Source organism: Flagellimonas nanhaiensis (assembly GCF_003382275.1).
Taxonomy (GTDB): domain Bacteria; phylum Bacteroidota; class Bacteroidia; order Flavobacteriales; family Flavobacteriaceae; genus Flagellimonas; species Flagellimonas nanhaiensis.
Map to the genome: position 1 here is coordinate 288358 of NZ_QTJX01000002.1, position 230686 is coordinate 519043.

At 41.0% G+C, this 230686-nt stretch carries 217 protein-coding genes (2 of these 217 running past the window's edge); 113 read left to right on the forward strand and 104 right to left on the reverse strand.

What is annotated here, in order from left to right:
• The 4 genes in view from DX873_RS08740 to DX873_RS08755 are tightly spaced (at most 15 nt apart) and all read left to right on the forward strand, a layout consistent with a single transcriptional unit that may run on beyond the window.
• Positions 1-2415 carry the 3' portion of a VCBS repeat-containing protein gene (locus tag DX873_RS08740; protein ID WP_116184845.1) on the forward strand. Its footprint begins 822 nt before the window's first position, so only the last 2415 of its 3237 coding nucleotides appear in the window; its start codon lies beyond the left edge, outside the window; its stop codon occupies positions 2413-2415.
• A 15-nt stretch (positions 2416-2430) separates the two neighbouring features.
• A complete protein-coding gene (locus DX873_RS08745; protein WP_116184078.1) occupies positions 2431-3774 on the forward strand; it encodes a vanadium-dependent haloperoxidase in 1344 nt (447 codons plus the stop codon).
• Between the two features lie 9 nt (positions 3775-3783).
• Complete coding sequence (locus DX873_RS08750; RefSeq protein ID WP_116184079.1) at positions 3784-4686, forward strand: GyrI-like domain-containing protein; 903 nt, start codon at positions 3784-3786, stop codon at positions 4684-4686.
• The gene (locus tag DX873_RS08755; RefSeq protein WP_116184080.1) at positions 4679-5572 is read left to right on the forward strand and encodes a hypothetical protein; all 894 of its coding nucleotides are present in this window, start codon (positions 4679-4681) and stop codon (positions 5570-5572) included. Before DX873_RS08750 ends, DX873_RS08755 begins: the two co-directional genes overlap by 8 nt.
• On the opposite strand, the gene DX873_RS08760 is transcribed toward DX873_RS08755, so the two are convergent.
• Complete coding sequence (locus DX873_RS08760; protein ID WP_232520885.1) at positions 5537-9238, reverse strand: metallophosphoesterase; 3702 nt, start codon at positions 9236-9238, stop codon at positions 5537-5539. The genes DX873_RS08755 and DX873_RS08760 overlap by 36 nt on opposite strands.
• A gap of 54 nt (positions 9239-9292) precedes the next feature.
• On the opposite strand from DX873_RS08760, the gene DX873_RS08765 reads away from it, so the two are divergent.
• A complete protein-coding gene (locus DX873_RS08765) occupies positions 9293-10486 on the forward strand; it encodes a Pycsar system effector family protein (protein WP_116184846.1) in 1194 nt (397 codons plus the stop codon).
• On the opposite strand, the gene DX873_RS08770 is transcribed toward DX873_RS08765, so the two are convergent.
• Positions 10487-12859 carry a GAF domain-containing protein gene (locus DX873_RS08770; protein WP_116184082.1) on the reverse strand — a complete coding sequence of 791 codons (2373 nt, stop codon included), beginning with the start codon at positions 12857-12859 and terminating at the stop codon, positions 10487-10489. It abuts the gene before it with no gap.
• A 114-nt stretch (positions 12860-12973) separates the two neighbouring features.
• Here DX873_RS08770 and DX873_RS08775 point away from each other — a divergent pair, with 114 nt between their 5' ends.
• Positions 12974-13870, forward strand: coding sequence for a metallophosphoesterase (locus DX873_RS08775; protein ID WP_116184083.1), 897 nt, complete (start codon positions 12974-12976; stop codon positions 13868-13870).
• 29 nt (positions 13871-13899) lie between these two features.
• Here DX873_RS08775 and DX873_RS08780 read toward each other — a convergent pair whose 3' ends face one another.
• Positions 13900-15165 (reverse strand): aminotransferase class V-fold PLP-dependent enzyme, encoded by a 1266-nt coding sequence (locus DX873_RS08780; protein WP_116184084.1) that lies wholly within the window; start codon positions 15163-15165, stop codon positions 13900-13902.
• A 216-nt stretch (positions 15166-15381) separates the two neighbouring features.
• Between DX873_RS08780 and DX873_RS08785 the strand changes: the two genes are divergently transcribed.
• On the forward strand, positions 15382-16023 hold the full coding sequence (locus tag DX873_RS08785; RefSeq protein ID WP_116184847.1) for a hypothetical protein: 642 nt from the start codon (positions 15382-15384) through the stop codon (positions 16021-16023).
• Between the two features lie 3 nt (positions 16024-16026).
• Here DX873_RS08785 and DX873_RS08790 read toward each other — a convergent pair whose 3' ends face one another.
• Positions 16027-18180, reverse strand: coding sequence for an acylase (locus DX873_RS08790; RefSeq protein WP_116184085.1), 2154 nt, complete (start codon positions 18178-18180; stop codon positions 16027-16029).
• A gap of 339 nt (positions 18181-18519) precedes the next feature.
• Between DX873_RS08790 and DX873_RS08795 the strand changes: the two genes are divergently transcribed.
• From DX873_RS08795 to rsxA, 7 genes are read left to right on the forward strand one after another with little or no spacing between them, the layout of a single operon-like run.
• The gene (locus DX873_RS08795; protein WP_181899456.1) at positions 18520-18951 is read left to right on the forward strand and encodes a SoxR reducing system RseC family protein; all 432 of its coding nucleotides are present in this window, start codon (positions 18520-18522) and stop codon (positions 18949-18951) included.
• Between the two features lie 2 nt (positions 18952-18953).
• The gene (locus DX873_RS08800; protein ID WP_116184087.1) at positions 18954-19844 is read left to right on the forward strand and encodes a Fe-S cluster domain-containing protein; all 891 of its coding nucleotides are present in this window, start codon (positions 18954-18956) and stop codon (positions 19842-19844) included.
• On the forward strand, positions 19837-21165 hold the full coding sequence (gene rsxC, locus DX873_RS08805) for an electron transport complex subunit RsxC (RefSeq protein ID WP_116184088.1): 1329 nt from the start codon (positions 19837-19839) through the stop codon (positions 21163-21165). Before DX873_RS08800 ends, rsxC begins: the two co-directional genes overlap by 8 nt.
• 2 nt (positions 21166-21167) lie before the next feature.
• On the forward strand, positions 21168-22178 hold the full coding sequence (locus DX873_RS08810) for an RnfABCDGE type electron transport complex subunit D (RefSeq protein ID WP_116184089.1): 1011 nt from the start codon (positions 21168-21170) through the stop codon (positions 22176-22178).
• 2 nt (positions 22179-22180) lie between these two features.
• Entirely contained in the window at positions 22181-22777 is a 597-nt protein-coding gene (locus tag DX873_RS08815) for an RnfABCDGE type electron transport complex subunit G (RefSeq protein ID WP_116184090.1), read from the forward strand.
• Between the two features lie 5 nt (positions 22778-22782).
• Positions 22783-23388 (forward strand): RnfABCDGE type electron transport complex subunit E, encoded by a 606-nt coding sequence (locus DX873_RS08820; protein WP_181899457.1) that lies wholly within the window; start codon positions 22783-22785, stop codon positions 23386-23388.
• A 1-nt stretch (position 23389) separates the two neighbouring features.
• Complete coding sequence (gene rsxA, locus DX873_RS08825) at positions 23390-23965, forward strand: electron transport complex subunit RsxA (RefSeq protein ID WP_116184091.1); 576 nt, start codon at positions 23390-23392, stop codon at positions 23963-23965.
• 192 nt (positions 23966-24157) lie between these two features.
• Here the strand turns inward: rsxA and DX873_RS08830 are convergent, their stop codons facing one another.
• Positions 24158-24457 carry a hypothetical protein gene (locus tag DX873_RS08830; protein WP_116184092.1) on the reverse strand — a complete coding sequence of 100 codons (300 nt, stop codon included), beginning with the start codon at positions 24455-24457 and terminating at the stop codon, positions 24158-24160.
• A gap of 214 nt (positions 24458-24671) precedes the next feature.
• Here DX873_RS08830 and DX873_RS08835 point away from each other — a divergent pair, with 214 nt between their 5' ends.
• Positions 24672-25103, forward strand: a complete 432-nt coding sequence (locus tag DX873_RS08835; RefSeq protein WP_147296635.1) for a hypothetical protein — start codon at positions 24672-24674, stop codon at positions 25101-25103.
• A gap of 33 nt (positions 25104-25136) precedes the next feature.
• On the opposite strand, the gene DX873_RS08840 is transcribed toward DX873_RS08835, so the two are convergent.
• Positions 25137-26147, reverse strand: a complete 1011-nt coding sequence (locus DX873_RS08840) for a 2-oxoacid:ferredoxin oxidoreductase subunit beta (RefSeq protein ID WP_116184094.1) — start codon at positions 26145-26147, stop codon at positions 25137-25139.
• A 2-nt stretch (positions 26148-26149) separates the two neighbouring features.
• The gene (locus tag DX873_RS08845) at positions 26150-28009 is read right to left on the reverse strand and encodes a 2-oxoacid:acceptor oxidoreductase subunit alpha (RefSeq protein ID WP_116184095.1); all 1860 of its coding nucleotides are present in this window, start codon (positions 28007-28009) and stop codon (positions 26150-26152) included.
• Between the two features lie 148 nt (positions 28010-28157).
• Between DX873_RS08845 and DX873_RS08850 the strand changes: the two genes are divergently transcribed.
• The 3 genes from DX873_RS08850 (at position 28158) to DX873_RS08860 (ending at position 32690) form a co-directional block, all read left to right on the forward strand.
• Positions 28158-28511, forward strand: a complete 354-nt coding sequence (locus DX873_RS08850) for a 4Fe-4S dicluster domain-containing protein (protein ID WP_116184096.1) — start codon at positions 28158-28160, stop codon at positions 28509-28511.
• 226 nt (positions 28512-28737) lie between these two features.
• A complete protein-coding gene (gene nifJ, locus DX873_RS08855) occupies positions 28738-32268 on the forward strand; it encodes a pyruvate:ferredoxin (flavodoxin) oxidoreductase (RefSeq protein ID WP_116184097.1) in 3531 nt (1176 codons plus the stop codon).
• A 44-nt stretch (positions 32269-32312) separates the two neighbouring features.
• A complete protein-coding gene (locus DX873_RS08860; protein ID WP_116184098.1) occupies positions 32313-32690 on the forward strand; it encodes a HEPN domain-containing protein in 378 nt (125 codons plus the stop codon).
• A gap of 30 nt (positions 32691-32720) precedes the next feature.
• Here DX873_RS08860 and DX873_RS08865 read toward each other — a convergent pair whose 3' ends face one another.
• From DX873_RS08865 to trmB, 7 genes are all read right to left on the reverse strand, one after another.
• Positions 32721-33053: a 2Fe-2S iron-sulfur cluster-binding family protein gene (locus DX873_RS08865; protein WP_116184099.1), complete on the reverse strand. Its 333-nt coding sequence runs from the start codon at positions 33051-33053 to the stop codon at positions 32721-32723.
• Positions 33054-33178: 125 nt separating this feature from the next.
• Positions 33179-34237: an NAD(P)/FAD-dependent oxidoreductase gene (locus tag DX873_RS08870; RefSeq protein WP_116184100.1), complete on the reverse strand. Its 1059-nt coding sequence runs from the start codon at positions 34235-34237 to the stop codon at positions 33179-33181.
• Between the two features lie 67 nt (positions 34238-34304).
• Positions 34305-34544, reverse strand: coding sequence for a NifU family protein (locus DX873_RS08875; protein ID WP_116184849.1), 240 nt, complete (start codon positions 34542-34544; stop codon positions 34305-34307).
• Between the two features lie 2 nt (positions 34545-34546).
• Positions 34547-35686, reverse strand: coding sequence for an Mrp/NBP35 family ATP-binding protein (locus DX873_RS08880; RefSeq protein ID WP_116184850.1), 1140 nt, complete (start codon positions 35684-35686; stop codon positions 34547-34549).
• A gap of 121 nt (positions 35687-35807) precedes the next feature.
• Entirely contained in the window at positions 35808-36134 is a 327-nt protein-coding gene (locus tag DX873_RS08885; RefSeq protein ID WP_116184101.1) for an MGMT family protein, read from the reverse strand.
• Position 36135: 1 nt separating this feature from the next.
• Complete coding sequence (locus DX873_RS08890) at positions 36136-36765, reverse strand: LysE family transporter (protein ID WP_116184102.1); 630 nt, start codon at positions 36763-36765, stop codon at positions 36136-36138.
• A 3-nt stretch (positions 36766-36768) separates the two neighbouring features.
• Positions 36769-37437, reverse strand: a complete 669-nt coding sequence (trmB, locus tag DX873_RS08895) for a tRNA (guanosine(46)-N7)-methyltransferase TrmB (RefSeq protein ID WP_116184103.1) — start codon at positions 37435-37437, stop codon at positions 36769-36771.
• Between the two features lie 84 nt (positions 37438-37521).
• Between trmB and DX873_RS08900 the strand changes: the two genes are divergently transcribed.
• A complete protein-coding gene (locus DX873_RS08900; protein ID WP_116184104.1) occupies positions 37522-38634 on the forward strand; it encodes a glycosyltransferase in 1113 nt (370 codons plus the stop codon).
• Here the strand turns inward: DX873_RS08900 and DX873_RS08905 are convergent.
• Positions 38559-39617: a sensor histidine kinase gene (locus DX873_RS08905; protein ID WP_116184105.1), complete on the reverse strand. Its 1059-nt coding sequence runs from the start codon at positions 39615-39617 to the stop codon at positions 38559-38561. The two genes, DX873_RS08900 and DX873_RS08905, sit on opposite strands and share 76 nt — an antisense overlap.
• Positions 39617-40303, reverse strand: a complete 687-nt coding sequence (locus DX873_RS08910) for a response regulator transcription factor (RefSeq protein ID WP_116184106.1) — start codon at positions 40301-40303, stop codon at positions 39617-39619. Before DX873_RS08910 ends, DX873_RS08905 begins: the two co-directional genes overlap by 1 nt.
• A 179-nt stretch (positions 40304-40482) precedes the next feature.
• On the opposite strand from DX873_RS08910, the gene DX873_RS08915 reads away from it, so the two are divergent.
• The 6 genes from DX873_RS08915 to DX873_RS08940 all read left to right on the forward strand — a co-directional run bounded on the left by DX873_RS08915 (position 40483) and on the right by DX873_RS08940 (position 48278).
• Positions 40483-43341 (forward strand): TonB-dependent receptor, encoded by a 2859-nt coding sequence (locus DX873_RS08915; RefSeq protein ID WP_116184107.1) that lies wholly within the window; start codon positions 40483-40485, stop codon positions 43339-43341.
• A gap of 62 nt (positions 43342-43403) precedes the next feature.
• Positions 43404-45635: a hypothetical protein gene (locus DX873_RS18865; RefSeq protein ID WP_181899458.1), complete on the forward strand. Its 2232-nt coding sequence runs from the start codon at positions 43404-43406 to the stop codon at positions 45633-45635.
• Between the two features lie 151 nt (positions 45636-45786).
• On the forward strand, positions 45787-46095 hold the full coding sequence (locus tag DX873_RS08925) for a T9SS type A sorting domain-containing protein (RefSeq protein ID WP_116184108.1): 309 nt from the start codon (positions 45787-45789) through the stop codon (positions 46093-46095).
• A gap of 142 nt (positions 46096-46237) precedes the next feature.
• Entirely contained in the window at positions 46238-46564 is a 327-nt protein-coding gene (locus tag DX873_RS08930) for a T9SS type A sorting domain-containing protein (protein WP_116184109.1), read from the forward strand.
• A 67-nt stretch (positions 46565-46631) separates the two neighbouring features.
• The gene (locus DX873_RS08935) at positions 46632-47618 is read left to right on the forward strand and encodes an acyl transferase (RefSeq protein WP_116184110.1); all 987 of its coding nucleotides are present in this window, start codon (positions 46632-46634) and stop codon (positions 47616-47618) included.
• A gap of 114 nt (positions 47619-47732) precedes the next feature.
• Positions 47733-48278 carry a quercetin 2,3-dioxygenase gene (locus DX873_RS08940; RefSeq protein ID WP_116184111.1) on the forward strand — a complete coding sequence of 182 codons (546 nt, stop codon included), beginning with the start codon at positions 47733-47735 and terminating at the stop codon, positions 48276-48278.
• Between the two features lie 29 nt (positions 48279-48307).
• On the opposite strand, the gene tyrS is transcribed toward DX873_RS08940, so the two are convergent.
• Positions 48308-49603, reverse strand: coding sequence for a tyrosine--tRNA ligase (tyrS, locus tag DX873_RS08945; protein ID WP_116184112.1), 1296 nt, complete (start codon positions 49601-49603; stop codon positions 48308-48310).
• A gap of 32 nt (positions 49604-49635) precedes the next feature.
• On the opposite strand from tyrS, the gene DX873_RS08950 reads away from it, so the two are divergent.
• On the forward strand, positions 49636-50697 hold the full coding sequence (locus DX873_RS08950) for an NAD-dependent epimerase/dehydratase family protein (RefSeq protein WP_232520886.1): 1062 nt from the start codon (positions 49636-49638) through the stop codon (positions 50695-50697).
• On the opposite strand, the gene DX873_RS08955 is transcribed toward DX873_RS08950, so the two are convergent.
• The 3 genes from DX873_RS08955 to DX873_RS08965 are packed head-to-tail and all read right to left on the reverse strand — an operon-like array spanning position 50678 to position 53188.
• The gene (locus tag DX873_RS08955; protein ID WP_116184852.1) at positions 50678-51118 is read right to left on the reverse strand and encodes a DUF4296 domain-containing protein; all 441 of its coding nucleotides are present in this window, start codon (positions 51116-51118) and stop codon (positions 50678-50680) included. The two genes, DX873_RS08950 and DX873_RS08955, sit on opposite strands and share 20 nt — an antisense overlap.
• Before the next feature lie 4 nt (positions 51119-51122).
• A complete protein-coding gene (locus DX873_RS08960) occupies positions 51123-52457 on the reverse strand; it encodes a dihydroorotase (RefSeq protein WP_116184113.1) in 1335 nt (444 codons plus the stop codon).
• A 2-nt stretch (positions 52458-52459) separates the two neighbouring features.
• A complete protein-coding gene (locus tag DX873_RS08965; RefSeq protein WP_116184114.1) occupies positions 52460-53188 on the reverse strand; it encodes a polyprenol monophosphomannose synthase in 729 nt (242 codons plus the stop codon).
• 121 nt (positions 53189-53309) lie between these two features.
• Between DX873_RS08965 and DX873_RS08970 the strand changes: the two genes are divergently transcribed.
• Genes DX873_RS08970 through DX873_RS08980 form a run of 3 tightly spaced genes read left to right on the forward strand, consistent with a single transcriptional unit; the run spans position 53310 to position 56371 of the window.
• Entirely contained in the window at positions 53310-54968 is a 1659-nt protein-coding gene (locus tag DX873_RS08970; RefSeq protein ID WP_116184115.1) for an ArnT family glycosyltransferase, read from the forward strand.
• Positions 54965-55621 (forward strand): DUF4271 domain-containing protein, encoded by a 657-nt coding sequence (locus tag DX873_RS08975; RefSeq protein WP_116184116.1) that lies wholly within the window; start codon positions 54965-54967, stop codon positions 55619-55621. Before DX873_RS08970 ends, DX873_RS08975 begins: the two co-directional genes overlap by 4 nt.
• A gap of 6 nt (positions 55622-55627) precedes the next feature.
• Complete coding sequence (locus DX873_RS08980; RefSeq protein WP_116184117.1) at positions 55628-56371, forward strand: uroporphyrinogen-III synthase; 744 nt, start codon at positions 55628-55630, stop codon at positions 56369-56371.
• A gap of 50 nt (positions 56372-56421) precedes the next feature.
• Here DX873_RS08980 and pckA read toward each other — a convergent pair whose 3' ends face one another.
• Entirely contained in the window at positions 56422-58038 is a 1617-nt protein-coding gene (gene pckA / locus DX873_RS08985) for a phosphoenolpyruvate carboxykinase (ATP) (RefSeq protein WP_116184118.1), read from the reverse strand.
• A gap of 71 nt (positions 58039-58109) precedes the next feature.
• On the reverse strand, positions 58110-58493 hold the full coding sequence (locus tag DX873_RS08990; protein WP_116184119.1) for a DUF423 domain-containing protein: 384 nt from the start codon (positions 58491-58493) through the stop codon (positions 58110-58112).
• A 79-nt stretch (positions 58494-58572) separates the two neighbouring features.
• Here DX873_RS08990 and DX873_RS08995 point away from each other — a divergent pair, with 79 nt between their 5' ends.
• Both DX873_RS08995 and DX873_RS09000 read left to right on the forward strand, forming a co-directional pair.
• On the forward strand, positions 58573-59946 hold the full coding sequence (locus DX873_RS08995) for a saccharopine dehydrogenase family protein (protein WP_116184120.1): 1374 nt from the start codon (positions 58573-58575) through the stop codon (positions 59944-59946).
• 48 nt (positions 59947-59994) lie between these two features.
• Complete coding sequence (locus tag DX873_RS09000) at positions 59995-60465, forward strand: Lrp/AsnC ligand binding domain-containing protein (RefSeq protein ID WP_116184121.1); 471 nt, start codon at positions 59995-59997, stop codon at positions 60463-60465.
• A 53-nt stretch (positions 60466-60518) separates the two neighbouring features.
• On the opposite strand, the gene DX873_RS09005 is transcribed toward DX873_RS09000, so the two are convergent.
• The 4 genes from DX873_RS09005 to leuS form a co-directional block, all read right to left on the reverse strand.
• On the reverse strand, positions 60519-61220 hold the full coding sequence (locus tag DX873_RS09005) for a zinc metallopeptidase (protein WP_116184853.1): 702 nt from the start codon (positions 61218-61220) through the stop codon (positions 60519-60521).
• 92 nt (positions 61221-61312) lie between these two features.
• Positions 61313-62413 carry an alanine dehydrogenase gene (gene ald / locus DX873_RS09010; protein ID WP_116184122.1) on the reverse strand — a complete coding sequence of 367 codons (1101 nt, stop codon included), beginning with the start codon at positions 62411-62413 and terminating at the stop codon, positions 61313-61315.
• A gap of 185 nt (positions 62414-62598) precedes the next feature.
• Positions 62599-62853 (reverse strand): SemiSWEET family sugar transporter, encoded by a 255-nt coding sequence (locus tag DX873_RS09015; RefSeq protein WP_116184123.1) that lies wholly within the window; start codon positions 62851-62853, stop codon positions 62599-62601.
• A 216-nt stretch (positions 62854-63069) separates the two neighbouring features.
• Entirely contained in the window at positions 63070-65940 is a 2871-nt protein-coding gene (gene leuS, locus DX873_RS09020; RefSeq protein WP_116184124.1) for a leucine--tRNA ligase, read from the reverse strand.
• 190 nt (positions 65941-66130) lie between these two features.
• Between leuS and DX873_RS09025 the strand changes: the two genes are divergently transcribed.
• The 5 genes from DX873_RS09025 to DX873_RS09045 all read left to right on the forward strand — a co-directional run bounded on the left by DX873_RS09025 (position 66131) and on the right by DX873_RS09045 (position 69605).
• The gene (locus tag DX873_RS09025; RefSeq protein ID WP_116184125.1) at positions 66131-67009 is read left to right on the forward strand and encodes a cell division protein FtsX; all 879 of its coding nucleotides are present in this window, start codon (positions 66131-66133) and stop codon (positions 67007-67009) included.
• 9 nt (positions 67010-67018) lie between these two features.
• Positions 67019-67285, forward strand: coding sequence for a DUF3098 domain-containing protein (locus DX873_RS09030; RefSeq protein ID WP_116184126.1), 267 nt, complete (start codon positions 67019-67021; stop codon positions 67283-67285).
• A gap of 1 nt (position 67286) precedes the next feature.
• Positions 67287-68081 carry an undecaprenyl-diphosphate phosphatase gene (locus DX873_RS09035; RefSeq protein ID WP_116184127.1) on the forward strand — a complete coding sequence of 265 codons (795 nt, stop codon included), beginning with the start codon at positions 67287-67289 and terminating at the stop codon, positions 68079-68081.
• Between the two features lie 30 nt (positions 68082-68111).
• Positions 68112-68801, forward strand: coding sequence for a tRNA pseudouridine(55) synthase TruB (truB, locus tag DX873_RS09040; protein WP_116184854.1), 690 nt, complete (start codon positions 68112-68114; stop codon positions 68799-68801).
• Positions 68802-68885: 84 nt separating this feature from the next.
• Positions 68886-69605, forward strand: coding sequence for an energy transducer TonB (locus DX873_RS09045; protein ID WP_116184128.1), 720 nt, complete (start codon positions 68886-68888; stop codon positions 69603-69605).
• Here DX873_RS09045 and DX873_RS09050 read toward each other — a convergent pair.
• From DX873_RS09050 to DX873_RS09070, 5 genes are all read right to left on the reverse strand, one after another.
• Positions 69588-70220 carry a thioredoxin family protein gene (locus tag DX873_RS09050; protein ID WP_116184129.1) on the reverse strand — a complete coding sequence of 211 codons (633 nt, stop codon included), beginning with the start codon at positions 70218-70220 and terminating at the stop codon, positions 69588-69590. The two genes, DX873_RS09045 and DX873_RS09050, sit on opposite strands and share 18 nt — an antisense overlap.
• A gap of 108 nt (positions 70221-70328) precedes the next feature.
• On the reverse strand, positions 70329-71744 hold the full coding sequence (locus DX873_RS09055) for a TolC family protein (RefSeq protein ID WP_116184130.1): 1416 nt from the start codon (positions 71742-71744) through the stop codon (positions 70329-70331).
• Positions 71728-73080 carry an HlyD family secretion protein gene (locus DX873_RS09060; RefSeq protein WP_116184131.1) on the reverse strand — a complete coding sequence of 451 codons (1353 nt, stop codon included), beginning with the start codon at positions 73078-73080 and terminating at the stop codon, positions 71728-71730. The genes DX873_RS09055 and DX873_RS09060 overlap by 17 nt, the downstream gene beginning before the upstream one ends.
• Positions 73081-73087: 7 nt before the next feature.
• Positions 73088-74755 carry a peptidase domain-containing ABC transporter gene (locus DX873_RS09065; RefSeq protein ID WP_116184132.1) on the reverse strand — a complete coding sequence of 556 codons (1668 nt, stop codon included), beginning with the start codon at positions 74753-74755 and terminating at the stop codon, positions 73088-73090.
• Entirely contained in the window at positions 74748-75434 is a 687-nt protein-coding gene (locus DX873_RS09070) for a TetR/AcrR family transcriptional regulator (protein ID WP_116184133.1), read from the reverse strand. Before DX873_RS09070 ends, DX873_RS09065 begins: the two co-directional genes overlap by 8 nt.
• A gap of 146 nt (positions 75435-75580) precedes the next feature.
• Between DX873_RS09070 and DX873_RS09075 the strand changes: the two genes are divergently transcribed.
• From DX873_RS09075 to DX873_RS09090, 4 genes are all read left to right on the forward strand, one after another.
• Positions 75581-75931: a hypothetical protein gene (locus tag DX873_RS09075; protein WP_116184134.1), complete on the forward strand. Its 351-nt coding sequence runs from the start codon at positions 75581-75583 to the stop codon at positions 75929-75931.
• Between the two features lie 12 nt (positions 75932-75943).
• A complete protein-coding gene (locus DX873_RS09080; protein ID WP_116184135.1) occupies positions 75944-76315 on the forward strand; it encodes a hypothetical protein in 372 nt (123 codons plus the stop codon).
• A gap of 67 nt (positions 76316-76382) precedes the next feature.
• Positions 76383-76688, forward strand: coding sequence for a hypothetical protein (locus DX873_RS09085; protein WP_116184136.1), 306 nt, complete (start codon positions 76383-76385; stop codon positions 76686-76688).
• A 2-nt stretch (positions 76689-76690) separates the two neighbouring features.
• Complete coding sequence (locus tag DX873_RS09090) at positions 76691-77029, forward strand: hypothetical protein (protein ID WP_116184137.1); 339 nt, start codon at positions 76691-76693, stop codon at positions 77027-77029.
• Here DX873_RS09090 and DX873_RS09095 read toward each other — a convergent pair.
• Positions 77026-77949 carry a LysR family transcriptional regulator gene (locus tag DX873_RS09095; RefSeq protein WP_116184138.1) on the reverse strand — a complete coding sequence of 308 codons (924 nt, stop codon included), beginning with the start codon at positions 77947-77949 and terminating at the stop codon, positions 77026-77028. The genes DX873_RS09090 and DX873_RS09095 overlap by 4 nt on opposite strands.
• 79 nt (positions 77950-78028) lie before the next feature.
• Between DX873_RS09095 and DX873_RS09100 the strand changes: the two genes are divergently transcribed.
• Genes DX873_RS09100 through DX873_RS09130 form a run of 7 tightly spaced genes read left to right on the forward strand, consistent with a single transcriptional unit; the run spans position 78029 to position 81736 of the window.
• Positions 78029-78265 carry a hypothetical protein gene (locus DX873_RS09100; protein ID WP_116184139.1) on the forward strand — a complete coding sequence of 79 codons (237 nt, stop codon included), beginning with the start codon at positions 78029-78031 and terminating at the stop codon, positions 78263-78265.
• A gap of 15 nt (positions 78266-78280) precedes the next feature.
• Positions 78281-78574 carry a hypothetical protein gene (locus tag DX873_RS09105; RefSeq protein ID WP_116184140.1) on the forward strand — a complete coding sequence of 98 codons (294 nt, stop codon included), beginning with the start codon at positions 78281-78283 and terminating at the stop codon, positions 78572-78574.
• Positions 78575-78580: 6 nt separating this feature from the next.
• The gene (locus DX873_RS09110) at positions 78581-79543 is read left to right on the forward strand and encodes a sodium-dependent bicarbonate transport family permease (RefSeq protein ID WP_116184141.1); all 963 of its coding nucleotides are present in this window, start codon (positions 78581-78583) and stop codon (positions 79541-79543) included.
• A gap of 5 nt (positions 79544-79548) precedes the next feature.
• Complete coding sequence (locus DX873_RS09115) at positions 79549-79896, forward strand: hypothetical protein (protein WP_116184142.1); 348 nt, start codon at positions 79549-79551, stop codon at positions 79894-79896.
• 38 nt (positions 79897-79934) lie between these two features.
• Entirely contained in the window at positions 79935-80498 is a 564-nt protein-coding gene (locus tag DX873_RS09120) for a DNA-3-methyladenine glycosylase I (protein WP_116184143.1), read from the forward strand.
• A complete protein-coding gene (locus DX873_RS09125) occupies positions 80488-81066 on the forward strand; it encodes a hypothetical protein (protein WP_116184144.1) in 579 nt (192 codons plus the stop codon). Before DX873_RS09120 ends, DX873_RS09125 begins: the two co-directional genes overlap by 11 nt.
• Complete coding sequence (locus DX873_RS09130) at positions 81047-81736, forward strand: DUF2490 domain-containing protein (RefSeq protein WP_116184145.1); 690 nt, start codon at positions 81047-81049, stop codon at positions 81734-81736. Before DX873_RS09125 ends, DX873_RS09130 begins: the two co-directional genes overlap by 20 nt.
• Here DX873_RS09130 and aat read toward each other — a convergent pair.
• The 3 genes from aat to DX873_RS09145 form a co-directional block, all read right to left on the reverse strand.
• Positions 81725-82318 carry a leucyl/phenylalanyl-tRNA--protein transferase gene (gene aat / locus DX873_RS09135; protein WP_232520916.1) on the reverse strand — a complete coding sequence of 198 codons (594 nt, stop codon included), beginning with the start codon at positions 82316-82318 and terminating at the stop codon, positions 81725-81727. The two genes, DX873_RS09130 and aat, sit on opposite strands and share 12 nt — an antisense overlap.
• Positions 82319-82417: 99 nt before the next feature.
• A complete protein-coding gene (locus tag DX873_RS09140) occupies positions 82418-83794 on the reverse strand; it encodes a short-chain fatty acid transporter (RefSeq protein WP_116184146.1) in 1377 nt (458 codons plus the stop codon).
• Positions 83795-83797: 3 nt separating this feature from the next.
• Complete coding sequence (locus DX873_RS09145; RefSeq protein WP_116184147.1) at positions 83798-84175, reverse strand: DUF3127 domain-containing protein; 378 nt, start codon at positions 84173-84175, stop codon at positions 83798-83800.
• 125 nt (positions 84176-84300) lie between these two features.
• Here DX873_RS09145 and DX873_RS09150 point away from each other — a divergent pair, with 125 nt between their 5' ends.
• Positions 84301-85452 carry a sensor histidine kinase gene (locus tag DX873_RS09150; protein ID WP_116184148.1) on the forward strand — a complete coding sequence of 384 codons (1152 nt, stop codon included), beginning with the start codon at positions 84301-84303 and terminating at the stop codon, positions 85450-85452.
• Positions 85453-85455: 3 nt separating this feature from the next.
• On the forward strand, positions 85456-85806 hold the full coding sequence (locus tag DX873_RS09155) for a hypothetical protein (protein ID WP_116184149.1): 351 nt from the start codon (positions 85456-85458) through the stop codon (positions 85804-85806).
• Here DX873_RS09155 and DX873_RS09160 read toward each other — a convergent pair.
• Together DX873_RS09160 and greA are read right to left on the reverse strand one after the other, a co-directional pair.
• Positions 85799-86191, reverse strand: coding sequence for an HIT family protein (locus DX873_RS09160; protein ID WP_116184150.1), 393 nt, complete (start codon positions 86189-86191; stop codon positions 85799-85801). The genes DX873_RS09155 and DX873_RS09160 overlap by 8 nt on opposite strands.
• A gap of 68 nt (positions 86192-86259) precedes the next feature.
• The gene (gene greA / locus DX873_RS09165; RefSeq protein ID WP_116184856.1) at positions 86260-86736 is read right to left on the reverse strand and encodes a transcription elongation factor GreA; all 477 of its coding nucleotides are present in this window, start codon (positions 86734-86736) and stop codon (positions 86260-86262) included.
• Positions 86737-86924: 188 nt separating this feature from the next.
• Here greA and DX873_RS09170 point away from each other — a divergent pair, with 188 nt between their 5' ends.
• Positions 86925-87368 (forward strand): Rieske (2Fe-2S) protein, encoded by a 444-nt coding sequence (locus DX873_RS09170; RefSeq protein ID WP_116184151.1) that lies wholly within the window; start codon positions 86925-86927, stop codon positions 87366-87368.
• Positions 87369-87379: 11 nt separating this feature from the next.
• Entirely contained in the window at positions 87380-88366 is a 987-nt protein-coding gene (locus DX873_RS09175; RefSeq protein ID WP_116184152.1) for an aldo/keto reductase, read from the forward strand.
• Positions 88367-88369: 3 nt separating this feature from the next.
• Here DX873_RS09175 and DX873_RS09180 read toward each other — a convergent pair whose 3' ends face one another.
• The 7 genes from DX873_RS09180 to DX873_RS09215 all read right to left on the reverse strand — a co-directional run bounded on the left by DX873_RS09180 (position 88370) and on the right by DX873_RS09215 (position 96054).
• A complete protein-coding gene (locus tag DX873_RS09180) occupies positions 88370-89371 on the reverse strand; it encodes a Gfo/Idh/MocA family protein (protein WP_116184153.1) in 1002 nt (333 codons plus the stop codon).
• Positions 89372-89413: 42 nt separating this feature from the next.
• Positions 89414-91618, reverse strand: a complete 2205-nt coding sequence (locus DX873_RS09185) for a TonB-dependent receptor (protein ID WP_232520887.1) — start codon at positions 91616-91618, stop codon at positions 89414-89416.
• Between the two features lie 808 nt (positions 91619-92426).
• Positions 92427-93965 (reverse strand): DUF4301 family protein, encoded by a 1539-nt coding sequence (locus tag DX873_RS09195; RefSeq protein WP_116184156.1) that lies wholly within the window; start codon positions 93963-93965, stop codon positions 92427-92429.
• Positions 93958-94527, reverse strand: coding sequence for an AAA family ATPase (locus DX873_RS09200; protein WP_116184157.1), 570 nt, complete (start codon positions 94525-94527; stop codon positions 93958-93960). Before DX873_RS09200 ends, DX873_RS09195 begins: the two co-directional genes overlap by 8 nt.
• The gene (gene pnuC, locus DX873_RS09205) at positions 94488-95123 is read right to left on the reverse strand and encodes a nicotinamide riboside transporter PnuC (RefSeq protein ID WP_116184158.1); all 636 of its coding nucleotides are present in this window, start codon (positions 95121-95123) and stop codon (positions 94488-94490) included. Before pnuC ends, DX873_RS09200 begins: the two co-directional genes overlap by 40 nt.
• A complete protein-coding gene (locus tag DX873_RS09210; protein ID WP_116184159.1) occupies positions 95107-95367 on the reverse strand; it encodes a YkoF family thiamine/hydroxymethylpyrimidine-binding protein in 261 nt (86 codons plus the stop codon). The genes pnuC and DX873_RS09210 overlap by 17 nt, the downstream gene beginning before the upstream one ends.
• Positions 95368-95412: 45 nt before the next feature.
• The gene (locus DX873_RS09215) at positions 95413-96054 is read right to left on the reverse strand and encodes a 4'-phosphopantetheinyl transferase family protein (RefSeq protein ID WP_116184160.1); all 642 of its coding nucleotides are present in this window, start codon (positions 96052-96054) and stop codon (positions 95413-95415) included.
• A 74-nt stretch (positions 96055-96128) separates the two neighbouring features.
• On the opposite strand from DX873_RS09215, the gene ahcY reads away from it, so the two are divergent.
• A complete protein-coding gene (gene ahcY, locus DX873_RS09220; RefSeq protein WP_116184161.1) occupies positions 96129-97445 on the forward strand; it encodes an adenosylhomocysteinase in 1317 nt (438 codons plus the stop codon).
• A 71-nt stretch (positions 97446-97516) separates the two neighbouring features.
• On the opposite strand, the gene DX873_RS09225 is transcribed toward ahcY, so the two are convergent.
• Positions 97517-99412, reverse strand: a complete 1896-nt coding sequence (locus DX873_RS09225) for a M61 family metallopeptidase (protein WP_116184857.1) — start codon at positions 99410-99412, stop codon at positions 97517-97519.
• 317 nt (positions 99413-99729) lie between these two features.
• Between DX873_RS09225 and DX873_RS09230 the strand changes: the two genes are divergently transcribed.
• Both DX873_RS09230 and DX873_RS09235 read left to right on the forward strand, forming a co-directional pair.
• Positions 99730-100209, forward strand: coding sequence for a DUF1569 domain-containing protein (locus tag DX873_RS09230; RefSeq protein ID WP_147296636.1), 480 nt, complete (start codon positions 99730-99732; stop codon positions 100207-100209).
• Positions 100210-100305: 96 nt separating this feature from the next.
• On the forward strand, positions 100306-101418 hold the full coding sequence (locus DX873_RS09235; RefSeq protein ID WP_116184163.1) for a D-TA family PLP-dependent enzyme: 1113 nt from the start codon (positions 100306-100308) through the stop codon (positions 101416-101418).
• 79 nt (positions 101419-101497) lie between these two features.
• On the opposite strand, the gene rpmA is transcribed toward DX873_RS09235, so the two are convergent.
• The 3 genes from rpmA to DX873_RS09250 all read right to left on the reverse strand — a co-directional run bounded on the left by rpmA (position 101498) and on the right by DX873_RS09250 (position 102879).
• Positions 101498-101758 carry a 50S ribosomal protein L27 gene (gene rpmA, locus DX873_RS09240; RefSeq protein ID WP_116184164.1) on the reverse strand — a complete coding sequence of 87 codons (261 nt, stop codon included), beginning with the start codon at positions 101756-101758 and terminating at the stop codon, positions 101498-101500.
• Positions 101759-101786: 28 nt separating this feature from the next.
• Positions 101787-102329 carry a 50S ribosomal protein L21 gene (gene rplU, locus DX873_RS09245; protein WP_116184165.1) on the reverse strand — a complete coding sequence of 181 codons (543 nt, stop codon included), beginning with the start codon at positions 102327-102329 and terminating at the stop codon, positions 101787-101789.
• A gap of 103 nt (positions 102330-102432) precedes the next feature.
• On the reverse strand, positions 102433-102879 hold the full coding sequence (locus DX873_RS09250) for a DUF4199 domain-containing protein (protein WP_116184166.1): 447 nt from the start codon (positions 102877-102879) through the stop codon (positions 102433-102435).
• Positions 102880-103057: 178 nt separating this feature from the next.
• Between DX873_RS09250 and DX873_RS09255 the strand changes: the two genes are divergently transcribed.
• The 4 genes from DX873_RS09255 (at position 103058) to DX873_RS09270 (ending at position 107689) form a co-directional block, all read left to right on the forward strand.
• Positions 103058-104380 carry a M16 family metallopeptidase gene (locus DX873_RS09255; RefSeq protein WP_116184167.1) on the forward strand — a complete coding sequence of 441 codons (1323 nt, stop codon included), beginning with the start codon at positions 103058-103060 and terminating at the stop codon, positions 104378-104380.
• Position 104381: 1 nt separating this feature from the next.
• Positions 104382-106454, forward strand: coding sequence for an insulinase family protein (locus DX873_RS09260; protein ID WP_116184168.1), 2073 nt, complete (start codon positions 104382-104384; stop codon positions 106452-106454).
• 94 nt (positions 106455-106548) lie between these two features.
• Entirely contained in the window at positions 106549-107295 is a 747-nt protein-coding gene (locus tag DX873_RS09265) for a hypothetical protein (protein ID WP_116184169.1), read from the forward strand.
• A 37-nt stretch (positions 107296-107332) separates the two neighbouring features.
• Entirely contained in the window at positions 107333-107689 is a 357-nt protein-coding gene (locus DX873_RS09270; protein WP_116184170.1) for a heavy-metal-associated domain-containing protein, read from the forward strand.
• Between the two features lie 49 nt (positions 107690-107738).
• Here the strand turns inward: DX873_RS09270 and DX873_RS09275 are convergent, their stop codons facing one another.
• Positions 107739-109850, reverse strand: a complete 2112-nt coding sequence (locus DX873_RS09275; RefSeq protein ID WP_181899459.1) for a TonB-dependent receptor domain-containing protein — start codon at positions 109848-109850, stop codon at positions 107739-107741.
• 64 nt (positions 109851-109914) lie between these two features.
• Positions 109915-110298 carry a hypothetical protein gene (locus DX873_RS09280; RefSeq protein WP_147296637.1) on the reverse strand — a complete coding sequence of 128 codons (384 nt, stop codon included), beginning with the start codon at positions 110296-110298 and terminating at the stop codon, positions 109915-109917.
• Positions 110299-110443: 145 nt separating this feature from the next.
• On the opposite strand from DX873_RS09280, the gene DX873_RS09285 reads away from it, so the two are divergent.
• Positions 110444-110869 (forward strand): hypothetical protein, encoded by a 426-nt coding sequence (locus tag DX873_RS09285; RefSeq protein WP_116184172.1) that lies wholly within the window; start codon positions 110444-110446, stop codon positions 110867-110869.
• Here DX873_RS09285 and gldD read toward each other — a convergent pair whose 3' ends face one another.
• The 4 genes from gldD to mutY are packed head-to-tail and all read right to left on the reverse strand — an operon-like array spanning position 110870 to position 114288.
• Positions 110870-111427, reverse strand: a complete 558-nt coding sequence (gldD, locus tag DX873_RS09290) for a gliding motility lipoprotein GldD (protein ID WP_116184173.1) — start codon at positions 111425-111427, stop codon at positions 110870-110872.
• Complete coding sequence (locus tag DX873_RS09295) at positions 111417-112745, reverse strand: gliding motility-associated protein GldE (RefSeq protein ID WP_116184174.1); 1329 nt, start codon at positions 112743-112745, stop codon at positions 111417-111419. The genes gldD and DX873_RS09295 overlap by 11 nt, the downstream gene beginning before the upstream one ends.
• Before the next feature lie 23 nt (positions 112746-112768).
• Positions 112769-113227 (reverse strand): single-stranded DNA-binding protein, encoded by a 459-nt coding sequence (locus DX873_RS09300; RefSeq protein WP_116184175.1) that lies wholly within the window; start codon positions 113225-113227, stop codon positions 112769-112771.
• 23 nt (positions 113228-113250) lie between these two features.
• On the reverse strand, positions 113251-114288 hold the full coding sequence (gene mutY, locus DX873_RS09305; protein ID WP_116184176.1) for an A/G-specific adenine glycosylase: 1038 nt from the start codon (positions 114286-114288) through the stop codon (positions 113251-113253).
• 121 nt (positions 114289-114409) lie between these two features.
• Between mutY and DX873_RS09310 the strand changes: the two genes are divergently transcribed.
• The 4 genes from DX873_RS09310 (at position 114410) to DX873_RS09325 (ending at position 119465) form a co-directional block, all read left to right on the forward strand.
• Positions 114410-114700, forward strand: coding sequence for an HU family DNA-binding protein (locus tag DX873_RS09310; RefSeq protein WP_036380395.1), 291 nt, complete (start codon positions 114410-114412; stop codon positions 114698-114700).
• A 268-nt stretch (positions 114701-114968) separates the two neighbouring features.
• On the forward strand, positions 114969-116516 hold the full coding sequence (locus tag DX873_RS09315; RefSeq protein ID WP_116184177.1) for an Rne/Rng family ribonuclease: 1548 nt from the start codon (positions 114969-114971) through the stop codon (positions 116514-116516).
• Positions 116517-116609: 93 nt separating this feature from the next.
• Positions 116610-118979, forward strand: coding sequence for an alpha-L-rhamnosidase-related protein (locus DX873_RS09320; protein WP_116184178.1), 2370 nt, complete (start codon positions 116610-116612; stop codon positions 118977-118979).
• 3 nt (positions 118980-118982) lie between these two features.
• Positions 118983-119465 carry a regulatory protein RecX gene (locus DX873_RS09325; protein ID WP_116184179.1) on the forward strand — a complete coding sequence of 161 codons (483 nt, stop codon included), beginning with the start codon at positions 118983-118985 and terminating at the stop codon, positions 119463-119465.
• 15 nt (positions 119466-119480) lie between these two features.
• Here DX873_RS09325 and DX873_RS09330 read toward each other — a convergent pair whose 3' ends face one another.
• Positions 119481-120350, reverse strand: a complete 870-nt coding sequence (locus tag DX873_RS09330) for a cupin-like domain-containing protein (protein ID WP_116184180.1) — start codon at positions 120348-120350, stop codon at positions 119481-119483.
• A gap of 116 nt (positions 120351-120466) precedes the next feature.
• Complete coding sequence (locus DX873_RS09335; RefSeq protein ID WP_116184181.1) at positions 120467-122299, reverse strand: TonB-dependent receptor plug domain-containing protein; 1833 nt, start codon at positions 122297-122299, stop codon at positions 120467-120469.
• A gap of 95 nt (positions 122300-122394) precedes the next feature.
• On the opposite strand from DX873_RS09335, the gene DX873_RS09340 reads away from it, so the two are divergent.
• Positions 122395-123891, forward strand: coding sequence for an aminotransferase-like domain-containing protein (locus tag DX873_RS09340; RefSeq protein ID WP_116184182.1), 1497 nt, complete (start codon positions 122395-122397; stop codon positions 123889-123891).
• Between the two features lie 175 nt (positions 123892-124066).
• On the forward strand, positions 124067-125581 hold the full coding sequence (locus DX873_RS09345; protein WP_116184183.1) for an ArnT family glycosyltransferase: 1515 nt from the start codon (positions 124067-124069) through the stop codon (positions 125579-125581).
• Positions 125582-125661: 80 nt separating this feature from the next.
• Here the strand turns inward: DX873_RS09345 and DX873_RS09350 are convergent, their stop codons facing one another.
• Positions 125662-126048 (reverse strand): putative signal transducing protein, encoded by a 387-nt coding sequence (locus DX873_RS09350; protein WP_116184184.1) that lies wholly within the window; start codon positions 126046-126048, stop codon positions 125662-125664.
• 241 nt (positions 126049-126289) lie between these two features.
• On the opposite strand from DX873_RS09350, the gene DX873_RS09360 reads away from it, so the two are divergent.
• A complete protein-coding gene (locus tag DX873_RS09360; protein WP_116184186.1) occupies positions 126290-126817 on the forward strand; it encodes a GNAT family N-acetyltransferase in 528 nt (175 codons plus the stop codon).
• Between the two features lie 55 nt (positions 126818-126872).
• Here DX873_RS09360 and DX873_RS09365 read toward each other — a convergent pair whose 3' ends face one another.
• The 6 genes from DX873_RS09365 to DX873_RS09395 form a co-directional block, all read right to left on the reverse strand.
• Positions 126873-127151 carry a F0F1 ATP synthase subunit delta/epsilon gene (locus DX873_RS09365; RefSeq protein ID WP_116184187.1) on the reverse strand — a complete coding sequence of 93 codons (279 nt, stop codon included), beginning with the start codon at positions 127149-127151 and terminating at the stop codon, positions 126873-126875.
• A 77-nt stretch (positions 127152-127228) separates the two neighbouring features.
• Positions 127229-128737 (reverse strand): F0F1 ATP synthase subunit beta, encoded by a 1509-nt coding sequence (gene atpD / locus DX873_RS09370; RefSeq protein WP_116184188.1) that lies wholly within the window; start codon positions 128735-128737, stop codon positions 127229-127231.
• A 162-nt stretch (positions 128738-128899) separates the two neighbouring features.
• Positions 128900-131710, reverse strand: coding sequence for a TonB-dependent receptor (locus DX873_RS09380; RefSeq protein WP_116184190.1), 2811 nt, complete (start codon positions 131708-131710; stop codon positions 128900-128902).
• Between the two features lie 209 nt (positions 131711-131919).
• Positions 131920-133767, reverse strand: a complete 1848-nt coding sequence (glmS, locus tag DX873_RS09385) for a glutamine--fructose-6-phosphate transaminase (isomerizing) (protein ID WP_116184191.1) — start codon at positions 133765-133767, stop codon at positions 131920-131922.
• 115 nt (positions 133768-133882) lie between these two features.
• Positions 133883-135730 (reverse strand): DUF4270 family protein, encoded by a 1848-nt coding sequence (locus DX873_RS09390; protein ID WP_116184192.1) that lies wholly within the window; start codon positions 135728-135730, stop codon positions 133883-133885.
• Positions 135731-135735: 5 nt separating this feature from the next.
• Entirely contained in the window at positions 135736-136545 is an 810-nt protein-coding gene (locus DX873_RS09395) for a glycogen/starch synthase (RefSeq protein ID WP_116184193.1), read from the reverse strand.
• 102 nt (positions 136546-136647) lie between these two features.
• Here DX873_RS09395 and panC point away from each other — a divergent pair, with 102 nt between their 5' ends.
• Genes panC through radA form a run of 5 tightly spaced genes read left to right on the forward strand, consistent with a single transcriptional unit; the run spans position 136648 to position 141414 of the window.
• Positions 136648-137496: a pantoate--beta-alanine ligase gene (gene panC, locus DX873_RS09400; RefSeq protein ID WP_116184194.1), complete on the forward strand. Its 849-nt coding sequence runs from the start codon at positions 136648-136650 to the stop codon at positions 137494-137496.
• Between the two features lie 13 nt (positions 137497-137509).
• Positions 137510-137860: an aspartate 1-decarboxylase gene (gene panD / locus DX873_RS09405; protein WP_116184195.1), complete on the forward strand. Its 351-nt coding sequence runs from the start codon at positions 137510-137512 to the stop codon at positions 137858-137860.
• 2 nt (positions 137861-137862) lie between these two features.
• Positions 137863-138828, forward strand: a complete 966-nt coding sequence (locus DX873_RS09410) for a lysylphosphatidylglycerol synthase transmembrane domain-containing protein (protein WP_116184196.1) — start codon at positions 137863-137865, stop codon at positions 138826-138828.
• Between the two features lie 26 nt (positions 138829-138854).
• Positions 138855-139997, forward strand: coding sequence for an alpha/beta hydrolase (locus DX873_RS09415; protein ID WP_116184197.1), 1143 nt, complete (start codon positions 138855-138857; stop codon positions 139995-139997).
• Positions 139998-140052: 55 nt separating this feature from the next.
• On the forward strand, positions 140053-141414 hold the full coding sequence (radA, locus tag DX873_RS09420) for a DNA repair protein RadA (protein WP_116184198.1): 1362 nt from the start codon (positions 140053-140055) through the stop codon (positions 141412-141414).
• On the opposite strand, the gene DX873_RS09425 is transcribed toward radA, so the two are convergent.
• Both DX873_RS09425 and DX873_RS09430 read right to left on the reverse strand, forming a co-directional pair.
• Positions 141415-142455 carry an aldo/keto reductase gene (locus tag DX873_RS09425; RefSeq protein ID WP_116184199.1) on the reverse strand — a complete coding sequence of 347 codons (1041 nt, stop codon included), beginning with the start codon at positions 142453-142455 and terminating at the stop codon, positions 141415-141417.
• 63 nt (positions 142456-142518) lie between these two features.
• Complete coding sequence (locus DX873_RS09430) at positions 142519-143283, reverse strand: exodeoxyribonuclease III (protein ID WP_116184859.1); 765 nt, start codon at positions 143281-143283, stop codon at positions 142519-142521.
• A gap of 124 nt (positions 143284-143407) precedes the next feature.
• On the opposite strand from DX873_RS09430, the gene DX873_RS09435 reads away from it, so the two are divergent.
• From DX873_RS09435 to DX873_RS09485, 11 genes are all read left to right on the forward strand, one after another.
• Positions 143408-143926: a hypothetical protein gene (locus DX873_RS09435; RefSeq protein WP_116184200.1), complete on the forward strand. Its 519-nt coding sequence runs from the start codon at positions 143408-143410 to the stop codon at positions 143924-143926.
• A 32-nt stretch (positions 143927-143958) separates the two neighbouring features.
• Positions 143959-144510, forward strand: coding sequence for a cysteine hydrolase family protein (locus DX873_RS09440; protein WP_116184201.1), 552 nt, complete (start codon positions 143959-143961; stop codon positions 144508-144510).
• 42 nt (positions 144511-144552) lie between these two features.
• A complete protein-coding gene (locus tag DX873_RS09445) occupies positions 144553-145659 on the forward strand; it encodes a Gfo/Idh/MocA family protein (protein WP_116184202.1) in 1107 nt (368 codons plus the stop codon).
• A 31-nt stretch (positions 145660-145690) separates the two neighbouring features.
• Positions 145691-147751 carry a TonB-dependent receptor family protein gene (locus DX873_RS09450; RefSeq protein WP_116184203.1) on the forward strand — a complete coding sequence of 687 codons (2061 nt, stop codon included), beginning with the start codon at positions 145691-145693 and terminating at the stop codon, positions 147749-147751.
• 206 nt (positions 147752-147957) lie between these two features.
• Positions 147958-149763, forward strand: a complete 1806-nt coding sequence (locus DX873_RS09455; protein WP_147296638.1) for a hypothetical protein — start codon at positions 147958-147960, stop codon at positions 149761-149763.
• Between the two features lie 135 nt (positions 149764-149898).
• The gene (locus DX873_RS09460) at positions 149899-150885 is read left to right on the forward strand and encodes a metallophosphoesterase family protein (protein ID WP_116184205.1); all 987 of its coding nucleotides are present in this window, start codon (positions 149899-149901) and stop codon (positions 150883-150885) included.
• A gap of 50 nt (positions 150886-150935) precedes the next feature.
• A complete protein-coding gene (locus tag DX873_RS09465) occupies positions 150936-151478 on the forward strand; it encodes a hypothetical protein (RefSeq protein WP_147296639.1) in 543 nt (180 codons plus the stop codon).
• The gene (locus DX873_RS09470; RefSeq protein WP_116184207.1) at positions 151475-151939 is read left to right on the forward strand and encodes a hypothetical protein; all 465 of its coding nucleotides are present in this window, start codon (positions 151475-151477) and stop codon (positions 151937-151939) included. Before DX873_RS09465 ends, DX873_RS09470 begins: the two co-directional genes overlap by 4 nt.
• 228 nt (positions 151940-152167) lie before the next feature.
• Positions 152168-155362: a VPS10 domain-containing protein gene (locus tag DX873_RS09475; RefSeq protein ID WP_116184208.1), complete on the forward strand. Its 3195-nt coding sequence runs from the start codon at positions 152168-152170 to the stop codon at positions 155360-155362.
• 119 nt (positions 155363-155481) lie between these two features.
• Positions 155482-155898, forward strand: a complete 417-nt coding sequence (locus DX873_RS09480) for a hypothetical protein (protein WP_116184209.1) — start codon at positions 155482-155484, stop codon at positions 155896-155898.
• Between the two features lie 220 nt (positions 155899-156118).
• Positions 156119-156751 (forward strand): hypothetical protein, encoded by a 633-nt coding sequence (locus DX873_RS09485; RefSeq protein ID WP_147296640.1) that lies wholly within the window; start codon positions 156119-156121, stop codon positions 156749-156751.
• Positions 156752-156804: 53 nt separating this feature from the next.
• Here the strand turns inward: DX873_RS09485 and DX873_RS09490 are convergent, their stop codons facing one another.
• Positions 156805-157014, reverse strand: a complete 210-nt coding sequence (locus tag DX873_RS09490) for a hypothetical protein (protein WP_116184211.1) — start codon at positions 157012-157014, stop codon at positions 156805-156807.
• Between the two features lie 238 nt (positions 157015-157252).
• Between DX873_RS09490 and DX873_RS09495 the strand changes: the two genes are divergently transcribed.
• Positions 157253-157855 (forward strand): DUF998 domain-containing protein, encoded by a 603-nt coding sequence (locus tag DX873_RS09495; protein WP_116184212.1) that lies wholly within the window; start codon positions 157253-157255, stop codon positions 157853-157855.
• 8 nt (positions 157856-157863) lie between these two features.
• Here DX873_RS09495 and DX873_RS09500 read toward each other — a convergent pair whose 3' ends face one another.
• Both DX873_RS09500 and DX873_RS09505 read right to left on the reverse strand, forming a co-directional pair.
• Entirely contained in the window at positions 157864-159405 is a 1542-nt protein-coding gene (locus DX873_RS09500) for a glycine--tRNA ligase (protein WP_116184213.1), read from the reverse strand.
• A 36-nt stretch (positions 159406-159441) separates the two neighbouring features.
• Entirely contained in the window at positions 159442-160338 is an 897-nt protein-coding gene (locus tag DX873_RS09505; RefSeq protein ID WP_116184214.1) for a hypothetical protein, read from the reverse strand.
• A gap of 35 nt (positions 160339-160373) precedes the next feature.
• Between DX873_RS09505 and DX873_RS09510 the strand changes: the two genes are divergently transcribed.
• Positions 160374-161075, forward strand: coding sequence for a ComF family protein (locus tag DX873_RS09510; RefSeq protein WP_181899460.1), 702 nt, complete (start codon positions 160374-160376; stop codon positions 161073-161075).
• 67 nt (positions 161076-161142) lie between these two features.
• Positions 161143-162762: an Ig-like domain-containing domain gene (locus tag DX873_RS09515; protein WP_116184216.1), complete on the forward strand. Its 1620-nt coding sequence runs from the start codon at positions 161143-161145 to the stop codon at positions 162760-162762.
• Here the strand turns inward: DX873_RS09515 and DX873_RS09520 are convergent.
• From DX873_RS09520 to katG, 3 genes are all read right to left on the reverse strand, one after another.
• A complete protein-coding gene (locus DX873_RS09520) occupies positions 162749-163522 on the reverse strand; it encodes a nitrilase family protein (RefSeq protein ID WP_116184217.1) in 774 nt (257 codons plus the stop codon). The two genes, DX873_RS09515 and DX873_RS09520, sit on opposite strands and share 14 nt — an antisense overlap.
• An 8-nt stretch (positions 163523-163530) precedes the next feature.
• Positions 163531-164007, reverse strand: coding sequence for an ankyrin repeat domain-containing protein (locus DX873_RS09525; protein WP_116184860.1), 477 nt, complete (start codon positions 164005-164007; stop codon positions 163531-163533).
• A gap of 87 nt (positions 164008-164094) precedes the next feature.
• On the reverse strand, positions 164095-166317 hold the full coding sequence (gene katG / locus DX873_RS09530; protein WP_232520888.1) for a catalase/peroxidase HPI: 2223 nt from the start codon (positions 166315-166317) through the stop codon (positions 164095-164097).
• 326 nt (positions 166318-166643) lie between these two features.
• Here katG and DX873_RS09535 point away from each other — a divergent pair, with 326 nt between their 5' ends.
• The 3 genes from DX873_RS09535 to DX873_RS09545 all read left to right on the forward strand — a co-directional run bounded on the left by DX873_RS09535 (position 166644) and on the right by DX873_RS09545 (position 169476).
• A complete protein-coding gene (locus DX873_RS09535; protein ID WP_116184218.1) occupies positions 166644-167258 on the forward strand; it encodes a DinB family protein in 615 nt (204 codons plus the stop codon).
• A gap of 94 nt (positions 167259-167352) precedes the next feature.
• On the forward strand, positions 167353-167883 hold the full coding sequence (locus DX873_RS09540) for a lipid-binding SYLF domain-containing protein (protein WP_116184219.1): 531 nt from the start codon (positions 167353-167355) through the stop codon (positions 167881-167883).
• Positions 167884-168066: 183 nt separating this feature from the next.
• Positions 168067-169476, forward strand: a complete 1410-nt coding sequence (locus DX873_RS09545; protein ID WP_116184220.1) for a purple acid phosphatase family protein — start codon at positions 168067-168069, stop codon at positions 169474-169476.
• A gap of 71 nt (positions 169477-169547) precedes the next feature.
• Here the strand turns inward: DX873_RS09545 and DX873_RS09550 are convergent, their stop codons facing one another.
• The 8 genes from DX873_RS09550 to DX873_RS09585 all read right to left on the reverse strand — a co-directional run bounded on the left by DX873_RS09550 (position 169548) and on the right by DX873_RS09585 (position 178706).
• Positions 169548-170003, reverse strand: coding sequence for a hypothetical protein (locus DX873_RS09550; protein ID WP_232520889.1), 456 nt, complete (start codon positions 170001-170003; stop codon positions 169548-169550).
• Positions 169972-170406 carry a hypothetical protein gene (locus tag DX873_RS09555; protein ID WP_116184221.1) on the reverse strand — a complete coding sequence of 145 codons (435 nt, stop codon included), beginning with the start codon at positions 170404-170406 and terminating at the stop codon, positions 169972-169974. The genes DX873_RS09550 and DX873_RS09555 overlap by 32 nt, the downstream gene beginning before the upstream one ends.
• 42 nt (positions 170407-170448) lie before the next feature.
• Positions 170449-170883 (reverse strand): hypothetical protein, encoded by a 435-nt coding sequence (locus DX873_RS09560; RefSeq protein WP_116184222.1) that lies wholly within the window; start codon positions 170881-170883, stop codon positions 170449-170451.
• A 50-nt stretch (positions 170884-170933) separates the two neighbouring features.
• A complete protein-coding gene (locus tag DX873_RS09565) occupies positions 170934-171362 on the reverse strand; it encodes a hypothetical protein (RefSeq protein WP_116184223.1) in 429 nt (142 codons plus the stop codon).
• A gap of 11 nt (positions 171363-171373) precedes the next feature.
• Positions 171374-173245, reverse strand: a complete 1872-nt coding sequence (locus DX873_RS09570) for a hypothetical protein (protein WP_147296642.1) — start codon at positions 173243-173245, stop codon at positions 171374-171376.
• 47 nt (positions 173246-173292) lie between these two features.
• The gene (locus DX873_RS09575; RefSeq protein WP_116184225.1) at positions 173293-174657 is read right to left on the reverse strand and encodes a DUF5689 domain-containing protein; all 1365 of its coding nucleotides are present in this window, start codon (positions 174655-174657) and stop codon (positions 173293-173295) included.
• A gap of 10 nt (positions 174658-174667) precedes the next feature.
• On the reverse strand, positions 174668-177403 hold the full coding sequence (locus tag DX873_RS09580) for a carboxypeptidase-like regulatory domain-containing protein (RefSeq protein ID WP_116184226.1): 2736 nt from the start codon (positions 177401-177403) through the stop codon (positions 174668-174670).
• A gap of 232 nt (positions 177404-177635) precedes the next feature.
• A complete protein-coding gene (locus DX873_RS09585) occupies positions 177636-178706 on the reverse strand; it encodes a hypothetical protein (RefSeq protein ID WP_116184227.1) in 1071 nt (356 codons plus the stop codon).
• Between the two features lie 327 nt (positions 178707-179033).
• Between DX873_RS09585 and DX873_RS09590 the strand changes: the two genes are divergently transcribed.
• Positions 179034-180071, forward strand: a complete 1038-nt coding sequence (locus tag DX873_RS09590; RefSeq protein WP_116184228.1) for an endonuclease/exonuclease/phosphatase family protein — start codon at positions 179034-179036, stop codon at positions 180069-180071.
• A gap of 21 nt (positions 180072-180092) precedes the next feature.
• Here the strand turns inward: DX873_RS09590 and DX873_RS09595 are convergent, their stop codons facing one another.
• The 8 genes from DX873_RS09595 to uvrC all read right to left on the reverse strand — a co-directional run bounded on the left by DX873_RS09595 (position 180093) and on the right by uvrC (position 192558).
• Positions 180093-180530, reverse strand: a complete 438-nt coding sequence (locus tag DX873_RS09595; protein WP_116184229.1) for a hypothetical protein — start codon at positions 180528-180530, stop codon at positions 180093-180095.
• 92 nt (positions 180531-180622) lie between these two features.
• Positions 180623-183337 (reverse strand): TonB-dependent receptor, encoded by a 2715-nt coding sequence (locus tag DX873_RS09600; protein WP_116184230.1) that lies wholly within the window; start codon positions 183335-183337, stop codon positions 180623-180625.
• 165 nt (positions 183338-183502) lie between these two features.
• A complete protein-coding gene (gene pgi, locus DX873_RS09605) occupies positions 183503-185140 on the reverse strand; it encodes a glucose-6-phosphate isomerase (protein WP_116184231.1) in 1638 nt (545 codons plus the stop codon).
• A 1-nt stretch (position 185141) separates the two neighbouring features.
• Positions 185142-186419, reverse strand: coding sequence for a peptidoglycan DD-metalloendopeptidase family protein (locus DX873_RS09610; RefSeq protein ID WP_116184232.1), 1278 nt, complete (start codon positions 186417-186419; stop codon positions 185142-185144).
• Between the two features lie 10 nt (positions 186420-186429).
• A complete protein-coding gene (locus DX873_RS09615) occupies positions 186430-187392 on the reverse strand; it encodes a tryptophan 2,3-dioxygenase family protein (RefSeq protein WP_116184233.1) in 963 nt (320 codons plus the stop codon).
• 3 nt (positions 187393-187395) lie between these two features.
• Entirely contained in the window at positions 187396-188145 is a 750-nt protein-coding gene (locus DX873_RS09620) for a DUF3108 domain-containing protein (protein ID WP_232520890.1), read from the reverse strand.
• Positions 188146-188492: 347 nt separating this feature from the next.
• Positions 188493-190757 (reverse strand): patatin-like phospholipase family protein, encoded by a 2265-nt coding sequence (locus DX873_RS09625; protein ID WP_116184235.1) that lies wholly within the window; start codon positions 190755-190757, stop codon positions 188493-188495.
• A gap of 10 nt (positions 190758-190767) precedes the next feature.
• Complete coding sequence (gene uvrC / locus DX873_RS09630; protein WP_116184236.1) at positions 190768-192558, reverse strand: excinuclease ABC subunit UvrC; 1791 nt, start codon at positions 192556-192558, stop codon at positions 190768-190770.
• A 414-nt stretch (positions 192559-192972) separates the two neighbouring features.
• Between uvrC and DX873_RS09635 the strand changes: the two genes are divergently transcribed.
• A complete protein-coding gene (locus DX873_RS09635; protein WP_116184237.1) occupies positions 192973-193536 on the forward strand; it encodes a 5-formyltetrahydrofolate cyclo-ligase in 564 nt (187 codons plus the stop codon).
• Here DX873_RS09635 and DX873_RS09640 read toward each other — a convergent pair.
• From DX873_RS09640 to ileS, 4 genes are all read right to left on the reverse strand, one after another.
• Positions 193524-194171, reverse strand: coding sequence for a lipoprotein signal peptidase (locus tag DX873_RS09640; protein WP_116184238.1), 648 nt, complete (start codon positions 194169-194171; stop codon positions 193524-193526). The two genes, DX873_RS09635 and DX873_RS09640, sit on opposite strands and share 13 nt — an antisense overlap.
• A 33-nt stretch (positions 194172-194204) precedes the next feature.
• Positions 194205-194762, reverse strand: a complete 558-nt coding sequence (locus DX873_RS09645) for a hypothetical protein (protein WP_232520891.1) — start codon at positions 194760-194762, stop codon at positions 194205-194207.
• 87 nt (positions 194763-194849) lie between these two features.
• Positions 194850-195233 (reverse strand): TraR/DksA family transcriptional regulator, encoded by a 384-nt coding sequence (locus tag DX873_RS09650; RefSeq protein ID WP_116184240.1) that lies wholly within the window; start codon positions 195231-195233, stop codon positions 194850-194852.
• A gap of 3 nt (positions 195234-195236) precedes the next feature.
• Positions 195237-198638 carry an isoleucine--tRNA ligase gene (gene ileS, locus DX873_RS09655; protein WP_116184241.1) on the reverse strand — a complete coding sequence of 1134 codons (3402 nt, stop codon included), beginning with the start codon at positions 198636-198638 and terminating at the stop codon, positions 195237-195239.
• Positions 198639-198818: 180 nt separating this feature from the next.
• Between ileS and DX873_RS09660 the strand changes: the two genes are divergently transcribed.
• Entirely contained in the window at positions 198819-199151 is a 333-nt protein-coding gene (locus DX873_RS09660; RefSeq protein WP_116184242.1) for a hypothetical protein, read from the forward strand.
• A gap of 57 nt (positions 199152-199208) precedes the next feature.
• On the opposite strand, the gene DX873_RS09665 is transcribed toward DX873_RS09660, so the two are convergent.
• The 4 genes from DX873_RS09665 to DX873_RS09680 form a co-directional block, all read right to left on the reverse strand.
• Positions 199209-201650, reverse strand: a complete 2442-nt coding sequence (locus DX873_RS09665) for a TonB-dependent receptor plug domain-containing protein (protein WP_116184243.1) — start codon at positions 201648-201650, stop codon at positions 199209-199211.
• Positions 201634-202353 carry a DNA repair protein RecO gene (recO, locus tag DX873_RS09670; RefSeq protein WP_116184244.1) on the reverse strand — a complete coding sequence of 240 codons (720 nt, stop codon included), beginning with the start codon at positions 202351-202353 and terminating at the stop codon, positions 201634-201636. Before recO ends, DX873_RS09665 begins: the two co-directional genes overlap by 17 nt.
• Before the next feature lie 87 nt (positions 202354-202440).
• The gene (gdhA, locus tag DX873_RS09675; protein ID WP_116184245.1) at positions 202441-203784 is read right to left on the reverse strand and encodes an NADP-specific glutamate dehydrogenase; all 1344 of its coding nucleotides are present in this window, start codon (positions 203782-203784) and stop codon (positions 202441-202443) included.
• A gap of 129 nt (positions 203785-203913) precedes the next feature.
• Positions 203914-205068 (reverse strand): cystathionine gamma-synthase, encoded by a 1155-nt coding sequence (locus DX873_RS09680; RefSeq protein ID WP_116184246.1) that lies wholly within the window; start codon positions 205066-205068, stop codon positions 203914-203916.
• An 86-nt stretch (positions 205069-205154) separates the two neighbouring features.
• Here DX873_RS09680 and DX873_RS09685 point away from each other — a divergent pair, with 86 nt between their 5' ends.
• Positions 205155-205898, forward strand: a complete 744-nt coding sequence (locus DX873_RS09685) for a DUF3298 and DUF4163 domain-containing protein (protein ID WP_116184247.1) — start codon at positions 205155-205157, stop codon at positions 205896-205898.
• Positions 205899-205900: 2 nt separating this feature from the next.
• Here the strand turns inward: DX873_RS09685 and DX873_RS09690 are convergent, their stop codons facing one another.
• Positions 205901-206452 (reverse strand): conjugal transfer protein TraO, encoded by a 552-nt coding sequence (locus DX873_RS09690; protein WP_116184248.1) that lies wholly within the window; start codon positions 206450-206452, stop codon positions 205901-205903.
• A gap of 197 nt (positions 206453-206649) precedes the next feature.
• Between DX873_RS09690 and DX873_RS09695 the strand changes: the two genes are divergently transcribed.
• The 4 genes from DX873_RS09695 to DX873_RS09710 all read left to right on the forward strand — a co-directional run bounded on the left by DX873_RS09695 (position 206650) and on the right by DX873_RS09710 (position 209136).
• Positions 206650-206952: an ArsR/SmtB family transcription factor gene (locus DX873_RS09695; RefSeq protein ID WP_116184249.1), complete on the forward strand. Its 303-nt coding sequence runs from the start codon at positions 206650-206652 to the stop codon at positions 206950-206952.
• 199 nt (positions 206953-207151) lie between these two features.
• Positions 207152-207844 carry an aspartate/glutamate racemase family protein gene (locus tag DX873_RS09700; protein WP_116184250.1) on the forward strand — a complete coding sequence of 231 codons (693 nt, stop codon included), beginning with the start codon at positions 207152-207154 and terminating at the stop codon, positions 207842-207844.
• Between the two features lie 48 nt (positions 207845-207892).
• Positions 207893-208246, forward strand: coding sequence for an arsenate reductase family protein (locus DX873_RS09705; protein ID WP_116184251.1), 354 nt, complete (start codon positions 207893-207895; stop codon positions 208244-208246).
• The gene (locus DX873_RS09710) at positions 208243-209136 is read left to right on the forward strand and encodes a DMT family transporter (RefSeq protein WP_116184252.1); all 894 of its coding nucleotides are present in this window, start codon (positions 208243-208245) and stop codon (positions 209134-209136) included. Before DX873_RS09705 ends, DX873_RS09710 begins: the two co-directional genes overlap by 4 nt.
• Here the strand turns inward: DX873_RS09710 and DX873_RS09715 are convergent.
• Positions 209120-209596 (reverse strand): acyl-CoA thioesterase, encoded by a 477-nt coding sequence (locus DX873_RS09715; protein ID WP_116184253.1) that lies wholly within the window; start codon positions 209594-209596, stop codon positions 209120-209122. The two genes, DX873_RS09710 and DX873_RS09715, sit on opposite strands and share 17 nt — an antisense overlap.
• Before the next feature lie 114 nt (positions 209597-209710).
• Here DX873_RS09715 and DX873_RS09720 point away from each other — a divergent pair, with 114 nt between their 5' ends.
• The 8 genes from DX873_RS09720 (at position 209711) to DX873_RS09755 (ending at position 215929) form a co-directional block, all read left to right on the forward strand.
• Complete coding sequence (locus tag DX873_RS09720; protein ID WP_116184254.1) at positions 209711-210688, forward strand: NAD(P)H-dependent flavin oxidoreductase; 978 nt, start codon at positions 209711-209713, stop codon at positions 210686-210688.
• Between the two features lie 55 nt (positions 210689-210743).
• Entirely contained in the window at positions 210744-211745 is a 1002-nt protein-coding gene (locus tag DX873_RS09725) for a bestrophin family protein (RefSeq protein ID WP_116184255.1), read from the forward strand.
• Positions 211745-212707: a YheT family hydrolase gene (locus tag DX873_RS09730; protein WP_116184256.1), complete on the forward strand. Its 963-nt coding sequence runs from the start codon at positions 211745-211747 to the stop codon at positions 212705-212707. Before DX873_RS09725 ends, DX873_RS09730 begins: the two co-directional genes overlap by 1 nt.
• A gap of 94 nt (positions 212708-212801) precedes the next feature.
• Positions 212802-213281: a c-type cytochrome gene (locus DX873_RS09735; RefSeq protein ID WP_116184257.1), complete on the forward strand. Its 480-nt coding sequence runs from the start codon at positions 212802-212804 to the stop codon at positions 213279-213281.
• A 64-nt stretch (positions 213282-213345) separates the two neighbouring features.
• Positions 213346-213723 (forward strand): nuclear transport factor 2 family protein, encoded by a 378-nt coding sequence (locus DX873_RS09740; RefSeq protein WP_116184863.1) that lies wholly within the window; start codon positions 213346-213348, stop codon positions 213721-213723.
• 4 nt (positions 213724-213727) lie between these two features.
• A complete protein-coding gene (locus DX873_RS09745) occupies positions 213728-214441 on the forward strand; it encodes a membrane or secreted protein (protein WP_116184258.1) in 714 nt (237 codons plus the stop codon).
• A 10-nt stretch (positions 214442-214451) separates the two neighbouring features.
• Positions 214452-215273, forward strand: a complete 822-nt coding sequence (locus DX873_RS09750) for an META domain-containing protein (RefSeq protein WP_116184259.1) — start codon at positions 214452-214454, stop codon at positions 215271-215273.
• Between the two features lie 68 nt (positions 215274-215341).
• Positions 215342-215929, forward strand: a complete 588-nt coding sequence (locus DX873_RS09755) for a DinB family protein (RefSeq protein ID WP_116184260.1) — start codon at positions 215342-215344, stop codon at positions 215927-215929.
• Positions 215930-215938: 9 nt separating this feature from the next.
• Here DX873_RS09755 and DX873_RS09760 read toward each other — a convergent pair whose 3' ends face one another.
• Together DX873_RS09760 and DX873_RS09765 are read right to left on the reverse strand one after the other, a co-directional pair.
• Positions 215939-217480 carry a SulP family inorganic anion transporter gene (locus DX873_RS09760; RefSeq protein ID WP_116184261.1) on the reverse strand — a complete coding sequence of 514 codons (1542 nt, stop codon included), beginning with the start codon at positions 217478-217480 and terminating at the stop codon, positions 215939-215941.
• Between the two features lie 81 nt (positions 217481-217561).
• The gene (locus tag DX873_RS09765; protein WP_116184262.1) at positions 217562-218536 is read right to left on the reverse strand and encodes a phytanoyl-CoA dioxygenase family protein; all 975 of its coding nucleotides are present in this window, start codon (positions 218534-218536) and stop codon (positions 217562-217564) included.
• Between the two features lie 136 nt (positions 218537-218672).
• Between DX873_RS09765 and DX873_RS09770 the strand changes: the two genes are divergently transcribed.
• A complete protein-coding gene (locus DX873_RS09770) occupies positions 218673-219515 on the forward strand; it encodes a helix-turn-helix domain-containing protein (RefSeq protein ID WP_116184263.1) in 843 nt (280 codons plus the stop codon).
• Positions 219516-219613: 98 nt separating this feature from the next.
• Here the strand turns inward: DX873_RS09770 and DX873_RS09775 are convergent, their stop codons facing one another.
• Positions 219614-220534, reverse strand: a complete 921-nt coding sequence (locus tag DX873_RS09775; protein WP_116184864.1) for a nicotinic acid mononucleotide adenyltransferase — start codon at positions 220532-220534, stop codon at positions 219614-219616.
• Between the two features lie 124 nt (positions 220535-220658).
• On the opposite strand from DX873_RS09775, the gene DX873_RS09780 reads away from it, so the two are divergent.
• Positions 220659-221660 (forward strand): NAD(P)H-dependent glycerol-3-phosphate dehydrogenase, encoded by a 1002-nt coding sequence (locus DX873_RS09780; protein WP_116184264.1) that lies wholly within the window; start codon positions 220659-220661, stop codon positions 221658-221660.
• Here DX873_RS09780 and DX873_RS09785 read toward each other — a convergent pair.
• The 3 genes from DX873_RS09785 to DX873_RS09795 are packed head-to-tail and all read right to left on the reverse strand — an operon-like array spanning position 221657 to position 224017.
• Complete coding sequence (locus tag DX873_RS09785) at positions 221657-223324, reverse strand: glycerol-3-phosphate dehydrogenase/oxidase (protein ID WP_116184265.1); 1668 nt, start codon at positions 223322-223324, stop codon at positions 221657-221659. The two genes, DX873_RS09780 and DX873_RS09785, sit on opposite strands and share 4 nt — an antisense overlap.
• Positions 223325-223351: 27 nt before the next feature.
• Positions 223352-223660 (reverse strand): antibiotic biosynthesis monooxygenase family protein, encoded by a 309-nt coding sequence (locus DX873_RS09790; protein WP_116184266.1) that lies wholly within the window; start codon positions 223658-223660, stop codon positions 223352-223354.
• Positions 223661-224017: a hypothetical protein gene (locus DX873_RS09795; protein WP_116184267.1), complete on the reverse strand. Its 357-nt coding sequence runs from the start codon at positions 224015-224017 to the stop codon at positions 223661-223663.
• A gap of 61 nt (positions 224018-224078) precedes the next feature.
• Here DX873_RS09795 and DX873_RS09800 point away from each other — a divergent pair, with 61 nt between their 5' ends.
• From DX873_RS09800 to DX873_RS09825, 6 genes are all read left to right on the forward strand, one after another.
• Positions 224079-224603, forward strand: coding sequence for a CvpA family protein (locus DX873_RS09800; RefSeq protein WP_116184268.1), 525 nt, complete (start codon positions 224079-224081; stop codon positions 224601-224603).
• A gap of 188 nt (positions 224604-224791) precedes the next feature.
• Entirely contained in the window at positions 224792-225304 is a 513-nt protein-coding gene (locus tag DX873_RS09805; protein WP_116184269.1) for a CAP domain-containing protein, read from the forward strand.
• Positions 225305-225409: 105 nt separating this feature from the next.
• Positions 225410-225952 (forward strand): 3-hydroxyanthranilate 3,4-dioxygenase, encoded by a 543-nt coding sequence (locus DX873_RS09810; RefSeq protein WP_116184270.1) that lies wholly within the window; start codon positions 225410-225412, stop codon positions 225950-225952.
• Positions 225952-226323 (forward strand): DUF1304 domain-containing protein, encoded by a 372-nt coding sequence (locus tag DX873_RS09815; protein ID WP_116184271.1) that lies wholly within the window; start codon positions 225952-225954, stop codon positions 226321-226323. Before DX873_RS09810 ends, DX873_RS09815 begins: the two co-directional genes overlap by 1 nt.
• Positions 226324-226395: 72 nt before the next feature.
• A complete protein-coding gene (gene amaB / locus DX873_RS09820; RefSeq protein ID WP_116184272.1) occupies positions 226396-227949 on the forward strand; it encodes an L-piperidine-6-carboxylate dehydrogenase in 1554 nt (517 codons plus the stop codon).
• 405 nt (positions 227950-228354) lie between these two features.
• Complete coding sequence (locus DX873_RS09825; RefSeq protein ID WP_116184865.1) at positions 228355-228912, forward strand: hypothetical protein; 558 nt, start codon at positions 228355-228357, stop codon at positions 228910-228912.
• A 4-nt stretch (positions 228913-228916) separates the two neighbouring features.
• On the opposite strand, the gene DX873_RS09830 is transcribed toward DX873_RS09825, so the two are convergent.
• The gene (locus tag DX873_RS09830) at positions 228917-229642 is read right to left on the reverse strand and encodes a metallophosphoesterase (protein ID WP_116184866.1); all 726 of its coding nucleotides are present in this window, start codon (positions 229640-229642) and stop codon (positions 228917-228919) included.
• 197 nt (positions 229643-229839) lie between these two features.
• On the opposite strand from DX873_RS09830, the gene DX873_RS09835 reads away from it, so the two are divergent.
• Positions 229840-230686: the 5' end (the start) of a T9SS type A sorting domain-containing protein gene (locus tag DX873_RS09835; RefSeq protein ID WP_181899462.1), read on the forward strand. Its footprint extends 2828 nt past the window's final position; 847 of the gene's 3675 nt are visible here — the first part of the coding sequence; it begins with the start codon at positions 229840-229842; the stop codon falls past the right edge of the window.

The window sequence follows — 230686 nt, forward strand, 5'->3', positions numbered from 1 at the left end:
ACGGAAAGCCTTCGTACGTATTTTGGTCATACCAGCCGTTTTTCTATGGGTAATGATGTTGCGGATATCAATCACGACGGACTGCCCGACCTAATTTCCCTTGATATGCTTCCTGACGAGGAAATTCCCCTTAAAGCATCTGAAGGAGATGATAACATTCAAACCCAAAAACTGCGAATAAAAGAATACGGATATCACTATCAGTTCACCAGAAACATGCTCCATGTCAACCAACCAGATGGTAGGTTTATTGAAACGGCGCTCATGAGTGGGATAGCTGCAACGGATTGGAGTTGGTCCTCTCTTTTTGGAGATTTTGATCAAGATGGAGAACAAGATCTTTTTGTGGCCAACGGTATTCCCAAGAGACCAAATGATTTGGATTTCATCAAATTCATATCCAGCAATCAAATCCAAAATAAAATCAACAACACAAAATTGGTAGATCAGCAGGCCTTGGACATGATGCCGACAGGAATGAGTGCCAACTATATTTTTAAGGGGAAAAACGATTTGACTTTTGAAGATGTCTCTACCCAATGGATCTCGCAAGAAATGCTCATCTCTGGTGCATCGGCTTATGGGGATTTAGACAATGATGGTGACTTGGATCTGGTGACCAACAATCTAAACGCTCCTGCCACGATTTATGAGAACAAAACCAATGAAAGTGCCAATTACCTAAAAATTAAACTTAGACCCAATAATGGCAACACCCATGGTATTGGAAGCAAAGTCTACGCTTATACCAACGGCACACTTCAATATAAAGAACTTTTTACCGCACGTGGATTCCAAGCTTCATCGCAACCCATAATCCATTTAGGGCTTGGTGAGGCAACCAAAGTAGATTCTTTAAAAGTGGTATGGCCAGATAATACTTTTCAAGTATTACGGAATATTGAAGCAAACCAAGAATTATCGATTACTCCTGAAAACCCAAAGACCTATACCTATCCCAACCAAGAGAATTCCACATCTCCAATGTTTAAAGCAGTTGATGGAAATCTTGGAATTCAATTCACCCATGTTGAAGACAATTATCTGGATTTTAATCGGGAAAAACTGATTCCCTATAAAGTCTCCGACAGGGGTCCTGCATTGGCTGTGGGCGATCTAAATGAAGATGGAAAAGACGATTTGCTTTTTGGCGGCTCCAAATTTATTCCTGTAAAGGTTTTCATCCGCCAGGACAGTACTTTTGCTGAACAGGAATATCCCGAGATTTCTGAGGAAGCAATAAAAGAGCAAGTCTCTGCCAGTATCGCCGATTTTAATGGAGACAACAAAAATGATATCATATTGACCTCAGGAGGTGGTGATTTTTTAGGGCAATCTAAGGCCCTAACGGACACATATCTGGTAAAAACAGATTCGGCGTATTCCCTTCGAGCATTTCCTGAAATATTTCAGAACGCATCTGTGGTAAAACCTTATGATTATGATAATGATGGTGATCTGGACCTTTTCATTGGGGGACACACGGAGACAGGAAAGTTTGGCAAAACTGTCCCTTCCATGCTTTTGGAAAATACAAATGGGGAGTTTTCAATAAACCCATCCTTTGCCGCAGTAAAAGGAATGGTCACTGATGCGGTTTGGAGTGATTTTGATGGGGACGGACAGACCGATCTAATAGTTGTTGGGGAATGGATGTCGCCCATCTTCCTTAAAAATGATAAGGGCACCTTTAGGAAGACTGCCTCTTTGGCAATTACCGGTCTATGGCAAGCTATTCATCCTTTCGATATAGATGGAGATGGTGATCAGGACTATTTACTTGGAAACTGGGGAACAAATTCAAAGTTCAATGCTACACAAAAGCAGCCTGTCAAAATGTATGTAGATGACTTTGATAAAAATGGACAGACGGAAACGGTCATTGCCCTACCAAAAAATGGAAAGTATTATCCCCTTGAAGGGTTGGATGCATTGTCTGCCCAAATGGTGTTTTTGCGCAAAAGTTTTAACACCTATACCTCCTTTGCGGGCAAAACGGTTGACGAGGTTTTTGGGAAAGAGAAATTGGCCAAAGCAGACCTTCTGGAAATAAATACTTTGCAATCTGGCTATCTCCAAAACAACAATGGAAGCTTTAGCTTTGTCCCGTTCAAAAATGAGTTGCAGGTAGCCCCTATAATGGCGTTTGTAACTCATGATTTTGATGGGGACGGAAAAACAGAGGTCTTGGCGGGAGGTAATTACTTTGGAGTGAAACCCTATCACGGACGATTCGATTCCTTTCCCGGAGCGTTGATTAAATCCGAGAAAAATATAATTTTAGGAAACCAACTTGGGTTGAATTTTACCCAAAAGTCTTTACGGCACCTGCATATATTGAAAATCGATTCAGCGAGCTATTTGCTCGCAGTTTTCAACGATGCGGCCGCCGAAACCTATCAAATACTAAACTGATTAAAAAGAAATACGATGAAAAAAGTTGGAGCATTACTATGTATGGTGTTGTTGATCACCGTCTCATGCCAAAAAGCAAATGAACCCATTGTAATTACCCCGGATGATTACCACGGTTCCGTGGACAAGGTCACCGAGGTTATGATTCATGATATTTTCTCCCCGCCCGTAGCCAGTAGAATATATGCTTATCCAAACATTGCTGCATATGAGATTTTGGCCAAGAAAAATGAAGGATATCAATCTCTTCAAAATCAGTTGAAGGAACTTAGCGGAATTCCAGACCCTGAAACCGCTGAAAACCTAAACTATGAACTAGCGGCATTAATAGCCCATATTGACATGAACAGGAGGTTGATATTTTCCGAAGATCGGATTAACTCGTACCGTGACAGCCTATACACTATTTGGGAAGACATGAATGAAAATGAGTTTGCTATCTCCAAGAAGTATGGCCTTCAGGTCTCGGAACATATTGCCCAATGGATGGATAAGGATAATTACAAACAGACCCGAACAATGCCCAAGTTTACGGTTAATTCGGAAGACCCATCTAGATGGCAGCCCACACCTCCTTCTTATATGGACGGCATTGAACCACACTGGAGCAAAATAAGAGCATTTGTAATTGATTCGGCGGCTCAATTTAAACCAACTCCACCACCACCCTTTTCTATGGAGGAAGGCTCAGATTTCTACAAAGAAGTCAGAGAGGTCTATGATATCAGTAATGAAATCACCGCTAAAGGAGACGAATCGGAAGAAGTGGAAATTGCAAAATTTTGGGATTGCAATCCTTATGTTTCGGTTACACGGGGCCATTTAATGTTTGCAACAAAAAAAATTACCCCTGGCGCACACTGGATCGGCATAGCCAAAATAGCCACAAAAAAAACAGATTCCGATTTCGACAAGACCGTTTATGCCTATACCAAAACCTCAATTGCCATTGCAGATGCTTTCATAAGCTGTTGGGATGAAAAATACCGTAGTAATCTTATCAGGCCAGAAACATTGATCAATGAACATATAGACGATAGCTGGGAGCCTGTGTTGCAAACACCTCCCTTTCCGGAATACACTAGCGGACATAGTGTGGTTTCAGGCGCTGCATCGGTAGCTTTGACCAGCATTTTTGGAAGTGATTTTGCTTTTGATGATGATACTGAGGTACCCTATGGACTTCCTGTCCGTTCGTTTACATCTTTTTATGAAGCAGCTGATGAAGCCGCCATCAGCAGAATGTACGGTGGTATCCATTACAGAGCTGCGGTTGAAATTGGCGTAAAGCAAGGGAGAGATCTTGGTAAATTTGTGGTTGATAATTTAAGTATGTCCACAACCACCCAAACACAATAAAATTAGTAAATGAAGAAAGTCATTTATGCCGTCCTTTTCTTAGTTGTTGGCGGACTCATTTGGTACCTATTTCTGAAACCTTCCGATTATATTGTTCGGTTTCAGGCGAGTACCTTTCCGGGGGCCATAAATCAAACTTTAAAGTTGTGGGACCAAAGTGTGGAAACCGTATCAAATATTGAACAGCAGGGCGATTTATACCATTTGGAGCAAAAGTTGAAATTCGGAGATTCCATTCATCACTATCATTGGAGCATTGAACCCTTAACAGATTCCACTTCAAAGGTTACGGTTCGTATTTCAGATGAAGACCATAGTCTCAAAAACAAGATAAATATTCCATTTGGGGATACGAATTTTGAAAAGAGGTCCAGGCGCACCGTTTTGGATTTTATGGAAAATCTTCGGGAACATACAAAGAAATTTAAGGTCACCATTGTTGGAGAGGAAGAAATTCCTTCCAAATACATTGCCTACATTCCAGTTAAGGTTACGCAATTTCAGAAGGCAGGAGGTATGATGAAAAATTTCTCTTATCTAACCGGTGAGCTAATAAGTCGGGGAGCACAGTTAGATGGCCTTCCCATTGTGGAAGTGACCAAATGGGACATGCAGAACGATAGTTTGTATTACAATTTTGGCCAGCCCATAATACGTTCTGAAAAACTTCCTATTGGCACTGATATTGAGTACAAACGAATTTTCTCCAAGAAGGCCCTGAAGGCCATATACAATGGAAATTACATTACCTCGGACCGAGCTTGGTATGCCTTGATGGACTATGCCAAAAAGAACAATATTGAGGTAGAAAACACCCCGGTAGAAGTCTTTCATAACAATCCTCATGTGGGTGCTGACGAGCTCAACTGGAAAGCTGAAATATACTTGCCCATTAAAGAACCCAATGAATAAGTTCTGCTTCATATTGACAGTCTTGTTCTTTCTTGAGGGGTGCGGGCAATCCCAACATGGCGACTTGGATTTTTTGGGAAAGTTTCCTTCCAGATTAAAGGAAGTGTCTGGAATGGAAACCGATGGTAGTACTTTTTGGGTAATTCAAGACAGTGGCAACAAGGACAAAATATTTAAGGTGGACAAAAAGGCCCAAGTTTCAAATGAATACAAAATACACCATGCCAAAAACGAAGATTGGGAAGATTTAACCCTGGACAAGAAGGGCAACCTCTACATTGGGGATTTTGGGAACAATAACAATGCGAGAAAAAATCTTGTGATTTACAAAATAGATAGTTCCCAACTGCATAAGAAAGAGCCGGCTGCCAAAAAAATTAAGTTCAAATACCCGCAGCAACATAAATTTCCCCCAAAAAAGGACAGCCTACTTTTTGATACCGAAGCCTTTTTTCACTGGAACGATTCGCTCTATCTATTTACCAAAAACAGAACCAGACCTTATTCGGGTCGCACATTGATCTATAGGGTTCCGGATAAGAAGGGGGAATATGATGCAGAGTATCTAGGATCTATGGTGCTTTGCAAAAACGCAAGTCTGTGTTCTGTCACCGGGGCAGACATTTCTTCAAATGGAAAAACAATTGCACTACTTACCTATGGCATGGTCTTTCTAGTCACCGATTTCGAGTTATCTGATTTTTCCAAGGCAAGTGCTGAACTGGTCGATCTAAAGACCAGAACCCAAACCGAATCTATTTGTTTTTTGGACGATAACACCTTGCTTATTGCCGATGAGGAAAACAGGGGTACAGGCCGAAATCTTTATTCCTATAGTTTGAAGAAAAAATCAAAAACCGAAACCAAGCCCAAAGGCAAACCGTAGTCCATCTGTGCTATTGAACAATCCGAGGTTGGCCGAAATAATTCCTGCTCCATTCATGAAAAAGCCGCCTCCGTAGGAGTTGTGCCACTTTTCTGAATCATCTCCTGGAAACCATACCCTTCCATAATCAAATCCTCCAAAAATTCCTGGAGTAACCGGTAAAATCCCTGTTTTCTGTCTTCTAAAACTTAACCGTAGATCAGTGTTCTGATAAAATGCGGACTTCCCTGTAAACCGCTGAAAACGGAATCCTCGAAGACCGTTATTAGCTCCGAGACTTGCTCCCTGATAAAACTCAAAGTCATCACCAAAATTCATATGCCCTTTTATCTTGGTAGCCAAAACCACTCTTCCATTAGAACTTAACCTGTGATTTATTGACAAACTTGGAATTAAATAGCCAAAAGCTCTTCCCGATTCTGAAATGTTGGTCTTGTATCCTCCATGTAAAGAGAATTCCATTCCAAGGGTAGGATAGGCATCGTTATCCGTGTTTGCAAAGTTGTATTCTGCATCCACTCCAAAGAAGCTTTGGTTATTTTCCTGCCCATTTTCAACATAAAACTCGTTGATAAACCTATCCTCTGTCTCTTCAACTTCAATGCTTTCATAGGACACCCCCAAGCGTACCATTGAACCTAAATATCCCCTCCATACCAATGAAGGTGCAAAGCTTACTGTTCTCAGCCTAACTCTGTTGAAATCCAAATCCAGCTCATCATCATTGTTCTCCGTTTCATTTCCAAATCCAAAAAAGTTGATCGCATAGTTTGGACTGGTGTACCTAGCAGTAACTTGTAGATTAACTCCCTCTAAAAGGTTGGCAAATTCCCCAGTGTAACCAAAATCGAACCCACTAGTGGCAAAATAATAAGCAGCATTAAAGGTATGCTGTTGTGTAAAAGGATTTTGCCTAAACCCGTTTAGGGTATAGGTGTCGGTAGCGCCCATCCTAAATCCGTCATCAGGATTAAAGCCAATTGTAGGTAAAAATTGGTTGTTGCTAGCTTTTACCTTGAGAAATTCATAGGTATTGGTATCATAATCGTTAATTCTATGGATATTTCCTCCAAAAGCTTCATCGTAGGTATTTTTTTTGGTTTTAAAATCATAGGTATGGACTTTTTTGGAGCCTTCAGCAATCTTGTACACATCATTATTTTGGCCTCCAACCAGTCTAACTTTAATTTTTGATGTGTTTGTGCTGACATCAAAAACATCATCGTCATCCAATCCGTAAATCCAAACTTCCTTGGTGAATCCAGGCTGGTATACCTTATCAAAGAAAAGATCTGACTTCTCCCCTCCTTTAATTCGATACACTTTAACTTCCAAATCACCATTTGCATGCGACGTAACATGAAAATAATCATCCTTGTCCGTTCCCGTGATGACACTGTACTTGTTTATGACGCTAAAATATTCCCTGGCGGTCTCCTCCAATTTACTTTTCCTGGATAACAGCTTCTTTTTGATGATATCCACGGTTTCATCCTGAACTTCCTCTGGAAAATTGGAAAGGGCATTGTCAATTACCGCTTCAGTTATATGCTGTTGAATAAACCTGGCCTGTTCCATCCACTGCTCCAAACTTGTTTCGGACAATATGGCCATGTCCAAAGCAAAAGTCCTTGGTGAGGACGTAAAACCCTTTAAGTCGCGGATTTCCTCTCCAAATCCTTCAAATATTTGTAGCGCGGGAACCGCCCTCGAGCCAAATCCAAGAATAAGACCATCTCCCCACAATGAATAGGCCTGGTCCCGATCTCTTGGGATAGGACGATAGATTTTTTTTCCATCCTCTCCATCAAACTCTGCCCATCGCCATTGATCTACATGACGGTCCCAATCCCCAATCAACATATCAAAAAGTCTAGCTTTTACATAGGCATCTTGATCTAACGTATACTTTTCATCCTTTCTGAACTTTTGAATCAGGTCATACGTACTCTCAATGTCCTCAGTTCTTCCAAAACTCTCTATATCATGACCCTCGGACACATGTTCTTCAATCATAACCAATTCATTACCAAATTCCCCATTAAAGTCTCCCAAGGCATTTTGCTTGGGAACATAGAACAACTTTGGATTTGTATGGTAAAGACCGATTGCATCAGAAAGTGGAGCTAGCGTGAATGGTGCATAGGGATGGGCCCCAGTATAAAGATCCAAAAGCAATTTTTCTGGATAGGTATCCTCAAATTTTCCAATGATATACCGTTCTTGAAAGGCAATGGCCTGCAAATATCTTTCGGCACTCTTTCTAAGGTCTCTCATTACAAATTGCCTGCCATCCTTGGCTCTCAACCGCAAGGAATTGGATTGGTTTCCTCCTCCCTTTCTCACCACCGAAAGTCCCCCATACAAAGTATCCAAAAGAACTGTTGGCGCTTTTACTTTAGTCCCGTAGTATTTTCTATAACGTTCTCCCCATAGCCACTTGTGGAACCCGCTTTTCTCTACTTCATCTTCGGAATAAACAGATGCAGTTATAAAGGGAGGGAATTCATCTGGATAACTAGTGTTCCTATTTTGTGGATTGGGAGCCAGGACCTGCGTCTGAAACAATAGTTCCTCATTGGAATCAGTGCCATAAAAGCTCACATGGGACGATCCATCTTTGAAAACCTTCATTACGGCATACCCTGATTTTCCAGTAGAAAACTTGCTCCCATTTAGTAATCGTGTAGCACCAGTCTTTGCCCCAGCACCACTTACTATCTGAGGGGTATTCTTTTCAACAATATATTGTAAAGTATGCTCATGCCCGGATACTAGGATTGCCTTGTTGGAGAATTGGGCCAGGGTAACAATCCTATTCTTCAATCGGTTATAAACCTTGCTCTGTTGATCCTCAATGGATACGCCAGCGGTTCTCCTCAAAATATTTGCCACAGAGCCCAAAACTGGCATAGGCACGCTGCCTCCGTTGGGGAAAATGTGCTGCTTGAAGGAATAGTGCCCACCATGCGAACCATACGTGAACACGGGATGGTGCATGGCAATAATGGTGGTTTTATGGACATTCTTTTTGATCAGGCTCTCCAACTCTTCAAAAAAGCGTGTTCGATCCTTGATTTCACAATCATCGTTCATGGTGGGGTGCTTGTCCCAATTGGTCAAGTACCATTCTGTATCTATTGCAATTACGATGATATCCTCCCCAATTTCAATTTTTTCCAAGGGGCATCCATTATCTGGAAGAAAAACCTCCTTACTGTCCAAAGCTTTTTGAATATACTTTTCTTGACGTTCCAAACCCTTTAAACCATTTGCATACCAATCATGGTTCCCAGGAATAAAAACCGTCTGTCCAGAAAAGTCCTCAAGGGTCTTTAGCTGAGCGTCCAAATGGTTTTTGGCCAAATTGTGGCCATTAGGATCTTCCTCTTTATCTGGAAAACCAGCGGGATAGATGTTGTCTCCCAAAAAAATTGCAGTACTGTTCTTGTTTGCTTTGGATAGTCGTTGTTTGAACTTCTTGAGGGTCGGGTTCAAATCTCCAACTGGTGATTTACCTGCATCTCCTATCAAGTAAAATGTATGTTCCACTTCTTTATCACCAGGTGTTACCGATTGATCTACAGAAGCTGCGTATTTGGCTTCATAGGTAGCACAACCCGTCATCAATGCCAACAATAACACAAAAAAGTAATGTTTCTTCATATCCATAAGGTTGATTCCAAAATTTTGTATTTTGGATGGTTCAAAGTACTATCTATGTCGGAAATTGTTGAAAAAACTGAATCTTACGTGACGGAATTTTTGGAGGGGCAATTAGATCCAAAATTCCTTTACCACAATTTGCGACATACCCAGCGCGTAGTTAAAAGTACTAAAGAAATGCTCAATTTCTATAACCTGGGGGATGATGAGAACGAAATGCTACTTTTAGCAGCATGGTTCCATGACACGGGTTATGCCAGGAGCATTGACAAACATGAGGAGGCCGGTTGCCAAATTGCAACTTCTTTCCTTAAGGAAAATGGTTACGACTCTGCCAAAATAGACGCCATCTGTTCTTATATTTTGGCTACCCAAAGATATCACGAACCAACCAATTTGTCCGAGGAAATCATTAGGGATGCGGACACTTCCCATTTTGCAAAGAAAAGTTATTGGGAAACCACCGATTTTTTAAAGGAGGAGCTTGAGCAATTGGGTATAGCCAAATACACCAATAAGGAATGGAGGGACGAGAACATTAAAATGTTCAGGGATGAACATAGGTTCTATACGGACTTTGCCAAAGAGAATTGGGAAGAAGGAAAAGATCGGAACCTGAAACAACTGGTAAAGGAAAAAAAGACCGAAAAAGAGATTGCCAAAAAGGAAGCGCTAAAAGCAAAGTATAAGAGTGAAAGTCCAGATAGAAGCGTTCAGACCCTTTATAGGGTTACACTTAAAAACCACTTAAAATTAAGTGACATAGCGGACACCAAGGCCAACATACTTTTGTCAGTCAATGCAATAATCATTTCGTTGGTGCTAGCCAATTTAATTCCAAAATTGGACAACCCTTCCAACACCTATCTAATTTATCCCACTGTAATTTTCATCTTGTTCAGTGTGGTTTCCATGGTATTGTCCATTCTGGCGACCAGACCTAATGTGACCAGTGGAAAGTTCACCAAGGAGGATGTTGAGCAAAAAAATGTAAACCTTTTGTTTTTTGGCAATTTTCATAAAATGAACCTCGAAGACTACGAGTGGGCCTTGCAAGAGTTGGTCAAGGACAAGGATTACGTATACTCCTCACTTACCAAAGACCTTTACTTTTTGGGATTGGTCCTCAATAGGAAATACAAAATTCTACGATTGACCTACAACATCTTTATGGTAGGAATGATCGTTTCTGTGATTGCTTTTGGTATTGCCTTTCGATTTTTTGGCCCGGAAAGGCTCGCTTTCTGATTACGCCTTGATTTCCTCCATTAAGTCCTCATACGTATAGGAACGTTTAGACTTTTTATCCTTACCGTAAAGTATTTCAGCTCGGATGGCCTTTAGTCCACTCACGCCCTGCAAGCCTTCAAGTTCAAGGATTTCAATATTATTGGTAAAGTACCCTTTTGATTTTAAGAACTGGATGTAGCGCATGTACTCTCGCTCATCTTTTCGTGATGAATACACAATGGATAGCTTCCCTTTTTGCGTCAACCTCTCCTTTGTTCCTTTGATATGGGATTTGTCTATTCGCTTTTTAATGATTTCGTACCTGGCATTATAGGTTCCGTCTACATCAAAGCGTTTTTCGTCCATTCTAAACCTAATGGACATGGCGGTACTATACACCAAAATCAAAGAGGCAACATCAAACTTTACGGGAAGCTTCGGTTTTAGCTCGTAATACTTGTTTTCCATGTCGCACATGACCTGGAGTTGCCATAATCTAAGATTATTCAGGTAGAGTTCATCAAAAATTCTATCATTGGCAATAGAGCTTCCAATGTACATGTTGTGTTCTACTCCGTCAGTCTTATAACGTTCAAAATAGTGTGGGAACATATCTTGGGCCTCAACCTGCTTTCTGTCCAACAAAGAGGCCAACTGCATATTGGCTTCCATTACGCTATTGTCATAGTTTCTTCTATGATCATAGTAAGACTCGGTTGTCTCGTCAATCTTTGCTTCGTATTCCGCTATCTGTGCCTTGAGCTCCTTATCCTCTCTCTTCAGATGTTTGAATATTGGATTGACTTCCTCACGGACAAAATCGAATACCGATTGTTCCGTATGGGTGTACAGGGCATCCTTGACTTCATCTAGATATAAGTTGACCCTGAACATGAGTTCCTCATAGATAGGAAGTTTATACTTTTCTACGGCCTTTTCCAATACTCCATTAATCTCGGAAAGCTGAATCATTAAATCTCGCTGAATGGAAATGTTTCGCTGCTTGGAAGACTCTTTAATATCTACTTGTCCGTAAAGCGGAAATACATCCTTGAAGACAATTTCCCTGAATACAGGCTGGTTGCCCATAAGCTCGTCAGCCATAAATCTTTTGGCTTCCTCCTGAAATTTCCAATATACGGAAGAGTGTACCGAAGTACATTCGTGCTGGATTATGGCATCTACAAGGTTTTCTTCTTCCTCAATAGACCTGAGAACTGCTGATACAATAAAAGGCATAACATCCTCCAACTTGTTGGCATTTACGCTATTGAGTTCGTTAATGGTGGTTGAAACCAGCTCCAACACACCCAATAGATTGCCATTATCTGAAATTGGAGCAAGGATAGCACTCTTAAAACCTTGATCATACAGGTTTTTGTACGGTTGCCCACCTTCACTTCTTTCATGGTATTTTTCTATGTTGGAAATAGCAAAATAGTTGTGCTCCTGAAATAATTTGCCTTTGGAATAATCGCAGAGCATAGTATCACAAGATTCCATTTCCTTTCCGTTTAGGATATAACTTTCAATACCCTTGCCATGGACTTTTAAAAACTGGTTGGCATTGGAATCATAAGCGGTAAAACCAACCTTTATTTTTTTCAAATTGAAGAGTGACCTAAAGGTATCCTGAAAATTTTCCATGAAATCGTCCTTGGCCCTCTTGTCTCCCCCAATCAATGTGGATTTTATCTCAGAAATGGAATGCTCCGCAGTAACATCGAACATGTTGGAAATGACAAAACCTTTGGAAATGAAACTATTTGGTGGAATTTTTTCTTTCCAAAGCTCCACGTTATCAAAGTTCTCCAGCAATTCGTTTACATCCTTTTGGGTAAGGTCCCTAGTTTTTTCCGTAGGAATGATTTCCATAAAATCTGCATTATACAGAATTCTATAGTGCCTCATTATTCCACTGGCATCTGGAATATCATAGAACAAGGGCCTTCTAAAATCCATCTTGAAGCCATAATAAAAGCTCAACACCACGGTACACTTCATGATGTAATTGAGGTCCATGGGCATATTTCGGATTTTAAGCTCAAAACCCTCGCCGGCATCCTTGATAATATTTTGAAACCGCTCTGAAGAATTGAACACCACATTTTCAAATGGGGTGGTGGCGGTTTTAATCTCATTTTGAGTAAGCACGGGAGCAAATGTATCGGCCAGGATAATGCTGATCACATCCTTGTACTTTTCCAACAAGGCAAGGTCGTTAAACCCTTCCCTCAACTCAGGGTATGGTGCTTGAGCCTCTAGGACATATTTGGCTCTTTCGGCCAAATGTTTGTCCTTACTCTTCGCCTGCTGGTCATAGTGTTCCAGCAACTTATTAAAGCTAACAAGTTGGATGATAGGGCTATCTACATCGTAATTGTGCTCCATATACTGTTAGTCGAGGGTTAGCAGGCAAAGTTACAAAAAGAAAAATGGAGTTATGTTAAGGGAATCTTTATGTAATTGTCCGCTTTTTTGTGATCTTTAGTGAAATTTCTTTTGATGTCCTCCTATTCTAGATTAGACAGAGCGTACAAGAATGCCAAAGTCATCCCTTTTGATGATGATTCCAAGTTCATTTTTTTTAGTGATTGCCACAGGGGGGACAATAGCTTCGCTGACGATTTTGCCAACAACAGGAACATATATTTTCATGCATTGAACCATTACCACCGTGAGGGGTTTCAATACTGTGAACTCGGAGATGGTGATGAGCTATGGGAGAATTTGACCTTTGAATCCATTTTTGAAGCACACAAAAACGTCTATCAGCTGTTGCGCCGTTTCCATCTAGAAAAAAGGTTGCACATGCTTTGGGGCAATCATGATATGGTTTATCGGGACAAAAACTATGTGGACAAACACCTCTCTAGCTATTTTGAACCTATAGATGACTCTGATAAGGCACTTTTTAAGGGAATTACTTATCATGAAGCCGTTGTGCTAAAGCATAAGGAAACCGGACAGGAACTCTTTTGTACCCACGGGCACCAAGCAGATTGGTGGAATTATGTATGTTGGCGGATAGGTCGCTTTTTGGTTAGAATACTTTGGAAGCCCTTGCAAGTAGTTGGTATTGCCGACCCAACAAGTCCTGCAAAGAATTATAAGGAACTTATTAGGATTGAAAAAAGGATAAAACGTTGGATTCTAAAAAACAATCTTAGAATCACTATTGCAGGCCATACCCACAGACCCAGATTTCCCGAACCTGGTCAAATTCCCTTTTTCAACGACGGAAGCTGTGTACACCCAAGGAGTATCACCGGGATTGAACTGGTCCATGGGGAGATTTCATTGATCAAATGGCATATTTCCACTAAAGTGGATGGTACGCTCCAGATAGTTAGGGTATTGCTGGAAGGTCCTGAAAAATTAAGGGATTATATGAAAAAATAACACTATGTATTCGTGTTGAAGCAAAACCATCAAATCCGTTTGGCCAATGTTTTCATAGCGGTTACAAAAGTGTCCAATTCCTTAGTGGTTGTATAAATATTGGGGGTTATCCGGCATCCTCGCACGTTGAACCCATCAATGGCCACGGTCCATATCTTGAACTCATCCAAAAGTACTTTGGCCAAATCTTCAGGTTTTATATGAGTGATCCCCACATTGCCAATACCGCAACTTCGTTGACCTTCCTTTGGGGTATTAACGCTAATATTTGGAATATTTCGCAATTGGTCGCTCCAGTATTTTTGTAAAAATCGTAGCCTTTCCTCTTTTCGGCGGATACCGATAAGCTCCAAATAATCAATGGCCTCATTAATGGCCAAATAAATGTGTACTGGATTGGTCCCCGTATGATTCAAGCGCAAAATATCGGTCTCTTCCCTTTTATGTTCCGCTAGCAAAGGCCATATTTTTGAGATATTCTTTGGGGCCACATATAATAATCCATTTCCCAAAGGAGCACTTAACCATTTATGAAGACTGGAGCCATAGTAATCACAGTTGAGCTCCTCAATATTAACATCAATGTGTCCAACAGCATGGGCCCCGTCCACCATAACTTCAACTCCATGCTTGTGTGCCATTTCGCAGATTTTTTTAATGGGCAATATATGCCCGGTAATGTTTATCATGTGGCACACCATCAACAATTTGGTCTTGGGTGTAATCTGAGATTCGTATAACTCTACAATTTCATCATCGGATTTGGGATGATTGGGAACGGAAACTTCTTTGCAGACAATCCCATATCGGTCACGTACCAAATAGAAATGATCCTTCATGGCGCCATAATCCTGTTCAGCGAAAATGGCCTCATCTCCCTTTTCCCAAGGGAAACCGCCAATAATCATATCCAAGGACTCTGTGGTATTTCTGGTAATAATTAGTGACTCTGACCGACAACCCACAAATTTTGCCAATTTCTGCGTTACCCTTTCTTTATTTTCCCATTGTTTGTTCCTCATGTAAAAGGAACCTTCATAATTTACCATTTGGGTATGCTCATGCAACTTTTGCATGATTGGCCTTGGGGTAATGCAGTAATACCCATTCTCCAAGTTGATGTAGTCCGGTTTAAGATCAAAATCCTCCCTTATTCGTTCCCAAAAACGGTCATCATCAGTATTGGGATACGGTTGAGGTATAGACGGAGCTTTATTTCCATTGGCAGTCCATGGCACAAAGGGCGCTACCATAGTTGCCCGCCCTAGGTGCTTTAAAAATTGTCTTTTTTCCATTTCTTATTAGATTACTAGAAAAGGAGATTCATTACTTCCCCTAACAATTTACAACTTTAAGTAACACTTTTCAGCTTTGTTTTTCTATGATTGTCTTTATTATCCCTCTACTATAATCTTAACTTTTGAAGGTTCACTTCAACGATTTAACTTCTCTTTATTATGCTCATGGCAAGGTATTTGTTAACTTTAGTAAAACAATACGACCAATTTGCTATGAAAAGGTTTGCCCTTTTTCTTATGGTATTTAGTTTTGGATTCTCCTTATTGCAGGCACAAGGAGATATTCCAACAACCCGTCCGCTCAAAATTGGGGAACGTAACAACCTGGATGTAAAATCCAGCAATCAAGGTACCGCGCTGCGTATGCCCTCCGTTATTGACGAAAATCTCACCTCAAAAAATGAAAAGCCCGGTGTGCAAATGTTGCCTGACAGAGAACTGGTTCAGGCTGGACATGATTTGGAGTTAGATCCTAAAGTAGGGGAAAGAGAAAAAAGAGGGTCCAAAAAACATTATGGTGATCAATATTTGGGTGATATCAAGACCACAGCCAAATTTGTTGGCATCGTCTGTCGAGACCACGAATACGTTGATGGCGACCGAATCAAAATCTACTTAAACGGCGAGGTGGTGGAATACAATGTATTGCTCACCGGTTCCTTTAAAGGAGTAAACATAGATCTTACCCAAGGATTCAATCGCATTGAGTTTGAGGCCCTGAACCAAGGTTCTTCCGGCCCCAATACCGCTCAGGTTGTGGTAGCCAACGAAAAAGGTGAGGTAATCCATAACAACCGTTGGAACCTTTCCACCGGATCTAGAGCCAGTCTGATTATAGTCAAAGAGGAGGAATAACCTCTACTCGCCCGGGCTATAAGTCCTAACTGCTCTTTTTAGCACATCTTCTTTATAGTAAGCTGCATCCTTAAACTGCATATCAGCATAACGTTGCGCTTGGTCATCAAAATGTGGTGAATCTGGGTCTCCACTTTGCCCCCCCGCCAACATGGTTTTAGCGGTTACTTTTTCTCCAAATTCCACTACTGCAACAAAACTGTTTCCTCGTGTACCATAAATTTTCTTGGTATCGTTGTCATAGCGAGCTCCATAAGCAGCCAAAGCTCCCCATCTGCCACTGGCAAAACCAATGGGAATACTTGGTTTGGAATCGTCAAAAGGCTGACGGATTTCTCCATTGATACGTTGATACCGATGTACTTCTCCCCATGGCATTTCCCAAGTCCCAAAATCGCTTTTCAATTGATCCACGGTTTCCTTGAACAAAGCCAATTTTTCATCATCGGGAGATTCGCTTCCCCAAAAATTGATCAACTGCATGGCGTACATTCCCTCTGGACGATTAGCCTTCTGATAGCTTCGCGTACCATAGTAATGAGCGAGCGTCATTGCTACTGATTCTTTTGAAGTGATAAAATCCCAATTCCTTAGAGCTTCAATAGGCTCTTTTAGTCCTTCAACCGGATTGGCATCAAAAGCTTTCACCAAGCCCGGAATCAACGCTTGGAATGCAGGCAAATAGGGGTCATGTGCCAACGTAATCAAACTATCCAAAGTGTATCCGCTTCGGTCCTTCAATAGTTCTATGGCATGTACTCCACGAAAATTCTCTTGGTCGCGAGACATATATTTTGGGTAATCTTCCTTTTTAGGGCTGTTTTCAAGAGCTGAAGTATATGGGGTAGAATTGCAGTTTTGAATCCAACCATTTTCAGGGTTCAGCACCAAAATATTCTCATCTACCGTATGAAGCCCTTGCCAATCTGTTTTTGGGTTGCTTCCATCAACTGGTTGGGTATAGTTGAAAATTGTATCCCTTTTAGGGATAAAATTCCCATGGAAATAAGCAATATTACCTTCAGCATCGGCATAAACGGTATTGTTCGAAGAATTGGTGCGGATATCCATCATATCCCGGAATCCTTTGTACCCATCTTGCTTGGTTCTTATATAGGATTGTTCCAAAGCTTTTACGGGCTCCCACATCATGGCTGAAGCGGTCCAACGTCCATCTACCACATGTGTTATGGGCCCATGATGGGTATGGTACATGGGAAATGTTTTTTCCTTCATTGAATTCCCTTCTTTGTATTTAAGGGTGACCTCAGAAGTTGTGACGGGTCTCAACTCCTCCCCATATACGTAGTACAACGAATCCTTCATTCTGACAACGTCTTCTTTGAACTCATCCATCACATCGGTATAGGTCGATGTATGCATCCAACCGGTTTTTTCATTGAAGCCCTGATATACAAAAAACTGACCCCAGGTAACAGCGCCATAGGCATTCAACCCCTCTTCACTGACTACGTGCACCTCTCCTCTAAAGTAAAAGGACGTATGTGGGTTGATCAACAGCATGGCGTTGCCAGATTGGGTCAAATCACCAGAGATGGCAATACCATTAGAACCCTGGGGTTCTGCCATTTCTTGTTTCTTTTGAAGTTTCAACTCTGGAATTTCCTGCATGTTCTCATAAAACCCCTGTATTTTTCTAGTTGAAATCCTTTCAATATCACCTCCTATGCTTCCTTCGCTAAAATACATGGGCATCCAGGGCTCAAAACGGGTTAGTAGTTTAGGTTTCACCTCTGGATGGGTATGCAGGTAATAATTGATTCCATCAGCAAACGCGTCACAAAGCTTTTTCAGCCATTCCGGGCTTTTTTCATAATTGGCCTTGGCCTCTTCCTCGGTCATAAACAGCTTAGCACGAAGATCACTGTATAAAGCCTCCTCACCTTCTATTTCAGCCAACCTGCCTGTAGCCCAGATATAATTTTGTTCCACTCGGTTAAAATCATCCTCACATTGTGCATAGAGCAATCCAAATACCGCATCAGCATCAGTTTTTCCGTAAATATGGGGCACTCCAAAATCATCTCGGATGATTGTTACCTCTTTGGCCTGTGCCTCCCATTTTTCAACTTCTGGCTGTTGTGCCTGGCGACAACCTACTACTGCTAGCAGTAAAAACAATGTAAGTATTCTCATTCTGGTCTAGTTTTAAGCTTTTTCAAAAATTGTGTTTTCAGAACAATATGTGCTTTTCCAATCCTACATTCAACCTCCTACGGACTACCGGTAAAATAATATTGCCCCTGTTTTAAGGTCTTTGATAACATGCAAATTATCACCATCCTAGGGGTGTTGTCATTACAATCTTTGGTCTCCTCGTCTTTTTGGGTTCTTTGCCATAAATGTAACGGTTTATAGTTAGATCTACACGGAAATGGCTTTCCAAACCTATCCAAGTCTGATATATATCATAAAATGACTTGGGCAAAAATATTAGTTTCACCCTGTAATTTGTTTGGACAAATAACAATTGTCATGACTTCAATGCCAGCGGATAGCAATACATTCATCCACTCGGGTATAGTTTCCAAAATCAACGGTAGCTCAATTATTGTTGCGTTGGATCAGAACATCCATTGCGAATCTTGTAGGGCGAAAGCTCTGTGCGGGGTTTCTGATTCAGCTTCCAAAGAAATTGAAGTCACAGACCCCTCCAATTCTTTTAAGGTTAATGAAGCAGTAGAAGTTACCCTGAGAAAAAGTCTTGGCCATAAAGCTGTGTTCTGGGCCTACGTATTTCCATTTATCATTATGATCGCAACTCTGCTGATCGCTTCTTCCATTTTTGAGGAATGGTTTGCCGGTCTGTTGTCCCTTTTCATACTCATTCCTTATTATGTTTTGATTCACCTTCTCAATAACCATTTCAAAAAAACCTTTAAGGTTTCCATATCAAGAACCCATTGACCATGTCTGATTCTATTCTACATAGCGTAATCTTATTGTCCCTTTTGGGAATTGTGGCAGCTTTGGTCCTCTATGTGGTATCGAAGAAGTTTTATGTTTATGAAAATCCATTGATTGCAGAGGTCGAGGAGCTATTGCCCGCGGCCAATTGCGCAGGTTGTGGTTCTCCAGGCTGTAGGGCCTTTGCTGAAAAGTTGGTAGGAACCGACGATATTTCAGATTTGTTTTGTCCGGTTGGCGGCAACGATGTAATGAAGTTGGTGTCCGAGGCACTTGGAAAGGAAGTCGCCGAAAAGGACCCTACCGTGGCCGTGATACGCTGTCAGGGAAGCTGCGAAGTAAGACCAAAAACCACGGAGTATCAAGGACCTAAATCTTGTACTATTTCCGCTCTAATTTATAGTGGCGAAACGGATTGTCAATATGGCTGCTTGGGAGATGGGGATTGTGTAGCCGTTTGCCAGTTTGATGCCATGTATATGGATGAGGCCACTGGTCTTCCAGTAGTCATTACCGACAAGTGTACCTCTTGCGGAATGTGTGTGGATGCTTGTCCACGAGACATTATCGAAATGCGTCCCAAGCACAAGAGAGACCTTAAAATCTTTGTGGGCTGTTTGAATGAAGAGAAAGGGGGCATTGCCAAAAAAGCCTGTTCCGTGGCCTGTATCGGTTGCTCCAAATGCTTTGATATATGCCCCAAGGATGCGATTGTTATGGAAAACAACCTTGCCTACATAGACCCAGAATATTGTACGCTCTGCAGAAAATGTGTCCCTGTTTGCCCAACGGATTCCATTATTGAGACCAACTTTCCTCCACGAAAGGAAAAGAAGGTGGAACCCAAAGTAACCGCTAAAGTAGAACCGGTAAAACCCCAGCCCAATGCTTAAAACGTTTCCAAAAGGAGGCGTTCATCCTCCGGAGAACAAATTAACCTCAACCAAGACCATCAAACGGTTACCAGCACCCAAAGTGGTGTATGTCCCCATTTCGCAACATATTGGAATTCCAGCGGAAATTATTGTGGACAGAAAGGATAAGGTCGAAATTGGTCAGGTGATAGCCCGATCGGGCGGATTTGTTTCCTCCAACATCCATGCCCCCGTGGCAGGTACGGTGACCAAATTGGATATGATCATTGATACCAGTGGTTACAAAAAACAGTGCATCGTCATCAGAACCGATGCGAAGAATGAATCAAACTTCGAAGAAATTGATTTCCCTCTTAAAAAGGAAATTACCCTTCAGCCTGAAGAAATAGTCCAACGTATTTCCGATTTTGGAATAGTAGGTCTGGGTGGAGCTACCTTTCCCTCCCATGTGAAATTAAATATCAAGGAAGACCGGAAACTGGACTGCCTCATCATCAACGGGGTGGAATGTGAACCTTATCTGACAGCCGATCATAGGTTAATGTTGGAAAAGACCAAGGAAATCCTGGTGGGCATCCAAATCCTGATGCATGCTCTTCGGGTGGATAGGGCCATCATCGGGATTGAAAACAATAAAAAGGATGCCATTGAAGCCTTCAAAACCTTGAGCGTTCAAGAACCAAGGATTCAGGTGGCCGCATTAAAGGTGAAATATCCCCAAGGTGGAGAAAAACAATTGGTACGGGCCCTCTTAAATAGAGAAGTGCCCAAAAATGGGTTGCCACTGGATGTAGGGGTAGTAGTTCACAATGTAGGTACCGTATATGCAATTTACCAAGCCATCCAGCACAATAGGCCCCTTATGGAACGAGTGGTCACCGTAACTGGTAAAAAACTGGAAAAACCCTCCAACTTTTGGGTGAAAATTGGAACTCCGATCAAAGACTTAGTGGAAGAGGTAGGCGGAATCCCAGAAGGAACCCGAAAAATTGTAAGTGGTGGCCCCATGATGGGCAAAGCCCTTAAAAGTACTGATGTTCCCGTGACCAAGGGAACTTCCGGAATTTTGGTGATTTCCGAAGATGAGGCCAGCAGGGGCGAACCCAAAAACTGTATCCGTTGTGGAGAATGCGTTTCAGTATGTCCAATGGGACTTGAGCCCCACTTGCTCATGAACCTCTCCGAAAAAAACATGTTCGAAAAGGCGGCCCAGGAAGATATCATGACCTGTATAGAATGTGGCTCGTGCAGTTACGTATGCCCTTCACACCGCCCGCTTTTGGACTATATCCGATTTGGCAAAAACATTACAAAAGAACTCCAATCGAAAAAAGTGTAGCTATGAGCGACCAACCAATCATTGTTTCTGCCTCACCACATGTACACTCAGATAGAACATCCCAAAAACTGATGTACGATGTTGTCATTGCATTGATCCCTGCATTTCTGGTCTCACTCTACGTTTTTGGGATCAATGCAATGATAGCTACCGCAGCGGCCGTAATCTCATGTCTACTGTTCGAGTACCTTATTCAAAAATATCTAATGAAAACCGAGGTCACCATAGGTGACGGTTCTGCATTGATCACAGGTATTCTGTTAGCCTTCAACCTACCAGCAGGTATTCCAATCTGGATGATCGTAATGGGTAGTTTGGTAGCTATTGGCGTGGCCAAACTTTCTTTTGGAGGTCTTGGGTTCAACATATTTAATCCAGCTTTGGTAGGGCGTGTGTTTTTATTGATTTCCTTTCCGGTACAAATGACCCTTTGGCCCACTGCAGTTGAGAACAACACCACCGTAGTGGATGCCGTCACGGGAGCTACCACCTTGGGATTGATCAAAGAAGGTGTGCAATTTGGGGAAACCATGACGGAAATAAGTGCTCAATTGCCTTCAAACATGGATATGCTTCTGGGTATTACCGGAGGTTCCTTGGGTGAAATGTCAGCATTGGCATTGATTTTAGGAGGGCTTTTCCTAATTATCAGAAAAGTGATTACGTGGCATATTCCTGTCACGCTTTTGGTGACCATGGCCGTCCTCACAGGTATTTTTTGGTGGATTGACCCTGAGCATTATGCCAGCCCACTGATTCATTTACTCTCTGGAGGAGCAATTTTGGGTGCATTCTTCATGGCAACCGATTTGGTAACCAGTCCAGTGACCAAAAAAGGAATGGTGGTCTTTGCCATAGGAATTGGAATCCTTACCGTGGTAATCCGTTTGTTCGGGTCCTATCCCGAAGGGATATCCTTTGCTATTTTAATCATGAACGCTTTTGTACCCCTGATCAATACCTATTTTAAACCTCGAAGGTTCGGGTCAAAAATTAAAGCCAAAATCGTGTGATTATGAAAAAGAAGGAATCCACACTCATCAACATGGTACTTGTGCTCTTTGTAATCACCTTGGCTGCAGGCCTATCCTTGGGCTATGTAAATGACCTCACATTAGAACCCAAAGCCAAAGCTCGACTGGCGAAAAAAGTCAATGCTTTAAAAACGGTCTTGCCCCAATTTAACAATGCACCGGTTTCTGAAGTGGTCAAAGTCAAAATAGAACAGGCCAAAGACAGTATTGAACTATATCCAGCTCTTCAGGATAGTGTTTTTGTAGGAGCAGCCGTCACCGGAGCATCGGAAAGAGGATATAGTGGATTGGTAAAAGTAATGGTAGGTTTTGAACCAGATGGAACCATCAAGAACATCGCAGTACTGGAGCAAAAGGAAACTCCAGGGTTGGGTACCAAAATGAAGAGCGAGAAGTTCGTGAAACAATTCCGAGGGAAAAATCCGGCATCCTTCAACCTAAAGGTTAAAAAAGAGGGCGGCGAAGTAGATGCTTTGGCCGGAGCTACAATCAGCACACGAGCTTTTGGGGAAGCTACCCAACAAGCATATGATGCTTACATGAACAACAAAGAAATCTTGGTCAAACCCAATAATTGAAGATTATGGCGAACACACTGGACCACAAACAAAATTTCTTAAAGGGTATCATCAAGGAAAACCCGGTCTTTGTAATGTTATTGGGGATGTGCCCCACTCTTGGGGTGACTAGCTCGGCCTTTAACGGATTGGGTATGGGGGTGGCCACTTTATTTGTGCTGTTGATGTCAAACATTGTGGTTTCGCTGATAAAGACCCAAGTACCGAACAAAGTTCGGATTCCGGCCTTCATCATCATCATTGCTTCGTTTGTAACTATTGTAGAGATGGTTCTTGAAGCTTTTATCCCATTTTTATATGAGCAACTGGGCATATTTATCCCTTTGATTGTGGTAAACTGCCTCATCCTTGGTCGGGCCGAATCCTTTGCCTCCAAAAACAATCTGTTGGCCTCAATCGTTGATGCCTTGGGTATGGGGGTTGGTTTTGTCATAGCGCTAACTGCTCTTGGCGCTGCCCGCGAAATTCTAGGTAATGGAAGCATTTTTGAGTTCAAATTTGTCTCTGAGGATGCCAGCACCTTCATCCTGTTTATTCTGCCCCCTGGAGCTTTTATTGCTCTGGCGTATCTGGCCGTTGTGTTCAATAAAATGACCCAAAAAACCGCGTAATATGGAATATGTGATCATTCTTATCGGTGCCGTTTTTGTAAACAACATTGTACTGTCCCAATTTTTAGGGATTTGTCCTTTCTTGGGTGTTTCCAACAAAGTCTCCACTTCCTGGGGAATGTCTGGGGCGGTACTGTTTGTGATGACCATTGCTACCACGGTCACCTATTTGTTGCACCAATATGTGCTGGTGCCCATGGGCTTGGACTATCTGCGGACGATTACTTTTATTCTGGTGATTGCCGCCCTGGTGCAAATGGTAGAAATCATCCTTAAAAAAGTAAGCCCTCCACTTTATCAAGCCCTTGGGGTATTTCTCCCCTTGATCACTACCAACTGTGCGGTTCTAGGGGTTGCTATTCTGGCTTTGGGAATGGAAGATGCCAGTTTGTTGAAAGCAGTATTCTTTGCGTTTTCCAGCTCTATAGGTTTTGCCCTTGCCTTAATTGTTTTTGCAAGCATTCGTGAGTATCTGGAACTGGCAGACATCCCTAAAGGGATGAAGGGCGTACCTATCAATCTTTTGGTAGCAGGCTTACTGTCCCTGGCTTTTTTGGGATTTGCCGGGTTGGTTTAAAACGCTGAATCCCCTGAGTATGAAGAGCTTTTTGCCGATCAGAAACCAATGTGCTAAATAACCCAATCCAAATATGGCAACATCAAGTTTGCAATCCAAGACACCATCGACTTCACAGTCCACACTAGTTTGGAGAACAATACAATCCATCGTCTGGCTTATAGGCTTGGCCATTGTTTTCAATTTGTTTTTTTATCCAACCTTAGGCATCCATTTGTTCTGGAACATCCTAATTCCCATAGCTCCTCTGCTTCTTGTCCTTGCCACTGGTGTATGGAGAAATGTTTGCCCCATGGCATCAACCGCACTTTTTCCAAGGTATATTGGGTTATCCAAGAAAATTAAGTTGACCACTGCGCAATCAGGAAAATTATATCTTACCTCTGTTATATTGTTATTTCTAATTGTGCCATTGAGACATTTAGTATTCAATACTAATGGACTGGCCACTGGAATACTGATATTGTCGTTGGCACTATTTGCCATAGTCATGGGATTACTATTTGAATGGAAAAGTGGATGGTGTTCGGGGTTATGTCCCGTTCATCCCGTGGAAAAGCTATATGGCCAAAACAACAGATTGTCATTACCCAACATACACTGTGATAAATGTTACCGTTGTGTGACCCCGTGCCCCGATTCAACTCCCGCGATCAATCCCGTATCATCCAAAAAAACAGCATATCATCGCATTGCTGGATTTCTTATGACTGCTGCTTTTCCTGGGTTTATCTGGGGATGGTTTCAGGTTCCCGATTACGAAGGGTCAATTACCTTCTCACAAATTGTAATAGCTTATGAATTTCCTCTACTAGGTGTGCTAGTCGCGAGCGGACTATTTCTGGTCTTGAAAAGATTCTTAACCGCAAAAAAGCTTATTGCCATCTTTTCCGCTCTAGCGGTTTCTTGTTATTATTGGTATAGATTACCCGCTTTAATCGGCTTTGGTATTTTTCCAAATGATGGAATGCTAATAGATTTATCCCATTCAATTCCTAAATGGGTAGTTTCAGTCATTATAATTACCACCTCTCTTTTCTTTTTTTGGTGGATTGTTTTTAGAAAACAAAAACAAATCAGCTGGGGCTCTAGACCTGCTTATGCTAAAATCAGTAGAACCAAAACTAGCTTACCGTAGAAGTCCTATCTCTTGTACAGGATTTTATAACTATTAATCTACTTTATAAGTTTCCCCAGAGAAAAAGAGGTCGTCAGTCTTTACAAAATTGGAATTAGCTTTTACCTGTTCGGTCAGTGAATCCTCTCTTTCTTCTAAAGTGACATCATCAAAACTCCTAATAATTCCAGTGACCAATGGGTATTGCAATCGCACCAACATTTGATGTAAAGTAGGATCCTGCTCATGGGCATCATGCACCAACAAGTCATCTTCGGTGATGCCATTTTCACCTAAGGTGACCACCTCAAGTTTTAGTCCGTTCAAGACCAACCCTTTATCCTTGTTTTTTCCAAAGATCATAGGTTTTCCATGTTCCACGTGCAATTGCTTGTCCTCACGCACGGTTTTATCTGTGAACTGGGTAAAACAGCCATCGTTGAAGATGACACAGTTTTGCAAAACCTCGATCAAGGTAGTTCCATTGAATTTCTCAGCATCAACAAAAATTTGTGTCATTTCCTTGGGCGTGTTGCCTGCTACCCGGGCAAAAAATCGGGCTTGGGCCCCAATGGCCAGTTCCCCTGCAGAAAATGGAGGCTGCGTGTTTCCGTGTGGAGACGATTTAGTCTTTTGCCCCACCGAAGAAGTGGGTGAAAATTGACCTTTGGTCAATCCATAGATCTTGTTGTTGAACAAAATCATGTTGAGATCAATGTTTCGGCGCAACACATGGATAAAATGATTGCCCCCAATGGCCATACTATCACCATCTCCAGTAATCACCCAAACGCTAAGGTCTGTATTGGCCAATTTAACACCGGAAGCTATGGCTGCAGCACGCCCATGGATGCCGTGCATACCATAAGTGTCCATATAATAGGGAAAACGTGAAGAACACCCAATTCCTGAGATGAACACTACATCTTCCTTTTTAACTCCCATCTCTGGCAAGGCCTTTTGCATGGCACGCAAGATGACATAGTCATCGCACCCAGGGCACCATCGTACCTCCTGGTCACTAGCAAAATCCTTGAACGTATATTTCTGTGCTGTAGTTTCCATAGCTATGCCAAAAGTTGTTTGAATTTTTGAACCAATTCATCATTGCCAAAGGGCAATCCCTGAACCTTATTATATTGTAATGGATCCAATCCGCTAAAGTTGATCTTTAAGATCTTGGCAAATTGTCCGCTGTTCAATTCACAGACAATGATTTTTTTGAAACGCTTCAAAACCTCACCGGTATTCTTTGGCAAGGGGTTGATATAATTGAAATGCGCAAAACCAATGTTGGAATATCCTTCATCACTCAATTGTTTTACGGCGGTATGCAAAGCACCGTAGGTACCGCCCCAGCCAACGACCAAAACATCACCTTCCTCAGCAAATTCCGCTGTAATCTCTGGGATATAGTTCTGGACCCTTTTGATTTTTTCTGCCCTAATCTTGGTCATGTACTCATGATTTTCCGGAACATAGGAAACATTGCCTGTGGTGCCGTCTTTTTCCAGACCACCCACCCGGTGTTCCAATCCCGGGGTTCCAGGAATGGCCCATGAACGTGCCAAAGTGGGCTCATCCCGATTGTAGGGTTGCCAATTTTCTTCGGCTTGCTTAACAATGTTATTCTTGATCTCTGCCATTTCGCTAACCGATTGGATTTTCCACGGAGCAGAACCGTTGGCAATATAGCCATCAGTCATTAAAATGACCGGGGTCATATGTTCTAGACTCAATTTGGCCGCTTCGTAGGCAAAATCAAAACAATTGGCCGGAGTACTGGCCGCAATCACAATAATCGGACTTTCTCCATTTCTTCCGTACATGGCTTGGAGCAAATCGGATTGCTCCGTTTTTGTGGGCAAACCCGTTGAAGGTCCTCCACGTTGCACATCTACTACTACCAAAGGTAGTTCCACCATCATCGCCAACCCCAAAGCTTCACCTTTTAAGGCCAATCCAGGCCCTGAAGTGGTGGTTATGGCCAGGTCACCCGCAAAGGATGCGCCGATAGCTGATGTAATTCCTGCAATTTCATCTTCGGCCTGAAACGTCTTGACTCCAAAATGTTTGTGCTTTGCCAATTCATGCAAAATATCTGAAGCCGGTGTAATCGGGTAAGACCCCAAAAACAATTCAAGACCCGATTTCTCAGCGGCCGCTAAAAAACCCCATGCAGTTGCTGTATTGCCCATGATCACCCTATACGTGCCAGGAGGCATCTGTGCAGGTGCAATGGTATAAGAGTTTGGAATCAGTTCCAGCGTTTCAGAGAAATAATACCCTGCATTGAGCACCTTTGTATTGGCCTCGATCAGCAGTGGATTTGATTTGAATTTTTTCTTGAAGAAGTCAATGGTGTGCTCAGTTGAACGGTGGTACATCCAATAGACCATTCCCAAAGCAAACATGTTCTTGCTTCTAGTGATGGTCTTGTTGTCCAAACCTTGAACATCCCGTAAAGCTTCCTTTGTGAGGGAGCTCATGGCCACTTCAATGACCCTATAGTTTTCAAGGGTACCATCTTCCAACGGGTTAGAATCGTATTCAGCCTTGTCCAAATTCTTTTTGGTAAAAGAATCTGTGTCCACAATAATGGTATGCCCAGGCTTAACGGCATATAGATTGGTCTTGAGACCAGCTGGGTTCATTGCCACCAACAAGTCCACATTGTCCCCGGGGGTACTTACCTCAATACTTCCAATATGTACCTGAAATCCGGAAACACCATATAAACTGCCCTGAGGGGCCCGTATTTCTGAAGGATAATTGGGAAAGGTGGCCACATCATTACCAAACATGGCCGATGTATCCGAAAATTGGGTCCCTGTCAGTTGCATTCCATCTCCGGAGTCACCAACAAACCGGACCACAACCGCTTCCAGAGCCGTGCTTTCGGTTCCTTCGTTTTCTAATTTAATCATCGGTAGAACTTCTTTTGATTCTTTAAAACTATAGCAATGCTATGGTAACAAATATACTTTTGTTACCTGCAACGAATCCTGATTTTTATCATTAAATAGGCTAGCCGGGTATCCTAAATTTACAATCAAATTCTAAAATTAGATAACAATGGCTATCATTATTACCGATGAATGCATTAATTGTGACGCCTGTATCTCGGAATGTCCCAATAATGCCATCTATGAACCAGGAGAAGAATGGTCGTATGCTGATGAAACTGCTTTGAGCGGAACAATAACTTTGCCCTCCAACGGAAGCGAAATTGATGCTGATGAAGAAAACGAACCAATTTCTGATGAGTTCTATTTCATCGTTCCAGATAAATGTACAGAATGTAAGGGATTCCACGATGAACCCCAGTGTGCTTCGGTTTGTCCTGTAGACTGCTGTGTGCCCGATGAGAACTTTGAGGAGACCGATGACCAACTTTTGTCCAAAAAAGCATGGTTGCACGGAGAGTAATTTCCACACCCGAAAATTGCCCCAACAATATCACGGCAAATCCGTGGACAACATTGGAATGCCATAAATGTCCCTTAACGCTCTTCAAGACATTTCGCTCGCTGATAAATGTCATGTTATGAGAGCCTTACGGTACGTATTTTTATAAGAAATAGAAATGCTGAACTGACATTTGAGGGAATACGGTAATTCCTGATGATTTCAGTCCATAATACAACTTCCCGTCATGAAAAAAGATTTCCCAAAACTCATTTGCGATGCAAATGAGGCCGTTGCAAGAATTGCACATAAAACCAACGAGGTCTGCGCCATTTATCCCATCACTCCCGCTTCTCCAATGGGAGAACATGTAGATGTTCTCAGTTCCGAAGGAGAAACAAATATTTGGGGCAATGTTCCCAAGATTGTTGAAATGCAGAGTGAAGGCGGAGCCGCAGGTGCCGTCCACGGATCCCTGCAAGGCGGTGCGCTCACCACAACCTTTACAGCTTCCCAAGGTCTCCTGCTGATGATTCCCAATATGTACAAAATTGCTGGGGAATTATTGCCCGGAGTCATTCATATTGCGGCCAGGACAGTCGCCACCCATGCGCTTTCCATCTTTGGGGACCATTCTGATGTGATGGCCGCCAGACAAACAGGGTTCTCCATGCTTTTTGGAGGCTCCGTTCAAGAGGCTATGGATTTTGGGTTGATTGCCCAGGTGGCCACCCTAAAATCCAGAGTGCCTTTCTTAAATATTTTTGACGGATTCAGGACCTCACACGAAATTTCCAAGATAGATACCATACCAGACGATATCATAAAAACCATGATGCCCGAAGAGGCCATTATGGAGCATAAGAAACGTTCCTTAGATCCAGATAATCCTGTTGTTAGAGGTACATCACAAAACCCTGATGTGTTCTTCCAAGCGCGGGAAGCAGCCAACACCTATTACGAAAAGGTACCCGGTATTGTTCAGGATACAATGGATGAGTTCTACAAGCATACGGGTCGCAGGTACAGTCTTTTCTATTATATAGGTCACCCTGAAGCGGAAAAAGTGGTGGTCATTATGGGTTCTGGACAAGGACCTGTTATGGAAGCTGTGGATACCATGGTGAAAAATGGCGAAAAGGTAGGTGCTATAGTTGTGAGGCTATTTAGACCTTTCTCCATATCCCATTTTGTTGATGCACTACCAAAAACTGTTAAGAAGGTAGCTGTGCTGGACAGAACCAAGGAGCCAGGAAGTACAGGCGAGCCACTTTATTTGGATGTGGTGACCGCATTTAATGAAAGTGATAGGGATATGCCCAAGATTATCGGTGGTCGCTATGGACTTTCAAGCAAAGAATTTGATCCTGCCATGGTGAAGGCTGTTTTTGACGAACTGGATAAACCAGAACCAAAAAACCATTTCACCGTTGGTATCAACGATGACGTAACCCATACTAGTCTAGAAATTGGTAATCGATTAAAGACCATTAAAAACACCTTCAATTGCATGTTCTATGGTCTAGGATCGGATGGTACCGTAGGGGCGAACAAAAACTCCATCAAAATTATTGGGGAAACCACGGATAATTATGTACAGGGTTATTTTGTCTATGATTCCAAGAAGGCAGGTGCCCAGACGGTCTCGCACCTTCGGTTTGGACCAGAGCCTATTTACTCATCTTACTTGATCCACAAGGCGGACTTTATTGCCTGCCATCAGTTCAATTTCATTGAAAAATATGATATCCTCAAAAACATTAAAAAAGGAGGTACTTTCTTGCTGAATGCTCCATATTCAAATACAGAAATCTGGGATAAGCTTCCCAAAAAGATGCAAGAGGAAATTGTAGAGAATGAACTGGATTTTTATGTCATCGATGCTTCACGAGTGGCCCAGGAAGCCAAACTGGGAAAAAGAACCAATACCGTTCTTCAGACCTGTTTCTTTGCCATTTCTGGCATCCTGCCCAAGGATGAGGCCATTCAAAAGATTAAGGATGCCATTGTAAAATCCTATTCGCACAAGGGAGATAAAATTGTGCAGATGAACTTTAACGCCGTGGATACTTCTCTCGAGAATCTACAAAAAGTGGATTATCCAGAAAAAATAACCAATGATAGAGGCTTAAAGCCCATGATGACCGGTACCGAAGATCCATTTGTGATTGAAGTGCTTGGAAAAATATTGGCCGGTAAAGGTGACGAACTCCCTGTGAGCGCATTCCCTGTGGATGGTACTTTCCCAGTTGGGACCTCTCAATACGAAAAACGCGGAATTGCCAATTTCATTCCGGTTTGGGATGATGAAAATCTCTGTACCCAATGTAATAAATGTGTGGCCATATGTCCGCATGCTGCCATACGTGCCAAGGTGGTTCCGAATTCAGATTTGGAGAACGCACCATCATCCATGAAGGCAGTACCCGCAAAAGGAAGACCTTTTGATACAAAAACCGAGTCCTACTTGTTACAGGTTTCACCTGAGGATTGTACTGGCTGTGATCTTTGTGTAGCGGTTTGTCCTGCGGAAAGCAAGGAAATTGAAAACTTCAAGTCCATCAACATGCGCAAAAAGCTTGATGTTGAAGTGGAAGAAAATGCAAACTGGGACTACTTTATCAATCTTCCCGATTATGATCGTACCGCTTTGCAGATAACCAATGTAAAAGGATCTCAGTTTTTGGAACCGTTATTTGAGTTTTCAGGAGCTTGCTCTGGTTGTGGAGAAACACCTTATATTAAAATGTTGACACAGCTCTACGGAGACAGCATCATGATTGCAAACGCTACGGGATGTTCCTCTATATACGGTGGTAACCTGCCCACAACTCCGTACAAAACCAATAAGGAAGGTAGAGGTCCGGCCTGGGCCAATTCCCTGTTTGAAGATAATGCGGAATTTGGTTTTGGTATGAAACTGGCCCTTGGCAAAAAACAGGAAATTGCCGCTGATTTGCTCAAGTCTCTTAAAAATGAGGTTGGAGAAGAGTTGACCGAAAGCATTTTGACCAACCCCGAAAGTAATGAAGCTGAGCGAAAACAAAAGTTTGAAGATATTGACAAGCTCAAACAGATACTGGATACTCTTAATAATCCCAAAGCCAAAAAACTAAATAGATTATTGGAATACCTCCGCAGAAAAGCCTTATGGGTAGTTGGAGGTGATGGTTGGGCCTATGACATTGGTTACGGTGGGTTAGACCACGTGCTTGCTTCAGGAGAGGACATCAATGTTATGGTTCTGGACACTGAGGTATACTCAAACACGGGTGGACAAACCTCAAAAGCCACACCTTTAGGTGCAAGTGCTAAATTCTCAGTCTCAGGAAAGAGAACCAGCAAAAAGAGCTTGGCATTACAAGCTGTATCCTATGAAAATGTATACGTTGCCCAAGTGGCCATGGGTGCCAAAGATTTACAGACCCTTAGGGCCATAGAAGAGGCCGCTGCTTATCCAGGACCATCGCTTATCGTTGCTTACTCCCACTGTGGAGAACATGGTTATGATCTTAAAGATGGAGCACTCCAACAAGAAAAAGCAGTTGAATCCGGTTATTGGCCGTTATTCCGATTTGATCCATCCAAACCTAAAGGGAAGAAGTTTAAGTTGGATTCCAAACAGCCAAGCGTGCCTGTTGAGGAATTCATGTACAACGAAACCCGATTCACGAGAGTAGCCAATGAAGATGCGGCATTGGGTGAGGAACTGCTAAAACAAGCACAGGAAGAAGTGGATACCAGATGGGAGCGATTGGAATTGTTCAGAAATATGTAAATCAGATAAAGCCAATGAAGGTTAAACCCTAAAATTTGTCAATCATGAAAGAAAAGGCCCAAAAACTGTTTGATGAAGCGATTCAAAAACTAAGAGAAGCCAATGATGAGCTATGCCGACCAGAAGAAGATGTGGTTAGGTCGTTGGTTTGCAGCAACTCGCATGATGCCATTGAAAAGTATCTAAAAGGATTTCTTGCGCTTAATTCCATTGAACCAAATGATGAAGAGAGTATAGATGGACTATATCAAAAATGCAAAAAGGTCAATCATCATTTTGAGGAAGTACATCTTTCCGGGTTTGAATGCAATGCCCACAAAGATGACTCAAGGTTTCACAACGAGCCTTCTGAATTGAGCCGATGTTTTGACATTGCCGATAGTCTGGACACTTTTCTAAGAAGGGAAAAGATTATAGGTTGATTAGCATATCCTTCTAACCAAAATAGAGTTTTAGGCCCCTTCGGGGGCCAGCTCAACCGTCAAGCCATTCAAATCTTCGGTTATGGGGATTTGACATCCCAACCTGCTATTGTCGTTCACAAAAAAGGCTTCGGAAAGCATGGCCTCTTCTTCATCCGATTTTTCGGGCAGCGAATGATCTGAATTGATATAAAATTGACACGAAGCACACATGGCCATCCCCCCACATATACCCACGGTACCTTCCGGTGCCAGCTCGTAGGAACGTACAACTTCCATCAAGTTCATGTTCATATCCGTAGGGGCGTCCACCTCGTGAAGCATACCTTCCCGGTCCCTAATCTTTAAAACTATGTCGCTCATAACCTGTTTGTAGAGATTGTAATAGTCTCCAATCGAAGGGCGAAATTACACATATTCAAAGTTTTGGGAAACCTGTTTATGTTTTTCATAACAAGTATGGGGAATCTTGTGAATATGCCCAAAGGCTATTTGATGGTCTTTACTACCGCCTTTGGCGCTTCTTTTTTACTGCCATCAAATCCTAAAACACCCCCTACCGTAGTATACTTCATGACATACTTTTTGTTCGGAAAAATTCGCTGATAGGCACTTTGGCACATCAACGTGGCCTCATGAAAACCACATAAAATAAGTTTCAGCTTTCCTGGGTAGGTATTTACATCCCCGATAGCGTAGATTCCGGGTATGTTGGTTTGATAGTCCAAAGAATTATCCACCTTAATGGCGTTTTTTTCAATTTCCAGACCCCATTCGGCAATAGGGCCCAGTTTTGGAGAAAGTCCAAACAAAGGAATGAAGTTGTCTACCTCAACATCCATTTCTTGGGATGTATCCGTTTTTTTAACGGTAACTTTTTCCAGTTTGTCATCTCCATGCAATCCCACCACTTCCGCAGGGGTAATCAAATTGATTTTTCCCTGATTTTTTAATTCTTGGACTTTTTCCACTGAATCCAAAGCACCTCTAAACTCGTTTCTGCGGTGTACCAGAGTTACTTCCGAAGCGATATTGGCCAGAAAAATGGACCAATCCAATGCGGAGTCCCCTCCACCGGCAATAAGAACCTTTTTGTTTCTGTAGATTTCCGGTTCTTTAATCATGTAGGCAACTCCATTGTCCTCAAATTTGGAAAGGTTGTCCAAAATAGGCTTTCTTGGCTCAAAACTGCCCAATCCCCCTGCAATGGCCACAATGGGTGCATTGTGCTTGGTTCCTTTGTTCGTGGTTACCACAAAAGACCCATCCTCCAATTTTTCTATGGTCTCGGCTCTTTCTCCCAAGGTGAATCCAGGTTGAAAGGGCTTAATCTGTTCCATAAGATTATCCACCAGTTCACCTGCCAAAATCTCAGGAAATCCAGGGATATCGTAGATGGGCTTTTTGGGATAGATTTCTGCACACTGGCCACCAGGCTGGGGCAATGCATCAATCAAATGACATTTTAATTGCAAAAGACCCGCTTCAAAAACAGCAAATAGTCCCGTAGGGCCAGCGCCAATTATCAGAATATCTGTTTTGATCATGAAGCAATAAGGTTAAATGATTTTTGCGAAGTCAGATTCGTTAAAGGAAAAATTCGGCCTAAAGAGATTAGCTTAAATTAATAACTTCTTCTATCTGTGGAGCATACTTTTTAATGGTCATTTCCACTCCACTCTTCAGTGTCATTTGGTTTACACTGCATCCGATACAGTTACCTTCCAAACGCACTTTTACAGAATTATCGTTATCAATTGAAATCAACGTAATATCTCCTCCATCACTTTGAAGGAAAGGTCTTATTTCGTCCAATGCTTTTTCTACATTGCTTCTAATCTCTTCTGATGTCATGCTCATTTCTTTTTAACGGCCGCACAACCAGCCATTGTTGTAATTTTTATTGCTTCGGTGGGTGGAAGTTCTGTGTTTCTTGCCACCAATTCCTGAACCACATTTTTTGTGAGTTCTTCAAATGCTCCTTCAATGGGAGTTGCAGTCTGCAATACAGCTGGTCGGCCTACATCTCCGGCTTCCCGTATGCTTTGCACCAAAGGAACCTCCCCTAAAAACGGAACTTCAATGTTCTCCGCCAAATTCTTGGCCCCGTTTTGACCAAAGATATAGTATTTGTTGTTAGGTAATTCTGCAGGTGTAAAGTATGCCATATTCTCCACAATGCCCAAGACTGGAACATTTATAGCCTCTTGTTGGAACATGGCGACTCCTTTTCTGGCATCTGCCAAAGCTATTTCCTGGGGAGTACTTACGACAACTGCCCCTGTAACGGGTAGGGATTGCATAATGCTTAGATGAATATCACCGGTTCCCGGAGGTAAATCCAATAGTAGAAAATCCAATTCGCCCCAATGTGCATCAAAAATCATTTGGTTCAATGCTTTGGCGGCCATAGGTCCTCTCCAAATCACTGCTTGGTTGGGTTGAGTGAAAAATCCGATGGAGAGCAATTTAACCCCATAGTTCTCAACGGGTTTCATTTTTGCCTTTCCATCTACGTTTATGGACAATGGTTTTTCCATGGCCACATCAAACATAATTGGGATTGAAGGCCCATAAATATCTGTATCCAGAAGGCCTACCTTAAAGCCCATCTTTGCCAAAGTAACTGCCAAGTTAGCCGTAACTGTAGACTTGCCTACTCCTCCTTTACCAGAAGCCACTGCAATAATGTTCTGTATACCAGGGATTGGATTTCCCTTTATTTGGTTTACAGTGGGTTTTTCAGGGGCATCAACCTTTAGGTTGACCTTGATTTTTGCTTTTTGATATACCTCACTATGGATGATTTTCAAAATCTCCACTTCGGTCTTCTTTCTGGCCTGAAGACTGGGGTTTTTAATGGTAACATCTACCTCCACCTCATCTCCAAATACTTGTACATTGTTTACCGCACCGCTCTCTACCAAATTCTGTCCCTCTCCAGGGGCAGAAATTTTTTCCAAGGCCTTAAGAATGTCTGCTTTTTTCAGCTTCATCAATCCTATTTTTTCTCCAATCGTTTGTATTGATTCTAAATTACAAAGATACGTCTTAGGGGGGAGAATAGGAAGTTTGCGCATTGAAAATGAAGATGGTGGGATAGCCCCAATCTATATGCTATTCCAATTCTTTACCTGGGTCCCAAAAGTGTCTTTGGAAATCACATATTTGATTGTCCCTGACCTCAACTCCTTCGTTCTCCAGAAGCTGTTGCATGAGGCTTGTTCCATCAAAATGGTGCTTTCCAGTCAGTACACCAACCCGGTTCACCACGCGGTGTGCCGGCACATCTTTTGCTGAAGAATTATTCATGGCCCAACCCACCATTCTTGCACTTCGAGCGGCTCCCAGGTACTTTGCAATAGCTCCATAAGATGTTACCCTTCCATAGGGAATTTGCCGAGCCACCTCGTACACTTTATCAAAAAAGTTCTTTTCCTCCATGTTAACGATAAAAGATTCGGATGAGGGTAATCATCAAAAGCACCAGCATAAGTGCACTCAATATGTAGTTGGAGTTCTTTGAAAATCTGTTGGTCTTGGTTTCCAACTTATCAAAATAGAAAGTATAGAGATAGAGCACGGAAAAAGTACCTGTTCCGGCGGCCACAACAAACGTGGTAATGTCCTGGGCTTCAAATTTTATCCAACCAGCTTCGTTCCACATGGCATTTAGGCCGCTGTAGTACGGTATTGTCAACAGGTTCAGCGCTGCCAGCAGCATTCCTTTATAAAAACTGTTCTTTCTACTCAAATTGACTTCCTTCAATTGTTGTTTTTTGTTCCGCTTGGCGGTTACAAAAAAGTATACGGCAAAGAAGGCGAATACCCCAATGGCCACTTTGAACAGGATATCGATAACCTCTGGATTGTTGTACAAAAACTTTGAGATGAGCACGGCTACATAGGCTTGTACCATGATCATGGAAGAAACCCCCAAGCTAAAAATAATTCCGTTGACCTTTCCCTTTTCCACGCTGGTCTTAGCGGCATTCATGTTGAGCAACCCTGGTGGTACCGTAGCCATAAAAGCAGCGGAAAATGTGGCAAAAAAGAGTATGAGTATATGGGTCATGGGTCAGTTGATCCTAAACTGGATATACGTGATTGGTTTTCCTTCCTCAAGATACTGATTTTCATAAAAAGTCTGAATTCCAAGAACTTCTTCAGGGCTGCCCTCGTTTTTGTAGACATCGTGATTGGAATACAAAATTTCATGTTTCAACCCCTGTAAAAGACCCAGAGTATACCCGTGCATGAATTCACTATCCGTCTTTAGATTGACCACACCTTTTGGTTTGAGAATGTGCTTGTATTTGTCTAAAAAAACAGGATTGGTGAGTCGGTGTTTGGTGCGTTTGTACTTGATTTGCGGGTCTGGAAAAGTTATCCAAATTTCGTCTATTTCATTTTCTCCAAAAAGAAGGTCCACCAGCTCTATCTGAGTCCGAAGAAAGGCCACATTCTCCAATTTTTGTTCTAATGCCGTTTTAGCCCCACGCCAGAAACGAGCTCCTTTGATGTCTACACCAATGTAATTTCTATTCGGATTTCTTTGCGCCAATCCCACAGTATACTCCCCTTTTCCACAGCCCAGTTCCAAGACTATTGGGTTTTTGTTTCCAAAGAAAGAAGCCCAATTGCCTTTATATTTGAATCCGTCCAGAACCTCTTCCCTTGTTGGTTGGACCACATTGGAAAAAGCCTCATTTTCCTTAAACCGTTTCAGTTTGTTTTTACTCCCCACTTTTTATTGCCTTGTGCGAAAATTTAATGTTTTGGCAAAACTAAGGAAATCCAAAAGCAATCTGGGTTTTGTTTTTTTGCATTTATGCAAAGCTCTAAACGTATTTTGGTAGCTCCTTTAAATTGGGGACTGGGACATGCGACAAGATGTATTCCAATTATTCAGGCTTTATTGGCAAATGGGCATCAACCTTTCATTGCTTCGGATGGGGTGGCACTTTCCCTCTTGCAGAAGGAGTTTCCGGAACTGCCTACGTTTGAACTTCCATCTTATAAAATCACTTATGCGGAAAAGGGAAAGAACTTCAAGATAAAAATGGTCTGGGATTCCCCCAAGGTGCTCAAGGCCATGGCCAAGGAAAAAAAGGCTGTAAAAAAGTTGGTCAAAGACCATGAATTGGATGGAATTATTTCTGATAATAGATTAGGGGTGTTTTACAAAAAGGTTCCTTGTGTATTCATTACCCATCAATTGAATGTGCTCTCAGGGAACACTACCTGGATGAGCTCCAAGGCGCATCAGAAAATCATTAAAAAATTTGATGCCTGCTGGGTGCCGGATGTTGAATCCAAGCCCAATCTCACCGGAAAGTTGGGGCATTTAAAAAAACCGAAATCTAACATTACCTATTTGGGACCTCTGAGTCGTTTTGAAAAGAAGGATACTCCCTATCAATATAATCTCATGGTCTTACTTTCTGGACCTGAACCACAGCGGACCTTGCTGGAAGAAAAGCTGTTAGAAGAACTTCAACAATTTGAAGGGAACGTTCTTTTTGTTCGGGGAAAAATTGAAGGTTCACAGACCAAAGAAGAGCACAAAACCAATAAAAGTACTATCACGCTGTACAATTATATGCAATCTGCGGAACTGGAAATTGCGTTGAACCAGAGTGAAAAAGTATTGTGCCGATCAGGCTACACCACGGTTATGGATTTGGCTAAATTGGAAAAGAAGGCATTCTTTATTCCCACTCCCGGACAATACGAGCAGGAATATTTAGCTAAACGATTGCAAAAGAACAATTTAGTTCCCTATTGCAAACAAGATGACTTTAACGTAAAAGATTTAGACCGAATTGATGAGTTCGAAGGTCTTACCCATTTTGAACCTGAAGTTGATTATGAAGCGTTATTTTCGGTCTTTTCTAGAGTAAAAGAAAACTCGGAGCCCACATCCACTTCACTTTCTACATAAATTTTCTCGCCATGGGCTTCAATAATGTGCTTTACAATGGAAAGCCCCAGTCCTGAGCCTCCTTCACTTCGGCTTCCACTCTGATCTACCCGATAAAAACGTTCAAACAATCTTGGAATGTGCTCTTTGGGTATACCCTCGCCATTGTCCGTTACCCGAATTATGACCTTGTTTTTGATCAGGTTTTCAATGCTCACCTCCGTAGTTCCGTTCGGGTGGCCATATTTGATGGAATTTACCAATAGATTGCTGACCACCTGTTGAATTTTCTCCCTATCCGCATTGACATAAATCGAATCTTGATATTCCATATCAAAAGTCAAAGTAATATCCTTTTGAGCGGCTTTCATCTCCAGAAGATCAAAGACATTCTGAATGAGCTCTATAATGTCAAAGTCCTCACGTTCCAGCTTAAGTCCCCCTACCTCTAATTTGGTAATTAGATCAAGGTCCTTTACAATATAGATCAGCCTTTCTACACCCTTGCTGGCCCTTTGCAAGTATTTTTCTCTGAGTTTTTTGTCTTTCATGGCACCATCCAAAAGTGTAAGAATGTATCCCTGGACGGTAAAAAGAGGCGTTTTTAGCTCATGCGATACGTTTCCCAGAAAATCCTTTCTGTATTCTTCGCGGATCTTGAGTGTATCGATTTCTATTTTCTTGCCCTCGGCAAATTTTTCAATTTCCTGGGTGAGGGTCTTCATATCGGTGATAACTGGTTTGGAAGAAAAAGTCGAGGATTCCAACAGGGAAACATCGTCATAAATCTTTTTAATACGCCTGTAGATGAATCGCTCTACACGAATCTGGAGTATAATAAAACAAATAATGAAGCACCCGAGAGCAAAAATTACAGCAAGCCACCAGTCAATACTTCCTTGGGCATTGATAATGACAAAAACAAAAAACGCTGTAATAAATGCGGTGGCAAGTAGCGATGACCTTAAGGCAAATTTGTAGGATTTCCTTAATTGAATGGCCATTACAGAACAAACTTATACCCTACGCCCTTTACGGTTTTGAAGTGATGATCTCCTATTTTTTCGCGCAGCTTTCTAATGTGGACATCGATAGTTCGCCCTCCTACCACTACTTCATTACCCCATACTTTATCCAAGATTACTTCTCGTTTAAACACCTTACTAGGTTTGGAGGTCAACAAAGACAACAGCTCAAACTCTTTTCGGGGCAGCACAATTTCCTCCCCATCGTTCACAATCTTGTACTCTTCCCTGTTGATTATAATATTCCCCACCTTTACAATATCCTCAACCTCCTGTTTCTCTTCCTTCAACCTTCTGAGCAATGCTTTTACCTTGCTCACCAATACTTTGGGCTTAATGGGTTTGGTAATGTAGTCATCAGCTCCGGCATCAAATCCAGCTACCTGGGAGTAGTCTTCCCCCCGTGCTGTTAAAAAAGTAATGATGGTGTTTTCAAGGCCTGGTGTCCCGCGAATTACCTCACAGGCTTCTATGCCATCCATTTCTGGCATCATTACATCCATAATAATCAAGTGGGGGTTTTTCTTCTTTGCCTTTGCTACACCTTCAAGTCCATTTTTGGCAGTGAAAACATCATAACCTTCAGAGGATAGGTTATAGCTCACTATTTCCAGTATATCCGGCTCATCGTCAACAAGGAGAATCCTAATATCCTTATTCTTCATGGGATGGTTTTTTATGTGTTGATCACCCAAATGTAAATATAATACTATAACGGCATAAATGCTTAACATTCATTTAATCTCATAACATTATTGTAACGGTTATGAAATAAACACTTAACGCATAGCTAACATCGCTTTTACCTCTGGTGGCGTTCTTTGCGCCAAATTCGAACTGGAGAATGAAATATATTTTGATGATGATTGCACTGACCCTAACCCTACAGGTAAGTGCGCAACAGTCTACGGGAAGCATCGTGGGCAAACTGACTGATAAAGAATTAAATAATGAGCCTTTGGCATTTGCAAATGTATTGCTAAAAGGTACCACTCAAGGAACCACTTCTGACTTTGATGGACTTTATGAAATAGCCAACGTTGAGCCAGGCACATACACTGTAGTGTATAGCTATCTTGGGTATGAAACCATTGAAATTCCAAATATAGAAGTTGTAGCTGGCAAAGTAACCAATGTTGACGTTCCTATGAGCGCTTCGTCTGGAGTTGCTTTGGACGAGGTTGTGGTAACCACCGTGGCCAGAAAAGACTCTGAGGCGGCTTTGTTGCTAGATCAGAAAAGAGCGGTAGAAATAAAGACTTCCATAGGTGCGCAAGAACTGGCCAGAAAAGGTGTTGGAGATGTTGCAACTGCAGTTTCCAAAGTTACTGGGGTCTCCAAACAAGAAGGTTCTGGAAATGTATTCGTAAGAGGTCTTGGTGATCGTTATAATGTGACCACACTCAATGGGCTGCCATTACCCTCCAATGATCCTTCAAGGAAAAACATTGATTTAGGGATTTTTGGAACAAGCATTGTTCAATCCATTGGAATAGACAAAACCTATAGCACTAGAAACTATGGAGATTTTGCAGGTGCAAATATTGACATTGTTTCAAAAGATTATACTGGATCAGGTTTTATTGAAATAGGACTTCAATCTGGAATTAATACCGTTGCCGCTGGTGAGGACTTCTTTTTGAACGAAGGCCCAAATTATTCTGGTTTTTATGATGAGAACCCTCCTGCTTTTCCATTGAACAACTACAACTTTACCACAAGTTGGGACCGTGAAGATGGTGGAACCCCTACCAACATTGGTGGATCCATCAGAGGAGGGAACAGCTTCAACATTGGAGAAGATACCCGAGTCAACTTTTTTGCCACGGGCTCTTTCAGCAATAGCTTCCAATACCGTGAAGGTATTAACAGTGGAGGGGTAAATATTGGTACGGCACTGCCCAATTCCGAGTATGATTATATCGGGTACCGTTATTCTACCAACACCACTGCCATGGGTAATGTGGGTATCCGACACAAAAATCACTCTTTAAAGTATAACTACTTATTCTTGAACACGTCCACCCAAAGACAAGACGAGTTTGATGGTATCATTGACCGTGAAGATGATGCTCCTCAAGGTGGTGGTTTTGTACAACGTGCCACTTTTACAAGAAACACTTTGTTCGTACACCAACTACTTGGTGAACACAATTTGGGAAATCGCTTTGATGTAAACTGGGGTGCTGCCTACAACTTCTTGGCCAACAAAGTTCCGGATAGAAGACAGAACACTGTATTACCTGACAATAACAATAATCCCGATGGACCAAAATCGTTCCGTTTGGTTTCTGCAGCTTCCAGTAACCATAGGTTTTTCCAAGATCTGGATGAAGAAGAATTGTCTGGAAACCTTGCTTTTACATATAAGTTCAAGGCCAATGAGGACGATGGTTTTGATGGTAAAGTTACCCTTGGCTACAGCGGTAGATTTAAGGAGGTTGATTTTGAGGCCGAGCAGTTCAATTTCCAGATTTTACTAAGGGATTCAAACAACAATCCTATAGATCAACCTATCGTTGATCCTAGAAACATTGATGCATATTTCAATCAAGAGAACCTATCTAATGGCTTTTATCAAATTAGGACATTTAGGGGACCATTGTCATTTGCCGGTGCCTTGGAGCCACAATTTTATAATGGATCCCAAGATATTCACGCTGGATACTTTAATCTAGAGTACAAATTCAGCGAAAAGTTTACAGTGCTTGCCGGAGTACGTGGAGAGCAGATCAACCAATCTATCAATTGGAGTACTGTTATTCAGGGCGAAGACAGTAATGAGTTGGACAACTTTGAAGTATTACCTTCCGTTTCCTTCAGATATGCCCTTAACGACAAACAAAACCTGAGACTGGCCGCCAGTAAGACCTACACTTTGCCGCAGTTTAAGGAAAGAGCTCCTTTCCTGTTCCAGGAAGAGGTGAATCAGGATTCCTTCGGAAATCCAAACCTGCAAAGCTCTACCAATTACAACTTTGACCTTAGATGGGAATTGTTCCCTTCTTCAAGCGAAGTTGTATCCCTTACTGCTTTTGGAAGGTTCATCCAGGACCCTATCAACCAAATCACTGTAGCCTCTGCTGCAAACGACATCAGTTGGGCCAATACTGGAGACAACGCTAAAGCTTTGGGTGCTGAATTGGAAATCAGAAAGCAACTTTTTGAAACAGAAAAGGAAACTGCAGAAAGCATCCTTAAACAGAACTTGACCGTAGGTGCCAACTTCTCCTATTTGAATACCAACCAAAAATTGGATCCAGAAAAAATAGCAGAGGAAACAACGTTCACCGTTAGACCAACCTATACAGAAACCAATTTAAGTGGTGCTTCGGACTTCATTGTAAATGCAGACGTGAGCTACTACACTGAACTGACAGAAAATAGCAATTTTCAGGCTACGATGGCTTTCAACTATTTTTCTGAAAGAGTGTTTGCCCTTGGTTCTGAAGGTCGTGGAAACCTAATAGATAGAGGCGTGCCAACATTGGATTTGATTACCAAGTTCCAGTTGAACAAGCACTTGACCTTGGGATTAAACGCCAAAAACCTTTTAGACCCAACTGTAGAGCGCTATCAAGATAACGCAAGTGGAGATATTGACCCCATATTTATTGAACGGGGCATCCTTGAGGAAGAGGTTGATATCCTTACGTATAAAAAAGGAATCGACTTAAGATTCTCACTGAACTATAGATTCTAAGATTACTGTATAATAAAAATCGAAAATTTAATCACGATTACTTACTCTTTAAAACTTGAAAAATGAAAAAAACAATTTTAAAATTGATTTTAGGCGTTGCCACCATGACCTTTGTGGTATCATGTAGCAGCGATGACAATGGTGGTGGCGGAGGAACTACTGCTACCTGTACAGATGGAATACAGAATGGTGACGAAACAGGTGTTGACTGTGGAGGTTCTTCTTGTAACGCCTGTCCAGTTAACGCTGTAGAACTTACTGGTGACGTTACTTCTGATACTACTTTAGATGCTTCACTTGAGTACAACCTAACAGGGGCATATGTAGTAAAAGCAGGTGCAACATTGACTATTCCTGCAGGTACCACGATCAAAGCTGCTGGAGGTACAGCTGCCTTTATCGGTGTTGAAAGAGGTGCACAGATTTTTGTTAACGGTACTTCTAGCAATCCTGTTGTAATGACTTCTGGAGCTGCAAGCCCTGCTCCTGGTGACTGGGGTGGTTTGGTAATTGCCGGTGATGCTCCAACAAATAAAGGTAACGACATCACTACTGAAGTAGGTGACTTGACCTATGGTGGAGATAACGCAGGTGACAATTCAGGTTCTATTCAATACCTAAGAGTTGAGTACACTGGTGCTACTTTCTCTAACGATAAGGAGTTCAATGGTGTTTCCCTATTCGGTGTAGGTTCTGGAACTGTCTTCAGATATGTACAGTCTTTCAACGGTGGTGACGACGGTATCGAATTCTTTGGAGGTGCCGTAGATGGTGACTTCTTGGTATCCATAGGAAGTGGTGACGATTCCATTGACTTTGCTGATGGATGGACTGGTTCTGGAAGCAACTGGTACATTGCTGGAGGTGCTAAAGCTGGTATCGAAGGATCAAACAATGGAGATAATGGTGATGCCACTCCTGTGACCACTACAACTTTGAGCAACATTACAGTTGTAGGTCCTGTTACAGAAGGTGCTCTTTTCTACAAAGAAGGTGGTGGTAACTTTACCATTGACAATTTCTACACAAGCAACGTGGACTTTGGTGTTACTGTTAAAGATACTGACAATGAAGCCGGAGTTAGAATCGAAAATGGAGACCTGACCATTACCAACATCCAATTTGCTGATGCTCCTGCTGGATTTGAAGCAACTGATTACACAGGTACCAACCAATCTTTCTACACTGAAGGTGTAGCAACTGGTGCTGGAAATGGTGCCGCTGCTCCTGACTGGGCCGCTGGATGGACCACTGGATTGAGCAATAGCGGTGCTGGAAGCGAAAACTTGGCCGGTGAAATAACTGGAGATGTTACCCTAAATGCTGCCACGGAATACTTCCTAACAAGCGGTTTCATTGTTAAAGACGGTGGTTCTTTGACTATTCCTGCTGGTACAACCATCAAAGCTGCTGGAGGTACTGCTGCCTTTATCGGTGTTGAAAGAGGTGCACAGATCTTCATCAATGGAGAAGCAAACAACCCTGTTGTTATGACTTCTTCCAGTGATACTCCTGCTCCTGGTGACTGGGGTGGTTTGGTAATTGCCGGCGATGCTCCAACCAATAAAGGTAACGACATTACTACTGAAGTAGGTGACTTGACCTATGGTGGAGATAGCCCTGCAGACGACTCTGGATCTATTACTTACCTGAGGGTTGAGTACACTGGTGCTACTTTCTCCAACGATAAGGAGTTCAACGGTGTTTCCCTATTTGGTGTAGGTTCTGGAACAACTTTTGAATACGTTCAGTCTTTCAATGGCGGTGACGACGGCATCGAGTTCTTTGGAGGTACTGTAAATGGAAACTACTTGGTATCCATAGGAAGTGGTGACGATTCTATTGACTTTGCTGATGGATGGACTGGAAATGGAAGCAACTGGTACATTGCCGGAGGAGCCAAAGCAGGTATTGAAGGATCAAACAATGGAGATGACGGTGACGCTACTCCTGTGACCACTACAACTTTGAGCAACATCACTGTTGTAGGTCCTGTTACAGAAGGTGCACTGTTCTTCAAAGAAGGTGGCGGAAACTTCACCATTACCAACTTCTATACCAGTGGAATTGATTTAGGTGTTAAGGTTACCGATACTGATACTGAAGCTGGTGTACGAATCGAGGCTGATGCTCTTTCTATTAACCCAATGCAGTTTGACAGCCCTGAAGTTGGATTTGTTCAGACTGATTATGCTGGTGTAAACCAAAATTTCATCACCGTAGGTGACAACACAGGTGCTGGTGCTGGTGCTGCACAACCTGATTGGGCCAACGGTTGGACAACTGGTTTCTAATAGAAGAAATAAAGTAATTTTATATATGAAAAGCCCCGCAATGCGGGGCTTTTCTTTTATTCGTCAATTGAAAACGCCTTTTCGTTAAACTGCACACCACCGCTTCCTAATTTTTATATCTTTGTGGCACAGCCTTTGTAATCAATCATTTATGAAACACTTTTACCTTGTCTTTTTCTTTATGGTTTGTTCTCTTGGTTTTTCCCAGGAAAATCAAGCTGGTTCAGATATTGACGGGTTTAAGCTGTACCCCAATCCGGTTACCTACGGTAAAGTTTATATTGAAACTGCCCATAATGCTCCAAAAAAAATATTGATTTTTGACGTGTTGGGCACCCAAGTTCTTCAAACTACAATTATTGGTCGGGAATTGAACCTATCTAGCTTGGGCAAAGGAGTTTACATTCTAAGAGTGTATGAAAAAGATAGGGTTGCTACGAGGAAATTAATCGTGAAATAACTTATATTTCCAACTTTTATTGCCCCCTAAACCTCAATATTCTTCTTTTTACCTACATTTTTCCTCGTTTCACAACATTTAATGGGCGTTACACCCTGTTTTTCATACTTTTATTTTGCTTAATATCCCAAATCAAGCATATATGAAGAAATTCTACTTTGTTCTCATTCTTATGGCTTTACCCCTATTTTCTTTTGGCCAGGAATTGGTCACCGTAAATACAGAACAGGTTCAAGAGCTTAAGGGATTCAAAATGTATCCCAATCCTGTTTATGGGGAAGAAGTTTATATCACTACGGCTTCCAATGGAAGCAAACACATAAAAGTGTATGATGTGTTTGGTGAGGTTGTGTTGACAGATAGAATCTCCACTAACACGCTCAATATTTCAAGACTTGTTCCAGGAGTGTACGTACTCCAAGTAACGGAACAAAAGAAAACAATGACCAGGAAACTGGTAGTAAAGTAAAAAATTGCTGTTTTAAAAAAGCCCTTCTTAAGAAGGGCTTTTTATTTTTTGGGTACTTTTACCTTCCATGAATCAGGACAGTATTCAAAAGATTTTTTCCATTTCAAATCCCCTAGATTTTGAAAGACTAACCCTGGAGATTTTCCAGTACCAATATCGTAATAACACGGTATACAAAACCTATTGTGACCATCTTGGCAAATCTCCTTCCAACGTTCTGCAAATTCAGCAATTACCATTTTTGCCCATTGAGTTTTTTAAGACCCACAAGATAACCTCAACTGAAAAGGAGGCAGCAGTCATATTTGAAAGTAGCGGTACCACGCAGAGTATCAAAAGCAAACATCACGTCCCCGACCTAAACCTATATAAGAAGAGCTTTCTTGAAAGCTTCTCCCTGTTCTACGGTCCTGTTGAAGAATACTGCATATTGGCCCTGCTACCATCCTATTTGGAGCGGGAGGGCTCCTCTTTGGTGTTTATGGTCGATGAACTCATCTCTATTTCAAAACATCCAGAAAGTGGTTTTTATCTGAATGACCTTGAAGCCTTGAACCATAAACTTGAGCAGTTAGAAAAGAGTCGGACGAAAACACTCCTTATTGGGGTTTCCTTTGCCTTACTTGATCTTGCCGAACAATTTCCGACGCAACTGGAAAATACCATAATCATGGAAACGGGCGGAATGAAAGGGCGGCGCAAAGAACTCATCAGGGAAGAACTTCATCAGATTCTTAAAAAGGACTTTGGCGTAACAAAAATACATTCAGAATACGGCATGACAGAGTTGCTGTCACAAGCTTATTCCCAGGGCGATGGCTTGTTTAAGTCTCCATCTTGGATGAAAGTGATGACCCGAGACACAGAAGACCCGCTAAGTGTACAAACACATGGTAAAACAGGGGGAATTAATGTTATTGATCTAGCAAACCTCTATTCGTGCAGTTTTATTGCCACCCAAGATTTAGGTAAAACTTATGCCGATGGTACTTTTGAAGTTCTGGGACGTTTTGACCATTCCGATATTAGAGGATGTAATTTATTGGCCCTCTAAACCTTATTTAGGGCATTAACCACCATCCATACACTACTAACTGTCATTTACAAAAAATTATCACATAAAGTGCTGATTATTTGTAACTTAATCTAATAACATAACCAAACTCATATGAATAGAAATTCTTTTTTAAAACGTGGAATTCTTTCTGCAGCGGCACTTACATCACTACCAGCATTGGCCAGTTCCGGTAGAAAGGAACCTAATAAACCTTCATCACTTGACCCCAAAGTAGTTAGAAATGATGAAGGCAAAAAAGTCAATGTAATAGGTGATCAGCAAACTTTTAAACTAACAAGTAAGGATACCGATGGCCAATTCACTCTTATTGAGGAAACAAATCCTCCAGGGATGATGATTCCTCCCCATGTTCACACGAATGAAGATGAGGTTTTTAAAGTTTTAGAGGGAGAACTTGAAATAACTGTTGGTGAAAAAACGACTATCCTACAAGCTGGGGATTTAGCATTTGCTCCGAGAAACATTCCCCATTCCTGGAAGGTTGTCGGTGATAAGGATTGCAAGACCATTCTAAGTATTTTTCCAGCAGGTTTGGAGGTAATGTTCGAAGAATTAGGGGGTCTACCGCCAGGACCACCGGATTTTGCCAATGTATCGGAAATATGCTCTAAGTATGGTATAACTTTCTTGGCTTAAAAAAAGTTTCCTTTTAAAGGAAGTCTTTTTTAGTCGGCGACAAGTACAAAATAATTCTTCTTACCTCTTTGTAACAGTACAAACTTGTTGTTGATCAAGTCTGCCTTTGTAATAAGGTAGTCCTCTTTTACCTTTTCCTTATTTACGGATATGGAGTTTTGCTTTAGTTCCCTTCTGGCCTCACCATTGGAAGACAAAAAATTAGTTTTTGCAGATAATGCCCCGATCATGTCCAACCCTTGATCAATTTCATCTTTTGAAATTTGAGCTTGGGGAACCCCTTCAAAAACATCCAAAAAGGTTTTTTCATCCAATTCTTTCAAATCTTCCGAAGTAGACTTTCCAAAGAGAATGTTACTTGCCTTCATTGCATTTTCCAAATCGGCTTTGGAATGGACCATGGTAGTGATTTCTTCCGCAAGACGTTTTTGTAGCACCCTTAAATGCGGTGCTTCTTTGTGTTCCACAACCAACCTTTCAATTTCATCTTGGGTTAAAAAAGTGAATATCTTGATGTATTTCTCCGCATCCTCATCTGATGTGTTCAACCAGTACTGATAAAATTTATATGGGGATGTTCTTTCGGCATCCAACCATACATTTCCACCTTCGGTCTTTCCAAATTTTGTCCCGTCCGCTTTAGTGATCAAAGGACATGTAAGTGCAAATCCTTTTCCTCCACCAATCCTGCGGATGAGTTCTGTTCCCGTAGTGATATTTCCCCATTGATCGCTCCCGCCCATTTGAAGGGTGCAATCATGGTTTTGGAACAGATACAAGAAATCATAGCCCTGTACCAGTTGATAGGTGAATTCTGTAAAGGACATTCCTTCCTTGGCATCAGAGGAAAGTCTCTTTTTAACGGAGTCCTTGGCCATCATATAATTGACGGTAATATGCTTTCCCACATCCCTGATAAAATCCAAGAATGAAAAGTCCTTCATCCAATCATAGTTGTTTACCAGGACCGCAGCGTTGGGTTCATTGCTCTCAAAGTCCAAGAATCTCGACAATTGTTCTTTCAAGGCTTCTTGGTTGTGCCTCAATGTTGCCTCATCCAAAAGATTTCGTTCCTCCGACTTTCCAGATGGGTCACCGATCATTCCCGTTGCTCCGCCCACCAAGGCAAAGGGCTTATGTCCCGCCAATTGAAAATGCCTTAGCATCATAACGCTTACCAAATGTCCGATATGTAAAGAATCCGCTGTTGGGTCTATACCCACATAAGCAGCCCTCATACTTTCCATGAGGTGTTCCTCGGCACTGGGCATAATATCATGCACCATTCCTCTCCATTGCAGTTCTTGAACAAAATTCTTTTCCATGGTTGTCTTTTAGAATAGTTGCAAATATAAAAATGAAGTTCGAACATCCCTTGAGAAAATCCGTTCCAAATAGGTACTTTTACCACATGATTTTGGTCACCGGCGGTACAGGTTTAATTGGGTCCCACCTACTTTTTCATCTAACAAGCAATGGAAAAGAGGTAAGAGCGACCTTTAGATCAGAGGATTCCATAGAAAAAGTTGAGAAGATTTTTGGGTACTACACCGATAGCCCCGGAACTCTCTTTGAAAAAGTTAGCTGGGTACAGGCAGATATTACCGATGTGGAATCTATGAGCACTCTCTTTGACGAAGTAGATCAGGTTTACCATGTAGCTGCTCTAATTTCTTTTGACCCTAAAGATTACAAATCCTTGGTAAGGGTGAATACTGAGGGCACTTCAAACGTGGTTAACCTATGCCTGAAGCATAGGGTCAAAAAATTATGCCATGTTAGTTCCATTGCAGCCATTGGCCCCAGCCTGCAAAACGAAATGGCCACGGAAGAGAATGAATGGAGCGACATAAAAGTTTCAGGTTATGGACTAACCAAACATGATGCAGAACTGGAAGTATGGAGAGGTTCACAGGAAGGGCTTTCTGTGGTTATTGTAAATCCCGGAGTTGTAATAGGTCCTGGCTTTTGGAAATCCGGTAGCGGTTCCTTTTTCACCTATGCAGCAAAAGGAAAAAAATCCTTTATTCCTGGAGGGACCGGTTTTGTTTCTGTGAATGATGTTGTTAGATCAATGACCATGCTGATGGATTCAAAAGTTGAAAGCGAGCGTTTTATACTGGTCAATGAAAACATGTCCTACGGAGAATTCTTTCAGAGAATTGCGCCGCATTTGGATGTGTCCCCACCCTCAAAAGAAATACCTTTTTGGGCACTTGAGCTTTTTTGGCGATGGGATTGGTTACGAAGTAATCTATTGGAGAAAAGGCGCAGACTTACCAAGACAATGGCCAAGGGGTTGTACAAACAGGAAAATTACAGTAGTGAAAAAATCATCGACACTCTCAATTTTCAGTTTGATGATCTGGACGAAGTCATAAGGTTTTGCTCTGCTAAATTCAAGAATCGGAATCAGTAGGTTCTTTCTCTGGCTTTTTGGTTCTTTTTAGGGTATCCTTTACCTTCTCCCTGTTTTTTGACCTTGCACTATCATTCCTTTTCTTGGTTCTGTCTTCCAATATCGATTTTCGCTCATCCAACTTGGATTCTACTTCTTCATAAATTAACTGGTACTCCAGAGGAACAGAGGCGTAATAGAGGTCGCTTTGAGAAAATTGCACACTGTCTATTTCATATTTTTCAAAGAGGAACTCCATGACTTCAATCTCATTCTTCTCCATGGTTGTCTTAAAAGATGTCTTTACGGCATTGAGCACTGCCAAATCATGAAGAATAAGGACCATTTTGTCCTTTGGAATAAGGTTTTCTGGTTTTTCCACTACCTTTTCGGCACAGGACCAAAACATCAATCCCAATAAAACCAGTACAAAATTCCTCATTTTCCTATCTATTGAATGTAAGTCTTTTGGCATTTTTCCTTTCGGAAAACAGGCCTTGATCGTAGGCCAAATGACCATTTACAAAAGTTCGTACAACTTCGGACCCAAAGGTAACTCCTTCAAACGGAGACCACCCACACTTATAGAAAACATTAGATCTTTTTACTTCGTTTCTACAGTTTCTACCCACCTGGACCAAATCGGCAAAATATCCTTCCCGGATATAACCCCTTCGGTCAATATCGAACAAAATGGCCGGGTTATGGCACATTTTTTCTACTATCTTCTCTAAGCCAATCAGTCCTTCTTGTTCTTTCTGCAGCATGGCAAGCAGCGCATGTTGCACCAACGGCCCTCCTGATGGGGCTTTTGTATAGGGATTGGTCTTTTCTTCCAATGTATGTGGAGCGTGATCGGTAGCCACAATGTCAATACGATCATCCAAAAGTGCTTTCCATAACTGCTCCCTGTCCGTTTTGGTCTTTACCGCGGGGTTCCACTTAATGTGGGTTCCCTTTTCAGCATAGTCTTCATCAGAAAACCAAAGGTGGTGAATGCATACTTCCGCTGTTATCTTTTTTTCCTTGAGGGGAATTGAATTCACAAACAGATCTGTTTCTTTTCCTGTTGAAACATGGAACACATGCAACCTAGCCCCCGTTTTTTTAGCAAGCTCAATAGCCTTGGAAGATGAAAGGTAACATGCTTCCGTACTTCTAATTGTGGGGTGGAACTCTATGGGAATGTCATCGCCATACATTTCTTGATATTTGGCCATATTGGCCCTAATGGTGGTTTCATCCTCACAATGTGCTGAGATTACCATTTCGGTACTTGAAAATATCTTCTCCAAAACCTCTTCGTCATCTACTAACATATTCCCCGTAGAAGAGCCCAAAAACAACTTTACCCCAGAGCAGGCATTTTTATCCAGACGCTTTAATTCCTCCAAATTATCATTGGTTCCTCCAAAGAGGAACGAATAATTGGCAAAAGAATCGTTTGCAGCTATAGCAAACTTTTCTTCCAACTTTTCAATGGTGGTGGTTTGCGGATTGGTGTTGGGCTGCTCCATAAATGTGGTGATTCCACCAGCAATTGCAGCCCTGCTCTCTGTAGCAATGGTTCCCTTATGGGTCAGTCCTGGTTCTCTGAAGTGTACCTGATCATCAACAATACCTGGAAGCAGAAGGTCTCCCTCCAAATCTATGACATTGGCATTATCATCAGAGATATTTTTGTCCATTCGGGCAATAAAATCCCCCTCCAACAATAAGTCTGTTTCAAAAATGTTGCCTTCGTTGACAACCTTTGCATTTTTTAAAAGCACTTTTGTCATCATCAAAATTTCTTTCCGTAAAACATGCTTCTCAACTTCATGGCGATTACTCCAAAAATGGCCTCCCTAATAATTCCAGAGTTCATTTTTGATTTTCCACTCACCCTGTCCGTAAAAATGATAGAGACCTCTTCAATTTTGAATTTTTTGAGATAGGCCCTGTACTTCATTTCTATCTGAAAAGCATATCCAATAAACCGCACTTTATCAAGATCAATGCTTTCCAAAACCTCTCGTTTATAACACACAAAACCCGCAGTGGGATCGTGCACTCTCATTCCGGTAATGAGCTTTACATAAAAAGAGGCTCCGTAGGACAGTAGAATTCGGAAAAGTGGCCAATTCACCACATTGACGCCTTTCTTGTATCGAGAACCCACGGCAACATCTGCGCCATTGAGGCATGCCCTGTGCAACCGGATCAAATCTGCAGGTCTATGGGAGAAGTCGGCATCCATTTCAAAAATGTAATCGTAGCCATTTTTCAAGGCCCACTTGAATCCATGGATGTAAGCCGTTCCTAGACCGGATTTTTCTTTACGGACCTCAAGAAACAATCTTTCCGAAAATTGATCCTGCAAACTCCTTACTGCATCTGCAGTACCATCAGGTGAATTATCGTCAACGATAAGGACATGAAAATCTTTCTTTAGATCGAAAACCGTTTTTATAATGGCCTCAATGTTCTCAATTTCATTGAAGGTGGGTATAATGACCAAGCCGTCCGCCATTCGCTAAGGATTAGAGCGTAAAAATACGGTTTTCTGGCGTGCCCTTGCAAGTCGTTTCGTATATGAATATCACGGCTGTAATGCTTTCTTTGTAACTTTACGCCCTAGTAAAACCAATTTGATGGTCCAGAAATATCCCAAGCTCTTCCTTGTTTTATTGGTCGCCCTTTTTATTCTAAATCTTGTACAAAGTTATTTTACGGAACTGATCTATGACGAGGCATACTATTGGTACTACGCCAAGGACCTGGCCTGGGGTTATTTTGACCACCCCCCAATGGTTGCTTTCTTAATTAAACTCAGTAGTTTATTCTTTAATGGAGAATTGGGTGTTCGCTTTATGAGTTGTGTACTTTCTGTTGGCACTTATATACTGTTATGGGAATTGATAGACAATCCCAAAAAGAAAGATTATGTAGTTCATTTTTTTGTGTTGGTGTTCTCCTTTACCTTGATGAATGCCTATGGGTTCTTGACCCTGCCTGACACTCCCTTTCTCTTCTTTACAGCCCTGTTCCTATTATTGTACAAACAGTATTTAAAAAACCCATCTATATGGATTTCCTTAGGACTGGGAGTGGTAATGGCCGCATTGATGTATAGTAAGTACCATGCAGTTTTGGTGATTTTATTTGTGTTTTTTTCCAACATAAAATTAATCACTCAAAAAAATGCCTGGATTGCTGTGGGTCTGGCGTTGGTTTGTTACACCCCTCATTTTTGGTGGCTTTATCAAAATGATTTTGTGTCCATCCAGTTTCACTTATTTGAGCGTCCCAACCAGGCTTATACCTTTGAAGGTTTTACCCTGGGTTATTTTCTAAATCTTGTAGTCATTATCGGGCTACTTTTCTATTGGACCTACGCTTCTTTATTTACCTATAAGATAACGGACAAATTTTCCAAGGCCTTGGTTTATCTTACCTACGGTGTTCTTATTTTCTTTTTCATATCTAGCTTTAATAGGAGAGTACAGGCGCAATGGGCAATCGTGATAACCATTCCGCTTATCATTATGACCTTTAACCGACTTGTTGAACATGAAAGAAGCAGAAAATGGATTTTTAGGATAGGAATCGTAAGTACTTTGTTATTGCTATACGCCAGGGCGTGGTTGGTGTACCCGTCGCTATTTCCATTGCATTACGAAACACATGGCAACAAAATATGGGTGAATGAGCTCCGTTCAAAATCTGGTGGAATCCCAATAATTTTTGAAAATTCCTATCGACGGGCTCCTATGTACGAATTCTACTCAGGTATTCCCACAATGTCCCTCAATAATTATATGTATCGAAAGAACCAGTATACCATAGACGGTTCTGAAGAAAATGTTCGAGGTAAAAAGGTGCTGTATGTCTCAAAATACCGAAAAAGTGGAGATATAAAATATATGCACTTAGACAGTACCGTTTTTTATGGGGTATTCATGGATGATTTCCAACCGTACCGAAGGCTTGAATGTATTGTGGACCAAAGCGAAGGTGAGGAGCAACGTATCTTAAGAGTTTACAATCCCTATGATTTTGATGTACCTCTTGACAAACTGAAGTATTCCATTGCCTATTCCAACAAGCATAAACAGGTACAGGAATTGATCAATCTAAAAGTGGTTCCGCAGCTTCCCCATGAAGTGCTACTAAAATCTAAGGATACGGCTGTTTTTAATTTTGACCTGCCTCTTCCAAAACAAGAGGAAATCTATTACTACCGAATTGGAGTATCAGAAAATGGCCTGTTACCCGGATTGAACGGAAAACCTATAAAAGTTTCAGAATGAACCCCGTTGACAGAGTAGTTTTTTCTTTGGATTGGATAACTATCACACTCTTTTTGAGCATGATATTACTCACCTTGGGTAAATATTTGTTTCAAAGCAGGTTCATGAACTTCATGATTCTCCCTTTCAATGACAAGTATATTCTGTTGCATAACAAGAAAGGACAGTTATTAAATTGGTTCCATATCCTTTTGACCCTATTTCAACTATTAAATCTGTCCTTGTTTCTCTTTTTGATTCAAAAGCATCTTCTAGCTGCTCCGTTGGGCGATGATCAAATAGCATTTTTCTGGATTTTAGGCTTCCTGACCCTTTTTGAGTTGGCAAAATTGGGGGTTCAGTATTTGAAGGGTTTTATTTTTGAAACCAGCCATCTTATTTCAGAATTGATATTCCACAAAATCTCCTATCTGAACTTTAGTAGTTTAATCATGTTGATCGGGAACATTGTTGTCATTTATATCTTAAACGACTCAAAAATGGTGATTTACGCAACAATTTTGTTGGTTCTTGCCATAAATGGCATTGGGGTAATCAAGTTGTTGAAGAACTATCAAAAAGCCCTGATTCCCCATGTTTTGTATTTTATTTTGTACCTTTGCACTCTTGAAATTGCGCCCCTGGTGCTTATTGGGAGCTATCTAAAAGATTGAAAACTTATGAAGGTAAAGACAATTTTGGTTTCCCAACCAGAACCCAAAATAGAAAATTCCCCGTATTCACGACTTATCGAGAAAGAAAAGGTAAAGGTGGATTTTAGGCCTTTCATACACGTTGAAGGGGTAGAAGCCAAAAATGTAAGACAACAAAAGATTGACCTTAACAACTTTACGGCAATCATACTTACCAGTAGAAATTCAGTAGATCATTTTTTTAGGATTGCAGAAGAAATGAGATTCAAGGTGCCGGATACCATGAAGTACTTCTGCCAATCTGAAGCTGTGGCCTATTACCTACAAAAGTATGTTGTCTACAGAAAAAGGAAAATCTATGTTGGTAAGCGGACATTCAACGAATTGGTTCCCCTTATCAAAAAATACAAGGATGAGAAGTTCCTTTTACCTTCTTCGGACACTTTAAAGGTTACCGTACCCCAAGCATTGGATGAGCTAAATGTGGATTGGAAACGCGGTATTTTCTACAAAACGGTCATCAGTGACCTTTCAGACCTTAGAAATGTATACTACGATGTATTGGTGTTCTTTAGTCCTTCAGGGATTGAATCTCTTTTAAAGAATTTTCCCGATTTTGAACAAAACGATACACGCATAGCCGTATTTGGAAATAGCACGGTAAATGCTGCAACGGAAGCTGGTCTCAGAATAGACATTAAAGCACCCACCCCTGAAACGCCATCAATGACCATGGCTCTTCAGAAATACATTACCAGTGTAAACAAATAAGGTTTTATATAATAAAACAAAAGCCCGACCAAATGGTCGGGCTTTTGTTTTTAGAAGCTATAGCGTTGAGGACCTCCACGTCTGATCTCTTCATTGGCATAGGACTCAAACTTTTTAAAGTTTTCCCTAAAAGCATTGCTCAGTTTAAAAGCAGTTTTGTAATATGCTTCATCATTGTTCCAGGTTGCCCTTGGACTGAGAACTTTGGTTGGAACACCAGGACATTCTCTAGGCTGGGCTACTCCAAACACGGAATGGATATGGTAGGTGTCATAAGAGTAAAGACCTAATTCTCCATTAAGCGCCGCACTGATCATAGCCCTTGTATATTTCAGTTTCATTCGGGTGCCAACACCGTAGGGACCACCTGTCCAGCCCGTATTGATAAGCCATACATCAACTCCTGATTCTTGCATCTTTTTACTTAACATTTCTGCATACTTGGCTGGGTGTAATGGCATGAAGGGTGCACCAAAACAGGCAGAAAAAGACGGTTGTGGCTCAACGACCCCTGCTTCGGTACCTGCAACCTTTGCAGTATAGCCAGATATAAAATGATATGCTGCCTGCGCAGGTGTAAGCTTAGAAATAGGAGGCAATACTCCAAAAGCATCCGCAGTAAGGAAAAAGATATTTTTTACATTCTTACCAATTGATGGTTCCTGAATATTTTCGATATGATATATGGGATAGCTTACCCTTGTATTTTGGGTAATTGAGGAATCGGTATAATCCACTATTCCATTCCCATCCATAATTACATTTTCCAGAATAGCTCCCCTCTTGATGGCCCCATAGATTTCTGGTTCCTTTTCTTGAGACAAGTCTATTACCTTGGCATAACAGCCTCCTTCAAAATTGAAAACTGTATTGGCGGCTGTCCATCCATGTTCATCGTCTCCAATCAATTTTCTATTGGGGTCCGTGGATAGCGTTGTTTTTCCTGTTCCGGAAAGCCCGAAAAAGAGAGCGGTATCACCATCTTCTCCAATATTGGCCGAGCAGTGCATCGGCAAAGTGTTTTTGTATACTGGAAGTATGAAGTTCAACGCGGAAAATATTCCTTTCTTGATCTCTCCGGTGTATCCGGTTCCTCCCACTAGAGCTATTTTCTTGGTAAAATTTAGAATGGCAAAATTATGCTGCCGTGTTCCATCAATTTTGGCTTCTGCCATAAATCCTGGAGCATTTACTACCGTCCACTCCGGCTCAAACGTTTCAAGTTCATTTTCTGTAGGTCTTAAAAACATGTTGTACGCAAACATATTGGACCAAGGATATTCATTGATTACCCTAATATTCATGCTATACTCCGGGTCTGCACAGACATAAGAATCGCGAACATAAAGCTCTTTATCATTTAGATAAGCAATAACCTTATCATACAACTTGTCAAACTTTTCAGTTTCAAAAGGAATATTGATATCCCCCCACCAAATTTTATCCTCTGTAATGTCGTCTCTTACAATAAAACGGTCCATTGGAGATCTTCCGGTAAACTCTCCCGTGTTTACAGCAAGTGCTCCAGAAGATGCCTGTTTGCCCAATCCTTTTTCCAAAGTTGCATCGTGCAATTCGTCTGGAGTAAGCTGATAATGGAAATTAGAATGCTGAATTCCATACGGTTTCAGCGAAATCGTTTTCGAAGCTGATGTACTAGCCTTCATTTTTATGGTTTTTAGTTGTGCAAAGCTAGAAAAATCTAGATTCCTACAACCTTTTCAAAAGGCTAATCCGTTTATTTTTTGGTCAAAGTGTAATACCCCAAAAGAAGCCATCCAAGAATTAGGAAAACTCCCCCTATGGGAGTCAAAAAAGCTATTACCTTAAAATCGAAACTTACCAAACTGTTCATGGCCAAAAGGTAAATTGAAAAGGAGAACAACAGGACTCCCAGAACAACTGACCAAAACACAAATTTCTTTTGCTTTTTCCCGATACCATCCCAAAGACCTAGAAATAGCAAAAACAAGGCATGGTACATCTGGTAACGCACCCCTGTTTCAAAGGTGTCCACCGCATTCTGCTCCACAAGTTTTTCAAGGCCGTGCGCCCCAAAGGCGCCAAAAATAATCGCCAACATTCCCAGTAAGATTCCGGTAAGCAATATTGTTTTGTTCATAACTTTGAAAGTTCATTTTTTTATAGATATAACAATTTGATACCTTAGTATCCGTTTTAATCAAAAGTAAACAAAACCTATGGTCCGCACGATTTTGGTTCTTGGCGCTGGAAAATCCACTTCCTATCTTATAGATTATCTTCTGAAAAAATCTGATGAAGAAAATCTTCGGTTGACCATTGGTGATCTTCATCCAGAAAATATCCCTTGGGACTTTTCCTCACATCCAAATTGCAAAGTAATTCCCTTGGATATATGCAATGAAGAAGACCGAAAAAATGCCATTTCAGAAGCAACTATCGTTGTTTCCATGTTGCCTCCAAAACTGCACATCAAAATAGCGGAGGACTGTATCCACTTTGAGAAACATTTGGTTACTGCCTCCTACATAAGCAAGGAGATAGAGGCACTAGATCAAGATGTGAAAAAGAAAGGATTGGTCTTCATGAACGAAATTGGCCTTGATCCCGGCATTGATCATATGAGTGCCATGGAGGTGATTGACAGAATACGAAGTAAAGGAGGCAAAATGCTGCTTTTTGAGTCGTTTACTGGAGGGTTGGTCGCCCCAGAAAGCGACACCAATCTTTGGCACTATAAATTCACCTGGAACCCAAGAAATGTTGTGCTTGCAGGTCAGGGTGGCGCAGCCAAATTTATTCAAGAAGGAAGTTACAAGTACATTCCCTATCAAAAATTGTTCAGACGAACCGAATTTTTGGACATTGAAGGGTACGGTACTTTTGAAGCCTATGCCAATAGGGACTCTTTGAAATATACAAAAGCTTACGGACTGGAAGATGCGCTTACCCTGTTTAGAGGCACCATGCGCAGGGTTGGATTTTCGAAGGCCTGGCAAATGTTCATCATGCTTGGAATGACAGATGACAGCTATACCATAGAAAATTCAGAAGGAATGTCCTATCGTGAATTCGTAAATTTATTCCTGCCCTACTCCCCAACCGACTCGGTAGAATTGAAACTACGGCATTACCTGAAAATTGATCAGGATGATATCCGATGGGGAAAATTAGTAGAGCTCAATCTTTTTGACGGAACTAAAAAGATTCCTTTAAAAAATGCCACCCCAGCTCAAATGTTACAATATATTCTAGAGGACAGTTGGACCTTACAAGAGGATGAGAAGGATATGATCGTAATGTACCATAAGTTTGGTTTTGAACTTGAAGGCAAAAAACGACAAATTGATGCCAATATGGTGGTCATTGGAGAAAATAGACGGTACACGGCAATGGCCAAGACCGTTGGCTTACCTGTGGCCATAGCCACCATACAGATTTTAAATGGCAACATTACCACCCCGGGTGTCCAGATTCCCATAAGTTCCGAGGTGTATGGACCTATCCTTTCGGAGCTGAAATCCCAAGATATTGTCTTCAATGAATTTGAGGTGCCCTATCTAGGTTATAACCCTGATTCCGTTGGAGGTTAGGTTTCAGCCTGTTTTTTCTATCTTTAGCTTCAATTTTGAAGCTTTCCCATGAAAAACAATAACAATTCTGTTAAAATAGACGGTATTGACAAGAAGATTCTAAGGCACTTGATGGAAGATGCCAGAAGACCTATTTTGGAAATTGCACGTAATATTGGCATTTCTGGGGCAGCAATTCACCAAAGGCTACGAAAGCTAGAAGGTTCTGGTCTACTTTTGGGATCTAAATTCGTAATCAATCCAAAAGTGCTGGGGTATTCCACAATGGCCTACATTGGTATCTTTTTGGACAAAGCCATGTCAAACCCCAGAGCTGTTAAAGAACTGGAAAAGATTCCTGAAGTTTTGGAATGCCACTATACTACCGGTAATTGGTCCATTCTAATTAAGGTGCTCTGCAGGGACAATGAACATCTTATGCAACTCCTCAACAAGAAAATACAACAAATTGAGGGTGTATCAAGAACGGAAACCTTTATCTCACTGAATCAACAGATAGACAGACAGATTACTATATAAAAAAACCTGTTCAAAATTCTCAAACAGGTTTTCAATAGCCTAATTTTATTACGTTAGTCCCTTCCTCCAAAAACTTGGACGGCCCAGTAAAGAAGCGAGGCCAAAGCACCTAAGGCAGCTACCAAATAGGTTCGTGCGGCCCATTTTAGGGCATCTTCAGCGCCAGCATATTCTTGTTGGCTCACCATATTTTTTTGCTTTAGCCAAACCAATGCCCGTTTGCTGGCATCATATTCAACAGGTAAGGTAACAAAGCTGAACAATGTGGCCATTCCCATCATGGCCAGTCCGGCAACTGCAATGTAAAAGCCAATTCCTCCGGCTACTCCCGTTGCTGCCATCAAAGCGATACCTCCAAAAACAATCCAAGTGGACATCCCCGAGGTAACACTTACCACGGGAACTAACTTGGAGCGCATGGTTAACCATTCATATGCCTGGGCATGTTGAACCGCGTGACCGCATTCGTGAGCGGCTACAGCGGCGGCGGCGGCATTCCTTTGACTATAGACCCCTTCACTTAAGTTTACGGTCTTGTTTTTTGGATTGTAATGATCAGTCAACATTCCCGGGGTGGAAATCACCTTTACATCTCTAATCCCATGGTCATCCAGCATTTTCTGGGCAATTTCCGCTCCGCTCATTCCATTTCTTAGTTGTACTTTGGAGTATTGCTTGAACTTGCTCTTCAATCGGTTGCTTACCAACCAACTAACCAATGCAATTCCACCGATCAATATATAATATGTCATCATAGCTTTTCTACTTTTGGTCTTATAAATATACCCATAATACAACAAAAACCCCGCCAATGTTTGACGGGGTTTTTTAACTGACAAAATGTAAGTTATACCAATTCAGGCTCCCAATTGAATGCCTCGGTAATTTCCTTATAAACCACTTCTCCTTCTACAATGTTCAACCCTTTGGCCAAAGATTTATCCGAGTTACAGGCACTTTGCCATCCCTTGTTGGCCAATTTAACCACATAGGGCAATGTAACATTGGTAAGGGCCATTGTTGATGTATAGGGAACTGCTCCTGGCATATTGGCTACACAATAGTGCACTACATCATCAATAATATAAATTGGGTCCTCATGCGTTGTAGGTTTTGTGGTTTCCACACAACCTCCTTGGTCTACGGCCACATCAACAATAACCGCCCCAGGATGCATCTCTTTTAACATGTCTTTTGTGATAAGGTTTGGCGCTTTGGCTCCCTTCAAAAGAACTCCTCCAATAATTAGATCGTGGGTCTTAATGTGCTTTCGGATATTAAACTCATTGGAAAACTCGGTTACTACATGATTCGGCATAATGTCATTCACGTATCGTAATCGTTTCATATTTACATCCAAAATGGTTACATGCGCTCCCAATCCAGCTGCCATTTTTGCAGCTTGAATACCCACAGTGCCAGCTCCGAGTACCAATACGCGTCCTGGCGCAACCCCGGGAACACCTCCTAAAAGTACACCTCTACCCTTCACAGGTTTTTCTAAATATTTGGCTCCTTGCTGAATGGCCATTCTACCGGCCACTTCAGACATGGGCGTCAACAATGGTAAGGTCCCATCCTCATCCTCAACCGTTTCATAGGCAATACAGATAGCTTTGCTATCAATCATGGCCCGAGTCAAAGCTTCGCTTGATGCAAAATGAAAGTAGGTGAAAACAATTTGTCCCTTTTGGACCAGTTTATATTCTTCGGCTATAGGTTCTTTGACCTTCACGATCATATCGCTTATGGCATAAACCTGGCCTATGGTGTCCAAGATAATGGCCCCCGCTTTTTGATAATCCTGATTAAAAAAACCGCTGCCTTCCCCTGCACCAGATTGTACATATACGGTGTGGTTGTTTTTTACCAGTTCGAAAACTCCAGCCGGTGTCATTCCAACCCGACTTTCATTATTCTTGATTTCTTTGGGCACTCCTACTACCATTTTGTGAATTTTTTGTGGTTATTGCCTCAAAGTTGTTATAAAAAATAAAAAGATGGAAATAAAATCGATAAAAAGCAGGGGTAAAAAGTTAAATTTTATGTTTTTTACAAATTGTACCCTATAATTTATAGGGGTATATTCAATAAAATTTCAAAAATAGAATATGCACCCCCCATGAAGAAGCGTTACTTGTGCTTCATCTTCAAAACAAGCATAGTCAGAGCCAACAAGCCTGTTACTATGTTCGCTAATATAATGCTCAAGCTATTGTGATGAAGCCCGTAGACTATCCAAAGTATAAGTCCGGCCAACAGAACAATGTACATGGTAAGGGATACATCCGCAGTGGATTTGTGTTTGAATGCTTTGTAAACTTGGGGGACAAATGCAGAGGTGGTCAAGGTGGCCGCAATCAGGCCTACAATTTCAATAGTGTCCATAGCTGGGTATTTGCTCTAAAGGTAGAAACTTAAATGATTTTGGAAACAAAAACGATACTGTTTCCAAAGCAATGAACATGGTCATTCTGAATTTATTTCAGAATCATTGAGAACCTGAAACAAGTTCAGGTTGACAACGCATAGACTCTAAAAATCTATGAGCACCACCCACCTTTCGACTACGCTCAAGGTGACTCAATTTGAAAAGTGAAAATCTTATCCCACGATATTCACAATTTTTCCAGGCACCACAATGACCTTTTTAGGAGTGCGGCCCTGCAATTGGGCCTGGGTCTTTTCATGGGCCAAAACAGCAGCTTCAATATCATCCTTGCCCATATCCAAAGGCAGTTCTAATTTGAAACGCATCTTTCCGTTGAAGGATATGGGGTATTCCTTACTGCTTTCCACCAAATGCTTTTCCTCAAATACAGGGAAAGCTGCCTCAGCAATGGATTCGGTATGACCCAAACGCTCCCAAAGTTCTTCGGCAATATGCGGAGCATAAGGAGATACCAAAATGGCCAAGGGCTCCAAAATAGCTTTGCTAGCACATTTTTGGGCAGTCAATTCGTTAACACAGATCATAAAGGTTGAAACCGAAGTGTTGAACGAGAAGTTCTCAATATCCTCTTCCACTTTTTTGATGGTCTTGTGCAACGATTTTAGATTGTCTGCCGTTGGTTCCGTATCCTCAATGACCGTATAGAGCTTCCATAGTTTCTTTAGAAAAGAATGCACTCCGGTAATACCTGCCGTATTCCAGGGTTTGGATTGCTCCAAAGGCCCAAGGAACATTTCATACAGACGAAGGGAATCAGCCCCGTACTCCACACAAATGGCATCTGGGTTGACGACATTGTACCATCTTTTTGACATCTTTTCCACTTCTCGGCCAACTATATACTTACCATCTTCCAGGATAAACTCCGCACCCTCATATTCTGGTTGCCAATCTCTCAATGAATTAATGTCAAGCTCATTAGAAACATTCACAAGATTAACATCTACCCTTAATTCCTCAACTTCATATTTGTCTTTTAGCCCTATGGAAACAAACTTATTTGTTCCTGAAACACGATAAACCACGGCGGAGGTTCCAGTGATCATCCCCTGGTTGATCAACTTTTGGGCATACTCGTCTTTGGGCACTAGACCTTTGTCAAACATAAACTTCTGCCAAAAACGGGAATACAATAAATGGCCCGTGGCATGCTCGCTACCACCAATATAGAGGTCTACGTCTTGCCAATAGCCAATTGCTTCTTCGGAAAAGATAGTCTCGTCATTTCTAGGATCCATGTAGCGGTTAAAGTATTGAGAACTTCCCGCCCACCCAGGCATGGTATTCAACTCCAACGGGTACACCCCTTCATGGGATTCCGAATCAAGTTCGGAATGACCGTCATGCTGAACTTGTTTCAGCATCTCATTTGAGACAACTTTGTTGTTCCTGGCGTCCCATGCCCAATGCGTAGCATTGCCCAGAGGTGGTTCCCCAGTTTCTGTGGGAAGGTACTTTTCCACTTCAGGCAGTTGCAATGGCAGGTATTCCAAATCAATCATTTGAGGCATGCCGTCTACATAATATACTGGGAAAGGTTCTCCCCAATAGCGCTGGCGACTGAATACGGCATCACGAAGGCGATAGTTAATCTTGCCTTCTCCATGACCAATTTTTTCAAGCTCTGCAATCACTTTTTGTGTCGCATCCTTATAAGAAAGTCCGTTTAAGAAATCGGAGTTGGCAATTACAGTAGTGGCCTTATCGGCAAATGCCTCTTCAGAAATATCCACTCCATCAAAAATATTGGGAATGGGAATGTTGTAATGTTTTGCAAAATCATAATCGCGTTGATCTCCGCATGGCACGGCCATCACCGCTCCAGTTCCATAGCTTGCCAAAACGTAGTCCCCAATCCAGATAGGTACGGGCTCCTTGGTAAAAGGGTGCTCCGCATATCCCCCGGTAAATACCCCGGATACGGTCTTTACATCGGCCATACGATCTCGCTCAGAACGTTTTGCCGTAGCCTCCACATAGGCATCTACCTCAGCTTTTTGTTCTGCAGTGGTAATTTTTGCGACCAATTCATGCTCGGGTGCAAGCGTCATGAAGCTAGCCCCAAAAATGGTATCAGGACGGGTAGTGAACACTTCAATGGTATCAGACTTCTCGACTGCGCTCGAAGTGACACCATTAACTGGAATGACATTAAAGGTCACAGATGCTCCTTCGGAACGACCAATCCAATTGGTCTGGGAATCCTTCAAAGGTTGTGGCCAATCAATCTTGTCCAATCCATCCAGCAAACGTTGGGCATAAGCCGTGATTCGCATGCTCCATTGAGTCATTTTCTTCCTAATAACCGGATGTCCACCTCTTTCAGAAACTCCATTAACAATCTCGTCATTGGCCAAAACGGTACCCAAGGCAGGGCACCAATTCACTTCAGTATCCGCCAAATAGGTCAATCTGTACTTCAAAAGGATTTCCTGTTGGGTCTTTGCGGAAAAACCATTCCAATCCGCAGCACTGAACATGGGGGTATCTTCATCACAAGAAGCCTCTACATTTTCATTACCTTCTTTCTCAAAAATGGCAATCAAACTAGCTATGTCCTCAGCCTTGTCAGATTTTTTATTGTACCAGGAATTGAACAATTGGATGAAAATCCACTGTGTCCATTTATAATATCGGGGGTTTGAGGTTCTAACCTCACGGTCCCAATCAAAAGAAAAGCCCAATTTGTCAAGCTGTTCTCGATATCTTTTGATATTGTTTTCCGTGGTAATGGCCGGATGTTGCCCAGTTTGAATGGCATATTGTTCCGCAGGAAGTCCAAAAGAGTCATATCCCATGGGATGCAACACGTTGAAACCCTTGTGTCTTTTATATCTTGAGTAAATATCCGTGGCAATATATCCTAGAGGGTGACCCACATGCAATCCCGCCCCAGAAGGATAGGGAAACATGGACAGCGCATAGAATTTTGGTCTGTCCGAATTGTTGGATGCCCTAAAGGTTCCATTTTCTGCCCAATACTTCTGCCATTTGGCCTCAATCTTGCGGAAATTATAACTCATCATACTTCTTTATGGTCAATATGTCACATCGAGCGCAGTCGAGATGTCTCAAACGTATAGTTGAGATTTCTCGTCTTGATTTTCGAAGACTCGAAATGACAACAAACTGTGTCTCTTTTCAAGTTGCAAAAATAGGTTTAATCCCCTAATTACAATTTACTTTTCTATTTTTACGTACTGATTTTCCCTTATGAGCCAATATATTGAACGTTATCAACGTAGAAAGTTGATTTCCTCCTATTTTTCAGTGGTCTTGAGCATTGCTTTGGTACTATTTCTTCTTGGAGTCTTGGGACTTCTTGTGCTGAATACCAAAAAGTTGGCGGATCATTTTAAGGAACAGGTGACCATTTCGGTTTTTTTGAAGGATAACGCCAAGCCCATTGAAATAGATCAGTTACAAAAAAGTTTGGCCATGGCCGAGTACACCAAATCGGCCGAATACATCTCCAAAGAAGATGCTGCGGAGCAGTATAGCGAGGATATTGGGGAAAATTTTGTGGAGTTTCTGGGATATAATCCTTTAAAGAACTCCATAGATGTAAACTTAAAGGCAGACTATGTCTCTCCTGAGCGGGTTAACGAAATTGCAGACGAGATAACTGCCAAAACTTACGTGGATGAAGTGAGTTATGACAAGCCCTTGATTTCATTGTTGAGCGACAATACCAAAAAAATCAGTCTTTGGATTCTAGTGGCCAGCGCTGTTTTCACGGTCATCGCCGTACTTCTTATCAACAGCTCTATCAGACTGTCCATTTACTCCAAAAGATTTATCATTAAGACCATGCAAATGGTAGGAGCAACCAAAAAGTTTATCCGCAGGCCTTTCATTTGGACCAATATTAAATTGGGGATGTTGGGGGCTGCAGTTGCCTTGATCGGTCTTGGGGTGTTGCTTTTCTATATCAACAAAAATTTTCCGGAGTTGGATCTTTTCCAAGATATAATAGTACTTGTTGCCCTATTTGTTGGAGTTTTCGGACTCGGAGTTGTTATTTCATGGGCTAGTACCCATATAGCTACACAGCGTTTCCTTAATTTAAGGACAGATGATCTTTATTATTAACTTTGCGACATGAGCAAGAAAAACAAAAAGAACGTTCAAAAACCCACCAATGAGTTCCTTTTCCAAAAAAAGAACTACATCTTTTTATTCATTGGTTTGGCTTTGATTGCATTGGGTTTTATTCTGATGAGCGGTGGGGGCAGTGACGACCCCAATGTGTTCAATCCAGATATCTACAACTTTAGAAGAATCAGATTAGCCCCTACCTTGGTGTTGATCGGTCTGGGCATTCAAGTATATGCCATTTTGTTGAACCCTAACAAAAACAAAAAATAACTTGGACATTATTGATGCTATCATCCTTGGTATTATTCAAGGATTGACCGAGTTTTTACCTGTATCCTCCAGTGGACATCTAGAATTGGGCAAGGCCATTTTGGGAGCAAACGCGCTTCCAGAAGAAAGTCTTTTGTTTACCGTGGTGCTTCACTTCGCCACAGCGTTGAGCACATTGATTGTTTTCAGAAAAGATGTTTGGGAAATTTTGAAAGGACTTTTTCAGTTTAAATGGAACGAAGAAACCCAATTTTCCCTCAAAATTGTTATTTCCATGATTCCTGCTGCCCTAGTTGGCTTCTTTTTGGAGGATTTCCTAGAAGTATTTTTTGATGGCGCCATCATTATTGTAGGCATCATGCTTATTATAACTGCGATTCTACTATACTTGGCAGATTTGGCAAAAACTACCGAAAAAGGAGTTTCCTATAGAGGTGCTTTTGTGATTGGCCTGGCCCAAGCTGTTGCTATTTTACCTGGTATTTCTCGAAGTGGTGCCACCATCTCGGCTGCAGTCCTGTTAGGCGTAGACAAAACCAAATCGGCTCGTTTTTCATTTTTGATGGTTGTTCCTTTAATCTTGGGAAAAATGGCCAAGGATATTTTGAGCGGAGAAATCAACTTTGTTGGAGATCAAGCCATTGCCATGGGAGCAGGTTTTGTAGCGGCCTTTGTGGCTGGTTTGGCGGCCTGTACCTGGATGATAAAACTGGTGCGTCAGAGCAAACTATCCTATTTTGCTATTTACTGTTTGATTATAGGTCTTATTGCCATTGCTTGGAGCATTTGGGGATGATCCCTACTTTTGCTTCAAAGCCCTAAAAATTTGAAAACCAAAGAAGACTTCCTGAACGGTCAGATTTTATTGATTGATAAACCTTTGGAGTGGAGTTCTTTTCAAGCTGTGAATGCATTAAAATGGGCCATTCGCAAGAAGTTCGACCTCAAAAAAATAAAAATAGGCCATGCAGGCACCTTGGACCCACTGGCTACTGGACTATTGATTATATGCACCGGGAAATTCACTAAAAAAATCCCAGAACTCCAAGGACAGGTCAAAGAATATACGGGAACTTTTACCCTGGGCGCCACCACACCTTCTTATGATTTAGAAACAGAAGTGGACCAAACTTATCCTACAGAACATTTGACCGAAGAAATTATCTTGCAGACAACCCACAAATTTTTAGGGGAAATTAAACAAATACCTCCCATGTTTTCGGCCTTAAAAAAAGATGGAAAACGCTTGTACGAACTTGCAAGAGAAGGAAAGCAAGTAGAGGTCAAATCTAGAATAATTGAAATTTTGGAATTTGAAATCACCAAAATTCAGATGCCAAAGGTCTATTTTAGAGTAGTATGCAGCAAAGGAACCTACATTCGGTCTTTGGCCCATGATTTCGGTAAAGCCCTGGGTTCTGGGGGCCATTTATCATCCCTTAGGAGAACCAAAATAGGGGATTTTAACGTAAATAATGCTACCACACCTATGGTTTTCAAAGAAACCCTCGGGTAAAAAGAGTTAAATTGCTCAGTTAAAACGCCTTGAAGGTGCTGGCAAGGCAAAATATTTTAGCAAAAAAACGGTTATACTAGAACCATGAATCTTAATAGAAGCCAGTTATCCCTTTTAATAACCTTCTTCTCCATGTCCATAGTGGTCTTGTTGATGTTCAACATTCATTTGGGCGGTATGCAGGAAGAGGAATATGTTATTGAAATGAGTTTGGCGGATGAGGATATTGAAAAACTGCTTGAAGAGGAGGAAAAAAGGCTGGAAGAACTGTCCAACAACGACCCCATAAAAAGTCACTTAGCCCTAAATGAAACCGCAAAACCTTCAGTTGGCAATCCTGAGCCGTTAAAAACTTTGGAAGAACTGATGGAGGAGCGGGCTCTGAACAACGACCAAGGCGAATATTCAGATGTTGATGGCGAATATGCCGAACAGTTGAAAAAACTGGCTGAAGAACGAGACCAAAAAAAACAACAACTTGGAGAACGGGAATCCCAAAAGGAAGAATTCACCAATTATTTAAAAGATCGCCGAACCTCAATCAGTTTCTCTTTGGTTGAAAGAAATGCCTATCATCTGCCTCCTCCAATCTACACCTGTATTGTTGGTGGAAAGGTTGTCATCAACATTAAAGTGGATTCCAATGGTTATGTGACCGAAGCAGATTTTAACGATTCCAGCTCAGGAACCAGCAATGGATGTTTGGTGGACAATGCCATAGCCTATGCTCTCAAGGCAAGGTTTAGTCCAAGCACAAAAAACTCGCAAATAGGCACTATTACCTACCTATTCCAAGGGAAGTAGTTTTAATAGATCGTCCAAAATATTGGCTCCTTTGTCTTTATTATACCACATCTGAAGATCTTGTTTAAACTCGGCAGTAAGTTTTCCATGCTCCCGTTTTTGATCTTCAACCATCTGGGTTGCTATGGTTGGTCTGGGACCCCATTCTCCTACAATCTCTTCCTTTTCTTTATCCAGAATGATCAATTTGGGAATAGACCGGGTTCCATTGGTTAAAAATGCGTCCATTAACTCCGGATTTTCATCACGGATAACGATTCTCAAGTCGATATTTGGATTCAATTCTGCTACTTTGTTTACTACAGGTAAACTAGGAGCGGCATCGCCACACCAGCTTTCCGTCAAAACTAAAAATCCCAATTTTGATTGTCCACCGGCAACCTTTTCCTGCAATTCTGCTGGAATTTTGAGGGTTTTATCCCAACGGTTCATCCTGCGGTCACTTAAATGGGTATAGTTAATATTGGCCTCAGATTGAACCAATCCTGTAGTTTGGTCATTTTCTGCCAAATGATGCACTTTATCCCTGTACTCTTCATACGTCATCCCTTTGGCCATTCCATCATAAACAAGTTCCAACTGCTCTTTCTTCAAATTACTTTCAACCACTTCCATGTTATATTTTTCTCAAAATTAAGTTCCAAAATCAGCCTGAAATCTGACTTTTGTCATTGGTTGCATTTATTGAAAAAACCTTACACACGGGATTTTAGGGTGAAACTTTTATAAAGCTGTGGGATTAATGGCCAAACTTCTGAACAGCGTTGCCTTGGCATGTAAAAACTTGTTCTGCATCTCGTTCTGTTTGAGATTGGCATCTATGAGTTTACTTTCTCGAGAATTTATCAAAAACAAGGAGCTCTCCCCAAAAGTAAACTTTCGTTCTTCAGCGGCCAGTAAGATTCCGTAATCCTGCACAATGTTGGAAATCAATTGATTTTGAACCGTGAATGAATCCAGTTCCCTATAAATGGCCTCAACCTTGTTCCTTATTTCCACCAGCGCATTGTCCCTTTCATATTCCACATCCCTCAATTTAAACTTGGCCAATTTTAAATCTCCCCGTTCCTTTCTTAAGAACAATGGGAACCTAAAGGTAAAACCTCCTTTGAATTCGTTCCAAGCATAGGAATTTATACTTTCCGGGGCTTCTGTCAAGAAGTTGTACTCCACATCAAGTTTCGGCAATAGTTTGTTGGCCTTCAACCTTTTTTCAACAACCAACCCATCAATTTTGTACCCCAATGATCTTAGTTTTGGGTGGCTTTCCAAAGAAAAACTGTCCAAAGGTTTACCTTCTATCTCCAAGGCCATATCTATTTCGGAGTCGATTTCAATATTGGGAACCACCTCTGGCCGCAATTCTACCGGAACATCATTAATCCATAGATAATTGGAAAGCTCCAAGGACTTTTTCATCAATTTCACCTTGGCCTGTTCAAGGCTCAAAGCTCTATTTTGATAGGCAATTTTTGCTTCAACCGTGTCTATGGCCGCCAAGTCTCCCGTTTGAGCCCTTTGCTTTATGCCTTGTAGCCTAACCTCAGCATTTTGAACAAAATTTTGAAAGACTTCGGCATCCTGATAAGCTTTAAGCCAATCAAAATAAGCCATAGAGGCCCTATACAGAACTTCGTTCACCATTAAATCCTGATCCGCCTTAACCTGCTCCCTAAAATATTTTGCCTTACGGAGGGTAGCCATGCGCTCATTGATCCAAAAACCTTGCCCCAAAGACATGGAAACCCCTGCGCTGTAGAGACCATCTGTAGGTAGAGTTTCATCTTCATTTATGAAATCTCCCTGATTCTGGGAAAAATTTCCCTTAAGCTCTACCCCAAACCATGTAGGGATTTTAAAAGTGGTATTAAGTCGGTCCCAGTACTCGGTCCCTTTAAATTCCTTACGATCGTAGTCCACCTCTATTTTAGGGTCAAAACCTCCTCTTGCCTTCATTAAATTGGCCTGGCCAACGGCGATATTCAACTGTGCCTGTTTGGCAATGGGATGATATTTTTTCACATAGCCCAGATACTCCCCAAAGTCTAATATGAGCGAGTCCTGCTGACCAAACATTCCATGCAAGGCAGCCACTAGGTAAAAAAACAGGTAAAAACCGACTTTATTTTTTACTGACATTGACTACCTCGTTTTCAGGTTGATAATAGTTGGGCGGGAAGCCATTTAATTGCCTCCACAGTTCAAACCAAATTGGAACATCATTAAGCAGGGCGATGGTATTGGCTCCTGAACCAACCCTAATGGCTTTAGGCCATTCAACGTCTTCCTCGTCCGGCGCCAGGAGCACCCTATATTTTCCATTGTCGCTGATAAAGGTCTCAATGGCGACCACCTTTCCTCCAAAGGTTCCAAAGGAAACGTTGGGCCATCCGCTAAAAACAATTGCGGGCCATCCATCAAACTGGATCCTTACTTTTTCACCTATATGGATCAATGGAAGATCTATGGGCTCTACAAAGGTTTCAACGGCCATATCATAGGACGAGGGCATAATTCCCACCAAGCGATCTCCTTCTTTGAAGGTCTCTCCAATGCCCGATTGTAGTGCTTTGTTTATGTATCCACTTTGGGGTGCCCTAATGTAAAGCATGCTGTTTCTGATCTCATAATTGGTATAGGCATTCTCCAATTTGGTCACTTGCGCTTCAGAGTCAAATTGATTGGATTGAGCGGTAAGCATATCGCTCCTTGCCTTGGAAATTTTATCGGTGTATTCTGCTTGGAGCCTATTGATCTCAACCTGGGCATTGATCACATTATTTTTACTGGCCAACAATTTGTTCTCTTGCGAAATGAGTTTGGCCTGGGCCTCTTGAAGCTTTAATCGTTTTTCCTCCACATCGGTCAGTGCCTTTAATCCTTCTTTTTCCAATTGCTCAGTACGATTGTATTGTCGCTCCGCAATAATGATATTCGTCTTGGCCGCTTCTAAATCAATGCTGTCGCTCTCAACCTTTAATTTGGATTGAATGAGTTTATTTGCTGCTTGCTCCAGCTTTAGCTGGCGCTCTGTGGAAAGTGCACCAATCTGATTGTTCAATGCTTTTACTTTCTCCTGATAAGAGTTCACCGCCATAGACTTTGCCTTGATCTGCTGCCCGGTACGCTCCACCAAATTGGGGTCAAAATATTCGCTCTTTACTTCAGAAATATGAAGAATTGTGTCCCCCTTGTGTACAAAGTCACCTTCTTTAACATACCATCTCTCAATACGTCCCGGTATGGGGGATTGAATGGTTTGTGGGCGTTGATCTGGTCGTAGAGTGGTGAGATATCCCTTTCCTGAAATGGTCTGAGTCCACGGCAGGAACATAATGATCAGCACAATGATTGAAAAGAAAGTCAACATTCTATTGAAATGTTTGTTGTGCTTTCTACCAAAGACTTTCTGTGCGGCTTTATAACCACTCAAATCTACTTTTTGATTTAGTTTATTTGGAGATATGTTCAACATGACTTTTCTACTTTTCGTTCACCAATTTTCCTTTTTCAACCGTAATGATCCGTCCACAGTGCTCGATCCATTTTGGATTGGCACTCACAATGACCAGTGCCCATCCATTCTTTGAATCTGTCAGGAAATTCATGATTCTTTCGGATTCTATCTCGCCAAATTGATCTAATGGGTCCTTAAGGACCAATAATTTGGGTCTACGGACAATACTCCGAGCCAAAACTATTTTTTTGGATACAGTGTAAGGTATCTGCCTTCCCTCTGGGTAAAGAATGGTTTTCAGACCCTGGGGTTGTTCCTTCACAAACTCGGTCAACCCGGTCTTCTCAAGCGCCCAATACACATCTTCCTGGGAAATGGTTTCATCTCCAAAGGTGATATTGTTCAACAAAGAACCTTCAAAAGGGCTTTCCTCGGTTAAAGACTGCCCCAAATGGGATCGATAATAGTTAAGGTTCATTCCCTGTAAGGCAACATCATTTACATATATCTTTCCTTGGTCTGGCTCAACAATCCCAGCTATAAGGCGTAGCAATGTTGTTTTGCCCGAACCACTTGCCCCATTCAACAGAATGGTACAGGATGGTGTAATAGTCAGTGACACCCCATCTAAAATCTTTTTGTCCCTTTCTGGTACATTGTATGAGATATCGGATAATTCCACCGTGAAACCTTCTTTTTCCCCAAAGGGTTTTTCACCCGTCTGTGGCTCCAATTCCTTGTCCACCACCTGACCCAATTTCTCTAATGAGGTCAGCAGATCATAAAAGGTTTCGAGGCCAAGAATCATTTTCTCAACGGAACTTATCACCAAAATGATAATGATCTCCGCCGCTACAAACTGGCCAATATTCATTTCTTGGTTCAGTACCAATAATCCTCCTATCAACAGAAGCCCTGCCGTTACCAAGACCTTAAAACCTATCATTTGGATGAACTGAAGGACCAAAATCCTAAAATGCCCTTCCCTTGCATCCAAATAATCAGCCACCAAAGTGTCATTTTTGTCAAGGGCATGGTTGGTTTTTCCGGACAGTTTGAAGCTCACCAAAGACCTTGCAATTTCTTGAATCCAGTGTGCTACCTTATACTTGTTCTTGGACTCATCCAAACTGGTTTCCAAGCCTTTTTGAGCTGTAAATTTGAAAACGACATAGATCAAAAGCACCAACAATAGTCCGTACAGTATAAAAAATGGATGGTAGAACGAGAGTAACAGAAGCCCAAAAACTATCTGTAAAAACGCGGCTGGAAAATCGATAAGTATTTTGGAAAGTCCTTTTTGAACCGTGAGCGTATCAAAAAATCTGTTGGCCAATTCTGGCGGATAGTAATTCCGTAACTGGTCCATCTTGATTTTTGGAAATCTGTACGCAAACTCAAAAGACGATCGGGTGAAGATTTTTTGCTGCACGTTTTCAATTATCCTCATTTGCATCAACTGGAGAGTCCCGGCAAAGGCCACTCCCAGGGTAACGAGTACCACCAGTACAATCCAAGAGGTACTCACCTGGGCCCCTTGAATCAAATTAATGATAGCCTGTATGCCCAAGGGCAATGACAAGTTTACCACACCAGCAAAAATGGCATAATAAAATACCTGCAGGATATCTTTCCTGTCCAAAGCCAGCAAGCCCATGAGGCGTTGCCAAGCAGTCAAAACTTTTTTAGCCATGCTTGTCGGAGGTTAATGTGCGGAAGACCAGATCAGTGAAGTATTGAGTTGGGGTTACAGACTCGTTGCAGTCCGTTAGGTTTGGGAAATGCTCCTTTAAAAAATATTGGTGCAGAGAACCCTCCAATACGGTACTTGCCAAACTTGATGGGTAGAGATACGCTGGATCCAGCGCCACAATCATTTCATGCAAACGGTTAACCAATCGTTTATAAATAACAAAGTAACCTTCTTTATTCTCTTGATCTACTTCCTTGGTCAGATAAGACTTGGAATATTCGTTTATTACAATTTTGTTAAGCAGCACTTCGTTGACATGGGAAAAAGAAACATCCTCCTTAACGGTCTGGGTCAAAATCTCGATGGCCTTTCGCAACTTTTCACTAGGATCGGTAATTCCCGTAGTGGCGAATACCATTTTATACTCCAGCCATCCCCAATACCAAGAAGCCAGATAGAGAAGCAGTTTATGCTTGTTCTCAAAATAACGGTAAATAGAACTTTCATTGGAACCGATTCGTTCACCCAGTTTTCTGAAAGTGAAACTTTCAAAGCCCATTTCATCAATCATCAAAATACTTTGTTCCACAATTCTTTTTCCCAGATCAGATGACTCAGGGTCCTTAACGTATATCTTCTCGTTTATTCCTATCCTAATGGACTGCATTAACCTTTCCATATCAACTGCTAAAATTAAATTTCGATTCAAAATTAAAAGTATTACTATTATATTTCAATAGTTTAACACACTTTAACAATAGTAATTGTTTTTTATGAGTGTTTAAGTCTATCTTTAGATGTATAAAATGGGAGAAAAGAACAGCTATGAAAAAAGTTTTACTCTTACTTATTTTCCTTATATTCTCTTCAGGTGTATTGGCACAATCTGGACAATATCAGCTCAAAGTTGAGCACTTTGAAGAGAGTCGGGGAGATTTTAACCATGAAAGAATATTGAAGATCCCCTATTCGCAAATGGTACTTGTTGAGAATTCCTTGAATTCTTCCTCGGGTTTCGGTCTTCAAATGAATTTTCATGGTCAACTGGTGGCCGTAGATTATATGGAAACCATGCCGGATGGAAGCATCCAGGTGATTCTCAGAAGGGAAGATGGAAAAAATTTTTATGGGTACAAACCCACCATAAAGGCAATCTTGGTAAAAAAGCTTAATTAAAACCTAACTGAAATGAAACAATTCTTATTTGCGGCCTGTTTGCTTGCATTTTTCTCCGTGCAGGCGCAGGACAACCATGTAGATCGCGTACAAATCGGAGACCAATTGGTCCTAGGTGCGCCATCGGGAAGTCATTACAAACATGTTGATGTCCCCCGAAAAAACTTTATCATTAAACGAGGTGGAATCGCAAACTTGTCAGCCTTGGTAAATGAATCGGTGACCATCACTGATATATCCTATGGAAAAACCTCTTTAGTGACCTTTAAAAGAACGGATGGAAAGAAGTTTTTTAGAGTTTACAAGACTTTGACAGCTAGATTAAATGAGGCTGTAGACGCAGGGGAAGTCAAAATACCTGATGGGACCAACATGTTGCCATGAGGTTAAACATTACAAGAAAGGAGCTTAAAGCTCCTTTCTTCCATACTTAAATTTTAAACAGCTTTAAATGGTTCTGATACATATTTTATGTAATTCTTCCCATGGAGCACAAAAAGTCGTGAACTTTTTACATGAGGAAAAATTGGTCTATCATTCAACTATCGATACCAATCCAAGCGAATGTTATATAGACAATGAGCAAACACAAAAAATTCTCCTAACCGTTACCACTAAAGCTTTGCTTTTTCAGGAAATAGAGCAAAAGACCAAGAAAAAGTTTCCCAAAGCCATAGCAATGATGTATGCACTCCCCATTATTTACATGGACGAAGAACATTCGGAAAAATTAAAGAACACTACCTTAAAAATATAGCGGTGAAGAAATGGCTACCTTCTTTTAAACGAAACCAATCCAAAGGAAATGACCAGAAGAAAAACGATTCCTATTTATTGATAGACGGGAGCTTTTCTCCTTCTGAGGCCGCAGATGTGCTTTTATCCCTCTTGAACTACAAGATCAAGTTTCACTCCGTGCAACAGCTCAACCTTGAACATACTGAACCAACCGATCTTACTTATTCCAAAACCAGGATACAGCAGTTAAAACTGGCAAAAAAAGAGATAACAGAGATTATTTTGAACGCCAATCGAAACGGGCACAGACTTGAAATCCATAGCAGTATCAAAATCTCGCCTACCGAATCTCAGATCTAGTATTTTTCGTACCAATCAAATTCTTGTGTGATTATTTTTTGCTTTTCTGTCTCCAAGTACTCAAGAAAAGCTGTAGCAACAGGCGACAATTTTTTCGAGGCCAACCAGACTAGGTTCCATGTTGTTTCAATAGGTAATTTCTTCTTTTGAAAAATTTTTAAATCCCCATTTCCGAGTTCGTTTTTAATTCCTATCAAGGGCATAATAGAACATCCCAATCCAGCTATTACTGCCTGTTTGACTGCTTCATTGGAGGTAAGCTCTATCCGCTTTCCCACTTGTATATCTGCCTGATGCAGAAAGCTTTCCATGGCGGCCCTAGTAGCCGAACCCTGTTCTCTAAAAATTAGAGGGGTGTCCCTTACGAACATTTTTTTTGATAGCTGAATATTTTTAAAATGACTTGGATTGGCAACCAGGTAAAGCACATTTTTCATAAGGTTGACCTTTTGTAATTTTAACTGTTCCGGAAGAACCGAAACCAATGCAAAATCAACTTCGTTTTGCTCCAAGCTTTGCACCACCCTGGCCTTATTGGTAACATCCATTACCAAATCTACGCCAGTATTGGCCCGCATAAACCCCGATAAAAAATAGGGCATTACGTATTTTCCAGTAGACACTACGGAAACCTTTAGCCTGCCTGCTATCTTACCTCCGTAGGATTGCATTCTGTAGTTAATTCCATCCACCTCACTTAAAATTCGCTCTGCTGATTGGGCTATCTCCTGTCCAAAATCAGTAATAAAAAGCTTTCTTCCTACCACTTCGGTGAGGGGAATTGGGAACTGTTCTTGAAAATTTTTGAGTTGAATTGACACTGCAGGCTGTGTCAAATAGAGTTCTTCAGACGCCTTCGTAACGCTTTGTTTTTCAACAATTTTGGAGAAAATCCGAAGTTGGTGCAAAGTATAATTCATAAATAATATTTATGTTTTTGATAATAAATATAAATAATAATATATCAAAACTTAGACTAACCTTTGCAAAAAAACAAACATGATTTACAAACTTTTACACTCGCAGAAATCTGAATCCAAAGTCCATAAATCAAAAAAAGAAGAACGGTATTACCCCTTGTACTACGCTCTCACTGGTTTTCTATTTGGAGCTGTACTTGTGCTTTCAGCATTGAACGACTTTCTATTTTTTGGATGGTTGAGCATTTCAATGTCAATAGTCTTTGGGCTCATGTCCATCCACATGGTCGGCAAGAACCAAACAAAAAGGTATTAATCAAAATCATAAAAAATGGAGACATTAATTAAAACAGATCAGAGAATTCAATTGGTAGACGGAAGTTTTACCGCTTCGGAAGCACTGGATGTAATCACTTCACTGCTAAATGAAAAAATCAATTTCCATAAACTACAGCGTTTGGCTTGGTGTGAAGGCAACAAGGATGCAAACACAAAATATCCTGATGGTAGGATACAGGAGTTGGAAAGGGAAATCCAAATAGCTAGAGAATTTATCAGCGGCGTCAGACAAGAAGGCAAGCGATTGAGGATTGATGGCATATTGAACATTACCCTGGAAGAATAAAACTCTATGGACCTACACCTGCTATTGGACAATCTTACTAATCCAGCTTTGCTCTTTTTCTTTTTAGGTATTGTAGCGGTACAGCTAAAAAGTGATTTGGAAATTCCAGCCAATTCCTCAAAATTTATTTCACTATATCTGCTTTTTGCAATAGGTTTTAAAGGAGGGCTGGAATTATCCCACAGTTCATTGAGCATGGAAATAATCTGGTCCCTACTTTTTGGAGTCTTCCTAGCTATTTCTGTTCCGGTTTATGCTTATTTTATTTTACGAAGAAAGTTCAGCGTGCAGAACTCAGGAGCTATTGCCGCAGCATATGGATCTGTAAGTGCGGTCACTTTTGTGACCGCTATTTCATTTCTGGAAATTGAGCATATTGAGTTCGGAGGGCACATGGTTGCCGTAATGGCCCTTATGGAAGCCCCGTCCATCATCATTGGGGTCCTGCTCATGACCCTGTTCAAAAAGGATAAGCAAGAAACCTGTGATTTTTCCAAAATATTTAGACACTCCCTGACCAATGGCAGTGTCCTACTTATTCTGGGCAGTTTGGCTATTGGTTTTTTGGCTAACGAACAACAAGCAGAAGGAATAAAACCTTTCACCACAGACATATTCAAAGGCTTTTTGGCCGTGTTTTTATTGGATATGGGGATTACCAGCGGTAGAAAACTCAATGATTTTTTAACAAAGGGGTGGTTTGCCCTCATATTCTCAATTGGCCTACCCATTATCAATGGCTGTTTTGTGGCTTGGTTCAGTCAATTCATTACCGAAAGTGTTGGAAATAGGTTCTTGTTCGCCATTCTTGCAGCCAGTGCTTCCTATATTGCTGTTCCGGCAGCCATGCGTATAGCGGCTCCAAAGGCCAATCCTAGTTTATATGTTCCCATGGCCCTGGCCTTTACCTTCCCATTCAACATTACTTTGGGAATGCCCTTCTATCTCTATCTGATTCAAAATTTTTGACATTTATGCCCCAAAAAGAAAAACCCATATCTGCCAAAAAAGAATCAGAGCAACACAAAATCCCTAATCCTATTTCTCTCGGCTTGTCGTTTATATTGGGAAACCCTGTCAATTACACCTACCTTTTTATTGGTAAAACTCTGCTGGAAGCAAGTCCAGATGGAAGTTCTACCCTTTCCAAAACTAAATTAGTTGGTCAGACCGTTGTGGTTACCGGCATTGTCCATCGTTCCAAAGGATTAAAAATCTATGTGCTCAGGCGCAGCGACAACAAAGACTTTTACCATGGTCTTCCGCAAATTTATGCCGATGTGCCCAGCGCCATTGTGGCCCAGGAATTAAGTCTTTTATAAGACCTATTTCTACTATCTTTAGCAAAAAACCATATACTATGGACAAACATCGCTGCGGTTGGTGCGTAGGTGACCCTCTATACGAAGCTTATCATGATGAGGAATGGGGAGTTCCCGTAAAAGATGATAGAACCCTTTTTGAGTTTTTGATCTTGGAAACCTTTCAGGCAGGGTTAAGTTGGATAACCGTACTTAGAAAGCGAGAAAATTTTAGAAAAGCATTCGATTATTTCGACTACAAAAAAATTGCCCAATACGACCAAGCCAAGATTGACGGGCTACTTGGAAATGCCGGAATCATCAGGAACAAATTAAAAATTAACGCTACCATATCAAATGCCAAGGCCTACATGGAAATACAGAAGGAATTTGGAAGCTTTAGCACCTACATTTGGGGGTTTGTAGATGGAAAACCCATAAAAAATGCATTGGAAAATTATAAGCATGCACCTGCCACCACAGCGTTGTCCGATACCATAAGCAAAGATCTAAAACGACGTGGCTTTAAGTTTGTGGGCAGTACGGTCATCTATGCCCAAATGCAGGCCACTGGAATGGTAAATGATCACGAGGTCAATTGTTTTAGATATCATGAAGTTTAACCTTTCACTTTTCGTTGCACTCTTTTTAATACTCACGGCCTCGGCCCAAAATAAGTATGAACGGGAATTTAGGATTGCAAAATCCGACTTCCCACAAACAGCTTGGGAACAAATCAATTCATATCTTGAGGATGCAAAAAGAGTCAGGTTCTATCGAGAAACAGATAGTGTCAAACAAAGTTTTGAAGCAAAATTTAAAAAGGGAAAACTACACTACAGTATAGAATTCAACAACAAAGGCGAATTGGAAGATGTTGAATTCATTATCAATAAAAATGATATTCCCGAACTGACCTGGTCTCAAATCAAAGCTTATTTAAATTCAAAATTCAACAAACCCCGTATAAAAAAGATCCAACAACAATATCCTGCGGGTACTTCCGAGGCCTCCCAAGTATTGCGGGAAGCATTTCAGAATCTGCTTTTACCCTACATCAAATACGAAATTGTGTTCACCGGTAAAACCGAAAAAGGATTCCAAACCTACGAAGGTCTTTTCAACGCAGATGGTAAATTGGTAAATCTTAGAAAATCAATATCTGCCCGTTATGACCATATCCTTTACTAATTGGTGGCGAGCAGTACTCTTTGCATTATTGCCACTGACCTGCATTTCACAGGAAAACTTAACCGTTTATTGGCAGCCTCAACTAGCCATCAACTACCCCGTATCCAAAACCTACTCCCATAATTTTACAGTAGGACATAGAGCATATCTTTTTGATCAAGATGATATACAAATTAGAGGAAGACAGATAGATTTTATCCATTTCTCCAAGTTGGACTTGAGAGACAACCAAAGCATTGCCCTTGGCATACAATACCGAACAAGAGATCTATTTGGAAAACAACCGAACGAATTACGGCTAACACAACAATACAATACTACAAAACAACCCTTGGTTGTTCGTTATGGCCATAGGTTCCGAACTGAACAGCGCTTTATTGAAAAGCTCACCATTCATAGGTTTAGGTACCGATTTGCTATTGATTTTCCTCTAAAAGGTGAGAAATTGAACCTTGGAGAACCATTTCTTGTTGCTTCACTTGAAAACTTACTGAGCTTGGGAAAAGGACAAAATCCTCAATATGACAACCGATTAAATGGACAAGTAGGGTGGAAATTTGACAAAGGTTTTAAAATCCTTTTTGGTATAGAATATCGTTTGGAGGACTATACTTCGCAAAGACCAGAGAATGTCCTTTTTTTCCTTAGCACTGCCCAATTAGGATTTTAAGATTTTCATAAATTCTGAACGCGGAATCAAAGTAGCACCAAGACTTTCCAAATGTTCTGTATGAACTTGGCAGTCTATAAGCTCGTATCCCTTTTCTATACATTCCATAGCTAAACTGATAAACGCAAATTTGGAAGCATTGGGCTTAAGACTAAACATACTTTCTCCACAGAATACATGTCCTAAATCTACCCCGTAGAGTCCGCCAACCAAATTTCCATCTTCCCACACTTCATAGGATTTTGCAAAACCTTTGTTATGAAGTTCTGTATAAGATGCTTTCATTTTTGGGGTAATCCAGGTTCCCTCCTGACCCTTTCGTTCTACTTTGGCGCATTGGTCCAATACTTCTGCGAAGCATGTATTCTGGGTAAGCCTGAACTGTTTATCCCTTATCACTTTTCGCATACTTTTGGACACCTTTATCTCTTCTGGAAAAAGTACCATTCTAGGGTCAGGACTCCACCATAGCATTAGCGCATCATCATTGAACCATGGAAAAATTCCACTTTTGTAGGCAAGTAAAAGGCGCTCTGGGGCTAAATCTCCTCCAACAGCCAATAGACCATCATCGTTGGCCATCTCCACAGGAGGAAATTCCAGTCGATCTCCCAAGAAGTGCAAGGGAGGCTGTTGAGCATTATTCTCCAAACGCGTTTTTATTTAAAGTTACGCAAAGGACTAGAAAATAAGAAGTCCTCCTATATAAATAATACTACCTACCAGCATAAAAATCAACGTATAAGGAAGAATTTCCTTGGCTTTTAGCTTTGTAATTCCCAATAACGGAAGTGCCCAAAATGGTTGCAACATGTTGGTTACCTGATCCCCATAGGCCAATGCCATAATTGCCTTGGGCAAGGGAACACCGAGCTGTAGGGCGGACTCCAGAACCAAGGGTCCCTGTACGGCCCATTGGCCTCCTCCGCTGGGCACAAAAATGTTGACCAATCCAGCACTTAAAAAGGTGAAAATAGGTAAGGTGACGTCTGTGCTTATGGCAACAAAAAAGTCTGAGATGGCATTGATCATTCCACTTCCGGCCATGATTCCCATAATTCCAAAGTATAACGGGAACTGAATCAAAATACCTGCGGTATCACCGATGGCCTCCTCTACGGCCGTTAAAAAACTCTTGAAACTCCCATGTAATAGAATTGCCAATCCCAACATAAAAAAGTTGAGCATGTTCGGGGTAATGTTCAGTGTTTTTAAAGCAGGAAGATATTGAATCAAAAACGCTCCCAAAATTAAAACTCCAAAGAATGTGGAAGCCCATCTAGAGTAATCCAGCTTTTCAGCTCCCTCCAGATCTTGTTTATCTATATTCTTAAACTTGTACGTTTTAAAATTGATGGTGGTGGGATTGGTCTTTTTGCTTAAAAAGTACGCCAATCCAACAATGGAAAGGGCCACCAAAACGAAAAGTATAAGGTTCCAATAGCTGAACACCGTTAATGAGGTGGAAATGGCATCGGGCAATTTTGACAGCACCTCAGTACTGGAAACACCTTCCATCAGCCCTTTTAAGTGACCGGCTTCGGAAACTTTGATGGGAGCAGACCCACTGATGCCTCCATGCCAAACCATTAAGCCTCCATATCCACATGCGCCTATTAAAGGGTAATTAATGGGAATGTTGTTTGTATTTGCATATTCCCCAACTTTTCGCGCTAAAATTGCTCCAAAAATCAACCCAAGCCCCCAATTAAAAAAAGAAACCAATAGAGTGGGCAATACCACCAAAATTGCTGCATTGGAGGCATTAGTTACCAGTCTGGTAATTCCAAGGATAAGTTTTTCAATAGGCCTGCTCAGTACCAAAACATGGCCCAATACCAGAATAAGCATCATCTGGTAGGCAAACACCAATAGGCCATTGTTCCATATACCATCCTCCCAATAGGAAAGGACGGCAAATAAGTGCTGACTATCCGAAGTGTTTTCAGTAAATATCAGTGCTAAAAGCACTGTAAAAATGGTCAAGAGGACGGCAATAGTAAATGGAGATGGTAAAAATCTCCTAAAAACATCCTCTATAACCTTGGTCAGACCCAAGTTTTAGAATGGTAAATCGTCATGATCTTCCTCATTAAGGTCATCCGCAGGTTCAAAAGCTTCCATTGGTGGAACCGGCGGCATGTTTTCCGCACCACCAGCAGATTCCATATTTTCAATTCGCCAACCTTGAACAGAATTGAAGTATTTGGTCTCTCCTTGTGGATTGACCCACTCTCTGCCCCTAAGGTTGATACTTATCTTTACCAATTGTCCAGTACTGTAGTTGTTCAACAAATCACACTTATCCTGAACAAACTCTATCAAAATATGTTGGGGATATTGTTCTTCTGTGGTTACCACTACCTCCCTTTTTCTGAAACCATTATTACCATATGTTTTGGTCTCATCTATCATTTTTATTCTTCCCTGGACTTCCATGTAAATTACTTTTCAATGAATGCCAAATGTACATAAAATGAATCCTATTGGAAACCCGATCCACCAACGAACTATCAACATATTTTTTCATTTTCCGCTATCTTTATTCACAATTACACCTAAAAATGAACTTTAGCCCCAAAAGGAAAGCTTCCAACATTATCATGTTGGTCTCTGCATTTGTGATTGTGAGCCTTATCCTTTGGAACACCAATAGCTTCTTTAAAAAATTTAAAGAGGAAGAGCGTTTAAAGATGGAAATATGGGCCACTGCCCAGTTGGAGCTCATTCAATCCTCCGTAGATCAGGAATTGGGTAATTTGACCTTGAAAGTGATGGGAAACAACACTTCAACCCCCATGATCTTAGTAAACGAGGAGGGTTCAATAAAAACACATAACATTCCAGAGGAAAGAGCCCAGGACAGTGTTTATATCCAAAGAAAAATAAGGCAGTTCGGGAGTGAGAACGAACCTATCCAGATTGTTCAGCAAGGGGAACTTTTAGAGACCCTCTATTATGGTAATTCTGAAGTACTGAACAAGTTAAAATACTATCCTTTGGCTCTTTTGCTGATTATTTTTCTTTTTGGTACAGTGATTTTCTTCTTCTTTAAGACCAACAAGGCATCGGAGCAGAACAAACTTTGGGCCGGAATGGCAAAGGAGACCGCGCATCAAATTGGAACTCCCTTGACCTCCCTTCTGGGGTGGAACGAACTTCTTAAATCTGAAAATATCAATCCAGAGATCACCAAAGAGATAGAAAAGGATATTTCACGGCTTCATACCATCACTGAGCGTTTTTCCAAAATTGGCTCCATTCCAGAACTACAGGTTCATGATATTGTGGAAGAAACGGAGAAAGCCTACCAATATTTAAAACGACGAAGTTCAAAACTGGTTCATTTTTCATTTGGGTCCAACATTGACCATCTACCTGTTTTGTTAAATCCCCCCTTGTACAATTGGAGCATTGAAAATTTGGTGAAAAATGGTATTGATGCTATGAAAGGAAAGGGAAGCATTGCCATTCAAATTGAAAAAAAAGGAAACAATGTCAATATTTTGGTTTCTGATACCGGTCACGGTATTCCAAAAAGCGACTTTCAGAACATTTTTAACCCCGGCGTGACCTCAAAAAAGAGAGGATGGGGACTAGGACTTTCTTTGGTAAAAAGGATTGTTGAGGAGTACCACAAAGGAAAAATTAAAGTACTTTCGTCCAATAAAGAAGGAACAATCATGCAAATTTCCCTCAAATCATTAGAATCATGAGCTATGGCAACGGAAAAGAAAATTGCAATAAAAGAGGCAGAAATTACCAATAATTGTCCTGCTTGTTTCAATCAGGAGCTAGAACTTACCTTCTATCAAAAGCACACTTTCAACGCTTTTTTCCATAGGACCACTTCTGAAGTCACCCATGAAATAAAGTGTAAAAAATGCCATTCTATTATCTATCCGGTAGATTGGACCCAAGATATTGAGCGTGTTTTTGATTACTACAACAAATTGGTGAGTCCAGATAAACCTTCGGTACGGTTTACCCTGCTGTTCTTTATTTTGCTTATTGTGGTTTTGGGCCTAATCGGTACAGCGGTCTACCTCAACATGGAGGGCATTATTTAAGCTGTTCCCTAATTTGTTCCGCTACAATTTCAAATTCTTCCGCGGTTAGACTTTCCTTATGCTGGAACGTAGCGTTTTTCATGCTGTGCAAGGGAATCAAGTGGACGTGCACATGAGGAACTTCCAAGCCAATCACTGTCATACCTACACGTTGACAGGGAACCGCAGCTTCAATAGCCTTTCCTACTTTTCTTGAGAATTCCATGAGTTTAGTATACGATGCCTCATCCATGTCCAACAATTTGTCCACTTCTTTTTTTGGCACACACAAAGTATGTCCCTTTGCATTTGGATTTATATCCAAAAACGCAAAATTATCGTCGTCCTCGGCTATCTTATAACAAGGAATTTCTCCATTAATAATTTTAGTGAAAATACTGGGCATGCTGGTTTGGTTTTAAATAAAAAAATCCCGTTGTACAACGGGATTAAATATAGGGATTTTGATATCGCTTAGTCTCTTGTTATTTCCAAAATATCAAATTTTAACGTTCCGTTGGGCACTTGAATCTCGGCCACTTCACCTACCGATTTTCCAAGTAATCCTTTTCCAATTGGCGAGGTCACTGATATTTTACCGGACTTTAAATCAGCTTCACTCTCGGCCACCAAGGTATATTTCATCTCCATGCCGTTGGCCTGATTTTTCAGTTTCACTGTAGATAAAACCAGTGCTTTGGAAGTATCCAGTTGAGATTCATCTATCAATCTAGCATTGGCCACTGTTTCTTCAAGTTTGGAAATTTTCATTTCCAGCAGTCCCTGCGCTTCTTTAGCGGCATCATATTCCGCATTTTCCGAAAGATCCCCTTTATCCCTAGCCTCTGCTATGGCCTGGGAAGCTTTTGGACGTTCCACATCTTTTAGATGGTTGAGCTCTTCCCTTAATTTTTTTAATCCCTCTGCTGTATAGTATGAAATTTTACTCATTTCGTCATTTTTTATGCAATGGAACATTGGAGAAAATAAAAAAGATTTTCCCAATGTTCTTGTTATTCTCAAATACAAAAAATCCTCAACTACCACCATGCACTGCACAGTTTTTTTGCGAGGATTTAACGCAAAGATAGGTATTTTTTGCCCAACTTTGCCCAAGTAATGTATTCAAATCCAAACAAATGAGGCACTTAGGAGGCTTTATCCTACTGGTTTTTCTAATTTCTTGTAACTCAGACAGTACCAACAGAAACCCTTACCTTCAAGAGGTAAGTTTTAGGTTTGATGTCAATCTCAGTCTTCCTTTATATAGTGGGCTGAACAACATAGGAAATCCTGTCTATATTGGTGCTAATGGCCTGGGCACACGAGGTGCTTTTGTAATGCGAGCTGGACTAAGTGGCTCCCAGTTTGTAGCTTTTGAAGCAAGTTGCCCCAACCATACCCCAAATAGCTGTTCCACAATGACCATTGACGGGCAAAACGTGGTCTGCGGTTGTGAAGGATTTACCTACAATCTCTTTACTGGCCAACAATTGGATAGACCAGATGACGGCAAACGGTATTACGACCTTCTCTTTTATAGGGCAACGGAAAGTGGAAATGTAGTGACCATATCAAACTAAAAAAATAAAATATGAATTACAGAAGGCTTGGAAAAACAGGACTAAACGTTTCAGAAATTTCATTGGGAACCTGGCAGGTGGGTGGCAAATGGGGTTCTGGATTTGATGATGTTTTAGCGGAACGAATTATCAACGAAGCCATAGATGCCGGCATCAATTTTATTGATACCGCCGATGTTTATGAGGCAGGAGCCAGTGAAGCCGCTGTGGGAAGGATAATTAGATCCAGAAGCGAAGAAGTTTATTTGGCCACCAAATGCGGGAGACAGCTTAGCCCCCATACGAATGAGAATTATACAGTTAAGGCCCTCAGGAAGTTTGTAGAGGATAGTTTAAAAAATACTGGGTTGGATTGTTTGGACCTTATTCAGCTGCACTGTCCTCCCGTGGAAGTTTACTATAGACCGGAGATTTTTGAACTTTTCGACCGTTTGAAGGACGAGGGCAAAATAAAGAACCTGGGAATCAGCGTAGAGAAAATTGAAGATGCTTTAAAAGGGATTGAATTTCCCAATGTGACCACCGTACAGATTATTTTTAATATGTTCAGGCAGCGTCCATCGGAACTGTTCTTTGAACAGACCCGAAAAAAAGATGTGGGTGTTATTGTGAGAGTTCCTTTGGCGAGTGGCCTGTTGACAGGCAGGTTTTCGTCAAAATCCACATTTGGAAAAGACGACCATCGCTTTTTTAATCGTGATGGTGCCGGTTTTGATAAGGGTGAAACTTTTTCTGGCGTACCTTACGAAATTGGCTTGCAAGCCGTTGACGAACTGAAGCAGCTGTTTCCTGAATATGAAAATCTAGCTCCAATAGCTTTACGATGGATTCTCGATTTTCCAGAAGTAGGTTGTATCATCCCAGGGGCCTCAAAAGCTGAGCAACTGCATTCCAATGTTAAGGCTACAGGCCTTCCACCCCTTACACAGGAACAAACAAACGCTGTGAATTCAATTTATGAGAGGTATATAAAATCCCACGTGCATCAACTTTGGTAGTATCTAAATCGCACTCAAGATTTTATCCATAATCCAACTGGTGTGCAAACCCGATTTCCCTATTGAAGGGTGTTGGGCTTTGCCCACTAAATGGTTTTTGATGTTTTCCACATGGTACTGTTGCACATGTTCAGGGTGGGGAATCTCCACAGTCTGATGCCCTGAAGAGCTTTTGAGCTCAATAGGTGCCTCATCCAAAACCGAAAAAGTTATAGTTCCATCAGTTCCCAAAATCTCCACCTTGTCCAACCTATTTGAGGCTCCGAAATTCCAAATACCTTCTCCTCTAATACCATTTTCATGTTTCCATGACCCCGAAACCATATCATAGGCAGAATAAAGACCTAGTTTGTTTGTAGCTTCTCCGTTCGCTTCTTTGACGTCGCCCAAAAGAAAGGAAAACAAATCCAATCCATGGCTGGCCAAATCATCAAAATAACCACCAGGAGCCACTTCTTTATCAGTTCTCCAATTGTATTTTCCACTGATGTCCAAATCATTGGGAAGTTTGGTTTTTTCCCATCGAATATGACTTACTTTCCCGATAAGATTTTCATCCAACCATTGTTTTACTTTTAAAAATCTGGGCAACGACCGACGGTAATAGGTTATGAAAAGAGGTACGTTCTTTTTGGTAAATGCCTCATAAATGGCCAGACTGTCCTGATAGTTAGGCGCCATAGGTTTTTCTATGCAACAGGGCTTTCCTGCCTTGGCCACTTGGAGTGCATAAAACTTATGGGAATCTGGTGGAGTGGCAATGTAAACGGCATCGATGTTAGGGTTTTCTATGATTTCCATGGAATCGGTGGTCCAACCCGGAACTTTATGCCTTTTGGCATAGTCCAGAACTCTTTCCTTATTTCTTCCCATCACCATATCAACTTGGAAACCTGGAGTTTTTTGATACGCAGGGAGACTCTTCTTTTCAGTGACCTTTCCACATCCAATAACTCCCCATCGAATAGGCTTATTTTCTTGAAAATAAAAAGGGGATTCCAACATACTTTAAAAGTAAAGAATCCCCTTAAATAGCAATGGTTAGTGCTAAAAATTTATTGTCGCTCCAAGTAAAAAATTAGTTCCTGCCTGTGGGTAGTACCCTGCTCCTTCAATAGTGGTTATGGTTCCTGGATTAGAAAAATCATCATCATAAGTGAAGAAGTACCCGTTGGAAACAATATCAGCATCAAAAATGTTGTTTACCAATCCCGAAAACACGATGCTCTTTACAAAAGCATTGGTCTCCACTACGTATTGCACATTAAAATCCGTTTGGGAATAGCTGTCCAATACCGAACCTTCGGAATCAATATTTCCCATGTATTGCTTGCCCACAAATTTTGAAAGCAACGACACTTGAAAATTTTCATTGGGTATAAACGAAAGAATATTGCCCGCAACCACTTTAGGTGAATATGCAATATTGGTATTCCCTAAATTCTGAAGTTCCCCATCTCTCTGAAAAAAGAAGTCGATATTCCTATTGTTGCTCAAGGCAACATTTGGGTTAAGTCTAAATTTGTCCCCTAGCTTAATAGCTGCATCAATTTCTAGGCCCAGGCGATAGCTGTCCCCTACATTTGCCCTTAGCGGCGCACCTACATCATTAAGTTCACCGGTAAGCACCAGCTGATCTTTATATCGCATGTAGTAGACGTTTGTGTTCACTTGAAAATCCGGAGAAACGTAACGCCATCCCAACTCAAAATCATTGAGCCTCTCTGGTTTGGGGCTACCATTTTCATAATCATTTCTATTGGGCTCACGATTTGCCCTGGCATAAGAAAAATAGAAGTTGTTGTTTCTATCCAAATCAAAAGTTACCCCAGCTTTGGGATTAAAGAAATTGAAGGTGTCATCAACCAAACCCGTATCCTCACCATTTGCCTCATATCCCACGCCTCTATATTGTACATCTCCAAAAACGGACCATTTATCGTTCAATTTATAATTAGCCTTGACATAAAGATTGAAATCGGTCTTAGTGGAATTATCATCATAATACCTGTCACGTATTTGACTATTACCAGCAAATTGAGCCCAAATCACTTCGCCAAAATGGTCTCCTTTGTACACATTGTATCCTCCACCCGGAATTAATTTTAGAGTACCATTATCATATGTGGCCGAGAAAACAGTTCCGTAGAAATCATTGTCCAGCCATCTTCTTCTAATCAAATCTGTTGTGTTTACCTCTTCCCCATTTACATTGATGGGTTCAAAACCGTAGGTTTCAAAGTCGTCATCTTCCCTAAACTGCTCAAAATATCCCCTTCCGCGAGTGTAGTGAACGGCTATATTGGCATTCCATTCTGAATTAATGGTCTGACTCCAATGTAATTGTGCATGGTCTTGTTTGTAATTATCCTCTTCCCGATCATAAAACTGGGTGTTCCCATTTTCGTCAGTAAAAATACCAGCAGGGTTAAAGGTCCGGTTGGTTCGAAGGGTTTCAGCATCAATTCCAAACCATGATTGATACGTAATCTCATGCCCTCCAAACAGGAGTGCTTTAATCAAGGTCTTATCATTTTTGAAAACTCCCTGTAAAAAATAGGCATCCAACTCTGAACTGGCACGGTCAATATACCCATCTGAGGTAATCCTTGATAGCCTTCCTGATAATTCAAAGTGTTCGTTTAGGATTCCCGTACTGAACTTTACATTGTTCCTTAAAGTGTTGAAACTTCCTATGGACGAAGATATTCTTCCATAAGCCTCTTGTGAAAAAGCATCGGTCAAAAGGTTTAAGCTAGCGCCAAAGGCACCTGCTCCATTGGTAGACGTTCCTACACCACGCTGAAGCTGAAGGCTTTCGGTAGAAGATGCAAAATCTGGCATGTTTACCCAAAATGTTCCTTGCGATTCCGCATCATTGTACGGAACACCATTTATGGTGACATTAACACGAGTGGCATCACTTCCTCTAACTCGAATTCCCGTGTAGCCAACCCCTGCTCCTGCATCAGAAGTGGTAACCACAGCTGGCATTAAGTTCAATAGAATTGGGATGTCCTGTCCAAGATTACGCGGACTTATCTCCTCTTTGTCCAAATTTGAAAAGGTAATTGGAAACTCCTTGGTTACCCTAATAGCCTGGACAAGGACCTCATCGAGTACAATTTCTTTTCCCTCTAAAGAGTCTTTTGGTTTTTCTTGGGCACTGATGGTCAGCGCAAGCCCAAAAAGGGCCAATGTTGTGAATAAATTTTTAATGCGATATCGTCTATTGTTCTTTGATTGTCGCATTGAACCACAAGATAGTCCTGCAGTCCTGAAATTAATTGAATAAAGCGGTTTCATTCGTAAAAAATGTTACGAATAAAAGGGGTCATTATTCTTGTTGATATTTGATTTTTTGTTTCTAAAGAGAAACCTTGAAATTCCAAGATGCGCTAAGCACATTCCCTTGGCAGCATTACCCGCCCAGGTTCATTGGGTATAATCTCAGCCTTTTAAAAAAGCACCCCTTTGAGATGGGGCAAATGTAATGGCTAGCACCAAATTTTCATAATAAAAGCTGTACAATTTAAAAGGAAGGCGAGCTTAAATGACATTCTATCAGCAAACAAAAAAACGAAAAGGCCGCAATTGCGGCCTTTTCTACTTGGTCAACATTTTCGGTTGACGCAGATGGATAATGCACGGTTAGTGTTTGCATAGCATCATCCAAAAAGGATTATCTTTTGTTCCTTCCTCTCTTTCGCCCTTCTTTTGAATAAAAAACCATTAAGAAGATTGGGATCAAAAAGGATATCAAACTAATTATCAAAACAATTTTATAGATCATTATTTGTGTGCTCTGGTAGTAAGACACACGTTTAAAATTTTGGTCACAAAAAAAGGCCGCACTTTGTGCGGCCTTCAACCAAATCAACCAACCGAAAAAAACCAAGCTATTACGCTTAGACTAATTCAAATCCTTAAAATGGAACAACTATCCATTAGTAATTTGTTATTAGCTTTCATTAATTGGACACTTCTTTTTGCAATAAGTCACAAAAAAATCCCTTCCGATGCGCCAGGGAAGGGATTTTGTTCTAATTTTTTGACTTTCTTATGGCTGGTGCGAAGGCTTCAAAAGGTCATTCACAGTTTTTACAGGATTGAATGTAACCAAAGGAACCTCAACAAAAATGGTATTCCAAAAGGCCATGGCGCCATTCCATAGTCCGGGAAGTTCCAGTGCCTTGAGTTCTTTCCCTTCTTTTGTTTTGCTTGTGATGAATCCTTGTTTGGAATCCACAAAATCCAACAAATTGTATTTTTCACCATTATGATTCCTCACTCCGCAAACAAGGTCAACCGGGTTAAAATGAGTAGAATTCCTTAACAGAGCCGCCTGGTCTGGATTGGACATATCCACTTGTGCGGATTCTATTATCTGAAGGGAGGTATTTCCATCTGTACCCTGTATCCAAAACGGACCTCCACCGGGCTCACCCTCATTCTTTACCATACCACAGACTCTGATGGGACGATTAATCCTATCCCTTAGCATAGCACATTGATCTTCAAAGCTTGAAGTCGCATAGGTTTCTGGAAATCTAACATTGAGCTCATTTTCCAAAAACAACTTGATTTCATCAACTTGAGCTTGACCTACATTGTCTCCTTCAAGTGATTTTGCGTGGGTAAAAGCTGTGTTCTGAACTTTTTTTAATACCCCAGCCAACATCTTTTTACTGTTTGAAATCTCTTCGAGATTTTTTTCAACAACTACATTATCAATGTTTTTTATGAAAATGATATCGGCATTCCGATCATTAAGATTTTCTATGAGCGCCCCATGACCACCAGGTCTAAATAGCAAGGAACCATCATTGTTTTTGAAAGGTTTGTCTTCCATATCCACAGCAATGGTATCCGTAGAGGGTTTTTGCTGTGAATAGGACACTGCGAATTTTATTGCAGAAGACTCAGCAACCTTTGGCCCAACCTTGTTCTCTTCGTCTTTGAACATTTCCTCATGCTGTTCGGAAACCGTAAAATGCAGATTGGCCTTATTTTTTGCCGCAGAATAAAGCGTCGCCTCCTTTAGATGTTCCTGAAAAGGGGTGGCACTTTCTGAACCATACTTGTGAAAAGGCAGCAATCCTTTAGGGTAAAACCCGTAGTTAAGGCCATCCTCCATAAGCATTTCCTTTACAAATAGATGGGCTTCTTCATCTGAATTCGAAGCTTTTCCCTCGATTCTGTCCATAATTAATTCATAAAACGGAAAGCTTAGCATCTGTTCCACAAATTGCTGTACCGCAGAATCTCCAGTACGTTCAATGTATTCTGAAAGTGGTTCTTTGGAAGGATTATAAGCTTCAACAAAATTGAACATGGCCTTGAACATCCTTGAAGCTGCGCCGGAAGCTGGAACGAACTTTAGCAAGTCCAATTTTTCTTTATTGTCCTCAAAATACTGGACAAATTCTTGTTGTTCTTCAGAAGAAAATCTTTGGATTCCATCGGATACCACTGCAGGTCTAACCAGCTTTACAAAAGGAATACCTTCCTTAAACGTTTGTATTTGATTGATGACTTTATCTTTGGAGATGCCTTTTTTTTGAAGCTGCTGGAGGTCTTTTTGACTGAAATCAATCATGCTTTTGAAGAAGTTTATCTATGTGTTGAACCGCTGTTTTGAGTCTTGTTTTTTTATCTCCCTTCAAGATAACGAAATTCCGATTATATTTTTTTAGAGTGTCATGGAAATATTCAAACATCTCCTCCCTCTCATTGGGCTTGTCCCTAAGGTCATCCGCTTCCCAAGGAATATCAACATAGGTCAAAAAGTATAGGTCATACGTGTTCTCTAGCGCATATTTTTCCAATTCCGGATCACAATACCCCAAGTAATACGCTTCGGAATATACCTTGGTTTCTAACAAATCGGTATCGCATATCAATACATCAGTAGCTTTTTTTGCCAACTCATTTTCCAACTTGATTTGTCCTTTTGCTATGGGCAGAAGATCTTTGGGTTCGCATGTTTTGCGCTCATTGTTCCATTTGTTCTGCAAATACTCACGAGCATATTCTGGTACCCAAACAGTGTTGTATTGTCTTGCCAATTGTTCCGAAAGTGTAGTCTTCCCGGTGGATTCCGGTCCAAAAAGGACCACTTTTATGACGTCTGAAGGTTCTTGTCCAAGCTTTTCTTCCATACTAGATATCCCTGAATGGCCAATATTGTAAAAATTAGGTATTGTAAGGAGAACATTCCCCATCCCCTATAAGCATACAAAGGTACGGTTATAAGGTCTCCCAAGATCCAAAGCGTCCAGTTTTCCAGTTTTTTATTGGCCATGTACCACATTGCCGTAAAAAAGACCCCAGAAGTGAATATATCAATATAGTTGGTAGGGCCAATTTCAGCTCCAAAGCCTTTGTAGACTCCGTAGGTTACCAATATTGTGGCCAAGAAAAATACAAACCCAATCCATTTTTCCCGCTTAGTGGTCCTTGATATTTGAATTACATAATCCCTATTGTTCTTTCTTCTGGCCCAATTCCACCAGCCATAAATGCTCATAAGGGAATAATAAAAATTCATCATCATGTCCCCTAGCAATCTGTCCACAAAAAATATGTATGTGGTAATAGCAGTTGCCACCAAACCCGTGGGATACACCATAATATCCTCTTTCTTGGCATATATTACGCTGGCTATGCCGAAGAAAAATGCAGTGGCTTCCAAAATGATCAATGAAAGCTGCCTTTCCTCATAGGGACCTATAAAAAAATCAAAAATGGGGTTCATATTGGCTTCGGTCAGATTTTACGATTTTCATACCCAGTACTACATGATCCAAATTTTTGAAAGTTTCCCGTATTTCTGTGTGAAGCAATGTCATTACCTGATCATAATCTCCGTAGACTTGGGTGCTGAGTGGGTTTTCGAGGACCGTAAGTCCAGAAACCCTCAATTTCTTGATAAAATCAATGATTGGAGGTTCAAAATCGTCTTGTAACGGGGTCAAGGTAAGTTCTACCGATATTTTCATGGAGGAATTCAATTATCGAGGGCAAAGCTACTAAAAAGCTTACTCTCAACCACCCATCATCTTTAATGCATATACACATGTGAACCCCTCAAATTCCAAAAACTCAATTTCATAATGGGATTTCTGACCTTTAAAACGGATTTCAGCTACGGTTCTTGCGTCATCAAAGGCAAAGTCAAGAACATCAATATGTTTTAAAAAGCTCAAGCTGCGCTGCGCATAAATCTTGTACAAAGACTCCTTTGCTCCCCACACAATGGTCAGCTTTCTTATGATCGCTTCGGTATTGGCCAATGTTCTGTACTCTTCAAGAGGGGTAAACTTGTATGCTATCTTAAGAATCTTCTCCCGCTGCTTTTCTATATCTATTCCCACCTCATCTGTACTGCTGATAATAATTCCTGTGAAATTATGTGAGTGTGTAATGGAAATATAATTGCCATCCTTTAAATGGGGTTTACCAAAGTCGTTATATACAAGGTCACTGTCCTCATAGCCTGCTTCCCCCAAAAGGTGTCGGATGCTCAAAAATGCTTTTCGATGAGCTTCAGATTTCATTCCATCCATCCTTCTTTGACAATAAGGGGTCAATACAATTCCATCCGAAAGTATGCCTTCGGGCTCTTCCACTTTCCAGATATATGCCGTTGTAGTTGGAGAAACTGTAATGGTTCTATATAAGGGCACGACTATAAATTAAGTGATTTTGTATCTTTGCTGCGCTAAAAAAGCGAAGCTACAAAAGTAAATTTATTTTAAGTATGAGCACAAAGACAATTCCATATGTACCCTATAAGGTAAAAGATATTTCCTTGGCGGACTGGGGACGAAAAGAAATTGAGCTGGCCGAGGCGGAAATGCCGGGACTTATGGCCTTGCGTGAAGAATATGGGAGCGAGCAGCCCCTAAAGGGTGCCCGTATTGCGGGTTGTCTGCACATGACCATTCAGACCGCTGTTTTAATTGAAACTTTGGTGGCTCTTGGAGCAGAGGTGACCTGGAGTTCATGTAATATATTCTCTACACAGGATCATGCGGCCGCGGCAATTGCTGCTGCTGGCATCCCGGTTTATGCCTGGAAAGGAATGACCGAAGAAGAATTTGATTGGTGTATTGAACAGACCTTGTTCTTTGGTGAAGACCGAGAACCTTTGAATATGATTTTGGATGATGGAGGAGATTTGACCAATATGGTGCTTGACCAATATCCAGAATTGGCAACTGCAATCAAAGGACTATCTGAAGAAACCACTACAGGAGTGCACAGGTTATATGAAAGAATGAAAAATGGCACCTTGCCAATGCCCGCCATCAATGTGAACGATTCTGTTACCAAATCCAAATTTGATAATAAATACGGTTGCCGAGAAAGCGCTGTTGATGCCATAAGAAGAGCCACTGACACCATGTTGGCCGGAAAGCGTGTGGTTGTTGCTGGTTATGGTGATGTTGGAAAAGGTACAGCAGCATCCTTTAGAGGCGCTGGGGCCATTGTAACCGTAACTGAAATTGACCCTATTTGTGCACTTCAGGCTTGTATGGATGGTTATGAGGTAAAAAAATTGGAGTCCGTAGTTAAAAATGCGGACGTGGTCATCACCGCTACAGGAAACAAGGACATCATCCGAGAGGAGCATTTCCGTTCTATGAGGGATAAGGCCATTGTTTGCAACATTGGACATTTTGACAACGAAATAGACATGGCTTGGTTAAATGAAGCTTATGGCCATACCAAGGATGAAATAAAGCCTCAAGTTGACAAATACACTGTTGATGGTAAGGATATCGTTGTTCTAGCCGAAGGTAGACTGGTCAACCTAGGTTGTGCCACAGGACACCCAAGTTTTGTGATGAGTAACTCGTTTACTAACCAGACCCTTGCACAAATTGAGCTTTGGAACCATCCAGATAAGTACGAGAATAAAGTGTACATGCTTCCCAAACATTTGGATGAAAAAGTAGCGAAACTTCATTTGGCCCGTTTAGGAGCAGAGCTTACTCAACTTGAAGAAGATCAGGCAGAATATATTGGAGTGACTGTTGAAGGTCCCTTTAAGCCGGATTACTATAGATACTAATCTTCTAAGATTTAATAAAGAAAAGGCCCCAATCTAAAGATTGGGGCCTTTTCTTTTCTGTTGATTCAAAATTATCCCTTCAACCAAGCGCTACGCAATTGTTTTTGCGTTTCCGTTGCATTTGGGTTTTCAAGTAGTGTAGTGGCTTTGGTATAGGTGGGTGTTGTTGTAGTCTTTATGACAATCTCATCATCACCCCGCAAAAGGACCACTTCAATCTCCCTACCGGGTTTCCAGGTTAACACATCACCAAAAACTTGGTTAGCATTTGCCAAACTCACCTCCGTTCCATCAATGGATTTGAAGATATCATCTGGCTTGGCCCCGTTGTCATTCCAAAAGCTGTTTTCGGCAACAAGCTCATTGAATTTAATTGCTTGTTTTATTGGATCTCCTCCAACAATTAAATTCCCTGCGTTTTGAATATAATTGGTTTCTACTTCGGCCTCACCAAAATGTAGCCCTACTTTCTCGAATATCTTGTCATAATCAATGGGTGTAGTGCCCACCACGTTGGTGTTCAAAAACTCCCCAACCTCAGGATAGGTCATTGCAGTTATCTCGGCTATCAAATTATCATCTACAAATGGCTTATTTTTTCCATACTTGGTCGAGAGTTCTCCCATCAATGATCTTAGGCTTCGATTGCCATTACTGTGCTCTCGCATCAAAATATCTATACACATACCAATTAAAGATCCCTTCATGTACACATTGGCATAGTTATCCTTATAAGGATTTTCCAAGATGTTCTCACTCATTTGAGTAAAGCTCATGGTGTCGTCATAACTGGACTTGGACGTATTAATTTTCTCCATTGTACGGACATAGAATTTCTCTTGATCGATCAATCCTTCATAAACTTGAAAATGCTGTGCGAAGTATTCTGTTACCCCTTCATAGAGCCAAAGATGCTTACTGAATGTGGGATTGTTATAGTCAAAATAATGTACATCCTCAGAGTGCACGGAAAGGGGAGTGACAATATGAAAGAACTCATGGGCCACAACATCAATCATGGATTCTGCCAAGGCCTCCGGCTGCATTTGCTCGGGCAATACAACCACGGTAGAGGTATGGTGCTCCAATGCTCCAAATCCCTTTGGGGCATCTTCTTTCTGGGTATCGGATAGATAAACCAGGATATCATATCGGGGTGTACTGTTCAAATCGCCCAGATATTTTTTTTGCGCTTGCATCATCTCCTCCATGGTCTTTTTCATTTCCGAGGCCTTGTGCACTCCATTCGGAGAAAAGACACTCAACACAATTTTAATGTCCCCGACCATAAATTCCTCGACCTCTGTTTCTCCAAACATCATTGGGTTGTCCGTTACATCAAAATAGCGGTTGGCCAGAAAAGTGGAACTTTTGGAAGCTCCATCTTCACTTTGGGCAGATTGAATCTCCTGTAATGGCGAAGTATAGTTAAAGTTTGTTGGCGAGGTGATATCAATTTGATATGAATTGTTTTTCAGATTATCAAAGTACCCCACAAAACCGTGAAGGTTCAACATGACCTGTTTGGGCTCAATGTTGGTGCCCGAAGGGGAAAAGGGAACTTCCTCTCCAATACCTCCATCCACCTCCTGGTCAAAGGTGTCATTAACCGCGTACTGGATTTTGTCCAGGTTCTTTGCGGAGGTTAGCATCCAGCTATTCGTGTCCACTTTATTAAACTCCATTTCATTGCCATCATAGTCCAAAGCTTTTACTTCCTCGATATATTTTCCAAAGTCGGAAACGGCATAGGTTCCCTGTACCACTCTGGGCAATCTATAGATGACGGTATCCTGAACAAATCGACCAGGATCAATGGTCACGGTGACCTTGTCATCTTGAATATTTACCAAATCTAGATGGGCTTTAATGGGATTGCTAACTGCCAAATCATTGGATAAGTTCTTTGGGCCACAAGAAACAAGCATTCCTAAGGTAAAGGCATACAAGCCAAGTTTTTTAAACATTTTTTGAATTTTAAATGAAATCATCAACTAAGATATGGAGAAAAGGCCTCCGACTACCGTTGGTAGTCGATAATTAAAAATTGTTACACGAGTCTGGAGATTTAACATTTAAAATCGAACAAACGCTTCTTTAAAAAACTAAGGATTAAAATTAAGTAACAAATGATTTTCCCATTGTTCACAATTTCAGTAAAGGTTCTTAATTTCATAAAAAGGTGAGGGAAAGGGAAGAATTGTATGTCAAGTATAATCACTTGGTTATTTGGGCAATGAATGTCTTTTTGGTAGCTTTGACAACAATACTAGCCACGTTAATTGTGACGCAGATATCAAAAGACAACTCTACTTTTTTAGATGAGCAATTTTTACAAATTGCGGACTTCATCCCATTAAGAGACCAACAAAACGCAAAGGTTTCTGCTGGAGATGTGGCGTGGCACCTGGATCATAGTCTTAAGACCATCAACCGGATATATGAGGTATTGAAATCATCTAATCCGAAAGAGTACAAGCGGAGTTTTAGCTTTTCTCGCGTTTTTGTCTTTACTTCTGGAATCATCCCAAGAGGAGTGGCCAGGGCACCAAAATCTGTTCGGCCTCCAGAGATAATTCTGACGGAAAACCTTCATTTGCAATTGGAACAAGCGCGGGAGAATCTAAAGAAATTTGGGGAACTAAAAGATAAGGCCCATTTTAAACACCCATACTTTAAGGTATTGGATAAGACTCAATCCATCCGATTTTTAAAAATTCATACCCGTCATCATTTGAAAATTGTTCGAGATATTTTGAAGTAAACCCGACGGAAAGTTTTTAGCACTTAAACATGGATTTACTATGTAAATCCCTACATTGTTTAGCCAATCACATATTAAAACCCAACTCAGCTGAAAATGACAAAAAATTGGTATGACATTAAAAATGTGGAAACGGTAGATTCCCCGTCAATTGCCTTGTACTTGGAACATTTGAACTATAACATCAATGCGATGCTCTCGCTGGTAGAAGGTAATTCCGATAGGATAATGCCCCATATAAAAACCAACAAAATGCCTGGGATAATACAACTGCTCTTAAATTCAGGGATTACCAATTTTAAGGCCTCTACCATAGCCGAAGCTGAGATGGCCGCATCAGTTGGGGCAAATTCGGTGTTGATAGCCCATCAGTTGGTTGGGCCCAAAATAGCCCGTTTTCTGGAATTGATGTCTCATTTTCCATCCACTCAGTTCTCAACAATCATAGATGATGTTTCAATCGCCCAACTTCTCAATGAAAAAGCAAAAGACAAGGGCCCAACCGTCAGTATTTATATTGACATCAACAATGGAATGAATCGTTCCGGGATTAAAATTGGTTCTGGGCTTGAGGATTTAATCTCTTCTTTGGATACCTGCAATGCACTCAGTTTTCAAGGTTTTCATGTGTATGATGGTCACCTTCGGGACAGTAATTTTTCCGAACGTAATCAGAAAATTGAAAAGGGACTTGAAGAAGTCACTTCCTATTTTAATTCGCTAGCGAAAATGTTTCCCCATATCCAAATGATCTGTGGAGGAACGCCTTCCTTTACTTCGCACCTAAAAAATGAAACCCGGATTACCAGTCCCGGAACTTGTGTGCTTTGGGATTGGGGTTATGGTGAAAAACTTACGGAGCAAAACTTTAAGTATGCTGCACTATTGGTAACCCGTGTTATCTCCAAACCTACGGAGGGGATTGTTACCGTAGATTTAGGGCACAAGTCCGTAGCGGCTGAAAACCCTATTGACAAACGGGTCAAATTTCTAAATCTGGACAGGTATGAGTTACTCTCCCAAAGCGAAGAACATGGGGTGCTCAAAGTGGAAGACTGGGAGGGCATAAAGGTCGGTGATGTCCTTTATGGGGTCCCCTATCACATTTGTCCGACCATCAATCTGCATGATGAAGTCTCGGTGGTACAAGACGGTAAGAAAATTGATACTTGGGAGATTACCGCAAGAAAAAGAAGAATAAAGTTTTAATCTATTGCAGGTTCTTTTTGAGAATAAAAAAACTCCATCCTAAAGGATGGAGTTCTTATATCTTAAGTGAAATTATTACCTAAGCTTCAAAAGGCTCAATGGAAACAAAGGATTTTCCACCAGCTTTCTTTTCAAACTTAACAATACCATCTACCTTGGCGTGCAAGGTATGGTCTTTTCCAGCATAAACATTATCACCAGGATTGTGCTTGGTACCACGTTGTCTTACAATAATGTTACCAGCAATAGCAGCCTGACCACCAAAAATCTTTACGCCCAAGCGTTTCGATTCTGATTCTCTACCGTTTTTTGAACTACCTACACCTTTCTTATGTGCCATGATATATAAATTTTAGTTCTTTTCTTTCTTATTTACTTAGCGCTTCGATCAATTCAGCCTTCTTCATTGAAGAGTACCCTGAAATTTCCTTGGCTTTTGCCATTTCCTTCAACTCAGCAACAGTCTTGGAGCTCAAATCCTCCGTTGCTTTTGGAGCAGCAGCTTTCTTAGGTGCTTCAGCTTTTTTCTCTACTTTCTTTTTAGGCTCAGCAGCTGGTTTTTCAGCTTTTGCTTTGGCCGGAGCTGCTTTTTTGGCTCCCTTGGCCACAATACCCTCAACTACAATCTCAGTCAAGGATTGTCTGTGTCCATTTTTAACACGGTATCCTTTACGTCTCTTCTTTTTAAAGACGATTACCTTATCTCCTTTTAGGTGTTTTACCACCTTGGCCTCAACAGCCGCACCTTCTATGACCGGGGCGCCAATGGTAACGTTACCACCATCGTCCAAAAGAAGAACTTTATCAAAAGTAACTTTTTTACCTTCTTCTGTCTGCAAACGGTGAACGTACACTTTCTGGTCTTTTGCAACTTTAAATTGCTGCCCTGCCATCTCTACAATTGCGTACATAATGCTTTGATTAGATTAAAATTAAGCCGCTTTATCAAAATTAGCGGGTGCAAATATACTCCTAAATCCTTAATCTACAAGTATTATTACCCTGTTTGACGGATTATTTTCCTGGATTATTGGACGTTTTGAACAGCTGCATGAAGGAAAGTGTCAAAACCAAGGTTGTGGCAAACCCCATAACGGCTACCGTAAAAAAAACTATTCCTTGAAAGTTTTTGTAGTCCTTGGCCCAAACAGCGGAGAGTTGATCTAAAAATACATTGTTCAATTCGGTACTATATAGGGCAAAGAAGATGGTAAACACCAAAGTGGCCACAAAACCCATGGTAACACCGGCCATAAAACCTTTACCATAGGTAAACCCTTTCCCTTCCCTTAACTTGGTGTACTTTATGGTTTCATATATCCCAAAACCTGTGATTATTCCATTAAAAAGGCTGTAAAAAACATTGGTGTGCTTTCCCATTAGGGAAAGAATTAAAAAATAGGCGATTAGAACAGCACTGGTGACTATTCCAAAACGAATGGGCAGGGTTAAATTTTTCATTATGTTGAACTTATGGACGCCCTTTAATTTAACAAATGTTGGTGAATTATGCCATACGTTTCCTGTTAAAGACCAAAAAGGATGTTCAAAGACCTTCAAATTTTGTCTATATTTAGCGTAACATCAATCCAAAAACTTCTACTTATCCAATTATTACAATAAATCAATTTGCTTTATTATGAAACGATATTTGCCAATAGCACTTTTCGTATTTCTCATGGGCAATTTTGCCATTGCGCAAAAGGTGGTCTTTGAGGAATATGATTTGGACAACGGACTCCATGTAATTCTTCATCAGGATAATGGAGCACCGGTAGTTACCACTGCGGTCATGTACCATGTGGGCTCTAAGGATGAAAATCCGGAGAAAACAGGATTTGCCCATTTCTTTGAACACCTCTTGTTCGAGGGCACCAAGAACATAAAACGTGGGGAATGGGATCAAATAGTTTCCTCTAATGGAGGAAGTGGCAATGCCAATACCTTCTTGGACAGGACCTATTACTACGAAACCTTCCCTTCAAACAGTTTGGAGGTCGGGCTTTGGCTGGAATCCGAACGCTTGATGCACCCCATTATTGGTCAAGTTGGCGTGGACACCCAAAAAGAAGTGGTTCAGGAAGAGCGGAGACTACGGGTTGACAACTCCCCATACGGAGCTTTCTTTGAGGTGCTCCTAAAAAATCTCTATACCAAACATCCATACCGCTGGGGGGTTATTGGTTCTTTAGACCATTTGGCCAGTGCCACATTGGATGATTTCAAGGAATTCAACAAAACATTTTACGTTCCCAACAATGCCGTGCTGGTTGTGGCCGGGGATTTTGAAACGGAAAAGACCAAAAAAATGATTTCGGATTACTTCGGTCCTATTCCAAAAGGGGCCGAAATCCAACGAAACGAGGTTAAGGAAGAGCCCATCACCAATACCATCATGGACACGTATCATGACCCCAACATACAGATTCCTGCAATTCTACTTGCCTACAGAACTCCTGGTCAGGCTGAAAGGGATGCGTATGTAATCAATATGATATCTACCTATCTGAGCGATGGTGAAAGTTCCAAGCTTTATAAAAAGCTGGTGGACGAGAAAAAGATTGCGCTTCAAATCTTTTCGGTGCCAATTGATGCCGAGGATTACAGCTCCTATGTAGTAGGAGGATTGCCTGTTGGAGAAAACTCAATCCAGGATATTAAAGACGAAATTGATGCTGAGATTCTTAAAATACAGACCGATCTCATCTCTGAGAAAGATTATCAGAAGCTTCAAAACAAGTTTGAGAACAACTTTGTAAATGCCAACAGCAGTATTGCCGGTATTGCCAACTCTTTAGCAGAAAACTACATGCTTAGGGACAATACCAACCTAATCAATACAGAAATTGACATTTACCGCTCCATTACCCGAGAAGAAATTAGGGAAGTAGCCAAGAAATATTTAAAGGTGAACCAACGCGTAGAGCTAGAGTATTTACCCGAACAAAAAGATGCCAATTAAGATGAAAAAGTATATAGTTTTTACCCTGCTATCTCTTTTTGTGTTCGTTTCGCATGCACAAATTGATAGGACAAAACAGCCCGAACGTGGACCAGCTCCCGAGATAAATCTTCAAGAACCTGCACGTTTTGAGTTATTGAACGGACTTAAGGTCATGGTCGTAGAAAACCATAAACTGCCACGAGTTCGGATGCAATTGACCATTGACAACCCTCCCATTTTACAAGGAAACAAAGCTGGGGTGGCCGATTTGACCTCAAGCCTATTGGGCAAAGGTTCAAAATCCATCCCTAAGGATGATTTTTATGAGGAGGTTGATTTTCTAGGTGCTTCCATCAGTATTGGAGACCAAGGAGCATCAGCAAGTTGTCTATCCAAGTACTTTCCTAGAGTTTTGGAACTTATGGCCGATGCTTCCCTAAATCCAAATTTCACACAAGAAGAGTTCGATAAGGAAAAGGACAGGATTTTAACTGGAATCAAATCAGAGGAAAAAGACGTTTCCGCAATTGCCACCCGTGTACAATTGGCACTGGCATACGGAAAAGGCCATCCCTATGGTGAAATAACATCGGAAGAAACGGTAAACAATGTTTCTTTAGCTGATGTGGAGCAGCACTACCGTAATTATTTTGTACCGGCCAATGCCTATTTAGTGATCATCGGTGATGTGGAATTTGACAATGTTCAAGAATTAGTGACACAATTCTTCACCCCATGGACCAAGGCAGTTCCGCCATCATTTAATTATTCAAAACCCACGGATGCGCAGTACACTCAGATCAATTTTGTAGACGTTTCCAATGCTGTGCAATCCGAAGTGGCGGTGCAAAATATTACGGAACTCAAAATGAAGGATGAAGACTATTTGGATGCCCTTTTAGTCAATAGAATATTGGGAGGAGGTTCACAGGCCAGATTGTACAAAAATCTTAGGGAAGATAAAGGCTACACCTATGGGTCTTATTCTGGTATCCGCGCCAATAAATATAGCCCAATGCGATTCAATGCCTATGCCCAGGTCAGAAATGCCGTTACGGATAGTTCTGTGGTACAAATTCTAGACGAAATAAATAGAATCACCAATGAACCCGTGACCGATGAAGAACTGACCAATGCAAAGGCCAAGTATGCCGGAAATTTTGTGATGGCTCTGGAAAACCCGGAGACCATTGCCAATTATGCACTGAACATTGAGACCGAAGACCTTCCTAAGGATTTCTATAAAACCTACCTAGAGCGAATAGAGGCGGTGACCAAGGACGATGTACAAAAAGCTGCACAAAAATATTTCTCCACCACCAACGCAAGAGTGGTCGTTACAGGAAAAGGAAGCGAAGTGCTGGAAAACCTTGGTAAGGTGAACTTCAATGACAAGAAAGTTCCGGTTCTCTATTACAATAAATACGCAAGCAAAACCGAAGAACCCAATTATGATGTTGCCCTTCCCGAAGGGTTAACAGCCGCCACGGTCTTGGAAAAATATATTGAAGTGATTGGAGGAAAAACTAAACTGGAGGGCGTGGAGTCTTATGCCATGTTAGCTGAGGCCGAAATGCAGGGCATGACCCTTGAATTGGAGATGAAGAAAACCGCAAAAGACCAATTCATGCAGGATATCAAAGTAATGGGCAATTCCATGCAAAAACAAGTTTTGGATGGAGACAAGGGATATATGATGGCCCAAGGTCAGCGTAAAGACTTATCCCCAGAAGAAATTGAAAAAATAAAGGAAGAATCTGCTGCATTTCCCGAGCTGAATTATCTTTCGGTTGGGAATATCACGGTTGAAGGAATTGAGCCTGTAGGTGGCAAAAAAGCCTACAAATTGAAGATTACGGAGAAAAAAACGGTCTTTTATGATGTAGAAACCGGACTTAAGCTGAAGGAGACCAACATAGAAGAAGCCCAAGGACAACCTATGACCAATACATTGGAGTATGAAGATTATAGAGAAGTCTCTGGAATAATGTTTCCTTTTAAGATGGTTCAGACAGTAGGACCACAAAGTTTTGACTTTCAGGTAAAGGAAATCAAGGTCAACGAAGGGGTTTCAGCTTCAGATTTTGAATAAAAAAACAACCTGTTAAAAAGGCGCTCAAATGAGCGCCTTTTTTTGTTTATCAACCCCAAATTATGACCTATTTTTATACTCTACATGTTTTCGTATGACTAAAAGAGAATTTATACAGTTCAATAGAAAATGGCACCGCTATCTGGGTGCCATTTTAGGAATACAGTTTTTTCTATGGACCATTGGAGGGCTCTATTTCAGCTGGACGAACATTGATGAAATTCGAGGAGACCATCTCAAGAAAAAACACATTTTACCTTCTTTGAACGACACTCTGGTCTCCCCTTCCCAGTTTCTTCTGAAAGAAAATATTCCTAAAGACAGTATTTTGACATTGGAGCTAACCTCCATTCTTAATGATCCCATATATAGGATTGTTTACAACTCTGGAGGAGAAAGAAAGGTAGTGCTTACCCATGCCCTTACCGGAGAATTAAAAAAGCCTTTATCTGAAAATGAAGCTGTACAAATGGCCAAAGAAGGTTTGGCTGTGGATGCCCCTCTAACAGAAGTGACCTATTTAACAGAAAGTGGCAAGCACCACGAATATAGAGGAAGGCCGTTACCTGCCTATGCTATTACTTTTGGGGAACCTGCCAACACTACGGTCTATGTTTCTCCAGAATATGGGAGCATACAAACGTTTAGGAGTAACAAGTGGCGCGCTTTTGATTTTTTATGGATGTTGCACACCATGGATTATGAAGGACGCGACAATTTTAACAACTTGTTGTTGAGGGCATTTGCCGTATTTGGTCTTTTCACCATTCTCTCTGGATTTACCCTTTTTGTTTTGACATCTAAACGATTTTCCAGAAAAAAACACAAATTCAGAAAATAGAACAGGTAAATTGCAGTTATGTAATAAAATAAGATCCATGAAAATCAAACTCCTTTCCTGCTTGTTGTTTTTATTCTTGTCTGTTCATTTTGTTGGTGCACAAACCACAAAAGAACAAAGCTCTTCAAAAGAAATTCCATCAGTGAGCCTTGCCAAAATAACCATTGATGGTATGGCGTGCCAAGAAGGTTGCGCAGATACCATTCAGCTAAATCTTAGCAAGATAAAAGGTGTCCACAAGGCGACAGTGAGTTTTGAGACGGGAATGGCCATGGTAGAATTTGACCCTAAAATGGTCTCAGAGGAAGAAATCCAAAAGACCATAACCGACACTCGAGTGAAGGATTATGTTTACTCTATAAAGGATATTGTTATCCTGGAAAATCCGATGTAGAAAAAAGGGCAGATAATCTAAAATCACCTGCCCCAATCGTCAAGAACAACTAAAAACTATATTGTACAAATGCTGAAAAGCTTCGGCCGGGATCGTTTATTGGAACCCTTCCGAAATCAGCTTGGTTTACAAAAGAAAAATTCATGTGGTTGTTGTAGGTCTTGTCAAAAATGTTCATGGCAGCTACACCGAGTGTAAAATGCTTGAACGGTTTTGCTCCAAATCTAAAATCCAGAAGACCGTAGCCATCAGTAACCTGCTCCCCAAAGGAGGATGCAATGTCTGATTGCTCCGAGGTAAGGGTATAGGTGGCCCTAGCCCATAGTTTTTCCCGCTCGTATCCAAAATTGAATCGAGTGACCAATGGAGGCGTCAAAGGCAAGGCCTCATCCAAATCTTTATTTTTTGTGTATACATAGGCTAGTTCAGTCTTTAGGTTGAAATCTTCCAAAAATTTGATTTCCCCAAATACTTCAAAGCCTGTTTTATATGCCTCGTCCACATTGGTGAATCTTTTTACCTCTTGAGGAGGGGCCATGGGCATATATTTCTTTTGAATCGACTCATCAATCAAGGGAGCAATGTAGTTGTCATAGAAAGAATAATATGCTGATGCTCCATAATCCACTCGGTCAATAAACGAATCCGAGAAAATCTTTTTGGCCTTTACTCCCAATTCAAATTGGTTGTTGACCTCGGCATCCAAAAACGGGTTACCTACATGTTCGTATGGGTCTTGCCCTACATTGAAGTGGTTTATGAACCGTTCAATCATATTGGCAGAACGCACTCCTCTACCATAGGCAAATTCAAACAAAACATCTGGAGATGCCATAAACTTCATGGAGGCCGTTGCACTTATATTGTTTTCTGTTCTACTTCCCACTTCGGGATATAGCGCCACAAAATCGTCCGCAGGAGCGTTGATGTCTGAACGGACCATATCATATCGCATGCCCATGTTGAGCAACCATTTTTCCGCAAGCGGATATTTTCCTTCCACAAAAACACCAAAATCATCAATTCTGGAATCTTGCCATACATCGTCCACAAATTCCATTGGCATTGGTAGCGGGTCTCCGTTCATATTAAGCTTCATCGATCTTACTCTTTGACCTTCCCTTCCAACGGAAAAGGCATCCACTCCCGTGAAAAGTTTAAAGTTCTCTTTAGGTCTCCACTCTAGCTCTACCCGGCCTCCTATAGTAGTGGCATCAACGGTGGAAACAGCATCCACGCGCATAAAACTTGGGCGGTCTGTATTGGACATAATATGATCAACCTGAGAAAAATAGGTTTTGGCGCTTATTTGTCTAAGGACTCCGTTTGCGTTTTCCCATTTATAATCCAAAGAAGCTACTGTACTGTTGTCTTCATCTGTATCCATGGGAAGACCGGCATGTAGCACATCCCTACCGTAGGATTGTCTAAACTCAGCAAGAAAACGTTGCTTTTCATTTGGGTTGAACCCTACTTGAATACCATAGTCGGTACTCTTGAAAGATGAAGGTATTTCATTACCGTCTCCATCTTCATAATTTCCAAAATCGCGATAGCCAACATTAAGATTTACATCAAAATCTTCGTGTACATATTTAACATTGGCCAAGGTGGTAATTGAGTTTCCATTGGTTTCATCACCAAAGTTTACTTTTCCATGGTACCCTTTTTCTCCTTTGTCGGTTTCGTGGGTAACCAAATTGACCACCCCGCCAAAGGTGGCTCCATACCTAAAGGTATACGGCCCTTTGACCACTTCTATCCTTTCTATTTCTTCGGGAATGACATGAGTAGTAATTGGGTCCATTCTGTTGGGACAGGCATGCATAACCTTGGTCCCTCCATTGAACTGAACGTTCAATTGTTCATACTGAGAGGCGCGAAAGGAAGGGTCTATGGCATAGTTGCCTCGTTTGATCAATGCAAAACCATTGATGTCCTTAAAAAGGTCCGCAACATTCTTGGGTTGGACAATTTTCTTGGAGTGTTCGCTTTCCACCATTGAGAAAACGGGGTCAGATTTTTGTTCTCCCTCAACCACCACTTCGCTCAGCTTAACGGTTTTTTGCATTAGGGAGTCTTGCGCAGTTTCAACCTGCGCGTAGGACACTGCGGTCCCAAAAAACAAAACCATAAGTTTTGTTATCGTAATATTTTTCATTTTGATATTGTTTAAGGTTATACCGATACGGTCTACGGTCTAAAAACCGATTTGTATGTAAGCCTTAAACAATAGGGGGTTTGTACGAAGAAGAAATATAATTGAAGGAATAATTGTTGGTATATTGATAATATACTTGCTGCGCTTCTTTTGAATCTGAAAACGAATACTTGGGAGCATCCATGTAAAAGACAAGTATCTGCTCCCAACCTATGGCCGGCATAGGAAGTTCATTTTCATCACTCTGGGCCGTTAGCATTTGGGAAAGCATACATTTACCATCACAATTAAGTTCTGGTCTATCCCTATTTTCACAAAGCCTTTCTATAAATCCTTCCTGATCTATGCTATAATACACATACATGGAAGAAAAGCGAAGATTGCTCATCATAATCAGGACTATGAAAAGTGATGAAAAAATCAGTGCTTTGTGGTCTGTCTTCAACACGGGTTGATATTGAATCACAAAATTAGTGATTCCACGACCTCAAAAGCTGACAATTGTCAGCTAATGGACAAATTGGGCGGTTATCTATCAAAATATGGTAATCATTACATCCCAATGTCTAAATTTGCTTTCAATAATCCATATCATGAAAAAATATATTCCCTTAGCGCTCTCCGTATTGTTTTTGACAATAGCTTCCTGCAAACAGGAAAAAAAAGATGATTCTCCAACCCAAATGGAACAGGTAATGGCCGTCCATGACGAGGTAATGCCCAAAATGGGAAAACTGGGTAAGCTGGTTGGTCAACTTAAAAGCAAGGTGGATACCACAGAAATTGGCAAGAAATATGAGGCAGCTATGATAGATCTTCAGGATGCCAATACTTCCATGATGGATTGGATGAGAAACTTTGGTGATCGTTTTGATTCTGATGAGATCTTGAACGGCAAAGAACTCTCTGAACAAAAACAGCAATGGCTAAATGAAGAAGAGGAAAAAGTCAAAGCTCTTAAGGAACAGATCAATTCCAGTATAGAGCGCGCTGAAAAATTATTGGCCGAGGAGGAGTAATCATTTACTCCATCGTATGCTTTCCATAATTCTCCTGATATCATTTTGGAGATACATGGCAGCAGGAAGTATTGAATCGTAATTGGGCTTTGCATAAAAATAAAGGGAGCCCGTAATAAAGTGGTCCGTACTGTCCGTGACATAAAATTGGGACTGTGAGGCCGCATTTCCACTGACTTCGTAGAACATTCCGTAAACCCTTTCCTCAGGATTTATAAATTCCTTTGGAGCAATGTTATCTGCTTTTACCACATGCTCGTAGGTCAATTTTTGGGCATCAATCAGTAAATCCCTGATGTTACCATCAACCCTTTTATAGGTAAGAAATATGGAGCCTTTCATCATTGGATAGTCCAAGACCAGGGAGCAGTCTTTGTTCTCCTTAACTGTTGACAATATATTTTGATCAAACCCATATTCACAATCAACATCTGACTTGGCGTACTCCGCACTTGGATATTCCAATCGCAACATGGCCTTGGGCTTGGGCAGTACATCATCTTTACAACCCATCAACAAAATAAAAACAAGACTAAATACAACTCCGCTACGCTTCATGGGGCAATGTCACTTTTATACGTTTTAACCGCTTTTTGTCCAGGCTTTCCACTACAAACTGATAATTTTTAAAAAACACTTTTTCTCCTCGTTTAGGAAAGCTTCCTGAAATCTCCAAAACAAAACCAGCAATGGTCTCTGATTCTCCCTTCTGGTCCTCAAAGTCCTCCTCATCTTGAATTTTTACCACTCTATAAAAATCCTTCAATGCAGTTTTTCCGTCAAAAACGTAATTGTTATCGTCCAATTTGGAGAAAATAAGGTCCTCATCATCAAATTCATCACTGATGTCCCCTACAATTTCCTCAATAATATCCTCCAGAGTAACTATCCCTGATGTTCCTCCATATTCATCCACCACAACGGCCAGGTGATTTTTTTTCTCTTGGAATTCCAGTAAAAGATCGTCCAGTTTTTTGTTTTCCGGAACAAAATAGGGCTCCCGTATCAAGGACATCCAGTTGAAACTTTTACGCTCTATATAAGGAAGCAGGTCTTTAACATAGAGCACCCCAAGAACATTGTCCATATTTTCGGCAAAAACCGGAATCCGGGAATATCCATTTTTTTTGATTTCCTCGAGCACCTCTGGGAATTTCATTTCTTCATCAAGCGCAAATATGTCAATCCGAGGTCTCATAACCTGTTTGGTATCCGTGTTCCCAAAGGTTACAATACCTTCCAATATTTTTTGCTCTTCCTTTGTGGTATCCCCTTCGGATGCTAATTCTAAAGCCTGGGATAAATGATCTACGCTCAAATTGGATTTTTGTCTCCCCAGTTTTTCCTCCAAAAAGATGGTTCCCGAACGCATTGGAGAACTCAAAGGAGTAAACAAAGCATTTAAAAACTTTAAGGGGTAGGCCATAAAAAGGGAAAAATTAACCCGGTTTCTGTTGGCATAGATTTTTGGAAGTATTTCCCCGAACATCAAAATCAAAAAAGTGGCAACGATCAGTTCAACCACAAATCGGACCGAGACCACTCCAAAAAGTGTTTGGTCTATTTGAGAGAAGATAACATCGCCCAAGGAACTGAACAACAAGACAATTCCAATATTAATGGCATTGTTGGTAATCAATATGGTAGCCAACAATTTCTTGGGCCTGTTCAATAGTTTTGCCACAATACTTCCGCGTGCAGTACCATTATCCTGCATTTCATTTACATTGGTCTGGGAAAGCCCAAATAGGGCCACCTCAGCGGCTGAAATCATGGCCGAACAACCCAACAGAAACAAAAGCAATATGGCTTTTGTGATAAAGACACCGTTATAAGCATTCAGAAAAAATACTAAACAATGGGGGTCAGGATCCAAATTGTATTGTTTTAAACTTAATTCTAGAATGGAAGATCATCATCTTCCTGGATTTCATCTGCAGATGAGGTTTCTGCCGATTTAACAGGTTCGCTTTGCGGAGTTGGCGCTACTGGAGCTTGCTGCGTATTGGCCATGCTTTCTTTCTTAGTTGAAAGAAATGTAAAGTCCTGAACATGGACTTCAGTGGTATAGCGCATATTCCCATCTTCTCCTTGCCATTGCCTGTTCTTTAACCTTCCTTCCACGTAGACCTTGTCTCCCTTGGTAAGGTATTTTTCGCAAATTTCCGCGGCCTTGTTCCGTACAACAATATTATGCCACTCCGTGTTGGTCACCTTTTCTCCTGTCTGTCTATTGGTATAGGTTTCATTGGTGGCCAATGGAAATCGGGCTATGCAGTTTCCTCCTTCAAAATAGTGGATTTTCACTTCGTCTCCCAAATGCCCGATCAGCATCACTTTGTTCAATGTTCCGCTCATAACTCTTTAATTGTTCAAAAGTACTAAATTTTGAATGTTTGTATGAAATCAGCGATCAAAACAGGTACCGGAAAAGAGATTATTTCATCCCAGGAACTTCCTTCGGAAAGAGTTTCATCTGTCTTAACCACCCAAAACTTAGTGTGCAAATGTTGGTGCGAAAGTTTATGTGTTATGGGTTTATCATTGTAAAGGTTGACCGATGCCATTGATGGAATTCCATTGGACTCTCCAAGTCTTTGCAGAAATTCATCCTGACTCAACTCCTTTTCTGATTCTACCAGGGGAAATTGATAAAGGTTTTGCCAAATTCCGCGTTCTTTCCGTTGTTCCATTCTAGTTTTCCTGTCCTTATCCAGCAGCACCACATAATTGAAATAACGTTCTCTGATTTTTGTCTTGTTTTCCTTAATAGGTAAAATGCCCACCTTTCCCTCCTTAAGAGCTACACAACTATCATTTAGCGGACATAAAAGACATAAAGGTTTTTTGGGAGCACATTGAATAGCCCCGAACTCCATTATTCCTTGATTATAATCCCGAATATTTTCAATGTCCATAACTTCTCTGGCAAGTTCCTTGAAATACTTGATTCCCTTATTGCTGTTGATGGGCAAATCAACCCCAAAATATCTGGCAAGCACTCTGTATACATTGCCGTCCACAACCGGTTCAGGTAAATCAAAACAAATTGATGCAATGGCGCTGGCGGTATAATCTCCAACTCCCTTTAGACTTCGGAGCTCCTTGTAGGTATTTGGGAATTCTCCCTGATACTCGTTCACAACTTTTTTTGCCGTGGCGTGTAGATTTCTTGCCCGGGAATAATACCCAAGGCCCTGCCACAACTTCAGTACTTTTTCTTCTGGGGAATTTGCCAAATCGAACACCGTAGGGAACGCTTCCAAAAACTTGTGATAATATGGCATTCCCTGTGCAACACGGGTCTGTTGCAGCATTATCTCTGACAACCATATTTTATATGGATCACGGGTAGATCTCCAGGGCAGGTCTCGCTTGTGTTCATGGTACCAGCCTAAAATTTTTTGGGAAAAAGACATGTGGGAAAATACTATTGATCAAATGTAGCAGTTTATATACTTAAAATTAAAGGCTTTAAACAAAAGATTAATTTTAATTTTTATATTTGCAAGCCTAAAAAAACAGAAAATTAAAGACGAAATGACGAAAGCAGATATTGTAACTAGAATCTCAGAGAAGCTAGGAATTGAGAAAGGAGACGTTCAAGCAACAGTTGAATCTTTTATGGAGGAGGTTAAATCGTCCTTGGAGAATGGTGATAATGTATATCTAAGAGGTTTTGGAAGTTTTATCATTAAGACGAGAGCTGAAAAAACAGGTAGGAACATTTCAAAAAACACTACCATCAAAATCCCCGCACACAACATTCCTGCCTTTAAGCCTGCCAAGGTTTTTGTGGAAGGTGTAAAAAGCAACGTTCAAGTAAAATAATATAACTAACACTAAAGGAAAAGCTATATGCCGAGTGGTAAAAAGAGAAAAAGACACAAGGTAGCTACTCATAAGCGTAAAAAGCGCAGAAGAGCTAACCGACACAAGAAAAAGTAGTTGTTGCAACTACTTTTTCATTTTACACATATACGTTCTTTGACATAGAGATTCAGAAAAAAGAATTTCAGTCGGTCCTAAAAAGACCGATTCTAGATATTGTTTAATCCATTATCCCATAAATCTATAGGGATAATAAAAATCGATTCAGGTGAATAGAGAATTAATTGTAAGATCTAGTCCCAATGCAGTCGATTTTGCCTTACTAAAAGATGGAAAACTCATTGAACTTCATAAGGATGAGGACGACAACAACTTTTCCGTTGGGGATATCTTTCTAGCCAAGATTAGAAAACCCGTCACCGGCCTTAATGCGGCATTCGTCAATGTAGGTTATGAAAAAGATGCTTTCCTGCATTACCATGACCTCGGTCCGCAACTTTCCTCAATGCTTAAGTTCATTAAAAAGATCAGAACAGGGAAATTGAAGGAGTATTCCCTAAAGGACTTTCCATTTGAAAAAGATATAGACAAGAATGGCAGCATCAATGATGTAATCAAAGCCAATCAGTCACTTTTGGTGCAAATTGTAAAAGAACCCATTTCCACAAAGGGCCCTCGAATAAGCTCCGAGCTTTCAATAGCCGGACGCTATTTGGTCATGGTACCTTTCTCTGACCGCGTATCCGTATCACAAAAAATAGGGAGCAAGGAAGAGAAGGACAGGTTAATACGTCTTGTTAAGAGTATTAAGCCCAAAGGGTTTGGTGTTATTATACGTACCGTTGCAGAAGGCAAAAAAGTTGCAGAACTGGACAAAGATCTCCAGAACCTGTTGTCCAAATGGACAACGATGTGCAAAAAATTGCACAGAGCGCCGCATCCGTCCAAAGTCTTGGTTGAAGTCAATAGGGCTTCCTCCATTCTTAGGGATGTATTCAACGATTCATTTACAGGAATACATGTTGATGATGAAACGCTCCACAATCACATCAAGGACTATTTGCATGAAATTGCTCCCAAAAAGGAATCCATTGTAAAACTATATTCAGGTTCCGCTCCCATCTTTGAAAAGTTCGGTATTGAACGTCAAATCAAGACTTCGTTTGGCCGAACAGCTTCAATGAGCCGTGGGGCATACCTCGTTATAGAACATACAGAAGCACTGCATGTTATCGACGTAAACAGTGGGAACCGTTCCAACAAAGCCAAAAATCAGGAAGATACCGCACTGGAGGTAAACCTTTTGGCCGCTTCCGAAATTGCAAGACAATTACGATTGCGAGATATGGGCGGAATTATAGTTGTGGACTTTATTGATATGACCAAGGGTGAGCACAGACGAAAATTGTTTGACCACCTAAGGGAAGAAATGAAGGACGATAGGGCAAAACATAAAATATTGCCTCCCAGTAAATTTGGTCTTGTTCAGATTACAAGACAAAGGGTACGTCCGGAAATGAATATAAAGACCAGCGAGGAAAGTCCCAATGTTTCTGGAGCCGAAGTAGAGGCCCCAATAGTTTTGATAGATAAAATACAGGCGGACCTGGAAAGAATCCTAAAAGGTAACCAAAGTGAGAACGGAATAGTTTTAAACTTACACCCGTTCATTGCGGCTTACATGACAAAAGGGTTTCCTTCCATAAGGACCAAATGGTTCAAAACTTATAAAAAGTGGGTAAAAATACAGCCCAGGGATGCATACAAATACCTTGAATACCGTTTTAAGGATAAAGACGGTAAAACAATACGATAAAAAAAGCGACTTCAGCAGTGGGGTCGCTTTTTTTGTTTCAAGAAGGTTTCGGATCAAAATGCTACTTTTGATAAATCACCAACTTTTAAGACAATGAAATTCCTGTATAGCATTCTTCTGGTCCTTTTATTGGTAAGCTGTTCCAAAAAAACGGAAAGCTCTATATCCGAATTATTCACTGATGTTCCCTTTATAAAAGGGAAGGATGCTTATTTGAATTCTCCTTACGTAACAGCAGGAGATCGGGTTTACATGGTTGGTCATCAAGATGGATCCTTTCCCCCATTGGGCTGGCATATAAAAGGTGAAATGGGTGGAATCTGGAACCATCCCATCAAGCTTATGGATGGATTTGAAACTGCACTTGTTCTTGACAAGGATACAATAAGACTGGATAATGCCTCAGAATTCGTCAACTACCCCTTTGCCAACAAGCATATCTTTGAATTTCCTTCCAAAAATCTTGTAGTGGAGCGTTTGCAATTCGTTCCCGACAACCATCAAGGAATAGTTATCCAATTTATTTTTAAGAGCGCCAATGCTGAAAAGCAGAATCTACAATTTGAATTCATAGGTCATTCGGATCTGAGGCCGACCTGGTTGGGAGAACGTACCAATATGCATGATAATCTGGACGAAGCAGTTTTTGAAGATGGAAAATGGATTGTCAAGGACAGCTCTAACCCGTGGTTCAACATTTTTGGCTCCGACCAGACTCCAATTGAACATCATACAATAACTGGAGTTTCTCAAGAGAACAACATTTCCAACGCATTGACTTATGATATCAACTTGGATGCGAATGAACCTACCGTCATCAACTTTTTTATTTCAGGTTCCTATCAATCCAGGGAAGATGCCCTGGACACGTACAATCGGATGTCTCAAAATCATTTCGATTTACTTGCCAACAAAAAAAATCGATACCAAACTCTGGTAGAACAATCAAAACTAACTATCCCAGATAAAGATTTGGAACAAGCTTTTGAATGGTTGAAATACAATTGCGATTGGCTGGTACGCACCGTTCCCGAAATAGGTACTGGCATTGGTGCAGGTATTCCAGATTATCCGTGGTGGTTTGGTGTGGATAGTGAATATGCCTTAAAAGGCTACATGGCCATTGGTCAAGAGGACATAGTTCATCAAACGATTCAATTATTGGATAGTGTTTCTATGGCCATAAACGGTAACGGCAAGATTCTTCATGAAATGTCAACAAACGGTAGCGTCTTTAACGAAGGAAACATTAATGAAACGCCTCAGTTTGCATCTTTGATATGGGAAATCTATACCTGGAATGGCGACAAGCAATTCTTGGAAAAGTATTTCCCTACCGTGAAAAAAGGTCTCACATGGTTGATGGAGGAGAACGACAGCAACAAAAATCTTTTTCCAGATGGGTTTGGGATGATGGAAATACATGGACTGGACAGTGAAATGATAGATGTGGCCGCCTACACCCAAAGAGCCTTTTATGATGCCTCTCTAATTGCCATGGAATTGGAGGAATCGGAATTGGCCAAAGAATATAAATCATTGGCCGCTGAGCTACGAAAGAAGATAAACGATGAATTCTGGTCTGATGAATTTGAATCCTATGCCGACTTTTTAGGAACCGATGAACAGGCCATACATCTTATTGATGATGCCATTGTCCGTGCGGATACCTTGAACAAGCCCTGGGCAGTTGAAGAATTGCAAAATACCAAGCAGCAGATCCTGAAAAATCGATCTAAAAACTTAAAACCTTTTGTATTGCATCATAATTGGGTGGTAAATACACCCATGGAAATGGGCATTGCAGATTCTACCAAAGCCATTACCGCACTGAATACAGCGAAAAAGTTTACCAATCCCTTTGGAATGTTTGTAACGGGAATAGACCGGGATGATTCCGCAGGTAAGGATTTTGGGTCTTTTAAGGGAAGTAAAGTGTTCTCCTATACCGGAGCTGTAATGACCCTTCCTACAGGAGTACAAGCGGTGGCCGAAAACAATTATGGAAGACCGGACATGGCCCTGGATTATCTGAAAAGGATGACACGGACATTCAGTTACGCACTGCCTGGAAGTATTTATGAGGTTTCACCAGATTATGGAATGATGACACAGGCCTGGAACATTTATGCCTTTGCCATACCCATCGTTCAACAATTCTTTGGTATTGAACCAATGGCCAACAAAAAACAGGTCATTATCCGGCCTCAAATGCCTAACAGTTGGGATAATGCGAAATTGGAAAATGTAAAGATTGCAGATAACGAAATATCTATATCCTATAAAAGTGACAATGGAAGCACCCAAATAGAAGTTCAGCAAACTAACCCAGATTGGGAGTTGCGACTTGTTTTGCCCAAGGATACTTATACCGTTCTAGAAGGTAATGCTGAAACTTTCTCCGAAAAAGAACATTCCATTTTTGTAGGGTCTGGAAATAAGTTAGTGATTACAAACAAGTAATAGATGGCATCTAAATCATCTTACAGCACCCATATTTCTGTACAAGAAGCCCAGAAAAAAATGGAGCATTTTTGTGCCTACCAGGAACGCTGCCACCAGGAGGTTTATGAAAAACTCAGGGGCATGGGAATGATCCAGCAAGCGATAGATTATATCACTACGCATCTGATCCAAGAAAACTATTTGAACGAAGAGCGTTTTGCAAGAGGTTTTGCAAGAGGTAAGTTCAGAATTAAAAAATGGGGTAAAAATAGAATCGTTCAGGAGTTAAAGCGACGAAACATTTCAGCATATAATATAAAAAGTGCATTAAGTGAAATTGAGGAGGAGGAATACCTTAGTACTCTTGATGAGCTTGCCCAAAAGAGGTTAGCGCAGATTCATGAACCCAACATTCAAAAGAGAAAGAAAAAGCTGGCTGACTACCTACTTTACAGAGGCTGGGAAAGTTCCTTGGTCTACGCTAAACTCAAAGAACTTATTTAAAAGGTTTCATTCCGGTTATTTCCGCACCAATACCTTTTGGGTGCGGACAATGGCCCTTTCATTCTTCCAATCTATCCATTTTTGCCCCTGAATTCTTCGCATCAAATTGTCAAAATACCTCATGAACAAAATGTTATAGAGAGCCTTGCCAAAGTTTTTTGGTCTTCGTGCAATTGCCCTTAAGCTCATTGAAAATCCAGGTGAAATATATTTCATGTGGTGCCAGTACCCTTCGGGTATGTACAAAACATTTCCATGCTCCAAGTTCGCTATGTGCCCTTTGGCATGTTTAAGTGCCGGCCATTTTTCCAAGTCGGGGTCCGCAAAATCAATGTCTTCCCTGGTTATCAGCGAATGCGGAATCTTGTATAAAAACTTAGTCTCTGATTGAGGAAAGAGGATGCATTGTTTTTTTCCTTCAAAATGAAAATGGAAAATATTGGCCAAATCAATATCATAGTGCATGAAGGTATGGGAGTTGCTTCCCCCAAAAAAGAGCATGGGCAGCCCTTTCATCAAACGCAGTCCAAAATCAGGATAAGAAAAATCCTTTTGCAACTGAGGTACTTCTTTCAAGACATTCCAAAGGAAAATCCGATATTTTGTGGGTTCGCTCTTTAAAAGATCTACATATTCCCACATTTTCATCTTGGCATGGGGTTCATTGAATCCCTCATCGTGGCGTACAGGGCGATCATCATAAAGCGGGACCTCCTTATCTCCAGCAATCTCTTTCATATAATCCAGATTCCACTTGGAATAGGCGGGCCAATCCTCAACAAAGCGCTCTATAACTACGGGCCTTTGGGGCTTAAAATATTTATGTAGGAATTCCTCTTTGGTAAGAGTAGACTCCCTGGGAATTTGTTCAAGGTTAAGCTTCAAAACGCTAAATTTTGAACTAACTAAAGTAATAAAAAAGAAATTTAAACCACTTTCAATACATCAATGGTAGCAGAAGGAATGGAGTTCCTGAAGTTTAAAATAGCATAGTAAGATTGTTATTTAAAACTATAACGCAACCCGAATAACACGTTACTTGGTGGCATAGGTACAAATCCCGACTCGATATATTCAGCATCAAAAATATTACTTGCTGTGACTGTAAAATCAGCTTGACCTAATTTAATAGCCAGAGATGCATCCCAAACATTATAGGTTTGCCCAGTTGTACGCTCAGCATACTTGTAAATGATATTTTGCCGTACATTTTTAAATAGTTGGGTGCTAAAACGTGTTGTGTATTGGTGCTTTAAAGTATTGAGCGAGTAACGTGATAATTCTTCGTTCTGGTCCAAAATATTGTCATCTAGAAAGGCATAACCAACACTCAATGTTTGCGTAAAATCTTTGAATTTAAAATTATAGGAAGCATCAAACTCAAGACCTTTTGTGTTGACTTCTGTAATATTTGTTGCTGTAAAGACATCTTCAGAAACATCATTTCTAATGTAATCAATCAAGTTATCGGCATCTCTATTAAATACCGCTATACTAGCGTTAATTTTGGGTGATGTATACTTAAAGCCTAGTTCCTGGGCAAAGGCTTCTTCCGGCTCCAAATCTTCGTTTCCACTAGTAACAGGATCACTGTAATACAAATCAGTATAGGTTGGTATGCGGTATGTATAACCTACATTACCATAAATTTTAAAGCTGTTAGTAATATCGTAACCTATATCCAAGCCTGGAAACGCATGAAATTTAAAGTCTGAAAAATACGTTAATGCCACGCCGGGTGTAATGTCTAGTTTGTTGTCGAGTAAGCTAAATCGATGTTCCAGGAATACATTGGTCATAAAACGGTTACGTTTGCCAAGATTATTACTTCTTAGATAGATTTTGGACATATCTATACCAAACCCTGTAATCCCTAATTTTGAAGAATAAGAAGCATTGGTTTCCACACCTATCTTATCTGAAATATGGAAGTTTCTAAAAAAACTTGGCTCATCACGTCTTAATAGAAACATATCCTGATTACGTTTCCAATATATCCTTGGTTGAATTTTGAGATTACTCTTTCTGAAAGTCGTAGAAAAAGCTATTAGACTATTTTGAGTTTCTTCGTACTCGTGAAAAGTAGGGTTGGTGGTATAGAAATTTTCCGCACCAAAATTACGCTCTAAAAACGTAGCTATCATTTCAATAGGTTGTGCATTTTTATTGAATGTGCTTTTAAGATAATAGTTGGCATTGTCATAATCAGAGTTATTTCTATACCCTTCAGATGTTACTCTCCCAACATGAACAATATGAGACGAGTTTTCTTTTTCAATACCAGCTGTTACATTACCATTTAATTGTCCAAAAGAACCAGTTTCAACATTTACGGACGCAGAATTATTTAAGTTCTTTTTAGTTACGATATTAATAGCTCCTGCGAAAGCATTTTGACCGAACACCCTTGCTGCAGGACCTTTAATAATTTCTATTCGTTCTATGACTTCTATTGGTAAAGCAGCATTCATGGTATGATGACCTGTTTGGGCATCGTCCATTTTAATACCATCAATCAATAATAATGTTTGGTCAAAGCCACCTCCTCTAATATATAAATCTGCTTGGCTACCACCTGTACCACGACGTCTAATATCTACACCAACAACTTGCTGCAACAGGTCAGCAACATTTACGGCAGCACTGTTTTCGATATCTGCTGCCGTAACAATATTTATGGTTCTTGAATTTTCTTTGAAGGGTAGATCAATTCGATTTCCTATGAGCACCACTTCACTCAAAGAATCAATTTTTATAATAGGCTGTTCTTGTTGAGCACTCAATTGAAATGCGACAAGTAGTAAAAATGCAAAAGGTAAGACTGTATTTCTCATCTATTTGAGCTTGCAATGGTTGTTATAGTGTTGTTTATTTTGTTCTGCAAAAGTGATAACTTTCCGGACGATTAAACTAGTCCAGTTTTAAAACAATGAATAGTCCGGTTTATGACATATTAAAACAACTTGTCGCATTTGACAAAACTATCGTACAACCTGTTTATATACAAGTAGCACAACAAGTTATAAATGCAATACAACGTGGCTATTTGGCTAAAGGTAGTAAGTTGCCTGGAACACGTGTTTTAAGTCAGTTGTTAAATGTTCATCGTAATACAGCTGTTGCCATTTACGAAGAACTGGCTTCACAAGGTTGGGTAGATATTATAGCCAATAAAGGGACTTTTGTTTTGGTACCAGAGGAACCTAATGTAAAAATCAAAGCAACAGCTCAGCATATTCATCAGGCCTATACATATCCAATGGTTGCTGGTTTCCCGTTTCAGCAATCATTTCATTTGGCTTCAACAGCAGAAGTAACTTCTTCAAAGTATTCCATAAGTGACGGCACACCAGATTTACGGCTGCATCCTGTGCACCAGTTTTCAAGATGGTATAGTGCTGCAATGAAACGAAAACCATTAGTTAATAAATGGAATAGAACAAATGCGTTAACTCCTTCGGTTTTTAGCACACAACTTTGTAATTATTTAAACGTAACACGAGGATTTCATATAAAACCAAGTAACCTAGTGAATACACGTAGTACAGAAATGAGTCTGTATATAGTTTCACAATTATTGATTAAAAAAGGTGATTTGGTGTTGGTCGGGGAGTTGAGTAATTATGCTACCAACATGATTTTTCAACAGGCTGGGGCCAAAATTAGAACTGTTCCTGTAGATAGTGACGGTTTAAATATAGCCTATATAAAAAAGCATTTTGTAAAAGGGAGTATACGGTGTGTGTATGTTTGCGCCAATAGAGATTACCCAACAACGGTAACGTTGAGTGCACAAAGACGACTGCAGTTGTTGCAATTGGCCAAGACACATGGCTTTGCCATTATTGAAGACGATTACGATTATGATTTTCAATTTGAAGGATCTGCAATGTTACCCATGGCGAGTGCAGACGTCAATGGAAATGTTATTTATTTGGGTAAGTTAGGACAGTCGTTATTTCCAAGTTTTCACACGGGCTTTGTAGTAGCACCGGAAAACCTGATTTCTGAGGCTAAAAACTATTTGCAATTACTGGACAAACAAGGCGATCTAATACAAGAACAAATGCTTTCCGAACTTATTTCTGAAGGCGAAATATATAGACTTAAGAAAAAGAATATTGTCACTTACAAACAGCGTCGTGACTGTTTGTGCCATTTTTTAAACCATTATTTTGAAGGTATCACAACTTGGGAAAAGCCCTTAGGTGGTTTGGCAATCTGGCTCCAATTTGCAGAAACAATATCATTGGTGAAACTTGCCGAGGAAGCCGAGAAATTAGATTTATTTCTACCAAAAACCATTTTATATCAAGATAAAAACACCTGTGCAATTCGTTTTGGTTTTGGGCACTTAAATGAAGAAGAAATCGAAATTGTAATTAAGAAGCTTAAAAGTGCTTATAATAAAGTCATTAATTTTTGATAGGAAATTCAGTTTTGCAATCTTTCCTCTAGGTTTGATAAGATAGTTAGGATATTTTCTTTGGTTGGAACCGATATTCGTTCTTCTTCAATGAAAAAATCCTAAAATGAACCATTATAGACCGAAAGGCAGGATATCGACATGGCGCCAAAACCCTTAATTTATCTATATTGCGATGGTCATAGCCAAAAACTTTATCCTTAAAGTGCTCAAAAAAACCAACTTTTTTCATTTGTCCAATTATGAAAGCTTAAACTGGAGGACAGTTTTTTGGGTTTTACTCCTAATTGCACTTTTCATAAGGTTTCCTTTCTTTTTTAGGGATTATGTTGACAGGGATGAGAGCACCTTCATAATCATGGGGCAGTCTTGGGCCAACGGATATTTACCCTATACCCAATTGTGGGACCTTAAACCTCCAATCACATTTCTTTTTTTTGGTATTGCCATTAAGTTATTTGGTCAAAGTTTTATTGCAATCCGACTTCTAGGAACTATAATGGTGGCCTTAACCGCGTTATTTACCTATGGAGTAGCTACAAAAATGTCCAGCAAAAAGATTGCTTTTTGGTGCGCAATCTTTTGTGTCTTCTTTCAAAGCCTTTTTGGGAGCCTTCAAGGGGTGATGTCAGAACACATTTGTATTTTCTTTTTTATGGCGGGTGTTTACGTTTTGTTTTCCAAAAAACATTGGGCGTGGTATTTCGTTATCGGGATTCTTTTTGGGTTTTCCGTAATGTCTAAACTGAATATGGCTTATGCTGTTCTGTTTTTAGGGCTATATCTTTTATGGAATGGCTTTTCTGAAAGAAAATACTCGGCAACTTTGGGCAAATTAAGTCTTATGGGGGCAGGGTTCGTTCTCCTAATCTTGCTTACGGCTCTTCCCTATTATCTACAGGAGACGACATCCGTTTGGTGGACTTCCATTTTTAAGGCTCCATTGGCTTATTCAGAATCCAAACAGCATTCTCTGCTGAAAACTCTTCCCGCTATTTTGGTGATTCTTGGGCTCTTGGTAGCAGGGTTTGCGTCAAAAGTAATCGATTATAAATCCAAGCAACAGCAGCTTTTGGCAATAATGGTAATCGGAGTTTCTTTTTCTTTCATGCAAGCTGGAAAAGTGAATGGCCATTACCTCATTCAACTCTATCCATTTATGTTGATTCTAATAGGGATAGCCATAGGCAAACTACCCCAACCAAAAAAAGCACTCAATTGGGTAATCGCAGGGGTTCTTGCTCTTATTCCAACCGAAGCTTATCTGGAATACGCCAATATCATCAACCATAAAGTTGAAAAGGGTTCATTTTATAATGGTGAGGGAATTGATGTTCCCAACTACATTTTGAACCAAAATCTTGAAACTAAAAACATCTTCTTCACTGAATATCATATTGGATATTGGATACTGGGCGTACACCCCCCGACCAAAGCGGCCACCCATCCAAGTAACATAACCAGAGAGGAACTATTTCCATATATGAACAACCCCAGAAAAACAGGCCTAGAGGAACTGCGGTATATTCTAGAGGTTATTAAACCCAAGACATTGGTGGCCCGAAAGGGCAAGAAAATATTCGATAAGAAGTTGATGGATTACAACGAGTACATTGATTCCTATTTAGAGAATCATTATGCACTGGAGTACACAGTAGGCAGAGGACTTATTTACCAGCGATTAGAATGATTCCACCACAAGTCAAAAATTATATCAGTATCGTTCAGCGGAACTAATAACTCGCTCTCTCCTTCAATTACCTAATAATTTCATTTTTTTGCTTTAGTGAGAAAGTTGCAGTTGTTGCATTTATATTTTTTGGGCTCCAAAAAGGGGAAAAGCTTGTACAAAATCGTCTTTCTTGCGTAGTAAACTTCACTTTTTTGAGCTCCACATATGGGACATACAATCAAGTTGCCATCCTTGTCCGTGGCATAGTTCCTAATCTCATTGTATATAGCCTTGGCCTCCTTTTCATCATATCTATGGACCATTAATTTTACACCTCCAAGTGCATTGCTTGCAAAAGGTTCTACGCTAACCGTGTTATCGTCTTTTAAACGGACTTCTATCCCTTCCGATTCTAATTTGCCCTTAATGATCTGCACGTCAGCCAAAAACTCGAAAGTGCCCAAAATAACCCAATCTTTACCCATTATTAAATTCTAAAATCACGTGTAACACTTTGTTGATTTAATATCAAACTCCTTTTCCTGTAATCTTAATGCAAATTGTTTTGCGAATATAGGATTTGAAGTTTTAAAACCTTTACATGTTCCTTGATATGGTCTACCAATTCAATTAGTTGATACCTTGCAAACTTTCCCTCCTCATTATCTAAAAACTGGCAGGTTTGCCTTATTTCAAAGGTACTATCTTTGATTAAATTTGTTGGATATGGTACGCTATAAACAGGCATCAACAAAGGATGAGCTTGAACAAATTCTTTTACTTCAACAAGAAAACCTGCCCATAAACCTATCCTTTCAGGAACAGAGCAAAGAAGGTTTTGTTACTGTTGAACATTCCATGGAAATTTTGAAAGAAATGAATGATGAATGTGGCCACATTATAGCTCTGGATAACGAAAAAGTCATTGGTTATGCATTGTGCATGCATCCCAAATTTGGTGAATCTATTGAAGTTCTAAAACCAATGTTTGCAGAAATCAATAAAATATTACTAGGTAAATCCAACTATATGGTGATGGGTCAAATCTGCGTTGCCAAGAGTCACCGGGGAAAGGGTGTTTTTAGGAAGCTGTACCTAACAATGAAAAAATGTCTTCCTCTTGGGATTGACAAGATTATTACTGAAGTAGATGAAAAAAACCAAAGATCGCTCATGGCACATGAGGTAATTGGGTTCAAAAACCTTGCGGTCTACCAATCTGGAAATACAACCTGGCGTTTGATAGTATTATAAAAAGAAGGGGCGCTCTAATGAGCGCCCCTTCTTTTTGTATATCGGTTCAATATTCCTAGTCCGCTAGAACAATAACTTTGTTATCCTTCATTTCTACCGTTCCGCTGATAATGGAGAGTACCGTTTCTCCATCTGCGCCTTTGGTAAATTTGCTCTGGAATTCCTCATCAATGGAGATTTCTCCCTTGACCTTTACTTTACCTTCTTGCAACAAGGAAACAATCGGGGCGTGGTTTTCTAACATTTGAAATTCCCCGTTCACACCAGGTACTGTAACCGCAGTTACTTCTCCTGAGAACAATGTTGCTTCTGGTGATACTATTTCTAAATACATACTTCTTAAGTATTGAGATTTGAGATTTGAGTACTGAGACTATTCTAACTACTCGATACTAGATTCTCAATTCTAATTTAAGCTTCTGCAAGCATTTTTTCTCCTGCTTCAATAGCGTCCTCAATGGTTCCTTTAAGGTTAAAGGCAGATTCTGGAAGGTGATCCAATTCTCCATCCATAATCATGTTAAATCCTTTAATGGTGTCCTTAATGTCAACCAAGACACCAGGAATAGAGGTAAACTGTTCTGCAACATGGAAAGGTTGAGACAAGAAACGCTGTACACGTCTAGCTCTACCTACGGCCAATTTATCCTCTTCAGATAGTTCTTCCATACCTAAGATGGCAATAATATCCTGAAGCTCCTTATATCTTTGCAACAACTCTTTTACGCGCTGTGCACATTCATAGTGGTCTTTGCCCAAAATTTCAGGGGTCAAAATCCTAGAAGTAGAATCCAATGGATCCACAGCTGGATAAATACCAAGCTCGGCAATCTTACGAGAAAGTACCGTAGTTGCATCCAAGTGGGCAAATGTGGTAGCTGGAGCGGGGTCAGTCAAGTCATCCGCAGGCACATAAACCGCCTGTACAGAAGTAATAGATCCTCTTTTGGTTGATGTAATCCTTTCCTGCATGGCACCCATTTCTGTTGCCAATGTTGGTTGGTAACCTACCGCAGAAGGCATACGACCAAGAAGAGCCGATACCTCAGAACCGGCTTGGGTAAAACGGAAGATGTTATCCACAAAGAAAAGTACATCTTTTCCTTGTCCGTCTCCTGAACCATCACGGAAGTACTCGGCAATGGTCAATCCAGAAAGCGCCACACGGGCACGGGCACCTGGAGGTTCGTTCATCTGTCCGAACACGAAAGTTGCTTTGGACTCCTTCATTGCTTTTTTATCCACTTTGGACAAATCCCATCCTCCTTCTTCCATGGAATGCAAGAAATCATCACCGTACTTGATAATTCCAGATTCCAACATTTCACGAAGCAAGTCGTTTCCTTCACGGGTTCTTTCACCAACACCTGCGAAAACTGAAAGTCCACCGTGTCCTTTGGCAATATTGTTGATCAACTCCTGAATCAATACGGTTTTTCCAACACCTGCACCACCGAACAATCCAATTTTACCTCCCTTGGCATAAGGTTCAATCAAATCGATTACTTTGATTCCAGTATATAAAACCTCAGTTGAAGTTGAAAGATCTTCAAATTTTGGGGCTTCCCTGTGAATAGGAAGTCCGTTGTCACCAGTTTTTGGTAAGTTTTCCATTCCATCAATGGCATCTCCGATCACATTGAACAGCCTTCCATAAACATCCTCTCCAATAGGCATTTGGATTGCATTTCCGGTAGCCGTTACTTCTGCTCCCCTGCTCAATCCATCCGTAGAATCCATGGAAATGGTCCTTACGGTATTCTCTCCAACGTGGGATTGAACCTCTAAAACCAATATGGAATCATCTTCTCTCTTGATTTCCAGGGAATCATAAATTTTTGGGATTTCTGTTCCCGATTCAAATTCAACATCGATGACCGGGCCTATAATCTGGGCAACCTTACCTGTAACTTTAGACATTACTGTGTTTATTTTTAATTGAATACGAGGAAAAAACTGCTTTTTTTCCGGCTGCAAAGATATACTTTTCCCTTTTTAATCTGAAACTAATATCTTCTTTTTTTGACAAGAAAAAAGGCGCTGATTTCCTCAGCGCCTTTTGTGTTATTTTGAAATTGTTTTTTACGGATTTATGGTCCAAGAAACATAGTAAATAGACCCAATGTTTCCGGTTCCAACAGCGGTAAAATATTCATCTCCCAAGATGTTGGAGCCTCCTAACTTAAATACCGACTTTATGCTGGGTACTGCATAGTTAATCTGGGCATCTAGAACGGTAAAGGCAGGAACATCACCATCAGCAAAGGTAGCTTCCCAAAAATAGCTATCGCTCCATCTGTAATTTACATTGAAACCAAAGTTCTCAAAAAGTTTAGGGTTTCCAAATGAAGCCTTTACTTTATGTTTGGGTGAGTTGAAGTTGGTTCTAAAATCTGGGAACCTTGCTTCATCAAAATCCAATTCTGTATAGGTATAGTTAACTCCCAGATCAAAATCTCCAATCTTGGTATCCACTCCCACAGTACCTCCATAGGAATTGATATCCACCGTAGAATTGGTATAGGTTTGATAAGCCTGGAAATCTCCATTGGCAATAGCAGCGATTGCCACAGGTGTATTATTTGGGTCTCCAGGGATTGTTTGCGTCAATCCGGAGTCTCCATAAAAAGGAACAACGGTAGTAACGTTGGCAATAAAGTTGGAATAACTATTATAGTATCCGCTCAAATCAATCGTGAACTTACCTATCTGACCTCTATATCCAGCTTCAAATGCAGTAATTTCCTCAGGTTGAATTAAACCAGGTGAAGCCGCTTCTAGATCCAATGGATTTTGAGTTTCTCCAAAACGCTGCACAGAATTCAGGGTGAAAGAATTCTCATAAGCTGCCCTACCGACCACTTCAACTGTAGATCCACCTGCAAGTGCTTGACCGGAGGCACTGACGTCAAATGTTCTTACATCCCGGTCCAAATTATCGGGAGCCGATCCAACCAAAATAGCTCGACCCGCATTTAACCCAATAAACAAATCTTGTGTAGTTGGGTTTCTAAAACCTTGTTGTACGGAAGCTCTAATGTTGTGATTTCTATTTTCTCCTGCGGTATAAGACAAAGAAAGTCTGGGAGAAACAAATCCATCAAAGAATTCGTTCTTGTCATAACGTGCAGAACCTGTGAATTTAAATCTATCATCCAAAAACTTCTTTTGGAGTTGTGCATAGGCTCCATATTCATTATAAGTAATTGGTCCGTCCAAATCTGTAAAGATTGTTCCTCCAGAATTCAATTCGTACTCTCTGTACGATCCACCAATTTGGATATCAGCCCAATCATCAATCAAATGTGCTAGGTTATAATTTCCGTTAACATGTCTAAACTTAGTATTGTCAATGAATTTTGCTCCTGTTGTTAAATCACCATCGTTGGTAACGGTATTAAAAGCGCTTTGGAATGCTGGTGTTCCAGGGATAAGCCTTCCAGTATCGGCTACTTGACGAGCAGCTGCATGGGCCTGCGCAGAAGCTTCCTCTGGGGACAATCCTCCTTGTTGTATTCCTCCCAAATATGCCGGTATATAGGTTCCTGCATATTCAGTGAACCACTGCGTATCCGATTTCCAAGACCTATTAATATTAATCGCTGCAAATCGAGTATCATATGCATCTCCAGAGTTTTCAGAGACGATATAACCCCTCAAGAAGAAATTGTCATTTTTAATTTCCAGTTTATGCTGTTGCATGGAAAATCCACTTACGGCATATCTGTTCGCACCTTGATAAATAGTGGTACCCCTACCGATACGACCGTTATAAATAAACTCCAAGTCATCACCGAATGGACGATAATGTACTGCAAAATCAGTTTTTATACTTTCCGCATCGTAATCAGCCAATACAGTTTCCGAGTAGCCTGTTCTGGAAACCGTAGCGGAGCCAACTGTACCACTTGGGAGTCCCGCTGCCGCGTCGAAATCCAATAATGTCGACACTTCATCTCCATAGATGTTCAACCCGTCATACGCTGGGTTGGAACGATCAGCTCCGGGATTGCCAAAGTCAACTACACTATTTGCATGCCAGTCTTCTCCTTTAAGGATGGAAAGGTTTGCTTTCACCGCAAGCTTGTCGCTGAACGCATGGGCCGCTCTAATACCAAAATCATAGTAATTATTGTCTCCTGCAGCTTCCTGGGATGTAATCCCTGTTTTTGCATAGGCACTTATCCCTTGAAAATCAAATGGGTTTTTACTTCTCATAAAGAGAATACCATTGAAAGCACCAGCTCCATAAAGCGCGGAGGAGGCTCCTGGAAGAATCTCAATACTCTGAACATCCAATTCTGACATCCCCACTAGATTACCCAATACAAAATTAAGACCGGGCGCGGTATTGTCCATACCATCTACCAACTGTAAAAATCTGTTGTTGGCGAAGGTTGCAAACCCTCTAGTGTTTATGGACTGAAAAGTCAAACTGTTGGTGTTCATGTCCACACCTTTCAAGTTTTGAAGGCCCCCATAAAAGGATTCAGCCGTTGTATTTTTGATTTCATTTAAACCAAATCGCTCTACTGAAACAGGGGACTCGAAAATACGTTCCGGAGTCCTAGAAGCGGAAATAACAATCTCATCTAAGATAGTTGATGCTTCGCTCAAGGTTATCGTTAATGTTTGATTATTGGAAGTTACCTCTGCAATGAAATCGGAAAATCCAATACTAGTGAAACGAAGCTGGAATGGCGGTTGTTCAGAAGTATTAAAGGTGAAGTTTCCATCAAAGTCGGTAGTGGTTCCTTCGGCTTTGCCCACCAAAACCACATTGGCTCCAGGAATGGGTTCATTGTTTGCGTCAACTACTTTTCCCTGTATTGAAGTCTGTGCATAGGAAAGCACTCCGAACAGCATCAGGGAAACAATAAAGAGTATTCTCATTGGTCTTTAATTTGAGTTAATTTAGATTTAAGTATGCGTTAAGTTATAGGGGTGGAAGATACATTATTTTTCCCTTGGTTTCCATAAAATCGAAAAAAATTATGCATGCATAATACTTTTTTGGTAAAAAAAAGGGCTTTTATCTGCACATTTAACAAAAATGGCGCCTATTTAAGCGCCATTTCATATTAAACTCTATTTTCTAAAAGTTACTCCACAGTAACTGATTTCGCCAAATTTCTAGGCTGATCAACGTTGCAATCCCTCATAACTGCTATATGGTAAGACAGCAATTGAAGTGGAATTGTGGTCAACAATGGAGTTAGACATTCGGACGTCTCAGGAACCTCAATAACATGGTCCGCCAATTCCTTGACCGTTTTATCACCTTCGGTTACAATGGCAATGATCCGTCCGCTTCTGGATTTTATTTCCTGAATGTTGCTCACTACTTTTTCATAGTGTCCCTTCTTTGTTGCAATAACCACAACCGGCATTTGCTCATCAATCAAGGCAATAGGACCGTGCTTCATTTCCGCGGCAGGATAGCCTTCAGCATGGATATAACTTATCTCCTTTAATTTAAGGGCTCCTTCCAATGCAACCGGGAAATTATATCCTCTACCCAAGTACAGACAATTATTGGAATCTTTGTAAATATCAGAGATATGCTCTACCAATTCATTTGATTCCAACGTTTTTTCCACTTTAGCTGGAATTGATTCCAACTCAGCTAGATATTCATGATATTTGGAAGTGGAGAAAGTTCCTTTTTCGTGAGCCAATTTAAGAGCGATAAGCGTCAATACGGTAATCTGGGTAGTAAAGGCTTTTGTGGATGCCACCCCAATCTCTGGTCCCGCATGCGTATACGCTCCTGCATCTGTTTCTCTGGCTATAGAAGATCCAACAACATTACACACCCCAAAAACAAACGCTCCCTTTTCCTTTGCCAATTTAATTGCTGCCAAGGTATCCGCAGTCTCACCAGATTGTGAAATGGCAATCAAGACATCATTCTCAGTGATTACTGGATTTCTATATCTGAATTCTGAGGCGTATTCCACCTCTACGGGAATGCGCGCCAAATCCTCAAAAATATATTCTGCCACCAAACCTGCGTGCCAAGAAGTTCCACAAGCAACAATAATGATTCTATTGGCATTCATGAACTTCTCTAGGTTCTGGTCTATCCCAGACATTTTGATGATTCCCTGATCCGCCAGCAAACGTCCTCTATAGGTGTCTAAAATAGCCCTGGGCTGTTCGTAGATTTCCTTAAGCATGAAATGGTCGTAACCTCCCTTTTCAATTTCCTCCAGATTCATTTGGAGCTCAAGAATGTTTGGATATGCTATGGCATCATCTTTTATTTTTCTTAGTTTGATTTCCTTTCCGATTCGGACAATGGCCATCTCCTCATCTTCCAAATACACCGCATTGTTTGTGAACTCGATAAAAGGAGAAGCATCCGAAGCAATGAAATACTCATTTTCTCCTATTCCGATCGCCAATGGACTTCCCAACTTGGCCACAACAATTTCATCTGGTTTGGATTTATCAAAAACTGCTATTGCATAAGCTCCAACCACTTGGTTTAAAGCAATCTGTACTGCTTTCCCAAGTTTGACCCCTTCCTTCTTCTTGACCTCTTCAATCAAGTTTACCAATACTTCGGTATCGGTATCAGATTCAAAGACATACCCTCTTTCAATCAATGCCTTTTTGATGGATTCATAATTTTCTATAATTCCATTATGTATGATCACCAGATCACCAGAATTGGAATAATGAGGATGGGAGTTAATATCATTTGGAACTCCGTGGGTTGCCCAACGGGTATGTCCCAGACCAAGCTTACCATTTAAGTCAATGGTATTCTCTGATTTTTTCTTGAGGTCCTCAACTTTACCTTTTGTCTTGGACAGATGGCTGTTTTCACCATCAAAAAGAACAATTCCGGCGCTATCGTATCCTCGATACTCCAACCGTTGTAATCCTTTAATTATTATGGGGTAAGCATCTCTATGGCCAATGTAGCCTACAATTCCACACATAAAATAGGTTTTTAGTTAACTACGTGTTCATTTGGATTATAAAATTAGTCTGAATTAACCAATAATGTCAATTCTTTGTGTCGTATGACATAAAAAGTCTGTAAACAGCACAGAATCAATTAGCTTCGGTAAAATAAATCTCCAATTGCATTCTCTTATCGGCGTTGTCAGCCTCTACATCGCTCCCGAAAAGCACGGTTCCTAAAGGATTGATTGTGGACATAAGCGGCAGGTCCACTTCTGTTGGGTCTGCAGTGGCAACCGATTCACGCACAGCTGTGAGCCCTATGTTGGAAGTAACAGTTAGTGCAAGTCTGGCATTAACGGAATCTCTCACTATGATATCGTTGATGTATTCGGTAATTCGTATTGAGTATTTTGACCCAAGTCCATTCTCTTTTTCTAAAATAGCATCATGATTTAGAACTACGCCAAGAGGTTCGTCAGTAACATTGTTCTCTGTCAACAAATCGTACAAGGGTTGATTGGTCTCGGCATTGTACAAGTATAATCTGGGCGGTTCAAAAACACTTTCATTGGAGTTGCCAAAAGCACTTCTATCTACATGGAATACCAATTTTGCTTCATTGATAATCCAATTATTGGCTTTGATTTGATTTATTATATCTCCTCCTCCATTTTCCAGTTCATCAAAGAGTCTTATCTCCGTTATGGTAGACGCTCCTTTTAAATATAGCCTTGAGGCATTCTCTCCATTATCCAGGGCGTTGGCAATTTCAGGGGATAATGTTTCATTGGTAAACGTGTTCACCGCATTACCCACTATCTGTCCATTACTATTGAGCAATAGATTAAGAACATAATCTCTTTCAGCAGTCTCAACTACGTTGTCCGTAGTATTGTAATCCTGATATTCGTATGTAATGGTAATCGTAGCTTGGGTCAAATCCAACAAGAACATCAATGGTTCCTCGTCATTCTCTGAAGTTATAGAGATTTGGATTCCCCTAAAAAACTCCCTGAAATTATTTTGGCTCAATAATTCTGCCTGGCCCTCTTTGTCCAGAATATTTTCTTGGAAAAAAGTATTGTCCAAACGTACCCGTATCCCTGGAGGGAGCCTGTTCGCTACAACAGTCTCGGACTCATCCACATCGGTGGTCTCGGGGTCATCTTCGGCAAAAAACAACATTTCCTGATTATCAATAGAAAGTGTTTTTTCACCGGCCAAAGTAAGCTCAGGACCTGCAAAACTGGAAAAATCCTGATTTGAATAGTACATTTGAGCTTCCTCAAAATTGGTGTTCGGATCTAAATCCCGTAGAAAAAATGTAGATCGGGAAACGGTTATGTCAAAGGACTGATCTCTTTTTCCAAAAATACTGTCCAAATCAAAAGTATTTCTGAAAGTATTGGCCACAAACCCTTCTTCCGTACCATCTGAATTCTCATCGAACGGATCAGAACCAATAATTCGCTCTTCATTGTCCGTAACCCCATCTCCATCCTCATCGGTATTTGGGTCACTGGAATCGTTATCAAATTCGTTTTGTACACCATCTCCGTCACTATCACGAAGAGATGTAGGTGGTTGTTGAAAAGGAATATGTAGATAAACTTCTTTTACCGTCTCATTCTCTGGAACAGTAGCCTCAACTCCATCTGTTTCCGCTACATCCTCTGCTGATTGGGATATATCTCCAAAAACAGGAGCGCCTTGCCCATTGGAAAGTGACACTTGGGAAACTATATTGGCGGTCCTTCTTCCATAAACAGGGTCATTGTAGGTCCCTAATTGATATAAAGGCAGACTATTGGTCTGTACAGCTTCTATTCCTCTGTTGAAAGCATAAACATTGAACACCTCTTTTCCGGTATTAAAGGGCTCTCCTCCTATTACTCCCTCTCCAATCGTCCTCAGTTGTTCTTCCTCACAAGAAGCGAACAGTACCAACAAAGCTCCAACCAAGGCCGAAGCTTTTATAATTCCAAAAAATTTCATGCAATTTATTTTAGAACTTCTGTTTTATAGAAATTAGTGTATGCCTCTTCCGCTTCTTGAAGCGAAACATAGGGCAGTACAGGTTTGGAAAGGCTGGCAATATGATCTTTTAAGTCATCAGACACCTCTTCCGAGGCTAAAATAATGGCATCGGAATAATCCGCTGCTACTTTTAACAAATTATTATAGTCAGGCTGTGAAAGGGACTCAATGCTATCTCTTTCAATTCCATCAAAGGCAATTTTATTCATCATTTGTTGATCCAATTCCCCATCAAAACCTTGACCGTAGACCGAAGTGACTATCTTACTGTCAGCAAATAGTGGTTCATCAGCGTAATACTTTCTAAGATAAAGAGGAAGCAAGGAGGCCATCCAACCATGCACATGGATGATATCAGGGGACCAGTTTAGCTTCTTTACCGTTTCAACAACCCCTTTTGCAAAGAAAATGGCTCGTTCGTCATTATCGGGAAAAAGATTTCCATCTGCATCTGCAAAAGTTGCCTTTCTTTTAAAGTATTCCTCGTTGTCAATAAAGTATACCTGTATGCGCTCTCTGGGAATAGAAGCTACTTTGATGATCAAGGGCATATCCATGTCATTGATCACCAAGTTCATCCCTGATAAACGAATCACCTCATGCAGCTGATGTCTTCGCTCGTTGATGTTTCCATACCTTGGCATAAATATGCGAATCTGCCCTCCACTGCTATTGACCATTCGAGGCGCTTCATAAGACATTAAGGAAACTGGATTCTCTGGGAGGTAAGGCACTAATTCAGAAGATACAAACAATATCTTTTTACCATTCATAAACACTATCTTTTGCTTATCCGAAAAACGTAGCTGCAAAATTACAAAAATTATGCCGATTACCAGTATTTATAGTATTTTTGCGCGTTTTTATACCTCAACATGCACATTTTTCACCAAAAAAGGGAGCTAAAGGGCTTTTTACAGGGCAAGAAACAAAGCACTGTTTCAGTAGGTTTGGTCCCTACCATGGGAGCTCTGCACCAAGGACATATCTCTTTGGTTAGAAGGGCGTTATTGGAAAATGATTGGGTGGTCGTGAGCATTTTTGTGAACCCTACACAGTTTGATAAAAAGGACGACCTTGAAAAATATCCGAGAAACTTGGAGCAAGATTTAAAAATATTGGAGCTCGTGTCCGATGATCTAATCGTATTTGCTCCTTCGGCAAAAGATATCTATGGCTCGGATGTTGAATCTAAGACCTATGAGTTCGACGGTCTGGACAAAGTAATGGAAGGGGAGTTTAGAGAAGGTCACTTTGATGGTGTCGGCACTATCGTGGAACTTCTGCTTACCGCAGTATCTCCCGACCAGGCGTATTTTGGAGAAAAGGATTTTCAACAACTCCAAATCATTAAAAAAATGGTGGAATGCAAAGAATTACCCTTTAAAATCATTGGTTGCCCCATTGAAAGGGAGCCCACCGGATTGGCTATGAGTTCACGTAATGAACGCTTGTCAAAAACGACTAGGGAAGAAGCTGGATTTATCTATGAAACCCTACAGACTGCCAAAACAAAATTTGGCACGGAAAGTGCTAAAGATATTGCGGATTGGGTAAAATCCCAGTTTAACGAAAATACTGTTTTTGATTTGGAATATTTTCAAATTGCAGATGAAGATACCTTGACTCCAATGATCAAAAAACAAGAGGATAGAAAATATAGAGCGTTCATTGCCGTTTACGCAGATGACGTTCGATTGATAGATAATCTAAGACTGAATTGATTAATTTTGCACCATGCAAGTAGAAGTTGTAAAATCTAAAGTTCACAGGGTAAAAGTAACTGGTGCCGACCTTAATTACATTGGCAGCATTACCATTGATGAAGACGTGATGGATGCCGCCAATATTATACGGGGAGAAAAGGTACAGATTGTGAACAACAACAACGGTGAACGATTGGAAACCTACGCCATACCGGGACCCAGAGGTTCTGGAGAACTTACACTGAACGGTGCGGCCGCACGGAAGGTTGCCGTGGGCGATGTTCTGATTCTGATCACATATGCCTGGATGGACATTGAAGAAGCAAAGTCCTTTAATCCAGCATTGGTATTCCCCAACGAGGAAACCAATCTTTTGAACTAGTTTTGAGCAGTTCCCTGAAAAAATTTCTAAAGATATTTATCCCGATTGCCCTCGGGCTTTTTTTGGTTTGGTACTCATACCAATCAACTACCCCCGAAGAAAGAAGGCAAATTGTACATTACATTTCCAATGCCAGCCCTTTTTGGGTCACTTTGTCAGTTGTTATCGGAATTTTGAGTCATGTTTCCCGTGCTGTTCGTTGGAATTATCTTTTGGAGCCCATGGGCTATAAACCCAAGATTTCCAATAATCTATTGATTGTTCTCATTTCCTACTTTGCCAATCTAGGTATTCCCCGGTCAGGAGAAATTCTTAGGGCCACCGCCTTGACCACATATGAAAATGTACCTTTTGAAAAAGGATTCGGAACAATTGTAACGGAGAGGGTAATAGACCTTTTTATGTTATTGTTGATCATCATAATAACATTGGTTTTACAGACCGATATCATTTTAGCGTTTCTTCAAGACAATGGAGTCAACCTAATTGGAGCTTTTGGGATTCTATTCGCAGGAATTTTGGGGCTCTTCGTGGCCACCTGGATCATTAAAAAGTCCAAATCCGGTTTCGCCTTAAAGGTAAAGTCATTTTTAAATGGGCTGCTAGATGGTGTGCTCAGTATTTTCAAGATGAAGAAAAAATGGCCCTTTATCTTTCACACCTTGCTTATTTGGGGTTCCTATATCGCCATGTTCTGGGTAATTAAATATACAGTGCCCGAGACCATGGAACTATCGCTAAGTGAACTTTTAGTTGCCTTTGTTGGGGGTGCTTTTGCCATGTCCACCACCAATGGTGGTGTTGGACTCTATCCAATTGCCGTAAGTGCTGCTTTGGGCATTTTTGGTGTTGGCTCAGTTTCCGGTGATGCGTTTGGGTGGATCATGTGGATCGCCCAGACCTTAATGGTCGTAGTTTTTGGCACAATATCCTTTATTGTCCTACCGTTATTGAATAGAAATCGGTAAACCCCTGCCAACAAAAACATAAAACCATGAAAAAATGTCTATTCCTGTTAATAGGCTTAATCTGTTTCAATCTTGGAGCACAGGTAAAAAAAGAGATTTTTGAGTCCTTCAAACTTCAAGAACGCAGGGATGTTTCCTATTACTTTCCCGAGGACTATTCCGAAGAAAAAAAATACCCACTTCTGGTTGTTCTCGATGCCGACTACCTTTTTGACCTGGTAGTCGCCAATTCAAAATTCTATAGCAGCCAGGGACGTATGCCGCAAGCCATAGTTGTGGGAATTCATCAGTCTGAAAATGATCTTAGATGGGAAGATTGTGATTACGATGAGACTTCTGGTCTCCCGAATGAAAAAGGAGCCAATTTTTACGAATTCCTAGGAACTGAAATCATTCCCTACCTGGAAACAAGCTATAACATAGCACCTTTTAAAATGTTTGTTGGGTATGATATCACCGCCAACTTTGGGAATTACTTTTTGTTCAAGGACAGGTCTTTCTTTAATGCATATTTGAGCATTTCACCAGTATTAGCCACAGAAATGGAAAGCAGGGTTCCTGCCAGACTATCTGCGTTGGATCAAGAAATTTTCTATACAGTTGTAGTGGAAAAAGAAAAAACGGACGACAGGCAACGTATCCTTCAAATGAACCATTCCATAAAATCCATCAACAAGGAATCCCTACACTATTCCTTTGATGAATATGAAGATGCCGACCACACTTCCATTGCTGCCTACGGAATAAGCAAAGCTTTTGACAACATCTTCAATGTATTCAAACCTATTAGTCCAAAAGAATACAAGACCCAAATATTGACTTCCGATGAGCCTGCTTTCAGCTATTTGGAAAACAGGTACAATACCATTAAAAAATTCTTTGGGTTTGAAAAACCGGTGGAGCTCAACGATATCATGGCCATTTATGCCGCTTGTCTTAAAAAGGATGATTTTGAGTCGTTGAAACCCCTGGCAGAACTCTGCAAGAAAGAATTTCCAGATACCATGATGGGTTTCTATTTTGAAGGTGAGTATTATGAAGAATTGGGCGAACCTAAAAAAGCATTCAAGACTTTTGAAAAAGCATTTCAATTGGAAGAAATCGATTTTCTAACCAAGGATATGGCCCTTGAAAAAATCGACGCATTAAAAGCAGACTTCGGATACTAAAAGACCTATTTCTTTATTGGACTTTGCTATCTTAGCCAAAACCGAACCATAGGTTATGGCCAAGACCAAAACAGCCTTTTTTTGTCAAAACTGTGGCACCCAATATGCAAAATGGGTAGGTCAGTGTACCTCCTGTAAGCAATGGAATACCATTGTGGAGGAAGTGGTACAAAAAGAGGAAAAAAGAAATTGGAAAACTGATACATCCACCGCAAAACGAGCCTCTAAACCCTTAAGGGTTTCCGAGATTACCCATGAAAAGGAGCTTAGGATGGATACCTTGGACCAAGAATTCAACAGGGTTCTTGGAGGTGGTTTGGTTCCAGGATCCCTAACCTTATTGGGCGGTGAGCCAGGTATTGGAAAAAGTACGCTTTTGCTTCAAATTGCCTTAAAGTTGCCCTACAAAACACTGTATGTTTCCGGGGAAGAGAGCCAAAGGCAGATTAAAATGCGGGCCGATCGTATTCAACCCAATAGCGAAAATTGCTTTGTGCTAACAGAAACCAAGACCCAAAGTATTTTTCAGCAAATAAGTGCCCTAGAACCTGATTTGGTGGTCATAGACTCCATTCAGACTTTGCACACAGACTATATCGAATCTGCTGCCGGAAGCATTTCCCAGATTCGGGAATGCGCTGCTGAGCTCATCAAATTTGCCAAGGAAAGCAACACCCCGGTCATTTTGGTAGGGCACATAACCAAGGATGGCACCATTGCAGGTCCGAAGATTTTGGAACATATGGTGGATACCGTACTTCAATTTGAAGGCGATCGCAATTATGTGTATCGTATTCTGCGTTCCCTAAAAAACAGGTTCGGCTCCACTGCGGAACTGGGCATTTATGAAATGCAGGGAAGCGGCCTTCGAGAAGTCAATAATCCGTCTGAAGTTTTGATCTCCAAGAACGATGAAAATCTTAGTGGCACAGCCATTGCCGCCACAGTAGAGGGTATGCGTCCACTATTGATTGAAATTCAGGCATTGGTTAGCACCGCAGTTTATGGAACCCCCCAGCGCTCGGCAACAGGATTTAACGCCAAACGATTGAATATGCTTCTGGCCGTTTTGGAGAAAAGGGCCGGTTTTAAACTAGGGGCAAAAGATGTCTTTTTAAACATTACCGGAGGTATTTCTGTGGATGACCCGGCAATAGATCTCGCAGTGATGGCGGCCATCTTATCCAGTAATGCAGACATTCCAATTGAGAAAGGAGTATGTTTTGCTGCAGAAGTGGGTCTGGCAGGAGAAATTCGTCCTGTTCAACGCGTAGACCAGCGTATCCTTGAAGCTGAAAAATTGGGCTTTACCAAAATCCTTGTCTCTAAAAACAATAAAATGGGCTTGAAGAAGACTTCCATCCAGGTGGAACTGGTTTCCAAGATTGAGGATGTGGTAGAAGCCCTATTCGGATAACTACGGAGCCGGATTCGGAATTTCCTTGTGGATGGCCTCAATCCCGTCCAACACCTCATCAGAAAGGTCCACATCAATACTTTCAATATTTTCCTTGAGCTGCTCCAATGTGGTCGCCCCAATAATATTGCTGGTCAAAAAAGGCCGGGTATTTACAAATGCCAATGCCATTTGTGCTAAACTGAGGCCATGTTCTTGGGCCAATTGCTGATATTTTCTGGTGGCCTCGGTAGCGGTGTCACCACTGTACCTGCTATAATTCGGAAACAAGGTCATCCTTGCCTTTCTTGGAGGTATTTCGGTTAAATACTTGCCGCTCAACACTCCAAAACCCAATGGTGAATAGGCCAATAACCCAATACTTTCTCTCATGGACACTTCAGATAGGCCCACTTCAAAAAGTCGGTTGAGCAAGCTATACGGATTTTGTATGGTCAACATTCGCGGTAAATCTTGATGCACTTTGCTTTCTTCCAGAAAGCGCATTGTTCCCCAAGGTGACTCATTGGACAGTCCCACATGTCTAATTTTTCCTTCAGCAACCAAGTCGCGAAGCGTCTCCAGTACCTGATGGATGTTATCTTCCCAAACATCGATGATATGGGCATCAAAACCACGTTCTCCAAAGTAGTTGGTATTTCGTTCGGGCCAATGCAACTGATAGAGGTCAATATAATCTGTTTGCAAGCGCTTGAGGCTTCCCTCTACCGCCTGCACCAAGGAATCCTTACTGAAACCTGTAGTCCTAATATGTTTGGTAAAATCAGCTCTTCCAGCAATTTTTGTGGCCAATACCACTTTATCCCTGTTACCAGTTTTCTTGAACCAATTTCCAATAAACTCTTCGGTTACCGCATACAGCTCCTTTTTGGCCGGAACAGGATATAGCTCTGCAGTATCAAAAAAATTGATGCCTTGATCCAAGGCATAATCCATCTGTTCATGACCCTCCTCTTCTGTGTTCTGACGACCCCAGGTCATGGTTCCCAAACAAATCTTGCTGATTCTTATATCAGTATGCGGAATGCGGGTATACTTCATAGTTTCATAGCTTAAAGACTGGTAAAATTATATGATTCCAGTCACCAAAGTTTAAAGCAATTGTTATTTTTCGACCTCGAGCAGGATAGGACAGTGATCACTGTGCTTGGCCTCCGAAAGAATGACAGAACGTTTTAGTCTATCCTTAAGGGATTCATTGACCATGCCATAATCCAACCGCCAGCCTTTGTTATTGGCCCTGGCATTGGCCCTGTAGCTCCACCAGGTATAATTATGGGGTTCTTTGTTGAAATGCCGGAAGCTATCAATAAACCCACTATTGATAAAATTTCCGATCCATTCCCGTTCCACGGGCAAGAATCCCGAAACATTTTTGTTCCGGACCGGGTCATGGATATCAATCGCCTCATGGCAAATATTATAGTCTCCACAAACGATTAGATTTGGACGCTCCTTTCTTAGCTCATCAGCGTACTTTTGAAAGTCGGCCATGTACATCAATTTGTGCTCCAATCGGGCTATATTGGTCCCAGAGGGCAGGTACATGCTCATCACGGACAAATCTCCAAAATCTGCCCTAAGATTTCGACCTTCATGGTCCATATAATCGATTCCTGTACCGTACTCAACATGATCGGGCTGCTCTTTGCAAAGCAATGCCACTCCACTATACCCTTTTTTTTGCGCACTGAACCAATAATGATGAGGATAACCTATCTCTTCCAAGGCGGAAACATCTACCTGTTCCTTCATGGCCTTGGTTTCTTGGATACACACCACATCTGGGTCAACCGATTTTAACCAATCGGTAAAACCCTTGTTCATGGCCGCTCGGATTCCGTTCACATTGTACGATACTATCTTCATCTTAAAATTTTGCCTAAAAATAACCATTGCATTTCGGTTCTTAAAATGGTCTTTATTCACACATGCCGTAACTTTGTTTTTGGAACGCTTGTTGATTATCATTTGGGACATTAAACTCACAATCATGAAAAAAATACTGCTTTTGGGCATTTTCCTATCGGGACATTTTATCATGGCCCAGGCATATCCCCGTTTTGACAATAGCAATGAATTGAAGTTTAATATTGGACTTTTTTTGGCCACAACTACAGTGGAAGGTTCCTACGAATACTATTTTAGTGAAGACACCAGTATCGGAGCTACGGTGTATTTTGATAATGACGCTACTACGGACTACAATGGCAATTTTGGAATTGGACCCAATCTACGAGCCTATTTTGGCTATCAGCCCCGTAGTGGTTTCTTTGCAGAAGCCTTTGGACTTTATTATACCGGAGAGGATGATGAACTTGGAGAAAATGACCCAAGAAACCAGGAGTATAGTACCGTAGCACTGGGATTGGGACTGGGCAATAAGTGGTCTACCCGCGATCAGAGATTCACGCTCGAAATCTTTGGGGGATTTGGCAGGAACATTAACCCTGAAGATTTTCAGGATACCTTCATGTACCGAGGAGGATTATCAATCGGATTCAGGTTTTAATCCGTAATTTTAAGGTCTAATTCCACCTTAAAATGACCGCCCTTTTACTTATCGACATTCAATTAGGTCTACAACAAATAGACTTTTATGGTACAGAACGCAACAATCCCCAAGCCGAAACCAATTGTAAAACAATATTGAGCGCTTTCAGGGAAAAGCAACTGCCCATTTTCCATATCCAGCATTCCTCCACAAATCCTGAGTCTCCTTTACATCCATCCAAAAAAACCTACGCGTTCAACCCCTTGGTCCAACCCGAAGGAAACGAACCAATTATTCAAAAACATGTGAACAGTGCATTTATTGGCACAGACTTGGAAGAACGCTTAAAATCCCAAAACATAACTGATGTGGTCATTGTAGGCCTTACTACGGAACACTGTATTTCTACCTCAACTCGAATGGCCGCCAATCTTGGATTTAATGTCACCCTAATCGCTGATGCCACGGCAGCTTTCAACAAAAAAGGAGTGAACGGCGAGGATTTTAGTGCGGAACTTGCCCATAACATTGCCCTGGCCAATCTTAAGGATGAGTTCGCCAAAGTTGTGGCCATGCAAACTTACTTGGGGCAACTTGGGTAATTCCTTCTTATTTTTATAAGATTATCATTAAACCCATAGTTCATGCAACGCATATTCATCATAATAATTCTCTATTTTCTTATGATTCCCCATTCCGGATTTTCTCAAGAACAACCCTTAAGGGTTGGGGTCGCAGGACTCACCCATACCCATGTGCACTGGATTCTGGGCAGGGAGGATATTGGCGATATTGAAATTGTGGGTATTGCCGAACCCAACAAAGATTTGGCCCAACGCTATGCCGAACAACACGGTTTTTCCATGGATTTGGTGTACGATACCTTAGAAGAAATGATTTCCGCCACAAATCCTGAAGCGGTAACCGCCTTCGGCACCATTTATGATCATTTAAAAGTGGTGGAAACCTGTGCCCCAAAAGGTGTTCACGTAATGGTTGAAAAACCACTTGCAGTAAACGTGGACCACGCTCAAAAGATGGCCACATTGGCAAAAAAACACAACATCCATTTGTTGACCAATTATGAAACAACTTGGTATCCCACCAATCATAAAGCCAAGGAACTGTTAGATCAAGGGAAAATTGGTGACCTCCGAAAGGTCATTGTTAGGGATGGTCACCGCGGGCCTGTGAAAATAGGAGTGAACAAAGAGTTTTTAGAATGGCTGCAAGACCCAATCCTTAACGGAGGTGGAGCAATCACAGATTTTGGCTGTTATGGAGCCAATTTAATGACCTGGCTAAAAAACGGCCAGCGACCTAACACGGTCACCGCAGTGACCCAGCAAATGCAGCCCGAAAACAATCCCAAAGTGGATGACGATGCCACCATTATTTTAACTTATGATGATTCCCAAGCCATCTTGGAACCTTCATGGAATTGGCCTATGGGAAGAAAGGACATGGAACTCTACGGTCTCACTGGAGCTATTTATGCAGATAATCGAAATACGCTTCGTATTCGGATGGCAGAAGGGTACGATGGTTATGAGGAAGAACAGTTTACCTTGGAGGAGCTCGCATCCCCAAACAATGATCCTTTTGCTATGCTGGCGGCTGTAATCAGGGGCAAACTGACCCTTTCCAAACATGACCTTTCCTCTTTGGAAAACAACCTCATTGTTGTGGAGATTTTAGATGCCGCTCGTAAAAGTGCCCAAAAAGGGAAGACCATTAAACTGAAAAACTAATTTCTGGAAATTTCATGCTACCTTCACCCGCATGAAAATTTTCCGCCCATTTCTATTCATATTTTTTACGACCACATTGGTTGCCCAGGAGGTCCAATTAGATTCGGTTACCCAGCTCGATGAAGTCATTGTATTGGAAGACGCCGTTCCCAAAAAAGCTACAGGGATTACAGCCTCATCCATTGTAGGTCCATCAACTTTTGAAAAATTCAATCCGGTGGACATTGCTTCGGCAATTAACCAGATTTCCGGGGTATACATTCTATCTGGAGCACTCAACACCAATAGGATTACCATTCGCGGTGTAGGCGCAAGAACACCATTTGGAACGGATAAACTTCGATTGTATTTCAATGGCATTCCCGTGACCAATGGTACGGGTTCATCCACCATTGAAGCATTCGATTTTGAAAACCTGGGTGCCGTGGAAGTCATCAAGGGACCCAAGGGTACCACCTTTGGTGGTAATCTGGGAGGTGCAGTGCTTTTGAACACCTTACCTTCCGAAACCAACCTTACCCGAATCAGCAATTCATTTACGATTGGCTCCTACAATATGTTGAAGGACAACCTTTCCTTCAGCCATCAAGAAAAAAACTTCAACCTTAGATTGAGTTACAATCATTTGGAAACAGATGGATTCCGACAAAATAACGGGCTTACTAGGGATGGGGTGTTATTGAATACCAACTTCAACCTAAACGCGAAAAGTGAGTTGGGTATCCTCATCAATTATATTGATTTTAGAGCTCATATCCCCAGTTCACTCAATCAAACCGATTTCTCTGAAAATCCCAGATTGGCCGCTGCCAATTGGTTGGCTGCCCGTGGGTTTGAGGACAATAAATATACCCTCACAGGATTATACCACAACTGGCAGATTACGGATAAGTTCAAAAACACCACCAGTATTTTTTACACTTATTTGGACCATTACGAACCCAGACCTTTCAATATTTTAGATGAAATCACCAACGGCTATGGCTTTCGAAGTTTGTTTGAGGGAAATTGGGGGACCTTCAATTACAGTTTTGGCGGAGAACTATACAAAGATGAATACGAATGGAGCACTTACCGTAATCTGTTCAGGGACAATGATGGTGATGGCAGTCTGCAGGGCAATCAATTAAGTCAAAATAAAGAGTTTCGGACCCAGTTGAACCTTTTTGGCACGCTGATGTATCCTTTTACTGAGGATTTCTCAGTGCAGTTGGGATTGGGCTTCAACCAAACGGATTACGATTTTAGAGACTTGTTCAACACAGGAGATGAAAATACCTCCGCAGAACGCAATTTTGACCCCATTCTGCTTCCTAGCGTGGGACTGCAATATCAGTTTGAAAAAGGTCAGCTTTATGCCAATGCTAGCCGAGGGTTTTCCAATCCCAGCCTTGAGGAAACTTTAACACCAGATGGAATCATTAATCCTGATATTGCCCAGGAGACCGGTATGAGCTACGAACTGGGTGGACAGTGGCGCCCCATTGGCAGAAAACTATCCCTTGGGTTAGCTCTTTATCACATGAACATCAATAATTTGTTGGTCGCGCAACGTGTGGGAGAAGACCAATTTATTGGTCGGAATGCCGGGGAGACACGCCACCAGGGACTGGAACTTGATGCCAAATACATTCTGCGTCTCTCTGAAACGTTGGTGCTCTCACCTTACCTGAGTTATACGCTAAACGACCATAGTTTTGTGGATTTTGTGGATGAGGACAATGACTTTTCAGGCAATCCGCTCACAGGGGTACCCAAGCACCGGGTCAGCTCTGGATTGACAGTACATCATACCAATGGATTTCGTCTGAACCTTACCCACCAATTTGTGGATGAGATTCCGCTTACAGATGCCAATACCCTGCGCAGTGAATCCTTTAATGTGTTCCATGCCAAGTTAAATTACCGCAGTCAATTGGGCGACCATTTCTCATTGGGTCTGAATGTAGGAATCAACAACCTTTTCAACACCAACTATGCCCAAAGTGTATTGATCAATGCAGTAGGGTTTGGAGGCTCGCTCCCACGCTATTTTTATCCTGGCAACGGACGAAACTATTATGGAGGGTTGCGATTGGGGTATTCCCTATAATTAGTGCCAAACAATAATATGTTCTTTTGGGTATTGCTTTTTTTCGACAATCAAAAATCCAACTCTTTGTTTATTAAGCCATAGTTTTCATTCATAAATTGAAACGGGGCGTCCATGAACCCAAAATGGCTTCCGCTAAATTCACTGGGGAAAAAGTAAGAGATATTTTAAAAATTGTGTTGTTAACCAATTTAAAATCATCTCTCATGAAAAAAATATTCCTATTCACAATCTTTTTTGTTTTTGGTTTGGCAAGTACACAAACTATGCAGGCCCAGTTGTTGAAAAAAATTAAAAAGAAGACCGAAAAAAAAATTGAAAATACTGTTGATGGTAAAAACAATTCAAAAAAGTCAACTCCCAAAGTCAACAATGAAAACTCATCCAAAGATATTTCTTCCAGTAAATCAACCAAAACTACCATTCCAAAAAAAACAACCAGCAGTAGTACTGGAGATGCTCCCCCTTCATGGGTTGATACTAGTAGGGCAAGGAATGCTTTCTGGAAAGAGGAAATTGCCCAAAAACTGTTGAACGTCACGGGTGTGGAACCCTACAAGAGCAGTTTTGCTTGGAATAAAGCTAAGAGTTTTACGGAAGGATACAACTCAATAAAGGAAACAATAGCAAAAGCGGAACGGCCAGATGTCGCAGCCGATCTCGTAGATTTTATTGACCTTCTCTTAGACCCAGAAGAGTTTGATACCAGATTGGCCGATTTCAATGAAAAAATGGAAGGGCCTTTTTCCTCTACAAATTTCTGGAAGGAAACCAAAAAAACCATCTTAGAATGGAAAAAAGTGGCATTGGACTGGAAACAATCTCCAGCAGTTCACTTCAACAGAGAGGGTATTCCCTTTGAAACGAGTGTGGATTATCTTCATTCCGTTACCATTGATACCATTTCCAACGAGGATTACTTCGATTTGAAATTTGATATAGTAGATGGTAAAGAACCCAAGTTTTTACGTTTTACCACAATCATGGACCTACACAAAAAGGAATATGAAGGTGACGGTTTTAAAATTTCCGCATTGGATGATGGATATTACGTTGTTACTATTGATAAAGCCTACAGAGTAGTGTTTGGACCTAACGCAAAAGGGGCTAAAAAAATTGAAGATTCTTTAGGTCCCGTTTTCCCGGAAAGCTCTATGGATGATTGTGTAGTATGTGCCGAAATTACAGGGACAACCGGAAGTATATTGATGACAACCGAAGGTAAACCCACAAAATCAAAAGGAATTGATTTTTATAAAGGGGATGAGCCCTGGGATGGAATCTCCCCAATCTATGCAAGATTCGTGCTACCTGAAACACCTGAAAACATACGTTCAAAAACAAATCCATGGACTAAAAAAGACATCTATTTGCGTTGGTATGTAAAAGGAGAAAAAGAAAATATACAAATGGGGTGGAGTCCAGATGATATTGCCAATGCAAAAGACCCTACGTTCTGGTATAGAATGTATGATGGTGTTGACAAACAGATACTGCCCCCAAGAACTTTTGAATATTTGCACTATGTCCTGATGCGCAAGGGAGCAGGTGAGTATACAGTAGTGGGCCAACTCTTTATGAAGGAAAGGGATGACCCAACGGGTCGGTCTGAGAAAATCCTAGCAGTCGGAGAAAAGCCGGTGAATCTTTCCGCTAGCGCCTATAAAAAACTTTTTGTAAACCCAAAAGTGGGTATAGGAGCCTATAGACCTCCTAAGTACACAGGTGCCGCCAATGCTTCTATAAAAGCAGCTGTGAGAAAAATGTACCCAAATGTTAAAAGCACCTATATGTCAGAAAACAATGAATGGAAATGGGTTCTACATCCCATTACGGGAGTCAGGATGTACCAAGTAAATCATGGAGTTGTGACAATAGTTGACCTCAATGAAGAGAAAAGGAAAGGAGGTTTCTATATCAAATTGACCGCCAAAAAAGACGGAGCGGTATACTCTATTGTGGGGGAAGAAGAATATATAGAAACTTCTATGCAAAACTTCAATATCAATTGATTTCTTATCCAAATCTTGTTGAAGAACCCGCTTTTAGCGGGTTCTTTTTGTGTCACTTTCAATCACGTTAGGTGGTTTTACTTTGGATATTCCTGCGGGATTGGGTAGGTTTATGTCACTAAACCAAAAAGTGACATGAAAACTCGTCTCCTCCTATTCTGCTCCGTTCTTTTTCTTTTCAACTGCAAGGTCAACAATGAGCCTACGCCAAAAGAGCCTGTATCACAATTTGAACATGATGTTCCCGAAGGGCCCAAACCTTGGACCAGTGATGTTTTTGAAGAAGGAGAAGAAGATTTCACCTTTGGTATCATTTCCGACCTTAATGGTGGGGAGCGCGAAGGTGTCTACAGCACTGCAGTGGCTCAATTGAATATGTTGGAACCCACTTTTGTACTCAGTGTTGGAGACCTTATTGATGGCGGCACTGAAGACCCCGAGCAACTGACCAAAGAATGGGATTCTTTTGACCAACGCACAGCCAAACTCAATATGCCATTCTTTTACCTAGGGGGTAATCACGACCTTACCAACCCCATAATGCGTGAATTCTGGAAAAATCGTCTGGGTCCACGTTACTACCACTTTGTTTACAAAGATGTATTGTTTCTGATGATGGATTCCGAAGATTACACCGAGGAACGTATGATGGAAATCTACAAGGCCCGAGCCATTGCATTGAAAATCATTAAAGGAGAAATGGAGGGTACATACGAGGAATCTGAATACTACCACATGCCAGAACGCAGATTGGGCGCCATGGGACAGGAACAATTGGACTATTATAAAGCAGTGCTTGAAAAATATCCTGAGGTTAAATGGACTTTTGTGCTCATGCACAAACCCCTTTGGATGCGCGAAGATGACAAAGGTCTGGGTAAATTGGAGGCATTGTTAGCGGACCGCCCCTATACGGTAATCAATGGACATTTTCATTCTTTCTCCCACCAAGTGCGAAACAACAGGAGCTATACCATTTTGGGCACTACGGGTGGTGCCCAACACGAAGGAGACTCCCTCTCCTTTGACCATATTACCCTGGTGCGCATGGCCAAAACGCCTGTTGTCTCTCATATTAAAATGGAAGGCATTTTGGACGAAACCGGGAATTTGCCAAAATAATATCCCTATATCCATTGAGGGTGCTAGTGGCAAACAAAGAAATCATCAATATGAATAAGACAAGGTTATTTATCTTTTTTATGGTTCTTTCGGGAATATTTTTTTCCTGTAATCAAGAAAAACAAAATCAAGCTGATTTAGAGCTTATAGAATCGGGATGGAAATCGGTATACCAAAATGATGAGAACGGAAATCGACTAGCAGGAAGTATAGATTCTTTAATAGTTGGGATTAGAAATGGGTACGATGTAAGAGTAGGCTGGGGCTGGGAAAGAGAAAGAGCAGATTCTATTCTTCGGCTCGAGCATATGGCAGAGCCCTTGTTCCTAACTGTAATTCAGGAAAAAAATGTTACTGCTGTTATTGATGCGCATCCCTTATTACAAAGCTATATTGATGTGGATAATCAAAAAATTGGGGAGGGAGGACACATTTGGCAGTGTGTTTTAACCACTAAAGGTACTTTTAATGCGCAGGTCCATAATCGTTCAACAGGTGAATTGATCAAAGACTGGCCTCAACGACATAAAATGACTTGGTTTCTAGAATACCCGTCTAATAAAGCCAAGGAAAATAAACCATTATTTAGATGAAAACATTTCTTACAATCCTAATCATATTCGTTTCAACTTTTTGTTACTCACAAGATAAATGGGAATTGGTTTATGAAAATGATGCTGAGGGAGCAGTTGTCACGGGAGAACTAAACGATTTGATATCAGCAATCCAAAACGGACAGAACATTCGAATCTATTTTAAAATGGCAAGACGTAGCAATCCGGAAATTTATGTAGAACACACCGCCTTGGTTAAGTTCACTACTGTAATGAATTCGCCCAATGGTCAATTCGTTACCGGTCAAATTGACCCAATAGTGGGTCAGATTCCAGATTATGAAAAGGGATTGGTACTGCTCAAGGAAAATTTGGAGTGGTCCCTGATTGCATCAAGTAATGGTAACAATGATACGATGACCAGAGATGTAATCACTGGAGAAATTGTTGGGCACAAAATAGTGAAATGGGGCACAAAATGGTTCGTAGAAAAAAGATAGTCGACCCCTAGAATGACAAAAACCATTATGGAAGGATACTGTTGAACTGTCTTTCAGTACAACAATAACCATTATGCATCATATTAGAGTTATATGGATATGCTTTATACCTATATAACCAAGTTGGCTACAATAAAAAATTAGTTAAGGCTATTTTCTCAAACGAAGTTTTCTTTTGATGCCAGTTTTTGCTAGCTTAGGGAAATCGTAACCGACACTCATCCTCTTATGAAAACAACTATCCTTGGTTTCCTAGCTTTTATTCTTTTTCTACCTACCAATACTTCTGCTCAGCAGCTTTCTGCCAAGCAGATGGATCAATTGAAATTCCGACATATTGGTCCTGTCGGCAACCGGATTATCTCCGTCACCGGTGCTGCAGGAGATCCTATGACCTATTACGTGGGTGCAGCTTCAGGAGGTATTTGGAAAACGGTGGATGGCGGCCTAAACTGGAAGCCTGTTTTCGATAAACAACGTGTGCATTCGATCGGAGCGCTTGCATTGGCCCCCAGTGAACCGGAGGTAGTTTACGCCGGAACGGGTGAGTCTTTTATTCGATCTAATGTTTCTATTGGAAATGGTGTTTGGCGCTCTACCGATGGAGGAGCCAACTGGACGCATCTCGGACTCGAGAATACGGGAAGAATCAGTCGAATTATTGTGCATCCCACAAATCCAGAAGTCGCTTATGTTGCTGCCTTAGGGCATGGCTATACGCCGCAACAGGAACGCGGTATATACAAGACTACCGATGGTGGTAAAACCTGGAAGCAGGTACTCCATGTCGATAAACGTACAGGGGCTTCGGATTTGGTCATGGATCCATTTAATCCTCGGATTCTCTTTGCGGGAATGTGGTCCTTGGAAATTCGTCCTTGGACCCGAAAAAGTGGTGGTCCTGGAGGTGGGATATACCGATCACTTGACGGTGGTGAAACCTGGGAAAAATTGAAAGGCAAAGGATTGCCAAAAGGAGAAGTGGGTAAGATTGCCTTGGCGATGACACCCGCCCAACAAGGAAGGCTTTATGCTTTGATCGAAACTGGAGATGGCATCCCGCTGGATGGTGAACCAACAAATACCGGGGAGCTCTGGCGTTCAGAAAACAGAGGAAATACATTTGCCCTGATCAATTCAGATAGAGACCTGACAGGCCGTGGGGCTTACTATACGCGATGCACAGCATCACCTGACAATCCCAACGAAATATATTTCTTCTCCGCAGCGTATGCTACGAGTATTGATGGTGGAAAAACCGCTACCTTGGCGAAACCTGGAACCGCTCCCAACTGGGACCATCATGAAATGTGGGTAGATCCCACCAATGGTAATCGGCAGATTGTAGTGGGTGATGGTGGACTGTCCATTAGCCATAACCGTGGGAAATCCTGGCATAGGGTACAATTACCCGTAGCTCAACTGTATCATGTAACTACGGACACAGCAATACCATATAATGTGCTCACGAACCGGCAGGATGGCCCTTCCATGAAAGGCCCAAGTAGAAGTCGTATGCAAAGCTTTTTTGGCGGTTTTATTCCTACGGGTATGTGGCACGATGTGGGAGGTGGAGAAAGTGGTTTCGCTACCGCTGACCCGACCGATCCAAATATCGTTTGGTCCAGCGCATCAGGATTTGGTGCTTTGGGAGGCGTAGTCACACGATTTAATGAAGAAACCGGGCAGTTTAGACAGGTGGAAGTATGGCCTGAACTGACGGCAGGTATGCCCGCTGCGGACGTCAAATACCGTTTCCAGTGGACATTTCCATTGCTTATCTCACCACATGACAACAACACAGTTTATGTGGCAAGTCAATATGTACATCGAACCACAAATGGCGGACAGAGCTGGGAAATTGTCAGCCCCGACCTTAGCCTTAACGACCCGAGTAAGCAACAGTTTTCAGGAGGGTTAACCGGAGACAATATCGGCGTGGAATATGCCAACGTGGTTTATGCACTGGAAGAATCCCCGCTGAAGCAAGGCCTGTTATGGGCAGGTACCAATGACGGTTTGGTGCATATGAGTCGGGACAATGGTGCTAATTGGACCAATGTGACGGCTAAAATCCCTGGAATGCCCACATACGGAGCCGTGCGGAATATTGAGGCTTCCAAACATGCCGAGGGCACAGTGTATCTGACGGTAGATGCGCACGAGATGGGAGACTTTACTCCATATGTCTACAAGAGCACCAATTATGGTACGAGCTGGACTAAAATCACAAATGGGATTCAACGTGGCAAGTTAAGCTATTGTCGAATGATCAAGGAGGATCCGATAAATCCCAATTTACTGTATTTAGGTACCGAAAATGCTTTGTATTTCTCCTTGGATAAAGGTGCTAGTTGGCAATCTCTTATGACCAACCTACCTTCCAGTCCTATGTATTGGATGGATATTCCAGAACATTTTAATGATTTGGTGGTGGGCACTTATGGCCGTGGTATTTGGATTCTAGATGATTTGACCCCTCTTCAGCAATTCACTGCCGAAGTGAAGAATTCAGCCATGCACCTCTTTAATCCAAAGGATGCTTACCGATTGCAACCGGTCTCTATGGTGATGCAGTTCTTCAAAGAAGCTTCTTTTGGTGATGACCCGCCAGCTGGCACATCGCTTCATTACTGGCAATCAGGGGAAGTGAAAGACAGTGTTTCCCTAATGATAGCCGATGCGAATGGCAAAACAATCAGAACCCTTAAACACAAAGGTAAACCGGGTATTAATCGTGTATGGTGGGACTTTAAGGAAGATCCAAGCACAAAGCTGGTTTTGCGCACCAAACCCTTGTATGCTCCGTGGATTCAATTATCAGAAAAAAGAACCCGAAAGTCGCTGGTGCCCCCCATGTCTTTATTAGCTAGTCCAGGAACGTACACGGTGAGCCTTAAAGTAGGCGATGAAATGCAAAATCAAAGTTTTAGATTGCTGAAAGACCCCAATACTGAGGGCAGTCTAAGTGATATAGCAGCCCAAAAAGAACTTCTGGATAAAATCTGGGTTGATTATGAGGCGATTTCCAAAACGGTGAATGAGGCAGAAAAAATACGTAGACAACTGAAAGATATGCTTCCGCTACTTGAAGGCGAGAGGGCCGATCAAGTGAAAAAACTCGATAGTACAGCGACGGAATTAGAGAATAAGATGATCCAACTGAAGCATACGGGCAAGGGGCAGGATGTGATTCGATTACCGGGCATGCTCATGGAAAAATTGGGCTATCTGGCAACTACCATTGCTGTTGCTGACTTTAAACCGGCAGATCAGTATGTGGAAGTATATCAGAAACTTCATACGGAGTGGACAATAGTTCAACAAGCTTGGAACCAATTTAAAAAAGAAGAAGTAGCAACCTTTCAGAATACCATGCAGAGTAATGCCGTAGGGCCATTGATTATAAGTTCAGAGGAGTAGTCCTCACAGATTTCAGGTAATTAAGTGATGGTTGGATTTCTGTCTGGGCATTTCCTATGGAAATGTCTGGAACTAAATCATAGCCGAGACCGTTGTAAGCAGTGTAAACCCAATTTTGGATGACAAATAAAAAAATTTACCGATACACTAATGTTGAACTTTTGGACTTGATTAAAAATGGGCAAAACAAAACATTGGTGGAAACGGCAAAATCGGAATTGGACAAACGGAACTTAACGGATGAAGAACTAAAAGTAGTGGAATCAGAATATGTAAAGTATTTGGAATTTAAAGAAAAACGCAAGGACGAGCCATTAACCCGAGACGAATGGATTTCTTTTTTCTTTCTGCCATTTCTCACACCGCATCCCAGTTGGAGAAAGGACCACTTTTCTGAATCGGAATTTCAGCGATTTGTAAAATACGGGTTCGACAAAAAGACAAAGCAAGCTTCCGAAGTGAAAATGCTAGGGTTTTTATTTTGGTTCGTGATAATAATCTTGGGACTTGTGGTAGCTCGATATTTAAATCTGTAAAACTTAAAACACTGCATACAACATGGGCTATAAGTAATGCTGGCTTATGTGCTAAACCGAAGTTTCGGCTTGCTCTTCTGTTCGCAGTTTAGATATTTATGAAACAAAAATTAAAAAATATTAAAGCGGCTCGTTAACGTTCGTGCAAGATTGAAAACTACCGCTTTTCAATCCCGCACTACTCATAGCCGAGACCGTTCTAGACAATTAAAAAGTAATAATGAAATTTAGAATAATATTTTCACTTTTCTTGTTAACTCACATATCATCATATGGCCAATACGATTGGAAATACGGAGAACTAGTGCTGAAAAACAATGATACAATAAAAGGCTTTATACAAATACCCATGATTAGCAGAGGGACTCTAACTAATTCCAAAAAGATAAAGTTTAAAGAGAACCTTGAAGGAAAAATAACAAGATATGACCACACCTCTGCAAATAAATTAATATTTAAGGACTTAAACAATGAAAATTCTCTTTTCGAATATATAAGAACTTCACCAAGCAAGGTGCAATTATTTAAGAGAATTTATACAGGTAATAAAATTAGATTGTACGCAAGAATGGTAAGTGATGTAAGCCACTCACATCCAGATGCCAATGGCTTTGTACAGAAAACAGTGTGGCGTCCTTCTGATTTTAACGAATACTATGCACAAAGAAAGTATGAAAGAAATGCTACCGCATTAATAAAAGTAATGGGGCCATTTGTGTTTCAAAAATCTTTCAGTAAAAACGCAATGAAATACTTTGCAGATTGCCCAGATTTAGTAGCAAAACTTAAAAATAGGACTTTAAAAGAATCTGACTTGTTAAGTATTATTCAAGAATATGATGAATGTGAGTAAAACTGTCTACAACAACAGCCATAATTCACCAGCCCAACAACGGTCTAGCGGGTTTACAGTTCTGTACCACACCAATTCAACACCCTCCCCAAACCCTTTAAGGTTTCCACCGCACCTTGTATTTCGTGTTGGGTAAATACCTCTTCTTCCAGATAATGCAACATATAGATTAGTTCATTTAACCGCTGGATCAGTCGTTCTGGACTACCATAGGTGTCCTCGATCCAGAGATTCAATTGTGCTATTTGTCCCGATGTTAACATGGGAGCAAACTACATTAAAAAACAAGGGTTTATTACTACTAATTAGTAGCGTCACCCTGAATTAAATTCAGGGTCGCACTTGCAGCATCTAAACCATGGGATGCCGAAACAGATTCGGCATGACTTTCACTCAATTTCCAACAAGCAATTTAATCAACTTCACCTGTGGCACCATCACCCTGAACCTTTTTGGTAACAAGTTGGGGCTTTAATCGTCTCCCTACCAAACCTTAGCGTCATGTCAACACAAAAATTTCTTTGGACGGGTTGGGCTGCGGCCCTTCTTTTTATCTTGGGCACTACCCTTTTGGGGTACCTTTTACCAGATTACAATGCCATTTCCCAGACTGTAAGCGAAATTGGGAAAATGGGTTCGCCCTTATACCAACAGTTTCAATTGTTCAGCATAGCTGTAGGGGTACTGGTCCTCCTGTTTGCGTTGTCCCTCATTTCCTTTGCCAAACGTAACGGCTTATCCGTGGTTCCTGGCGTGCTGTTATTGTTGGGTGGAGTTGCCGAGCTGGGTCTAGCAATTTTTGCTTCGCCCCATCCACTTCATAACGTTTTTGGGCTATCGCAAACCATTCCCTACATGGCGCCACTGTTCTTTGGCATACTTTGGAAAAGCAAAATCAAAAGTTCCTTTAAAATGGTCTCGTTCTTGACCTTTGCACTGATTGTATTAGGGATATTCCTAAACCTATCACCTTTGTTTGCTCCCACACTCTACCCCTTGGAATATTACGGTATTGTACAACGGTTCTTGCTCTTTGTATTCTACCTGTACCTAGCGTTTGTAAGCTACAATTCCATTTTCTTTCTAAGAAAGAAAACTGCTTAGAATAACGGTTAGATACGTTGCAGCCAGTAGCGCATATCAACTTCTTTGGAAACAATGTCCTTAACTTCTTTTAAGGCTACGCGTTGCTGCTCCATGGTGTCCCGGTGACGAATGGTCACGGTGTCATCCTCTAAAGTCTGATGGTCCACGGTAATGCAGAAAGGCGTTCCCGCAGCATCCTGTCTTCTATAACGACGACCTACAGCATCTTTTTCATCATACACTACATTGAAGTCCCACTTAAGCTCGTCCACCAATTTTTGGGCCACTTCTGGAAGGCCATCACGTTTAAGCAAGGGTAATACGGCCGCTTTGTTGGGTGCCAGTACCGCTGGAATCTTCAGTACGGTTCTGGTGGTGCCGTTCTCGAGTTCCTCTTCTTGCAGGGAATTGGAGAATACGGCCAGGAACATACGATCCAGACCAATGGAAGTTTCCAACACGTAAGGCACATAGCTCTTGTTCTCCTCTGGATCGAAATATTGTAGTTTTTTGCCTGAATATTCCTCATGGCTCCCCAAATCAAAGTCTGTTCGGGAGTGGATTCCCTCGAGTTCCTTGAACCCAAAGGGAAATTTGAATTCAATATCGGCCGCTGCATCCGCGTAGTGGGCCAGTTTTTCATGGTCATGGAAGCGATAATTGTCCTCTCCCATACCCAAAGAAAGGTGCCAGTTCATCCGCTTTTCCTTCCACTTTTCGTACCACTCCTGTTGCGTTCCCGGTTTGATGAAAAACTGCATTTCCATCTGCTCAAACTCCCGCATACGGAAGATGAACTGACGGGCTACAATCTCATTTCGGAATGCTTTCCCGGTTTGAGCGATTCCAAAAGGAATCTTCATCCGACCCGTTTTTTGTACGTTCAAAAAGTTAACAAAAATCCCCTGTGCGGTCTCAGGCCTCAAGTAAAGATCCATAGCAGAATCTGCGGAGGCACCCAATTTGGTCCCGAACATGAGGTTGAATTGTTTTACATCAGTCCAATTTTTAGAACCGGATAATGGACAGGCAATTTCCAACTCTTCAATCAAAGCCTTTACGTCGGCCAAATCTTCATTTTCTAAAGATTTGCCCAGCCGCTTGAGGATACCATCTGCCTTAGCCTGATAATCCAGCACGCGTTGGTTGGTCTCCAAAAACTGTTTTTTATCAAAACTGTCCCCGAAGCGTTTGGCGGCCTTCTTTACTTCTTTGTCAATCTTGGCCTCGATCTTGGCCACGTGGTCTTCGACCAAAACATCGGCACGGTATCTTTTTTTGGAATCTTTGTTGTCTATCAAGGGGTCGTTAAAGGCATCTACGTGTCCAGAGGCCTTCCAGGTGGTGGGATGCATAAAAATGGCCGCATCTATGCCCACAATATTGTCATTGAGCTGCACCATGGCCTGCCACCAGTACTCCCGAATGTTCTTTTTTAGCTCTACACCGTTTTGACCATAATCATAAACTGCACTGAGCCCATCATAAATCTCACTGGATTGGAACACATACCCATACTCCTTGGCATGGGAGATTACCTTCTTAAAAACGTCTTCTTGATTTGCCATGCGGCAAAAATAGAATATTACCCTAAAAGAAATAAGCTATTTCAACTGAAATTCAGTGGACGCCAAGAGTCTTTCGTCCTCAAAAACGTTAAGGGTATAAATTCCCTCAGCAAGGGATGCTTCGGGTACGGTAATGGCATCACAGACACTGATCTCTTTCCCTGTGTAAACAATCTCTACTTTTTTACTGTAGGTATTGCCACTTACCGAGATGGTGTTAGCGTTATCCTCTATCACCTTCATATTAGGGTCCAAAAACTGTAAGTACAGAATTTTAACATCCCCGCGTTCATTGGAGTCACTCAAAATTGTAACACACCCCCTTAGTTTTTCAATTGTGGAAGCTTTGTTGGTCTTTATGGGCCGCCCCGCCCTTAACCGGAATCCGCTACCTTCGGCATCTTGTAGTTTAAGGTAGCTTTTTATACGTAATTCCCTTGTAAGCTCCTTGTTGGTCTCCCGTAACAATGATTCTGTCTGCTCCAAAGAACTGGCTTTCCCCCTAAGGTCTTCCAGTTGTTTGCGTGTTTCTTCATATCTGCTGGCCAACAAACTGTTGTTGTATCGCAAAAAGTTGTTCTTGAGCTTAAGGCTATCAAACCTAACCTCCAATTTGCGTAGTTCTTTTCTTGTCTCCTTAAGTTTGGTAATGCTGAAGTTCAATCTTCCTACCGAATCCAAAAGTTGTTCTACCCTAAAGCGCGAAGTCTGTAATTCGATGTCGTTTACCTCGTTAAGTCCTGACAAGCGATCCACTTCGGCCTTCATAAGGGTAAGATCCTTGACCAAAAGGGATTTTTCCTGTTCTAAAAAGAGCATTTGGTTTTTGGATTGGGCGTAGCTGTAGTAAAAGGCAATCAATATCCCCACAATCACCGCAACAAGTGCAGCAAAAATAATCTTGTAGTTGAAATTGTTATCTTGGGGGTTCATGGGTAACAGACTACTAACGCGTAAAATAAGATTTGATGCCTAAAAGGTTGGCTAAGATAATAAACGAGATCAACACCATCCTATTGCCAAAGGTATGTTTTGGATGTAATACCCAATTATCCAGAGGAGAACACATCCTATGTACCGTTTGTCGACATGATATGCCACTCACCGATCATAACTTTGACGATGAAAACGCTGCAGACCGCATATTTTATGGAAGAATTCCTATAAAAAAGGCCGCTTCCTTTGTGTTTTTTTCAAAAAATGGGATGGTAAAGACCCTTTTGCACTGGTTAAAGTACAAAAAACAAGAGCACATAGGTTCGTTTTTGGGCGAATGGTGTGGTGCGCTCATTGAAAAGGAAAAATCCCTAGAAACCGTTGATGTTGTGATTCCGGTTCCCTTACATTCCAAAAAACAAAAGAAAAGAGGGTACAACCAAGTGGCCCTTTTTGCCCAAAAAATAGCAGAGTCCATTAAAGCCGACTACCGTGATGATGTATTGGTACGGACAACCAATACCAAGACCCAGACCAAAAAAGACCGGCTACTGCGATGGGAAAACACCCAAAAGGCCTTTGCCTTAAATCCCAATACCAAAATGAGGTTTAAGCATATACTTCTAGTTGATGATGTGATTACCACGGGTGCCACCATAGAGTCTTGTGCCAAGGTCCTTTTTAAGTTGGAAAAGGTATCGGTTTCCGTGCTGAGCATTGCCATGGTTCCGTAGGGTTAAAATTTGTGAATGAGGGCCTCAATTTTCAAATTAGTTGTTTCTTTGTCCCACATTATTTAAGATGGTCCATCTAAAAAAATTGTTGAGCTTTGTCTTCCTAATTTTATTGGGACTTACGCTGTTCCAATGTGCCAACCAGGGAGGTCTCCCTTCGGGAGGGCCGAAAGATGTAACCCCTCCTGAGTTGATTAGGGCCGAACCGGACAATTTTTCCACCAATTTTAAGGCAGAAAAAATCCGCTTGTACTTTGATGAATTGATCAAGCTGCAAGATGTACAGAATCAATTGATTGTTTCCCCTCCCTTTAAAAATGCCCCAGAAATTAAACCTCTCGGTGGTGCAAGCAAGTATATTGAGATTGTCATAAAGGACACCCTAAAGGAAAATACCACCTATACCTTAAATTTTGGACAAAGCATTGTCGACAATAATGAAGGTAACCCGAACAGTTTTTTGAGCTATGTTTTCTCCACTGGTGACTATATAGATTCTTTAACGCTTTCTGGAGCCGTGAAGGACGCCTTTAACCGGTCGGCCGATGATTTTATCAGTGTGATGCTCTATGAGCTGGATACCGCCTATACCGATTCCACCGTATATAAAAGCCCTCCTTTGTACATTGCCAATACCTTGGACAGTCTTCCAATCTTTAACCTTAAAAATCTTAAAGAAGGTCGTTATAATTTGGTTGCGCTAAAAGATGTGAACAAAAACAATCTCTTTGACCAAGGGCAGGACAAAATCGGTTTTTTGTATGACACTATTACGCTTCCTACAGATTCGGTCTATGTGCTGAACCTGTTCCGGGAATCTCCGGCATACCGAGTTTCGGTCCCTAGCTATGTGGCCAAAAACAGGGTTATTTTTGGGTATCAAGGTAATCATGAAGACATTCAAATAGAGACCTTGACGGACTTGCCCGACTCTGTTCGAACTTTGGTCCTAAAGGACAGAGAAACCGACACCTTGAACTACTGGTTGACCCCAACCGATATTGACTCGATAATATTCACGGTCAGCAATCCAAAATTAGAGGCCATTGACACTTTTACCGTCAAAACCCGAAAATTGCCCTTGGACTCGCTGCAGCTAAGCCCTTCAAAAAGTGGAAAATTCAATTTTGGTGACTCGTTCAGTATTTTGTCCAATACGCCACTTACAGAAGTGGATACCACCAAAATAGTTTTTTTCAAGGATACCCTCATCGCTTCTTATCGACATTCCTTGGATTCCATAAACAACAAGCTGGATTTTGATTTTGACGTGGAACCCAATCAGAGCTACTCTTTTAATTTGTTACCAGGTGCACTTACCGATTTCTTCGGAATGCAAAATGACTCCCTGGATTATAGGCTTTCGACGGGAAGCTATGCCGATTATGGTAACCTTCGGGTAAGAATAGGAGGCTCTTTCCAATATCCAATGATAGTGCAACTGACCAACGAAAGGGGAGAAACCCAACGGGAAATCTGGGCAGAAGAAGCTCAACTTTTTGAATTCAACAACCTAACTCCGGCAAAATATATGATTCGTGTGATTTTTGACGATAATGGAAACGGAAAATGGGATACTGGGAACTACCTAAAAAAACTGCAGCCTGAAAAAGTGAGTTATTATCCAGATGTAATTGATGTTAGGGCCAATTGGGAACTGGAACAAAACTTTATCATTTCAGACTAAATTCATCACGGTCTTGAAGGAACTTGAGCTTGTTCCTGTTGAAATCAATATGCTCCTTGTCCAAAACCGCATAGCATATTCCCTCTTCATTTGAGAATACCACCTGATTGCCTAAGGCATCATAAACAGCAGAATGTCCGGGATATTTATAACCCAAGGCATCTTCGCCTATACAGTTTACCCCAACACTGTATGCCATGTTTTCTATGGCCCGTGCTTTTAATAAAGTATTCCAGGCATCAATTCTTGGTTTGGGCCAATTGGCCACATAGATCAGTGCATCATAATCCTCCACATTTCTAGCCCATACAGGAAACCGAAGGTCATAACAAATCAAAGGGCACAACCTAAATCCTTCGTATTCAACAATCAACTTGCTGTTACCCGATGTATAAACGGCATCTTCACCTGCCAAGGTAAAAGTGTGTTTTTTGTCGTACTGCTGAAATGTACCATCTGGATGGACGAAGTACAGACGATTGTAGTTTTTTCCATTCTCTGAAAAGACGATACTCCCTACTAGCGCAACACCACAATCCGTGGCCATTTTTTGCATCCATTTCACAGTTTTAGGCCCCTCGGATTCTTTTATGTTCTGGGGAGACATGGTAAACCCTGTAGAAAACATTTCAGGCAAAACGACCATTTGGGTATCCTCCGAAAGAGAGTTAATCTTTTCGGAGAACATTTTCCGATTTGCTTCGGGGTTTTCCCAATGTAAACTGGATTGAACCAGAGCTAGTTTCAGAGTTGTGCTCATCTATTTGTTTAGAATTTTTCCAACAAATCTACCAAAACTTGCGAGCCCTGCATAGTTGCATGATCTAGCGCAGTATTTCCACGTGCATCTTTGGCTGTGGTATCCGCACTATTGTCCAACAGTAGTTGTGCAATCTCAACACGATTGAATGTAGCTGCATAGATCAGACAGGTGGCTCCCATGGAATTGGTTTGATTAACATTTGCCCCAGCCTCAATAAGCATTTTGGCAATTTTAGTATATCCCTTGAAACAAACTCCCATCAATGCGGTATTCCCTGTGCTATCTTTGGTGTCCACTGTTGCTCCCTTTTCTAATAGATGGCCAACAATTTCGCCGTGACCATAATAAGAAGCCAAAAGCAACGGCGTGGACCCCCTTTGATCTGTGGATTCCAACAAATTAGGATTTGTTTCCAATAATTCCTTCACTAGTTCAAGTGAACCGTTTCTAATATGGTTGAAAAAGTTTTCTTTTTGATCCATTTCGTACATATTAAATTATAAAAAAACTGCCACAACCTTGGGAGGGCATGGCAGTCTTCGGTTTAATTTTCTTTTTCTTTATTTAGACTATGCCAAGTCAAAACGATCCAGATTCATAACCTTGTTCCATGCGGCTACAAAATCTTTCAAGAATTTGTCATGGGAATCACTACATCCATAGACTTCGGCTAAAGCCCTCAGTTCCGAATTAGATCCAAAAATTAAATCCACTCGAGTACCAGTCCATTTTACCTCCCCTGTCTTGCGGTCTTTCCCTTCAAAGACTTCATCATCATCAGAAATAGCTTTCCATTCTATTCCAAGATTCAACAAGTTCACAAAGAAATCATTGGTAAGGGCTCCAGGTGTATCTGTAAATACTCCGTGATTTGATTTATCAAAATTGGCCTCCATCATTCGCAATCCTCCAACCAATACGGTCATTTCAGGGGCAGTTAAAGTCAATAATTGGGCTTTATCCACTAACAGTTCCTCAGTGGGCACACTGAACTTTCTTTTGGAATAGTTTCTAAAACCATCAGCCTGTGGTTCCAATACCTCAAAGGATTCAGCATCTGTCTGTGTTTCTGAAGCATCAGTTCTACCTGCACTAAATGGAACGGCAATGTCTTTTCCAGCATTCTTGGCTGCTTTTTCCACTCCCGCGTTTCCAGCAAGAACAATCAAATCTGCCAAGGAAACCTTTTTGTTTCCAGATTGTGAGCTATTAAACTCTTCTTGTATTCTGGTCAAGGTATCCAAAACTTTGCTCAACTGCTCGGGATTGTTCGCTTTCCAGTCCTTTTGAGGAGCCAATCTAACACGTGCCCCGTTTGCACCTCCTCGTTTATCCGAACCTCTAAAGGTGGAAGCAGAAGCCCACGCAGTGCTCACCATTTCTGAAACGGTCAATCCAGATGCCAAGATATTTGCTTTTAGGGCAGCCACATCGTTGTCATCTACCAAATCATGATTCGCTGCTGGAACGGGATCTTGCCAAATCAATTCTTCTTTGGGTACCTCAGTGCCCAAATAGCGAGAAACAGGTCCCATATCACGGTGGGTCAATTTAAACCATGCCCTTGCGTAAGCATCAGCAAACTCTTCAGGGTTCTCTAAAAAGTGTCTTGAAATTTTCTCGTACTCTGGGTCAAATCTAAGCGAGAGATCCGTAGTCAACATAAATGGTGCATGCTTTTTGGCTGGATCATGTGCATCTGGCACGGTTCCGGCCCCAGCACCATCTTTGGGCTTCCATTGATGTGCGCCAGCTGGACTTTTTGTCAACTCCCATTCGTAACCAAATAAGTTTTTGAAAAAGGTATGGCTCCATTGTGTGGGGGTATCGGTCCAAGCCCCTTCCAGACCACTTGTAATGGTATCAGAACCTTTTCCGGTGCCGAAGTTGTTCTTCCAACCCATGCTTTGCATTTCAATTGAAGCTCCTGCTGGTTCAGCTTCCAGGTATTCAGAATCTGGTGCTGCACCGTGTGTTTTTCCAAACGTATGTCCACCAGCAATCAACGCAACCGTTTCGTAATCATTCATTGCCATACGGCCAAAGGTCTCACGGATATCATGGGCGGCAGCAACAGGGTCAGGATTCCCGTTTGGTCCTTCAGGGTTTACATAAATCAATCCCATGTGGGCGGCACCCATTTGCTTTTCTAATTCTCCTTCTTCATTATAGCGGTCCTTATTGCCCAGCCATTCGGCTTCAGAGCCCCAATAAATATCTTCTTCAGGCTGCCAGATATCTTCACGCCCCCCGGCAAATCCAAACATTTTAAGTCCCATGGACTCGTGGGCTACGTTACCCGCCAAAATCAATAGGTCAGCCCAAGAAATTTTCTTACCATATTTCTGTTTGATTGGCCAAAGTAAAAGTCGAGCTTTATCCAGATTGGCATTATCTGGCCAGCTGTTCAATGGAGCAAAACGCTGATTTCCTGTACCTCCGCCACCTCTTCCATCGGCAATTCGGTAAGTTCCTGCAGCATGCCATGACATACGGATGAAGAAGGGGCCATAGTGCCCATAGTCTGCAGGCCACCAGTCTTGACTATCCGTCATTAAATCCGTTAGGTCCTTTTTGATAGCATCCAAATCAAGGGATTTGAATTCCTTGGCATAGTCAAAATCCTCATCCATAGGATCAGCTAGGGAAGAGTGCTGTCTCAGAATGTTCAGGTTCAAATAATTTGGCCACCATTCTTTATTTGTGGTACCTCCGCCCGCGGCTTGGTTCAATTCTCCGTTTAAAAAAGGACACATTCCGGCATCTGCCCCGTTTGCCAATTCTTTACTCATGATAGTATGTTGTTTTAATTTGATTTTTTTAACCTTCATAAAATTACTAAAACAACAAGCCCAAGAATAGATAATTAATATTAATATATTATTAATTGATAAAGAATATCTATTATTTGATTTTCTTGGTTTTATCTCCTCAAGTTGGTCAAAACAGGTATGTTTTTTGGCGCATTTACCCCTTTTGTGGGTGTAAATATGCTTTATCTTTATACATTGACGATTAGTGACTTGTGATCTTATTAATTTTGGACATGTCCAATCCATCTCTACTTAATCGTCAGTACATTATATATTGAATTTCAAACCTTCAAAATCCATAACACATGAAAAAAATGATCATCCCTGTTTTAGCTTTTGTGCTTTTTGGTTTTAGCGCCGATACCAATAAGCTCTCAAATGAGGACAGAAAATTTGCCATCAAACATCTAAAAGAAACCCGTAATCATATGACCCATGTTCTTAAAGGGCTCAGTGAGGAACAACTGAATTTTAAACCCTATGAGGATTCTTGGTCCATTGCCGAGTGCGTGGAGCACCTTGCTATTTCTGAAAGTGCATTTGGAGGACTTATTAAAAGGACCGCTGCTTCTGAGCCTAATCCGGTATTAAAGGATTCCCTTGTATTCAACGATGAACAATTGCTCAAGGTAATTACCGATCGTAGCCAAAAAGTCAAGACTTCGGAACAATTTGAACCCAGCGGTCAATTTGGCTCACATGAAGAAACCGTGGAAGCTTTTATGACCAAAAGGAATGAACACATTGAGTACACAAAGACCACCGAGGATGATCTTAGAAATCGATTTAGCAAGGATCTCCCCTTTGGCACTGTGGACGGTGTTCAATTACTTCTTTTTGCTGCCGCCCACTCCGAGCGTCATATTTTACAGATGGAAGAAGTAATGGCCACCGAAAATTTCCCGGCCAAAAAGGAATAATTCAACTCTTTTTATTAACATTTATTGGCATACCCTTTCCTCTATGGAAGGGGTTTGTTGTTTACCTTTGAACTAGATTTTAAATGTGAACGCTATGAACAAAATGAAATCCTTTGTTTTGATACTGCTGATGTTGGCCGGAACAGTGGCCATGGCCCAAAGCAAGAAAGACCGAAAAATTATGAACGATGCCAAAAAAGCGAAAAAAACGCTATTGAAGGCAGATGCTGGTTTGGAGCGGTTCTTTGAAGATTCCGCTGGTTATGTACTTTTTCCAAATGTTGGTAAAGGAGGTTTTATCATCGGTGGCGCTTCAGGAAATGGAGTGGTGTATGAGAATGGTACTGTTGTAGGGATGGCCAACCTTAAAAAGTTAAATGTTGGATTGCAAGCTGGTGGACAGGCCATTATTGAAATCATATTTTTTGAAACCCAGGTAGATTTGGAACGTTTTAAAGAAGGGAAGTTCCAGTTTGCTGCGGAAACTTCTGCAGTGGCCTTAAAATCCGGTATAGCTTTTAACGCTAAATACAAGGATGGAGTGGCCGTATTTGCATTACCCAAAGCAGGTCTTATGGCAGATGCATCAGTTGGAGGGCAAAAATTTGGATACAAGCCATTTTAAAGCTATGGGAAATCAGCTTCCAATGCCTTGATGAAAATTCAGACTATAAAGGAGCAACTATTGCTCCTTTTTTCATGTCAAAATGGGACAAATTGCAATTTAATTTTACGTTAATTCTAATCACTTCACAATAAACTCATACTGAATAATCTGATTTTTGTAACCACAGAAAACCAAAAATAAATGAAGCCATATCTCTCCTTTTTAACGCTTAGTTTCCTATTTCTTTTTGGAACTACATTGGTTCTGGCCCAAAACAATGATAACGAAGAACATGGGCATAGTCATTACCAATACCATTCCGGGGTGGAAGCCCATAAACTTATATTCCCATCCAAGGTCCCGGACAGGATTATTGTAAACTTGACCGAAGACTCTTCACATAGTTTTGCTGTAAACTGGCGAACCGAACAGAGCATTACAGAAGCTTTTGTAGAGATAGCTCCCGAAGGGCACGGTCCGGATCATCGATTACCTGGAGTGGCCAGACGTATCAAGGCCAAAACACAGATGTTTGAGAATGAGAACAAAAGGGACAATGAACCTATGGTGAAGGCTGCCTACCATTCAGCCCTAGTTGATGGACTGGAGCCTGGAAAGACTTATGCGTACCATGTAGGATACGGGGATGATATCAATGCGCCAACTTGGAGTGAATGGTTTCAGATAAAGGTTCCGGATACAGACGAGAACAAACCTTTTAGCTTTGTCTATTTTGGGGATGCCCAGAACGATGTAAAATCGATGTGGTCCAGGGTAATCCGAAAATCCTATCAGATGGTACCCGAAGTGGATTTTATGATGCATGCAGGGGATTTGATCAATCATAGTGAATCGAATCGTGAATGGGGAGAGTGGTTTTACGCTGGAAGTTATCTTCATGCTACCGTGCCCAGTATCATGACCCCTGGAAACCACGAGTATAATGAAGATGGTAATTTATCCGTTTTATGGGAACCGCAGTTCAACCTCCCCAACAACGGCCCTGCGGTTGATTTTAAAGAATCTTTTTATTCCCTGGAGTATCGGAATATGAAATTGGTCTCTATAGATGCCTTATACTTCAATATCCATCCTGAGCATCGTGAAATCATTCTAAAATGGTTGGATCAAGTGTTGACCGAGAATACCAAAACATGGACGACCCTCTTTCTACACTATCCTATTTATTCCACAGCCAAGGGGCGGGACAATACCGAACTCCGAGAAGGATTGAAACCATTAATTGACAAGCATGGCGTGGATTTGGTACTTCAAGGGCATGATCACACCTATGCCAGAGGCTACGACTCCAACAATGGCGAAGGCAAGACCGTAGTGACCGATGCTGGAACAGTATATGCCGTTTCTGTGAGTGGACCCAAAATGTACGAATCCCAGGATCAGGGCTGGATGGTGAAAAGGGGAGAATTCACCCAGCTGTTCCAGATAATTTCGGTTGAGGGCAACAAACTCAAATATCAGGCATTTACCCCTCTTGGCAGCTTGTACGACGGCTTTGAAATGCAAAAAGCCGCGGACGGCAGCAAAACCTTGACCAATCTGGAAGCTGAGGTTCCTCTGCGTTTGAAAAAGGATTTTGTTAAGGAGTAGTATCCTTCGTTAATTTCGCATATAAAACTAGATCCTGCCCCCTTAAGGGGGCAGGATCTAGTTAGAAAGTGTCATTGGCAAGGGCCATCACACAATTCTGCATTTTCATAATTTTTGGCATCTATGGTATATGTACTTGTGTTGCCATCATGTTGGTATGAATCACTATTAAACAAACTATGACCAACAGGTTCATATGTGTAGAGATAATGTTTTTCAATTCGCTTATTATCAAAAATCATCACAATAGAGTCGGCTTGGAGTATTTGGTTTATTACAACAATTCTAGCTGTATCCTTTCCTCTAAAAATTTCCCCTTTTCCTGTTTTGGAAACTATTTTCTGACCACTCGGGAGGCCATCACTGAAAAACCTCATTTGAACATGGTTTTCCAATCCATTGTTCACAACTATAATGCCTGTTTCCTCATAATCTTTTGGCCAACAAGAAATTGCCAAAACTGGAATAATTAGGGACAATAGTGTTTTTTTCCAGTCAATTACAAGGTTCATCACAAGGTGTCGCATTATTGAAATTTTCTTCTGTTATGGTATAAGTAAACTGGCCTCCATTTCTCTCATAATCATCGAGCATTGAATTATCCATAGGACTACTAAACGTATGCCCCTCGACTCTTTCATTATTGAAAATGAGCGCTATTGAATCAGCTTTAAAAGCTTCAATCGGAGTATTAAAATCTAACGCGTAAGTTTTCAATGTCCTTTCAATTACCAAGCCTGGGCCATCCAGCTCGGTAGTAAATACAAATTTATTCTGTCCTTCTAGAGGAAACTCATAAAAATGTAGTTCCACAGCGTCAGTTGTACCGTTCACAATCTTATAATTCCTTGTAGTTGTACTCGAATCGGTACAACTAGCCAAAACAAGAAAAAACAATGTGTTAAATCCTACTTTTAAAAAATTTGACATAATACCAATTATTTCAAATAATCGCATTCTATATCTTAAGATCTAATTGCATGCATTTTCACATGGTACTGAAGCACTTAGATTCTCCTGACCTATTCTATATAAGAATTTACCCGTATCGACTCTTTGATAATCTTGTTGATTCAACAATGATGAACCTTTAGGTTCAAATAAATTATGTCCTTGCCTACTATTACCATCAAAAATGATCAAAATAGAGTCAGAGTTAAATACATCAAAAGGAGAAGTCGATGACCCTAAAGTCTCTGCAGACCTTTTAAAAGAGTCCCCAAAACTATCAAGTGTTACCAGCGGAATTTCTGTATTTGGTTCACCATTTTTTAGAAATTTAAGAATTACCGGAACATCCAAGTCATTTTGTATTGTGTATTCTGATAGCGTGGATTGTTCTGGGGTACAACCAAACAAACTAAGGCCAATCAGAATAGTTGGCAAATGCTTGATCAATCTTTTCATTTTTGTGATTTTTTATAACCAGCCCCGAAAGGAGCTGGATTCATGATATCTCAGTTGCATGGGCCATCACACAATTCTGCATTTTCATAATTTTTGGCATCTATGGTATATGTACTTGTGTTGCCATCATGTTGGTATGAATCACTATTAAACAAACTATGGCCAACAGGTTCATATGTGTAGAGATAATGTTTTTCAATGCGCTCATTATCAAAAATTATCACAATGGAGTCGGCCTGCAGTATTTGATTGATTAGGACCACAGTGGAGGTATCCTCCCCCTTAAAAATTTCCCCTTTCCCTTTTTTGGAAACTATTTCCGGACCACTCGGGAGCCCATCACTGAAAAACCGCATTTGAACATGGTTTTCCAATCCATTGTTTACAACTATAATACCTGTTTCCTCATAATCTTTTGGCCAACAAGAAATTACCGAAACAGAAATAACAAAGAGTAATATCAAATTTTTACTTTTCATAATACACCTATTTACCAATTATCAAAAAGTTCTCGAATTTGAGAAGATTGCCCAGAAATGGCAATGTTCTTTTCCCTACATTCTTCCCATCTGGTCGATCCAATCAAGGATTTTTCCATATTTCTCCATGTTAGTCCTGAGACCCTGTCCATGGGAACAGCATTGCCATATTCATTTCTTTGGTTGAACGAATCCGACATATCATAAAATGTTGTTGTATAAAACTTAGATACTCCTCCATTATCAATTCTTCTATTTTGAAGGTTGGTTCTTTGATAGTTATAACTCTTCGGTCCCAATCTTCTATACCGTTTATTCGTAAGAAATATTTCCACTCCAGTTGCCCAGCTCTCCATCAATCTTCTTGCGCTCGCCCCTGCTGGTCCAGGGTTATTATTACCTAGATTATAAATATATCCTTGTTCAACCAAATTGTCCCAAGAAATGGGGTCAACACGCCAATGGGCAGCATGGGCCAGTTCATGAATTGTCCTCCCGTAAACTCTCTCCGAAGGTTCCCCATAAGCTTTGATTTTGATGTGTGGCGCAATACCAAAAGTTCCGTGCCCAAGCTGCATTTTGGTTGATGAAGGTCCTTGGTTTTTTTCTATTGCCGCTATTTTGATTTGGGTTTTCCAAAATCCATTTGTTGGTGGTCTTGTAAGTCCGCCAATATCATGGTAATAAAAATGCATTGCAGCTTGGAATATTTGACCTCTGTATTTCATTCTGCCTCCATTTATTTTCAGATTCCATGGGCGTTTGTACAATTTTGGTCCTTTATCCTCTGCTTGTATATGTCCTGTATTATCCCGAATGCTGAACTCAAACCTATCCCACTTAATAATATATCTTACCCTTCCCCTAACTGTTTTATGGGTGAAATTACCTTGAGCATCAGCAATAGCACGATCCAATGTCCAAGTGTCGCGTATAAGAATATTTGCTCCATTAATAGGCACATAACTCCCTGCTACCGTATAGGTTTCTTTTCTGTAAACTGCCCTTTTACATTGAAACTTCTTGCCTTCTTGGTGAAATTCCTTTCGTGTATCCGGACAATCATAGTACTCATAGTGGGAGAATACATTCCTAGTGGTGGTAGAGGTTCCCAGATTATCATCATATATTTGAACATTACCACTGGGCTTCCATTTGCTTCTAAGGTTAATTCCCAATAAACATGTTTCACAACCCCCATCTTTTTCTCCTGATAAAGGTTCTGGTAAAAGGTCTTGATTATCAGTATCCATGTAGGCTTGCTCAATTACATGATTCATAAAATCCGTATCATCATCTATTTGTCCCCTCATCGTCCACCTTTCAGAACCTTTGCCTTTGCTATATCTAGAGTCTTTTTCAGGTATATACATCTTCTGTAGTATTTTATGAGGAATACTTTTAGGGTACTTAGCTCCTATTGGGATACTTGCATAAAATGATAAGCGTTCCCCTTTTTTAATGGGATTTTCCTTGTGATAACGTTCACCATCCTCATATTCAAAAGGGTAATCAACAAAAATTAATTTTCTGTGTTCCCTTAAAAGGTTTTCTTGAAGATCATCTTCAGGATCAAACCGGATATAAACGTAATTTGGTTTTATTTCACTAGTGTCTTTTTTCTTCACCTTAAAAGCTTTACCAGTTTTTAAAGCCCCCTTATTCATACTATCCAAAACTTTTTGGTAAGCTTTTCTAAAAGCATGTATTTCGTATGGATTCTCCAGCTTTTTTCCCAGCTTGATCATTCGCAAGGAATCAGATTCCAATAGGTCGAGCTGGTGGGTTTCTTTGGCTGGTTCCATTTCCTTTTCACAGGACATTAACCAGCACATTGTAACAGCTATAAATACAATAGCCCCAAACACTTTTAATTGTTTCATAATTAATAGTTTAAAATGTTATTGGGGTATGCTGCATTATGTTATTGTCACTCCCTTAAACCCGGGGTAAAATCTTCTGGTGCATTTTGAGGTTGTTTGATTGTTCCTGCTTCTCCTGTATCATTGTATAGCATCCATTCTTCAAAAGTGTAGATGGGATTACCTTCGGTAATGTCCTGATGTCGAACTGCACGACCATCTTCAAATTCATGGTTGGTGCCAGAACCATCCTCTCCTAATATTCCAAAGGCATCGATAACGGTTCCGAAAGGGTCCACCAATTCCAAATTGTCATCTCCATTTGAGTCTGCAGGAGTGTTTGTGGAAACTCCCAAATCTGGTGGGAATCCATAGACCAACTCAAACTCTGACGTATTTGGTGAAATGACCAAAGTGCTTTCTGCTCCAATTATCAATCCAGTAAGGTCTATGGTAGACCCTACTTCGGTATTGTCGTTGGTATAACGCCGGAGGGTCCATAAGTTCAAATCCAAAGGTTCTTGTCCTGCATTGAACAATTCCACAAACCGAGCTCCGGAATTGTTATCTGGATCCGCCAATTCTGAAATAAATATTTGAGTGGACGTAAATTCAGTGATAACCTCTGGGCAGCGCTCATTAACAAAATCAAGGTCATTCAAACCGCGAATGACCAATTTGGATTCTCCCCCATCTTTAATCAATACCGCTGTAACTGTACCATTCCCGTTTGGTAAAGTTTCTTGTTGAAAATCTGAATAACCACTGTTCAGCAGTACAATCTCATTCTCCTCACAATCCTTCAACCTTCGTGCAGTTTCCTCGGTTTCAACTGCAAAAGCTTGACCCAATTCATCTTCAACAAATTCCAGTCCTTCAAGCTTGATCAAAGTATTGGCAGGAATATTCCCCACCTCAGATATCGTAACCAACGTAGGTTGTGCCCCTTCGGAACCTTCGCAGGATAGAAAAATATGCTCCTTGGCCTTTAGCCCAGGTAATCTCCCAACAGAAGCATTTCCAAAGGACGTGAATACACTTCCCAACTTTAAATCCTCCTCTTTTTTATCCAAATACAATCCCTTCAGTTTTATCATTACTTTGCTTCCTAGTGGAAAGAGCAGATGGGATTCTCTAAGGTCAATTTCAACCTGCAAGCCATGAGTAGGCTTGGCCAAATCATTTTGTATATGGAGTATTCCAAAAAAGTTGCCGGCTTCATCCGAGGAAATAACGTAGCCTTCAAGAACTAAATCATCTTGAATCTGTACAACTTTGTCCTGAACCAGTGCCTCGACCTCCTCAAACGTGATGTTTGCTTCCAAGTCGGGATTGCAATTTTGTCCCAGAGTGTCAAACTCCCTGTTATCAACACATGACAACGCGGTCAGTAATGCAAAAAAAGTAGTAGTTTTTACCAATTTCTCTTTCATGGAAATATTTTTAGAAGCTTATGGCCAAATTCAAAAAGTATGTTCTGCCGTAACTGTACCAATATTTGGGGCCAAACAAAGGTGACCCACTTAAATTATCTTGTTGTAATTGCCCAAAATTCCCATTTCGGCTCTGCTCGTAACCTCCGCTCTTGAAAACCGTATTGAACAGATTGTTTACACTCAGGAAAGCACTGATGTATTTTTTTTGGACCAACCATGACTTCCCCCCTATAAGGTTGAGCAGGTATATGTCTTCCAACGGTTGTTGTTTTAAAAGTTTGGTAACGGCCTCCTCGGTAGCATCAGGAAAATGCTTCCCGGTTTCAGGATCCAGAAGAAAACTTCTGGTGCGAGTGATAGTGGCCAAGTTAATCTGATTGTCCGCCAGATAGTTCGTCGTGGCTCCTACCCACCAATATTTTGGGCTACGATACTCAACCCCAATTGACAGTGCAGTTTGGGGACCCTGTGCCAATTTTAAATCTTTTAGCTGTGCAATTCCCAAATCTATGTTCCCTTGTGGGTCAATCAGGTCTTCTTCCGCTCCTGCGGTGTCGAAATTAATCTGCACCGATGGGTCACTTGCATAGACATATTGCCCAAAATTTCCCGCAGCAGAAAGTTTTACGCTTGATGAAGGCTGATACTCCAATCCAAATTCAATGCCTTTATGAAGCTTGTCCAGTCCCGTGATTACCTCTTGTACAAAATCAGAGCCCAAACCCGAGTCAACAAAGAAAAAATTGATATCCGTAGTGTTTTGAAATCTGGTATAAAAAGCACTTATCCTGCCGGTGATATCGGGCAAGCGCACAAAGTAGTTCAAATCTAAAGTGGTGATTGTTTCCTTTTGAATGTCGGAGACAATCTCATTGTTCTCCCTTGGATTTATAAAGACATTCTGAAGTGTGGGCGGCCTCTCCAACTTAGCTCCATTTACGGTGAACCAATGCCTTCCTGAAAGGAAGTAAGTGAAACCTCCTTTTAGCCCCAAACTTGAAAAAGATACCTTCTCACTTGTTCCAAACGAATTTTCCAAAAACCGCTCATTTGCGAACAAACCTTCTCTTTGCACTCCAAAATTGGAAAAGGAAGCTGAGGTAAAGCCGCTCCATTTCCTGCTCTTGAATTCAACTTGTCCAAATGCTTCAAGTTGGGATGCATCCAATAGATAGTGGTAACTGAATTTTTCGCCTGCCGTCTTTTCCAGGTTTCCATTGATATCGTTAAAAGTCCCTGAAAAGGCATCCATATCTTGATGAAAATCGGCTCCCAACAAATCGTTTATCCTTGCAAAATTTTCCGAAGTCGTAGTCCTGAAATTGACTCCAGCCCCAAAGTTCATTTTTTCATTAGGCTTGAACACCAAAGTACTTGACCCTGTGATTTGGTTATCCTGAGCGACATCATCATACAATAGATAACCTGCCGGGCCATTGTTGGCTGTATTGGCGGAATAGATTTCTTGCCATTGTATTTGAGGGTTGTTTATAAATCCTTCCCTGGCTAAATTGGCATTGACAAAATCTGCTCCAATAGAGCCATTGATATGGTAGCTGGGCAAATACCTATAGTAAGTAGGGTCCGGGTTTGGGGTATTAAAATATCCTACCCTACTTCGAGCGTTGTTCCCAAACTGGTAGGCAATTCCCGTGGTCCAGTTGAACTTTTTTGATCGCAGGAAATGGTTCAACATGAAAATGGGTTCAAAAATCTCCCGTTCCCTAGAGTTTCTTACTTTGCCCTCTTGCTCACCCCAATATGGATTGTAGCGATTACCCATCAAATCGAAAACCTCTTCAGTAATTGCTGCCGACCGACCTCTACGGTTTCTTGCAAAAACAGCTGTAAGCATCAAGCCATTTTCTGTATTCAGGCTATATTCTAGAGAACCAAAAAAAGAATAGGCATCATACAGGGTGCCTTCCACATAACCTTCTTGGGCCCATCTTCTTGAAGCTGAAAAAGTATAGGCCAACCCATTTGCCCTGAGTCCGGAAGAATAGGTAGCCATTAAGCGTCCCCGGTAGGTGCGGTTTGACGTGGAGCTGGATAAACGAACTCCAGGGCGTAGTCCTGAAGGTCTCATATCCATGTTGGTATTTCCTAGAATTCCCCCAAAAGTGTATGGGTTTAATGAAAGACCTTGGGTAAATTCCTGATTGCGGACTACATCATTTAGCCCTCCCCAATTATTCCATTGCGGCCTTCCATCAAAAAACTTGTTCATGGGAATACCGTTAAGGAGTACCGTACCATTGCGTGAGTCAAAACCCCTAACTTTAAAAAAGGCCTGACCAAAATCAAAAGCCGCCCTGTTCAAAAATATATCCCGGGTAGACTGCAATAGGCCCAATGCGCCCGAAACAGCTTCACCGTCATCCAAAAAATCTCCTTCGGTTAGTGTGATAAGATTGTCTGTCTTTTCTTGAGCAAGGTCCTTTTCAAGATAGATTTGCCCTAGATCTATTGGGTTTCCTTCCAAAAAAATGGCAAACCTTTTAGGGTTGAACCCCAAAGAAGAGATTTCTAAAACCTGTTCCCCTCTTTGGTCTGTTTCAATATGAAATTCTCCTTCTTCATTGGTCAAATGGACTTCTGAGAAACCATTAATGGCTATGGAAGCATTTTTAATGGGTCTGAGCACACCCTTTTCAAGAACATTTCCAGAAATAATTGAAGTTGACTGCCCATACAGTATAGTGGTACAACAAAGTACAGTCCAGAACAAGACTGTTCTCATAACTTTTTAGCAGGTTAATTAGACAAAAAATAGGGTTATTATTTTTGGTTGAATTAGGAATGGGGGCATTCTTTACTTGGTCTAAAAAAATGACCCCATATGGGCTATTTCATTTCTTAAATTGCTCTTGTTTCTTGGCCAAACCTTATAGTACAACCAATAGTGGAAAAAAGAACGAATGCTAGAGACTATTGTTCAAACTTTCTAGTATAACATAACAACCCTGGAGCATTTATAGTTCAATGGCCCCTCCCCAAACTTTTCTTTGTTTCCCGGTGCCATCATATCTTAATGGCCCAAATTTATTATTCCCTTGGTGAGCCTGATAGGTTTTAAAAAACTGGCTGGTCCATGTTCCGTCTGGCCATTCTCCCACTAATGCAAAAATAATGGTACGACCTGTTATAGCTCCTGAAAACCTGTTCCGTTTGATATTAAAGTCACTGGTGATGATAGCCTTCTTGAACTTTTCCTCCCATCCTTGATTTCTGGCATAATTTTTCATCAGCTTCAATGCTTCTTCTTCGAGGTCTCGATTTCGCATAAATGGTTCTGGCAAACCATATTTTGGAATTTTGCTGATCAATTCCATTCCCTTATCCACATTTGTAAGAAGAATTTGTCCAGATGCCAGTTCAACTTTGTTCTTCTTAGCTTTTGGCCCAGGAGAACTTCCATCTACCAAGGAATATTTAAGCCCCAATAGGATGGTATTGTCTTCCTTTGAATCAACATACTTTTGATTTTTCAATAAGATTTCGATGATTTTTTGCTGTGTTAAACTCATTTCCTCTTCCTCATCTGTTGCTCCAGGTATTACTCCTGGCATAAAAACCGGATACCTTTGCGACTCCCAGGACAGTTCTTCTTTTGATACTTTCTCATTATAATGGAAATCACCTTGCAAACTGTCCAGAAAATAATCAAACCTCAAATGGGCCTTGTTCTTTGATGCCGGATGTTTGGCCATTGTTTCATAAATCTTATCCGGACCTGCATTCTTGTTCACAAACAACCTGCAAAAGAGACCCTTTTTATCCATTTCAGACATATCGTATACAGTGATGAATTTCTGCTCATCTTCCCATTCCCTAGGAATGGTTTCATGGGCAAAAACGTACCTGCCCAGTTGATTTTCATGGATCTCACTAAAAAAAGCATTGTTATAGAGTTCTGATTTGGCCACCTCTTTGGGTGTCCAATAAAATTTGGACTTGGAAATGTCCTTTTTTGAATTGCCAGAGCATGCAAAAAAGAGAAAAAGAGTTGAAATTGAAATGCATAAGTAAAATAAAGTTCTCATGGTTAAGTATATTAGAATTGTTATATGATTAAATTCCTTATTTGAGGTTTGTTGTCAACATAAAAAACAAAAGCCCTGTGCGATTTAACGCAAGGGCTATTTTTTAAAATAAAAAAGAGGCTATCTGGTTGTTCCGGGATAGTTTCTCCCTTCATAACCTTGATACCTCTGGCTTCGTTTCTTAACGTGTATCAATAATAGGAAAAATCCTTATTTCCTCCAAAAAACGTTTTACTATATTTACTAAAAATTAATCTTTAAAAACAAATCTTTTCTATCTTAAATTATCGGGCAACAAAATGTCCCGGCCAATAAACTTATTTCACAATGCGATTATTAATATGCCTACTTGTATTAATATCGACCTCAAACTACGGGCAAAAGTCCAAAACCTATAAGGTTAGAACCATAGCATTCTACAATGTTGAAAACCTATTTGACATTGAAAATGATTCATTGACTTTTGATGACGAGCGCACGCCCGAAGGAAGTTATCATTGGACGCAGGAACGCTACGACAAAAAGATTGAAAACATTTCCCATGTACTTTCCAATATCGGTGAAGGTACCTCCAAGACTTCCCCAGACATTATTGGGCTGTGCGAAGTTGAAAACAGAAAGGTTTTGGAAGACCTCATTAATCACCCAAATCTGCAGCTAAAAGGATATGGTATTGTTCATTTTGATTCACCCGACGCCCGAGGTATAGATGTAGCTTTGATCTATAAAAAGTCAGCCTTTTTACCCTCCTCTTTCAACAGCCATAGGCTGCTTCTATTTGATGAACTAGGGGAACGGACCTACACTCGTGACCAACTGGTAGTTGGAGGCGTGTTGGATCATGAAGAGTTTTATTTTATTGTAAACCATTGGCCTTCTAGAAGGGGAGGTGCAAGCAAAAGTAACCCTAAAAGGGTGAGAGCTGCATTGTTGAACAAACGTATCATTGACTCCATTCAAGGGTTAAATCCGTATGCCAAAATCATAAGCATGGGCGACCTTAACGATGACCCAAGGGATGATAGTCTAAAAAAAATATTGAAGACCAAGGGTAAACCTACCCGCTTGGACAGCATCTCACTTTTCAATCCTATGGAAAGGTTATACAAAAAAGGGGTGGGTTCACTCGCCTATAGGGACAAATGGAACCTATTTGATCAATTTTTTATGACCTCCGAAGTCGTTGGTGAGGACAAGTCCAATTATGTCTATTGGAAATCAAGCATCTACTCTCCCTCTTATATTAGAACCACCGAAGGCAAATATAAAGGCTACCCTTTACGAACTTATTCCGGCGGAGTCTACACGGGAGGATACAGCGACCATTTCCCCATATATCTGTTCTTGATAAAGGAAGTTGAGTAAATTTCAGATGTTCAATCGTGTCTAGCCAAACCACTGTCCCCAAGGGATACGGCTTAGAATCAACAATAATCCAAGGCCATAGAAAATAGCAATGCTCTTGAACTTTTTATGGCTTTCCATAACTTTTTTATGGCGCGACCACCCCATGGTGATAAGAACCAATGCAATGATATTTATTAGGGGATGTTCCAAAGCCAGTAACCTTGCCGGGGCGTTCAATCCACCCATTCCCAAAGTTTGAATGGCCTTGAGTCCATTGGCGGAAACAAAATATAGCAGAAGGCCCACCAACAACTGAATATGACTTAGAATTAAGGCAAAAAGACTTATCCTAAGATCTTTGTGCATGGCAAAATCCTTTTTGCCCAACCAGCCCATAATGGCGTTGAACACTGCAATGATCAATACGGCCAATACTACGTAGGCCAAATAGGAGTGTAGGTTTTTGATGATTTCCATAGGTATAGTTTGAATGCTTAAATGTAGTGATTATTGGGAATAAAAAAACCCTGCCTTAAGGCAGGGTTCTCATTTTTTGTATTAGATCCGTACTAGAAGTTGTACCTCATACTTACGTTCCAAGTTCTTCCGAAACCAAAGAAGACTTTGTTACTTGTGTTTAATCCTCTAAATGTTGAGGCGTTACCATCAACGAAAGTATTGGTCAATGATTCTGCAATGTACTCAGTATCAAAAACATTGTTTACGTTAGCAGCAATGCTGATAGAGTTATCACCCCCAATATTAAAGTTATAATAAGCTCCAAAATCAAATAGGGTGTAACTTGGTAATCTCAAAGAACCTTGGTGGTCTGGATTATCAAAATCATCAGCATTAATCTGTGCAAATAATCTTGACGCTGAGTAAAGATTACCGCTCAATTTCAAGTTTTCAATTGGACGTACTATCATTTCCAAATTCGTAGTGAACTGAGCAGCATCTCCAACTTTTACGTTGTCCAAGTACAAGGTAACTTCTGGATCAATAACATTTCTGTCATCATCTAAAGCAGCCCCAGTAGGGTTACCTGCATACTCCCAGTTTCCAAGGGAAAGCATTCCTCTAAACTGAATAACATCGGAAGCTCTATAATTGGTCTCGATTTCAATTCCTGTATGGATTTGCTCAACGCCATTGATGTTGGCCGTACCTTCATCGCCATCTGGAGTCTCGACACTTAAATCCTGGAATCTATCTTTCCAAGAAGTTCTGTAGATATTGAACTTGGTTCTAAAATCTCCAAGGTTGATCCCATATCCTGCTTCAAGACCCAAAATCTTTTCGTTGGTCAAATCTGGGTTAAGGTCATTTCTAAAGTTTAAGTAAACCGCATCAAACAATGGTTGCTTGGAGTAGTATCCAGCATTTACGAAAACGTTATGGGCTTCGTTAATGTTATAGTTGATTCCACCCTTGATGTTTCCACCCAATCTGTTTTCAAAGTCAGTTTCTTGCATTGGATCAGAATCCAAGTAGTTAAAGTAATCGATTCGCTTGAATCCTTGTTGCGAAACACCACCTTGAAGGAATGTTGAAATTGTACCGTTTGAGTATTCAATTTGTCCAAAAGCTCCAAGCCATCTTACGATACCATCATTGTAGTAATCAATTTTTTCCTCATCATCAATGTTTTTGAAAATATTGATGATAGAAGCGAAGTCAGAATCGATTGCACCATCTTGACGTACAGTGTGGGTAGGGTTGTTAATGTCGTCGTCATCAAAATAACCATCAGCACCTAACAAGTTGTCCACCCTTCTATAGTGGATTCCTTTATATGACCTTGCATCAATCCCTACATCCCAACTCCATTCATCATTGATATCAGTATGAAGGTTGGCGATAAGACCAAACCAGTTGTGCGAGTTCATAGAAGCTCTTCTTACCAGACCATCTCCAAAGCTGGTGACAATGTAATCTCCGTTGGAATCAGGTGTCAATTGTCTTGGATTTCCTTCGTTATCTCCGTTGTAAAAAGTAACTGCCTCACCGCTATTGAATCTTGAAATCAAATCATAATCCACAAGTCCTGTTTCAGGAATACGGTACCTGCTTGAGCTTGCGAAACCGAAACCAGGCCCAACACCTATGTCCCCAGTTCCTCCACCTCTACCTACAGATGCGTATAAGGAGGTAGAAAGTGTGGTTTTATCGTTGAATTTATGATCCCAGTTCAAAGATGCAATGGGTTTGTGATAGAAGTTTCTTCTCCAACCAAACTCTTCACCATTCAAGAAACCATGGTTAAAGTTGTATAATGCACCATACTCAAGATGATCTTCGATAGTGGCAACGTTGAAGAAACTTGATGTTCTTTGGTTGTGTACCTGAGGCGCACCTGTCAAAACAAACTGGAAGCTATTTCTATCATTAGGTTCATAACCTAATCCTATAAAGTAATTGTAGCCTTCAAACTTTGTTCCTTGTACGTATCCATCTCCAGACGTTCTTCCTAAAAGGATGGAAGCAGCAAAACCATTTTCGGATTTACCTGTATTGTAGGAAGCAGTCATTTTCATGTAACCATCGTTCCCACCTCCGAAGCGAACGGAACCACCCTCTTCTTTGTCGGTTGATTTAGTTAGGATGTTAATGGTCCCACCAACAGAGCTGATCGCCAATTTGGAAGACCCAAGACCTCTTTGAACCTGCATAGCAGTGGTAACATCACTAAGTCCAGCCCAGTTACTCCAAAAAACTCGACCGTTTTCCATGTCGTTCACAGGAATTCCGTTGATCATGATTGCCGTGTTCTGAGAATCGAATCCTCGAACGTTGATTCTACCATCTCCAAAACCACCACCTGTTTTGGTAGCGTAAATCGAAGGTGTAGACCTAAGAACTTCAGGCAATTCTTGGGAGCCAATTTTTTCTTGAATTTCGGTTGCAGTGATAGTTGAAACTGCCACGGGAGTCTCTCTGTCCCTTGCAATATCCAAGATTCCTGTAACTACTACTCCCTCAAGTTCTTCTGCATCCGGGAATAGAGATATAGTCCCTATACTTCCTGCTGAAGAAAATGGGACAGATTTGGTTACAAATCCAATGTAGGATACTAATAGTGTACCTGAAGCTTCAGAAACCTCTAGCGTGAAATTCCCATCAAAGTCAGTTGATGTTCCGTTCTGTGTTCCTTGAACCATAACACTAGCTCCCGGAAGTGGGCTTCCTAGCTCACCATCCACAACCGTACCAGTAATAGTTCCTTGTGAAAATGCCATCGCAGTCGTAAGAATTGCCGCAATGGCCAAGTAGATTCTTTTCATTTTAACAGTGTTTAATTGTTTTGAATTGCAAGGCAAAAGTCCTGCTTTTTAACATCTATTATGTTAATTTAACGTTAAGAAATGAGGGTGCTTTTATTCTGTAATTACAGATAAAACATTGTATTACAACAGGTTAATGGCAAGTTGCCTTTATTGAAATGTAGATTATTTCTTAAAAAATTGTAAAAGGCTCAATGTGGAGCTATCATGTTTGCCAATTTCTGAATTTTCAATGTCATTCAGGATGTTTTTTGCCAGTTGTTTTCCCAGCTCAACACCCCATTGGTCATAACTGAAAATATTCCAGATAATTCCCTGAACAAAAATTTTGTGCTCGTACATGGCCACAAGGGCTCCCAAGTTTTTAGGGGTAAGTTTTTCTACTAAAATGGTATTGGTGGGTTTGTTCCCTTCAAATATTTTGTAAGGTAAAATGGAGTCCAAATCTTCTTTGGACAGGTTTTGACCCATCAACTCTTCTTTTACCTCTTCAGCGTTCTTTCCGTTCATTAGTGCTTCCGTTTGTGCAAAGAAGTTTGCCATAAGCTTGTTGTGGTGATCGACATCGCCATGCAAAGACTTTCTAAAGCCAATAAAATCTGAAGGAATAAGCTTTGTGCCTTGATGGATCAATTGAAAGAATGCATGCTGTGAATTGGTGCCTGGCTCTCCCCAGATAATGGTGCCAGTTTGGTAATTGGCACGGTTACCTTCCCTGTCCATACTTTTCCCATTGCTCTCCATAATTCCTTGTTGCAAATAGGCCGCAAATCTGTGCAAATATTGAGAATAGGGTATTATAGCCTCTGTTTCAGCTCCATAGAAATTATTGTACCAAACGCTCAACAAAGCCAGAACGACCGGTATGTTCTCTTCAAAATCGGTTTCCTTGAAATGCACATCCATTTCATGTGCTCCTGATAACAAATCATCAAAGTTTTGATAGCCAATTGCCAAGGCTATGGAAAGGCCAACAGCACTCCAAAGTGAAAATCGTCCGCCTACCCAATCCCACATAGGAAATACATTTTCCTGAGAGATTCCAAATTCATCAATTTTGGAAAGGTTTGTGGAGACCGCTACAAAATGAGCAGCAATATGCTCTTCTGATGCTTCTTTTAAGAACCATTTTTTTATGGTAAGCGCATTGCTCAATGTTTCTTGGGTGGTAAAGGATTTGGAAACAATGATAAACAGCGTTGTTTCTGGATCTAGTTCTTTGAGCACCTCCTGCACATGATCGCCATCAACATTGCTCACAAAATGAACCTTTAAATGGTTTTTATAGAACTTTAATGCTTCTGTGACCATTACAGGACCAAGGTCTGACCCTCCTATACCTATATTCACGATATCGGTAAAAGGTTTTCCTGTATATCCCTTTTTTGTTCCTGAAATCACGGAATCTGAAAAGGATTTAATCTTCTGTTTGACCTCCTGAACCTCTTTGACAACGTTCTTTCCGTCCACAAGTACCTCCTCCGCACTTTTTGATCTTAAGGCTGTATGCAATACCGCTCTACCTTCCGTCTGATTGATCAGATCTCCTTGGAAGTAACTTGAAATGGCATCTTTTAATCCGACTTCATTGGCCAAGTTTACTAGAAGAGCAAGTGTTTCGTCGGTAATTATATTCTTTGAATAGTCTACCAGAAACTCCTTCCACTGAATAGAAAAACGTTCCCCTCTTGTTGGGTCAGTTGCAAATAAATCCCTTAAATGCTTATTTTGGTTTTGTTCGTAGTGGTCTAATAGGTTTTTCCAGGATTGGGTCTTTGTTGGGTTGATTTTGGGTAGTGCCATTTTACTGGTTAAGCGTTACTAAGTTTTCTTCGGGTTCGGTTGCCGGTTCTATATATTCAATACAGTCCAGTTGTTCCTTTAAAGGTTCTATGTAGGTCAGATATCCCGTTTTTATTGAATCTGCAATGGGTTCAGCAGCTGGCAATTTTTCACGAAGTGGATCCACTTGCCGTCCGTTCTTCCAAAATCTATAGCATACATGGGGGCCTCCGGTATTCCCGGTCATTCCTACCCAACCAATTACATCACCTTGCCTAACAAATTCACCTCTCTTTACCTTTTGTCTTTTCATATGTAGGTATTGAGTGCTATAGGTGCCGTTATGCCTGATCTTTACGTATTTTCCATTCCCGCCACGTCTGGTAGACTCGGTAACCGTTCCATCTGCAGTGGCAATGATCGGGGTTCCTATTGGGGCCGCATAGTCCGTTCCTTTATGTGGTCTTACCTTGTAGCCGTAGTAGGCTATCCTACGTTTTAGGTTGTACCTTGAAGACAATCTGTAGCCAAATTTTATTGGGGCCCTTAAAAATGTACTTCTCAGATTATTGGCCTCATCATCAAAATAATCCAGAATATTCTTTAAGGAATCTGTTACATATGGAAAAGCGTAAACAGGCTTGCCTTTATGCTCAAAAAGTGCAGCTTTAATCGGTCCACGACCTGCATATACCGAATCATTAATAAAACGCTCATCGTAAATAACCTTGAATCGGTCGCCTCTTTCCAACCTGAAGAAATCAATGGTCCAGGCATAGATTTCCGAAAGGTCTATGGTAACGTTATAGTCAACCCCAAGACTATCCAAAGTCTGGGAAAGGTTGTTGTGGATTACTCCCGCGACTTCACGCTCCACGTATTTTACCTTCCTTTTACTTTTGTAGGCCACAACGCTATCACGAAGATCTACCACGGTGTAGTTGATCCTATCATTTTCATAAATGAAAACCTCAGCTACTTCTGATGTGTCTTTAGATTTAAGGATAACATAGGGCTTGCCAACCTGTATTTTCCTTACATCAAAAGTATCCTTAAAATTTTCTGAAACGGTAGTGATTTTTGGATAGTCCACCTTGTTCTTGAGCATGAGCTCACCAAAGCTATCACCCCTGCGTACGGTATCGTGAACCACCTTAAACTCGTCCAAATTAAACCCAAAATGGGTCACTATTGGTTTTTCAATTGGTTCTGCCTGTACCAAGTCTTCAACCAGTACCTTGTCCTGTTTGCACGATACAAAAACAGTAAGTGCCAAGATTGCCCCAAAAATTCTTCGCATTGTTGAATTTCTACTTATTTGCCGGATTGAAAATATGGTCTACCCACTGTTTTCCCCACGTATCCAGCTCGTTTTCCGTGTACAAAGTTGGGAAAAATATTATTTTTTGAAAACTCGGTGGCAAAAACTCTTTCCAGTTAGTGCCTCCGGTGGCGTCAACCTCTTTGTTTTCCTTTGCCAAATATCTATACGCAGACCCCATGTGCATTAAAGGCCAATTGACATTGGCATTGACATCCAAGTCCTTTAATCCCTTGATCAGTTCCTCGTTTTTCCTTGATTCTTCCGGTAATTGAAGGTATTTATGGTAAATGGTGTTCTTTTTTAGCTGATTTGCTATCCTTAAAAGTCGAGGGGTGTACCTAATCTCAAATTGTTTTAAGGTTAGCGTCTTTTCACCTGTCTTGAGATCTGTTGCTCCTTTTTTCCAATAAATATGCTCGTACAGCTCTTCTATATCATTGTTCTCTGAAAAAGATTCCCTCTCGGTATGATGCACCAAATTTTCCAAAGGGGTGGCATAGATTTCAATCATCCTATATTGAGCCGACTGGAAACCACTTGCAGGCAAAAGCGCCATTCTATATCGAAGAAACTGTTCGCGTTCCATTCCACGAATCATAATACTGAACGAAGAAATAAGAGCTTTAAAGTAATTGTTGATTCGATTTACTTTTTCAACAAAAAAACCTACATCCTGCGACCTATCATCAACAATTTGTTTTTGCTCGTGCAATATCAACTTAAAGTAAAGCTCCGTAATTTGATGGTACATGATGAAAATCTCTTCATCGGGGAAATGTGTTCGGGGCACTTGAATACTCAATAAGGTATCCAAATGTATGTAGTCCCAATAAGTTAGATAACGTTGATACAGCAGTCCATCAAGGTAAGAACTAAGGTCCTGGCCAGAATTTTTGTATTTCTCCTCTAGTTTGTTGATTTGGGAGGAAATCCGTTCATCGTTCTTCATCCACTATTCTTTCATTATAATTTTAAATTGGTTCCTTAGTCCATTATACCCATCTAAATCGGCCTTCAACGACCCCACCGCCAAGTCGGCCTTGATACGGATTGGAATTTTGTTCAAATCGTTGGATACCCAAAGGGTAAGACTTTCTTGTTCTTTAAAAACCCTACCGGACTGAACCACGGGCCTAAATTTAAGACATTCTACCTTGCCAAACTTGGTCCGGATTATTTCTTTGCCCAAATATTTTAGTTTGAACTGGAAGACTCCATCATCATCAAATAGCATGTCCAAATCAATGGATTCCCCAACTTCAAATCCATCTAGATTATAATTGTTTCTGAGATGGTAACTGGCCGAAAGTAGGTCCTGGATACGGTCATCCACGGCAATATCCATTTGTGTACCGTTCTTGTTGTCCTTTAAAACGGCCTTGTCCTCATCATAATAGAAATCGATTTCAATATCCTTGGTATATCCCCCTTCATAAATCTTTCTGATAAAGCGGTATGGTTTTCCATCCCTTCTGCCAAAATAGCTTTCGTAGGTATCATCAACCTTAAAGAAAATGCTGGCAAAGCCAGTTGTGCGGCCTCTGCCCACAACATGATAGACGGGAATACTATCCAAATTTTTGGAGCTTAAATGCAAAGTAGCATAGCTTGCATTCAAGAATCCATAGTGAATTCTGAATTTCAGCCATTCCCCAGATTTAAATGCCGGCTTGAAACTTTGGGACATTGCCGGTATTGTCATCAGTAATATTAAAACAACAAAAGCCTTTTTCATAAGCGGTTTAAATTCATGTAAAGTTACTAAAATCACGTTCTGAGGCTGAGGGTTTACAATTACTTAAACAAATCTTGTTCCAAAATAGTATACAAAAAAAGCCCAGTTGTTGAACTGGGCTTTTCCTAAATAACCAACCAAACTTTAAATTATGAAAAACCAATACTTAAAGTTATAAGGGAACCACCCCTTATTAATCGTAAATATACAGCAAGGTTTTGTAGGAAAATAAGTTTTTAACGGACTTTAACTATACGCACTTCCATATCAGCTTTTTTAGTAATTCCTTAAGAAAATCTCTTTGGAAAAAATCCTTAAAACCAATATCCAACACTAAAGAAGATGTTTCCATCATTGACCTCTGGAGACCATGAATAGTAAATTTGTATGGGGCCAATGAAGGATTCAAGTCCGTATCCAACACCATACCCGGAAAAGCTTGGTTCTTTGAACCAATCCCCTGTTCTAAAAAGGTCATCGGCCACATTGGCAAAATTTGCAGAGAACATGAGATGGTTCTTTGGGGCAAATTGATAATCCAATTTTCCAAAGGCCTTTACGTAGCTGTTACCCGGCAAGCTCAAGAAATCATATCCAAAGAACGGAACAAAGTTGTTGACAAAATCGTTTCCAAAACCTCCTAGGATAAAATCGAATGAAGTTACGCTTGAGGTCCCCAGTTTTATTCCCCCTTCTGTTTCTAGGTTCAACGTTAAATCCCCAATCAAGGGAAAAGCTGTACCCATTCTGGCCTTTCCTACCGAGAACTCCCTGAAGTTTTCATTAAAATCCGATGAGAATAAATATAAGTGCAGGTCACTGTCAAAAAATACTCCTTTTGTTGGAAAATACTTGTCGTCATAGGTGTCCAAGGTTATTTTGCCATAGGCACTGAAATAATTGGAATCCTCAAAATAAGTCCTCCCCGAAGATGAAGGCAGAATACTTTCTGGAACATCTCCTGAGGTCTGGTTCAATGTTCTTGTACTGTATCTTAAAAGTTTATGCTCCGCTCCAAGAGTAATGGCAAACTCTTCCCGCAAAACTGTCTGCAGGTAAACCCGATTGGTCCAGTCCGTGACATCCAAGCTTATTTCACTGATGTTGGGATCATTGGGCACATCAAAATTGGATTGGATGAGACCATAATCTACTTCGCCATCAAAATTGGTCAAAGTTGAATTCACCCCGAAGCTCCAATAATACCCCTTGTCCATATAGTACTGCATGTTGTACCTTACATGATCTCCCAAGATAAAATCAAAAGAGGCTACGTCATCTTTTAATAGAAAGTTCTTTTTGGTGAGATTGATCAATGCAGCACTTTTATAAAGGTCATCATAGTGGGCCGAAACCTTTAAAAACATTTTGGTCGGGTTCTCTTGTAGCTTCAGAATCAAGTCGGTTCCCAATCCATTAGATACCAACTCGTATCGGATTGCCTTAAAGTTCCCAGTGGCAGATAAGTTGTTCATGCCCTGCTTTAATTCTTCAAATGACACTTTTTCGGCCAGGTTGAGTCGTAGTTTTCCTTTTATGTAGCCTCGGGTGTATCTGTCGTTCCCCTTAAGGATCAATCTGTTTATGGTAAGGCTGTCCTGTACTTTTATTCTTTTTTTTGATGGCCATGCGTGACTTTGTCTTTGGGCAATTTTCTGCAACTCGGGCATCTTGGTCAGTGCCCCAACTTCCCCACTGGCAACAATTTCCTCTCCACGGTCAAAATCTATGACTGAGAATTCATCAATATCGGGCCTTATATAGACATCCGTTTGTTTTGCCTTTACCTTCATGTCCTTAACCGTCCTGTAGTTATTGATCTGAAGCAAAATTTCTGTTGCGGAACCCAGGGCCTCTCGAGTGGAGAGGTTATGCTGAACATCTACGCCAATAATCAAATCTGCCCCCAATTCTCTTACTTGATCAATAGGATAATTGTTCACTACGCCACCATCAATTAAAATCATACCATCAATTTCTGAAGGTTCAAAAAGAGATGGAAAAGTACCACTCGCCATAATGGCTTCCGGAAGGTATCCTCCATCCATCAATATTTCCTCACCGGTTTCAACATTGGTGGCAATACATAAAAAAGGGATGGGCAATTTTTTGAAGTCCTGGATATCTTTTACGTGAAATAACAGTCGGACCAACTCATTGTATATATTTTGCCCTCCCGAAATCCCCTGCGGAATAGATACATTAAAATCTGTAAAGGGAAGGGTTATGGCATAACGTTCAGAATCTTCCTTTTCATAAAAGGTTTTTGCTCCTCTGGGAACATTGTCCTGGATCATCCCTGCAAAATCCGTTACTCTGAAAATGGAATCCAGTTCCCGGGCCGAGTACCCTGAAGCATAGAGTGCTCCAACAATAGCGCCCATGCTTGTACCTCCAACATAATCAACTTTTATTCCCGCTTCTTCTATTACCTTGAGCGCTCCTATATGGGCCAACCCCTTGGCACCACCACCACTCAGGACAAGGCCTACTTTGGGCGGATTTTCATCATGGCCCGTTTGGGACCATCCAAGAACTCCCAAAAACAGAAATGCCAATAAAGGAACTATTTTGCTCATATCCTTTTGATCAATGAAAGGTGTTATATATTTTCTTTGCCTTTGCCATACCTACAGATTCAGCAAGGCTCTCAATGGTTGCTTCCTTTATCCGTTTAACTGACTTAAAACTTTTCAACAACTGCTCGGCCGTCTTTTTTCCAATTCCGTCAATATTTTCCAATTCGGAATTTATGGCCCCCTTACTTCTTTTGTTTCGGTGGTGGGTAATTCCAAATCTGTGGGCCTCGTTCCTAAGTTGCTGAATCACCTTCAAGCTTTCCGATCTTTTATCCAAATATAACGGTATGGGGTCTTCTGGAAAATAGATTTCCTCTAACCTTTTGGCTATCCCCACTATTGCTATTTTACCTCGAAGGCCCAAAACATCCAAACTTTTTAAGGCAGAGGACAATTGACCCTTGCCACCATCTATGACGATAAGCTGAGGTAGGGGCTCCCCTTCGTTCAAAAGCCTGCTATATCTCCTAAAGACCACTTCCTCCATGCTCGCAAAATCGTCTGGTCCCTCAACAGTTTTTATATTGAAATGTCGGTAATCCTTTTTTGATGGCTTTCCGTCTTTAAAGACAACACAGGCAGCCACAGGGTTGCTTCCTTGAATATTAGAATTGTCGAAACATTCAATATGGGTTGGCTCCTCTGAAAGGCGAAGGTCGGCCTTCATTTGAGCCATGAGTCTTTTGGTGTGTCTGTCAGGATCGGTAATCTTAATCTGTTTGAGCCTGTCTTGTCTATAGAACCTGGCATTTCTTTCAGACAGTTCCAAAAGCCTTTTCTTATCCCCTAATTTGGGAAGGGCAATCTTAAGATTTTCCTCCACCACAACTGGAAAAGGCAAGTAGATTTCTCTAGACATGGATTTGAAACGTTGCCGGATTTCTATGATTGCCAATTGTAATAGTTCTTCATCGGTCTCATCCAGCTTTTTTCGAATTTCCATGGTGTGGGACCTCACAATGGACCCATGGGAAAGCTGCAAAAAATTTACGTAGCCATGGGTCTCATCTGAAATAATGGTGAACACATCAACATTGTTGATCTTTGGATTTACCACAGTGGACTTGGCCTGATAGTTTTCCAGAATCTCTATTTTATCCTTTATTCTCTGGGCCTTTTCAAATTCCATTGCATCCGCCATTTCCTTCATCTGCAATCGAAATGACTGTAGGGAGCTCTTAAAGTTTCCTTTGATGATCTGTCTTATATCCTCGATCTGGCCGTGGTAATCTTTTTCACTTTGCAAACCTTCACAGGGTCCCAAACAATTGCCCAAATGAAACTCCAGGCACACCTTGTATTTCCCTGAGGCTACTTTTTCTTTAGAAAGATCATAATTGCAGGTCCTTAAGGGATAAAGACTTCGGACCAATTCCAACAATGTCCTAACCGTTTTCATACTAGTATAGGGGCCATAATATTCCGATCCATCCTTGATCAACTTACGGGTTGGGAAAACCCTTGGAAAGCGTTCGCTCTTAATACAGATCCATGGATAGGATTTGTCATCCTTCAACAATACATTATACCTAGGCTGTAGTTTTTTGATAAGATTGTTTTCCAGCAACAGGGCATCCGACTCAGTGGGCACCACAATATGTTTAATGCCATGTATCTTTTTTACCAGGACCCGGGTCTTGCCATACTCTTGTTTTTTGTTGAAATAAGAGGCTACCCTTTTTTTTAGGTTTTTGGCCTTGCCCACATACAAGATTATTCCATCGTCATCAAAAAACTGATACACCCCAGGTGAACTCGGAAGTGTACTTATTTGAACGTTAATGGATGAATCTTTGGACATAAAACCAACAGAAGTTACGCTATTAACAAAAGTAAATCTTATTTATAGTGTATTCACCCAAAATTAACGGATAAGGGTTTTGCCTTGATGATCAACTAACCAAGCTCAATGCAAAAAACATATATAGCTAGTAATCATCGTGTTAACCAAAGGAAAGGTTAAATGTTACGTAAAAAATGTTAAACAGCTGCTAAAAAAGATGTATTTCATCGATAAAAAATGCATTTCATGGTGAATTTTTCAATTCTTTTACCTACATTTAACCGTATAAATACAATTCTTATGGAAAACTATGTTATCGTTTTGGGAATGTATTTGATTTTGATGTTGTTCTTCAAAATCTTTTTCGCTGTATCAACCAGGGAGTAATCCCCAACGCGCCCCAAAACACACCCCAAAATCTTTCAACATCCAATGTTGAAGCATGAATTAAGAAAAAAATACAGAAATCTGAGAACTGATTTAACCAGTTCAAAAATATCAGATTACAGTATAACCTTAGCAAATCATGTACTTAGAATCCCTATTTGGGATTTTTTTTATTTCCACACCTTTTTAAGCATCCAAGAGAACAAAGAAGTTGATACCCTGCCATTGATCACTATGCTTCAAGGAAAAGATAAGCATGTGGTTGTCCCCAAGGTAAGTGGGGTTAACACTATGGACAACTATCTTTTAACAGACAGTACGGTTTTAAGAAAAAACAAATGGAATATTCCGGAGCCAGAAGATGGCATCCCTATTCCTGAAGAAAAAATAGACGTAGTCTTTATTCCACTTATGGCCTTTGACATGGAAGGAAACAGAGTTGGCTACGGAAAAGGATTCTACGATACTTTCTTGAGCAAGTGCAGGGAAGATGTTATAAAAATCGGTTTGTCGTTTTTTGAACCCGAGAAAAATCCAATAACGGATGTGAGCCAAAGCGACGTTAAGCTAAACTATTGCGTGACTCCCAATAAGGTCTATGAGTTTTGATCCGTTGTCTCCTGAATTTCTTCTTTCTTAGGAAAGGCTCTTTTGTTGAAAACAATCAAGATTCCCACCCCAGTGCTTATGGCGGTATCGGCTATGTTGAATACCGGTTCAAAAAAGCGGAACCGTTGTCCTCCAAACGAAGGTACCCAATCTGGCCAAGTGGTGTCTATCAAAGGAAAGTAGAGCATATCCACCACCCTGCCATGGAACAAACTTCCATAGGGTTCATCGGCAAATAATGTGGAGACCTGTCCATAGCTATGATCAAAGATCATCCCATAAAAAACTGAATCAATGATATTGCCCAATGCACCTGCAAAAATGAGCGAAACCGCAAAAATAAGTGTCTTTGGTGACCCTTTTTTGATGATGTCCCAAAGCCAATATCCTATTCCAAAGACCGCAAAAATCCTAAAGATGGTCAAAATCAATTTTCCTGTCGATTCTGAAATTGGGAGAAAATCACTCAGTTTTGTACCCCAGGCAGCTCCTGAGTTTTCAATGAAATAAATTTTGAACCATGAGAAAATGATTTCCGTTTGTTCATAAACAAAATTGGTCTTTATGTATATCTTGCTCACCTGATCCGCCAATAGGACCAAAATTATTATCAACAAGGATTTTTTCAGGCTCATAATTTTATTAGAGATTGCGCAAAAGTAGGGATATTATTTTGTTTTTTGTAGGCGGATATTACCCTCTACGGTATTCAAAATAAATTGATTGTGCCCTTCGGGAATACTATCCTGGTAAACCTTTCCATAAACGCTTTTAGCTGTTATATTTCCCATGGAAGTAGAGAGTAGGATATCACCTTTTTGGGTGGTCACATCAACAGTTTCAACCACATTGTCCAGAACACATCTGCCATCTGCCAACTTCACATCCAGTTTTTTGTACTCTCCCTGTACCATTACGTTACTATTGGTGCCATAAATGTGCACTTCTTTGTATTGGGGCACGCTTACATGTAAAGCTATGGAAATGACCTTGTGGGCACTGAGTTTGTCGTTTGGCTTGTCAAAATTGGGTTGAAAACCAGCACCGATCAGAACTGTCGGACCTTCTTCCTTGATGGTCACCAACAAATCTTTTGCATACTCGCCTTCAATGTTTGCAATAACCTCTACTTCATCCTTGTTTGAGGTACTTACATCAACTTGAAAACAGAATTGTGCATCTATATGAATGGAAGCAGTTCTAGGACCAATTAGGGCCTTCTTCACCAGTTTTTGCCCTTGCAGGCTGCATACAGAACAAAAGGTCAGCAAAAAGACCAAAGCCCTCATAGCTAAAAAGGCCATGACATTTGGCTACTTCTGCATGTTCTTTGCCTCAATGCTCAAGGTGGCATGCGGAACCAGCTTTAACCGCTCTTTATTGATCAGCTTTCCGGTTACTCTGCAGATTCCGTAGGTTTTGTTCTCTATTCGCAAAAGAGCATTCTTTAAGTCCCTAATGAACTTTTCCTGACGGATGGCCAACTGAGTGTTGGCTTCTTTGCTCATAGTCTCGGAACCCTCCTCAAACGCCTTAAACGTAGGTGAAGTATCATCCGTACCATTGTTTCCGTCGTTCATATAGGAGCTTTTCAAAAGTTCCAAGTGCTTTTGTGCTTTTTCAATCTTTTCCTCGATCAACATTCTGAACCCATCGAGTTCTTTATCCGAATATCTTACTTTTAATTCATTTGCCATATGCTAGTGCTTTTGAATAAACAATTTTGTATTTACTTCATCGAAGGCAATTGCAATACCTTCTTCTAAATTTTCCTCAAAGTCGAGTTCTGCGGTCAAGGTTTCAGTTTTGATATATTCCTCATTGCTGGAAACCGCATTTTCCACAAGCCCGTCCTTCAATATCTTGATATCAATCTTATCGGTAACTTCAAATCCAGATTCTTTTCTAATGTTCTGAATCCTGTTGACCAATTCTCGTGCAATTCCCTCTTTTTTAAGGGCTTCGTTTATGGTGACATCCAAAGCAACGGTCAAAGGACCGGAGCTTGCCACCAGCCAACCTTCAATATCTTGGGAACTGATATCTACATCGGTTAACTGTAAATTAATGCTTTTATTTTCCAATTGCAGCATTAATTCGCCTTCCTTCTCAATTTTTTGGATATCCTCCTGCTCCATTTTGCCAACAGCTGCGGCAATAGCTTTCATATCCTTCCCGTATTTGGGACCCAAAACCTTGAAGTTGGGCTTTATTTGCTTTACGAGTATTCCCGAAGCATCATCAAGCAGTTCTATATCCTTTACATTGACCTCTGATTTGATTAAATCTGAAACCGCAAGGATATCATTGTGCTGCCCCTCATCCAACACTGGAATCATGATTTTTTGCAAAGGTTGTCTCACCTTGATTTTTTCCTTTTGACGAATGGAAAGTACCAAGGAAGAGATTTTTTGGGCCAATTGCATCTTTCGTTCCAGGTTTTGGTTTACCATGCCGGCATCAAAAACTGGGAAATGGGCCAAATGCACACTTTCAAAACCTTCTTTTTGTGAAGAGGCATCCAAATCCTTGTACAATCTATCCATAAAGAATGGAGCCAACGGTGCCGACAATTTTGCCACAGTTGCCAAACAAGAATAAAGAGTCTGGTAGGCAGAAATCTTATCTTGACCATACTCTCCTTTCCAGAAACGTCTTCTGCTCAAGCGAACATACCAATTGCTCAGGTTTTCCTGGACAAAATCCGAGATCACCCTAGCTGCTCGGGTAGCTTCGTAATCACTATAGGCCTCATCTACCTTGTTGATGAGGGTATGCAGTTCTGAAAGGATCCATTGGTCTATTTCTGGTCTTTCCTCTAAAGGAATATCAGCCTCGGAATAGGTAAATCCATCAATATTCGCATAGAGTGCCATAAAGGAATAGGTGTTGTACAGCGTTCCAAAAAACTTGCGCTTTACCTCAACAACTCCGTCTATGTCAAACTTTAGGTTGTCCCAGGGGTTGGCATTGGAAATCATATACCAACGAGTGGCATCAGGTCCATGCTCGGGAAGCACCTTAAATGGGTCAACTGCATTCCCAAGTCTTTTGGACATTTTTTTACCCTCCTTGTCCAAAACCAGTCCATTGGAGACCACATTTTTATAGGAGATGGTGTCAAAAACCATAGTGGCAATGGCATGCAGTGTATAAAACCATCCACGGGTCTGGTCTACCCCTTCTGCAATAAAATTGGCTGGAAATGCTTTGCCTTCATCAACCAAATCACGATTTTCAAAAGGATAATGCCATTGTGCGTAGGGCATTGAACCGCTATCGAACCACACATCAATCAAATCGGATTCCCTTTTCATAGGTTTACCTGAAGGTGAAACCAAAGTGATTTGATCTACGATGTTCTTGTGCAAATCTATTTTGTCATAGTTGGCCTCGTCCATATCACCCACAACAAAATCCTGGAAAATGTCCCTTTCCATAAAACCAACATCTACCGCCTTCGCCATTTCTGCCTTGAGTTCTTCAACTGATCCAACAATCATTTCTTCCGAACCATCTTCGGTTCTCCAAATAGGTAGTGGGATACCCCAATAACGAGAGCGGGAAAGATTCCAATCGTTTGCATTGGCCAACCAGTTTCCAAAACGTCCTTCTCCGGTCGCCTTAGGCTTCCAATTGATGGTCTGGTTCAACTCAAACATACGATCTTTTACATCGGTTATCTTAATGAACCATGAATCCAGTGGGTAATACAAGATGGGTTTGTCCGTCCGCCAGCAATTAGGGTAACTGTGGACATATTTTTCAACTTTAAAGGCCTTGTTTTCTTCCTTTAGTTTGATGGCCAACTCAACATCAACGGACCTTTCTGGAGCTTTTCCATCATCGTAGTACTCGTTTTTGACGTATTTACCACCAAATTCCTTCATTTCTGGTCTAAACCTACCTTGAAGGTCTACCAACGGAACAGGGTTGTTGTTCTCGTCCAGGACAAGCATCGGAGGTACTTCTGGTTTGGCTTGTTTTGCAACCATGGCATCATCCGCACCAAAGGTGGGGGCCGTATGTACGATACCGGTACCGTCTTCAGTGGTCACAAAATCCCCAGAAATAACCCGAAAAGCATTCTCTGGATTCTGATAGGGCAGGGCGAATGGCAATAGTTGCTCATATCTGATTCCTACCAAATCCTTTCCGGCAAAACTCTGCTCAACTTGATAAGGTATTTTCTTGTCTCCAGCAGTATAATTTTTGAATTCTTCTTGCGTCTCCGCTTCAAAAAACTTTCCAGAAAATTGTTTCCCCACCAAAGCTTTGGCCAATACCACCTTAGTAGGCTCAAAAGTGTATTGATTGTATGTTTTCACTAAGACATAATCAATCTTTGGCCCTACAGTTAGTGCAGTGTTGGAAGGTAAAGTCCAGGGAGTAGTCGTCCAAGCCAGGAAATAAATATCGCCTTCAACACTTTTCAAAAATTCTGGAAGCGATTCTTTTTTAGCCTTGAACTGGGCCGTAACGGTTGTATCGGTAACATCCTGGTAGGTGCCGGGTTGGTTAAGCTCATGTGAGCTTAATCCAGTTCCCGCCTTTGGCGAATAGGGCTGAATGGTATACCCCTTGTACAAAAGTCCCTTATCATAAATCTGTTTTAGCAACCACCAAACAGACTCCATATATTTGGATTTGTAGGTGATATAGGGGTCATCCATATCTACCCAGTACCCAATTTTTTCGGTCATCTCATTCCAGACATCCGTATAGCGCATAACCGCTTTTTTACAAGCAGCATTGTATTCTTCTATCGAGATTTTTTTGCCAATATCCTCTTTGGTGATTCCCAATTCCTTTTCTACTCCAATCTCAATTGGAAGTCCATGGGTATCCCAACCAGCTTTTCGTTTTACCTGATAGCCCTTCATGGTCTTGTACCTGGGGAAAATATCCTTGATGGTACGCGCCATAACATGATGGATTCCAGGCATGCCATTTGCCGAAGGAGGCCCTTCAAAAAACACATAGCTCTCCCCACCCTCTCTTGTGGACACACTTTTCTCAAAAATCTGGTTGTCTTTCCAAAATTTCAGAACTTCTTCTGATACCTTGGGCAAATCCAATCCTTTGTACTCCGCAAACTTCATAAATACTGCTACTTCTTCTAGAATTCCAAGTTTGCAAAATTATAAATTTAGACGGAATTAATAGCCTTCAAAACAGCTTTTGAATTTTTGTAACGGGCTTAGACTAAATATGATATCGAAAATCTAGTTTCTCGCAAATTGATTATCTTCCTTCTCTATTAACACTAAACCATTATTAAAATGAAAAAAATTCTAATTGCAATCATTGCACTTTCTGTGTCAATGTCAGTTTTCACGTCCTGTAAAGAGGCGGCTGACAAGGCCAAAGAAGCTTCGGAAGAAGTAGGTGAAACCCTTGATGAAGCCGGAGATGACCTAAAGGATGCCACAAATGAGGCCGTTGATGCGGTAAAAGAGGCTGGGAAAGAGGCCGTTGATTTGGGCGAACAAGCCTTGGACAGTATCAAGAAAGCTGGAGAGGAAACCATGGATAAGGTTAAAGAAGCCGGCGAGGAATCCTTAGATAAAGCCAAAGATGCTGCAAAACAAGCTATAGATAGCATCAAAATATAAGAGGTTATCTATAAAATAGATAAGATCAAAGGCGTGGAACATTCCATGCCTTTGTTTTTAAAAGGAATATCCAAGACTTAAAATAAGATTGGTCCCCGGGGCCACAATACCAGAAGAATATGTCCTGTATCTCTGATTGGTAATATTTTCAAGGGACATTGTTGCCTTTAGCGCGTTGGAAATTTGATATTGGGACCTAAAGTTCAGGGTATACCAAGATGGAGAATAAGGATTTCCGTCACTGTCACTGGCATAGATATAGGCTTTGCTCCTTTCGGACAATGCGAGGTCTGCATAATTGATTTCCCCGTTGTAATTCAGAAAGAAATCGGCTTTTACTTTTTGATTTTTCCAAATGAGGTGGACATCTGCAAAAGTTGGTGCTGCATGTCGTGCAGGAGAATCCATTCCATCATCATCTTCCTCGGTGCCTTCGGTGAGTGTCAAATTTGAAGAAACGGCCCAATTATCATTGAAATAAGCGTCCAATCCAAACTCAAAACCATAGACATAGGCCTTAGCAGCATTTTGGATTGCTTGTACATTGCTCAATTCTCCATGGAACATTATTTCTGATTCCCCATTAAAGGTAAAATCGCGTCTTACCAACGCATCAACCAAATAGGTATAATAGGCTGCCCCTTTTAGGACCAATTTGTCCTTGAAATTTTTCCGTATCCCCATTTCAGCGTTATACGCATACTCTGGTTCAAGTTCGGGATTGGGAACCACTACCGAACCGGGTTCTGAATCAAATATTTTTCCGATGTCATCAATATTTGGTGCCCTAAATCCTGTAGACCCATTTAGGGTAACCTGCAAATCCGCTTTTGGAAACCAGCTGAACCCTAAACTGCCGGTGAAAGCCCCAGTGATGAGGTCAGCCTCATCAAACGGAAATGGATAAAAAGTTTTATCAAATTGGGCGTCTACCCAGACCTGACTGTACCTTGCCCCGGACAACAAAGTGAAATTGGGCTTTAATTGATATTCTCCGTTAATGTATCCTGCAAAGGTCTGCCATGTCGCCCCATCAGGATAACGAGAAGCTGCATCTATGGTTTCGTTGGATACTATATTTTTCTGGCTTCCTTGGGAATGCACTTTATTGAAAATGTATTCCGCACCATAATACAGTCTTAAATCTCCAATCTTTTTGTTCTCAAAATCCAGGTTCACGGATAAGGCATCCACTTTTTCTTGGCTAGTGAAGCGTTCATCATCTTGAAAGCCTCGTTCGTTCCTACTTTCTTCAAAATGCTGATAAGCCGTGGTCAACTTCACTCCATCATAGAACTTGTTCTTTCCTTTTTTTGTGATTTGAAGGTTGCCCATAAACCATTTTTGTGGGCCATAGAACCATTCCGCAGAACGGAGGCCATCACCAGAGTTGTCGGGGCGAATCAAACGGTCATATCTTGAAAAGTCCGAGGTTTCGGAATAATGCAATCCCAAATCATATTTCCAGGTGGTATTGGGTCTATAGGTAACCTTTTGAAGAAAATTGAATTGATCATAGCCCGAAGTGACTTGTTTTCGCGAATCCCCATTCTCCAAAAGGACATCGGTTCCATTTCGCCTAGCAGCAAAATTGCTACGCAAATAAGAGTCAGGTCCATGTTTTCCCATCACCAAATCATCAAAATTATTATAAGTGAAACTGGTGTAAGAAGCCCATTTCTGTTTTCCGAGATTAAGGTCGGCATGGACTGTGTTTTCATTATTGGCCGATGCAAATCTGTAATCCACTCTTCCAGATACGGCAAGGCTGTCCGTAAACGAGAAGTGGGGATTCTTTGTAAAAAAGTTCATAACACCTCCAATGGCATCACTTCCATAAATCACCGATCCCGGACCAAAGATGACTTCTGTATTTTTTACCGTAAAAGGGTCAATTGAAATTACATTCTGAATGTTACCTCCCCTGAATATGGCATTGTTCATGCGAACACCATCTACAGAGAGCAGCAATCTATTAGTGGCAAAACCCCTGATCATAGGGCTTCCACCTCCCAGCTGACTCTTTTGCACAAACACTTTTCCGCTGGTCTGCAATAAATCTGCTGAGGTTTGGGGTGTGGCAATTGAAATACTTTGGGCATCTATGGACTCAATCTTTTGGGGGACATGCTTTTTTTGTTGTTCCCATTTGGACACAGACATTACAACTTCTTGAAGCTCTTCAGCCTTAAGGCTCAGATAGACCCTGTTTCCCTTTTTGCCAATTTGTGCCTTGGTGGTTGTGTATACTTCGTAGCTGATGTGCTTGAACGTAATTTTTTCATTCCTTTCAAAAACCTCCAGGTCACATTTTCCATTTTGGTCGGATATGGTAGTTTTTGATTTGTCCTTGTTGTAGATTGCTATGTTGACAACCGGAATTCCCGAATCTGAATCCAAAATGGTTATCTCCTGCGCCAAAACCGAGGAAGAAAAGAACAGGAAGAATAAGAAGGGGATTATTCCAAGAATGCGCATACGACTATTGAAAAACTGCATTTAAGACGGCCAAAGACTTGGGTTTTCTGAATCCGTGCAAATGTAATTCAAAATACAGAATAACCTTTTTAAGCAATTCTTGCCGGTCTGTTTTGGCCAATTTTAACGCCTTTAAAGCATCAAAATTCATGCCCAAAATTGTTGTGAAATTTTTCAGGTTTTCCCCTTCAATCATGGGATTGAGGCTGGGTGTTCTGGTAAAACTGCCTTCCGCCAAATCAAAATAGGGGGCATTCCGATCATGGATATCTGGATAGAATCCCAAATACTTGGTAAGATTGATTAAAAAGAGATTGTGGAAATTGGGGTCTGGTGCATGCTCATCCAACCAAAACAGAGCATATTCTAAATAGTTGAAAAGTCCCTCATCTTGCTCTTGTTCTTGAATACTGTTGACCAGCATCTCGGCCAGAAAAAGCACAATACTATTTTTTAAGATATCTGTATGCAGTGTTTTATAAGGTGTGGATACTTTGGCTTCTTTTATACTTTCCAATGTGCCCTTATTTCGGTGATTGGCCACCAACTCCAATTGCATCAAAGGAAGAAAATAAGCAGGTTTGAGCTTTCCTCTTTTGGCCGTCAAAACTCCCTTTAACAAATACGATTTTAATCCATCGGATGCCGTATACGCCTTTACAATGAGACTGGTATCCCCATATTTTAGGGAAGAAAGAACTATGGCTTTGGTGGTTATTTGCATGGACCCATTAAAAAAGGCGGTTACCTTGGGAGTAAAAATAAACACTCCAGCGGTAACCGCCTTTATAGCTATTTGTTTCTTGTAGGCTTAGATTACTCCTTGCGCCAACATTGCATCTGCAACTTTTACAAATCCGGCAATATTTGCTCCTTTCACATAGTTGCAATAGCCTCCTTCTTCTTGACCGTACTCAATGCAGGAATCATGGATATCGTTCATGATGCCCTTAAGCCTGTCATCCACTTCTTCGCGTGTCCAGCTTATTCTCAATGAGTTTTGAGACATCTCCAATCCTGAGGTGGCCACACCTCCTGCATTGGAAGCTTTTCCGGGGGCGAACAAAATTTTCGCATCATGGAAAGCGTGAATGGCCTCAGGAGTAGAAGGCATATTGGCGCCTTCCGCCACTGCTATACATCCATTTTTGATCAAAGTTTCAGCATCCTCTCCGCTCAACTCATTTTGAGTGGCGCAGGGTAGGGCTACGTCACAGGTAACACCCCATGGTGTTTTGCCCTGATGGTATTCTGCGGAGGAATATTTTTCTGCGTATTCAGAAATTCGACCTCTACGATTGTTCTTAAGGTCCATGACATAGGCCAATTTTTCATTGTCAATGCCATCTTTATCATAAATATAGCCTCCAGAATCTGAAAGTGTAAGAACCTTTCCTCCAAGTTGGAGCACCTTTTCTGCAGCATACTGTGCCACATTACCAGAACCGGAAATCACTACATTTTTTCCATTGAAGGATTCATTTTTTGTCTTGAGCATACTGTCGGCAAAATACACCGTACCATATCCCGTTGCTTCAGGTCTGATCAATGAACCTCCCCAAGAACGACCTTTTCCTGTCAACACTCCGGTGAACTCATTCCTGATTTTCTTGTACATTCCAAACAAGAATCCGATCTCACGTGATCCTACGCCAATATCCCCTGCGGGAACATCGGTGTTTGCACCAATATGCCTGCATAGCTCGGTCATAAATGCGTGGCAAAAACGCATTACCTCATCATCCGATTTCCCTTTGGGGTCAAAATCGGAACCTCCTTTTCCTCCGCCCATGGGCAAGGTCGTCAAACTGTTTTTAAAGACCTGCTCAAATGCTAGGAACTTTAATACACTGGCATTTACCGTTGGATGGAATCTAAGACCTCCCTTGTAAGGGCCAATGGCAGAGTTCATCTGAACCCTGTAACCGCGGTTTACATGGATCTCACCTTGGTCATCTACCCAAGCTACACGAAAAGAGAGTAGTCTTTCCGGTTCCACCATGCGCAAGAGAATGTTCTTTCCATGGTAAATATCGTGTTTTACGATGTACGGGATAACGGTTTCCGCTACCTCCTGTACCGCTTGGATGAATTCTGGTTCATGGCCATTTCTGGCCTTGACCTCATCCATAAACGCTTTGATTTTTTCTTCCATAAAACGGATTTCTGTTAGCTGCCCTTTGTATTTGTTAAGGGCTGATTTTTATTGAATTATGAATTAGACGGCAAAATTATACTATTTACATAATTTGAATAGCTGTTTTTTGTAAATTTTTCAAAAAACTTAATTCATAGCCTGTTCTAAATCAGCAATTAAATCCGTAACATCCTCAATACCCACGCTAAGACGAATCAAAGAATCTACTACACCGCTTTTTTCACGTTCTTCTTTTGGAATGCTTGCATGTGTCATACTGGCCGGGTGACCTGCAAGACTTTCAACACCTCCCAACGACTCCGCTAAAGTAAAGACTTGCAACTTTTCTACAATCTTGATGGCATCATCATAGCTTCCTCCTTTGGGCACAAAAGAAATCATACCGCCAAAATCATCCATTTGGCTTTTGGCCACATCATGATTGGGATGGTTTTCAAAACCTGGCCAATATACTTTTTCAATTTTTGGGTGATTTGCCAAATATTCCGCAATGGCCTTCCCGTTCTCACAATGCCTTTGCATACGAACATGCAGGGTCTTAATTCCCCTAAGCGTTAAAAAACTGTCCATAGGTCCACAGACCGCTCCGCTGGCATTTTGGATAAAATAAAGTTTATCCGCCAACTCCTTATCCTTTACTACTAGGGCACCAACCACAACATCACTGTGTCCTCCCAGATATTTGGTGGCAGAATGCATTACAATATCGGCACCCAAATCCAACGGTCTCTGCAAATAAGGCGTGGCAAAGGTGTTGTCCACTGCTAAAAGCAGGTTATGTTTTTGGGCCAATTGGGCCGCAGCCTTAACATCAATTATGTTCATCATGGGATTGGTGGGTGTCTCCAACCAGATGAGTTTGGTGTTCTTATTGATATGGCTCTCTATGACTTCGGTACTTTGCATTCCAATGAAGTGGAAGGTTATGCCGTATTTTTCAAAAACCTGTTTGAACAGTCTATAACTTCCCCCATACAAGTCATTGGTGGAAACGACCTCATCTCCCGGGTTTAAAAGTTTCACCACAGCATCAATGGCCGAAAGTCCACTTGCAAAAGCAAGTCCGTAATTGCCATTTTCAATGCTTGCCAAGGAGTTTTCCAAAGCTGTACGAGTAGGGTTTCCGCTCCTGGAATACTCAAATCCTTGATGACCACCTGGTGTGGTCTGGGCATATGTTGATGTTTGATAAATTGGAGGCATTACTGCTCCGTACGCTTTATCCGGATGTTGACCTCCGTGAATGGTCTTGCTATTAAATTTTAATTCTTTCTTGCTCATTTTGTTGTGATATGCCTACAAATGTATCGTTATCTTTTGGAGTAATCAATCATGTCTTATTTTTGAAAAGCCTTAAGTCTACCTCAATGAAAAAAATATTCTTGTTACTCTTCCTTCTGTTGCCCATACTTGGTTGTGAAAATGGAAACAACCTTACTTTTGAACCGATTGAACTGCACGGCAAAAACTGTGCAGAATGCCCCAAAATCAATATCGATATTCCAAGGGCACTGGATGAGCTGGCGGTTTCAACTTCCATAAACCGTGCATTGGAGGAAGAAATTATTAGTCTGCTTTCATTTGATGAGGAAAAATCCATCAACACCATGCAAGAAGCCATGGCCTCCTTTACCAAAAGTTATAATGATCTACGATTAAAATTTCCAGATGAAACTGTTGGCTGGGAAGCAGAAATCTTAGGAAAGGTTATCTACGAAGACAATACCTTGCTTACTATTGAGCTCAACTCATACACTTTTACTGGCGGAGCACATGGTTATAGCTCCAGCACGCTTCTGAATTTTGACAAAGTAAAGGGAAGCGAACTGGAAAATTGGGAACTCTTTGAAGATTATGAAGGGTTTCAAAAATTTGCTGAGACCCAGTTTAGAATCCAGGAAGATGTTCCTCAAGATGAAAACATAAATGCCACAGGTTTTATGTTCGAAAAGGATACATTTCATTTAGCCGAGAACATCGGATACACCAAAAACGGAGTTCAACTGATCTACAATCAATACGAAGTAGCATCCTATGCCGATGGGCCCATTGTTCTGAATCTTCCCTATTCGGAAATCAACCAATATCTAAAGCGGAAAGTAGAACTCTAGACCTATTTTAGGTAGTATCTAAGTCCAACACCCAAGAGCAACATAGAGTCATTGAGTGGGCTATTAAAGTGATAAAACCCAGTTATGGGAACAATCAGTGAAAGAGGGTCGGATAGGAAAAAATCCATTTCAAAAGAAGCAAAACCCCCATAAATAAAACTACTTTCTGCCGTCGAAGCATCAAAAGGAAAATCTGTCTCTCCATTATTTATGTTCTTGTAACCTATGGAGGGTCCTCCTCCAAAAAAGATGAAAAATCCGCGTTTTGGAGAGGTAAGAATCGTTGTAAAATACCCTAGATTGAACAGATAGTCCTCATAGGGAAACTCAACTCCTGCGTTGGGTTGCTCTTTGGAAAAGGCGGCGACAATAGATGCTTGAAGGTAATCCGTTGTACTATGATAGTGGTTTAAACTTGCATTAAAGCCGTAGCCATCCGTTTTGTAGCTTGGAACCAATCCTGCAGAAAAGTTGGTTCTTTGGGATATGCCTTGTTGCAATGGAATTAGCAGAAGTGGCAACAAGGCCATTGGCCATAAATGGTTTTTTTTCATTTTGATAAAGATTTGGGTTCTTGTACAAATATAACTGATTGTTTTTGAGTTTGTTTATCCAAAAAATCAATCATAGTCAAAAATAGCATTATAGAGCTGGCTGCAGATTTTTAGTTAACTCCATCAAGTATTGACAAGAAATTGTTAAAACATATCTATTTTTTTAGATATATAAATATTTAGTTTAATTTTGTCTCATGGATATTGTCGAAATCAGTAAAGTATTGTCCAACCAAACAAGGGTTAATATTTTAAAGTGGTTAAAAGAGCCTGAAGTAAATTTTCCACCCCATCAAGATATTGACCATTTTAATGATGGCGTTTGCGTTGGGTACATCCAAGACAAAACTGGATTGTCCCAATCCACCATATCCACCTACTTAAACTCCATGCAAAATGCCAACTTGGTAATCCCAACAAGGCATGGAAAATGGACATACTACAGAAGAAATGAAGAAGTCATCAAGGAATATGTGGATACCCTAAAGGGTGAGCTCTAAAATTTTATTTAAACATATTGATAGTTAGCGAAATGTAAATATTATGGAAAACTGTACAACCTGTTGTCTCCCAAATGAAGTATCCATTTTCGATGGACCATCAACAACTTGGGGCGATAAAATCAAAAACTTCCTGGTTTCCTTTACTTTGGAAGGAGCCGAGAACATGTCAAAAATCAAATAATCTAAAAGAAAGAAAATGAAAACTATTGGTATGATTGGGGGAATGAGCTGGGAATCTTCCAAAATCTATTATCAACATATTAATGAAATGGTACGCAAAGAATTGGGTGGTTCGCACTCTGCAGCAAGCGTACTTTCCTCTGTGGATTTTGATGAAATTGAACGACATTCATTCTCTGGAGACTGGGACAAAATTGGAGACCTTATGGCACTGCATGCAAAAAAATTGGAAGCTGCAGGCTCAGGGCTCATAGTACTTTGCACCAACACCATACATTTGGTGAGTGGGGCCATCACAAATGCCACAAAAGTCCCGTTTTTGCACATAGCTAATGCCACGGGTGAAGCCATTAAAGAAAAGGGAATGAAAAAAGTGGCCCTACTTGGCACCAAATTTACCATGGAGAATGATTTTTACACCAAAATTCTGGAAGAGCAATTTGGCCTTGAAGTTCTAATTCCGGAGTCCTATGATAGAGAGAAGTTACAGTCCATTATCTACAATGAACTGGTTAAGGGGGTATTCTCTAACGAATCCAAAGAAATTTGTTTGGAAATTATAAGAAAGATGGAGGCAAAAGGAGCCGAAGGTGCTATTTTGGGTTGTACAGAACTTCCGATTTTAATTCCTGATAGTGAGGCTTCAATACCAACTTTTGACACCACAAAGATTCATGCTAAGAAGGCAGTGGAATTTGCACTTTCTTAATACAGCTTGATGATTATTTGATTTCCTTTGTGAACTTATTCCTATTTCATGAAAAAAATATATCATTTGGGCAATTGTACCACCTGCCAACGAATACTTAAAGAATTGGAACCGTTGGATGGGGTAACATTACAAGAAATTAAGACAGAACCCATGACGGTGCAGCAGGTAGAGGAGATGGCTTCACTTTCTGGCAGCTACGAATCACTTTTCAGTAAAAGGGCCATGTTATATCGTCAAATGGGCCTTCAGGAAAAACAACTCTCAGAAGACGACTATAAAAAGCTCATTGTTGAGCATTATACCTTTTTAAAAAGACCTGTGGTCATACTAGAGGAACAAATTTTTATAGGAAATTCTAAAAAGACCGTTCAAGCCGCCAAGGAGGCCCTTCACCCATGAACAAAAGAACGTTAGCTATTTTGGCAGCTATAGGCGCCACCACCATCTACGGTATTAACCATACTATAGCCAAAGGGGTTATGCCCACGTATGTAAAACCCTTTGGGTTTATAATGCTCAGAGTGGTGGGAGCAGCTCTATTGTTTTGGATAATCTCCATTTTTGGACCAAAACAGAAAATTGAGAAAAGGGATTGGGGTCGACTTTTGGTATGTGCCATTTTGGGGATGGTCATCAATATGCTTTCGTTTTTTAAAGGACTCCAGCTTTCCACACCTATAAACAGTGCTGTGCTGGTCACCATAACCCCAATTATCGTTGTGGTCTTATCGGCTTTTTTTCTCAAAGAAAAAATCAGTCTCAACAAAGCGCTTGGTATTCTATTAGGTTTTATAGGTGCCTTGGGACTTATTCTTTTTGGGGCCGAGATGCGCCAGGATGCACCTAACATCCCTTTTGGAAACTTTTTATTTGTGGTCAATGCAACGGCATATGGAGCCTATCTCATTGTGGTAAAAAAATTAATTGAAAAGTACCATCCTTTTACTTTGATGAAGTGGCTCTTTACCATTGCCATTATCATCAACTTTCCCATTACACTACCCGAGTTTCTGGAAATACAATGGTCCACCATGCCACTTTGGGCGTATGGGGCCATTGCATTTGTGGTCATAGGGACCACTTTTATGACCTATCTCTTTAATGTTTTTGCTCTTACCGAGTTAAAAGCGTCCACCGTAGGCGCCTTTGTTTATGTCCAGCCACTCATTGGTATCCTATTTGCCCTTTTTACGGGTAAAGATCAGTTGACCATGGTCAAGATTTTGGCAACTGTTTTAGTTTTAATGGGGGTATACCTTGCCAGTAAAAAACCTAAGCCAGGTCCATAGGAATCTGAACAAATTTTCGCGTGTCAGTCTTGGTCAATACCTTAAAGTCATCTGCTTTTTCCATGCTGTCAAAAGCATCCAGAAACTGTTGTGGAAGACCTATGAGCTTACGCTCTTTTAAATCGATCCAGGCACCCATCATCTGACATCGGGCAAAATTCCTTCCCTTACTGTCATAGAAATTATGCTCAAATTCAAAGAACATTCCATCTTCGCTCATTCCATTGAATCCCAATGAAACTTTAACCGGTTTTCCAGCAAATACTTCTTTGAAATAATACATGTGTTCATAAAAGACCACGGGGCCAATATTATGTTGTGCCATACTCTTTTGGTTAAATCCCAATTGTCCTAAATAGGCCATTCGGGTATGGCTCATAAAATTGATATAGGCCGAATTGGCCAAGTGACGGTTGGCATCAAGATCGCTCCAACGTATTTCAAATTCTTTAAAAAACATTATCGTTAATTTGTTATGCATGCATAATAGTTGTAAAATTACATAGTTTTAAAAATTAAAGCCCAAACGGGCGCTAATTAATTCTATTTTTAAACATAGTTTAACACGAGAACCATGAGCCAAAAAGCCAAATTCATCCAAGACCTATCGCTTCCCGTAGTGGCAGCGCCCATGTTTTTAATCTCTAACCCCAAATTGGTGGTGGAATGTTGCAAAAATGGAATTGTAGGCACCTTTCCTGCCTTAAACCAAAGAACAAGTGAGGGTTTTGAGGAATGGCTCATCCAAATAAAGACAGAGTTACAGCAATTTGAAGAGGAGACAGGGAAAAAACCAGCGCCTTTTGGAGTAAATCTCATTGTTCATCCCACCAACCCAAGGTTGGAGGCAGATGTAAAACTCTGTATGAAACATAAAGTTCCATTGGTCATTACTTCTTTGGGAGCCGTGAGCCAAGTGGTAAATGCCATCCATAGCTATGGTGGATTGGTATTCCATGATATCATCAAAAAAAGGCATGCCGAAAAAGCCTCCGAAGCAGGGGTAGATGGCCTAATCCTGGTCTCTGCTGGAGCAGGAGGGCACGCTGGAAACATCAACCCCATGAGTCTTGTGGCGGAAATCAAGAAATTCTTCCATAAGACCATTTTACTATCTGGCTGCATCAGTACTGGAAGAGACATCGCTTCCGCCATGCAAATGGGTGCAGATTTGGCCTATATGGGAACCCGTTTCATCAATGTGGAAGAAAGTCAGGCCCCGGAGGAGTATCGAAAAATGATCATAGAAGCGGGAGCCAGTGATATTGTCTACACCGCTGCCATATCTGGCGTTCATGCCAACTTCTTGGCCGCTAGCTTAAACGCCGCCGGAATATCTGAAGAGGACCTGAAAAAAGAACACAAAGTTGATTTTGGAAAAGAGCTTGATACCGAAGCCAAAGCTTGGAAGACCATTTGGTCTGCAGGACAGGGTGTGACCACTATAGAAAATGTGCTTCCCGTTTCAGAGCTTGTTCAGAACCTAAAAAAGGAGTTTGTAACAGCCATTGAGGAACAATCCCAACTTCTGAAGACCTTTCCCAAGGAATAGAACATACTTACTTTTCTTTGTATTTTGGTGATTGTAATCAACTAGCACAGTAGCCATGTACATCAAAAGAAATATTAGTTGGCATATCATTCTAAGATATGCCTGGAAGAACCTCATCTTTTTTACGGTATATGCCGCCATCATTTTTTATCTGTACCATGTTCTGGATTGGAAGCATATAGATATCCCTTTTCAACCGCTGACAGTAATTGGTATTGCGGTTGCATTCTATATTGGATTTAAGAACAGTCAGAGTTATGACCGATTTTGGGAAGGCAGAAAAATCTGGGGCGGAATAGTAAACTATTCCCGGACATGGGCCAACAACGTCCTTTGCTTTGTTGAAAATGATCGAGAAGCACAGGTAACCCTCATCCATAGGCATATTGCATGGATCAATGCCCTGAGGATACAACTGAGACAGCCCACCAGCTTTTCAATTAGGGAGAATAGGGCCGTGGAGCGTTTGTTCGACAGGCATGGGGAACGGAACCCCGTATGCTCAGGAATGGATATGTTGTTATCGCCCGACGAAGTGGACGGATTGGAAAACAGAAAAAATGTAGCGACCCATATAATCAAAAAACAAGGGCTTCATTTAAGAAGGCTGTTGAAAGAGGGAAAAATCACAGAATTTGATAAGCAAGTATTCCATAACAATCTGGAAGAGATGTACAACCTTCAGGGTAAATGTGAACGCATCAAAAACACCCCCTTTCCACGCCAATATGCTTATTTCAGCACCCTCTTTACCTGGATCTTTGTCCTATTGCTTCCTTTTGGATTGCTCAATGTCTTTGAGACCCAGCTCAAAGAATTGGATATGGGACACAATTGGTGGTACATTGTTCTTATGATTTTCTTTTCGGTTCTAATATCCTGGGTCTTCACTACCATGGAAAAAGTGGGCAGTAATAGTGAAGATCCCTTTGAAGGCAGAATCAATGATGTGCCAATGACTGCCTTGTGCCGAACCATTGAAATTGATCTTAGGGATATGTTGGATGAAAAAAATCTGCCGGAAAAAGTAAAACCCCAGCATAACATTTTATATTGATGCAGACCGCCCCAACAGCGTATCTCCCCCCATTCCTTTTAAGGAGTGGCCATTTGTCCACGATTTACTTTGGGCTATTTAGAAAAGTTAATGGTATAGTCCAAAAAAGGGAAAGAATGGAGTTGTCCGACGGCGATTTCATAGATCTTGATTGGAGCTCGTCAAGCACACCCACCTCAAAATTGGCCATTATACTGCATGGACTTGAGGGTAATGCGCAACGTCCTTACATTACCGGAAGTGCCAAACTATTCAACCAAAATGGGTTCGATGCTTGTTCGGTGAACTTACGGGGGTGCAGTGGAGAACCCAACAGGCTATACCGTTCCTATCACTCTGGTGCCACAGAAGATTTAATTGAGATTATTGAACACGTTCTGCAAACCAAAAACTATTCTCAAGTCTATCTAAAAGGATTCAGTCTTGGTGGAAACCTAATACTTAAGTATTTGGGTGAGGGCAATACTGTTCCGCAACAGATAAAAGGAGCTGTAGCGATCTCTGCTCCATGTAGTTTGAGTAGCTCGTGCGAGCAATTACTCTCTCCAAAAAACATACTCTACGCCCGTCGTTTTAAAAAACACCTCATAGGCAAACTACGTGAAAAACAACCTTTGTTCCCAGATCTCATTCTCGATTCGGATATCAGCAAAATTAGAACCTTGAAAGATTTTGATGATGTCTATACCAGTAGGGCCCATGGATTCAAGGATGCCATGGATTATTACCACAAATGCAGCTCGCTTCAATTTCTCCCCAACATTAATTTGCCCACTTTGATCATCAATGCCAAGAACGATTCATTTTTGGGTCCGGAATGCTACCCCTTTCAAGAAGCAGCCAACAACCCCCATTTACATTTAGAGGTTCCCCAATATGGGGGACATGTTGGGTTTTGGGGGAAAAACAATATCACATACACTGAGAAAAGGGCGTTGGATTTTTTTTGCTCTTCGTTTTAAAGAACTATTCCCCGAATCGGAAACAAATAAGATACGCTTCAATTACCTATCTTAGTAGCACTAAAAATCATAAACTACAACTGAATTTATCAAAATGAAAAAAATATTGCTGTACTTGGCTTTGGGAGCCTTTATTGCCAGCTGTGGCGGAAAGAAGGAAGAGAAAAAAGATGGTTTTGAGGTAAGCAGGACCAAAACGGAACAAAAAACGGAACAAGCAAATGAAGGAGTTCCGGTGGATTTGAACAACAAAGGAATTGGACCTATCAAAAACTTGGATTTTCCGGCGGATATAGATACCGAAATGGCTGCTCGGGGTGAAGCTAGCTTCAATGCTATCTGTGTGGCTTGCCATATGATAGATCAACGAATGATTGGGCCCGCCCTTAAAGGAGTATATGAGCGGCGTAGTCCTGAGTGGGTCATGAACATGATATTGAATCCTGATGGAATGCTTAAGGAAGACCCTATTGCCAAGGCCTTGCTCAAAGAGTACAACAATGCAATTATGCTCAACCAAAACTTAACGGAAGAAGAAGCACGTGATTTGGCAGAATATTTAAGAACACTCTGAAAATCAAACTAAAATTTTTTAAGTGCTGTTGTCTTCCACAGGTAAGATGACAGCATTTTTTGTTATGAATCTGGAAGCAAACAAACAAAATGCAATAGCCTTTTATAGGATGGCCTACGAGGGAAACCCCAGAAAGGCGGTTGAACAGTATGTAGGTGATGAATACATTCAACACAACCCGGACGTGGCGGATGGCACTGAAGGATTCATTGATTATTTTGAAAGAATGCAGCAAGAATATCCTGACAAGACCATTGAATTTGTACGCTGCATTGCGGAGGGTAATTTGGTATCACTCCACACCCACCAAACTTGGCCAGGAAATGATGAATATGTTACTATGGATTTCTTCCGATTTGACTCTTCAGGAAAAATCTGTGAACACTGGGATGCTATACAACAAATCCCGGATAAATCGGCAAACCCTAACAAAATGTACTAAAGACATGAAAAAATTATTATTCGTACTCGTATTTTCTCTCCCATTTTATCTGACCCTTAGTGCACAGGATTTCCAAGGTGCCTGGGAGAGCTTTGGATCCCAAGAAGATGGAACAAAAGTGAAATATGTAATCATTGTTTCAGGACCATATTTCTCCGAAGCCTTTTATGAAAAGGAAACGGGCAAATTCATGGGCACTTTTGGTGGGAGTTACAAAACTCAGGATAGCATCATCACCTATACTTTTGAATATGCTTCATTCAACAAAGAGTTGGTAGGTACAACCGAGCGTGCCTCCTTTAAGTTTGCAGATGGGAAAATACATGCAGGTGGTATGGTATGGACCAGAATAGATGATGGCACTCCGGGAAAACTAAACGGAGCATGGCTCATATCTGGAAGAAAGCGGGATGGCGAAATCAGAAGAAGAGATACCTCTGGGCCACGCAAGACCATGAAAATACTCTCAGGCACACGGTTTCAATGGATAGCCTACAACACAGAGACCAAAGAATTCTTGGGTACAGGAGGAGGCACCTATACTTCCCTTGATGGAAAATATACCGAGAATATAGGGTTCTTTTCCCGTGATGATTCCCGTGTGGGAGCTAGTTTGCAATTTGATTTTGATTTAAAGGAAGGAGACTGGCATCATTCTGGACTGAGCAGTAAGGGCCAGCCTATTTACGAAATTTGGAGCAAGAGAAATACCCCCTAAAGATCATACAATGAAAAGAGTTTTACTTTCACTGGGATTGTTATTGCTTATTACCAACTGTGTTGAAAAGAAAAAGGAAGAAACCGACAAAAACTCCCCAGAAAAAGTAGAGGCTCCCAAAGATACGTTGCTCCATGAGGAAACGGCCCCCTTAATCACGGAGGTCGACCTCTCCTATTTTAGAGCTCAAGGTGAAGCGCCAGATTGGGAATTGTCTCTCCGCGAAGACACTTTTGAACTCAGCATGGCAGAGGACACTTTTATAACACCTCCCGCCGAACCCATAGTTGTAGAAAGCTCCAACTTGAAAATGTATCGAATCAAAAAAGAAACATCCGCTGTCGATATTATTATTGCCCAAAAGGAATGCACAGATTCTATTTCGGGACAAACATCTCCATATACGGTTACCATTTCCTTTAAAGGAAATGATTCTGAAGAAGCTAAAATCTTTGAAGGGTGCGGGACCTACATTGGAAATCCCAATCTATACAAACTATGGGTTCTGGAAGAGATTAACAGTAAAGCTGTTTCCAAATCCAATTATAGTGGCAGTGAATTTCCCAATATAGAAATCCATCCAGAAACTGGAAGCTTCTCGGGATTTGCAGGATGTAACAGAATGAACGGGAACCTTTTCTTAGAAAAGGATGTAATAAAATTTTCCAACATTATCTCCACCGAAATGGCTTGCCCTAACCTAAATACAGAAATGGAATTCCTGGAAAAGCTTATGAAAGTTACCTCTTTCAAGTTTAACAATGATATGCTTCTTCTTATGAGCGAAGATCAGGGAAACGTTTTGACATTTAGCTCAAGTAACAAATCATAGCATGGAGTTAAAATACTTTTTGTTGTGATGGTTTATCCCTACCTTTTTGCACCTATAAAACCTAAACCATGGCAAAGTACATTTTCATTTTTGCAACCTTTTTAATGTCCTATCAAATGCAATCTCAAGAACTCCCCTATTACCAAATTCCTGATTATCCAGAAGATTTTGGGCCGGGCAATGTCGTTTCTAGAATGATTGATGGTCTGGGCTTTCGATATTACTGGGCAACCGAAGGGCTTACTCAAAAAGATCTGGAATACAAACCATCGGAAGATGGGAGAACTCCTCTGGAGACCATGGAACATATCCATAGTATGTCAAAAATGATTCTTAACGGTGCCGATGCCACACCGAACATTAGGAGCAAACCGCCCAAATACTCTTATGAAGAGCTCCGCAAGATGACCCTTGAAAATCTGCAAGCGGCAAGTAAAAAGATGGCTGGCAAACAGTCTGAAGACCTTGAAAAATCCAAAGTAGTGTTTCAAAATGGCGAAGAACAATCTGCTATACCCTATTGGAATATGATCAACGGCATGCTCTCAGATTGTATTTATCATGCGGGACAAATCACATTAATGCGACGAGCCTCGGGCAATCCCATCAATCCAAATATCAGTATGTTCTTTGGAAAATTAAGGGATAAGAAATAGGTTCAATTTCTATTTGTAAGGCCAAATTTTATCCACCGCTACTTTGTAGGTCGGATCTTCCAGTACATTGACCTCTATAATGTCATCGGCATTTTTAAGTAGCCGTCTACAGTCTTTGCTCAAGTGTTTAAGGTGGACATTTTTACCCACCTTTTTATAGCGCTCGGTAATTTTGTTCACTGCTTCAATAGCTGACATGTCTACCAAACGGCTTTCCTCAAAGTCGATTACTACCTCCTCTGGGTCGTTGAGGACATCAAATTTCTCAGCGAACAATGTAGTGCTGCCAAAAAATAGTGGTCCATAAATCTCATAGTGCTTTACGCCATCTTCATCCGTGTACTTTCTTGCCCTGATACGTATAGCATTGTCCCATGCAAACACCAAAGCTGAAATTATTACACCCACCAAAACGGCCAATGCTAAATTGTGAAGGAAAACGGTCACCAAGGTAACCAACACCATTACCAAAACATCAGATTTGGGCATTCGTCTAAAGGTCCTTAGGCTGGCCCACTCAAAGGTTCCCAATGCAACCATGATCATCAAACCGGTCAGCGCTGCCATAGGTACTTTTTCAATAAGGCTGGAACCAAACATAATAAATGCCAATAGCATAACGGCAGCTACAATTCCCGACAATCGGGCTCTTGCTCCATTGGAGGTGTTGATCAGACTTTGCCCAATCATGGCGCAACCTCCCATTCCGGAAAACAGTCCTGAAAGGATATTGGCGGTTCCCTGTGCAACGGCTTCTTTATTTCCTCTTCCTCTTGTTTCTGTTATTTCGTCTACAATGTTCAAAGTAAGTAGACTCTCTATCAATCCTACTCCCGCTACAATAGCCGCATAAGGAAATATAATGGTGAGTGTTTCCATGGTAAAGGGCAGGTCAGGGATGTGAAAAGGAGGAAAAGTTCCTTCTATTGAAGCAATATCCCCAATGGTCCTGGTGTCAATATCCAGGAAGAAAACAATACCAAAAACCAAAAGAATTGCCGCTAGGGAAGCTGGTACGATCTTACTGAGTTTTGGTAAACCCCAAATTACCAGCATGGTCAAAAAAACAAGTCCCAAGAAAACATATAAAGTGGTACCGCTAAGCCATGCTCCTTCGGATGTCTTGAACTGATCTAGTTGAGACATGAAAATGATAATGGCCAGTCCGTTTACAAATCCAAAGATGACAGGATGGGGAACCAAACGCATCAACTTTCCTAATCTTAAAAATCCTGCAGCAATCTGAATTATTCCCGCCAAAACTACGGTGGCAAACACATATTCCACTCCATAATCCTTTGCCAAACTCACAATAACCACAGCTACTGCTCCTGTGGCTCCAGAAATCATTCCCGGTCTACCTCCCAAAATTGAAGTAACCAGTCCCATTACAAAGGCGGCGTACAATCCTGTTAAAGGGGACAACCCTGCAATTAAGGCAAAGGCAATAGCTTCTGGAACAAGTGCCAGGGCAACGGTTAATCCCGATAATACTTCCGTGCGGTAATTAACCTTTTGAGAGAAATCAAACAGATTAAGGTACTTTTTCATGGTTTCTTATTGAAGCCGGCAAAAATAGGATTATTATTTACAGCAACATACAAGACCTTCTATTTTTAAGGATTTGACAATCTACCAGTTGGTTAGACCCAATAACCTCTCTCCAAGCGGACTTAATTTTGCGGTATTATACTTTTCTTGTTCCCAATTTCGAGGGTCACCAGGAAAAGCGTATCCTTCAGGAGCAATTCTGTGTTTCCATGAATTGATGCGCCATTCGCGCAACTGTTTATTGTCCTCTTCGGCTGGCATCATGGAGATATACTGTGCTATGCGGACTTTGTTTCCTGATTTATTGGGTCGGATTCCATGGGGTTGGGTACTGTTAAAGACAAGTAGGTCTCCTGCTTCCATCTTGACCTTTACAATTTTGTCCTCCAATCCTGTTATATCTGGTTGAAAATGATCACGGTCTTTAGGTTGCGTCAATTTCCATGTATCATAGTTCCGATAAAGCCAGGGGATGCATTGAAATCCACCCATATTTTCATCTACTTGATCAGCCAAGGCCAATACTCCTTGAACATTCTGCGGGCGAGTTTCCGGGTCATAATCCCAATGAATGAATCCTTTTTTATTTTCCCCCGGGCGCTGCGGAAAGTTTAAATTGGCCCGATCTATGGTTACCCAGAGTTTTTCCGTTCCCCAAATATCCACAAAGACGTCATACACCCTTTTGGTCTGTCTATTGTTCCATAAGTGTTGATGATTGTAGACCTCTACCATTCCCGTTCCAGTCAATTCCTTCATTTTCATTTCAGCTCTTGGCAATGCATACCATGTCTTAGGGTCATCGGGATCTTTTTCGTCAAACTCCCAAATAAAACCCGCAGTGGCTTCAGCCTGTTCCTTTGGAACAGCATTTTTGATTACAATGTACCCATTCTCCATCCAAAATTTCCAATCCTCTTCGGATAGTACACGCAAAGCGTTTCCATTAGATCTATCATTCAATTTTAGTTTACTGCTAGTTGCCGTTGAGGGATTCCCGGGAATTTCTTCATGGGCCTTATTGGCCATTTCAACTTTTAGGTTCTTCCGTGTCATATTTGTTTCTCCTTAGTTCAACACTTCTATATCCCAAAACTAGCTGTCTGATGTTCTTCCTTCAACCTTAATATTGACCGATATTTTAATTATATTGATTTTTTATATTCTTTTCTAGAAAAATTAAAGCAATAAAATGAAAATTCAACTAGAAAACATACAACCAGATGATAAAAGTTCTTTTCGACTCTTGCACAATCCTAAGTTAAATGACCTGTTTTTTTGGCATTTCCATCCCGAATTTGAATTGGTGTACATTGAAGGCGAGCAAGGCACACGGCATGTTGGTAGGCATATATCGACTTTTTCGGAGAGTGACCTTGTATTAATCGGTTCCAATATTCCACATTTAAATTTTGATTATGGTATAAAAACGGACTATAGAAAAGAAGTGTTGCACATCAGCGCTTCATTCAAGGAGAAAATTTTCAACGAAATTGAAGAGCTGATCGATGTATATGAACTGCTGGAAAAATCGCAGCATGGCTTGGTATTTTATGGTAAGACCAAAGAGCTTGTTGGAAATCAAATGAAGCAATTGCACAAATTGAACACCTTCGAACAATTTTTAAAAATTCTCCGAATTCTAAAATTATTGGCCAAAAGTGATGATTTTGAACTGCTCCACCCCAAACCCATCATAAATAACAAAGCAAAAAAACAACAGCTGCGCCTGCAACGGATATACTCCTACATTGATGAGCACTATTCCCAAAAAATCCAATTGGCAGAGGTAGCCAAATCCGTCAATCTTGGGAAAGAGGCCTTCTGCAGGTATTTTAAAAAATCTACAGGAAGCACTTTTACCCATTTTTTGAACCAATATCGGATAACCCAAGCCAAGCGTCTTTTACTTTCTGGAAAGAACATCAGCGAGACCTGTTACGAATGTGGATTTGAGAGTCTATCCTATTTTAATAGAACATTCAAAAGAATTAGTGGTGAAAATCCTTCGGCCTACAAAAACAAACAGCCTTAAAAAGAAGAACCGCCCCAAGCTTGAGATGCTTGAGGCGATTCTTAACTAAATAACCAACCAAAAAACTTGTCTGTATAGTCGAATACTATTTTATTGCCTTACATTTTTCGCTGCCGAATTACGTCCATTATGGGATTTTTAACTTTTGACCTAGTTTTACCGGTGCTTGAACTCGACTTTAAGTACTGCATATACCCTCTTCCAGTAAACTCATATACGGTTCCACTGGAAACATGGTACAGTTCTATGGTACTGTCATTAATAACGTAGAGCTCAAAATAATCATTGCCCAAAAAGTCGTAATCCAGTGTTAAAGTTTTGAGGGTGGCATCATTGGTCACATCAAAAATTTCATAGTTTCCTTCATAATCCCATTGCAGGTTAACAATTGGCGTTCCCGAGGCATCCACCGATGACCTGAAAAATCCGTTCCCATCCTCCAAGAATTGTAGGTAGTTCTCGTCATCAAATTCATTGAGGGCACCCATTTCACTGGTAAATGTCTTTTCCCAAACCTGATATTCCTGTAAGAAGTAGTGAATATTGTCATAAAAGACCATATCATAATCAAATGAATTCCTTTGATATCCTTTAAGGATATATGTGGTATTTGATCTAGAATCGCGCAACTCTACTGTATTTCCGTTGATTTCATATACATCAAGCAGCCATAACCCATCAGCATCGTGGTCCACTTCCACCGTTCCCAACAAAATATCATAGAACCCAACATCAATGCCCAGACCATTACCTGTTTTACCGATACCAACCAAATTGTTGTTCGCGTATACCGTGCCATTCTGAAATGAAAGGGTAAATGCACGTTGTAAAAAAGGAACTTCTCCATTTCCCCTTGTTGCGTGGATGTCCACATACCATAAATCATAAGTTTCCAAAGCAACTGCTGCATTGTATGGAGGTTCTTCAATGAAATCATCTTCAAAAACCACCTCTGTGTAGCACGAACTGGTCAAAAGGCCTATAAAAAATGTTCCGAAAAGTAGTTTTCCAATTTTCATAATACATGGGTTTTGGTTCATTGAATAGAGACCAATCTCCATGCCAAAATTTATAATGTTCTGATAATCAATATTTAATGTATGATATAATATATTTTTTAGTTTTGCCAGCTAAAGGTCACAAATGGAAAACAAGCTACGTTTTGGTGTTTTTGGAGGGGGTAGCTGGGGAACTGCCCTGGTAAAAATGTTGTCGGAAAACCTAGATAATGTGGGTTGGTATATGAGGAACGAATATGCCATTAGACATCTAAAAAAGGAAAAACACAACCCCAATTATCTAAGTTCTGTTGAGTTTGATATGGACCGCCTAAACCTCAGTCATAATATCAATGAAATTGTTTCGGCTTCCGACGTCCTCATTTTTGCCATCCCATCGGCCTTTCTGGAAAGCGAGCTAAAAGACCTGAATATTTCCCTAAAGGATAAGATTGTTTTTTCTGCCATAAAGGGAATTGTTCCTGAAAGTGGGGAAATTGTTGGGGAGCATTTTCATGATCAATACGAAATACCTTTTAAGAACATTGGGGTGATTACAGGACCCTGCCATGCAGAAGAGGTGGCCCTGGAGCGGCTATCTTATCTTACCATTGCTTGTGCCGATGAAGAAAAGGCCAAGGCGGTAGCAGATGTGCTTAAAAGCGATTATATCCGCACAAAAATTTCGGATGATATTATTGGAACGGAGTACGCCGCCATGTTGAAGAACATTTATGCCATTGCCTCCGGAATTGCCCATGGTCTAGGATATGGTGACAATTTTCAAAGTGTGCTGATGAGCAATGCCATCCGTGAGATGAAACGATTTATTGATCGTGTCTATAAAATGAAGCGAAACATCAACAATTCTGCTTATCTAGGGGATTTGTTGGTGACTTCATACTCTATTTTCAGTAGAAATAGAATGCTGGGCAATATGATCGGTAAGGGATATACGGTAAAGAGTGCCATGATGGAAATGAACATGGTGGCCGAAGGTTATTATGCTGCCAAAAGTGCCCACCTGCTCATGGACAAGCTAGAGAAGAAGTCCAAAACGCCCATCATCAATGCTGTATACGATGTGTTGTACAAAGAAAAAAATCCAAAGAAAGTTTTTGCCAAACTAACTGAAAAACTGGACTAATCTCGGTTCAAGGAAAAGTTGGAGTGACTCTCGAGTTCCTTTTCAAGTTCTTCCTTAAGAGATTTAACCTGTGTCTTGGAATAGCCAAAGGCGGTCTTGAACTCTTCCACGACCAAATCCATAAACTGACGCACACTATCAATATCAAAATATAACCTTCCCGTTCTTCTTATGAAGAAGTCCATGGGGTTGGTGGCCATTTCGTAAATGATGGCAAATTGAACCTCGGATTTGAGCAATTTGGTTTGGGAATCCTCTCCTTCAACTTTGGCATACCCCTCTAAAATAGTTTCCGTTTGTTTGCCATAAGTAGTCACCAGGTACCATGCATCATATTCCGTAAGGCCATCGTTTTTTATTCTATTGAAAACTTCGTCAATATATTTTTTGACATGTTTTGATTTTTTAAAATCGTTGCCACACAATAGAATCTTTTCCGTGGTACATGGTTCAGCTTTTGCGCCAAAATCCTCTTCCATTTCCTTCACTATCCGATTCACCACACGCTCAGCCATTTTTCTATAACCGGTCAGTTTTCCTCCGGCAATACTCACCAAACCTGTGTCCGACGTAAAAATCTCATCTTTTCTGGAAAGCTCCGAAGCCGATTTTCCCTCTTCATGAATCAATGGGCGAAGTCCGGCCCAAGAAGAAATAATACCATCCAATTCCAGATTGATCTCCGGGAACATATGGTTAACAGCGGATATCAGATAAATGGCATCGGCCAAATCCGTAGTTACATGGTCTTTGTCCAAATTGAAGTTGGTATCGGTGGTTCCTACATAAGTGACCTTCCCTCTGGGAATGGCAAAAATCATCCTGCCATCAGGAACATCAAAATATACAGATTGTTTTACCGGAAGCTTTTCCTTTGGAAACACCAAGTGCACCCCTTTGGTCAAATGAAGTCGTTTTCCTTTTTTTGATTTGTTTATTATCCGAAGTTCATCGACCCATGGACCGGCCGCACTGATCACATATTTTGATTTTACAACAAACTCCTTGTTGGAAATCTCGTCATTAACTTTTGCACCGGCCACCTTTCCCTTGTCATAAACAAAATCCACCACTTTGGCATAGTTCAAGGCCTTGGCTCCATATTGTAAACTTGTTTTTAGGTTCTCCATGGTCAGCCTAGCGTCATCAGTCCTGTATTCTGCGTAATACCCTGCTCCGTTCAAAATCTTTTTGGGCAATAAGGGTTCAAGCTTTAAGGCCTCTTTTTTCTCCAGCATTTGCCGTTTATCATCTCCCGTAACCTGGGCTAGGATATCATAGACCTTTAGGCCTATGGAGGTAAGCCATTTTCCATAGGAACCTCCCTCTATTAAGGGCAAAAGCATTTTTTCAGGCAATACCAGATGAGGCGCCAGTTTGTGTACTATGGCACGTTCGGAACCCACTTCTTTAACCAGCCAAAAATCAAATTGCTTTAAATATCGTAGCCCACCGTGAATCAGTTTGGTAGATTTACTACTGGTGCCTGAAGCAAAATCGCCTTTTTCCAGTAACAGAACCTTCAAGCCTCGCGAAGCCGCGTCCAACGCTATTCCCGCGCCGGTGATTCCTCCTCCTATGACCAGAAGGTCAAAAGTATCCTTACAAACTTCTTTGAGGATTTCATTTCTGTCCAAATTGGAAAATCGTACGTTTTCTTTCATTTTCCTTTAGTTTGATGAACATTGAGCCTACTTGGCAAACTCATACTCCCGTTCCACCTTGCAAATCCTTACCTTATACCAAGAGTACCACTCCTTGATTCCCATTTTTTGGGCAACCTTGTGTTCCATGTTAGCTTTCCAATTGGCTATGGCCTCCAAACTTTCCCAATAGCTGATTGAGATTCCCAATCCGTCCCTGGCACTTTCAAAATCAACAAAACCTGGTTGCTGTCTTGCGAGTTTTTCCATCTCAACCGCCATTTCTCCATAGCCATTATCTCCCTCGGTACGGGTATTCGTGAAAATTACCGCATAGTACGGTCTTTGTAGTTCCATTTAATTGATGTATTTCTTTTCAAGAAAATAATTAACCAATGCCTCTTTCATTAAGACCGTTTGTTCTCCTGCTTTTAGAACAGGTAGTTGCTCCTTTACCTTATAATGTGGCCATCCGTCTTCATCAAAAAAATCAAAATCATAATACCCATAAGGTTCCAGCAAGCGACAAATGGCAATGTGCATTAAATTGACCTTTTCGTCCTTTTTGAAATTTCTTTTGAAATCACCCAGCTCTTGTACACCCACCAAATAGATAATCCCATCAAGCTCCAAAGGGTCGCCGTCAGAAAATTGGTTGGACAATTTTTCTACCAAAACCTCCCATCTTTCCTTCAATTCTTCGTCTCTGGACATCTCCTTTTTTAAGAATTCCAAAGGTACAAATCAATATCATATATTTGCTGAAACCACGTTTATGAGTTTTTTGGACATTGTCATTGGAATTCTCTTGATCTGGGGCCTAATAAGAGGTCTGAAAAATGGTCTTTTCGTGGAAATTGCTTCTTTGGTGGCCTTAATTGCCGGACTCTACGGTGCCATTCATTTCTCCTATATTGCTGGGGAATACCTCTCAGAAAATATGGACTGGGGAGAACAATACATAAAGATCACCGCTTTTCTGATTACATTTTTTGCCATTGTGTTAGTGGTTCATTTTGCTGGTGGGATTTTGACCAAAATAGCCGATTTTGCCATGTTGGGCCTATTGAACAAAGTTGCGGGAGGTATTTTTGGAACCCTCAAAGTGGCCATTATCCTAGGTGCGCTGCTCATCTTTTTTGAACGCCTTACCGCCTCTTTTGATTTCATTAATGAGGAAACCAAAAAAGAGTCTATTTTTTACGAGCCTATTAAGGAAGTTGGTGCATTTGTTTTCTCTCTTGTACTTGAGGAAAAGAATGAGGAAGAGCCCTCTATCCAAAATGATCAGATCATCTGAACAGAAAGTTTTTAAGGTCAAAAGGCTTGTTTAGCAGGCCTAAATCAGCTCCTTTTTCATTGTTTTTTGCGTTTCACCGTTAGAAACTGTCCTCCTGTGGATTTTTTATGGCCGAAGGCCTTTAGTCCCTTAGATTAGGCGCGAGAACACTGGGGCTCTTAGAACCGGTCCCGCAACCACCCCCGAAAATGAAAAAATTATTTGGAGCAATCCTTATTGCCACCTCTGTGGTACTGATGAGTATGTGCAGTACCTCCTCCACTTCTGAACAGGAAAATGAGTTTACCGAAACCTTGTTGGGAAACGACAAGATTGTTGTTGATGCGGCCTCAATGGAAGAAGAACTTTTGGATTTGGTCAATGCGCACAGGGCATCTATTGGCAAAACCGCATTGGGCAACAGTTCGGTTTCATACAAGTATGCAGAGGAGCACAACAATTACATGATCTCAAAAAACAAATTGAGCCATGATAATTTTGATTCCAGAGCGTCAAAAATTGCAGCGGAAACAAACGCCATTGAAGTTTCTGAAAATGTGGCCAGGTACTACACTACCGCCCAACAAACCTTGAATGGTTGGTTAAACAGTACCGCGCACAAAGAAGCATTGGAAGGAAACTATACCCATACCACTTTGAGCGTGGAGTTGGACAAGGATGGAAGACCTTATTACACTCAGATTTTTATTACAGTGGAATAATCAGATTTTATATTAGTGTGTTAAAAGACCTGCCTTAATAGGCAGGTCTTTTGGTTTGCCCACACTTTACCAAAAAGTTTTTACCTTTCTAAAAAATCTTTTGCAATGGCTATACAGGCTCCCTTCAACTTAAATAAATGGATAGAGGAGAACCGTGAAACCCTAAAACCTCCAGTGGGCAATAGAAATCTCTACAAAGATGCGGGGGACTATATTGTAATGGTTGTAGCCGGGCCGAATGCCAGAAAGGACTACCACTACAATGAAACGGAAGAGCTTTTTTTTCAATTGGAAGGGAATATTGAAGTTCACATCCAAGAAGATGGTCAGAAAAAAACGATGAAACTAGGTCCTGGGGATATGTATTTGCATCCTGCCAAAGTACCACACTCCCCTGTCAGATATGAGGGGTCCATTGGGTTGGTAGTGGAGCGAAAACGAGCAGAGATGAAAGTGGATGATGGACTATTATGGTTTTGCGACAATTGCAACCATAAACTCTATGAGGTCTATTTTACACTCAATGATATTGAAAAAGACTTCCTGGGACATTTTGAACAGTTTTATGGTTCAGAAAAGCTGCGTACATGTACAAACTGTGGCACGGTGATGCCCGTTGATGAAAGATTTATTTCCAAAGACCAATGATGTTACTTTTTGCAAAAATTATCGTCGCCGTAGTGGCAATACTTCACATTTATTTTCTGTGGTTAGAGATGTTTGCCTGGACCACCAAGGCTAAAAAAGTCTTTCGGACATTCCCTGAACACCTGTTTGAACCCACCAAAACCCTTGCTGCAAATCAAGGGCTCTATAATGGTTTTCTTGCTGCCGGATTAATCTGGTCTTTGTTCATCCAAGATGCTTTATGGCAAGTGTACGTAGCACTCTTCTTTTTGGGCTGTGTTGCCATTGCCGGGTTGTATGGGGCTGTCTCAGCATCCAAAAAAATATTCTTTGTCCAGGGGCTTCCGGCTTTGATTGGAATCATCTTGTTCTTGGCACATCTTTTCCTTTGAAAACGCGATGACCCTCTTGGGGATTATTCGTAGTTTTGAAAAATCTAACAATACGCACATAAAAAGTTATAAATGTCAAAAATTGCTGCTGCTTTTGGAATCAATGAAGCCCTTGGACAATTAGGGCTACAAGAAGTTAATAAAGGTACTTCCACCGGATCTAATTATTTTGGGTCAGGTGAGGCTATCTCCTCTTTTTCACCAGTTGATGGTGCTCTTATTGGAAAGGTAACCACTACCACTCCCGAGGATTATGAAAAAGTAATGGACAAAGCCACCACTGCATTCAAGGAATGGCGATCAGTTCCTGCACCGCAACGCGGAGAAATCGTGAGACAATTCGGTGAAAAACTCAGGGAACTCAAGGAGCCTCTGGGAAAACTGGTTTCATATGAAATGGGAAAATCCTATCAAGAAGGATTGGGAGAAGTACAGGAGATGATAGACATCTGTGACTTTGCTGTTGGGCTTTCCAGACAATTACATGGGTTGACCATGCATTCTGAAAGACCTGGGCACAGAATGTACGAGCAGTATCACCCCCTTGGCGTTGTAGGGATTATTTCTGCCTTTAACTTTCCCGTAGCTGTGTGGGCCTGGAACACTGCCCTAGCATGGGTATGTGGAGATGTTTGTGTTTGGAAACCTTCGGAAAAGGCGCCCCTGTGTGGAGTGGCCTGTCAAAATATTATTGCAGAAGTTTTAAAAGAAAATAATCTTCCAGAAGGAATTTCTTGTCTCATCAACGGTGATTACAAGGTTGGTGAATTAATGACAAATGATAAAAGAATTCCTTTGGTTTCCGCAACTGGATCTATTCGAATGGGGAAAATTGTTGCTCAAGCTGTAGCGGCAAGACTTGGTAAATCTTTATTGGAACTGGGTGGAAACAATGCCATTATTGTAACTCCTGATGCAGATATTAAGATGACCGTAATAGGTGCGGTCTTTGGAGCTGTGGGAACTGCCGGCCAGCGTTGTACCTCAACAAGACGATTAATAGTCCATGAGTCTGTCTATGGTCAGGTCAAAGAAGCCATTACAGAAGCCTACAAGCAATTAAAAATTGGAAATCCTTTGGATGAGAAAAATCATGTAGGGCCATTAATTGATACTGATGCGGTCAAGATGTATCAGAATGCATTGGAGAAAGCCAAAGAGGAAGGCGGCAATGTGTTGGTAGATGGAGGTGTTCTTCAAGGAGATGGTTATGAAAGCGGATGCTATGTGAAACCTGCAATAGTGGAAGCCGATAATTCATTCCAGATTGTTCAGGAAGAAACCTTTGCACCAATCCTTTATCTCCTTAAATACTCGGGTGATGTTGAAAATGCCATTGAACAACAAAATGATGTGGTACAAGGATTGTCCTCAGCAATAATGACCAATAATCTCCGGGAAGCCGAACGTTTTTTATCCTCAGCAGGAAGCGATTGCGGCATTGCCAACGTAAACATTGGCACATCTGGAGCTGAAATTGGAGGAGCCTTTGGAGGTGAAAAAGAGACCGGGGGCGGAAGGGAAAGTGGTTCGGATGCCTGGAAAATTTACATGAGAAGGCAGACCAATACCATCAATTATACTACAGAACTTCCACTGGCCCAGGGAATAAAATTTGATCTATAATGAAGAAAGGCCGCCATTCTTGATGAACAAAGAATAGGCGGTCCTTTTAAAAACCAACTTAACTAACTCAAACTTAATTTGATTAAACCCTATTCCAATGCCGGAACTTTGTCGGGAGAAATAGGGTTTCTTACCTAATATTTATTACAAATTTCACAATAATAATGCCACGTTAAATTGGTTTAGGTACCAATGGTCAAAAAAAGTGTATGATTGGTTCCTTTTGTGTTATTTTTCGTTTCCACAAATTGCAATTCCACAATACTTCGCCCATAACACATTCATATTCTAGGTGTTAATCTTAAAATTTTAACTTTTTTTTGATATTTTGTATGCGTTACACGGATTCTTCTTTTGCACAAAAGAGGATGTCTAAGGAATAAACCACAAGTAAAACATACAAAAATGGACTTAAGCAACTCAAACATTTGGTGCTGGATTCTAATTATCTTAATAGGAATCGTAGGATTCATTGTTGGATATTTCATAGGAAAAAGCAAATCAGCTTCAACCCCTGGAGGCTCTGATGCAGTTCACAAACTCGAAGCGGAAAACACCAAGTTAAAAGCCGACCTTGAGGCCTCTAGAAAAAACACACAGAGCCCTAAATCTTCATCTCAAAGTGAATCAAAGACTTCCAAGGGAAAAGCCTCTGGAGAAAAAGAATTTGATGCCGATGAAGCCAAGGCGGCCATGGGCAAGAGAATCAAAAAAGATGACCTCAAAATCGTAGAAGGTATCGGGCCAAAAATTGAAGGCTTGTTTCATGCTTCTGGCATTAAAACCTGGAAGGCACTTTCTAAAATCTCAACGGACAAATGCCAAGAAATCCTTAGCTCTGCTGGGGACCGTTATCGGATTCATGATCCTGCGTCGTGGCCCATGCAAGCCAAGATGGCGCACCAAGGAGAATGGAGTGCACTTGCCAAGTGGCAGGACGATCATAAATCAGGGAAATTTTGATGTTTTAATTCCTCCCTCTTTCCCCAGGGTAAAAAGTATGAACGGGGTCGCTCTGCCAAAATTCTTTGGTCTCAACATCCATCATGGTGAGGCTTCCTTTAAAAGCAGCTCCGGTGTCCACATTCCAGACGTTGGCTCCCTTCTTGGGAACGGCAAGTCCAGTTTTTGATATCGGGGTATGGCCAATAAAGATTTCATGGTAATGGGTCAACCGCTTCGGGAAATTCTCATCATCAGGTTTTAAATTGGGGTCCAAGGCCCTGGCCAGTTCCCAAAGTGTTCGGTCCCAATAGAAAAGTTGGTCAAAATACTCAAATTCAATCCCCTTTAAATTGGTATATCCTGCATGTAGATAAAGCCTGTTGGATTGATCTAAAAAATGGTTTTCCAATTGAGCATAAAATTCAAGATGGGCATCCCATTTTTGCTTGCTGACTTTTAGGTATGAATCTCTGGTTGCGGCTCCTCCATGGGCCAGCCATTGCGGATTTTCCTTTTTGGTCATCAACCACTCCCGGCAAAGCTCATCATGGTTTCCTCTAATAAAAGTACAGTTGAATTCATCCATAAGGCCCATCAAAAAATCAACGGTTTCAACCGCAGTACTCCATCCATCCACGTAGTCACCCAAAAAGACAAGGTGATCTTTTGTGGATACCTTGGCACGATCCATCAGCTGTTCCAAAGCTCTTAATCCAGAGTGAATGTCTCCTACGACCAACGTTCTCATAGAGAAATTTTTCGCAATGATACACAACAATTGGGAACCCATGTTCAAATTCTTGGTAAAGTTTTGGGTATTAGTTTTCTAATCTACCCCTTGACTTTTCCTTAACGATGTATTTCATCGATTTTTGTAGGAATAATTTACGCTTCGCACTGGTTTTTTGTTATATTGAAAGGCTAACTATTTTAATAGACCTCTATATGAAAAAACCTCTACTCACTAAACCATTATTTTATTTACTTTTCTGTTTTTCACTCTTTATTAGTGGAATACAGTCCCAAGAATTAAAAACAACGCACGAAGATTCACCTCAAAAAGGGCATAATCTTTACAAACAATCCAAAATTTACGATAGCAAAACGGGACCCGTTGGAGCAAAACCAAAGGCCCCGGGGGATCGTGCTTTAGATCGATTAGCTTACGAATTCAGACAAGTTCAAGACCCTTTTTCTAAAGAAATCCCGGAAAATATCCGTTTGTTGGAAGCTGAATTTTCCAATAAAATAGATTCCACGGATATTCAACTGCAGATGTCCAAGACCTACGGCGGAGAGGCCAAAAGGAAAAGCTATTTCTATTTTAGAAACCGAGGACCTTATAATGTAGGGGGTAGAACCCGTGCTTTGGCCCTGGATATGAAAAATGAGAACACCATTCTTGCTGGAGGTGTTTCCGGTGGCCTGTGGCGCTCTACCAATTCTGGACAGACTTGGAGGAGAGTCACCCGCAAATGGCAGTCTCCAAGTATTACCTCCATTGTGCAAGACCCCAGAAGGAACAGACAAAATGTTTGGTACTACGCATCTGGTGAACGTTATGGCAACTCTGCCGGGGCGCCAGGGGCTTTTTATCAAGGTTCTGGAATCTTCAAGTCGTACAACAATGGAAGAAGCTGGATAAGAATGCGAAATACCTCGGACAACGATGTAACTTCTTTTTCATCTTTTGATCTTATCAACAGCCTTGCGGTACATCCTTCCACTGGACATGTATACGCTGCAACTTTTGATGGGCTGTACCGCTCCAAAAATGGAGCAAGGTCATTTG

Coding starts and splice junctions, on each gene's coding strand:
- DX873_RS09695 (WP_116184249.1), top strand. CDS start 206,650: ATGGATATTGTCGAAATCAGTAAAGTATTGTCCAACCAAACAAGGGTT.
- DX873_RS09080 (WP_116184135.1), top strand. CDS start 75,944: ATGAAACAATTCTTATTTGCGGCCTGTTTGCTTGCATTTTTCTCCGTG.
- DX873_RS08775 (WP_116184083.1), top strand. CDS start 12,974: ATGTCCTCCTATTCTAGATTAGACAGAGCGTACAAGAATGCCAAAGTC.
- DX873_RS09000 (WP_116184121.1), top strand. CDS start 59,995: ATGAAAAACAATAACAATTCTGTTAAAATAGACGGTATTGACAAGAAG.
- DX873_RS09620 (WP_232520890.1), bottom strand. CDS start 188,145: ATGACAATACCGGCAATGTCCCAAAGTTTCAAGCCGGCATTTAAATCT.
- DX873_RS09585 (WP_116184227.1), bottom strand. CDS start 178,706: ATGAGAACTTTATTTTACTTATGCATTTCAATTTCAACTCTTTTTCTC.
- DX873_RS09705 (WP_116184251.1), top strand. CDS start 207,893: ATGAAAAAAATATATCATTTGGGCAATTGTACCACCTGCCAACGAATA.
- radA (WP_116184198.1), top strand. CDS start 140,053: ATGGCCAAGACCAAAACAGCCTTTTTTTGTCAAAACTGTGGCACCCAA.
- DX873_RS09260 (WP_116184168.1), top strand. CDS start 104,382: ATGAAAAAGTATATAGTTTTTACCCTGCTATCTCTTTTTGTGTTCGTT.
- DX873_RS08860 (WP_116184098.1), top strand. CDS start 32,313: ATGAAAGAAAAGGCCCAAAAACTGTTTGATGAAGCGATTCAAAAACTA.
- DX873_RS09320 (WP_116184178.1), top strand. CDS start 116,610: ATGAAATTCCTGTATAGCATTCTTCTGGTCCTTTTATTGGTAAGCTGT.
- DX873_RS08870 (WP_116184100.1), bottom strand. CDS start 34,237: ATGATCAAAACAGATATTCTGATAATTGGCGCTGGCCCTACGGGACTA.
- DX873_RS08760 (WP_232520885.1), bottom strand. CDS start 9,238: ATGAAGAAACATTACTTTTTTGTGTTATTGTTGGCATTGATGACGGGT.
- DX873_RS09285 (WP_116184172.1), top strand. CDS start 110,444: ATGAAAAAATATATTCCCTTAGCGCTCTCCGTATTGTTTTTGACAATA.
- DX873_RS09415 (WP_116184197.1), top strand. CDS start 138,855: ATGAAAAAATGTCTATTCCTGTTAATAGGCTTAATCTGTTTCAATCTT.
- DX873_RS09095 (WP_116184138.1), bottom strand. CDS start 77,949: ATGAATTATACTTTGCACCAACTTCGGATTTTCTCCAAAATTGTTGAA.
- DX873_RS09250 (WP_116184166.1), bottom strand. CDS start 102,879: ATGAAAAATTTAACCCTGCCCATTCGTTTTGGAATAGTCACCAGTGCT.
- DX873_RS08810 (WP_116184089.1), top strand. CDS start 21,168: ATGAGCGACCAACCAATCATTGTTTCTGCCTCACCACATGTACACTCA.
- DX873_RS09640 (WP_116184238.1), bottom strand. CDS start 194,171: ATGAGCCTGAAAAAATCCTTGTTGATAATAATTTTGGTCCTATTGGCG.
- DX873_RS09690 (WP_116184248.1), bottom strand. CDS start 206,452: ATGAAAAAAAACCATTTATGGCCAATGGCCTTGTTGCCACTTCTGCTA.
- DX873_RS08905 (WP_116184105.1), bottom strand. CDS start 39,617: ATGGCCATTCAATTAAGGAAATCCTACAAATTTGCCTTAAGGTCATCG.
- DX873_RS09100 (WP_116184139.1), top strand. CDS start 78,029: ATGATTTACAAACTTTTACACTCGCAGAAATCTGAATCCAAAGTCCAT.
- DX873_RS08960 (WP_116184113.1), bottom strand. CDS start 52,457: ATGACAAAAGTGCTTTTAAAAAATGCAAAGGTTGTCAACGAAGGCAAC.
- DX873_RS08965 (WP_116184114.1), bottom strand. CDS start 53,188: ATGGCGGACGGCTTGGTCATTATACCCACCTTCAATGAAATTGAGAAC.
- DX873_RS09445 (WP_116184202.1), top strand. CDS start 144,553: ATGCAACGCATATTCATCATAATAATTCTCTATTTTCTTATGATTCCC.
- DX873_RS09525 (WP_116184860.1), bottom strand. CDS start 164,007: ATGGATCAAAAAGAAAACTTTTTCAACCATATTAGAAACGGTTCACTT.
- DX873_RS09650 (WP_116184240.1), bottom strand. CDS start 195,233: ATGGCAAATGAATTAAAAGTAAGATATTCGGATAAAGAACTCGATGGG.
- DX873_RS09150 (WP_116184148.1), top strand. CDS start 84,301: ATGAACTTTAGCCCCAAAAGGAAAGCTTCCAACATTATCATGTTGGTC.
- DX873_RS09565 (WP_116184223.1), bottom strand. CDS start 171,362: ATGAAAAGTAAAAATTTGATATTACTCTTTGTTATTTCTGTTTCGGTA.
- DX873_RS09365 (WP_116184187.1), bottom strand. CDS start 127,151: ATGTATTTAGAAATAGTATCACCAGAAGCAACATTGTTCTCAGGAGAA.
- DX873_RS09505 (WP_116184214.1), bottom strand. CDS start 160,338: ATGAACCCCCAAGATAACAATTTCAACTACAAGATTATTTTTGCTGCA.
- DX873_RS09725 (WP_116184255.1), top strand. CDS start 210,744: ATGTACATCAAAAGAAATATTAGTTGGCATATCATTCTAAGATATGCC.
- DX873_RS09545 (WP_116184220.1), top strand. CDS start 168,067: ATGAAGCCATATCTCTCCTTTTTAACGCTTAGTTTCCTATTTCTTTTT.
- DX873_RS09455 (WP_147296638.1), top strand. CDS start 147,958: ATGAAAAAAATATTCCTATTCACAATCTTTTTTGTTTTTGGTTTGGCA.
- DX873_RS09600 (WP_116184230.1), bottom strand. CDS start 183,337: ATGAAAAGAATCTACTTGGCCATTGCGGCAATTCTTACGACTGCGATG.
- DX873_RS08835 (WP_147296635.1), top strand. CDS start 24,672: ATGACTGCTGCTTTTCCTGGGTTTATCTGGGGATGGTTTCAGGTTCCC.
- DX873_RS09780 (WP_116184264.1), top strand. CDS start 220,659: ATGGAAAACAAGCTACGTTTTGGTGTTTTTGGAGGGGGTAGCTGGGGA.
- DX873_RS09580 (WP_116184226.1), bottom strand. CDS start 177,403: ATGAGAACAGTCTTGTTCTGGACTGTACTTTGTTGTACCACTATACTG.
- DX873_RS08865 (WP_116184099.1), bottom strand. CDS start 33,053: ATGAGCGACATAGTTTTAAAGATTAGGGACCGGGAAGGTATGCTTCAC.
- DX873_RS09540 (WP_116184219.1), top strand. CDS start 167,353: ATGAACAAAATGAAATCCTTTGTTTTGATACTGCTGATGTTGGCCGGA.
- DX873_RS09185 (WP_232520887.1), bottom strand. CDS start 91,618: ATGCGACAATCAAAGAACAATAGACGATATCGCATTAAAAATTTATTC.
- DX873_RS09660 (WP_116184242.1), top strand. CDS start 198,819: ATGAAAAAAATTCTAATTGCAATCATTGCACTTTCTGTGTCAATGTCA.
- DX873_RS09450 (WP_116184203.1), top strand. CDS start 145,691: ATGAAAATTTTCCGCCCATTTCTATTCATATTTTTTACGACCACATTG.
- DX873_RS09075 (WP_116184134.1), top strand. CDS start 75,581: ATGAAAAAAGTTTTACTCTTACTTATTTTCCTTATATTCTCTTCAGGT.
- DX873_RS09265 (WP_116184169.1), top strand. CDS start 106,549: ATGACTAAAAGAGAATTTATACAGTTCAATAGAAAATGGCACCGCTAT.
- DX873_RS09200 (WP_116184157.1), bottom strand. CDS start 94,527: ATGGAAGAAAAGCTTGGACAAGAACCTTCAGACGTCATAAAAGTGGTC.
- DX873_RS09380 (WP_116184190.1), bottom strand. CDS start 131,710: ATGAGAATACTCTTTATTGTTTCCCTGATGCTGTTCGGAGTGCTTTCC.
- DX873_RS08840 (WP_116184094.1), bottom strand. CDS start 26,147: ATGGAAACTACAGCACAGAAATATACGTTCAAGGATTTTGCTAGTGAC.
- DX873_RS09665 (WP_116184243.1), bottom strand. CDS start 201,650: ATGCAGTTTTTCAATAGTCGTATGCGCATTCTTGGAATAATCCCCTTC.
- DX873_RS09715 (WP_116184253.1), bottom strand. CDS start 209,596: ATGTTTTTTAAAGAATTTGAAATACGTTGGAGCGATCTTGATGCCAAC.
- DX873_RS09225 (WP_116184857.1), bottom strand. CDS start 99,412: ATGTTTAAAAAACTTGGCTTGTATGCCTTTACCTTAGGAATGCTTGTT.
- rplU (WP_116184165.1), bottom strand. CDS start 102,329: ATGTACGCAATTGTAGAGATGGCAGGGCAGCAATTTAAAGTTGCAAAA.
- DX873_RS09395 (WP_116184193.1), bottom strand. CDS start 136,545: ATGAATGGTAAAAAGATATTGTTTGTATCTTCTGAATTAGTGCCTTAC.
- amaB (WP_116184272.1), top strand. CDS start 226,396: ATGTCAAAAATTGCTGCTGCTTTTGGAATCAATGAAGCCCTTGGACAA.
- DX873_RS09310 (WP_036380395.1), top strand. CDS start 114,410: ATGACGAAAGCAGATATTGTAACTAGAATCTCAGAGAAGCTAGGAATT.
- DX873_RS09700 (WP_116184250.1), top strand. CDS start 207,152: ATGAAAACTATTGGTATGATTGGGGGAATGAGCTGGGAATCTTCCAAA.
- DX873_RS08795 (WP_181899456.1), top strand. CDS start 18,520: ATGACTTCAATGCCAGCGGATAGCAATACATTCATCCACTCGGGTATA.
- DX873_RS09015 (WP_116184123.1), bottom strand. CDS start 62,853: ATGGACACTATTGAAATTGTAGGCCTGATTGCGGCCACCTTGACCACC.
- rpmA (WP_116184164.1), bottom strand. CDS start 101,758: ATGGCACATAAGAAAGGTGTAGGTAGTTCAAAAAACGGTAGAGAATCA.
- DX873_RS09105 (WP_116184140.1), top strand. CDS start 78,281: ATGGAGACATTAATTAAAACAGATCAGAGAATTCAATTGGTAGACGGA.
- DX873_RS08800 (WP_116184087.1), top strand. CDS start 18,954: ATGTCTGATTCTATTCTACATAGCGTAATCTTATTGTCCCTTTTGGGA.
- DX873_RS09760 (WP_116184261.1), bottom strand. CDS start 217,480: ATGAAAAAGTACCTTAATCTGTTTGATTTCTCTCAAAAGGTTAATTAC.
- DX873_RS08890 (WP_116184102.1), bottom strand. CDS start 36,765: ATGACCCATATACTCATACTCTTTTTTGCCACATTTTCCGCTGCTTTT.
- DX873_RS09065 (WP_116184132.1), bottom strand. CDS start 74,755: ATGGCTAAAAAAGTTTTGACTGCTTGGCAACGCCTCATGGGCTTGCTG.
- glmS (WP_116184191.1), bottom strand. CDS start 133,767: ATGTGTGGAATTGTAGGCTACATTGGCCATAGAGATGCTTACCCCATA.
- DX873_RS09470 (WP_116184207.1), top strand. CDS start 151,475: ATGAAAACATTTCTTACAATCCTAATCATATTCGTTTCAACTTTTTGT.
- DX873_RS08785 (WP_116184847.1), top strand. CDS start 15,382: ATGAAAAGGTTTGCCCTTTTTCTTATGGTATTTAGTTTTGGATTCTCC.
- DX873_RS09160 (WP_116184150.1), bottom strand. CDS start 86,191: ATGCCCAGTATTTTCACTAAAATTATTAATGGAGAAATTCCTTGTTAT.
- DX873_RS08875 (WP_116184849.1), bottom strand. CDS start 34,544: ATGACATCAGAAGAGATTAGAAGCAATGTAGAAAAAGCATTGGACGAA.
- DX873_RS09830 (WP_116184866.1), bottom strand. CDS start 229,642: ATGAGAACGTTGGTCGTAGGAGACATTCACTCTGGATTAAGAGCTTTG.
- DX873_RS09635 (WP_116184237.1), top strand. CDS start 192,973: ATGTTGAAGCATGAATTAAGAAAAAAATACAGAAATCTGAGAACTGAT.
- DX873_RS09440 (WP_116184201.1), top strand. CDS start 143,959: ATGACCGCCCTTTTACTTATCGACATTCAATTAGGTCTACAACAAATA.
- DX873_RS18865 (WP_181899458.1), top strand. CDS start 43,404: ATGAAAAAAACAATTTTAAAATTGATTTTAGGCGTTGCCACCATGACC.
- atpD (WP_116184188.1), bottom strand. CDS start 128,737: ATGTCTAAAGTTACAGGTAAGGTTGCCCAGATTATAGGCCCGGTCATC.
- DX873_RS08745 (WP_116184078.1), top strand. CDS start 2,431: ATGAAAAAAGTTGGAGCATTACTATGTATGGTGTTGTTGATCACCGTC.
- DX873_RS08990 (WP_116184119.1), bottom strand. CDS start 58,493: ATGAACAAAACAATATTGCTTACCGGAATCTTACTGGGAATGTTGGCG.
- DX873_RS09485 (WP_147296640.1), top strand. CDS start 156,119: ATGAAATTTAGAATAATATTTTCACTTTTCTTGTTAACTCACATATCA.
- DX873_RS09120 (WP_116184143.1), top strand. CDS start 79,935: ATGGACAAACATCGCTGCGGTTGGTGCGTAGGTGACCCTCTATACGAA.
- DX873_RS09520 (WP_116184217.1), bottom strand. CDS start 163,522: ATGAGCACAACTCTGAAACTAGCTCTGGTTCAATCCAGTTTACATTGG.
- rsxC (WP_116184088.1), top strand. CDS start 19,837: ATGCTTAAAACGTTTCCAAAAGGAGGCGTTCATCCTCCGGAGAACAAA.
- DX873_RS09575 (WP_116184225.1), bottom strand. CDS start 174,657: ATGAAAGAGAAATTGGTAAAAACTACTACTTTTTTTGCATTACTGACC.
- pnuC (WP_116184158.1), bottom strand. CDS start 95,123: ATGAACCCCATTTTTGATTTTTTTATAGGTCCCTATGAGGAAAGGCAG.
- DX873_RS08935 (WP_116184110.1), top strand. CDS start 46,632: ATGAATCAGGACAGTATTCAAAAGATTTTTTCCATTTCAAATCCCCTA.
- DX873_RS09745 (WP_116184258.1), top strand. CDS start 213,728: ATGAAAAAATTATTATTCGTACTCGTATTTTCTCTCCCATTTTATCTG.
- DX873_RS09810 (WP_116184270.1), top strand. CDS start 225,410: ATGGCTATACAGGCTCCCTTCAACTTAAATAAATGGATAGAGGAGAAC.
- DX873_RS09360 (WP_116184186.1), top strand. CDS start 126,290: ATGGTACGCTATAAACAGGCATCAACAAAGGATGAGCTTGAACAAATT.
- DX873_RS09805 (WP_116184269.1), top strand. CDS start 224,792: ATGAAAAAATTATTTGGAGCAATCCTTATTGCCACCTCTGTGGTACTG.
- DX873_RS09435 (WP_116184200.1), top strand. CDS start 143,408: ATGAAAAAAATACTGCTTTTGGGCATTTTCCTATCGGGACATTTTATC.
- DX873_RS08750 (WP_116184079.1), top strand. CDS start 3,784: ATGAAGAAAGTCATTTATGCCGTCCTTTTCTTAGTTGTTGGCGGACTC.
- DX873_RS09115 (WP_116184142.1), top strand. CDS start 79,549: ATGCCCCAAAAAGAAAAACCCATATCTGCCAAAAAAGAATCAGAGCAA.
- DX873_RS09555 (WP_116184221.1), bottom strand. CDS start 170,406: ATGTCAAATTTTTTAAAAGTAGGATTTAACACATTGTTTTTTCTTGTT.
- greA (WP_116184856.1), bottom strand. CDS start 86,736: ATGAGTAAAATTTCATACTATACAGCAGAGGGATTAAAAAAATTAAGG.
- DX873_RS09045 (WP_116184128.1), top strand. CDS start 68,886: ATGAATCTTAATAGAAGCCAGTTATCCCTTTTAATAACCTTCTTCTCC.
- panC (WP_116184194.1), top strand. CDS start 136,648: ATGCACATTTTTCACCAAAAAAGGGAGCTAAAGGGCTTTTTACAGGGC.
- DX873_RS09425 (WP_116184199.1), bottom strand. CDS start 142,455: ATGAAGTATACCCGCATTCCGCATACTGATATAAGAATCAGCAAGATT.
- DX873_RS09475 (WP_116184208.1), top strand. CDS start 152,168: ATGAAAACAACTATCCTTGGTTTCCTAGCTTTTATTCTTTTTCTACCT.
- DX873_RS09710 (WP_116184252.1), top strand. CDS start 208,243: ATGAACAAAAGAACGTTAGCTATTTTGGCAGCTATAGGCGCCACCACC.
- DX873_RS09720 (WP_116184254.1), top strand. CDS start 209,711: ATGAGCCAAAAAGCCAAATTCATCCAAGACCTATCGCTTCCCGTAGTG.
- DX873_RS09775 (WP_116184864.1), bottom strand. CDS start 220,534: ATGAAAATTGGAAAACTACTTTTCGGAACATTTTTTATAGGCCTTTTG.
- katG (WP_232520888.1), bottom strand. CDS start 166,317: ATGAGTAAAGAATTGGCAAACGGGGCAGATGCCGGAATGTGTCCTTTT.
- DX873_RS08970 (WP_116184115.1), top strand. CDS start 53,310: ATGGTCCAGAAATATCCCAAGCTCTTCCTTGTTTTATTGGTCGCCCTT.
- DX873_RS08850 (WP_116184096.1), top strand. CDS start 28,158: ATGGCTATCATTATTACCGATGAATGCATTAATTGTGACGCCTGTATC.
- DX873_RS08815 (WP_116184090.1), top strand. CDS start 22,181: ATGAAAAAGAAGGAATCCACACTCATCAACATGGTACTTGTGCTCTTT.
- DX873_RS09170 (WP_116184151.1), top strand. CDS start 86,925: ATGAGGCACTTAGGAGGCTTTATCCTACTGGTTTTTCTAATTTCTTGT.
- DX873_RS09175 (WP_116184152.1), top strand. CDS start 87,380: ATGAATTACAGAAGGCTTGGAAAAACAGGACTAAACGTTTCAGAAATT.
- DX873_RS09125 (WP_116184144.1), top strand. CDS start 80,488: ATGAAGTTTAACCTTTCACTTTTCGTTGCACTCTTTTTAATACTCACG.
- DX873_RS08880 (WP_116184850.1), bottom strand. CDS start 35,686: ATGAAGCTGAAAAAAGCAGACATTCTTAAGGCCTTGGAAAAAATTTCT.
- DX873_RS09325 (WP_116184179.1), top strand. CDS start 118,983: ATGGCATCTAAATCATCTTACAGCACCCATATTTCTGTACAAGAAGCC.
- DX873_RS08765 (WP_116184846.1), top strand. CDS start 9,293: ATGTCGGAAATTGTTGAAAAAACTGAATCTTACGTGACGGAATTTTTG.
- nifJ (WP_116184097.1), top strand. CDS start 28,738: ATGAAAAAAGATTTCCCAAAACTCATTTGCGATGCAAATGAGGCCGTT.
- DX873_RS09025 (WP_116184125.1), top strand. CDS start 66,131: ATGAGCCAATATATTGAACGTTATCAACGTAGAAAGTTGATTTCCTCC.
- mutY (WP_116184176.1), bottom strand. CDS start 114,288: ATGTCTTTTTCCCAAAAAATTTTAGGCTGGTACCATGAACACAAGCGA.
- DX873_RS08820 (WP_181899457.1), top strand. CDS start 22,783: ATGGCGAACACACTGGACCACAAACAAAATTTCTTAAAGGGTATCATC.
- DX873_RS09610 (WP_116184232.1), bottom strand. CDS start 186,419: ATGCGAAGAATTTTTGGGGCAATCTTGGCACTTACTGTTTTTGTATCG.
- DX873_RS08940 (WP_116184111.1), top strand. CDS start 47,733: ATGAATAGAAATTCTTTTTTAAAACGTGGAATTCTTTCTGCAGCGGCA.
- DX873_RS09490 (WP_116184211.1), bottom strand. CDS start 157,014: ATGTTAACATCGGGACAAATAGCACAATTGAATCTCTGGATCGAGGAC.
- DX873_RS09465 (WP_147296639.1), top strand. CDS start 150,936: ATGAATAAGACAAGGTTATTTATCTTTTTTATGGTTCTTTCGGGAATA.
- DX873_RS09430 (WP_116184859.1), bottom strand. CDS start 143,283: ATGAAGATAGTATCGTACAATGTGAACGGAATCCGAGCGGCCATGAAC.
- pgi (WP_116184231.1), bottom strand. CDS start 185,140: ATGGCACTACCCAAAATCAACCCAACAAAGACCCAATCCTGGAAAAAC.
- DX873_RS08930 (WP_116184109.1), top strand. CDS start 46,238: ATGAAGAAATTCTACTTTGTTCTCATTCTTATGGCTTTACCCCTATTT.
- DX873_RS09255 (WP_116184167.1), top strand. CDS start 103,058: ATGAAACGATATTTGCCAATAGCACTTTTCGTATTTCTCATGGGCAAT.
- DX873_RS09515 (WP_116184216.1), top strand. CDS start 161,143: ATGGTCCATCTAAAAAAATTGTTGAGCTTTGTCTTCCTAATTTTATTG.
- DX873_RS08975 (WP_116184116.1), top strand. CDS start 54,965: ATGAACCCCGTTGACAGAGTAGTTTTTTCTTTGGATTGGATAACTATC.
- gdhA (WP_116184245.1), bottom strand. CDS start 203,784: ATGGAAGAAAAAATCAAAGCGTTTATGGATGAGGTCAAGGCCAGAAAT.
- DX873_RS09560 (WP_116184222.1), bottom strand. CDS start 170,883: ATGAAAAGATTGATCAAGCATTTGCCAACTATTCTGATTGGCCTTAGT.
- DX873_RS09070 (WP_116184133.1), bottom strand. CDS start 75,434: ATGGAAAGGTTAATGCAGTCCATTAGGATAGGAATAAACGAGAAGATA.
- DX873_RS08845 (WP_116184095.1), bottom strand. CDS start 28,009: ATGATTAAATTAGAAAACGAAGGAACCGAAAGCACGGCTCTGGAAGCG.
- ileS (WP_116184241.1), bottom strand. CDS start 198,638: ATGAAGTTTGCGGAGTACAAAGGATTGGATTTGCCCAAGGTATCAGAA.
- DX873_RS09060 (WP_116184131.1), bottom strand. CDS start 73,080: ATGTTGAACATATCTCCAAATAAACTAAATCAAAAAGTAGATTTGAGT.
- DX873_RS09500 (WP_116184213.1), bottom strand. CDS start 159,405: ATGGCAAATCAAGAAGACGTTTTTAAGAAGGTAATCTCCCATGCCAAG.
- rsxA (WP_116184091.1), top strand. CDS start 23,390: ATGGAATATGTGATCATTCTTATCGGTGCCGTTTTTGTAAACAACATT.
- DX873_RS09210 (WP_116184159.1), bottom strand. CDS start 95,367: ATGAAAATATCGGTAGAACTTACCTTGACCCCGTTACAAGACGATTTT.
- DX873_RS09495 (WP_116184212.1), top strand. CDS start 157,253: ATGTCAACACAAAAATTTCTTTGGACGGGTTGGGCTGCGGCCCTTCTT.
- DX873_RS09800 (WP_116184268.1), top strand. CDS start 224,079: ATGAGTTTTTTGGACATTGTCATTGGAATTCTCTTGATCTGGGGCCTA.
- DX873_RS09625 (WP_116184235.1), bottom strand. CDS start 190,757: ATGAGCAAAATAGTTCCTTTATTGGCATTTCTGTTTTTGGGAGTTCTT.
- DX873_RS09615 (WP_116184233.1), bottom strand. CDS start 187,392: ATGAAGAACGATGAACGGATTTCCTCCCAAATCAACAAACTAGAGGAG.
- DX873_RS09300 (WP_116184175.1), bottom strand. CDS start 113,227: ATGAGCGGAACATTGAACAAAGTGATGCTGATCGGGCATTTGGGAGAC.
- tyrS (WP_116184112.1), bottom strand. CDS start 49,603: ATGGAAAAGAATTTTGTTCAAGAACTGCAATGGAGAGGAATGGTGCAT.
- DX873_RS09730 (WP_116184256.1), top strand. CDS start 211,745: ATGCAGACCGCCCCAACAGCGTATCTCCCCCCATTCCTTTTAAGGAGT.
- DX873_RS09030 (WP_116184126.1), top strand. CDS start 67,019: ATGAGCAAGAAAAACAAAAAGAACGTTCAAAAACCCACCAATGAGTTC.
- DX873_RS09590 (WP_116184228.1), top strand. CDS start 179,034: ATGCGATTATTAATATGCCTACTTGTATTAATATCGACCTCAAACTAC.
- DX873_RS09145 (WP_116184147.1), bottom strand. CDS start 84,175: ATGGAAGTCCAGGGAAGAATAAAAATGATAGATGAGACCAAAACATAT.
- DX873_RS09740 (WP_116184863.1), top strand. CDS start 213,346: ATGAATCTGGAAGCAAACAAACAAAATGCAATAGCCTTTTATAGGATG.
- DX873_RS09570 (WP_147296642.1), bottom strand. CDS start 173,245: ATGAAACAATTAAAAGTGTTTGGGGCTATTGTATTTATAGCTGTTACA.
- DX873_RS09735 (WP_116184257.1), top strand. CDS start 212,802: ATGAAAAAAATATTGCTGTACTTGGCTTTGGGAGCCTTTATTGCCAGC.
- DX873_RS09335 (WP_116184181.1), bottom strand. CDS start 122,299: ATGAGAAATACAGTCTTACCTTTTGCATTTTTACTACTTGTCGCATTT.
- DX873_RS09270 (WP_116184170.1), top strand. CDS start 107,333: ATGAAAATCAAACTCCTTTCCTGCTTGTTGTTTTTATTCTTGTCTGTT.
- leuS (WP_116184124.1), bottom strand. CDS start 65,940: ATGAGTTATAATTTCCGCAAGATTGAGGCCAAATGGCAGAAGTATTGG.
- recO (WP_116184244.1), bottom strand. CDS start 202,353: ATGCAAATAACCACCAAAGCCATAGTTCTTTCTTCCCTAAAATATGGG.
- DX873_RS09480 (WP_116184209.1), top strand. CDS start 155,482: ATGACAAATAAAAAAATTTACCGATACACTAATGTTGAACTTTTGGAC.
- DX873_RS08780 (WP_116184084.1), bottom strand. CDS start 15,165: ATGGAAAAAAGACAATTTTTAAAGCACCTAGGGCGGGCAACTATGGTA.
- aat (WP_232520916.1), bottom strand. CDS start 82,318: ATGGCCAACGATGATGGTCTATTGGCTGTTGGAGGAGATTTAGCCCCA.
- DX873_RS09110 (WP_116184141.1), top strand. CDS start 78,581: ATGGACCTACACCTGCTATTGGACAATCTTACTAATCCAGCTTTGCTC.
- DX873_RS09790 (WP_116184266.1), bottom strand. CDS start 223,660: ATGGAACTACAAAGACCGTACTATGCGGTAATTTTCACGAATACCCGT.
- DX873_RS09390 (WP_116184192.1), bottom strand. CDS start 135,730: ATGAAATTTTTTGGAATTATAAAAGCTTCGGCCTTGGTTGGAGCTTTG.
- DX873_RS08980 (WP_116184117.1), top strand. CDS start 55,628: ATGAAGGTAAAGACAATTTTGGTTTCCCAACCAGAACCCAAAATAGAA.
- DX873_RS08915 (WP_116184107.1), top strand. CDS start 40,483: ATGAAATATATTTTGATGATGATTGCACTGACCCTAACCCTACAGGTA.
- DX873_RS09340 (WP_116184182.1), top strand. CDS start 122,395: ATGAATAGTCCGGTTTATGACATATTAAAACAACTTGTCGCATTTGAC.
- DX873_RS09085 (WP_116184136.1), top strand. CDS start 76,383: ATGGTTCTGATACATATTTTATGTAATTCTTCCCATGGAGCACAAAAA.
- DX873_RS09235 (WP_116184163.1), top strand. CDS start 100,306: ATGACAAAAAATTGGTATGACATTAAAAATGTGGAAACGGTAGATTCC.
- DX873_RS09595 (WP_116184229.1), bottom strand. CDS start 180,530: ATGGAAATCATCAAAAACCTACACTCCTATTTGGCCTACGTAGTATTG.
- DX873_RS09825 (WP_116184865.1), top strand. CDS start 228,355: ATGGACTTAAGCAACTCAAACATTTGGTGCTGGATTCTAATTATCTTA.
- DX873_RS09130 (WP_116184145.1), top strand. CDS start 81,047: ATGACCATATCCTTTACTAATTGGTGGCGAGCAGTACTCTTTGCATTA.
- DX873_RS08955 (WP_116184852.1), bottom strand. CDS start 51,118: ATGAGGAATTTTGTACTGGTTTTATTGGGATTGATGTTTTGGTCCTGT.
- DX873_RS09275 (WP_181899459.1), bottom strand. CDS start 109,850: ATGAAAAATATTACGATAACAAAACTTATGGTTTTGTTTTTTGGGACC.
- DX873_RS09180 (WP_116184153.1), bottom strand. CDS start 89,371: ATGTTGGAATCCCCTTTTTATTTTCAAGAAAATAAGCCTATTCGATGG.
- DX873_RS09685 (WP_116184247.1), top strand. CDS start 205,155: ATGAAAAAAATATTCTTGTTACTCTTCCTTCTGTTGCCCATACTTGGT.
- DX873_RS09050 (WP_116184129.1), bottom strand. CDS start 70,220: ATGGAAGTGGTTGAAAGTAATTTGAAGAAAGAGCAGTTGGAACTTGTT.
- ald (WP_116184122.1), bottom strand. CDS start 62,413: ATGGTAGTAGGAGTGCCCAAAGAAATCAAGAATAATGAAAGTCGGGTT.
- DX873_RS08770 (WP_116184082.1), bottom strand. CDS start 12,859: ATGGAGCACAATTACGATGTAGATAGCCCTATCATCCAACTTGTTAGC.
- DX873_RS09345 (WP_116184183.1), top strand. CDS start 124,067: ATGGTCATAGCCAAAAACTTTATCCTTAAAGTGCTCAAAAAAACCAAC.
- DX873_RS08790 (WP_116184085.1), bottom strand. CDS start 18,180: ATGAGAATACTTACATTGTTTTTACTGCTAGCAGTAGTAGGTTGTCGC.
- DX873_RS09195 (WP_116184156.1), bottom strand. CDS start 93,965: ATGATTGATTTCAGTCAAAAAGACCTCCAGCAGCTTCAAAAAAAAGGC.
- DX873_RS09055 (WP_116184130.1), bottom strand. CDS start 71,744: ATGTCAGTAAAAAATAAAGTCGGTTTTTACCTGTTTTTTTACCTAGTG.
- DX873_RS09815 (WP_116184271.1), top strand. CDS start 225,952: ATGTTACTTTTTGCAAAAATTATCGTCGCCGTAGTGGCAATACTTCAC.
- DX873_RS09765 (WP_116184262.1), bottom strand. CDS start 218,536: ATGACACGGAAGAACCTAAAAGTTGAAATGGCCAATAAGGCCCATGAA.
- DX873_RS09155 (WP_116184149.1), top strand. CDS start 85,456: ATGGCAACGGAAAAGAAAATTGCAATAAAAGAGGCAGAAATTACCAAT.
- DX873_RS08910 (WP_116184106.1), bottom strand. CDS start 40,303: ATGAAGAATAAGGATATTAGGATTCTCCTTGTTGACGATGAGCCGGAT.
- DX873_RS08900 (WP_116184104.1), top strand. CDS start 37,522: ATGCAAAGCTCTAAACGTATTTTGGTAGCTCCTTTAAATTGGGGACTG.
- DX873_RS08885 (WP_116184101.1), bottom strand. CDS start 36,134: ATGGAGGAAAAGAACTTTTTTGATAAAGTGTACGAGGTGGCTCGGCAA.
- DX873_RS09680 (WP_116184246.1), bottom strand. CDS start 205,068: ATGAGCAAGAAAGAATTAAAATTTAATAGCAAGACCATTCACGGAGGT.
- DX873_RS08755 (WP_116184080.1), top strand. CDS start 4,679: ATGAATAAGTTCTGCTTCATATTGACAGTCTTGTTCTTTCTTGAGGGG.
- DX873_RS08925 (WP_116184108.1), top strand. CDS start 45,787: ATGAAACACTTTTACCTTGTCTTTTTCTTTATGGTTTGTTCTCTTGGT.
- pckA (WP_116184118.1), bottom strand. CDS start 58,038: ATGAAGGCTAGTACATCAGCTTCGAAAACGATTTCGCTGAAACCGTAT.
- DX873_RS08995 (WP_116184120.1), top strand. CDS start 58,573: ATGGTCCGCACGATTTTGGTTCTTGGCGCTGGAAAATCCACTTCCTAT.
- uvrC (WP_116184236.1), bottom strand. CDS start 192,558: ATGTCCAAAGATTCATCCATTAACGTTCAAATAAGTACACTTCCGAGT.
- DX873_RS09510 (WP_181899460.1), top strand. CDS start 160,374: ATGCCTAAAAGGTTGGCTAAGATAATAAACGAGATCAACACCATCCTA.
- gldD (WP_116184173.1), bottom strand. CDS start 111,427: ATGAAGCGTAGCGGAGTTGTATTTAGTCTTGTTTTTATTTTGTTGATG.
- DX873_RS09350 (WP_116184184.1), bottom strand. CDS start 126,048: ATGGGTAAAGATTGGGTTATTTTGGGCACTTTCGAGTTTTTGGCTGAC.
- DX873_RS09785 (WP_116184265.1), bottom strand. CDS start 223,324: ATGAAAGAAAACGTACGATTTTCCAATTTGGACAGAAATGAAATCCTC.
- DX873_RS09550 (WP_232520889.1), bottom strand. CDS start 170,003: ATGCGACACCTTGTGATGAACCTTGTAATTGACTGGAAAAAAACACTA.
- DX873_RS09535 (WP_116184218.1), top strand. CDS start 166,644: ATGAAAAAAATGATCATCCCTGTTTTAGCTTTTGTGCTTTTTGGTTTT.
- DX873_RS09460 (WP_116184205.1), top strand. CDS start 149,899: ATGAAAACTCGTCTCCTCCTATTCTGCTCCGTTCTTTTTCTTTTCAAC.
- ahcY (WP_116184161.1), top strand. CDS start 96,129: ATGAGCACAAAGACAATTCCATATGTACCCTATAAGGTAAAAGATATT.
- panD (WP_116184195.1), top strand. CDS start 137,510: ATGCAAGTAGAAGTTGTAAAATCTAAAGTTCACAGGGTAAAAGTAACT.
- DX873_RS09795 (WP_116184267.1), bottom strand. CDS start 224,017: ATGTCCAGAGACGAAGAATTGAAGGAAAGATGGGAGGTTTTGGTAGAA.
- DX873_RS09770 (WP_116184263.1), top strand. CDS start 218,673: ATGAAAATTCAACTAGAAAACATACAACCAGATGATAAAAGTTCTTTT.
- DX873_RS09755 (WP_116184260.1), top strand. CDS start 215,342: ATGGCAAAGTACATTTTCATTTTTGCAACCTTTTTAATGTCCTATCAA.
- DX873_RS08950 (WP_232520886.1), top strand. CDS start 49,636: ATGAAGTTCGAACATCCCTTGAGAAAATCCGTTCCAAATAGGTACTTT.
- DX873_RS08830 (WP_116184092.1), bottom strand. CDS start 24,457: ATGACTATGGCAAATAGTGCCAACGACAATATCAGTATTCCAGTGGCC.
- DX873_RS09005 (WP_116184853.1), bottom strand. CDS start 61,220: ATGATGACATATTATATATTGATCGGTGGAATTGCATTGGTTAGTTGG.
- DX873_RS09750 (WP_116184259.1), top strand. CDS start 214,452: ATGAAAAGAGTTTTACTTTCACTGGGATTGTTATTGCTTATTACCAAC.